We start from the raw sequence: 228,022 nt of genomic DNA on the forward strand, positions 1-228,022 counted from the left end.
GACCGTGCGCAATGTGGGCGGCAGGCGGCGAAGGGGCGAGCGGCACTCGCCCCTCGCACCCCTGAAGAACCTCAAGTTCCTCGTGCTGACCTGCTGCAACGGTGTGCTCCAGCTGAACCTCTCGGTGCTGGTGATCGGCATGCCGCTGTGGGTGACCCGGGCCACCGAGGCACCCGAGGCCGTGGCTCCGCTGCTGATCGCGGTCAACACCGTGATCGCGATCTCGCTTCAGGTCCCGCTGAGCCGGGGGGCCGAGACGGTGCCGGGCGCCGGGCGTCACATGCGCCGGGCGGGGCTGTCGTTCGCCCTGATGTGCGGGACGCTGATCGTGGCGTCCTGGACACCGTCCGCCCTCGCCGCCACGCTCATGGTGGCCTCCGTCGTCCTGCACACGCTGGGCGAGATCTGGCACTCCTCGGGCGGCTGGGGGCTTCAGTTCGCCCTGTCGCCCGAGGCCGAGCGCGGCAACTATGCCGCCGCGTACAGCCTCGGTCCGACCGCGGAAGGCATGGTCGGGCCGTCCCTGATCGCCGGCGGGGTGGTGGCCGCGGGCTCGGCCGGCTGGACGGCCCTGGCGCTGCTCTTCCTGGCCGCCGGGCTGGGCGCGCACGCCGTGGCCCGGCGGGCCGTCCCGGTCCCCTCGGCGCCCGTCAGCCCGTCGGCGGACCGTCGTGCAGAATCCTCTGGAAAAGACGGTGATCTCGCCATTCCCCATTGATGTGCAGATAACGGGGGGCCATGCCGATCGGCTCGAAACCGTTCTTGCTCAGCACGCGCTGGGACGGCGCGTTGTCGAGGAGCGTGGTGGCCTCGATGCGGTGCAGGCCGATGGCGCGGGCCGCGCGGCAGACGCTCGCCACTCCCGCACTGGCCAGCCCCCGGTTCTGCTGGTCGGCGGCCACCCAATAACCCAGATAGGCGCTGCAGAAGGGCCCGAACGCCATTCCCGAGAGGGTGATCGTGCCGATGATGGCGCCGTGGCTTTCGAAAACCCAGGGCACCGCACGCTCTTCCGTGAACTGCCTCAATTGCTCACGGATGCGTTCGGCCTGACCCTCGACCGTGAAGAAGCTGTCGGGGCGGCGGGGTTCCCACGGAGCCAGATGGTCCCGGTTCACGGAATACGCGGAATGCAGTGCCTCCGCGTCGTCGAGGGAAACGAGCCGCAACCGGGTCCCACCGGGCAGCACTTCGTCAGGAATGATCATCCGATCACTCTAGCGTGTACAACAGATGGGCATCGACGAGGGCTTGGCAGAGTTCCAGCCGCTCCCGCTCGTCCAACTCGGTGGAAAGTTCCTCGGGTGTGAACTCCGTACGCCCCGCGATAAACCGCATGGCTTTCTCGTAGCTTTCGGGCATGCCGACACAGCGGCGGCCGAGGACCGCGTACAGGCGCTGGGTCGCGGGCTGCGAGAAGAGCGCGCACGGCACCGTCTTCCGCCGCCGCAGCGGTGTCGTGTCCATCACGCCGAGAATGCCGAGAGCGGAGTCCGTCTCGAAGGCGCCGGGAATCCTGTCCGTGAGCTGGGTCAGGAAGGTGCGCAGATGGGCGGAGCGCACCCGCTCGGGCTCCTGCTCCGCGAGTGCCGCCCGGACCTCTGCCAGGAACCGCCCGGCCGCCTCGTCGAGGACACCGCCGTCGTGCGGCCAGCCGGCGGGCAGCTCGGCGTCCAGCAGGTCCGCGGGGAGGCTGTCCTCGACGAGCTGGGTCAGCGTGGTGTGCAGGACCTCGCGCCACGAATTGGACTCGACGCTGATGGTGACATGTCCCGACCGGGCGCTCAGGGTGTGTGCCCGGTGCGGCGTGCCCTTCGGGAGGTACAGCACGTCACCGGGGCGCAGCAGCAGTTCCTCGGTCTCGTCGGGGGCGGTGTCCGCGATGCCGTGCCGTCGCTCCCAGGGCGTCGCACCGACGTGCCACTGCTTCTCGCCGAACGCCTGGAGCACGAAGACGTCATGCGGATCGGAGTGCAGTCCGAACCCCTGGGACGACACCGGCGTGAGGTAGATGTTCGCCCGGCACCGGCGCCCCAGGGCGAGTTCGAGGGAACGGCAGAACTCGGTCAGCGGCGGGTGGTACCAGTGTGCCGACTGGAGAATCAGGGTCGCGCCCGCGCGTACGGCGGCGGTGACCTCCGCCGCGCTCGCGACGCCCCGCGTCAGCATCTCGAAGAGATGCTCGTTCTCCGTCATCTCGTGGTCGACGGGGCGCGGATAAATCTCCCGCATCGACCGGAGATACGCCTTGCGCGGCAGAATTTCCCCCTGCCGCACAAGGCGGATCATGTCGGCCCGCAGCAGCGGCTGGCTGGTGAGCATCCGGTCGATGTCACGCACGCTGATGAGATCGTCGGCCGGTATTCCGCCGGTCGTGAGACGGACGCGTTTTCCCCAGACATCGGCGATGAAGGCTTTCTCGTCACCGGTGCAGCGGCGGAGTCCTTCCGTGTCGACCGGCAGCATGCGCGCGATCTCGTCAACCGACCCCGCGTCCCCGGAAATCGGGACCAAAGGCTCCTTTTTCCGGCGCAGTGCCGCGGTGTTGATGATCTCGATCCCAGGCATGTTTCGATCGCTGTTGATCACGCGGTAACCGTACCTCGGTGCCGTACGGCTTTCCAGCCCCGGTCCCGGGATTCCCCTTTGCTTTCCGCGGGTCGGAAAGGGCGGCCGTCAGGAGCCGGCGGGATACGGCAGCAGCCCCCGTGCTATCTCCTCCCACGCCTTCTTCAGCTCCGCCAGCAGGTCCGGGCGGTCCGTGGCCAGGTCGGCCTGTTCGCGCAGGTCGGCGGCCAGGTGGTAGAGGTGGTCGGTGCCGGTGGCGTCCTGGTAGTACTTCCAGCCGCCCCGGCGCAGCGCCCGGTTGCCCCGCACCCGCCAGAACAGGTCGCGTTCGGGCAGGGGTTCGCCGCGCAGCAGATAGCCCGCGAGGCTGGTGCCGTCCAGGGGGTGGGCGGGGTCGGGGCGGGCGCCGCCGAGTTCCAGCAGGGTCGCGGTCCAGTCGGGGGAGAAGTTCGGCTCGTGGCTGACCTGGTGGCCGTCGATCCGGGCCGGCCAGCGCAGGATGGCCGGCACCCGGATGCCGCCCTCCTGGAGGCCGGCCTTCTGACCGCTCAGCGGCCACTGGTACGACCAGCGTTCACCGCCGTTGTCGCTGGCGAACAGCACCAGCGTGTTCTCCTCCTGCCCGGAGCGGCGCAGCGCGGCCAGCACCTCGCCGACGGCCGCGTCCAGGCTCTGCACCATCTCGGTGTACTTGGCGACCGAGCCACCGTCGCGGTGGTTGAGGGCCGCCGTGGCCTGGGCCGGTGTCCGCGCGGCCCGGACCCGCGCGGCGATCTCCGCGCCGGTCTCCGCGTCGCCCTCGGCCAGCCACGGCCAGTGCGGAGTGGTGAAGTTGAGGTTGAGCAGCCAGGGCCGGCGGTGCCTGCGGCCGACGTACTCGACGGCCCGCTCGGTCAGCACGGTGGTGTAGTAGCGCAGGTCGCGGTACTCGGCGTCGCCCTCGTACAGGTCGTAGTCACCGAGCTGGCCCAGCTTGGAGAAGTACTCGAGGACCCCGCCGAAGTTGCCGAAGAACTCGTCCCAGCCGGACTTGGTGGGGCTGTAGTCGGGCAGCCAGCCGCAGTGCCACTTGCCGATGAGGGCCGTGTCGTAGCCGGCCTTCTTCAGCAGGGAGGCGAGCGTAGGGTGGTTGGGGTCCAGGCCCTGGGACCGGTCGGCCACCGGTTCGGCGAGGCCGCCCTTGGTGCGGCCCGGGTAGCGGCCGGTGTAGAGGCTGAAGCGGGTCGGCGAGCAGGTCGCCGACCCGGAGTAGGCGTCGGTGAAGCGCACGCCCTGGCGGGCCAGCCGGTCCAGGTTCGGGGTCTTGATGTGCGGTGCGCCGTAGGAGGAGAGGTCGGCCCAGCCCAGGTCGTCACCGAGGATGACCAGGAAGTTGGGGCGGGGCCCGGGAGCGGCGGCGGTGCGGGAGCGGAAGGGGCGTTCGGCGGGGGCGGCCTCGGCGGGCGACGCGGCACCGGTGACGGTGGAGACCGCGCCGCCGCCGAGCAGACCGCCGAAGGCACGGCGGGACATGTCGGACATGCGGGATCCTCGAAACGGCCGTGCCCCGGCACGGGGCACGGCAAGGTGAAGGAGGGAAGAAGAAGGGGAACGAGGGTGCGGGTCAGCGACACAGGGCGCTGGACTGCCGGCACAGATCCACATGCCGCCGTGCCACGAGCGCGATGCGCGCGTAGGTGTGTTCCGTGGCAGGCCTCATGATCACAGGACGGTGCCAGGAAGGCGCACGCGCCGTCAAGACACCGTCCGGCAGGCGGGATCACGGTACCCCCAGCTCGAACAGGGCGTAGCCGGCGTACGAGCCGGAGGCCAGCGCCGCGATGCCCAGCAGCGTGCACAGCACCGGCAGGCTGAGCCGGCGCAGCGCGACCGCGAGCGGCACGAACAGCGGGAAGCAGGGCAGCAGATAGCGGGAGATGTTGGCGACGATCTGCTGGCTGCCGAGGACCAGGACCAGCGTGATCACGGTGTAGAGGACCAGCACCGCCGGCGGGCGCAGCCGCAGCAGCAGCGGCAGCAGCGCGCAGACCAGCAGGATGACGCCGACCGAGATGACGTCCGTGAACGGGTACGCGAAGAGGTAGTCGAACTTGCCGACGGGCACCGACGTCAGCACGTCCAGGGTCTGCTTGCCGTAGTCGAAGCTGTGCGCCCAGGCGCCCGACTGGAGCTTGAAGTAACCGCCCAGGTCGCCCATGCGGTTGCCGACCCACAGCAGATAGCCGAGGAGCCCGAGCGGGGCCAGGGCCATGGCCAGCACCGGGCGCAGCACTCCGTCCTCCCGGCGGCGCAGGGACAGCAGCGCGGACACGCACAGCGCGGCGATGAGCGCGCCGGCGGTGGGCCGGTTCAGCCCGGCCGCGAAGGTGAGCACCCCGGCGGTGAGCCAGCGCCGGGCGAGCACGGCATGGCAGGCCCAGGCCGCCAGGGCCACGTACAGGGAGTCGGAGTAGACCGCCCACTCCACGCCCGAGCCCGGCCACACCGCCCACAGCCCGGCCGCCGCGAGCCCGGCCCGCCGCCCGCCGAACCGCTCGGCGACGGCGTAGATGCCGAGGGCGGCGGCGAAGGAGGCGACGATGGAGACCAGCAGCCCGGCGCCGTAGGAGCCGAGGCCGGTGACCGCCGAGGTCGCCCGCATCAGCGCCGGGTAGAGCGGGAAGAACGCCGCCGAGTTGCCCTCCAGCGTGATCAGGCCGGTGGCGCCCGGGACCGGGACCAGCTTCGGGTCGTAGCCGTGCAGCGCGATCTGCTGGTACCACCAGCCGTCCCAGGTGGCCAGCACGTCCCAGGCGTGCGCGCCGCCGCCGAACCGGGGGTGCTTGGTGCGGTAGTCCCCGGTGGAGGACAGCAGGTACATGAAGGAGCAGAAGCCGGCCAGCTTCAGGGTGCCGAACAGGGCGAGGACCGGGCCGTGGCGGCGGGCGGCGGCCCGCAGCCGGGAGTCCGGCGCGGCCTCGGTGTCCGGCGTCCCTATGCCGGGCAGGGTCGCGGTCACCGGACCACCGGCCCCGGGCGGCGGGCCAGGGTGCGCCGCATCCGGACGATCCCGCGCAGGTCCGCCAGCGCGGTGGCGACCAGGTCCACGCTGCTGTCCGGGTCGTCGACCCAGTCCACCGGCACCTCGTGGATCCTGAGGCCCGCCCGCTCGGCGAGCACCAGCAGCTCGGTGTCGAAGAACCACTCCCCGTCCCGCACCAGCGGCAGCAGCCGCTCGGCCGTCTCGCGCCGGACCGCCTTGAAACCGCACTGGGCGTCGGAGAAGCCCACGGCGAGCGTGCAGCGCAGCAGGACGTTGTAGCAGCGGGAGATGACCTCGCGCTTGGCCCCGCGCACCACCCGCGACCCCGGTGCCAGCCGGGTGCCGATCGCCAGGTCGGAGTGGCCCGAGATCAGCGGCGCGACCAGCGGCAGCAGCGCGGCCAGCCCGGTGGACAGGTCCACGTCGAGGTACGCCAGCACGGGCGCCCGGGACCCGGACCAGGCGGCCCGCAGGGCGCGGCCCCGGCCCTTCTCCGGCAGCCGCAGCGAGGTCACCTCCTCCAGTTCGGCGGCCAGCCGGGCGGCGATCTCCGGGGTGCCGTCGGTACTGGCGTTGTCGGCGATGGTGATGCGGAACGGATAGGGGAAGGTGTCCCGCAGATGTGTGTGCAGCCGCCGGACGTTGGGCTCCAGGTCCTTCTCCTCGTTGTACACCGGCACGGCCACGTCCAGGACCGGCTCGGCGGCCTCGTGGGCCGCCGGCAGCGGGGCGGGCCGGGGTATCCGGCGGAAGGCCGGCGTACCGGCGGGCTGCCGGCTCGGCCGGCTCGGTCGGATGTGCGTCACATGAACCCCGTTTGTCTCTGGGCGGTCGGGTGTGCCGGGGGCACACCGGGGCGGGCGGAAGGTCGAGTGCTAGCCGGTGGCCGTCGCCGACGGCGTTCCGGCGGGCTCGGTCACGGGCGTGGTGGCCGGTGGCGTGGTGCCGACGGTGGCCGTCGGCGTCGTGGACGGCGAGGACGGTGCGTACGGCGTGTGGTCCGGCGACCGGGACGGCGGCTCGGACACCGAGACACCGGGTGCCGGTGTCGAGGTCGGTGCCGGCGCCGGACTGGTCGCGGGCCGGGGCGGTGCGGCCGGGCGGTCGTCGGTGGGGCCGTGCGGCCACAGCATCAGCGCCAGGCCGAGCCCGGCCCCGGCCAGCACACACCCGGCGGCCCGGCGCGCCGCGCGCGCCCGGCGCCGGGCGCGCACCCCGGCGCGCAACGCCTCCCGGTGCCGGGGCTCGAAGGGCGCCGGTGCCGGGTCCTGCCGCAGCAGCCCGGCCAGCCGCCGCTCGAAGTGGTCCATGTTTCTTCCTCACCCCACCGGCTCGATGACGTCGGCCAGCAGCCGGCGCAGCCGGGCCACCCCGCGCGCGGCGTGGGACCGGGCCGTGCCCACCGGGCAGCCCAGCGCCTCGGCGACCTGCCGGTCGGGCAGGTCCTGGTAGTAGCGCAGCACCACGGCGGCCCGCTGGCGCGGGGTCAGCTCGGCGAGCGCCGCCTCCAGCCGGGACCGTTCGGCGACGGTCGCCGACAGGTCCCCGGCCGCCGCAGTCTCCGGCAGCTCCTCCACGGGCCGCTCGCCCCACCAGCGACGGCGGGCCGAGCGGGCCGCGGCCCGCGCGAGCACCTTGCGCACATACGCCTCCGGTGCCTCGTCGGCGACCTTCGGCCAGACGAACCACAGCTTGACCAAGGACTCCTGCAACAGGTCCTCGGCCCGGTGCCGGTCGCCCCCGGTGAGCAGACGGGCCAGATGGAACAACACCGACCAGCGGGCCGCCACGAACGCGTCGTACTCACCGGCCCTGGCCTGCTCCATCCCCACGGTCCCCGTTCTCGCCGGCTGTCTACACCAGGAGAAAGGCCCTGGACCCCCGCCCGCGCTGCACTCGACGGGCGTGATCCGCGTCACGCACAGCCGGCACACAGGCCCCGCGCAGTGTCACACAGGCCCCTGACCGGCTCGGAACCGTGCCCTCGGGCCGGCTCGGGCGCCCCGGAATGCCACGGAGCCGTCGGCCCGGCTCACGCGACCCGCAGCAGCAGGACCGTCCGTTCCGGCACCGTGATCCGCGTGCCCGCCCGGTGGACGGTGCCCGGCGCGCCGGCCTGCTCCTCCGCCGAGGTGTCCACGACCACCTCGTACCGGTCCGCCCACGGCGGCCCCGGCAGTACGAACCCGGTGGGCCGTTCGCCCGCGTGCAGCACGGCGAGGAAACTGTCGTCGACCACCGGCGCGCCCCGCTCGTCCCGGCCCGGGATGTCCCGCCCGGACAGATACATGGCGAGCGTGGCGGCGGGCGCGTACCAGTCGCCCTCGGTCATCTCCGTGCCCCGCGCGGTGAACCAGGCCAGGTCCCGCAGCCCGTCCGCGGTCTGCGCGCGGCCGGAGAAGAAGGCCCGCCGGCGCAGCACCGGGTGCCGGTGGCGCAGCGCGATCAGCCGCGCGGTCAGCTCCGACAGGGCCCGCCAGCCGGGCTCCTCGAGCAGCGACCAGTCCACCCAGCCGATCTCGTTGTCCTGGCAGTAGGCGTTGTTGTTGCCGCGCTGGGTGCGGCCGAACTCGTCGCCCGCGACCAGCATCGGCACGCCGGTGGACAGCAGCAGGGTGGTGAGCAGGTTGCGCAGCTGCCGGCGGCGCAGCGCCCGTACGCCCTCGTCGTCGCTCTCGCCCTCCGCCCCGCAGTTCCAGGAGCGGTTGTCGTCGGTGCCGTCCCGGTTGTCCTCGCCGTTGGCCTCGTTGTGCTTGGTCTGGTACGACACCAGGTCGCGCAGGGTGAAGCCGTCGTGCGCGGTGACGAAGTTGACCGAGGCGTAGGGGCGCCGGCCGCCCCAGGCGTACAGGTCGCTGGAGCCGGACAGTCGGTAGCCCATCTCCCGTACGTCGGGCAGGGCGCCCCGCCAGAAGTCCCGCACGGCGTTGCGGTAGCGGTCGTTCCACTCGGTCCACAGCGGCGGGAAGGCGCCCACCTGGTAGCCGCCGGAACCGATGTCCCACGGTTCGGCGATCAGCTTCACCCGGCGCAGCACCGGGTCCTGGGCGATCACCGCCAGGAACGGCGAGAGCATGTCGACGTCGTGCATGGAGCGGGCCAGCGCCGCCGCCAGGTCGAAGCGGAAGCCGTCCACGCCCATCTCGGTCACCCAGTAGCGCAGCGAGTCGGTGATCAGTCGCAGCACCTGCGGCTGGACGACGTGCAGGGTGTTGCCGCAGCCGGTGTAGTCGGCGTAGCGGCGGGCGTCGTCCTGGAGCCGGTAGTAGCCGCGGTTGTCGATGCCCTTCAGGGACAGCGTCGGGCCCAGCTCGCCCGCCTCGGCGGTGTGGTTGTAGACCACGTCGAGGATGACCTCGATGCCGGCCGCGTGCAGCGCGCGCACCATCCGCTTGAACTCGCCGACCTGCTGCCCGGTCGTACCGGAGGCCGCGTACCCGGCGTGCGGGGCGAAGTAGCCGATGGAGTTGTAGCCCCAGTAGTTGGTCAGGCCCCGGCGCAGCAGGTGGTCCTCGTGCGCGAACTGGTGCACGGGCAGCAGCTCCACGGCCGTGACGCCCAGCTTCACCAGGTGCTCGATCGCGGCCGGGTGGGCGAGCCCCGCGTAGGTGCCGCGCAGCTCCTCGGGGATGCCCGGGTGGAGCTTGGTGAAGCCGCGCACGTGCAGTTCGTAGATCACCGAGTCGGCCCACGGCGTCTTGGGGCGGCGGTCGTCGGACCAGTCGTCGTCATCGTGCACGACGACCCCCTTCGGGACGTACGGCGCCGAGTCCCGCTCGTCGCGCACGGTGTCGGCCACCGACTGGTCCGGCCAGTCCCGTACGTGTCCGTACACCTCCGGCGGCAGCGCGAACTCGCCGTCCACCGCCCGCGCGTACGGGTCGAGGAGCAGCTTGGCCGGGTTCCAGCGGGCGCCGGTCCACGGGTCCCAGCGGCCGTCGACCCGGTAGCCGTACCGCTGCCCGGGCATCACCCCCGGCACGAAGCCGTGCCATATCTCGTGCGTCAGCTCGGTCAGCGGGATCCGGGTCTCCCGCCCGGCCTCGTCGAACAGACACACCCGGACCGCCTCCGCGCCGGCCGCCCACAGCGCGAAGTTGGTGCCGGCGACCCCGTCCGGGCCGGCCCGGAACCGGGCCCCCAGCGGGGTGGGCGTACCCGGCCACACGACCGGGGCGGGCGGTACCGGCCGCCGGGCGCCGATCACCGCCGACGGTTGCCCGCTCCCGGCGGCCGGCTCCCCGGCCGGTGCCCGCTGCTCGGCTGCGCTCGTCACTGTCGGCCCCTCTTCCCGGCGGCTCGTCCGTGGCCCCGACGCGGGCGCCGGGGTGTCCGCCCGCGTCCGCGGCTCCCCGGCGTGGTCGTCCTTCCCTCTGTTCTGCCCAGCGGGTGGCTCGCACTCACGTTTCCCCGGGGCGTGCCCGGTCGTTGAGACCCGTGTGAGGCACGCAACTGGACGCGCACGGCGCGCGGGGGCCGCGCTGGCCGCCGTACTGACATGGGCGGGGCTGCTCGCGGGCTGCTCCGCCGACGGCCCGGGACCGCTGGGCATGGGCGGGACACGGGGGGATTCCCCGGCCCCCGAGGACGTCATCCGGGTGACCCCCGACGACGGGAGCCGGGCCGTCCGCCCGGACGAGCGGCTGCGGATCCAGGTGCCCGGCGGGCGCCTGGAGAAGGTGACCGTCGTCAAGGAGCAGGACGCGCGGGTGGAGCCGGTGCCCGGGCGGATCGGCGCCGACGGGCTGACCTGGCGCCCCGACGAGGCACGGCTGGCGCTCGCCGCCCGGTACACCGTCGACGTGGTGGCGCTGGACGCCCGGGGCCACCGCTCGGCCCGGCACACCACCTTCACCACCTTTGTCCCCGACGAACGGTTCATCGCCTACGTCACCCCGGAGAACCGCGCCACCGTCGGCACCGGGATGATCGTCTCGCTGTCCTTCAGCCGGGAGATCACCGACCGGGCCGCCGTCGAGCGCGCCGTGAAGGTCACCGCCCGGCCGCCGGTCGAGATCCGCCCGCACTGGTTCGGCAAGGACCGCCTGGACTTCCGCCCGGAGCGGTACTGGAAGCCCGGCACCGAGGTCACCGTGGACCTCGGCCTGCGGGACGTGGAGGGCGCGCGGGGCGTGTACGGCCTCCAGGACAAGACGGTGACCTTCACCGTCGGCCGCGGGCAGGTCTCCGTGGTCGACGCGGCCCGGCACATGATGGAGGTGCGGCGCGACGGAGTGCTGCTGGCCACCGTCCCCATCACCGCGGGCGCCCCCAAACACCCCACCTACAACGGCAGGATGGTGGTGATGGACATGCTGGAGGTCACCCGCATGAACAGCCGCACGGTCGGCTTCGGCGGCGAGTACGACATCCCCGACGTCCCGCACGCCATGAAGCTCACCGACTCCGGCACCTTCCTGCACGGCAACTACTGGGCCCCGGAGGCTCCCGGGACGGCCAACGTCAGCCACGGCTGCGTCGGTCTGCGGGACGTCAAGGGCGGCGGTTCGGACACCCCGGCGGGCTGGTTCTTCGACCGCAGCCTCGTCGGCGACGTCATCGAGGTCGTCCACAGCAAGGACAAGACGGTCGCCCCGGACAACGGCCTCGGCGGCTGGAACATGGACTGGAAGGACTGGACGGCGGGCAGCGCGGTGAAGTGACGGCCGGTGAGGGGGGGGACCCGGCGGCCGAGGCGCAGGTCACGAGGGGAGATTGCGACGGAACGGTGACGTTCACCCCGCGCCTGGCGCGCATCCAGGCAGTTAATATGCGCGCACATAAGTGGTGGGGAGCGGGCCGGGGGCGACCTGGTCCGGCGAGGGGAGAACAACTTGAACATGCGGCCTGTAGCGGGGGCGTCGACTCGGGGGCGGCGGGGCCGTAGGGGACTGGCGCTGATAGCCGGGGCCCTGGTGCTGTCGCTCGCCGCGTGCGGCGGGGGCGGAGACTCCGGGGCCGGTTCCGGCAAGGGGAAGGGCACGGGGGACGGGAAGGACGCGCAGTCCACGGCCGCGGTCAGCATCGCGCCCAAGGCCGGCGCCACCGGCGTGGACACCAGCGGTGCCCTCAAGGTCGGCGTCACCCAGGGCAAGCTGACCGAGGTCACCGTCAAGGACGAGAAGGGCACGAAGGTCGAGGGCGCCATCGGCGCGGGCGGCGCGACCTGGACGCCGTCGACCCATCTGGCCGCCGGCACCAAGTACTCGGTGCACGCGGTCGCCGAGGACTCCGAGGGCCGCCGGGCCGCCGAGGACTCCACGTTCACCACGCTGACGCCGAAGAACACCTTCATGGGCTACTTCACGCCCGAGGACGGCTCCACCGTCGGCGTCGGCATGCCGTTCTCCATACGCTTCACCCGGGGCATCACGCACCCCGAGGACGTCGAGAAGGCCATCCGTATCAAGACCGAGCCCGCCGTGGAGGTCGAGGGCCACTGGTTCGGCAACGACCGCCTGGACTTCCGTCCCGAGAAGTACTGGAAGCCCGGCACCAAGGTCACCGTCGACCTCTACCTGGACGGCGTCGAGGGCCGCGACGGCGTCTACGGCAAGCAGCGCAAGACCGTGAAGTTCACCATCGGCCGCAACCAGGTCTCCATCGTGGACGCGGCCGAGCACACGATGAAGGTCACCCAGGACGGCAAGGTCGTCAAGACCATCCCGGTCACCACCGGCAAGCCCGGTTACGACACCTGGAACGGCCAGATGGTCATGAGCGAGAAGCTCACCGTCACCCGCATGAACGGCGAGACCGTCGGCTACGGCGGCGAGTACGACATCAAGGACGTCCCGCACGCGATCCGCCTGACCACCTCCGGCACCTTCCTGCACGGCAACTACTGGGGTGGCGGCGCCTTCGGCAACTACAACGCCAGCCACGGCTGCGTGGGCCTGCGCGACGTGCGCGGCGGCTACGACAGCTCCGTCCCGGCGGCCTGGTTCTTCAACCACTCGATCGTCGGTGACGTGGTGATCGTCAAGAACTCCCACGACCGCACGGTGGCCCCGGACAACGGCCTCAACGGCTGGAACATGTCCTGGGCGGAATGGAAGAAGTGACCTTCGGCCGACCCGACGGGCCCGGTGCTGTGACCTACGGCACCGGGCCCGTCCCCGTTAGTGCCCGTTAACCTGAGCCCCATGACCGTCACTCTCGAAGTCGCCGAAGGCGTCGGCACCCTGCGGCTGGACCGGCCGCCGATGAACGCGCTGGACATCGCCACCCAGGACCGGCTGAAGGAGCTGGCCGAGGAGGCCGGCCGCCGGGACGAGGTACGCGCCGTGGTCATCTACGGCGGCGAGCGGGTGTTCGCGGCGGGCGCGGACATCAAGGAGATGCAGAACATGGACCACGCCGGGATGATCCGGCGCGCCCGTGCCCTGCAGGACGCCTTCACCGCCGTCGCCCGCATCCCCAAGCCCGTCGTCGCCGCCGTCACCGGCTATGCGCTCGGCGGGGGCTGCGAACTGGCCCTGTGCGCGGACTACCGCATCGCCGCCGACAACGCCAAGCTCGGCCAGCCCGAGATCCTGCTCGGGCTGATCCCGGGCGCCGGCGGCACCCAGCGGCTGCCCCGGCTGATCGGCCCCTCCCGGGCCAAGGACCTCATCTTCACGGGCCGTCAGGTGCGGGCCGAGGAGGCCCTGGCGATCGGCCTGGTGGACCGGGTCGTCCCGGCCGCCGAGGTGTACGAGCAGGCGCACGCCTGGGCCGCGCGGCTCGCCAAGGGCCCGGCGATCGCGCTGCGCGCGGCCAAGGAGTCGGTCGACACCGGCCTGGAGACCGACATCGACACCGGGCTCGCCGTGGAACGGAACTGGTTCGCGGGCCTGTTCGCCACCGAGGACCGCGAGCGGGGCATGCGCAGCTTCGTGGAGGAGGGCCCCGGCAAGGCGAAGTTCGTCTGACGGATCGGTGAACGGCCGGTGGTCCGGGCGTGTCCCGGTCCGCCGGCCTGGTCGTACCGCCGTCAATTGACGCGTTGTCTGATTCCCGAGTCCCCCGTTGGGGCGGTTTGTGGGAGCCTTGGGGCAGCCCTGGAACCGTGCCGCCGAGGGAGTCCGACGCTTGCCGGAAAGTGAGCCGTCGCCGCAGGTCAGCGGGGCCCTGTCGGACCTTTCCATGCCGTCGGCATATGCTCCCGGCCAGGGCCGGATCGATGATGCCCGGCGGGGGTATTCCTTCGGAACGCCCCCCAAGACGGCTCCGGACGGCCATCATGGGGGCATGGCGGGGCTGGAGGGCAACGAACAGCCGCGGGGACACGGCCGCGCAGCCGCGGCACGCTGGTCGCCCGCGGTCGCGGACGAACAAGCGCTCAAAGCGATCGAACTGTTCGGCGACCCGACGGAGGCGGAGGTCCCGCTGCCGTCCCGCCCGGAATCCGCGGCCAGCGCCCGCCGGCTCGCCCAGGTCGTGGTCCTCGACACCTGGCGGCTCAGCCCCAGACTGGCCGAGGACGCCGTACTGCTGGTGTCGGAACTCGTCGGCAACGCCGTACGGCACACCGGCGCCCGGCTCTTCGGCCTGCGCATGCGGCGCCGCCCCGGCTGGATCCGGGTGGAGGTCCGCGACCCCTCGCGCGCCCTGCCCTGTCTGATGCCGGTCCAGGAGACCGATGTCAGCGGACGCGGACTGTTCCTCGTGGACAAGCTGTCCGACCGCTGGGGCGTGGACCTGCTGCCACGCGGCAAGACCACGTGGTTCGAGATGCGCGTCGCCGACCGGTAGCCGCCGACGGCCGCCCGGCGTCGAGCGCACCGCTTCCTGAGCCGACGGCAAGGCGCTGCGGCTGCCCGGCCACTACGACTGCGAGCCGAACGCCCGCGACCTCCGCAGCCGGCGCCGAGCCGAACACCGTCGGCCTCCGCAACCGGCGAGGAGCCGGACACCGTCGGTCCCCGCACCGGCGCCGAGCCGGTCCGCGTCAGGGCCGGCGACGGCCCGCTCGGACTTCCGTCCCACGCGAGGGGACCATCGCGTGGGCCCGGCCGTCCACCCCCGGCCGGGCCGCGGCTCACCCGGTCACACCGGCGTCCCGCGCTGAAGCAGCAGTTCCGCGCCCACCGGCCGGTACCCCGCCGCCTGGAACACCCGCAGAGCACGGGCGTTGCCCGGGGCGACCTGCGCCCACAGCGGCTCCCCGGCCAGCTGCCGGGCGGCGGTCACCAGCAGCCGCCCCAGGCCCCGGTGCCGGGCATCCTCGTCCACCTCCACCGACACCTCCAGCCGCCCGGCGACCCCGCGCCCCAGCGCCAGCACCCCGCCGTCGGCGGCCCAGGCCCGCACCCCGTCCCGGCGCCGGCGGGCGTAGGCGACCCGGGGGTGCTCCGGGTGCTCGAGCTCGCGCAGCGCGCACGACGGCTCACCCGGCAGCGGGTCGCCCACCAGCACCGCGTCGATCGTCTCGGCCGTGCGCCCGGTCCGGTCCAGCAGGGCCGTCAGGAAGCGCGGGCTCATCGACGCGGCCAGCGGGTCGGAGTCCACCGAACGCAGCGTCTCGTACACCCAGTCCGGGTCCTCGTCGGTGAAGACGACCGTGTGCGCGGTGAGGGACAGCACTCCGGCGTCCCGGGGCGAGGGCTGCGGCAGCACCGTCGTGGCGCCGTCCGGCGGCGGGAAGCGGCCCGCCGCCGCCGCGTCGAGAATGTCCCGCAGAGTCTCCACGTCCCCGTCCTCCCTTGAGTCTCCACCCACTGGAAGGCCCAGACTCCCAGACATGAACGACGACGGCACCAGGCTGTTCACCATCGGCGAGCTGGCCGGGGCCACCGGGCTGAGCGTGCGCACCATCCGCTTCTGGTCCGACGAGGGCGTGCTCGCCCCGGCGGCCCGCTCCCCCGGGGGCTACCGGCTCTACGACACCGCGAGCGCGGCCCGGCTGGAGCTGATCCGCACCCTGCGCGAACTCGGGCTCGGCCTGGAGGAGGTGCGCACGGTGCTGGCCGGTGAGCGGACCGTGGCGGAGGTCGCGGCCACGCACGTGGCGGCGCTGGACGCGCGGATCCGGGCGCTGAAGGTGACCCGCGCGGTGCTGTCGACCGTGGCCCGAAGGGGCGCCGAGGCAGAGGAGATGACACTCGTGAACAAGCTCGCGCGGCTGTCCGCCGCCGAACGGCAGCGGATCATGGAGGAGTTCGTGGCGGAGACGCTGCACGGACTGGACACCGTGGACCCCGACATCCGGGAGCGGATCCGGCGCACCGCCGTCGACCTGGCGGAGGACCCCACGCCCGAGGAGGTCGACGCCTGGGTGGAGCTGGCCGAGATGCTCCAGGACCCGCAGTTCCGGGCGCAGATGCGCCGGGCCGTCGAGTTCAACGCGGCCGGCCGGCGGCCCGGCGAGCCGGGCGGGCGGTCCCTGTGGTTCGCCAAGCGGCTCGTGGAACTGGTGGCTCCGGCCCGGGAGCGCGGCATCGAACCCACGGGCCCCGGTGCCGAGCAGGTGCTGGACGACCTGTTCGGCGACGCCGACCGGGCCGACGTGCTGGAGCGCATGACGGCCGGTTTCGACGAGCGTGTGGCCCGCTACCGGGAACTGCTCGCCGTGGTGAACCGGCAGCCCGCCCCGCCGCACGCCGAGGACTTCGCATGGGTGGTCGCCGCACTCCGCGCTCGTGCGGGCCGTTAATCTGACCAGCGTCAGTACGCCAGTACGGCATAAGAAACACGAGCAAAAGGGGCGGATCGGTGGCGGACATCGAGGAAGCACGCAAGCAGTTCCAGCGGATGGACGCGGATGGTGACGGATTCATCACGGCCGCGGAGTTCAAGTCCGCCCTGGCGCAGCAGGGTGACTGGAACGTCACCGAGGCGGTCGCGGAGGCCATCATCAAGTCCCGCGACCTCGACGGCGACAAGGTCCTGTCGTTCGACGAGTTCTGGGCCTACCTGAACAAGTGACCCCGGGACGGCAGGGGGTGCCCGTCCCGGACGGAACAGGCACCCCCTTCGTCACCCCGTCACCGCGTGCGCCTGATCCGCACGCTCCAGCGGCCCTCGTGCCGCTGGAGCGTCAGCGGCAGCCCGAAGCACGCGCCGACCCGGTCGCCGGTGAGCACCGAGCCCACCGGACCCGAGGCCAGCACCCGCCCCCCGCGCAGCAGCACGGCGTGCGTGGTGTTCGCCGGCAACTCCTCCAGATGGTGTGTGACCAGCACCGTCGCCAGCTCCGGACGCTCCGCCCGCACCTTCTCCAGGGCCTCGATCAGCAGCTCCCGGCCGGGCAGGTCCAGGCCGGTCGCCGGCTCGTCCAGGAGCAGCAGCCGCGGCTCGGGCATCAGCGCCCGCGCGATCAGCGTCCGGCCGCGCTGCCCCTGCGACAGCGTCGGCCACCGCGCGTCCCGCAGCGCGCCCAGCCCCAGCGTGGCCAGCAACGCATCGGCCCGCTCCCGCTGTTCGGGGGTGGGCCGCCACCGGGGAACCGGCTCGACCGTGTTCGTCACCCCGGTCAGCACCACGTCCCGTACCCGCAGCGGCGAGGTCAGCGGATGGCGCGGGTCGACATGGCCGACCAGCGTCCGCAGCTGCCGCAGGTCCACCCGGCCCAGCCGGTGCCCGAGCACCTCCACCGTGCCCCGGGTCGGATGCACCACCGCGCCGAGCATCCCGAGCAGCGTGGACTTGCCCGCTCCGTTGGGGCCGAGCAGCGCCCAGTGCTCACCGGCCCGCACGGTCAGCGACACCTCCTGGAGCAGGGGCCGCCCGTCCCGGACGACATGGACGTCCTCGGCGCGCAGTACCTCCCTCACCGCACCGCCCGGTTCACCGCGGACAGCACCGCCCGCACCGTGGCCGACGGCCCCGTGCCCGCGCCCCACGCCGTGACCCCGTCGACCCGGCACCGGGCGAAGGCCGCCGCCGGACCCTGGGTGAAGTCCAGGATCTCCACGGTCACACCGGCCCCGGCCAGCGCGTCGGCGAACGCGGTCGCCACACCGGCGCCGGTGCCCTCGTGGTCGCCGACGCGGTCGCCGGCCTCCAGCGTGCCCACGAAGCGGTGGACGCCGGGCGCCTCCTCGTGCGCGGACCAGGCGTGCAGCCGTACCGCGCCCTCGCTGAGATAGGTCGTCCGGAACAGCTCGTACAGCTCCTTCGGTGTGGCCTCCCGGCCGCTGTCGTCCGTCGCCTCCTGCACGATCCGCGCGAACTCCGGCCGCATGTCCGGCGGCAGGTCGATCCCCGCGTACCGGTTCAGCAGATACGCCACCCCGCCCTTGCCGGACTGGGAGTTGACGCGGATCACCGCCTCGTAGGACCGCCCGAGGTCGGCCGGGTCGACGGGCAGGTACGGCACCTCCCACGGCGCCTCCCGCTCGCTCAGCCCCGCCTCGGCCGCCCGCCGGGCGTGGTGCGCCAGCCCCTTGCTGATGGCGTCCTGGTGGGTGCCGGAGAAGGCGGTGTGGACCAGCTCGCCGGCGTACGGGTGCCGGGGGTGCACGGGCAGCCGGTTGCAGTGCTCCACCGTCTCCCGTACGGCGTCGATGTCGCCGAAGTCCACCATGGGGTCGACGCCTTGGGCGTAGAGGTTGAGGGCGAGGGTCACCAGGTCGACGTTGCCGGTGCGCTCGCCGTTGCCGAAGAGGCAGCCCTCCACCCGCTGCGCCCCGGCCAGCACGGCGAGTTCGGCGCAGGCCACGCCCGTACCGCGGTCGTTGTGCGGGTGGACGGAGAGGATGACGGACCTTCGGCGGGACAGGTTGCGGTGGATGTACTCGATCTGGTCGGCGTAGACGTTCGGGGTGGCGATCTCCACCGTGGCCGGCAGATTGTGGATCACCGGCCGGTCGGGGCTCGCGTCCCACAACTCCGTGAGCCCGTCGCACAGTTCGAGCACGAAGTCGGGCTCGGTGAGGTTGAAGGTCTCGGGGGAGAACTGGAAGCGGACGCCGGGGGTGTCGCCGGCCCGCCGGGCCATGTGCCCGGCCGCCTCCCGCACCGTCCGCCACACCTCGTCCCGGCCCCGCCCGAGCACCACGTCCCGCCACACCGGCGAGGTCGCGATGTACAGGTGCACGACCGCCCGGGGCAGCCCGGCGATCGCGTCGAAGGTCCGGTCGATCAGGTCGGTCCGGGCGGGCGTGAACACCACGGGCGTCACATCGTCCGGTACGGCCCCGTCCGTCACGAGGTGCCGTACGAAGTCGAAGTCCGTGCGGCTCGCGGAGGGGTAGCCGACCTCGATCTCCTTGAAGCCCCTCGCCACCAGCAGATCGAAGAAGCGGCGCTTGCGGGGGGTGTCCATCGGTTCGGCGAGCGCCTGGTTGCCGTCGCGCAGGTCGACGGGGACCCACAGCGGGGCGCGCTCGACACGGGCGGAGGGCCAGCGGCGGTCCCCGGCGGGGACGTGCACACGGTCCTGGTAGGGGCGGTAGCGGTGGTACGGCATGCGGCTGGGCCGCTGCGGGTTCCAGACGGGAGGTGCGGTGGTCATCGTCGGGCTGTGGCCTTCGGCTCGGTCGGACGGTGACCGGCAGCGCTGAGCCCCGCGGCGGGGCGCCGGTCGCGTCAGACCCCGCCGCGGCAGCCGAGAAGAAGCAGACCGCGGAACATGCGGGGTACGCTAGCGACTCCTCAGCTCCTCAGACAAGTGAGAATCGATGCGCAAGCCCCGTACCCCCCGGACAAGTTGGTGACGTCGATGCCGCTCGGTGCCCTCCGCCCCAGCCCGCTGGTCGAACAGGCCGCGCAGCGCCTGCGCGAACAGATCGCGGCCGGACACTGGCCGGTCGGCGGCAAGCTGCCCGGCGAGACCACGCTGGCCAAGGAACTGGGGGTGGGCCGCTCCACGGTCCGCGAGGCCCTGCGTGCCCTCGCCGGTGCGGGGCTGGTCCGGGCCCGGCACGGCGCCGGGGTCTTCGTCATCGCCACCGAGCCCGCCGAGGACTGGCCCGCCCGGCTGCGCCGGGCCGCGGTCACCGACGTGTACGAGGTCCGCATGGGCGTCGAGGTCCAGGCCGCCCGGCTCGCCGCCCGCCGCCGCACGCCCGGGGACATCACCGCGCTGCGGGCCGCGGTGGAGGGCCGCCGCGCGGCCGCCGCCGCCGACGACACGGCCTTCGTGGAGGCCGACATCGCCCTGCACGCGGCCGTGGTCACCGCCGCCCACAACCCGGTCCTGTCCGACCTGTTCACCGAGTTCGTCCCCGTTCTGCGCGAGGGCCTGATCGCCCTCCTGGACCTCACCAGGCTCCGCGAGACCGACCCCGGCACCGGGGACCACACCCACACGGGCCTGGTCGAAGCCGTCGTCGTCGGCGACCCGGAAACGGCGGCGGCCATCCTGCAGGCCGAACTGGAGTCGACGCTCGGCCTGTTGCGGGCGGGGTGCGAGGAACACGCGTAGCCGGTACGGGCCGGCTCACCCCGCCGCCGCCCGGCGGTACCGGCCCGGGGACACCCCGAACTCCCGCTTGAACGCCTTGGCGAAGGCGAACTCCGAGGTGTAGCCGGTGCGTTCGGCGACCTCGCGCAGGGCGAGGCCCTCGCCGCGCAGCAGCCGGTCCGCCGTGGTCATCCGCCACCAGGTCAGATACGTCAGCGGCGGCTCGCCCACCAGCTCCGTGAACCGGCGGGCGAACGCCGCCCGGGACAGCCCGCCTTCCACGCCCAGCCGGGCCACCGTCCACGGCCGGGCCGGGTCGGCGTGGATCGCGCGCAGCGCCGCCGCGACCGCCGGGTCGGCCAGCGCCGCCGCCCAGCCCCGGGCCCGGCCCGCCGCGTGTTCGCTCTCCCACCACGCCCGCAGGATGTACAGCAGCAGGGTGTCCAGCAGGGAGGTGACGATCGCGTCGGTGCCCGGCCGCTGCTCCTCCAGCTCCATCCCGAGCAGTTCCACCGCCGCCCGCAGCGAGCGGTGGCCGCCCACCCGGGCGGGCAGGTGCACCACCTCGGGCAGGTCCGCCAGCAGCCGGTGCGAGCGGTCCCGGTCCAGGTGGTACGTCCCGCACAGGGTGATGGTGTCCGGGCAGCCCTCGCCCGGCACCTCTGGCGGACCGTCCCAGGTGCCGTCGGGCAGCAGCCGCGCGTCCCGCAGCGGCACGTCGAGGCCGCTCGCCAGCCCGTGCCCCTGCCCGTGCGCGAGGAAGACGACATCACCCGGCGCCAGCGCCACCGGCTCGGCGTCCCGGGGGAGCAGCCAGGCCGAGCCGCGCAGGATCACATGGAACCCGGCCTGGTCGGAGTCGCCCCAGCGCAGTCCCCAGGGCGCGTACTTGTAGCGGCGCGCGGAGTGCGGCCGGCCGGTGCGCATGGCGGCGACGACATCGCTCAGCACGTCCATGCGGCGACCCTAGCCGCCGGCGGTCCACCGGGGAAAGACGATCGGACAGAAAACCGAGACCGAGGGACATGGAACGTCTCTCTGGGCCGCCGTAGCGTCGACGGCATGCCAACTACCGCGCGTTCAGTGCTGTTTCACGAGATCGGCGGCCCCGACGTCTTCACCGTCGAGGAGACCGTCCTGCCCGATCCCGGCCCGGACGAGGTCCTGGTGCGCGTCGAGGCGCTCGGCCTCAACCGCGCCGAGGCGATGCTCCGTTCCGGCACCTACTTCTACCAGCCGACGCTGCCCGGCTCCCGCAACGGCTACGAGGCGGCCGGCGTGGTGACGGCGGCCGGAACGGAGGTGACCGCGTTCGCGCCGGGCGACCCCGTGCTGTCGGCGGCCAACTTCCACCTCTGCGCCCACGGCGTGTACGGCGACCACGTGCTGCTGCCGCAGTCCGCTCTGGTGCCCCGCCCGGCCGGCCTCGACGCGGTCACCGCCGCGGCCGTCTGGCTCACCTACACCACGGCCTACGGCGCCCTGGTCGAGCGGGGCCGGCTGGCGGCCGGGCACCAGGTGCTGATCACCGGGGCGTCCAGCGGGGTCGGCACCGCCGCGATCCAGGTGGCCCGGCGGGCCGGGGCGGTGCCGATCGCCACCACCCGCACCGAGGCCAAGCGGCAGGCGCTGCTCGACCTCGGCGCCGAGCACGTCATCGTGACCGAGAGGGAGGAGGTGACCAAGGAGACCCGGCGGGTGACCGGCGGCCGGGGCGCCGACCTCGTCCTGGACGCGATCGGCGGACCGTACCTGCGGGAACTGGGCCCGGCGGCGGCCGAGGACGCCCTGTTCATCAGCTACGGCTGGCTGTCCGAGCGCCCCACGGAACTGCCCATGCAGTGGCCGCTGACCGTTCACGGCTACAACAACCTCATCCTCACCGGCAGCCCGGAAGGCCGCCGCCGCGCCGCCCACTACCTCGCCTCGGGTCTGGCCGACGGCACCCTCCGCCCGGTGATCGGGGAGGTCTTCGACGGCCTGGAGCGCATGGCGGACGCCCACCGGCTGATGGAGTCCAACACCCACACGGGCAAGATCGTCGTACGGGTCTGAGGCACCCGGCGGCCGGCAGCCGGCATCCCCGGCTGTCCGGCAGCCGGCGCCCCCAGGGTCCGGGTTCCGGCGGCCGGAATAGGGTGGCCGCCCGCGCGGTTGACCAGGGCGACAGAAGCATGCACGTGCATCAATAAGCGGAAGGCCGGCCATGAAGATCGGCATCATCGGCGCGGGGAACATCGGCGGCAACCTCACCCGGCGGCTCGCCGCCCTCGGCCACGACGTCTCCGTCGCCAACTCCCGCGGCCCCGAGACGCTGAAGGACCTGGCGCGGGAGACCGGCGCCACCCCGGTGCGCGCCGAGGACGCGGCCGAGGGCGCCGAGGTCGTCGTCGTCACCGTTCCCCTGAAGGCGGTCCCCGACCTGCCCGCGGGTCTGCTGGACGGGGCGGCCGAGGGGGTCGCGGTGATCGACACGAACAACTACTACCCCAAGCAGCGCGACGGCCGGATCGACGCCATCGAGGACGGGGGCCTGACCGAGAGCCGCTGGGTCGAGCAGCACCTCGGCCACCCCGTGATCAAGGCGTTCAACGGCACCTACGCCCAGGACATCCTGGACCGCGCGCTGCCCGCCGGTCACCCCGACCGCATGGCGCTGCCCGTCGCCGGGGACGACGAGGCGGCCAAGGCGAAGGTGCGCGCCCTGATCGACGAACTCGGCTTCGACACGGTCGACGCCGGCGGCATCGACGACTCCTGGCGCCAGCAGCCGGACACCCCGGTCTACGCCCTGCGGGCCGGCGTGGACGCGGTACGGGAGGCGCTGCGGAAGGCGTCCCCGGAGCGCCCGGCGGACTTCCGGTACTGAGAGGTACCCAGCGGTCCTGAGGGGTGCCGGGACGTACCGGGAAGGCCCGCCGCCCCGCCGCTAGGGCGTGGCCCAGTCGCGCAGGTCGTCCCTGTCCGCGAAATGGGCCACGTTCTTGTCGTGGGGCTCGCTGGTGTACTGGTGGAACCGCCACTTGGCCTTGATCCGGGGCTTGCCCGCGGCGACGTAGTCGGCGATCCACAGCCCGTCCCCGGCGTTGGACGTGGTGTCGATGTTCAGCCAGAAGTGGCGGTTGCAGTAGAGCACGACCCGGTTGTCCGGCCGCATCTCCTTCAGCTTGCGGATGAAGCGGTCCTTCTCCGCGTTGCTCGCGTGGGTCCCCTCACCGGTGTTCTCCCAGTCGACGGCGAGGATGTCGCCGGGGCGGTCGGGGGCGTGCCGCAGGAAGTACTCGGCCTGGGCGGTGATGTGGCCCGGCCACAGGAAGTGGTAGAAGCCGACGACCAGGCCCGCGTCGCGTCCCCGCTTGGTCTGGGCCGCGAGCCTGGGATTGACGTACGAACGGCCCTCCGTCGCCTTGATGAAGACGAAGGAGAGGCCGTCCGTGGCATAGGAGGACTGGAAGGCGCTGACGTCGATGCCATGGAGCATGCAGGGGTTGTGCCCTGTGCGCCCGTGGCCGGAACATTCAGCCCCGGGTCGTCACCGAACCGAGTACGGACGCGGACTTCGCCGACCAGTCCGAAGTGATCAGGCTGGCGTGGCCCTTGGCCAACAGTGCGAGCCGGGCGGCGACTTCGGCGTCCGTGGGGTTGGTGGAGGAGATCGCCGGGGACACGTTGTGGGCGTCGGTGGCGATCAGGATGTAGTGGTTCGCGGAGTAGAACGACGTGTCGTAGCCGTTGTTGACGTAGGTCGCCGCGTCGCCGTCGAAGAACACGAACCAGGGGCGGATCGAGGCGTCGTAGCGGCTGGTGCGCGGGTCGCCGTTCGCCGCGCCCAGCACCGCGGGGAAGGCCTGGGCAGCGGAGATGTTCCCGGCCGCGGCCAGGTCGCGCAGGTGGTCGCCGTACTCCTCGTCCGTCCAGTAGCTGTCGAACGGGTTGGCCTGCTCCACCGTGCCGGGGATCAGATCGAAGAGGAACTTGCCCTTCAGCGAGTCCCGGGCCGGCCAGGCGTCGGCCTTCGCCGCCGCGTCCAGCGTGGCGTACGTGCCGCCGAGCAGATCCGCCGGTTTGTAGACATCGCCGCCCAGCTTCTGTGCGACGAGCGTGTCGAACTCGTCCGGGCCCATGCCCGCCTTGTCGTTGAAGCCGGCCTTCATCTCCACCTTGACGACGATCGGCGGATGGTCGGGGTGGAGCCGGTTCCAGGCGGCCATGTTGTCCAGACAGCTGCCGAGGTCCTGGTTACGGCTCTTGCTGTACAGCTCGCTCGGCGTCTTGGCGGCCTCGCAGTTGTTGTCGTTGCCCAGCGGGTTGCTGTGGCTGACCCGCCAGCGGTGGCTGATGCTGTCGACGTACACGTCCAGCTCCAGCAGCGAGGCCCCGGAGTCCAACGCCTGCGCGAAGTACGGGTACTTGTCCTTCTCGTACGCGTTGTGCGTGCCGATGGCCGTCGTCTGCGAGAACTTCGGTGACGCCGCCTCGGCGTTCACCGGCGCCGCCGCCAGTACCGCGGCCCCCGCGAGCGCCACCAGCCCTCTCACCCCACGCATGTCCGAACTCCCTTTCGCCGACGCCGAGTTGGCGGCAGCCTAGGGCTGATCGGTTACCGCGTGGTAGCCCCTGGAGGAACATCGGCCTCCGTACCCGGCGAACGCCACCACAGGCTCGCCGTCCCGTCGGCCCCCACGGTGGCCACCAGCCGGGCGTCCGGACTGAACGCGAGCGCGGTGACGCGCTCGGCCCCGTCACCGAGCGGACGGCCCAGCGGACGGGGACGCGCGCGGTCGGTGACGTCCCACAGCCGCACGGTCCGCGCGGAGTCGACGGTCGCCAGCAGCCGGGCGTCGGGACTGAAGGCGAGCGCGGTCGTGCGTTCCCCCGGGCCGCCGAAGGCGGGACCCGCCGCCTCGGGGTGCCGGGGATCCGACACGTCCCACAGCCGCACCGACCCCTCGGCGCCGGCGACGGCGAGGGTGCGGCCGTCGGCGGAGAACTGGGCGGCGGCGACCGCCTGGCGCAGCCGGCTCAGGGTGGTCAGCCGCAGCGGCCGCCCCGCGTCCAGGCGCAGCTCCGCCAGCCGGGCGGAGCCGGTCGTCCCCGAGTCGGCGAAGACGACCCGGTCCCGGCCCGCCGCCACCGCCTTCACCTCCATCGGGGCAGCGTCGACGGACCACCGCGTCACCCCCGAGCCGACGGCGAGCGCCCGCACGTCGGCCCCCCCGGCCGCCACCAGCGTGCGGCCGTCCGGACTCGTCGTGGCGGCCGTCACCCGGCGCACGCCCGCCGGGACCGGGACCCGCTTGGGATGTCCGGGATCCGCCACGTCCCAGGTGCTGGCCGCGGACCGGGTGACCGTCACCAGCAGCCGGCCGTCCGGGGTGAACGCCAGCGCCTCGGCCCGCCCCCGCGGACCGAGCCGGCCGGCGGCGGTCAGGCTCCAGTGCTCCGGGCCGGGCGCCTGGGCCTGCCCCGGCGCCACCCCCCGCCAGGGGCCGGGCAGCACCGCGGCGGCCGTCAGGCACGTCAGGGCGACCAGCCAGGCGGTGAGCAGTCCCGGGAACCACCGGCCCCGCCACCCCGGCCGGTGCCGTGCCGGCACCGGTGTCACCGCCACCGGCACCGGGCGCGTCCCCAGGGCGGCGATCAGCCGCATGCCGGGGCCCGCGTGCCGCACCGGCGGCAGATCGGCAGGCCGCATGGCCAGCGCCAGCACCAAACGGCCGAGCGCGCTGTCAGCTCGCAGCACTGGACCCCCTCGGCTGCGACAGCGCCTCTTCGGCATCCGCGCCGGCCTGCCGGGCGGTGGGCAGCGGGGGCTCGGGCTGCTGACCGGTGCCCGCGCCGGTGATCGGGATCGCCTGGAAGAACTTCGCCACGACCAGCGGGGTGGTCACCCCCACGGCGAACGCGGCGGTCGCGTTCGGCAGCTGACCGGAGTTCCCCAGCGCCGCGGTGAGACCGAACCCGGCGAACAGCCGCAGCCCGATGGCCACCAGCATCACCGGCCGGTCGGCGCGGGTGCGCCAGGGCCAGCGCCAGCGGCTGCGCGGACCCGTCGGACGCATCAGCGCCGAGAGGTTGAGCGCTTCGGCCACACTGCTGCCGAGCAGTCCCCACAGCGCGGGGTACAGGTCGATCACGCCACCGATGGTAGCGATGAGTGACGCGAATAAAGCTATTTGTGACGGTGTGGTCGGAAATCGTACCGGTTCAGCACTCGATGATGTTCACCGCCAGGCCGCCCCGGGCCGTCTCCTTGTACTTCACGCTCATGTCCGCGCCGGTGTCCTTCATGGTCTTGATGACCTTGTCCAGGGACACCTTGTGCGAGCCGTCGCCGCGCATCGCCATCTTCGCGGCCGTGACCGCCTTCACCGCGGCCATGCCGTTGCGCTCGATGCACGGGATCTGGACCAGGCCGCCGACCGGGTCGCAGGTCAGGCCCAGGTTGTGCTCCATGCCGATCTCGGCCGCGTTCTCCACCTGCTCGGGGGAGCCGCCGAGCACCTCGGCGAGCGCGCCCGCCGCCATGGAGCAGGCGGAGCCCACCTCGCCCTGGCAGCCGACCTCGGCGCCGGAGATGGAGGCGTTCTCCTTGAAGAGCATGCCGATCGCGCCGGCGGCGAGCAGGAAGCGGACCACGCCGTCCTCGTCCGCGCCCGGCACGAAATTGATGTAGTAATGCAGCACCGCCGGGATGATGCCGGCCGCGCCGTTGGTGGGGGCCGTCACCACCCGGCCGCCGGCCGCGTTCTCCTCGTTCACCGCCATGGCGTAGAGCGTGATCCACTCCATGGCGTGCGCCAGCGGGTCGCCCTCGGCGCGCAGCTGCCGGGCCGAGACGGCGGCGCGGCGGCGCACCTTCAGCCCGCCGGGCAGGATGCCCTCCCGGGACATGCCGCGCTGGACGCACTCGCGCATCACCCGCCAGATCTCCAGCAGGCCCGCGCGGATCTCCTCCTCGGTGCGCCAGGCCCGCTCGTTCTCCAGCATCAGCGAGGAGATCGACAGGCCCGTCTCCTTCGTCAGGCGCAGCAGCTCGTCGCCCGTGCGGAACGGGTACTTCAGGACCGTGTCGTCCAGCACGATCCGGTCCGCGCCCACCGCGTCCTCGTCCACCACGAAACCGCCGCCGACCGAGTAGTACGTCTTCGTCAGCAGCTCGGCGCCCGAGGCGTCGTACGCCCACAGGGTCATGCCGTTCGCGTGGTACGGCAGCGCCTTGCGGCGGTGCAGGACCAGGTCGTCGTCGTAGGAGAACGGGATCTCGTGCTCGCCGAGCAGCGCTATCCGGCCCGCCTGCCGGATCTTCTCCACCCGCTCGTCGGCCGTCTCCACGTCCACCGTGCGCGGCGAGGCGCCCTCCAGGCCCAGCAGCACCGCCTTCGGGGTGCCGTGGCCGTGGCCGGTCGCGCCGAGCGAGCCGTACAGCTCGCAGCGCAGGGAGGCGACGGAGCCGAGCAGCTCCTCGTTGCGCAGCCGGCGGGCGAACATGCGCGCCGCGCGCATCGGGCCGACCGTGTGGGAGCTGGACGGGCCGATGCCGATCGAGAACAGGTCGAAGACCGAGATGGCCACGGAGGACTCCTCAATACGGGGGTGGTGCGAAAGGGTCGGTACAGGGGCGCGGGCACCGCGCACGCCGGTACTCCCAGTGTGCGCGGTGCCCCGCGAAACGTGACTTACTTGCTCAGACCCGGGTACAGCGGGTGCTTGTCGGCGAGCGCCTTGACGCGTGCCTTGAGCGCCTCGGCGTCGTACGACGGCTTCAGCGTCTCGGCGATCACGTCCGCGACCTCGGCGAAGTCCTCGGCCGCGAAACCGCGCGTGGCCAGCGCCGGGGTGCCGATGCGCAGACCCGAGGTGACCATCGGCGGGCGCGGGTCGTTCGGGACGGCGTTGCGGTTGACCGTGATGCCGACCTCGTGCAGCCGGTCCTCGGCCTGCTGCCCGTCCAGCTCGCTCTCGCGCAGGTCCACCAGGACCAGGTGCACGTCCGTGCCGCCGGACAGCACGTTCACCCCGGCCTCGCGCACATCGGCGGCGGTCAGCCGCTCGGCGAGGATGCGGGCGCCGTCCACCGTACGGCGCTGGCGCTCCTTGAAGTCCTCGCCCGCCGCGACCTTGAAGGACACCGCCTTGGCCGCGATCACGTGCTCCAGCGGACCGCCCTGGAAGCCCGGGAAGACGGAGGAGTTCAGCTTCTTCGCGAAGTCCTTCTTCGCGAGGATGATGCCGCCGCGCGGGCCGCCGAGCGTCTTGTGGGTCGTGGAGGTGACCACGTCGGCGTACTCCACCGGGTTCGGGTGCAGACCGGCGGCGACCAGGCCGGCGAAGTGCGCCATGTCGACCCACAGGTACGCGCCGGTCTCGTCGGCGATCCGGCGGAACTCGGCGAAGTCCAGCTGCCGGGGGTACGCCGACCAGCCCGCGATGATCACCTTCGGGCGGTGCTCCTTGGCGAGCCGCTCCACCTCGTCCATGTCCACCAGGCCGGTCTCGGCGTCCACGTGGTAGGCGACCACGTTGAACTGCTTGCCGGAGAAGTTCAGCCGCATGCCGTGGGTGAGGTGGCCGCCGTGCGCCAGGTCCAGGCCGAGGATGGTGTCCCCGGGCTGGGCCAGCGCGAACAGGGCCGCCTGGTTCGCGGAGGCGCCGGAGTGGGGCTGCACATTGGCGTACTCGGCGCCGAACAGCTCCTTCACCCGGTCGATGGCGATCTGCTCGGCCACGTCGACGTGCTCGCAGCCGCCGTAGTAGCGACGGCCCGGGTAGCCCTCGGCGTACTTGTTGGTGAGGACCGAACCCTGCGCCTCCATGACCGCGAGCGGCGCGAAGTTCTCGGAGGCGATCATCTCCAGCGTCGACTGCTGGCGGCTCAGCTCGGCGTCGACCGCGGCGGCGATCTCCGGGTCCAGCTCGTGCAGGGGCGTGTTCAGGACAGTCATGGGGCTACGACTCCTCAGCCGGCGGTGAAGGCGGTGTACTCGTCGGCGGAGAGCAGCTCCGCCGGCTCCTCGGTGACGCGCACCTTGAACAGCCAGCCGCCCTCGAAGGGGGCCGAGTTCACCAGCGACGGGTCGTTGACGACGTCCTCGTTGACCTCGGTGACCTCACCGGTGACCGGCGAGTACAGGTCGGAGACCGACTTCGTGGACTCCAGCTCGCCGCAGGACTCGCCCGCGGTCACCGTGGAGCCGGCCTCGGGGAGCTGGACGAAGACGACATCGCCGAGCGCGTTGGCCGCGTGCTCCGTGATGCCGACCGTCGAGACGCCGCCCTCGGCGTCCGACAGCCACTCGTGCTCCTTGCTGTAACGCAGCTGCTGGGGGTTGCTCATGGCCTGAATTCTCCTGTACGCGCGGGAGTGATGGTGACGGGGGGACTGACGAAACCGCTGGTGAGCGGGCGAATGTGCGCAGGCTCACGCGCCGCCTCGGACCGGTGCCCCGGGCCGGCGCGGGCGCGGGCGGCGGTTACTTCTGGCGCTTGTAGAACGGCAGCGCCACGACCTGGTACGGCTCGTGGGTGCCCCGGATGTCCACGCCGACGCCCTCGGTGCCCGGCGCCGCGTGCGCCGCGTCGACGTAGGCCATGGCGATCGGCTTGCCCAGGGTGGGGGAGGGGGCGCCGGAGGTGACCTCGCCGATCACCTCGCCGCCGGCCACCACGGCGTACCCGGCGCGCGGCACCCGGCGGCCCTCGGCGACCAGCCCGACCAGCACCCGGGGCGGGTTCTGCGCGGCCCGCTCGGCGGCCTCGGCCAGCGCCGCGCGGCCCACGAAGTCGCCCTCCTTGTCGAACTTGACCACGCGGCCCAGCCCGGCGTCGAAGGGGGTCAGGGAGGTGCTCAGCTCGTGCCCGTACAGCGGCATGCCCGCCTCCAGGCGCAGCGTGTCGCGGCAGGACAGCCCGCACGGGACCAGTCCGACGCCCTCGCCGGCCTCGGTGAGCGCCTGCCACAGGCGGACGGCGTGCTCCGGCTTCACGAACAGCTCGAAGCCGTCCTCGCCGGTGTACCCCGTACGGGCGATCAGCGCCGGGACGCCGGCGACCGTGCCGGGCAGCCCCGCGTAGTACTTCAGGCCGTCCAGGTCGGCGTCGGTCAGGGACTTCAGGATGCCGGGGGACTCGGGGCCCTGGACGGCGATCAGCGCGTAGGCGTCCCGGTCGTCGCGGACCTCGGCGGCGAAGCCGGCCGCGCGCTCGGTGAGGGCGTCCAGCACCACCTGGGCGTTGGAGGCGTTGGCCACGACCATGTACTCGGTCTCGGCCAGCCGGTAGACGATCAGGTCGTCCAGGATGCCGCCGTCGGCCTGACAGATCATGGTGTAGCGGGCGCGGCCGACGCCGACCGAGGCGATGTTGCCGACCAGGGCGTGGTTCAGGAAGGCGGCGGCCTCGGCACCGGTCACGGTGATCTCGCCCATGTGGGAGAGGTCGAACAGACCGGCCCGGGTGCGCACGGCCGTGTGCTCGTCGCGCTCGGAGCCGTAGCGCAGGGGCATGTCCCAGCCGGCGAAGTCGGTCATCGTCGCGCCCAGCGAGCGGTGCACGGCGTCGAGCGCGGTATGACGGAGTTCGGTACTGCTCATCGGTCGGTCGTCTCCCAGGGCAAAGGACGGGCGAGGAACGTTCCTCCCCATCTGTCATCGGAACCTGAGAGGTTCGCCGCCACCGCCACGGGGACGATCACGGCTTGCACCTTGGGTGGAGCCGCCGGCGACGGCGGCCCGCTTTTCAGATGTGCCTCGCCCGCGCGGTAACGGGGCCTGAGAGATTCAAGGGAGGGACTTGCTCCTTCGGCGCCCCTGGCGGCCCCGAGGGGGCCCGGGGACTCTCCCGCGCGGATTCAAACGGCCGGTATGCAGTTGGCGGGCTCATCATTGCACGCCACACCCCGGCCATCCAGAGCGTGCCGCTTGTGACCGACCTGTGGCCGTACGCACACGTACCGCCGACCGTTCTCCATTACCTTCCCTTTACATAGAACGGGCATGGGATCGACCGAGCCCTTCGGGAGGACGATCACGGTGAACAGGACCTCGGCCTACGCCGCCCACGCCGGCCTCGCGGTGCCGGGACAGCCCTCCCCGGCGGTCCGCGAACGCGGCGCCGGCCACCCCGCGCCGGTCGTCCGCGATCTGCGCGACCGGGCCGGCCGCAGCCCGCACGCCCTGCTCTTCGGCCCCCGGGATCTGGTCGTCGTCACCGGCCTGCCCGGCAGCGGCAAGTCCACCCTGATGCACCGCGCGGTCACCGGCCGCCGCGTCGACTCCCAGGACACCCGGGACCGCTGGCAGGCCCGCGTCCCCGGCTTCCTGCCGTACGCGCTCTACCGCCCCCTGGTCCGCCTCGCCCACTACGCCGGACTGCGCCGGGCCCTGCGCACCGGGGAGGGGCTCGTCGTGCACGACTGCGGCACCCAGCCGTGGGTGCGCGCCTGGCTGGCCCGCGCGGCCCGGCGCCGGGGCGGCACCCTGCACCTGCTCCTCCTCGACGTCAGCCCCGAGACCGCCCAGCAGGGCCAGCGCGAGCGCGGCCGGGGCGTCTCCCGCTACGCCTTCCGCCGGCACCGCCGCGCCACCGCCCGGCTGCTGCGCGCGGTGGAGCAGGGCGAGCTGCCGGCCGGCTGCGGCGCGGCGGTGCTGCTGGACCGGGACGCGGCGGACGTCCTCGCCCGCGTCGGCTTCACTCGGTGAGGCACTGTCACCGCCACCCGCTAGCCTTCATGGTCACAGCAGTGGTTCCCAGCAGGCGGTAGGCACATGGACTTCCCGGCGGACTTCCCGGCACAGGCTCACCCGCACCCGCACGGCGGTTGGCCCGGCAACGAGCTGGAGGAGGTGTTGTCGGCCTCCCTCGGCATCCCCGCGGCGGGCGGCCGGATCCTCGAGGTCCTCGGCCGCAGCTTCCTGTGGATCCCGCTGCCCAACGGCGGAGGGCCGGACAGCGGCCCGCTGGACCTGCCGACGCTCGACATCGACGGCCAGGCGTACGTCCCGGTGTTCAGCTCCGAGGAACAGTTCCGCCAGGTGGCCGGCTCCCACATGGCGTACACCATCGCCCCGGCGGTGGAGTTCGCCCGCGGCCTGCCCCCGCAGGTGGGCATCGCCGTCAACCCCGAGGGCGTGGTCGGCATACCGCTGCCGCCCCAGGCCGTGGCCGAGCTGTGCCGGGTGGGCCGCACCCCGCTGGACGGACCCAATACCGGCGGCCGGGTCCGCCTCTTCGAGCCCGACTGGCAGGACGACCCGGTGGACTTCCTCGCCGCCGCCTCCGCCGAGTTCGCCGAGACCGGCGTGGTCCTCACCGCCCGCCGCTGCCTGGCCGCCGTCGAGACGGCCGACCCGGCGATGTTCGTGGGCGTCGAACTCTCCCAGTGGGAAGGCGACCTGCGCGCCCTCCCCCTCCAGGCCCTCGGCAAGGCCCTCGCCGAGGTCCCCGTCAAGTGGCCGGTCAACCTGGTCCTCCTGGACGTGACGGACGACCCGGTGGCGACATGGCTGAAGACGAACGTCCGCCCGTTCTACACCTACGCCCACTGAACCGAGCCCCATAGGGGCGCGGGGAACCGCGCGAGGAACCCTCCCCACACCCGCACACGCGTACGAACGCCAAGGCCCCGAGCTGCTAGGCGCATAAGCTGTGCTCAAACGCCGGGTCAAAAAAAGAAGGGGCACACCAGGTGAGCGCGAGCCACAGCGGCAGCGTCGAGCACATGCTGCGCCAGGTCACGCCCGGACGCTACGACGCCTACGAGGCCTTGCTGCGCGCCCTCGCCACCCCCACCACCGGCCAGATCTTCATGCTCCTGTGGCACGGCCAGGCCGGCGCCCCGGACGCCCAGTACGGGAACATGGAGGTGGACGGCTTCCCCTACGCCCCCTGTGTGACCTCCGCCCAGGAGCTGTCGGCCAGCGGCTGGAACCGTTCCTACGAGGTGGCCGACGGCCTGGACGTGGCCCGCACCCTCTACCCCGACCACTACGGCCTCTGGCTCAACCCGCACGCACCGGGCGGCGGCGTCGGCATCCCCTGGCCGGACCTGCGCCGCATCGCCACCGGACTGGACCGCCAGCCCGCCGGCCCGCTGCGCCTGTCCGAGCCCGGCATCGAGATCCCGCAGTTCTACGCCCTGCTCGCGCAGAACGCGCACCGCACGCCCGCGCTGCGCTCGCTGCGCCGCGCCTGGGTGCAGCCCGCGCTCGGGGCGCCCTACCTCGCCATCGGCCTGGACGTGTACGACACCTCGCCCGCCGCGGTCGACTCGGTGCGCGCCATGATGCAGCAGTCCATCGGCGCGGTCCCGGAGGGCCTGCCGGTCTCGACGGTCGCCATGACCGACGACCACGACCCGGTGGTGATGTGGATGCGGGCCAACGCGCGCCCCTTCTACGACCGTGAGGCGCACGCCCCGGTGCCCCCGCCGCAGCCCCCGCTCCAGGTGCCGGCCCCGCCGCAGGCCCCGGCCGGCGGCTACGGTTATCCGCCGGCGCACGGCGGCTACTGACCAACGTGCCGCGGTGACAGGTTTGTTGACCGGCCCGCACAATGCACGGGAGCGGGACGCTTCTGCGCGCGTAGACTTCGGCCGAACCTCCCGAACCGTGTAGATTCACCGATCTGTCCCAACTGGCCCGCGTCCGGGGGCCGTTACCCACTGTTCGGATAACGGAATCCCCCGCACTGCATCACGGTTGCGCATACTTTCGCCGTCAGCTCTGGCGGGTGATCACAACGACGCTGAAGACTCGCGACTCAGACACGAGGCCCGAGGCCTTGTGATCGATGGCAAGTCGACAAAGCCGCAATCCGCGGCAGGCGCAGGCCGGTCACCACCGGCGAGAGGGGTCGCTCACCGTGACCGCACCGATCGAGACCACCGGGGCGGCAGCCGAGGCGCAGCCGGAGGCTGTGCTGGAGGGTGCCGGTAAGGGGCAGATCGAGGGTCGTTCCCTGGGCCAGATCGCCTGGACCCGGTTCAAGAAGGACAAGGCCGCCGTCGCCGGCGGCGTCATCGTGATCCTGCTGATCCTCCTCGCCGTCCTCTCCCGCCCCATCCAGGCCCTGTTCGGCCTCGACCCCAACGCCTTCCACCAGGACCTGATCACCCCGGACACCTCGCTGCCCACGGGCAGTTGGGGCGGCATGAGCGCGGACCACCCGCTCGGCGTGGACCCGAAGTTCGGCCGGGACATCGCCACCCGCATCCTGGAGGGCTCCTGGGTGTCGCTGGTGGTCGCCTTCGGCGCCACCATCCTGTCCAACGTCATCGGCGCGATCATGGGTGTCATCGCGGGCTACTACGGCGGGCGGGTGGACTCGATCATCAGCCGGCTGATGGACACCTTCCTCGCCTTCCCCCTCCTGCTGTTCGCGATCGCCATCTCCGCCACCCTCCAGGGCGGCGCCTTCGGCCTCAACGGCCTGCCGCTCCATCTGAGCGTGCTCATCTTCGTCATCGGCTTCTTCAACTGGCCGTATCTGGGCCGGATCGTGCGCGGCCAGACCCTCGCCCTGCGCGAGCGGGAGTTCGTCGACGCGGCCCGGGGCATGGGCGCCAAGGCCCCGTACATCCTGTTCCGGGAACTGATGCCGAACCTGGTCGGCCCGATCATCGTCTACTCGACGCTGCTGATCCCGACCAACATCATCTTCGAGGCGTCGCTGAGCTTCCTCGGCGTCGGCATCCAGCCCCCGCAGGCGTCCTGGGGCGGCATGCTCCGCGAGGCGGTCACCTACTACCAGGTGGACCCCCAGTACATGATCGTCCCCGGACTCGCCATCTTCGTCACCGTCCTGGCGTTCAACCTGCTCGGTGACGGTCTCCGCGACGCTCTCGACCCGCGCAGCCGCTGAAGCCTGCTGCGGAGAGTCCGACAAGTTTCCAATCAATGGAGGGGAAAGCGCCCATCATGCGAAGGTCAGCGCTGGCCGCTATCGCGGCCATCGGCTCCGCCAGCCTGTTTCTTTCGGGTTGCAGCAAGGCCGATGACAACACCAACGAGAACGGCACCAAGTCGGCCGGGGCCAACGCCGCGACCAAGGGCGTCGTGAACGCGTCGGACAAGAAGGGTGGCACGGTCACCTACGAGATGTCCGACGTCCCGGACTCCTTCGACCCGGGCAACACGTACTACGCGTACATGTACAACCTCAGCCGGCTGTACGCCCGTCCGCTGATGACCTTCAAGCCCGGCCCCGGCGACGAGGGCAACACCCTGGTCCCGGACCTCGCGGCGAGCAAGGGCCAGCCCAGCGACGGCGGCAAGACCTGGACGTACAAGCTGCGCACGGGGCTGAAGTACGAGGACGGCACGCCGATCACCTCGAAGGACGTCAAGTACGCCGTCGAGCGTTCCAACTTCGCGCGTGACGTGCTCTCCCTCGGCCCGAACTACTTCCAGCAGTTCATGGCCGACGGCGACAAGTACAAGGGCCCGTACAAGGACAAGAGCGACAAGGGTCTGTCCTCCATCGAGACCCCGGACGACACCACGATCGTCTTCCACCTGAAGCAGGCCTTCCAGGAGTTCGACTACCTGGTCGCCACCCCGCAGACGGCTCCGGTGCCGAAGGCGAAGGACACCGGCGTCGACTACGTCAAGCACATCGTGTCCTCCGGCTCCTACAAGTTCCAGAGCTACGAGGACGGCAAGCAGGCCGTGCTCGTGCGCAACGAGAACTGGGACCCGAAGACCGACCCGCTGCGCAAGCAGCTGCCGGACAAGATCGTCGTCAAGCTGAAGGTCAACCCGGAGACCATCGACCAGGACGTCATGGCCGGCACCGCCATCGACCTGGTCGGCACCGGTGTCCAGGCGTCGACCCAGGCCGAGGTGCTCACGGACCCGGACAAGAAGGCCGACACCGACAACACCTACGGCGGCCGTCTCGTCTACCTGGCGATCAACAGCAAGCTGAAGCCGTTCGACAAGCCCGAGTGCCGCAAGGCCGTGCAGTACGCCATCGACAAGGTCTCCGTGCAGACCGCCGAGGGCGGCCCGGTCCGCGGTGAGATCGCCTCCACCGTCCTGCCCCCGGACATCCCGGGCTACGCCAAGGCCGACGCCTACGCCACCAAGGACAGCAAGGGCGACATCGCCAAGGCCAAGGACCAGCTGAAGGCCTGCGGCCAGACCTCGATCTCCACCAACATCACGGCCCGCTCGGACCGTCCGCAGGAGATCGACGCGGCCACCGCGATCATCAACTCGCTGAAGAAGGTCGGCATCAACGCCAGCCTCAAGCAGTACCCGTCCGGCAAGTACTTCACGGACTACGCGGGCGTGCCGAAGTTCACCCAGAAGCAGAACATCGGCCTGATGATGATGCAGTGGGGCGCCGACTGGCCCTCCGGCTACGGCTTCCTGCAGCAGATCCTGAACGGCAAGGCGATCAGCCAGTCCGGCAGCACCAACCTGTCGCAGTACGACAGCAAGGAAGTCAACGACCTGCTGGGCAAGGCGATCGCGACCCAGGACACCGGTGAGCGCAACAGCCTCTACACCCAGATCGACAAGAAGACCATGGACGACGCCGTCCTCGTCCCGCTGACCTACTTCAAGGTCCTGCTGGGCCGTCCGCAGAACTACACCAACCTGGTTTCCACGGCGGCCTTCAGCGGTCAGTACGACTACCTCAACATCGGCGTCGCGTCGAAGTAGCAGCCCCGGAAGGCAGGTGAAGGCATTGGTGCCCGTGGGCCCCCCGGCCCGCGGGCACCAGCGCCGGCCCCCGTGATCTCGTACATCCTCCGCCGGACGTTCGCGGCAGTGATCCTGCTGCTGGTCGTCTCCGCGGTCACCTTCGCCATCTTCTTCCTGCTGCCGCGACTCGCCGGCCAGACGGCGGACCAGCTGGCACAGCAGTACATCGGCAAGAGCCCGTCGAAGGCGGACATCGCCGCGGTCAAGCACAACCTCGGTCTGGACCAGCCCGTCTACGTCCAGTACTGGCACTTCATCAAGGGGATCGTGGCCGGCGCCACGTACGACCTCGGCCCGACCACGGTGCACTGCGACGCGCCGTGCTTCGGCTACTCCTTCAAAAACCACCAGGCGGTCTGGCCGGAGCTGACCTCCCGCATCCCGGTCACGGCCTCGCTGGCCGCGGGCGCCGCCGTGCTGTGGCTCCTGTCGGGTGTGGTGGTCGGCGTGATCTCCGCGCTGAAGCCGCGGTCGTTCTTCGACCGCCTCTTCATGGGCGTCGCGCTCGCCGGTGTCTCGCTGCCCATGTTCTTCACGGGCAAGCTGGCGCAGCTGATCTTCACCGTGCAGATCCCGATCTTCGGGCGCACCTATGTCCCGCTCACGGAGAACCCGGCGCAGTGGGCCAACACCCTGTTCCTGGCGTGGTGTTCGCTCGCCCTGCTGTACTCCGCCATCTACGCGCGACTGACCCGCTCGGGGATGCTGGAGACGATGAACGAGGACTTCATCCGCACCGCCCGGGCCAAGGGCCTGGTCGAGCGCAGCGTGGTGGTCAAGCACGGACTGCGTTCCGCGCTCACCCCGATCATCACCGTCTTCGGCATGGACCTCGGTCTGCTGCTCGGCGGCGCCGTGATCACCGAGTCCGTGTTCTCGCTGCACGGCATCGGCGAGTACGCGGTGCAGGGCATCACCGACAACGACCTGCCCAAGATCCTCGGCGTGACCCTGCTCGCCGCCTTCTTCGTCGTGATCGCAAACCTTGTGGTGGACGTCCTCTACGCCGCCGCCGACCCGCGGGTGAGGCTCTCGTGACCGAACTCTCCAAGACCGGTGCCGCGGCGGACGAGTCCGCCGCCGCCCGGCGTCCCGAAGCCTTCCTGGAGGTCCGCGACCTCAAGGTGCACTTCCCGACCGACGACGGCCTGGTCAAGTCCGTCGACGGGGTCAGCTTCTCGCTGGAGAAGGGCAAGACCCTCGCCATCGTCGGCGAGTCCGGCTCCGGCAAGTCGGTCACCTCGCTGGCCATCATGGGCCTGCACCGGCTCGGCGCGCGCGGCAAGAACGTGCGGATGTCCGGCGAGATCTGGCTGGACGGCAAGGAACTGGTCTCCGCCTCCCCGGACGAGGTGCGCAAGCTGCGCGGCCGGGAGATGGCGATGATCTTCCAGGACCCGCTGTCCGCGATGCACCCCTACTACAAGGTCGGCGACCAGATCGTCGAGGCCTACCGGGTGCACCACGACGTCAGCAAGAAGGTCGCCCGCGCCCGGGCCATCGAGATGCTCGACCGGGTCGGCATCCCCGAGCCCGCCAAGCGCGTCGACGGCTACCCGCACGAGTTCTCCGGCGGTATGCGCCAGCGCGCCATGATCGCCATGGCCCTGGTCAACAACCCCGAACTGCTCATCGCGGACGAGCCGACCACCGCCCTCGACGTGACCGTCCAGGCGCAGATCCTCGACCTGATCCGCGACCTGCAGAAGGAGTTCGGCTCCGCGGTCATCATGATCACCCACGATCTCGGCGTGGTCGCCGAGATCGCCGACGAGGTCCTGGTGATGTACGGCGGCCGGTGCGTGGAGCGCGGTCCGGCCGGCGAGGTCTTCGAGCAGCCGCAGCACCCCTACACCTGGGGCCTGCTCGGCTCGATGCCCCGTATCGACCGCGAGACCTCCGAACGGCTCATCCCGGTCAAGGGCCAGCCGCCGAGCCTCATCAACGTCCCCTCGGGCTGCGCCTTCCACCCGCGCTGCCCGTACGCGGACATCCCCAAGGGGAACGTCACCCGTACGGTGCGTCCCGAGCTGGAGCAGGTGAGCACCGGGCACTGGACCGCCTGTCACCTCCCGGCCGAGGACCGCCAGCGGATCTGGACCGAAGAGATTGCGCCGAAGCTGTGAGTGAGACCAAGAAGACGGACGAGGCCGCGATCCCTCAGCAGACGTCGGCTTCCGAGGGCTCGGCGGACCGCGAGGTGCTGCTCAGGGTCGAGGGCCTGACGAAGCACTTCCCGATCAAGAAGGGCATCCTGCAGCGCCAGGTCGGTGCCGTGAAGGCCGTCGACGGCATCGACTTCGAGGTGCGCAAGGGCGAGACCCTGGGCGTGGTCGGCGAGTCGGGCTGCGGCAAGTCGACCATGGGCCGGGTCATCACCCGCCTCCAGGACCCGACCGGCGGGAAGATCACCTTCGAGGGCCAGGACATCACGCGGCTGAGCACCGGGCAGATGCGTCCGCTGCGCCGCGACATCCAGATGATCTTCCAGGACCCGTACGGCTCCCTGAACCCCCGCCACACCATCGGCTCGATCGTCTCGGCGCCCTTCCGGCTCCAGGGCGTGGAGCCCGAGGGCGGGGTGAAGAAGGAGGTCCAGCGGCTCCTTTCCCTGGTCGGTCTCAGCCCCGAGCACTACAACCGCTACCCGCACGAGTTCTCCGGCGGTCAGCGCCAGCGCATCGGCATCGCCCGCGCGCTCGCCCTGAAGCCGAAGCTGGTGGTGGCGGACGAGCCGGTCTCCGCGCTGGACGTGTCGATCCAGGCGCAGGTCGTGAACCTGATGGACGACCTCCAGCAGGAGCTGGGCCTGACCTACGTGATCATCGCCCACGACCTCTCGGTGGTCCGGCACGTCTCGGACCGGATCGCGGTGATGTACCTCGGCAAGATCGTGGAGCTGGCCGACCGCACCTCGCTGTACGAGGCGCCGATGCACCCGTACACCAAGGCGCTGATGTCGGCGGTGCCGGTGCCGGACCCGAAGCGCCGGGGGCAGAAGAACGAGCGCATCCTGCTGCGCGGCGACGTCCCGTCCCCGATCGCCCCGCCCTCCGGCTGCCGGTTCCACACCCGCTGCTGGAAGGCGACGGAGATCTGCAGGACGACCGAGCCGCAGCTGATCGAGCTGCGGCCGGGCCAGCGGGTCGCCTGCCACCACCCGGAGAACTTCGCCGACCAGGCCCCGCAGGACACGGTCCTGCTGTCGGCGGCGAAGAAGGCGTCGGAACTGGTCCCGGACGCGGTCGTCGCCGACGGCCCGGCGGAGACGAAGCCGGCGACCGGGGACGAGCCGGCGGCGGGCGAGAAGAAGCCGACGGGCGAGAAGAAGCCGGCGGCGGAGGAGGAGAAGCCGGTCGCGAAGGACACGGCTTCCGGGCAGACCGAGGTCTCGGAGGCGACCGCTTCCGGCGACGCTTCGGAGACGGCGGCTCCGGAGACGCCCGCAGCCGAGCCCGCGGAAGCCGCCGAGTCCGCGGAAGCCGCCGCCTCCGCCGAGGCCGTCGCCGAGGCCGCCGACACGGCTCCGGCTCCCGAAGCCGCCGAGGCCGCCGCGGCGGCGGAGACGGCCGGGGAGAAGACCGGCCCAGGCGCGAAGTCCACTCCTGCGAAGGCGACCGGGAAGGCGGCGAAGAAGACGCCCGGCAAGCCCGCCACCGGGACCGGCTCGGAGGAGTCGTCCGGGAAGTAGCGCATGACGACTCAGCAAAGTCATGCACATGCCTGAACGGGAGAGTGCAGAGTCGACCGTGCCCGACCACCGATCGGCACGCTCGAAAGGGACGACTCATGGCACTCTCCCGTTCGGCACGTCTCGGAGTCCTCGTCACCACGGCGGCCTCCTTCCTCGCCATCGCCGCCTCCGCGCCCCCGACCCAGGGCGCCCCCGGCATCGGCGACCCCTACTTCCCGCGGCTCGGCAACGGCGGCTACGACGCCCGCCACTACGACCTGGACGTGGCCTACGCCCCCGGCACCGGCCGCCTGGACGGCCGTACCACGCTCACCGCGCGCGCCACCCGGACCCTCTCCTCCTTCGACCTCGACCTCCAGCAGCTGGAGATCACCCGGGTGGAGGTGAACGGCAGACGGGCGGAGTTCACCCGGGACGGCGACGAGATCACCGTCACCCCGCGCCGGGCGCTGCCCGAGGGCCGTGACTTCACCGTCTCCGTCACCTACGGCGGCACACCCCGGCCCCTCAGCGGCCCCATCGTCTTCGGCTCCGACTATGGCTGGATGAAGACCCCCGACGGCGTCTTCGTCGCCTGCGAGCCCAACGCCGCCTCCACCTGGTTCCCCTCCAGCGACCACCCCGCCGACAAGGCCACCTACGACATCCGGATCAAGGCGCCCAAGGGCCTGACCGCGGTCTCCAACGGCCGGCTGGTGTCGACGTACGACAAGGGAGAGTCGACGTACACCCACTGGCGGGAGTCGAAGCCGATGGCGACCTACCTGGCCACCGCCACCATCGGCAAGTTCGACGTGCGCACCGGACGGACCCCCGGCGGCATCCCGGTCTACGTGGCGATCGACCCGGTGCTGAAGAACGCCGGCAACGTCGACGTCTACGGCGTCACCTCCGCCGTCACCGACTACTGGTCGCGGGTCTTCGGGCCGTACCCCTTCGAGGAGACCGGTGCCATCGTCGACGACATGCCGCAGGCCGGGTTCTCGCTGGAGGTGCAGTCCAAGCCCGCGTACTCGGCGGTGCGCGGCGAGGGGACGATCGTGCACGAGCTGGCCCACCAGTGGTTCGGCGACTCGGTGAGCGTGGCGCACTGGAACGACATCTGGCTCAACGAGGGCTTCGCCACCTACGCCCAGTGGCTGTGGGACGAGCACAAGGGCACCCGCTCCGCCCACGACTCCTTCCGCGCCGCATACGACGCCCGGCCCGCCGATTCCACGTTCTGGCAGGTCAGGCCGGGTGCCCCGGAGCGGGACACCATGTTCGCCTCCGCCGTCTACCAGCGCGGCGCGATGACGCTCCAGATGCTGCGCGAGCGGATCGGCGACCCGGCCTTCTTCCGGCTGCTGCCGACCTGGACCCGGCTCCACCGGTACGGCAACGCCGCCACCGCCGACTTCGTCCGCCTCGCCGAGCGGGTCAGCGGGCGGCAGCTGGACGACCTCTTCGACACCTGGTTGTTCACACCAGGGAAACCCGCTCTCTGACCTGGCTTTGTAAGGTTCAGGTGCTCTGACAGTAGAGAATGTCAGGGTGCAGCTCGAGCAACTCTTCAGTCCCTCCGTCCAGCACACGCTCGATGTGATCGGGATCTTCGTGTTCGCGATCTCCGGCGCCCTGCTGGCCGTCCGGAAGAACTTCGACGTGTTCGGCATCGCCGTGCTCGCCGAGGTCACCGCGCTGGGCGGCGGGCTGTTCCGGGACGTGATCATCGGGGCCGTCCCCCCGGCGGCCTTCACGGACCTCGGGTACTTCGTCACCCCGCTGCTCGCCGCGCTCGTCGTCTTCTTCCTGCACCCGCACGTGGAGCGCATCCAGTCGGCGGTGCTCGTCTTCGACGCGGCCGGCCTCGGCCTGTTCTGCGTCAGCGGCACGACGAAGGCGTACAGCTACGGCCTCGGCCTGACCGCGTCGGCGACGCTGGGCCTGGCCACCGCCGTCGGCGGCGGTGTGCTGCGGGACGTGTTGGCCAACGAGGTGCCCTCGCTGCTGCGCTGGGACCGCGACCTGTACGCGGTCCCGGCGATCGTGGGCTCCGCGATGGTGGTGTTGTGCATCCGCTACGACATCCTCACCCCGCTCACCAGCGGGTTCGCGGCGCTCACGGCGTTCGTGCTGCGCCTGCTGGCGATGCGGTTCCACTGGCGGGCGCCGCGTGCGTGGAACCGGCGCTCGACGGTGACGGAGGAGTAGCGGCCCCCGCGACGGAGGTGTCCCGCCCCTTGGCGTGGCTCTGGCCCATCTGGAGGGTCAGCCAGCGGAAGACGGTGGTGACCTGCGGGCGCCACAGCGCCATGGTGTGCCCGCCCGCGCTGCGCGGCAGGAGGACCACGCGCACGGTGGTGGGCGCCTTGGCGGCCGACTCCAGTGCCATGCCCGCCTGGTAGCCGTCGCCGGACTGGCCGGACAGGTACAGGGCGACCGGCGGCGGGCCGGCCGCCTCGCGCAGCAGCAGGTAGGGGTTGTTCGCGGCGCGCAGGGCGGGGGTCTGGGCGGCGAGGGAGTCGCGTTCGCCGATCGGGTCGTTGTAGCCGGACATGCTCACCGCGGCCCGGTACCGGTCGGGGTGCGCCACGGCCAGCTTGACCGCGCAGTGCGCGCCCGCCGAGTACCCGGCCACCGCCCAGCCGCGCGGGGCGGGCTGGACCCGGAAGTTGTCCTTGACCATCTTGGGCACGTCGATGCTGAGCCAGCTGTCGGCGTTGACCTGGCCGGGGACGTTGGCGCAGCCGGTGTCCACGCCGGCCAGCAGATTGGTGCGCGGGGCGACCAGCACGAACGGCGCCACCCGGCCGTCGCGCATCAGCGGCAGCAGCTGCTCGGCGGCGCGCAGCGAGCCGAACCAGGCCTTCGCCGAGCCGGGGTAGCCCGGCAGCAGCTCCACCACCGGGAACTCGTGGTGCCGGTAGGCCGGGTCGTCGTACTGCGGCGGCAGCCAGACGTAGACCTCGGCGTTCACCCCGGAGACGCGGCCCTTGAGCTGGGTGACGCGCACGGGGCCGCCCGCGCGCATGCCGGGTCCGCCGACGGGCCGGAAGGTCTGCCGGACCCTGGGCAGCCGCTGCACCGCGATGCCTCCGGTGCCGTCCCGGCCGAGGTCGGCGGCCCGCTGCACATGGTCGCCGGTGCCGAGCAGGTCGGCCCAGTCGTCGTACAGGTTGTTCTGGTTGTTGACCAGCACGAAGACCAGGGTGACGGCCGTGCCCTGGGCGAACAGCAGCATCAGTACGCGGGCCGCCGCCCGCAGCGGTCTGGGCCCGCGCATTCGTGACCACAGCGCGAGCGGCAGTATGAGGGCGACCACGGACAGCAGGACGGTGGTGCAGAGGAACGGAGTCCCGGTGAGGCTCATGTCCTCATAGAGGGGAATCCGGGGGAGTGGGTTGTGGACGTGTCCGGACACTTGCCGAGAAATTGCCCGATCTTCACCCGGAGACGAGATCACAACGGGCCACCCACAAGGAAAGCTACCGCTTAGTATTTACATGTTGTACCGTTCGCGCATGGCAGAAGCAGCTACCGTCCCCGCCGCGCCGGCCGCGATCGGCGACAGCGAGTTCGACCGCGACACCGCGGTCACCCGGCGCGAGCCCGGCGTCTACGACATCGACCTCTCGGCCGGCTGGACCATCATCAGCGCCGTCAACGGCGGCTATCTGCTGGCCGTGCTCGGCCGGGCGCTCGCGGACACCCTCCCGCACCCGGACCCCTTCTCCATCACCGCCCACTACCTGACCGCCTCGCGGCCCGGTCCGGCGGTCGTCCGCACCGAGACCGTCCGCACAGGCCGCACCCTCTCCACCGGCCAGGCCTCGCTCTTCCAGTACGACGACGAGGGCAACGAGGTCGAACGCATCCGCGTCCTCGCCTCCTACGGCGACCTCGCCGCCCTCCCCGACGACGTCCGTACGACGGCCACCCCGCCCCCGATCCCGCCGCTGCAGCGGTGCCTCGGCCCCGAGGACGGCCCGGCCCCGATCGACGGCAGCAACGCCATCGCCGACCGGCTGATGATCAAGCTGGACCCCGCCACCACCGGCTGGGCCCTCGGCACCCCCTCCGGCAAGGGCGAGATGCGCGCCTGGTTCGGCCTCGCCGACGGCCGCGACGCCGACCCGCTCTCGCTGCTCCTCGCCGTGGACGCCCTGCCACCCACCGCCTTCGAGCTGGGCCTCAAGGGCTGGGTGCCGACCGTGGAACTCACCGTCCACGTGCGTCAGCGCCCGGCCCCCGGCCCGCTGCGGATCTCGATCACCACCCGCAACCTGGCCGGCGGCTTCCTGGAGGAGGACGCCGAGGTGTGGGACAGCGCGGACCGGCTGGTCGCGCAGTCCCGCCAGCTGGCCCGGGTCAGGCTCGGCTGAGCGGCACCCGCCCCAGCCAGGCCGCCAGCCGCTCGTAGGCGCCGGCTCCCTCGGGGGCCGGCACCGGCGCGTCGAAGGGGCGGCCCTCCCTGGGCCCCTCCGGCAGCGCCTCCCGCGCGACGGCCAGCGAGAACTCGGCCAGCTCCGGATCGAGCGCGAGCGGCCGGCCGATCGCCTCCGACAGGTCCCAGGTGTGCGTCACGGTCTCCATGACGTACGCCGACAGGGCGGCCCGACCGGAGATCTCCCCCCAGGGAACCGTCACCGACGACGCCATCCGCTCGTCGCTCTCCCACGCCTTCAGCGCCCGCTCCCGGACCTCGTCGTAGGCCCCGGCCCAGCCGTCGTCGGGCACATCGGGGGCGATCATCGGCTCGCCCTGTCCGTCACCGGCCTCGCCGACGAGAGCGATCCGGCGGGTGCCGCCGACGACATGGCCGAGCAGCGCGCGTACGTCGAACTCCGCACACGGGGTGGGCGCGGTCAGCTGCTCGGGGCGCACGGTCTGGATGACCCGGGCCGCCTGGGCGGTGGCGCGGGTGTACAGCGGACGGGGATCGGTGTTCATGACGGCCTTCCTTCACGGGGGTGGCGGGCGCCCTCGGTGGCGGTGCGGGCGCCTGCGCGCCGGGTCCGCCGCACCGGGACGGCTCGGGAGTACGTTCCCGCCGAAACCTGACATCCGCCGTCAGGTTTGCCACGGTCACCCGCCCGGCGGGACCCTGGCGCGGTGAAGTCCGACCGGCTGTTGTCGATCCTGCTGCTCCTGCAGACCCGGGGCCGGGTGCCCGCGCCCGAACTCGCCGAGCGGCTGGAGGTGTCGGTCCGCACCATCTACCGGGACGTCGAGGCGCTGTCCGCCGCCGGGGTCCCGGTCTACGCCGAGCGCGGCCGGCACGGCGGCATCGGCCTCCTCGCCGGCTTCCGCACCGACGTCACCGGGCTGACCGCCGACGAGTCCCGGGCCCTGTTCGTGCTGGCCGCCCAGGGCGCGCACGCCGCGCTCGGCCTGGACGCGGCCCTCGCCTCGGCCCTGCGCAAGGTCATGGCCGCGCTGCCCGCGCCGCACCGCCCCGCCGCCGAGGTGACCAGCCGCCGGGTCCTGGTCGACGCCACCCGCTGGAAGAGCGGCCCGGAGCAGGCCGCCGACCTCGCGGTGCTCCAGGACGCGGTCTTCTGCGACCGGCGGCTGAGGCTGAGCTACCGGCACAGCGGGGAGCGGGAGGCACGGACGTACACCGTCGATCCGTACGGCCTCGTGGCCAAGGCCGGGGTCTGGTACCTGGTCGCCGACCGGCGCGGCCGGCCCCGGCTGTTCCGTGCCGACCGGGTGCGCCGGGCGCGGCTGCTGGACGAGCCCGTACGACGCCGGCCCGGCGTGGAACTCGCCGATGCCTGGGAGGAGTTGCGGCGGCGGGTGGAGGAGCGGGAGGGCGGGGTCGAGGTCACCGTGCGGGTCCGGCGCGAGGTGGCCGACATGTTCCGCCGGATGGCCGCCGCCCAGCTGACGGCGGAGCCCGAGGACGACGGCGAGAGCCCGTGGGTCACCGCGCGGCTGACCTACCCGGTGCTCCGGGCGGTACGCCAACTCCTCGCGTTCTCCGACCGGGTGGAGCTCCTGGACCCGCCCGAGGCGCGCGCGGAACTGGTGGCGGGGGCGCGTTCGGTGCTGGCGCTGTACGGGGAGGCGGGGACGGGGGAGGGCTGAAGAAGTGTGGTGCGTGCGGTGGTTCAGTCCAGCCAGTGGGTGCGGCCGAGGGTGATGAGCCGCAGCTGGCGGGTGGCGAGCCGGGTCACCCGCTCCCGCTCGTCCTCGGGGGCCTCCAGCGCCTCCAGGAACAGCGAGGCGGTGATGAGCATCTGGTCGACGTAGAGGTGCGCGAGCATCAGCAGGTCGTCCTCGCTCCAGCCCTCCGCCTCCCGGTCCTTGGCCAGCTCGGCCCGCACCTCCTCGGCGAACCGGTGCAGCTGGGCCCGGATGGCCTCCCGCACGATCTGCACGCCCCCGTGCCGTTCCCGGGCGATGAACCTCACGTGTGCGGGGTACTCGGCCACATGACGGGCGATCAGTTCGACGGCGCGCGCGATGCGTTCCTCGCTGTCTCCCGTGGTGGACACCGTCGTCCGCACCATCGGATGCAGGCTGCCCAGCGCCTCGTCGACCAGGGCCACCCCGAGGTCGGCGGTCGAGCGGAAGTGCCGGTAGAAGGCGGTCGGGGCGACCCCGACGGCCCGGGTGACCTCGCGCAGGCCCAGGCTGCTCAGGCTCTGCTCCTCCAGCAGGGCGAGCGCCGCGTCGAGGAACGCCTGCCGGGTCTTCTGCTTCTGGGCCTGCCGGATGCCGAGGGTGTGACTCATGTCATCCAGTTAACAACTGTTCTCCGGAATTGGAAAGCCGAGAGAAGCGCTAGACTCGAAGTCAGTGAACAACTGTTACTACAACTGTTCACCCAAACTTCACACCGGCCGAACACGAGGCAAACCGGAGGGGGGATTCGATCCCATGCTGTTCCTCGTCGCCGCGCTCATGCTGCTCGGAGTGGTGCTGGGCACCGTGGCCCACGCGCCGCTGACCGTCAGCGCCGTCCTGGCCGCCGTCATCGCCGTCTGGCTCGGCGTCTTCGCGCTCCGCGAGCGCCACGGCCGCCGCCGCACGTCGTCCGACTGACCACCGCGCGACGTCGTCCGACCGACCGCCGCGCAGTTTTCCGGGAGCTGAGCACCATGCACCTCACCGCACCGGCCGGCACCGGCCGCACCGGCACGCGTCCGCGCACCCGGGACGCCGACGGCATGGCCGTCGCGTCCTTCATCCTCGGCCTCCTCGGCCTGCTCGTCCTCAACCTCGTCCTCGGCCCGATCGCCATCGTCCTCGCCGTGGCCGCCCTCTGGCGCGGCACGGCCCGCCGCGGCCGCGCCTGCCTGGGCCTCGCCCTGGGCGTCGCCGACCTGGTGGTCCTGGTCGCGTCGATGGAGGTCACGGGGACGGTGTCCTGGAGCCTGTGAGGAGCGGGACCCGTTTTCCGCCGGGCGGGCCGCGACGGGTCCGCGCGCGCCGCAGCGGGCCGCGTTCCGGCCAACCCCCCTCGCGGCCCGGCCCGGCCGCGGGGGAGCCGTAGAATCGGGCTCACCATGGCTTACCTCGACCACGCCGCGACCACCCCGATGCTCCCGGAGGCGGCAGAGGCGCTCACCGCCCAGCTGAGCATCACGGGCAACGCCTCCTCCCTCCACGCGTCCGGCAGGCAAGCCCGCCGCACGGTCGAGGAAGCCCGCGAAACCCTCGCGGAAGCGCTCGGCGCCCGCCCCAGCGAGGTCGTGTTCACCTCGGGCGGCACCGAGGCCGACAACCTCGCCGTCAAGGGCCTGTACTGGTCCCGCGTCGCCGCCGACCCCGCCCGCACCCGCGTCCTCGCCAGCCCCGTCGAGCACCACGCCGTCCTCGACGCCGTGCACTGGCTCGGCGAGCACGAGGGCGCCACCGTCGAGTACCTCCCCGTCGACGCCTACGGCCGCGTCCACCCCGAGGCGCTGCGCGAGGCCATCGCCCGCGACCCCGGCGATGTCGCCCTGGCCACCGTGATGTGGGCCAACAACGAGATCGGCACCCTCATGCCGGTCCGCGAACTCGCCGACGTCGCCGCCGAGTTCGGCGTCCCGCTGCACGCCGACGCGGTCCAGGCCTTCGGGCAGGTCCCCGTCGACTTCGCCGCCTCCGGCCTCGCCGCCATGACCGTCTCCGGCCACAAGATCGGCGGCCCGTACGGCATCGGCGCCCTGCTCCTGGGCCGCGAGTACACCCCCGTACCCGTCCTGCACGGCGGCGGCCAGGAACGGCACGTCCGCTCCGGCACCCTCGACGTACCCGCCGTCGCCTCCTTCGCCGTCGCCGGGCGGCTCGCCGCCGAGCGTCGGGAGCGGTTCGCGCGGGAGGTCGGCGGCCTGCGCGACCGGCTGGTCGACGCCGTGCGCGGCGCCGTACCGGACGCGATCCTCGGCGGCGACCCGGCACCCGGGGGCCGGCTCCCCGCCAACGCCCACTTCACCTTCCCCGGCTGCGAGGGCGACTCCCTGCTGCTCCTGCTGGACGCCCAGGGCATCGAGTGCTCCACCGGCTCCGCCTGCACCGCGGGCGTCGCCCAGCCCAGCCATGTCCTCCTCGCCACCGGCACCGACCCGGACCTGGCCCGCGGCACCCTGCGCTTCTCCCTCGGCCACACCTCCACGGAGGCGGACGTCGAGGCGGTGGCGAAGGCGATCGGCCCGGCGGTGGAACGCGCCCGCGCGGCCGGGCTCACCTAGGCCGCCCGCACGGCCGGCCTCACCTGGCCCGCCCGCGCGGCCGGGCTCACCTGGCCGGCGGGGTCTTGGCGCGCTCGGCGCCGACCAGGCGTATGTACCGCTCCCAGTCCCACAGCCGCCCCGGGTCCGTGTGGTCCGTGCCCGGCACCTGGGCGTGCCCGATGATGTGCTCCCGGTCCACGGGGATGCCGTACCGCCCGCATATCGCGGCCGCGAGCCGGGCCGAGGCCGCGTACAGGGCGTCCGTGAAGGACGCCGGGTCCTCCACGAAGCCCTCGTGCTCGATGCCGACACTGCGTTCGTTGTACTCCCGGTTGCCCGCGTGGAAGGCCACGTCCAGCTCGCGGACCAGCTGGGTGATCCGCCCGTCGCGGCGCACGATGTAGTGCGCCGCCGCGCCGTGCCCGGGGTCCTTGAAGGCCCGCACCGCCGACGCGTACCCGCCCTGGGTGACATGGACGACCACCCGGTCCACCGGGTAGTCGGCCGGCCGGTCCGCCCGCCGGTAGTTCGCCGCCGAGGCCGCCACCCAGCGCGCGCCCCGGAAGTCCACCGCGCCCGCCTCTCGCGGCTTGTCCACCCCGGGCAGCCGCCACCACGAACGGGACAGCTCCTCACGGGCCAGCAGCGCCGTCCCCACGGCCGCCGCGATCCCGCCGACCAGCAGGGCCCGCCGCCCCAGCCGCCGGTCCCCGTCGCCCGCCGGCGGCCCGGTGCCCGCCCCCGCCGCCGAATCCGAAGTCGCCCCCATGTGACCGTCAACGGACGGCCGGCCGGCCGGGTTCCCGCGCCCCCGTACGCTGGTTCCCGCGCCCCCGTACCCTGGAAGGGTTATGACTGACACCCCGCAGCGCACCCGCCCCCTCCGCGTCCTCGCCGCCATGTCCGGCGGCGTGGACTCCGCCGTCGCCGCCGCGCGTGCCGCGGAGGCCGGCCACGACGTCACCGGCGTCCACCTCGCGCTCTCCGCGAACCCGCAGTCCTTCCGAACCGGTGCGCGGGGCTGTTGCACCATCGAGGACTCGCGCGACGCCCGCCGCGCGGCCGACGTCATCGGCATCCCCTTCTACGTCTGGGACCTCGCCGACCGCTTCCGCGAGGACGTCGTGGAGGACTTCGTCGCCGAGTACGAGGCCGGCCGCACCCCGAACCCGTGCCTGCGCTGCAACGAGAAGATCAAGTTCGCGGCGCTGCTGGACAAGGCGCTGGCCCTCGGCTTCGACGCCGTGTGCACCGGCCACTACGCCAAGGTGATCGTGAAGGAGGACGGCTCCCGCGAGCTGCACCGCGCCTCCGACATGGCCAAGGACCAGTCGTACGTCCTCGGCGTGCTGGACGACAAGCAGCTCGCGCACGCGATGTTCCCGCTCGGCGACACGGTCACCACCAAGGAGGAGATCCGCGCGGAGGCCGAGCGCCGGGGCCTGGCCGTGGCCAAGAAGCCCGACTCGCACGACATCTGCTTCATCGCCGACGGCGACACCCAGGGCTTCCTGGCCCGCCGCCTCGGCAAGGCCGAGGGCGACATCGTGGACGAGTCCGGCAGCAAGCTGGGCACCCACGAGGGCGCGTACGGCTTCACCATCGGCCAGCGCAAGGGCCTCCGGATCGGCACCCCGGCCCCGGACGGCAAGCCGCGCTACGTCCTGGACATCTCCCCGGTCACCAACACGGTCACCGTCGGCCCGGCCGAGGCCCTGGACGTCACCGCCCTCACCGCGATCCGGCCCCGCTGGTGCGGCACCGCCCCCACCGGTCCCGGCACCTACACCGCCCAGCTGCGCGCGCACGGCGGCGAGACCGAGGTCACCGCCGAACTCGTGGCCGGCGAGCTGCGCGTCACCTTCACCGAGCCGGTCCGCGGCGTCGCCCCCGGCCAGGCGATCGTGCTCTACGACGGCACGCGCGTGGTGGGCTCGGCGACGATCGCGTCCACCACGCGCGCGACGGCGGCGACGGCGGTCTGAGCCACCCGGGTTGCCCCGTCCTTCCCGGCGGGGCTACCCCGCGAAGAACTCCGCCAGCACCGGCCCCAGCACATCCGGCTCCACCATGTGGGTCTGGCGCGGCAGGACGCGGTACGTGCCCCGGGGCACCGCCTCCGCGACCGCCTGGCCGGCCCGGTGCATCCACTCCGGGCTCGCGCCGCCCACGAGCGCGAGGACGGGTACGGGGATCCGGGCGAGCAGGTCCCGGGGCAGCAGGCCGTCGGCCATCACCGCGTCGTCGTGGGCGAGGCTCGGCGCGAGGGTTTCCATGCCGGCCCACATCGGGGACTGGCGGGCGCGCTGGATCACCTCCTCGCCGAGGCCCGTCTGGCGCAGGAACAGCTCCACCGCGTCCCCGCGCCGGCCCTCGGCCAGCGCCTCGGTCAGCCGCTCCTTGTAGGCCGCCTCGCGCGCGGCGCCGTCCGCCAGATGGTCGGCGTACGGCACCTCGTACACCGCCGCCCGGGTCGCCGGCACCCCCTCCGCCGCCGCGCGCAGCACCAGCGCGCCGCCCGAGGAGACCCCGAACAGTGCCGCGTCGCCGCCCACGGCGTCGACCAGCGCGGCCAGGTCCTCGACCTCGCGGTCGACCGCGTACGGCGCCGTGCCGCCGCTCTCGCCGCGGCCCCGGCGGTCGTAGACGACGGCCGTGCAGCGCTCCGCGAGACGCTCGGCCAGGGGCAGCACGGTGCCGCCGGTGGACATCGCGCCGCTCACCAGGATCACCGTCGGCCCGTGGCCTCTCACGTGGTACGCGAGAGAGGTGCCGTCGCGGGAAGTCGTCTTCTTGTCCATGGCCGTGCAGACTGCCGCACGGCACGGCGCTCATCGGTCACGACACGGCGGTGCCGGGGGTGGTCATGCGACCTCGGTGTCGTAGAAGCAGTAGTGGTCCTTGATCTCCGCCACCCCGTCCTTGGGGTCCGGATACGCCCAGACGAGGTCCGGTGCGTCCGGCAGCGACCAGTAGGACGCCGTGCCCTTGTAGGGGCAGACGGTGTGCGTGTCGGAGGGGGTCAGCAGATCGAGGCGTACGTCCTCGGCGGGGATGTAGTACCGCACCGGACAGCCCGTCTCGCGCAGTTCCAGCGGACGGTCGGTCTCCGCCAGCACCCGGCCGTCGTGCACCGCGCGCACGTGCCGCCCGCTCTTGTGGATCGTGATCGTGTGTCCATCGGTCATACCGGAACAGCACCGGACGGACCGCGCTTCTTCCCGCGCTTTCCCCCGCGCGGCGCGGGCACCGTACGGTATAGGCCATGAACATCTGCGTCTTCCTGTCCGCCGCCGACCTCGACGAGCGGTACACGCGCCCCGCGCGCGAGTTCGCGGAACTGCTCGGCAAGGCCGGTCACACCCTGGTCTGGGGCGGTTCCGACGTTGGTCTGATGAAGGTGGTCGCCGACGGTGTGCAGGAGGCGGGCGGCCGGCTGCTCGGCGTCTCCGTGGAGTTCCTGGCGAACAAGGCGCGGCCCGGCGCCGACGAGATGATCATCGCGGCCGACCTCGCCGAACGCAAGAAGCTGCTGCTGGAGAAGGCCGACGCCGTGGTGATCATGGTGGGCGGCACCGGCACCCTGGACGAGGCCACCGAGATCCTGGAGCTGAAGAAGCACGGCCGCACCGACAAGCCGGTCGTGCTGCTCAACACCGCCGGTTTCTACGACGGCCTGCGCGAGCAGTTCCGCCGCATGGAGGCCGAGGGCTTCCTGCCCCGCCCGCTGGCCGAGCTGGTCTTCTTCGCCGACGAGCCCGCCGGGGCCCTGGCCTACCTCGAGGAGCAGCTCGCCGGGCACTGATGCGAGCATGGGCCCCATGGCTACACATGTGATCACCGGGGCCGGTTCCGGCATCGGCGCGGCCGTGGCCCGCCGGCTGCACGCGCGCGGGGACGAACTCGTGCTGCACGCGCGCGACGCGGCCCGCGCCAAGGAGCTGGCGGCCGCCTTCCCCGGCGCCCGCACCCTGGTCGGCGACCTCGCGGACCCGGACAGGCTCTCCTGGGCGTTCTCCCACCAGTCGCTCCCGGACCGGGTGGACTCCCTCATGCACATCGCCGGGGTAGTCGAGCTGGGCGCGGTCGGCGACCTCACCCCGAAGTCCTGGCACCACCAGCTGAACGTCAACCTGATCGCCCCGGCCGAGCTGACCCGGCACTTCCTGCCGCAGCTGCGGGCGGCCCGCGGCCACGTGATCTTCGTCAACTCCGGGGCCGGGCTGAACGCCAGTGCCGGCTGGTCCGGGTACGCCGCCTCCAAGCACGGCCTGAAGGCCCTCGCCGACGCCCTGCGCCAGGAGGAGCACGCGGGCGGCGTCCGCGTCACCTCGGTCTACCCCGGCCGCACCGCCAGCCCGATGCAGGCCAAGGTGCACCAGCAGGAGGGCAAGGAGTACGACCCGGGGAAGTGGATCGACCCCGAGTCGGTCGCCACGACGATCCTGATGGCCCTGGACCTGCCGCGGGACGCCGAGGTCCACGACCTGTCGGTGCGCCCGGGCCGCTGATCCGGGGTCCGGGCCGCTGACCCGGGTCCCGGGCCCGTACCGCTCGGCGCGCCGGGTTCCGTAGGCTTCCCTGGTGAGCGAAAACAGCCAGTTCAGGTTCCCGGGAGCCACCGGCGTCGGCTCCCTGCCCGGCACCGACGCGCGGGAGGCCGCCAAGACCGTCACCGGCAGCTTCGAGGACTTTCCGTTCCTCGCCGAGCTGCCCGCGCGCGGTCCCGGCGCCGACATGATCGGCCGGACCGCCGGGATGCTGGTCGAGCTGTACGCGCGCGTGGAGCCCAGCGGCTGGCGGATCGGGGACCGGCCGGGCCGGGACACCAGGCGGGCGCGGTCCTGGCTGGTGGAGGACCTGGACGCCCTGGAGGAGTTCACCCAGGGCTACGAGGGCGATCTGAAGGTGCAGGCCGTCGGGCCGTGGACGCTGGCCGCCGCGCTGGAGCTGAGGAACGGCGAGGCCGCCCTGTCGGACGCCGGTGCCTGCCGGGACCTCGCCGCCTCGCTCGCCGAGGGGCTGCGGCTGCACCTGGCCGAGGTGCGGCGGCGGGTCCCGGGCGCCCGGTTCGTCCTCCAGCTCGACGAGCCCTCCCTGACCGCCGTGCTGCGCGGGCAGGTCCGCACCGCCAGCGGCTACCGCACCCACCGCGCCGTGGACCGGCAGGTCGTGGAGGCCACGCTGCGGGACGTCGTCGCGGCGGCCGGCGGCGGGCCGGTGACCGTGCACTCCTGTGCCCCGGACGTGCCGTTCGCGCTGCTGCGGCGGGCCGGCGCGGCGGCCGTCTCCTTCGACTTCGCGCTGCTCACCGAGCGTGACGACGATCTGATCGGCGAGGCCGTCGAGGCGGGTACCCGGCTGTTCGCCGGTGTCGTGCCGGGCACGGACGGCCCGTTGTCAGACCCTGCCGGTAGCGTCATGGGTGTCAGGACGCTGTGGCGCAGGCTGGGGCTGCATCCGGGGTTGCTCGCGGAGGCGGTCACGGTGACCCCGGCGTGCGGTCTGGCGGGGGCGTCCCCCGCCTACGCGCGCCGGGCGCTCGCCCACTGCGTCCGGGCGGCGAGATCCCTCGCGGACAACCCTGAGTAACGGAGGACAACACGGTGGCCGGCGACAAGCAAGCGGAGACGACAGCGGTGCCCGCCGAGGCCCGCGAGACCCACGCGCGCCTGGCGGAGCAGATCGAGGAGCACCGCTTCCGGTACTACGTGAAGGACGCTCCCGTCGTCAGCGACGCGGAGTTCGACCGGCTCCTGAAGTCCCTGGAGGAGCTCGAGGAGCGCTATCCGGAGCTGCGCACCCCGGACTCGCCCACCCAGAAGGTCGCGGGGTCCTACGAGACGGAGTTCACCGCCGTCGAGCACCGCCAGCGGATGCTGTCGCTGGACAACACGTTCAACGACGAGGAGCTGGCCGCCTGGGCCGACCGCATCGCGCGGGAACTGGGCGACCAGACGTACCACTTCCTGTGCGAGCTGAAGGTGGACGGCCTCGCGGTCAACCTCACCTACGAGAAGGGCCGGCTGACCCGCGCGGCCACCCGCGGCGACGGCCGCACCGGCGAGGACATCACGCCGAACGTGCGCACCATCGCGGAGATCCCCGACCGCCTGGGCGGCGAGGAGGTGCCCGACCTGGTGGAGATCCGCGGCGAGGTCTACTTCCCGATGGAGAAGTTCCTCGAGCTGAACGAACGCCTGGTCGCGGCCGGTGACAAGCCGTTCGCCAACCCCCGCAACGCCGCCGCCGGTTCGCTGCGCCAGAAGGACCCGAGAGTCACCGCGACCCGCCCGCTGCACATGGTGGTGCACGGCATCGGCGCCCTGGAGGGCTTCACCGGCCTGACCCGGCTCTCCCAGGCGTACGACCTGCTGAAGACCTGGGGCCTGCCCACCTCCCCGCACAACCGCGTGGTCGACGGCCTGGACGGGGTGCGCGAGTTCATCGCGCACTACGGCGAGAACCGGCACTCCGTCGAGCACGAGATCGACGGTGTCGTGGTCAAGCTGGACGAGATCCGCCTCCAGGGGCGGCTCGGCTCCACCGCGCGGGCGCCGCGCTGGGCGATCGCCTACAAGTACGCGCCGGAGGAGGTCAACACCAAGCTGGTCGACATCAAGGTGGGCGTCGGCCGCACCGGCCGGGTCACGCCGTACGCCCAGGTGGAGCCGGTCACGGTCGCGGGCAGCGAGGTGGAGTTCGCCACCCTGCACAACCAGGAGGTCGTCAAGGCCAAGGGCGTCCTCATCGGGGACACCGTCGTGCTGCGCAAGGCCGGTGACGTCATCCCGGAGATCCTCGGCCCGGTGGTGGACCTGCGGGACGGCGGCGAGCGGGAGTTCGTGATGCCGGCCACGTGCCCGGAGTGCGGCACGCCGCTGCGGCCGATGAAGGAGGGCGACGTCGACCTGCGCTGCCCGAACGCCCGTACCTGCCCGGCCCAGTTGCGCGAGCGGGTGTCGTATCTGGCGGGCCGCGAGTGCCTGGACATCGAGCACTTCGGCGCGGTGGCCGCCGCCGCGCTGACCCGGCCGCTGGAGCCGGCCGACCCGCCGCTGGTGGACGAGGGCGACCTGTTCGACCTGACGGTGGAGAAGCTGCTGCCCATCAAGGCCCATGTGCTGGACCCGGACAGCGGACTGCCCAAGCACGACCCCAAGACCGGTGAGGCGAAGGTCGTGACGGTCTTCGCCAACCAGAAGGGCGAGCCGAAGAAGAACACCCTCGCCCTGCTCGCGAACATCGAGGCGGCCAAGTCCCGTCCGCTGGCCCGCTTCCTGAACGGGCTGTCCATCCGGCACGTGGGGCCGGTCGCCGCGCAGGCCCTGGCGCGCGAGTTCCGCTCCATCGACCGCATCGAGCAGGCGACCGAGGAGGAGCTGGCGGCCACCGACGGCGTCGGCCCGATCATCGCCGCCGCGCTCAAGGAGTGGTTCGCCGAGGACTGGCACCGCGAGATCGTCCGCAAGTGGAAGGCCGCCGGGGTGCCCCTGGAGGACGAGGCGTCCGGCGAGGACGAGGGGCCGCGCCCGCTGGAGGGGCTCACGGTCGTCGTCACCGGCACGCTGGAGAACTACACCCGGGACGGCGCCAAGGAGGCACTGCAGACCCGGGGCGCCAAGGTGACCGGTTCCGTTTCGAAAAAGACATCTTTCGTCGTTGTGGGTGACAACCCTGGATCGAAATATGACAAGGCCATGCAGCTGAAGGTGCCTGTTCTGAACGAGGACGGTTTCGACGTCCTGTTGGAGCAGGGCCCCGAAGCGGCGGCCGAAGTCGCGCTTCCGACCGAGGAGTAGCGGTTGAAGGCCACCCGATCGGCGCATATCAGTTGCATACGGGTGGCCCGGGCGCATTCGGGCAACCGTCGGAGACCGCTGCCCGTGGATGCCTTCCGCGGCCTACTGTTGAGGTGTGCGCCTGCCGTGCCCAGCTGCGGCTGGGGCATCTCCGTGCCCTCGACAGGCCCGGGGAGGGTTTCTTCGACGCGGAGCCGCTGATGGTTGTCGGGCATCGGGCCGCGTGGCGTGGGCACCGCCGGCTGTGAGAGGGACGGGAATGGAACCGACCGAGAGCGCCGCCCCCAACGCACGGCTGCGCCCGCGCCGCCGTGCGGGGGCCTGGCGCGAGAACCGGTGGACCGGGTGGGCCGAGGGCCGTACGGGAGTGCGGCCGCGCCCCGTCACCCCGCGCGCCGCCGGCCCGTGCGCGCCCCCCGAGCCCGCCGCCCCCCTGTCGCCGGCCGCCGACCCCGTCCCCGGTCTGGCCGGCGCCGACACCGAACGGCATCCGTCCTGGCCGGCGCTGCCCGCCGCCGTCGTCGCCGCCGCGGGTTTCACCCTGGGCGCCGGGTTCTACCGCGCCTGCGTCGGCGGGCACGCCCTCTTCCCGAACGGCACGGTCGGCTGGGCGCTGGCCCTGCTCACCGGCGTCATCGTCGGCCACCTCGTCATGCTGGGCCGCGCCCGCTGGTGGGGCGGCACCGGCTCGGGCGCCGCCCTCACCCTCGCCGTCCTGCTGCTGTACGGCTGGGTGCCCGCCGGACTGGTCAGCCTCACCGTCGTCGTCCTGGTCGGCATCGCCCGCCGGCACCGCTGGCGCCAAGGCGTGCTGCACGGCGCGGTGGACATCCTCGGCATCGGCGTCGGCGCCCTGCTGCTCGGCGCGTTCGGCCGGGTCCCGAGCGTCGAGGCCCCCTGGCGGCCCGACAACTGGAGCATCGCCACCGCCCCCGAGGTCGTCCTGGTGGCGGTCGCCTACCTCGCGGTCAGCCGCGGCCTGCTGTGGTACCTGAACGCCCCGCGCGACGGCGGGCTGCCCACCATCGCCCGCACCGCCCTGGTCAGACAGGGCCTGGTCGCCGTCGCGCTGCTCGGCATCGCGCCGCTGCTGTGCGTCGTCGCCGACGCCGAGCCGATCCTGCTGCCGCTCTTCGCCATTCCGCTCATCGCCCTGGACTCCACGCTGTGGATGGCCCGCGCCCGCGCCGAGGAGCAGCTGCGCGACCCGCTGACCGGGCTGCCCAACCGGCAGTGGCTGCTGGAGCGCATCTGGACCGCGCTGGACGACGCCGACCGCATCGGCGCGCGCGCCGCGCTCATGCTGATCGACCTCGACCGCTTCCGCTCGGTGAACGACACCCTCGGTCATCTGGCCGGTGACCGGCTGCTGCTCCAGATCGCCGACCGGCTGCGGCTCGCGCTGCCGCGCGGGGCCGAGGCCGCCCGGCTCGGCGGTGACGAGTTCGCCGTGTTACTCCCCGTCGCCGACTCCACCACGTCGGCGACGCGCGTCGCCCGCTCCCTCGTCACCGCCCTAAGCTCCCCGCTCGACCTGGACGGCCTCACCCTCGTCCTGGAGGCCAGCGCCGGAGTGGCCGTCTTCCCCGATCACGCCCTCGACGCCGAGGGGATGCTGCGCCGTGCCGACGTCGCCATGTACCAGGCGAAGCGGGACCGCACCGGCGTCGAGGTCTACGAGTCCAAGCGGGACTCCAACACCCCCGACCGCCTCGGCCTGCTCGGCGATCTGCGCCGGGCCCTCGACGCGCACGAGGTCCAGCTGCACTACCAGCCCAAGGTCCGCTTCGACGGACAGGTGGCCGGCCTGGAGGCGCTGGTCCGCTGGGTGCACCCCGAGCGCGGCAAGGTGCCGCCGGACGAGTTCATAGCGATAGCCGAGTCCTCCGGGCTGATGCCCCACCTCACCGAGTACGTCCTGGAGACCGCGCTCGGCCAGGTCGCCCGGTGGCGCGCCCAGGGCCTCAGGGTCCCGGTCGCCGTCAACGTCTCCCCGCGCGACGTCCACACGCCCGGCTTCGCCGGCTCCGTCGCCGCCCGCCTGGCCCGGCACGGGGTCCCGGCCTACGCGCTCCAGCTGGAGATCACCGAGCACGTGCTGCTGGAGGACCCGCAGCGGGCCGCCGACACCCTCGCCGGACTCACCGGGCACGGCGTGAAGATGTCCCTGGACGACTTCGGCACCGGCTATTCGTCCCTGGTGCACCTGCGGCGGCTGCCGGTCAGCGAGCTGAAGATCGACCGCTCCTTCGTGGCCCGGCTCGCCGTCGACACCGAGGACGCCGAGATCGTCCGCTGCACGGTGGACCTGGCCCATTCGCTGGGCCTGCTGGTCGTCGCCGAGGGCGTGGAGGACGACGAGACCTGGGAGCGGCTGCGGGACCTGGGCTGCGACGCGGTGCAGGGCTGGCTGGTCGCCGCGGCGATGCCGCCCGACGAGACCACGGCCTGGCTGCGGGCCCGCGGCTCCCGGGGCTGGCAGCGCCCGACCCCGGCCCTGCCAGCCGCGGAGTAGCCCTCCCTCGGGGCCCCGGCCCGTGAACGCGCGTCACCGCGGGGAACCCGTCCGGCCACCATGATCGTTGTACGGGCACCCGCGCATCGGGCCAACCGGTATCAGGCCGTTCCGAGGAGACGCGCCATGTCGCTGTTCGTGCCCAGGTTCGAGGACACCGTGCTGGTCCGGGACGCCGAGGCCGAGGTGGTCGGGGACGCCCCCGTGGCCGTACGGCTGCTGGCCGACAGCAGCGCGAGCGGCGGGACGCTGTCCACCGTGCGGGTCACCCTCGCCGAGGGAGCCGACGGCGCCCGCCCGCACGTCCACCACCGCTCGGCCGAGATGTTCTACCTGCTCGACGGCGAGGCCGAGGTCCTCTCCGGCGACGATGTCGTCATCGCCGCACGCGGCGACCTGATCATCGTCCCGCCGGACCGCCCGCACTCCCCCAAGCCCTCGGCTCCGCTCGAGCAGGGGGCACCCCCATCGCCGCCGCGCCCGGTGCCGCCGCCGACCTGCTCGTCGTCATCGCACCGGGCGTCGAGCGCTTCGAGTACTTCCGCCACCTCCAGCGCATCCGCCTGGGCGAGGCCACGCCGGAGAGCCTCCTGGAGGTCCAGGAGCTGTACGACAACCACTTCCTGAAGAGCGCGGTCTGGGACGGCCGGCACCGCTGAGGCGGGCCCCGGGGGAAACCGTTTCACGGGCACGGGGCCCGGCCCCATAGGATTGGGCCCAAACCACACACACTCACCCCAGAGGATCGCTGCATGCCTGGCATCACGCGCGAGGAGGTCGCCCACCTCGCCCGGCTGGCGCGTCTGGAGCTGAAGCCCGAAGAACTCGACCACTTCGCGGGACAGCTCGACGACATCATCGGCGCGGTCGCCCGCGTCAGCGAGGTCGCCGACCAAGACGTACCGCCGACCTCGCACCCGCTCCCGCTGACGAACGTCATGCGGCCGGACGAGGTCCGTCCCTCGCTCACCCCCGAGCAGGCGCTCTCCGGCGCCCCGGCCCAGGAGCAGCAGCGTTTCAAGGTGCCGCAGATCCTGGGGGAGGAGTGACCACCATGACGGACAGCAACATCATCAAGCTCACGGCCGCGCAGATCGCCGAGAAGATCGCCTCCGGCGAACTGACGGCGGTCCAGGTCACCGAGGCCCACCTCGCCCGGATCGAGGCCGTGGACGAGAAGGTCCACGCCTTCCTGCACGTCGACCGCGAGGGCGCCCTCGCCCAGGCCCGTGCCGTGGACGCCAAGCGCGAGCGCGGCGAGAAGCTCGGCCCGCTGGCCGGCGTCCCGCTCGCGCTCAAGGACATCTTCACCACCGAGGGCGTGCCCACGACCGTCGGCTCGAAGATCCTCGAAGGCTGGATCCCGCCGTACGACGCGACGCTCACCAAGCGGCTGAAGGCCGCCGACGTCGTCATCCTCGGCAAGACCAACATGGACGAGTTCGCCATGGGGTCCTCCACCGAGAACAGCGCCTACGGCCCGACCGGCAACCCCTGGGACCTCACCAGGATCCCCGGCGGTTCCGGCGGCGGTTCCTCCGCCGCGCTCGCCGCCTACGAGGCCCCGCTCGCCATCGGCACCGACACCGGCGGCTCCATCCGCCAGCCGGCCGCCGTCACCGGCACGGTCGGCGTCAAGCCGACCTACGGCGCGGTGTCCCGGTATGGCATGGTCGCCTTCTCCTCCTCCCTCGACCAGGGCGGCCCCTGCGCCCGTACGGTCCTGGACGCGGCCCTGCTGCACGAGGTGATCGCCGGCCACGACCCGCTGGACTCCACGTCCATCGACGCCCCCGTCCCGCCGGTGGTCGAGGCCGCCCGCAACGGCAGCGTCCAGGGCATGCGCGTCGGCGTGGTCAAGCAGTTCCGCGGCGAGGGCTACCAGGCCGGCGTCATCCAGCGCTTCGACGAGTCGGTGGAGCTGCTCAGGGAGCTGGGCGCCGAGATCGTCGAGCTGGACTGCCCGTCCTTCGACCTCGCCCTGTCGGCGTACTACCTGATCGCCCCGTCCGAGTGCTCCTCCAACCTCGCCCGCTTCGACGGTCTGCGCTACGGCCTGCGGACCGGCGACGACGGCACGCACTCCGCCGAGGAGGTCACCTCCCTGACCCGCGAGGCCGGTTTCGGCCCCGAGGTCAAGCGCCGGATCATGCTGGGCACGTACGCGCTGTCGAGCGGTTACTACGACGCGTACTACGGCTCCGCGCAGAAGGTCCGCACGCTCATCACGCGGGACTTCGAGAATGCCTTCGAGCAGGTCGACGTGATCGTCTCCCCGACGACCCCGACCACCGCCTTCCCGATCGGCGAGCGCGCCGACGACCCGATGGCGATGTACCTCGCGGACCTGTGCACCATCCCGACCAACCTGGCGGGCAACGCGGCCATGTCCCTGCCCTGCGGTCTCGCCCCGGAGGACAACCTCCCGGTGGGCCTGCAGATCATCGCCCCCGCGCTGAAGGACGACCGGCTGTACAAGGTGGGCGCCGCCGTCGAGGCCGCCTTCGTGGAAAAGTGGGGTCACCCGCTGCTGGAGGAGGCACCGTCGCTGTGAGCAAGCTGTCGAAGGCCAAGGACTTCAAGAAGTCCAAGTCCGGTACGTACCTGTCCATGGCCGCCACCGCGTTCGGCGCGGTCGGCGCCGCTAAGCAGATCAAGAAGGCCCGCGCCGAGAACGACACGCTGAGGCTCGTCGACGCCGTCGTCACCGCCGCAGGCATCGTCACCGGCCTCGCCATCCTCTACCGCGAGCTGAAGCGGTTGGGCGACGACGACGTCCTGCTGGGCTGAGAGGGAAGTTTTCACCGTGACCACCACGACCGACCTGGTGTCGTACGAGGACGCGCTGGCGGCGTACGACCCCGTCATGGGCCTTGAGGTCCATGTCGAACTCGGCACCAAGACCAAGATGTTCTGCGGCTGTTCGACGGCGCTCGGCGCCGACCCGAACTCCCAGACCTGCCCCGTCTGCCTCGGCCTGCCCGGCGCGCTCCCGGTCGTCAACGCGACCGGCGTCGAGTCCGCCATCAAGATCGGTCTCGCGCTGAACTGCGAGATCGCCGAATGGTGCCGCTTCGCCCGGAAGAACTACTTCTATCCGGACATGCCGAAGAACTTCCAGACCTCCCAGTACGACGAGCCGATCGCCTTCAACGGCTACCTCGACGTGCAGCTGGAGGACGGCGAGGTCTTCCGCGTGGAGATCGAGCGCGCCCACATGGAGGAGGACACCGGCAAGTCGACGCACGTCGGCGGCGCGACCGGCCGTATCCACGGCGCGTCCCACTCCCTGCTGGACTACAACCGCGCCGGCATCCCGCTCATCGAGATCGTCACCAAGCCGATCGTGGGCGCCGGCGAGCGCGCCCCCGAGGTGGCGAAGGCGTACGTCCGCGAGCTGCGCGAGGTCATCCGCGCCCTCGGCGTGTCCGAGGCCCGCATGGAGATGGGCCAGATGCGCTGCGACGTGAACCTGTCGCTGATGCCCAAGGGCGCCGACAAGTTCGGCACGCGCTCGGAGACGAAGAACGTCAACTCCCTGCGCTCGGTCGAGCGTGCGGCCCGCTACGAGATCATGCGCCACGCGGCCGTGCTCTCCGGCGGCGGCACGATCGTCCAGGAGACCCGCCACTTCCACGAGGACACCGGGTCCACGACCTCGGGCCGAGTGAAGGAGGAGGCCGAGGACTACCGGTACTTCCCGGAGCCCGACCTGGTCCCCGTCGCGCCCTCGCGCGAGTGGGTCGAGGAGATCCGCGCGGCCCTGCCGGAACTGCCGCTGGCCCGCCGTACCCGTCTGCTGGCGGAGTGGGGCATCTCCGCCACCGACATGCAGGCCATCCTGAACGCGGGCGCGCTGGACCTGATCGTCGCCACGATCGACGCCGGTGCCGACGCGGCCGCCGCCCGCAAGTGGTGGATGGGCGAACTCGCGCGCAGCGCCAACGAGTCCGGCACGGCGCTGGACGAGCTGGCGATCACCCCGCAGCAGGTGGCCCGGGTCACCGAGCTGGTCGCCAAGGGGGACCTGAACGACAAGCTGGCCCGCCAGGTCATCGAGGGCGTTCTCGCGGGAGAGGGCACCCCGGACGAGGTGGTGGACAAGCGCGGTCTGAAGGTCGTCTCGGACGAGGGCGCGCTGACCGCCGCCGTCGAGGAGGCCATCGCCGGCAACCCGGCCATCGCGGACAAGATCCGCGGCGGCAAGGTGGCCGCGGCCGGCGCCCTGGTCGGCGCGGTCATGAAGGCCACCCGCGGCCAGGCCGACGCGGCCCGCGTCAAGGAGCTGATCCTGGAGAAGCTGGGCGTCACCGAGGGCTGACCCCACCCGCGTACGGCCCCGGAGACACGCTCCCCGGGGCCGTACGCATGGTCACGTACGGTTTACGCCCGGCGTCCCACCACCCGTACGAATCCCAGCGCGCTCCCCTGGTCCGCGCGGAGCATCTCCGCGGACCGGCCCGCCATCTGGACGTGGAGGTCGTCGGAACTCTCCTCGGTGACCACCTCGCACCACAGCAGCCAGTCCCGCCAGCCGTGTTCCAGCCAGTCGGCCGCCTCGACCTCCACGGCCCCGCTGCGGGTCCAGTGGCGCCGCCACCAGTCCGCGGTGTGGAAGCACCAGAAGGCGGGCTCCCACCAGGGCACGAGGTGCTCCGGCGGCTCGACGCCCGCCGGTTCCTCGCGCAGCGACGGGACGACGACCCCGATCCGCCCGCCCGGCTTGAGCAGCCGGGTCAGGGACGGCAGGTACAGGTCGTCGGTGCCGAAGTACTGGTAGGAGTCGACGGAGACGATCGCATCGAAGGACCCTTCGGCGAACGGCAGGTCGTGGGCCTCGGCGCGCACGGGCAGCACCCGGTCGGCGACACCCGCCTCGGCGAGCCGTACGGCGTTGTCGTCGGGGTCCACCCACAGGTCGGCGGCGGTGACCTGGAGGCCGTACTCGCGGGCCAGGAAGACGGAGGTCATCGCCCGCCCGCAGCCCAGGTCGAGCACGCGCGCCCCCGGTGGCAGCGCGTCCAGCCCCAGCGCGGGGGCCAGCCACTCCAGCAGCCACAGCGCGTGCGGGCCCATCTGGTTCTCGACGGTCCAGCGGGCGTCGTAGCCGTTGCTGCGGGGGTAGCGCGGGTGGGTGACGCGGCGGGTGAGCGCGTCCGGTGTGGTCGGTGTGTTGGTCACAAGCAACCATGCCTAGCAGCCGGGAGGGCGGCCCCGCACCGGGTTTTCGGTGCCGCGGGAGGTACGCTCGCCCGCCATGAGGGGAAGCACCACCGAATCCGATGTCGAGCCCGCGACGAAGGAGGCCGCCGAAGGGCTGGAAGCCGCCGGGGGCGCCGAGCAGTACGCGGGAGCCGACGAGGAGTACGCCGGGGGCGCCGAGGACTACGTGACGGACGCCCGGCGGGCCCGGTGGGCCGCCGTCGGCACCGGGACGCTGCTGACCTGCGCGGGGCTGGCCGCCGCGCTGCTGAGATCCGCCGGCGCCGCCCCGGCGCTCGTGCCCGCCGCCTACGCCGTCGGCGCCGCCGTGTGCGCGTTCGCCACGGTGCTGGGCGCCAAGGGCCGTACCCGCAGGGCCTTGTGGTCGCTGATCGCAGGGACGATGATCATGGCGCTCGGGGACCAGTTCGACTGACGTATTTTTGCCGTACCGACCGGTCCCGGCGGACGAATTGCGGGAAGGAAGTGCGGCTTGATGTACGCGACATCGCTCGGTGACGACGGTGCCGAACTGCGGCCACTGGAGGTCTGGCACGCCGGTGAGCTGCTGGAGAACATCGACCGGGGACGGGAGTTCATCGGCCGGCACATAGGGCTCGCGGACGCGGTGTCCGATCTCGACGGGGCCCGCGCCTGGCTGAAGTCGTACGCCGACAAGCGTGCCGCCGACGCCGGCGGCCTGCACGGGATCTGGCTGGACGGCAAGCTCGTCGGAGGGCTGCTGTTCCGCGTCTGGGACACCCCGAGCGGGGTCTGCGAGGCCGGCTGCTGGCTGGAGCCGGGCGCGGCCGGGCGGGGACTCGTCACGCGCGGCATGCGGATCCTGCTCGACTGGGCCTTCGAGGAGCGCGGCATGCACCGGGTGGAGTGGCAGGTGTCCTCGGCCAACGAGCCGAGCATCAACGTGGCCCGGCGGCTCGGCATGACCCGCGAGGGCGTGCTCCGCGAGAACTACCCGCACCGGGGTGTGCGCACCAGCACGGAGATCTGGGCGGTGCTGGCACCCGAGTGGCGCGCGGCACGCGCGCGTACCGAGCGGAACGATCATTAAGAGACCTCTCAGACAGCGTCCGTACGGTGCCGGGCATGGCAACGAAGACAGCGGAAGGCGCTGAGACCACCGGCACCGGGTCCGGCACCGAGGCGCGCAAGGACGACGACACGACGACGGCCGGCCCCGGGGCCGTGACGGAGACCGAGGAGCCCGAGGAGGCCGGGCGGGAGACGATCGGCGAGGAAGACGGGGAGAGCGAGGCGGACGGGGCCGGTGACAAGGTGCCCTCCGGGGTCGGCCAGGGCGCCGGCGCCGTCGTTTCCGCCGCGCTGGGCCTGGTCTCCCTCACCGGCGGCTGGATCGGCACCGTCGCCTCCGCCCGCGAGCAGCTCATCGGCCAGCTGCGGACGTCCACCAGCGCGAGCGTCGGCACCCAGCTCAAGGAGGTCTACGGCGACGCCTGGCACACCACCGCCCTGTGGGCCGGGCTGTTCGCGCTGGCCGCGCTGATCACCGCCGTGGTGGTGCTGGTCCGGCCCGCGTTCGGCGCCCCGGGCCGCCCGCAGGCCGTCTGGATCAGGTCGGTGGCCTGGGCGGGCCTCTCGCTCGGCGTCATCGGCCTGCTGCTGGCCGTCCTGAAGTACTCCGACGCCCTGCTGGCCGTGCCTTCCGCCGGCTGAGCTGACGTGGACCCCAGGGGCCTTAGGGCGTCCCCGCCCGGTGCGCGGACGCCCTAAGGCCCCTTACGCGCGCGTACGGTCCGCCGGACGCGCGAAGATGCGGAACTCTCCCGATGCGGCGGACCCGGCCGCGGGCCGAGAGTGGGAGGCGTCGCGGAAAGCGGCACCGCCACCGGATCCCGGGAGGAACCCGCCATGTACGAGCTCGAACTGCACCGCCTCCGCTCCGCCGAGCTGCGCCGCACGGCCCGGGAGGAGCGCCTGGCCCGCGAGGTCGTCCGCTCCCGCCGCGCCGCCCGCCGCGGGCGATCCGGCCACGCCGCCCCGGCCGCCGAGTCGCATACCGACGGCTCCCGCCGGCAGGGGCAGCCGCGCACCGCGTGACGACGGGGGAGCGGAGCGGCCGGACGGGGGTCGGCCGCTCACCGCACCAGGGCCGTGTGGCTTCCCGACGGAGCCGTACGGCCCTCCCGGCCGTGGGTACGACTCCTGCGGCCGTAAGTACGGCCGTCCCGGCTGCCGGTGCGGCCTTTCCGGACGTCGGTGCGGCTGTCCCGGCTGCCGGTGCGGTTCTCCCGCCCACCGGTACGACCATCACACGGGGCCTGTGGAAAACCAGTGCCGGGTCCTCGGGGCCTCGTGCGATGCTCGGGCCCGTGGAGACCAGGTCCGTCAGTCCCGTGTTCGTAGGCCGCACCGCCGAGTTGGCGACGCTGCGCGACGCGCTCGCCCGCGCCGACGCCGCCGAGCCGCAGGCGCTGCTGCTCGGCGGCGAGGCAGGCGTGGGCAAGACCCGCCTCGTGGAGGAGTTCGCCGCGGCCGCCGCCGGCCGCGGCGCGGTCGTCGCCGTCGGCGGCTGCGTGGAGATCGGCGCCGACGGGCTGCCGTTCGCCCCCTTCTCCGCCGCGCTGCGGGCCCTGCGCGACGCCCTGCCCGAGGCGTTCGCCGCCGCCGCGGCCGGCCAGGAGGAGGAACTGGCCCGGCTGCTGCCCGACCTCGGCGAGGCCGGCGCCGGCCGCCACGACGAACAGGGCATGGCCCGTCTGTTCGAGCTCACCGCCCGGCTGCTGGAGCGGGTCGCCGCCGGCCACACCGTCGTCCTGGTCCTGGAGGACCTGCACTGGGCCGACGCCTCCACCCGCCACCTGCTCGCCTATCTGCTGCGCACCCTGCGCGCCGGCCGCCTCCTCGTCCTGGCCAGCTACCGCAGCGACGACATCCACCGCCGCCACCCGCTGCGCCCCCTGCTCGCCGAACTGGACCGGCTGCGCACCGTCCGCCGGATCGAGCTCGCCCGCTTCACCCGCGAGGAGGCCTGCCGCCAGATCGCCGGCATCCTCGCCGCCGAACCCGACCCCGCCCAGGTCGACGAGATCTACGAACGCTCCGACGGCAACGCCTTCTTCATCGAGGAACTCGCCGTCGCCGCCTGCCAGGGCAGCTGCACCGGTCTCACCGACTCCCTGCGCGACCTGCTCCTCGTCCGGGTCGAGGCGCTGCCCGAGAGCGCCCAGCGGGTCGCCCGGATCGTCGCCGAGGGCGGCTCCACGGTGGAGTACCGGCTGATCGCCGCCGTGGCCCGGCTGGCCGAGGACGACCTCATCGAGGCGCTGCGGGCCGCCGTCGGCGCCAACATCCTCACCGTCACCCCCGCCGGCGACGGCTACCGCTTCCGGCACTCCCTGGTCCGCGAGGCCGTCGCCGACGACCTGCTGCCCGGCGAACGCTCCCGGCTCAACCGCCGCTACGCCGAGGCCCTGGAGGCCGATCCCACGCTCGTCCCCGCCGACGCCCGGGTGATGCGCCTGGCCAGCTACTGGTACCACGCGCACGACGCCGCCAAGGCCCTGCCCGCCGTCCTCGCCGCCGCCGTCGTCGCCCGCCGCCGGCACGCCTACACCGAACAACTCGGGCTGCTGGAACGGGCGATGGAGCTGTGGGACACCGCCCCCGCCGAGGTGCGCGCCGCCCTGCGCCCGGTCGACTACGCGGAGGTGTACCCCCCGTGCGGCTGCGACCCGGCCACCACCCCGCTGCGCTACCTCGACCTGATGGCCGAGGCCGCGGTGGCGGGCCGTTTCGGCGGCGAACGGGAACGCGCCCTGAAGATCACCAAGCGGGCCCTGCGCCTGCTGGAGGAGGACCCGGACCCGCTGCGCGCCGCCTGGTTCTGGGTGCAGCGCTCCCGCTTGGTGCAGGCCCAGGCCCGCGGTGACGGCTGGCGGGAACTGGCCACCGCGCAGGAGCTGGTGCGCGGTCTGCCGCCGTCCGAGGTGCACGCCGAGGTGCTGGCGGTCGTCGCCAACTGGTCCATGCAGCACCGGCCCGGCCCCGAGGCGCTGGCCGCCGCCGAACGGGCCGTGGAGTACGCGCGCATGGTGGGCGCCCGCGAGACCGAACTGCACGCCCTGCTCACCCTGGGCGGGCTGACGGTGGAGTCCGGCGACCCGGAGGCGGGTCTGGCGCAGATGCGGCAGGTGCTGCGGGACACCCTGGCGGAGGGCGTGCACCCGGTCGCCGGCCGGGCCTACGTCAACCTGCCGTCCGCGCTGCGCAGCGTCGGCCGGGACCGGGAGGCCGTCCCGCTGCTGCGCGAGGGCATCGAGTTCTGCCGCCGGTACGGACTGCTGGACTCCGGGGCCTGGGTCTGGGGCAACCTCTCCGAGGCGCTCTACGCGCTCGGCCGGTGGGACGAGGCCGCCGAGGCCGCCGCGCACGCCACCCGCGTCGGCCACAGCGCCAAGCCCCGGGCCGGCGGCGCCCTGCGCCTGGCCCACCTCGCCCTGGCCCACGGCGACCTCGCCGAGGCCGCCCGGCAGCTCGCCACCGCCCGCTCCTGGTACGGCACCCACGACCCGCGGCCCCAGCAGTCCCTGCCGCTGGTCCGCACCGCCGTCGGCATAGCGGCCGCCGAGGGCAGGATCGACGACGTCCGCGCGCTCCTGCTGCCGGTCCTGGACGCCGGTTTCCCGCCCGGCACCCACCGGTACGGCTGGCCGCTGCTGCTGGCCGCCGCCACCGCCGAGGCCGACGCCCGCACCCTGCCCGCCGCCCGGCCCGGCCGTGCCGAGATCCTCGACCGCCTCGCCACGGCCGTACGGACGCTGACCACCGGCGTCCCCCTGTGGCAGGCCCACAGCCGGTGGGCCCGGGCCGAACTGCTGCGCGCCGAGGGCCGGGACACCGCCGAGACCTGGGCCCCGGTGGTCGCCGCCTTCGAGTGCCTGGACCGCCCCTACGACCTCGCCCGGGTCCGGCACCGCCTGGCCGGGGCGCTGCTGGCCGAGGGCGGCGACGACGAGCGCGACCGCGCCGTGGAACTGCTCAGGCTGGCCGCGGCGGTCGCCGAGCACCTGAGGGCCCGCCCGCTCGCCGACGCCGTCGCCCGGCTCGCCCAGCGGGCCCGGCTCACCCTCGGCGGCGGCAGGCGGCGGGACCCGGCCGCGGATCCGGCCGCCGCGTTCGGCCTCACCAGCCGGGAGCGGGACGTCCTCGGCCTGGTCGCGGCCGGCCGTACCAACCGGCAGATAGCCGAGGAGCTGTTCATCTCGCCGAAGACCGCGAGCGTCCACGTCTCCAACATCCTCGGCAAGCTCGGTGTCTCGGGCCGGGGCGAGGCGGCGGCGGTGGCGCACCGGCTCGGCCTGCTCGTGGCCGGGACACTCGCTGCCGAACGGTCCGGGTGAGACCTACGCTGGAGAAAACCGGCAGTTGAGGGGGAGCCGTGTTCAACGTCTTCGAGGACCTGTTCGCACCCGGCCGCAAACACACCCGGGACGAACTCAAACGGCTGGAGCTGTCCCGCGAGGACGTCGGCGACAACGACCCCGGCCGCGGGCCCATAGACCTGGCCTCCGGCAAGGCCGTCATACGGCTGTCCCCGCCCGAGCCGCCGGCACCGGCCGACGAGGAACCCGGTCCCGAGCCCGGCTGACCTCGGCCGACGGACGGGTCGACGGACGGGCGGGCCGACGGCCGGGCTCAGCGGACCCGAAGCTCCAGCACCCGGTCGTCCCCCTTCTTCGGCGTGCCCCGGCCGTCGGTGTTGCTGGTCACCAGCCACAGCCGGCCGTCGCCCGCCGGGGCCACCGTGCGCAGCCGGCCGTAGGTGCCGGTGAGGAACGCCTGCGGGGCGGCCGAGGCCGAGGTGCCGTCCAGCGGGACGCGCCACAGCCGCTCGCCGCGCAGCCCCGCCATCCAGATCGCGCCATTCACACAGGCGATGCCGCTGGGGGAGGCATCGTCGGTGTGCCACTGGGCCACCGGGCTCTGGAAACCGGCGTCGGAGGAGCGGCCCTCCGCCTCGGGCCAGCCGTAGTTCCCACCGGGCTTGATCGCGTTCAGCTCGTCCCAGGTGTCCTGCCCGAACTCCGAGGCGTACAGCCGCTGATGACCGTCCCAGGCCAGCCCCTGGACGTTGCGGTGGCCGTAGGAGTACACGACGGAGCCGGGGAAGGGGTTGCCGGGCGCCGGTTCGCCGTCCGGGGTCATCCTGAGGATCTTCCCGCCGAGCGAGGACCGGTCCTGCGCCAGGCCCCGTTGCCCGGTCTCGCCGGTGCCCGCGTACAGCATGCCGTCCGGCCCGAACGCGATCCGGCCGCCGTTGTGGATGGTGCCCTTGGGGATGCCCTTGAACACCGTGTCGGGAGCGCCCAGTCGCTCACCGGCCGGTTTCCGCTCGTCGTAGCGCACGCGGACGATCCGGTTGTCCGAGGCCGAGGTGAAGTAGGCGTAGATCATGTGGTCCGAGGCGTAGCCCGGGGACGGCGCGATGCCCAGCAGCCCGCCCTCCCCGGCCGGGGAGACCCCGGAGACCGCGCCCAGCACCGTCGTCCGGCCGGTCTTCGCGTCGATCCGGCTGATCGTGCCCTCGTCCCGGGAGGAGACCAGCAGATCGCCGCCCGGCAGCGCGGCCAGCCCCCACGGTGACTTCAGCCCCTCGGCCACCGTGCGCAGCACCTTCGCCGTCCCCTTGGCGGGCGCGGCCGGCTCGGTGGCCCGGGAGGCGCCGGACCCCCCGGAGACCGTGGCGTCCGGCGTCCGGCCCGGCACGTCGCCGCCCCCCGAGGAGCAGCCGGCCGTGAGCAGCAAGGCGGTCACGGCCAGCACGGCCGGTACGGCTCGACGTCGCACGATCACGGTCCCTTCCGGCCGGCGGACACCACGCCGGCCTCATGCCGCACGCTACTCCGCGGCCACGGACGACGGACACCGGCCATCCGCGCCAGGCAGGCTTCCCGGGCACGGGGTGCCGGCCCCCGGACGCCGCGTCTCGGCTGCGAGCGTCGCGACCCGGTCACCGGGCCCTGATCCCCTCATCATCGACGCACGGTGGCCGGAAATCCCAGTCCAGGAAACTCGGCCCCAGGAACAACTCGCAGAACCTCGTTCCCAGGAACAACCCGCAGAACTTCGGGCCCAGAGACAACCCGCAGAACCTCGGTCCAGGAACAACGCTGTCCCGGAACCTCAGTCCCAGGACCCCTGTGCCGCCGGCAGCCCGGCCACCTCCGCCAGGTCCCGCGCGGTCAGCCGCAGCCCCGCCGCCCCCGCGTTCTCCGCGGCCCAGCGCTCCTGCTTGGTGCCCGGCAGCGCGATCACGTGACGGCCCTGCGCCAGCACCCAGGCCAGCGCCACCTGGGCCGGCGTGACGTCCTCGCCGTGCCGCCGGGCGATGCGCCGCAGGCCCGCGACGATCGGCTGGTTGGCCGCCATCATCTCGGCGGTGAACCGGGGATGCCGGGCGCGCACGTCGTCCGGCTCGAAACCCTCGCCCGGCGTCAGCGTGCCGGTCAGGAAGCCGTTGCCCAGCGGCATCGCCGCGAGGAAACCGACCCCGCGCGCCTCGCACCACGGCAGCAGTGCCTGGAGGGCCTCCGGCGACCACACCGACAGCTCCGCCTGCACCGCGCTCACCGGGAACACCTGCTGGACCCGCTGCAACCGGCGCAGCGTCGCGTCGTACAGCCCGGCGCCCGAGCGGCGCCCGCCGCGCGCCCCCAGCGCACACAGGCCCAGCGCCCGCACCTTCCCCGCCCGCACCAGGTCCGCCATCGCGCCCCACGTCTCCTCGACGGGCACCTCGGGATCGGGGCGGTGCAGCTGGTACAGGTCGATCACGTCCGTCTGGAGCCGGCGCAGCGAGGCGTCGCAGGCCCGCCGCACATAGCCGGGGCGGCCGTTGGCCACGACGTGCTGCTCGCCCACCAGCAGCCCCACCTTCGTGGCCACGAAGGCGTCCCGGCGCCGCTCCTTGAGCACCCGGCCCAGCAGCAGCTCGTTGGTGAACGGGCCGTACATGTCCGCGGTGTCCAGCAGGTCCGAGCCGAGGTCCAGCGCCCGGTGCACGGCTTTGACCGACTCCTCACCCCGCTGCCGGGATGCGGTGTACGCCCAGCTCATCGGCATGCATCCGAGTCCGACGGCCCCCACCGCGAGTCCCCCCGCGCCGATCGTCCTGCGCTCCACCTGCTCGTGAACCTCCCTCTGCCCGGCCACCAACCTAACCTCTGCGCGTACGCGGGCCTGACATAGCCTCCTGGCATGAGTGCAGAGGTCTGGCTTCCCATTCCGCCCGAGGAGATCGAGGGACTGCCCGCGGGGCCCCGTTACCTGTTCTGGGACGGCGGCGCGGCCGGTGACCAGCCGTTTCCCGGCGACCCGGCGCGGTGCGCGGTGTACGTGGTGCCGTACATGAAGCGGCTGTCGGTCCGGGTGGGCCCGCTGCCGCACCTGACGAACGTCCGGGTGGTCCAGACGCTCACCGCCGGCGTCGACGACATCACGGCGCGACTTTCGGACATCCCGCCAGGCGTACGCCTGTGCAACGCGCGGGGCGTGCACGAGACCAGCACCGCCGAGCTGGCGCTCACCCTGACCCTCGCCGCGCTGCGCGGCATCCCGGAATTCGTCCGCGCCCAGCGACAGGAGCGCTGGGCCGGCGGATTCCACCCCTCCCTCGCCGACAAGAGCGTGCTGATCGTCGGCTACGGCTCCATCGGCGCCGCCATCGAGGACCGGCTCGTGCCCTTCGAGGTGGCGCGGGTCGCACGGGTCGCACGCTCCGGTCGCACGGTAGCGCGCGGTCCCGTGCACCCGATCACCGATGTGCCCTCCCTGCTTCCGCACGCGGACGTCGTGATCCTGTGCACCCCCCTTACGGAGGACACCCGCGGACTCGTGGACGCGGACTTCCTCGCCCGGATGAAGGACGGTGCGCTGCTCGTCAACGTGGCGCGCGGAGCCGTCGTGGACACCAAGGCGCTCCTCGCCGAACTGGAGCGGGGCCGGATCACGGCGGCCCTGGACGTGACGGACCCCGAGCCGCTGCCCCCCGGCCACCCCCTGTGGCAGGCGCCTGGCGTGCTGATCAGCCCGCATGTCGGCGGGCCGTCCTCGGCCTTCCTGCCGCGCGCCAAGCGGCTGATCGCCGATCAGCTGACCCGGTTCGTGAACCGCGAACCCCTGCGGAACGTGATCCTTACGACCGGTCCCGAAACGGCGGGAGCAACCGGGCGCTAGGCGCCTTCCGGCACCCTCCGCAATCTTTCGGGCGCTCGCTGTACCGGCATACGCCCTGGTCGTCACGGAGCGTAGAGACGCTATGTCCCTGAGTGACGATCCTGGTGTATCGTCCCGGGCAGGGGCTGCGCCGCTGACATTCGGCGCCGGGGATGGACATTTCAGATCTGTGAGGGGGGCGACGGGCGATGCACGGCCTATGGACGAACGATCCGACGCGGCGGAGCCGCCGACGGCGACCCTGGCGCACGGCCGCGGGCGGACGCGGCCACCACACCAGCCACCACAGTCACCACCAGCGCAGGTACAGCGGCCGTCGCCGGCCGGCGTATCCGGCGCAGCGGGACCGTCGGGACCGGGGAACGGCACGCACCGGGAGGCCCCGGTGAGCGCCCCGACCTCGGTGACGACCCCCCTGGAGAGCGCGGTGCGCGCACCGCACCCGCACGAGGCGCCGCCGTCGCGTCGGCCGGTGGCCGGCGAGAACAGGCGCCTGGTCGAGCAGCTCGTCCTCGCCCTGGTCTGCGCGGCCTACGCCGGCGGCTCCGCCTTCGGCTGGGGCTCGGACCGGGTCGCGGACGTGATGGGCGACTTCGGGCTGAGCGCGGCGGCGGCCGCCGCCGCCGTCTCCTGCTTCCTGTACGCCCGCGGCCCGCGGGTGCGCTTCCGGTCCGCCTGGCTGCTGTTCGCCCTGTCGGCGACGATGAGCTCGCTGGGCAACGCGGTCTGGGGCTGGTACGAGGTCGCCCTGAGCGCGCCGGTGCCCAGCCCCAGCTACGCCGACCTGTTCTTCCTGTGCTTCGCGCCGCCCGCCATCGTGGGCCTGCTGGTGCTCGCCAAGCGGCCGGCGAGCAGAGCGGGCTGGATCTGCCTGGGGCTGGACGCCTGGCTGATCGGCGGCTCGCTGCTCACCCTCTCGTGGAGCCTCGCGCTCGCCCAGGCGGCCCGCATCGACGGGTCGAGCGTGGCGCACGCCGCGCTGTCGCTGGCGTACCCGCTGCTCGACATCGCCCTGGTCAGCATGGTGCTGGCGCTGCACTTCCGGCGCGCCCCGGGCAACCGCACGGCGGTGAACACCGCGATCGGCGCGCTCGCGCTGACCGTGCTGTGCGACGCGCTGTTCACCTCGCCGCTGCTGCACAGCAGTTACCGCTCCGGGCGGCTGCTGGACGCGGGCTGGTTCGCCGGCTCCCTGCTGCTCGCCTACGCCCCCTGGGCCGCGCCCCGGCGGCAGGCCGGGCCGCGGACGCACACGCCCGACGGGCACACGCGCGTGGTCCACGAACACGTGCCGGGCCAGCGCGGCACCGGCCAGTGGGCCGTGGGCCAGTGGGGTGCGGGCCAGTGGAGCACGGGGCACCACCCCGCGCCCCCGCTGCCCGCGCCGGGCGGCGAGCACCTCCGGTACCCGGCGGGGCGGCCGCTCACCGGCTCCCTCGCCGCGCTCACCCCGTACCTCGCCGCGGCGGTGTGCACCCTGGGGATCCTGTACAACGTCCTCAACGGCCGCAGGCCCGACCACGTCGTGCTGATCACGGCGGGCGCCGTGGTGCTGGCGCTCGTCATCCGGCAGGGCATCATGCTGCTGGACAACATCACCCTCACCCAGGAGCTGGCGCAGAAGGAGAACCACTTCCGCTCCCTGGTGCAGGGCTCCAGCGACGTCATCATGATCGCCGCGCCCAACGGCGTCCTGCGCTACGTCTCCCCGGCCGCCGCCGGGGTGTACGGCCGACCCGCCGAGGAGCTGGTGGGCACCGAGCTGGCCGCCCTCATCCACCCGGAGGACCTGGGCCGCGTGGTGCACGAGGTGCGCCGCTTCCTGGCCGCGAGCCCGGTGGAGGAGCCCACCACGCGCATCGAGTGCCGGTTCCGCTCCGGCAACGGGGGTACCTCCCGCTCGAGCGAAGGCGACAGTGGGGGAGGCTGGCTGAACGTCGAGTCGACCGTCAACCGCCACCACGGCGGGCTGATCTTCAACAGCCGGGACGTGACCGAGCGGGTCCGCCTCCAGGCGCAGTTGCAGCACAACGCCGAGCACGACCCGCTGACCGACCTGCCCAACCGCGCGCTGTTCACCCGGCGGGTGCAGCAGGCCCTGGCCGGCCGCCGGTCCACCGACCGGGGCGCCGCGCTGCGCGGTACGGCGGTGCTCTTCATCGACCTCGACGGGTTCAAGGCGGTCAACGACACGATCGGGCACCAGGCCGGGGACGAGCTGCTCATCCAGGCCGCCCGCAGACTCCAGGAGGCGGTCCGGCAGGGCGACACCGCCTCCCGGCTGGGCGGTGACGAGTTCGCGGCCCTGATCGTCGGCGACGGCACCCGGGACCGGGCCGCCCGGGAGCGCAACATCCTGGAACTGGCCGACCGGCTGCGGGTGACCCTCTCCCAGCCGTACGTCATCGACGGCAACGACGTCCGGGTCGCCGCCTCCATCGGCGTCGCCTTCGCCGAACCCGGCCTGGGCGCGGGCGAATTGCTGAGAAACGCCGACCTGGCGATGTACCGCGCGAAGTCGGCCGGAAAGGGCCGGGTCGAGCTGTACAAGCCGCAGATGCAGCAGGACGTCGTCCGCAAGGCGGAGCTGGCCACGCGCCTGCGCGCCGCGCTGCACGACGGCGAGTTCACGCTGCTGCACCAGCCGGTGGTGTGCCTGGAGAGCGGCCGGATCACGACCGTCTCCGCGCAGGCCCGCTGGCGCTCCTCCCAGGGGGTGCTGTTCACCCCGGCGGAGTTCCTGCGGGTGGCCGACGACGCCGACAAGACCGCCGAGCTGGACCGCTGGATCCTCCAGCAGGCCGTGCAGACGGCGGCCGAGCGGGCCGCCGCCGGGGTCGCCGTACCGGTCACGGTCCGGATGAGCGCCCGGCGGCTGCTGGACCGCTCGTCCCCGATGGGCTCGGTGGAGGCGCTGCTGACCCGGCACGGGCTGCCGCCCGGGGCGCTGGTCGTGGAGCTGTCCGACATCGACCCCCGCGTCTCGCTGGACGAGCTGGAACGTCGGCTGGCCGCGCTCAGCCGGCTCGGGGTGCGGATCGCCCTGGACGGCTTCGGCAGCGGCTACGCGGCCATCACGGCGCTGCGGCGGCTGCCCGTGGACATCCTCAAGCTCGACCGCGATCTGGTCGAGGGCGTGGTGGAGTCCGCGCGGCTGTACAAGATCACCAGTGGTCTGCTGCGGATCGCCGGCGATCTGGGCCTGCAGTCGGTGGCCGAGGGCGTCGACCTGCCCGAGCAGGTGGTCGCGCTGCGCGCCATGGGCTGCACCCACGGCCAGGGCATGGCGTTCGCCGGTCCGCTGGACGAGTACCGGCTGCGCCGGGCGCTCGGTTCCGGCCACTACCCGGTGCCGCACGCCCCGGCCGAACCCGCGTTCGCGGGCAGTGCGAGGGAGCCGAACGGGGTGTACACAGGGGGTGTTCCCGCTGTCTTCGGAGGCGGCAGTGCCCTTCGCTCACATTCTGAGACGCCCGTCCCACCCACTTGACACGTGGTGCGTGCCGGGGGGAGGGTCAGTTCCATGCGCACCCGAATTCTCGTACTTGGACAGCGCGTCGGCTGAGCTGGGACCCACCGGAGGACGATCCGGAATCCCCAGCGACCTCACCGGCGCGCTCCCCTCGCTTGCCTTGTGGCACGAGGGGTTTTTTGTTGCACGAGTGCCATTCGTGCAGCGCCCCAGATCCGCCCGAACCTCGCAAAAACCCTCAGCATCGAGAAGAGAATGCCGATGACCGAGCAGGCCACCGGGGCCCACCATCCGCAGCCGCGGCCCCGTTCCGGAGGACAGCAGTCCGCCCCCGTCGAGCACGTCACGGGTGCGCAGTCCCTCATCCGCTCCCTCGAGGAGGTCGGCGCGGACACGGTATTCGGCATTCCCGGCGGCACGATCCTCCCGGCGTACGACCCGCTGATGGACTCCTCCCGGGTGCGGCACATCCTGGTCCGGCACGAGCAGGGCGCCGGCCACGCCGCCACCGGCTACGCGCAGGCCACCGGCAAGGTCGGCGTCTGCATGGCGACCTCGGGCCCCGGCGCCACCAACCTGGTCACCCCGATCGCCGACGCCAACATGGACTCCGTCCCGCTGGTCGCGATCACCGGACAGGTGGTGTCCTCCGCGATCGGCACGGACGCCTTCCAGGAGGCGGACATCGTCGGCATCACCATGCCGATCACCAAGCACAGCTTCCTGGTCACCAAGGGCGAGGACATCCCGCGGGTGATCGCGGAGGCGTTCCACATCGCCTCGACCGGCCGCCCCGGACCGGTCCTGGTGGACATCCCCAAGGACATCCTCCAGAAGAAGACCACCTTCTCCTGGCCGCCCGTCATGGACCTGCCCGGCTACCGCCCGGTGACCAAGCCGCACGCCAAGCAGATCCGCGAGGCGGCCAAGCTCATCACCGCCGCGAAGCGCCCCGTCCTCTACGTCGGCGGCGGCGTCCTCAAGGCGCAGGCCACGGCCGAGCTGAAGGTCCTGGCCGAGCTGACCGGCGCCCCGGTCACCACCACACTGATGGCGCTCGGCGCGTTCCCCGACAGCCACCCGCTGCACGTCGGCATGCCCGGCATGCACGGCAGCGTCGCCGCGGTCACCGCGCTGCAGAAGGCCGACCTGATCGTGGCCCTCGGCGCCCGCTTCGACGACCGCGTCACCGGCAAGCTGGACAGCTTCGCCCCTTACGCCAAGATCGTCCACGCGGACATCGACCCGGCCGAGATCGGCAAGAACCGGGCCGCGGACGTGCCGATCGTCGGGGACGCCCGCGAGGTCATCGCCGACCTGGTCCAGGCCGTGCAGAAGGAGCACAGCGAGGGCCACAAGGGCGACTACACCGCCTGGTGGAGCGACCTGAACCGGTGGCGCGAGACCTACCCGCTCGGCTACGACCTGCCCGAGGACGGCTCGCTCTCCCCGCAGCAGGTCATCGAGCGGATCGGCAGCCTCGCCCCCGAGGGCACGATCTTCGCCGCGGGCGTCGGCCAGCACCAGATGTGGTCCGCGCACTTCATCCAGTACGACCAGCCCGCCACCTGGCTCAACTCCGGCGGCGCCGGGACGATGGGCTACGCGGTCCCCGCCGCCATGGGCGCCAAGGCCGGCCGCCCGGAGCGGACGGTGTGGGCGATCGACGGCGACGGCTGCTTCCAGATGACCAATCAGGAACTGACCACCTGCGCCCTGAACAACATCCCGATCAAGGTCGCCATCATCAACAACGGCGCCCTCGGGATGGTCCGCCAGTGGCAGACCCTCTTCTACAACCAGCGCTACTCCAACACCGTGCTGCACAGCGGCCCGGACGACGTCAACCCGGACGCCCGAGGCACCCGGGTGCCGGACTTCGTGAAGCTGTCCGAGGCGATGGGCTGCGTGGCCCTGCGCTGCGAGCGCCCCGAGGACCTGGACAAGGTCATCGAGGAGGCCAACTCCATCAACGACCGCCCGGTGGTGGTCGACTTCATCGTCCACGAGGACGCCATGGTGTGGCCGATGGTCGCCGCCGGCACCTCCAACGACGAGATCATGGCCGCCCGGGACGTCCGCCCCGACTTCGGCGACAACGAAGACGACTGACCGTCAACAGGCAAGGAAGAGCAGAACATCATGTCCAAGCACACGCTCTCCGTCCTGGTGGAGAACACCCCGGGCATCCTCGCCCGGATCGCCGCCCTGTTCTCCCGGCGCGGCTTCAACATCGACTCCCTCGCGGTCGGCGTCACCGAGCACCCCGACATCTCCCGCATCACCATCGTGGTGAACGTCGAGGACCTGCCGCTGGAGCAGGTGACCAAGCAGCTCAACAAGCTCGTCAACGTGCTGAAGATCGTCGAGCTGGAGCCGGGTCAGGCCGTGCAGCGCGAACTCGTCCTGGTGAAGGTCCGCGCCGACAACGAGACCCGCTCCCAGATCGTGGAGATCGTCCAGCTGTTCCGCGCCAAGACCGTGGACGTCTCCCCGGAGGCCGTGACCATCGAGGCCACCGGTTCCAGCGACAAGCTGTCCGCCATGCTCAAGATGCTGGAGCCGTACGGCATCAAGGAGCTGGTCCAGTCCGGCACGATCGCGATCGGCCGCGGCGCCCGTTCGATCACGGACCGCTCACTGCGCGCCCTCGACCGGACGGCATAAGACCTGTTGCGGGCGGCCGGCGATCAACCGGCGCCCGTATCCCGAGACCCCCGAACTTCCGTCCCGCCCGCCGTCATACGGTGGGACGCACCACCTGCACACAAGGAGAGAACCCAAAGTGGCCGAGCTGTTCTACGACGCTGACGCCGACCTGTCCATCATCCAGGGCCGCAAGGTCGCGGTCATCGGCTACGGCAGCCAGGGCCACGCCCACGCGCTGTCGCTGCGCGACTCCGGTGTCGACGTGCGTGTCGGTCTGCACGAGGGCTCGAAGTCCAAGGCCAAGGCCGAGGAGCAGGGCCTGCGCGTGGTGACCCCGGCCGAGGCCGCCGCCGAGGCCGACGTCATCATGATCCTGGTCCCGGACCCGATCCAGGCCCAGGTCTACGAGGAGTCCATCAAGGACAACCTCAAGGACGGCGACGCGCTGTTCTTCGGCCACGGCTTCAACATCCGCTTCGGCTTCATCAAGCCCCCGGCCGGCGTGGACGTCTGCATGGTCGCCCCGAAGGGCCCGGGCCACCTGGTCCGCCGCCAGTACGAGGAGGGCCGCGGCGTTCCGTGCATCGCCGCCGTGGAGCAGGACGCCTCGGGCAACGCCTTCGCGCTCGCCCTGTCGTACGCCAAGGGCATCGGCGGCACCCGCGCCGGCGTCATCAAGACCACCTTCACCGAGGAGACCGAGACCGACCTGTTCGGCGAGCAGGCCGTGCTGTGCGGTGGCACCTCGGCCCTGGTCAAGGCGGGCTTCGAGACCCTGGTCGAGGCCGGTTACCAGCCGGAGATCGCCTACTTCGAGTGCCTGCACGAGCTGAAGCTGATCGTCGACCTCATGTACGAGGGCGGCCTGGAGAAGATGCGCTGGTCCGTCTCCGAGACGGCCGAGTGGGGCGACTACGTCACCGGCCCGCGCATCATCACCGACGCCACCAAGGCGGAGATGAAGAAGGTCCTCGCCGAGATCCAGGACGGCACCTTCGCCCAGAACTGGATGGACGAGTACCACGGCGGCCTGAAGAAGTACGACGAGTACAAGAAGCAGGACTCCGAGCACCTGCTGGAGACCACCGGCAAGCAGCTGCGCAAGCTGATGTCGTGGGTCGACGAGGAGGCCTGACCTCCGCTTCGCGTGGCGGTGTTCCCCGGCCGGGGAACACCGCCACGCGGCTTCCCGCCGGGGCTCCGTACAAAGTGGAGCCTCTCATCCGGGTGATCCTTCCGCGGAGGCGTAATACAGAACGCGCCGCGCCACTACACTTCTGCACAACACGCGTCAGGCCCACAGCGTCGTGCGTCTTCCGCGGCTAGCCCCCCTCCACCGCCTGCGGCCGTCGGGACGGCCGTCCGCATCGCACATGTGAGGACTCACGTGAGCTCGAAACCCGTCGTACTCATCGCTGAAGAGCTGTCGCCCGCCACCGTCGACGCACTCGGTCCGGACTTCGAGATCCGGCACTGCAACGGAGCGGACCGCTCCGAGCTGCTGCCGGCCATCGCCGAGGTGGACGCGATCCTGATCCGCTCGGCCACCAAGGTCGACGCCGAGGCCATCGCCGCCGCGAAGAAGCTCAAGGTCGTCGCACGAGCCGGCGTCGGCCTGGACAACGTCGACGTCTCCGCCGCCACCAAGGCCGGCGTGATGGTCGTCAACGCCCCCACCTCCAACATCGTGACCGCGGCCGAGCTGGCCTGCGGTCTCATCCTCTCCACCGCCCGCAACATCCCGCAGGCCAACGCCGCGCTGAAGAACGGCGAGTGGAAGCGCAGCAAGTACACGGGCGTGGAGCTGGCCGAGAAGACGCTGGGCGTCGTGGGCCTGGGCCGCATCGGTGCCCTCGTCGCGCAGCGCATGTCCGCGTTCGGCATGAAGGTCGTCGCCTACGACCCCTATGTGCAGCCCGCGCGGGCCGCGCAGATGGGCGTCAAGGTGCTGTCGCTGGACGAGCTGCTGGAGGTCTCCGACTTCATCACCGTCCACCTGCCCAAGACCCCCGAGACCCTCGGCCTGATCGGCGACGAGGCGCTGCGCAAGGTCAAGCCGAGCGTGCGCATCGTCAACGCCGCGCGCGGCGGCATCGTGGACGAGGCGGCGCTGTACGCGGCGCTGAAGGAGGGCCGGGTCGCCGGCGCGGGCCTGGACGTGTACGCGAAGGAGCCGTGCACCGACTCCCCGCTGTTCGAGCTGGACCAGGTCGTCTGCACCCCGCACCTGGGCGCGTCGACCGACGAGGCGCAGGAGAAGGCCGGCATCGCCGTCGCCAAGTCCGTCCGCCTCGCGCTCGCCGGCGAGCTGGTGCCGGACGCGGTCAACGTCCAGGGCGGTGTCATCGCCGAGGACGTCAAGCCGGGCCTGCCGCTGGCCGAGCGCCTGGGCCGGATCTTCACCGCGCTCGCCGGCGAGGTCGCGGTCCGCCTCGACGTCGAGGTCTACGGCGAGATCACCCAGCACGACGTGAAGGTGCTGGAGCTGTCGGCGCTCAAGGGCGTCTTCGAGGACGTCGTGGACGAGACCGTGTCCTACGTCAACGCGCCGCTGTTCGCCCAGGAGCGCGGGGTCGAGGTGCGCCTGACCACCAGCTCGGAGTCGTCCGACCACCGCAATGTGGTGACCGTGCGCGGCACGCTGGGCACCGGCGAGGAGGTGTCGGTCTCCGGCACGCTGGCCGGCCCGAAGCACGTCCAGAAGATCGTCGCGGTCGGCGCGTACGACGTCGACCTGGCGCTCGCCGACCACATGCTGGTGCTGCGCTACGAGGACCGTCCGGGTGTCGTCGGCACCGTCGGCCGCATCCTCGGCGAGGCGGGCATCAACATCGCCGGCATGCAGGTCGCCCGCGCGACGGTGGGCGGCGAGGCGCTGGCCGTGCTGACCGTCGACGACACGGTGGGCACCGCCGTCCTGGCCGAGCTCTCCGCGGAGATCGGGGCCGCGTCGGCCCGGTCGGTCAACCTGGTCTGAGCAACGCGCGAAACGCCGGACGGGCCGGGGGAAACCCCCGGCCCGTCCGGCGTTTTTGCGGTACCCGCTCACTCGTGCCCGGCCCGGGACTTCCGCAGCGTCGCTCCCGCCGCCAGGGCAGCCACCGCCAGCAGCACCGCCCCCGCGATCGCCGCGCCGCGCATCCCGCTGGTGAACGCCTCCCGCGCCGTGGCCAGCAGGGACCCGCCCGCCGGGCCCGGCAGCCGCGACGCGTCGGCCAGTGCCCCGCCGAGGGTCTCGCGGGCCTGGGCCGAGGCGCCGGCCGGCATCTCGTGGCGGTAGAGGGCGGTGCCGATGGAGCCGAGGACCGCCATGCCCAGCGCGCCGCCGAACTCGGTGCCGGTCTCCAGCAGCGCGGAGGCGGTGCCCGCCCGCTCCACCGGGGCCCCGCTCATCGCGAGGTCGGCCAGCTGGGACATCACCATCACCACCCCGGAGGCCAGGACTCCGGCCGCGGCCAGCACCAGCCACAGGGAGTCGGTGCCGGCGAGGGCGAGCAGGGCGTACCCGGCCGCGCCGGTCGAGAAGCCTGCGGTGACCACGTACCCGCGGTGGACGCCCCGCTGGACGAGCCCGGCGGCGACCGGTCCGGCGATCCCGATGAGCACCGACGGCAGCAGGCTCCACAGGGCCGCCGCCAGCGGGCTCTTGCCGAGGACCGACTGGAGGTACTGGGTGGTGAAGATCGCCGAGCCCATCATCCCGAACGCGCAGACCAGGGTCAGCAGCAGCGCCGGGGTGAAGGCGGGGACGCGGAACAGGGCCGGCGGTATCAGCGGGGCGGCGGCGGTGCGCTGGCGCCGGGTGAACAGGGCCGCGAACAGCAGGCCGACGGCGAGCGCGGCGACGTACCGGGGGTGCCAGCCCGCGGAGGGGATCTCCTTCAGGCCGTAGACCACGGGAAGCACGGCGGCCATGGACAGCGGGATGCTCGGCCAGTCGAAGCGGCCGGGCGCGGGGTTCCGGGACTCGGGCAGCAGCACCGGGCCGAGGACGAGCAGCAGCGCCATCGCGGGCAGGTTGACCAGGAAGACCGAGCCCCACCAGAAGTGCTCGACCAGGATGCCGCTCAGCACCGAGCCGAGGGCGATGCCGCCGGTCATCACGCCGGACCACAGTCCGATCGCCTTGGCGCGCTGGGCCGGGTCGGTGAACATCGTGCGCACCAGGGCCATGGTGGACGGCATCAGGGTGGCGCCGCCGACGCCGAGCACGGCGCGGGCCGCGATCAGGGTTTCGGCGCTGTCCGCGTAGGCCGCGAGGAGCGAGGCGGCACCGAAGGCGGCGGCACCGCACAGCAGCAGCCGGCGGCTGCCGAGGCGGTCGCCGAGCGAGCCCATCGTCATCAGCAGACCGGCCAGGACGAAGCCGTAGATGTCGAAGATCCACAGCTGCTGGGTGCCGGTCGGCCGCAGGTCGGCGCTGATCGCGGGGGTCGCGAAGTACAGCACCGAGACGTCCATCGAAACCAGCAGCAGCGGCAGCATCAGCACACCGAGCGCGGTCCACTCGCGGCGTCCGGCGCGGACGGGGGCGCCTTGGGCGCCGAGGGTGAGGGTGCTCGTCGGGTCGGTCATGGCGAGGACTGTACGGACGTCTTAAACAGTTGTCTAGGACGCTTGTATAAGTCGGCCGTCTAGGACGCCTGTATGAACACGGCTAGGGTGTCGGCATGGGACACCGTGAGGACCTGCTCGAAGGCGCCAAGCGCTGCCTGCTCCAGAAGGGCTTCCTGCGCACGACCGCGCGGGACATCGTCAAGGAGTCGGGCACCAACCTGGCGTCGATCGGCTACCACTACGGCTCGAAGGACGAGCTGCTGGCGCAGGCGTACGTCGCCCTGATCGAGGGCCTGGGCGAGCGCTTCGCGCCGGCGCCGGCCGAGGAGATGACCCAGCCGCCCGGCTCGCTGGAACGCTTCCAGGAGGTCTGGGCCGCCGTCATCCGCACCGTTCCGGAGGCCCGGCCGATCTGGCTGCTCAGCTTCGAGCTGATGTTCCAGGACGAGCGGCTGGCCGAGGTCCGCAAGCTGCTCGCCGAGGCGTCGAAGGACGGTCGCACCGGATTCGTCGCTCTGTTCGGCGGAATTCCGGAGGCCGACGTGGACCCGGAGCGGGCCGAGAGCGAGGGCCGGCTCTACCAGACCCTGCTCAACGGCCTCATGGTCCAGTGGCTCTTCGACCCCGGCACCGCGACCACCGCCGATCAGCTCACGGAGGGCCTGCGGCGGGTGATGGACGCGGCGCAAGGGCGCTGACCCGGCCGGATTGCGGGCGGCCGGCGGGCGCGTCAGAGTGGCCCCATGGCACGGACCCGCCGCGCGGAACGGCGTCCGGGATGCCCGTAGCGGACGCGGAGACGGCGGTGCTGATCGTGGGCGGCGGGCCGGTCGGGCTCACCGCGCGGGCCCTGCTGGCCCGGTGGGACGTACCCGCCCTGCTCGTCGAGAAGCGCCGGGAGCTGTCGCCGTTTCCCCGCTCCCGGCTGGTCAACGTCCGCTCGATGGAGATCTTCCGCGGCCTCGGACTGGCCGGCCGGGTCGCCGCCCGCGCCTTCCCGCCGGAGTACGGCCGGGTCCGCTTCCGCGACACCCTCGGCGGCCCCGACTACGCCACCGCCGCCATGACCGGGGTCCGCGCGCCGGTGCCCGAGAGCCCCGTGACCGGTGTCGTCACCTCCCAGGACCGGCTGGAGCCCACCCTGCTCGGCGCGGCGGACACCCCCGTGCGCTTCGGCACCGAGCTCGTCGGGCTCACCGAGGAACCGGACGGTGTCGTGGCGCTGCTCGACGGGCCCGGCCCCGGCGCCCGGACCCGGATCCGGGCCCGTTACCTCCTCGCCGCCGACGGCGCGCACTCCACCGTCCGCCGGCTGCTGGGCATCGGCACCGGCGGACCGGGGGAGCTGGGCGCCTTCACCACCGTCGTCTTCGACGCCGACCTCGGCCGCTGGTGCGCCCGGCAGCCCGCCGGGGTCTACTTCACCGCGCACGGTTCGTTCCTGCCGCTGTACCCCGAGGGCGGCTGGGCCTGGTTCGGCCCCACGCCCGAGGACCCGGACACCGCCGACTGGCCGGCCGTCGTCGCGCGCGCCCTCGGCCCCGGCGCCGGTGTCCGGCCCGACGTGCTGCGCGTCCAGCACTGGGTGATGACCGCGTTCGTCGCCGACCGCTTCCGGCGCGGCCGCGTCCTGCTGGCCGGCGACGCCGCGCACACTGTCCCCGTCATCGGCGGGCTGGGCATGAACGCGGGCATCGCCGACGCGCACAACCTCTGCTGGAAACTGGCGGGAGTGCTCCAGGGGTGGGCCTCCCCGGCCCTGCTGGACAGCTACGAAGCGGAACGCCGGCCCGTCGCCCGTACGACACTCCGCCAGGCGGTGGCCAACACCAGGCTGGCGGCCCGCGTGCTGGACCGGCGCCGGGAACAGCTGCGCAGCGGCACGGGGACCCCGGCACCGCCGGCCGAAGCCCCCTGGTCGGAGCGGTACTTCGCGCAACTGGGCCTCGTACTCGGCGTCACCTACCGCTCCGGCGCGGTCCTCCACGCGGGCGGCCGCGCCGACGACACCGGCCCGGACTACGTCCCCACCGCCGACCCCGGCCGCCGCATGCCCCACCTCTGGCTCGGCCCCGGCCGCTCCACGCTCGACCTCTGCGGCGAGTGGTTCACCCTGTTCAGCGCGGGCCCCGCCCGCCGGACACCACCGCCCGCCACCCCTTGTCCGCTGCGCGTCGCGCCCCTGCCCGCCGGGCCCGCCGACGCCCTCGGCCTCGGCCCGCACGGAACGCTGCTGGTCCGCCCCGACGGCCACATCGCCGCGCGCCGCCACGAACGCCCCGCCGGCGTCGGCACCCTCCACCGGGACCTCGCCGTGCTCACCGGAACGGCGTGACCACTCGGTCGGGCGAGGCTCACAGCCGGGCCCGTTTCAGTGCCATGTGCAGCAGCAGCCGGTCCTCGCCGTCGTCCAGGTCCAGGCCGGTCAGCTGCTCCACCCGGGACAGCCGGTAGTACAGCGTCTGGCGGTGGATGCCCAGCTCGGACGCCGTGCGCCCGGCCTGGCCCGCGCAGTCCAGGTAGATCTCCGCCGTACGGGCGAGTTCCGCGTGGGCGGGGGAGAGGAGCGAGCCGACCACCCGGTCCCGCGCGGTCTCCGGCGGCAGCGCGGTCAGCAGCCGGTACGCCCCGATCCGCGCCCACTCGGCGACCGGCCCGAGCCGTGGCTCGGCCAGCGCGGCGCGCGCCGCGTCGAACGCCTGCTGCCACATGGTGCCCAGCTCCGCGAGGCCCGCGCCGGGCTCCCCGATGCCGGCGGCGTGACCGGTGGCCCGGGCGGCGAGCCCGGCCGCCGCGCCGGGCCGCGCCGCCACGGCCGCCGCCGCCCGCGCCCCGGCGCCGCGCGCCCGCGTCCCCCGGGACTCCTCGGCCTCCTTCAGCAGCCGGGTGGCGGCGGCCACCGCGGGGGCCGTCGTGTCCGGGGTGCGCAGCCGCACCAGGACCGCGAGGCTCAGGCCGGCCGCTCCCCAGGGCAGGGTGCACAGGGCCGTGGCGTGCGGGACCGTGCGCGGCGCGGGGACGTCGTCCGGGTCGGCCGCCGGCCAGGGCGCCACGCAGACCAGCGCGTGCGGGCCGTCGGCGCGGGGGCCGAGCGCGGTGCGCAGGTCGGCCACCGCCATGTCCCGCTGCCAGCCCCGGTCGGCGGTGAGCACCGCCCGCAGCTCCCGGCTCAGCCCCGCCCCGGCCTCCGCCTCGTCGGCGAGCAGCGCGCCGATCCGGTCCGCCACCCGCATGGCGGCGGTCAGCTGGGCGTCGGTCGGCCCCGGGTCGCCGTCCAGCAGCCAGACGTAGCCGAGGACGACGCCCCGGTGGCGCACCGGCAGGCAGATCCGGCCCCGGTAGACACCGGCCTCGGGGCTGGGCGGGATGCGCACCGGCGCGGTCGCCCGGGTGATGCCGAACCCCTCGAACCAGGCCCGGACGGTCGCCGTGGAGCGCCGGGTGAGGATCGAGCGGGTGCGCACCGGGTCCAGCGCGGAGGGGTCCAGCTCGTCCTCGCTGTCGTAGGCCCCGAAGGCGATCAGCTCGAAGTCGCGGTTCTCCAGGGTCGCGGGTACGCCCAGCAACTCGGAGATCTCGTCCACCAGCTCCTGGTAGTCCGCCTTGAACACCTTGAAATCCGCCGCCACCCGGGCATTCTCCCCCATTCCCCGGCCGCCTTCATACATCTGTCTGAGATCTCGGGCACGGATGCGTGACAGCTGTCGATGGCCCAGGATCGGAGAGATCCTTAGGTTTCACGGTGGTTCTCCGTGCCGTACCCGAATCGTCGGGTGGCGGCCTCTTTTGGTGCTTGTCTGTGGAGGTGCCCCGTGCTGGGTCCCGTGATTCTCGCCGCGTCGCGCAGCGACCGGATGCGACGCCTGATCTCGGCGGTCCCGGTGACCAAGCAGGTCGTCGACCGCTTCATACCCGGCGAGACCGTCGCCGACATCGTCCCGATCATCGAGGACCTGACGGCCAAGGGCCTGGAGCTGACGATGGACGTCGTCGGCGAGGACATCACCACCCCGGAGCAGGCCACCGCCGCCCGGGACGCCTACCTGGCGCTGATCGACCACCTCAAGGGCCTGGAACTGGGCGAGAAGGTCGAGATGTCGGTCAAGCTCTCCATGTTCGGCCAGGCGCTGGACGGCGGTCACGAGCTGGCCCTCGCCAACGTCCGCCCGGTCGTCGAGGCCGCCGCCGCCATCGGCACGACGGTCACCCTGGACGCCGAGGACCACACCACCCTGGACTCGATGTTCGCCATCCATGAGGAGCTGCGGAAGGACTTCCCGCAGACCGGCTGCGTCATCCAGGCGTACCTCTTCCGCACCGAGGCCGACGCCCGCCGCCTCGCCGAGTCCGGCAGCCGGGTCCGCCTGGTCAAGGGCGCCTACAAGGAGCCCGCCGAGGTCGCCTACCAGCAGAAGCACGAGATCGACAAGGCATACGTGCGGATCCTGCGGATCCTGATGGAGGGCGAGGGCTACCCGATGATCGGGTCCCACGACCCCCGCCTGATCGCCATCGCCCAGGAGCTGGCCCACAAGGCCGGCCGTAAGCTCGACGAGTACGAGTTCCAGATGCTGTACGGCATCCGGGGCGAGGAGCACCTGCGGCTGGCCGCCGAGGGCCACCGCATGCGCGTCTACACGGCCTACGGCACCGACTGGTACGGCTACTTCATGCGCCGTCTCGCGGAGAAGCCGGCGAACCTCCGGTTCTTCCTCCGTTCCATGGTCAGCAAGGGCTGAGCCCACCACCCGCTCACGTACAAGGAGTTACGGATCTCATGGACGCTGTGACCCAGGTCCCCACCCCCGTCAACGAGCCGGTGCACGGCTACGCCCCCGGCTCGCCCGAGCGCCTCCGGCTGGAGGCCAAGCTCAAGGAGCTGGCCGAGAACCCGATCGAGCTGCCGATGACCATCGGCGGCGAGAAGCGGCTGGGCGGCGGCGAGCCGTTCCAGGTGGTCCAGCCGCACAACCACAAGTCCGTCATCGGCACCGGCCGGCACGCCACCCAGCAGGACGCCCGCGACGCCATCGACGCGGCCCTGGCCGCCGCCCCCGCCTGGCGCGCGATGTCCTTCGACGACCGTGCCGCGATCATCCTGCGCGCCGCCGAGCTGCTGGCCGGCCCGTGGCGCGAGACGATTGCCGCGTCCACCATGCTGGGCCAGTCCAAGACCGCCCAGCAGGCCGAGATCGACTCGCCCTGTGAGCTGGTCGACTTCTGGCGCTTCAACGTCCACTACGCCCGCCAGATCATCGCCGAGCAGCCCCCGGCGAACTCCCCGGGCGTGTGGAACCGTCTGGACCACCGCCCGCTGGAGGGCTTCGTCTACGCGATCACGCCGTTCAACTTCTCGGCGATCGCGGCCAACCTGCCCACCGCCCCCGCCCTGATGGGCAACGTGGTGGTCTGGAAGCCGTCCCCGACGCAGACCCACGCCGCCGTGCTGCTGATGCAGCTGCTGGAGGAGGCGGGCCTGCCCAAGGGCGTCATCAACCTCGTCACCGGCGACGGCATCGCGGTCTCCGAGGTCGCCCTGGAGCACCGGGACCTCGCGGGCATCCACTTCACCGGTTCGACCAAGACCTTCCAGTACCTGTGGAAGACGGTCGGCAACAACATCGAGAAGTACCGCTCCTACCCGCGTCTGGTCGGCGAGACCGGCGGCAAGGACTTCCTGGTCGCCCACCCCTCGGCCGACCGCGCGGTGCTGAAGACCGCCCTGACCCGCGGTGCCTTCGAGTACCAGGGCCAGAAGTGCAGCGCCACCTCCCGCGCCTACATCCCGGCCTCCATCTGGAACTCGGGCTTCAAGGAGGAGTTCGCGGCCGAGGTCGACTACCTGACCATGGGTGACGTCACCGACCTGTCGAACTTCATGGGCGCCGTCATCGACGACCGCGCGTTCGCCAAGAACAAGGCCGCCATCGACCGCGCCAAGGCCGACCCCACCTGCACGATCGTCGCGGGCGGCTCCTACGACGACTCGGTGGGCTACTTCGTCCGCCCGACCGTCATCGAGTGCACCGACCCGGAGAACGAGGTCTTCACCACCGAGTACTTCGGCCCGATCCTCGCGGTGTACGTCTACGAGGACGACAAGTACGACGAGATGCTGACCCAGATGGAGTCGGTGTCGGACTACGCCCTCACCGGCTCGGTCATCGCCAACGACCGCGCTGCGGCGGCGTACACGATGGAGAAGCTCCGCTTCGCCGCGGGCAACTTCTACATCAACGACAAGTCGACCGGCGCCGTCGTCGGCCAGCAGCCCTTCGGCGGCGGCCGCGCCTCCGGCACCAACGACAAGGCCGGCGCCCCCCAGAACCTGCTGCGCTGGACCCTGACCCGCGCCATCAAGGAGACCCTGGTCCCGCCGACCGACTACGGCTACCCGCACATGGGCTGACCGCCCCCGCGATCCCGGCCCGGGACGCCCGCTTCCGCAGCGGGCCTCCCGGGCCGTCGCCATGTCCGGGGGCGATACTGCCCCCATGACTCCTCGCTGCCGACTCGCCCACACCGCCGACCTCGAACCCGCCGAACTCCGGGAGATACGCGCCCTGTTGGACCACGCCTTCGACGGGGACTTCTCGGACGAGGACTGGGACCACGGGCTCGGCGGGGTGCACGCGCTGATCCGGGACGACGGCGGGCTCGCCGCGCACGGGGCCCTGGTGATGCGCCGGGTGCGGCACCGGGGCCGGTGGCTGCGCACCGGGTACGTCGAGGCCGTCGCCGTACGGGCCGACGTACGGCGCACCGGGCTCGGGGGACGAATCATGGCCGAGCTGGAGCGGGTGCTCGACCGGGCCTACGACCTCGGCGCGCTGTCGGCGAGCGACGAGGGCGCCCTGCTGTACGCCGCCCGGGGCTGGCAGTGCTGGCCCGGACAGGTGCACGCGCTCTCCCCGGAGGGCGTCGTCCGGCTGCCGGACGAGGAAGGCGGGGTGTACGTACGGCCCGCTCCGGGCGCTCCGCTCGACCTGTCCGGCGAACTCGTCCTCGACTGGCGGGACGGCGACGTCACCTGACGGCGTGTCGGGCGGCCGGGCGAAAGCCCAGCTCAGCGGGGTCGTCGTCTCAGATAGTAGGAAGTCCGAGTAATTGTGCAGACAGGCGCGGGCCGCTCCCTTACCGTGAAAGAAGCCGAACGTCTCGCTCCATCCAGCGAATGGCGGTCGTGAGCCGGCCCGCGCAGGCAACCCCTGCGGCCAAGCGCTCCCCGCCCCTTCCGGCGTCTTGCACCCCCCTCATTGCCGTGCTCCACGCATGCCGAAGGAGTCGATTGCCATGGCCGAGACCACCGTCCGCCGCCGAGTCCGCCACGTGTCCCGTACGAGCGAGTCCGACCGCAAGAACGCCGCCGCCGCCCTCCAGCGCGCCCTCGACCGCCGGGACAACGGCGGCCAGACCGGCCACTGAGCCGGCCCGGCACGCGCCGAACGACCTCCCGCCGTCCGCATCGCGGACAGGTCGTGTCATCACCTGGGACGAGGAGTAGGGTGCCGACATGTCTCGCAGCATCAATCTCGCAGTGATCCCCGGTGACGGCATCGGCCAGGAGGTCGTGGCCGAAGGTCTGAAGGTCCTCTCCGCCGTCCTTCCGCAGGATGTGAAGCTGGAGACCAAGGAGTACGACTTCGGCGCCAAGCGCTACCACGCCACCGGTGAGACCCTCACCGACGCCGACCTGGAGCAGCTCAAGGGCCACGACGCCATCCTGCTCGGCGCGATCGGCGACCCGTCCGTGCCGTCCGGCGTCCTGGAGCGCGGCTTCCTGCTGAAGCTCCGCTTCGCCTTCGACCACCACGTCAACCTGCGCCCGTCCAAGCTGCTCCCCGGCGTCGCCACCCCGCTGGCCGGCCAGCCGGAGATCGACTTCGTCGTGGTCCGCGAGGGCACCGAGGGCCCCTACACGGGCAACGGCGGCACCATCCGCAAGGGCACCGCGCACGAGGTCGCCACCGAGGTGTCCGTCAACACGGCCTACGGCGTCGAGCGCGTCGTCCGCGACGCCTTCGAGCGCGCCCAGGCCCGTCCGCGCAAGAAGCTCACGCTGGTCCACAAGAACAACGTGCTGACCTTCGCCGGGCACCTGTGGACGAACATCTTCACCAAGGTGGCCGAGGAGTACCCCGAGGTCACCACCGACTACATCCACGTCGACGCGGCGACGATCTACCTCGTCACCGACCCCGGCCGCTTCGACGTCATCGTCACCGACAACCTCTTCGGCGACATCATCACCGACCTCGCCGCGGCCGTCTCCGGCGGCATCGGCGTGGCCGCTTCCGGCAACATCAACCCCAGCCGCGAGTTCCCGTCCATGTTCGAGCCGGTCCACGGCTCGGCCCCGGACATCGCCGGCCAGGGCAAGGCCGACCCCACCGCCACCGTCCTGTCCGTCGCCCTGCTGCTGCGCCACCTGGGCTACGAGTCGGAGGCCGACCGCATCGACACGGCCGTGGCCGCCGACCTGACCGAGCGCGCCGGAAAGCCGGCCCGCTCCACCTCCGAGATCGGCGACGCGCTCGCCGTACGCGTAGCCGGCTGACCCGCCGCGCTACACCTCGAGCCGCCGGGTCGCGAACCGCACCCGGCGGCTTCTGTCGTGTCCCGCCGGGTGTCACCATCAACCCCTGGGCCGCCTCACCCGGATTCCGTCCGTCGTTGCCCGCGCGCGATAATCGAACGCGGAGCCGCGATATGAGGGAATGCTCGGACGTCCGATCACCGACGACCGGGAGTGCAGGCGTGAGCGCGGCCCGTCACTACAACCGGTGAAGGACAACCACTGATGACGACGCCCACGATCGAGCTCAAGCCGTCCGCCAGCCCGCTCGCCGCCGCAGAGCGCGAGGCGATCCTGGCCGACCCCGGCTTCGGCCGCCACTTCACCGACCACATGGTGACGATCAGGTGGACCGAGGGCCGCGGCTGGCACGACGCCCAGCTCGTTCCGTACGGTCCGATCTCCCTGGACCCGTCCACGGCCGTCCTGCACTATGGCCAGGAGATCTTCGAGGGGCTGAAGGCATACCGCCAGCCGGACGGCTCGGTCGCGCTGTTCCGTCCCGAGGCCAACGCCCGCCGGTTCCGCAGCTCCGCCCGCCGCATGGCCATGGCCGAGCTGCCCGAGGAGCTGTTCATCGCCGCGCTGGACGCGCTGCTCGCCCAGGACGCCGACTGGGTCCCGCCGCACGGCGGTGAGGCGTCCCTCTACCTGCGGCCGTTCATGTTCGCCACGGAGGCCGCGCTCGGCGTCCACCCGGCCAACGAGTACCTGTTCATGCTGATCGCCTCCCCGTCCGGCGCCTACTTCTCCGGTGGCGTGAAGCCGGTCACCATCTGGGTCGCCGAGGACCACGTCCGCGCCGTCCCGGGCGGCACCGGCGACGCCAAGACCGGCGGCAACTACGCCGCGTCCCTGCTGCCGCAGGCCGAGGCCGCCGCGCACGGCTGCGACCAGGTCGTCTACCTCGACGCGGTCACCCGCACCAAGGTCGAGGAATCCGGCAGCATGAACGTCGCCTTCGTCTACGGCGACCGGATCGTCACCCCCGCGCTCAGCGGCTCCATCCTGGAGGGCATCACCCGCGACTCCATCCTCCAGGTCGCCCGCGACCTCGGCTACACCGCCGAGGAGGGCACGATCACCCTCCAGCAGTGGCGCGAGGACGCGGCGTCCGGCGCGCTGACCGAGGTCTTCGCGTGCGGCACCGCGGCGGTCGTCACGCCCATCGGCCACGTCAAGACCAAGACCGACCAGTGGTCCCACGGCGACGGTTCGACCGGGCCGGTGACCATGCGGCTGCGGGAAGCGCTGCTGTCCGTTCAGCGGGGTCTCACGGAGGACAAGCACGGGTGGATGCACCGGGTCGGTTAAGCACGCGGTTCGACGTGCCGCGAAGGGGCGTCGGGCGACTGCGGGGCCGTTGTGGCCGGTCGCGCAGTTCCCCGCGCCCCTTCGCGGCGCGTGGCCAGTAGCAGGTACACCGCCCCTCGCACCTGGAGGGCGTCGGCGTCGTACACCCCGCCGCAGCGGACGAAGCCGATGAGGGTGATGACCGCCCAGGGGGTGCCGATGGCGGTCAGCAGGAGCACGAACGACGTCATCGCCGATTGCGCGTCCCAGGCGGTGGGGGTCCCCCCCCGGGCGCGAGCACCGAGCCGGCCGAGACCGCCAGCAGCAGCGGCCCCAGGTACCAGCCGGGGGAGGCCGCGACCAGCGGGCCCGCGTAGTCGCCGGCCGCGTACGCCGTGAACGTGCCGAACAACTGCGGCACCAGCAGCCCGAGGACCAGCCCGAGCCAGGTGGCGTGCAGCACCCGGCGGCCGGGGTGGCGGGCGGGGATGTAGCGGGTGTAGTCGCCGAGCAGGGTGACGAAGGCGATGGGACCGGACAGCCCCGCGGCCACCACCGCCAGGAACCAGGTCGGCCAGAAGGAACCCAGCACATAGCCGCCCGCGTCCGGCAGCGCGGCGGTGGTGAAGTGCGGTGTGCAGGCGGCGATCCCGAGGAGCAGCAGGGCCGTCATGCCGACGGCCGGCACCCGGGACATGGCGAGCAGCACCCGGTAGCCGTAGACCAGCGCGTACGACACCCCGTCCGGCGGCACGCCGAGGAGCCGGCCGAGGACCATCAGCACCACGTCCCCGCCGACCCACACCGTCAGCGCGGTGCAGCCGAGGGCGAGCAGCAGTCCGACGTCCGAGCCGACCAGCCGGCCCCGCACGCCGAACCGGGCGCCGGAGGAGGTGGACAAGGACGAGGTCGCGCGGACCGCTGGTCCGTTCCGCTTCCGGGATGGTGCCGACTCCGCGCTGTTCTCTCGGCATGGCTGGTCTCCTTCGACGGCGGCCACGGGCGTGCAGCGGCTTGAGAGCGGCATTTAGAGCGGTGCTCAATGTGATGTGAGGCCGGTTGCCCGGTCAATGCTTGGGCGACACGAATTCTCTGTTTAGAGTGGTGTTCTAATCTGTGGAGGGCGTGGAGGACAAGGAGGTGCCGCGTCGTGAGACTGACCCCCACCGAGCGTGACCGGCTGCTGCTCTTCGGTGCCGCGGAGCTGGCCCGGGCCCGCCGGGCGCGCGGCCTCAGGCTGAACGTGCCGGAGGCCACCGCGCTGATCGCGGACACCGTCTGCGAGGCGGCCCGGGACGGCAAGCGGCTCGCCGAGGCCATCGAGGCCGCCCGGTCGGTACTCGGACCCGACGACGTGCTGCCGGGCGTCGCCGACGTCGTCACCGAGGTGATGGTCGAGGCCGTCTTCGACGACGGCTCCCGGCTCGCCGTCGTCTCCGACCCGATCGGCGGAGGCATGGGCGCGGAGGCCCCGGGCGCGCTGCTGCCCGGCCCCGAGCACGCCGACCCCGAACCCGCCGTCCGGCTGCACGTCACCAACACCGCCGGCGTGCCGGTCTCCGTCACCTCCCACTTCCACTTCTTCGAGGCCAACCCGCGCCTCGACTTCGACCGCCGCGCCGCCTACGGCATGCGGCTGGCCGTACCCGCGGGCTCCTCGGTCCGCTTCGGGCCCGGCGAGAGCGCCGAGGTCCCGCTCGTGCCGATCGGCGGCGAGCGGATCGCGATCGGCTTCGCCGGCCTGGTGGACGGGCCGCTGGACGCGCCCGGCGCGAAGGAAGAGGCCCTGCGCAGGGCGGCCGCCTGTGGCTACCTGGGAGTGACCCCGGAAGGAGACGAGGAGCGATGAGCCGCTCGAAGGGACGAGAGGTGAGCCGGTCGATCCACATCGACCCGCACGCCTACGCGGCCACCCACGGCCCGCGCGCCGGCGACCGCGTCCGCCTCGGCGACTCCGGGCTGACCATCCGGGTCGAGTCCGACGCCCAGAAGTACGGCGACGAGTTCCTGGCCGGGTTCGGCAAGACCGCCCGCGACGGACTGCACCTGAAGGCCGCCGCCGTCCGCGACACCTGCGACGTCGTGATCAGCAACGTCGTCGTGATCGACGCCGTGCAGGGCATCCGCAAGGTGTCCATCGGCATCCGCGAGGGACGCATCGCCGCCATCGGACGGGCCGGCAACCCGGACACCCTGGACGGCGTGGACGTCGTCGTCGGCACCGGCACCTCCATCGTCTCCGGCGAGGGCCTGATCGCCACCGCCGGCGCCGTCGACACCCATGTGCACCTGCTGTCGCCGCGCATCATGGAGGCGTCCCTGGCCTCCGGCGTGACCACGATCATCGGGCAGGAGTTCGGCCCCGTCTGGGGCGTCGGCGTCAACTCGCCCTGGGCGCTGCGCCACGCCTTCAACGCCTTCGACGCCTGGCCGGTCAACATCGGCTTCCTGGGCCGGGGTTCGTCCTCCCGCCCGGCGCCGCTGATCGAGGCGCTGGCCGAGGGCGGGGCGAGCGGCTTCAAGGTGCACGAGGACATGGGCGCCCACACCCGCGCCCTGGACACCGCGCTCCGGGTCGCCGAGGAACACGACGTCCAAGTGGCCCTGCACAGCGACGGCTTGAACGAGTGCCTGTCGGTCGAGGACACCCTGAGGGTGCTGGAGGGCCGCACGATCCACGCCTTCCACATCGAGGGCTGCGGCGGCGGACACGTGCCCAACGTGCTGAAGATGGCCGGTGTCCCGAACGTCATCGGCTCCTCCACCAACCCCACCCTGCCCTTCGGCCGGGACGCGGTCGCCGAGCACTACGGCATGATCGTCTCCGTCCACGACCTCAAGCCCGACCTGCCCGGCGACGCCGCCATGGCCCGCGACCGCATCCGGGCCGGCACCATGGGCGCCGAGGACGTGCTGCACGACCTGGGCGCGATCGGCATCACCTCCTCCGACGCCCAGGGCATGGGCCGGGCCGGGGAGACGGTCCGCCGCACCTTCGCCATGGCCGGCAAGATGAAGGCCGAGCTGGGCCCGCTGGAGGGCGACGGCGAGGGCGACGACAACGCCCGCGTGCTGCGCTACATGGCCAAGCTGACCATCAACCCGGCCATCGCGCACGGCCTCTCCCACGAGGTCGGCTCGATCGAGGTCGGCAAGCTCGCCGACATCGTGCTGTGGCGCCCGGAGTACTTCGGCGCCAAACCGCAGCTCGTGCTGAAGGCCGGCTTCCCGGCGTACGGCGTGGTCGGCGACCCCAACGCGGCCACCGACACCTGCGAACCCCTCGTGCTCGGGCCGCAGTTCGGGGCGTACGGCGCGACGGCCGCGGACATCTCGGTGGCGTTCGTCGCGCAGGCCGCCGTCGACCAGGGCAGCGACACGATGCCCACCCGGCGCCGCCGGGTCGCGGTGCGCGGCACCCGCGGCATCGGCCCCGCCGACCTGTGCCTGAACGCCCGAACCGGCGCGGTGGACGTCGATCAGCGCACCGGCCTGGTCACCCTCGACGGCGAGCCGCTGCGCTCGGAACCGGCCGACTCCGTCTCCCTCAACCGCCTCTACTTCCTCTGATTCCTCTAAGGACTCCTCGCATGAGCACCCCCGCCGCCGACGGCTTCCGCATGCCCGCCGAGTGGACCCCGCACGAGCGCACCTGGATGGCGTGGCCGGGCCCCAACCCCACCTTCGACGACCCGGCCGACCTGGCCGCCGCCCGCACCGCGTGGGCGTCCGTGGCCCGCGCGATCCGCCGCTTCGAACCGGTGACGGTCGTGTGCGGCCCCGGCCAGTCCGCCGAGGCCCGCCAACTGCTCGGCCCCGGCATCGACACCGTCGAACGGCAGCTGGACGACGCCTGGATGCGGGACATCGGCCCCACCTTCCTCACCGACGGCAAGGGCGGCCTGGCGGCCGTCGACTGGACCTTCAACGGCTGGGGCGCCCAGCACTGGGCCCGCTGGGAGCACGACTCCAAGATCGGCGCGTACGTCGCCGGCCTCACCGACGCCAGGACGTACGCCTCCGAGCTGGTCAACGAGGGCGGCGCGATCCACGTCGACGGCGAGGGCACCGTCCTGCTCACCGAGACCGTGCAGCTCGGCCCCGAGCGCAACCCGCACTGGTCCAAGGCGGAGGTCGAGGCGGAGATCCACGCCCACCTCGGCACCGAGAAGGCGATCTGGCTGCCGCGCGGCCTGACCGGCGACTACCCCCCGCACGGCTTCGGCACCCTCGGCCACGTCGACATCGTCGCTGCCTTCGCCCGCCCCGGCGTCGTCGTCGCCCACCACCAGCCCGACCCCGCCCACCCCGACCACGAGGTCACCAAGGAGGTCATCGGCCTGCTGAGGTCGGCGACCGACGCCCGGGGCCGCGCCCTGGAGGTGGTCGAGGTGCCCGCCCCGACCGTCCTGGAGGCCGACGGCCACTGGGCCGACTACTCCTACATCAACCACTACATCTGCAACGGCGGCCTGGTCCTGTGCGGCTTCGACGACCCGCGCGACGAGATCGCCGCCGGGATCTTCCGCCGCCTGTTCCCGGAACGGACGGTGACCCTGGTGGACGCCCGTACGATCTTCTCCGGTGGTGGTGGCATCCACTGCATCACCCAGCAGCAGCCGAAGGTCTGACACACAGGATCTGACACACAGGAGCGGGAGCAGCAGATGGCCGGTGCGGGCCGGGCGCGCCGAAACGCGCCGCCGCGCGAGGAGGTCCTCGCCGCCGCCATGGGCATGATCGCCGAGCGCGGTCTGGAGAAGCTCACCATGGCGGGGCTCGGCCGTGAGGTCGGGATGAGCAGCGGCCATCTGCTGTACTACTTCCGCTCCAAGGACGAGCTGCTGCTGCAGACCCTGGAGTGGAGCGAGGGCCGGCTCGGCGCGGAACGCGGCCGGCTGCTCGCCGGGCCGGGCACCGCCCGGGAGCGGCTGGAGGCGTACGTCGACCTGTACGTCCCCGAGGGCCACCGGGACCCGCACTGGACGCTGTGGCTGGAGGTCTGGAACCGCTCGCAGAACGCCGACGACGACGCGCGCGCCCGGCAGGCCGCGATCGAGGGGGCCTGGCACCGGGACCTGGTCGCGCTGATCGCGGAGGGGGTGTCGCGGGGGGAGTTCCGGGGGGTGGACGCGGACCGCTTCGCCACGAGGACGCGTGCGCTGCTCGACGGGTTCTCGATTCATGTGGCTATCGGGTTGCGCGGTACTGATCGTGAACAAGTACTCGCGCATGTCCGGGAGTTCATCCGGGACGCGCTGCTGGTCGTATGACTGCGGCGCCGTCGTGGTTGCTCGCGCCCGCGCGGCGGAGCCGCATATCGATACAGCCCCGCGCCCCTGGGGAGGTGCAGCCGGCGCCAGCTTTCACGGTGCAGCGGCACCCCGCACGCGCGGGCGAGCGATCGTCCACGCCGGCCCACCGCCGGAGGAATCGTCGGCTCTGCCTCGGGGCATGTACCGGCCCATGGGACGTCAACACTGGAAGAAGATCTGGGTCGGCTCGGCGGGGAACATGGTCGAGTGGTTCGACTGGTTCGTGTACGCGAGCTTCGCCACGTATTTCGCCGGCGCGTTCTTCCCGAGCGGCAACCCCACCGCGCAGCTGATGAACACCGCCGGCATCTTCGCCGTCGGCTTCTTCATGCGCCCCGTGGGCGGCTGGCTGCTGGGCAGGGTCGGCGACCGCAAGGGCCGCAAGGCGGCACTCACCCTGACCGTCACCCTCATGTCGGCCTCGGCGGTCCTCATCGCCGTGGCCCCCACCTACGGCGTCGCCGGATACGGCGGCGCCCTCGTGCTGCTGGTCGCCCGCCTGCTCCAGGGCCTGTCCGTGGGCGGCGAGTACGCGGCCAGCGCCACCTATCTCACCGAGGCGTCCGACCCCGCCCGGCGCGGCTTCGCCTCCAGTTTCCAGTACGTGTCCATGACGGCCGGACAGATCGCGGGCCTCGGCCTCCAGATCATCCTCCAGCGGACCATGTCCGACGACGCCCTGCACAGCTACGGCTGGCGCATCCCGTTCATCGTGGGCGCGCTCGGCGCGGCCGTCGTCTTCTATCTGCGCCGCAACATGCTGGAGACCGAGGTGTACGCGGAGGACACCTCGCACAGCGCCGAGCGCGGCACCCTGCGCGCCCTGTGGCAGCACAAGCGGGAGGCGTTCCTGGTCATCGCCCTCACCATGGGCGGCACGGTGGCCTACTACACGTACACCACCTACCTGACCAAGTACCTGTCCAACTCGGCGGGCCTGTCCAAGCAGACGGCGACCCTGGTGTCCTTCACCGCGCTGATCGTCTTCGCCTGTCTCCAGCCGCTCGCCGGCGCCCTGTCCGACCGCATCGGCCGCCGCCCGCTGCTGATCACGTTCGCGGTCGGCTCCACCTTCCTCACCGTGCCGATCATGACGCTGCTGAAGCACGTGGACGGCTACTGGCCCGCCCTCGGCCTCGCCCTGCTCGCGCTGATCGTGGTCACCGGCTACACCTCGATCAACGCCTGTGTGAAGGCCGAGCTGTTCCCGACCGGCATCCGCGCGCTCGGCGTGGCCCTGCCGTACGCCATCGCCAACGCCCTCTTCGGCGGCACGGCCGAGTACGTCGCCCTGTGGTTCAAGAAGGGCGGCATCGAGTCCGGCTTCTACTGGTACGTGGCCGGCTGCGCCGCCGTCTCCCTCGTGGTGTACGTGACCATGCGCGAGACGAAGGACCTGGACCTGGCCCGGGTGAAGGCCGGTGAGGGAACCGGGGCGGGCGACGGGGAGTCCAGCCTGACGACCGCATCCTGAGACGGTCGGCGAGCCGGGGGCGGGGCTGTGCCAGACTGCCCCCGTGCTCTCGTTCGCCATGATTATTGGCAGCAGGCGCGCCGGTCCGCAGTGACCACCTCGTACGACCAGGTGCGGGTGGCCATCGTCGTCCTCGACCCGCGCGCAGACCTCTCGCACCCGCGAGGGGTTTTTTCGTTTTCCGGCCCACCTTCAGCCGGGGACGGAGCGCGCGGGAGGATTGGGGGGATGGTGGAGCCGGTCATTCCGGTAAGACCGAAGAGATCCATAACAGGAGCCTTGAGACCATGACCGAGACGGCAACCAGCGAGCTCGACGACTCGTTCCACGTCTTCGACACCACGCTGCGCGACGGGGCGCAGCGCGAGGGCATCAACCTCACCGTCGCGGACAAGCTCGCGATCGCCCGGCACCTGGACGACTTCGGCGTGGGCTTCATCGAGGGCGGCTGGCCCGGCGCCAACCCCCGGGACACCGAGTTCTTCGCCCGCGCCCGCCAGGAGGTCGACCTCCGCCACGCCCAGCTGGTCGCCTTCGGCGCCACCCGCCGCGCCGGCACCACGGCCGCCGAGGACCCGCAGGTGAGGGCGCTGCTGGCGTCCGGTGCCCCGGTGATCACACTGGTCGCCAAGTCGCACGACCGGCACGTGGAGCTGGCGCTGCGCACCACCCTGGACGAGAACCTGGAGATGGTCCGCGACACCGTGTCGTACCTGAAGGGCCAGGGCCGCCGGGTCTTCGTGGACTGCGAGCACTTCTTCGACGGCTACCGCGCCAACCCCGACTACGCCAAGGCCGTCGTCCGCGCCGCCGCCGAGTCCGGCGCCGACGTCGTCGTCCTGTGCGACACCAACGGCGGCATGCTGCCCGCCCAGGTCCACGCGGTCGTCTCCACCGTCCTCGCCGACACCGGCGCCCGGCTCGGCATCCACGCCCAGGACGACACCGGCTGCGCGGTCGCCAACACCCTGGCCGCCGTGGACGCGGGCGCCACCCACGTGCAGTGCACGGCCAACGGCTACGGCGAGCGCGTCGGCAACGCCAACCTGTTCCCGGTGGTCGCCGCGCTGGAGCTGAAGTACGGCAAGAAGGTGCTGCCCGACGGCAAGCTGCGCGAGACCACCCGCATCTCCCACGCCATCGCCGAGGTCGTCAACCTCACCCCGTCCACCCATCAGCCGTACGTGGGCGTCTCCGCGTTCGCGCACAAGGCCGGGCTGCACGCCTCCGCCATCAAGGTCGACCCCGACCTGTACCAGCACATCGACCCCGAGCTGGTCGGCAACACCATGCGCATGCTGGTCTCCGACATGGCGGGCCGCGCCTCCATCGAGCTGAAGGGCAAGGAGCTCGGCATCGACCTGGGCGGCGACCGGGAGCTGGTCGGGCGCGTGGTCGAGCGCGTGAAGGAACGCGAACTCAAGGGCTACACCTACGAGGCCGCCGACGCCTCCTTCGAACTCCTGCTGCGCGCCGAGGTCGAGGGCCGGCCGCTGAAGTACTTCGACGTGGAGTCCTGGCGGGCCATCGTGGAGGACCGCCCCGACGGCACCCACGCCAACGAGGCCACGGTCAAGCTGTGGGCCAAGAGCGAGCGGATCGTCGCCACCGCCGAGGGCAACGGCCCGGTCAACGCCCTGGACCGGGCGCTGCGGGTGGCACTGGAGCGGATCTACCCGCAGCTCGCCAAGCTCGAGCTGGTCGACTACAAGGTCCGCATCCTGGAGGGCAAGCACGGCACCTCCTCCACCACCCGCGTCCTGATCTCCACCTCCGACGGCTCCGGCGAGTGGGCCACGGTCGGCGTGGCCGAAAACGTCATCGCCGCGTCCTGGCAGGCCCTGGAGGACGCCTACACCTACGGCCTCCTCCGCGCGGGCGTGGAACCGGCGGAGTAGCCCCGCCGGGCGCTCACGGCGCCCGCCAGATGTTGTCGAAGGCCACGTTCTCGATGCGGCGGCGTTCGCGTACGGCTTGCAGTTCGGTGATCGCGTCGCCGACCGCGATCAGTACGGTGATGATCGCCTCGTCCTCGGGGCCCTCCCGGGCCGGGCGGTCGGCGCCGAGGCCGAGGGGGGCCGCGAGGCCGGTGAGGACCGGGTCGCGGGACTCCCAGCGGTCGGTGGCGTGGCGCCGGGCGGCGGTGTCGGCCGGCGCCGTGGCCTTGCCGCGGCGCCGGGGCAGCCAGTGGTGGCGCCGCTCCCCGGCGAGCTGCCCGGCCGCCTCCAGCACGTCGTAGTAGGCCACGGCCAGCCCCTCGCCGCGCCGCCACAGCCAGTCGGCGACCGTCTCGTACGGCTCCTCGCGCCTGAGCCGGGCCCCCGCCTCGTCCAGCATCCGGTCACCGGTGGTCAGTACCGGCCCCGGCACGATGAGCTCGCCGTCCAGGGTGAGCGCCCGCGCGCCGAGCAGGTCGACCAGCTCGGCGCCGGCCAGCGCCAGGGACAGGTCGCCCTGCTCGACGGGGTGCTCACCGGGGACGTCCAGGCTGACGAGGAAAAGATCCTGCGGTGTGGTCATGCCCTCCACCTTGGTCCGCCCCCGCCCGATCCGCAGCACGGCACACCGGCAGGCGTCAGCACGAGTCCGAGGCCAGCTGCTCGAACTCCTGTCCGCTCATCACCCGCCCGTCGGCCCACACCTGCCCCGGCCTCAGCCGCCCCACCTGTTCGGTGGTGAACTCGACCGTCCCGTTCCGGGAGTCGCCGCCGGTGTACTGCCCGAACCTCAGGAGGTAGAGGTGCCGGGGCAGCAGCCGCTGCGGGCCCCGGTGCCGGGCGGCCCAGTCGGCGGGCGGGGTGAACAGAGGGAAGTCGGCGTCGCCGCGCAGCCCCTCCTTGTCCACGTCCCAGCCGGTGGTGACGGGCCCGTCCTCGCCGCCGCGCGGCCGTCCGTCCAGGTACGGGTTCTGGTAGCCGTCGTCGCCGCACGGACGGAACACCGCGTACGGCGTCCCGTCCGGCGCGGCCCGTACCCCGGCGAGCGGCAGGTCGAGGGCCGAGCAGCCGCTCAGCGCCAGCATCCCGCCGATGATCCCCGCCGCCACGGCCCCCGTGTGTCGCATGTCCCGCCTAACGCAGTGTCCATTTCTGGTTGGCGGCCCCGGTGCACGACCAGATCTGGGCCCGGGCCCCGTTCGCCGACGAGTTGTCGGTGACGTCCAGGCACTTGTCGGCCGCCGTGTTCACCACATCACCGGTCGTCGCGTTGTACGACCACCGTTGGGCACCGGTTCCGTTGCAGTCGTACAACTGGACCTTGGCCCCGTCCGCCGTCGAACCCGAGGTCACGTCCAGGCACTTGCCGAGCGCCCGGACCGATCCGTCGGCCTGGACGGTCCACTGCTGGGCGGCGCTGCCGTTGCAGTCGTAGAGCTGTACCGCCGTCCCGTCGGCGCTCGAACCGCCCGCCACGTCCAGGCACTTGCCGGCCAGCCCCACGAAGGCGCCGGTACGGTCGCCCCCGCCGGACTGGGTGCCGGACCAGGTGAAGGTCGCCGAGGTCTTTCCGGGCAGCGAGTAAGTGGCGTGCTGCGAACCCCAGTTGATGGTGACCGTCCGTGCCGAGGCGGAGTCGTTGTACGCGATCAGCGCCTTGCTCCCGTCCGGGTTGCGCCAGGCCACGTTCGGCACGGCGGCGGACGCGGTGGAGGCGATCCGCTGGGCGCCGGGACGGACGAACTTGGTCAGGTGACCCATGTCGTAGTACTCGACGGTGTAGTCCACGGTGCCGCTCGCGCCGTCGCCGTTGTGCACGGTGACCAGCCCGGTGCAGGTGCCGCACCCGCCGTTGTGCGGGCCCATGTTCTGGTCCACGGCCAGCGACCACTTGGTCACCGACTTCGCCCAGTTGCGCGTGTAGTTGATGATGTCGGACATGTCCTCGCGCTGCTGGTTGGCGATCCAGGTGCCGCCGGAGTGCTCGGTGCCGAAGGCGTCCAGCGCCGGGTACCGGTCGTGCACGGCCGTCTGCTTGCCGACGTCACCGCCGTAGCCGTGCCAGGCGATCCCGCCGAAGTTGGGGTGGCTGCGCACCGCCGGGTCGTCCACGGTCTGCGCGGCGTAGGAGTCGTACACGTCCCAGTTCCAGTCGTGGGCCAGCACCTTGGTGCCGAGCCCCGCCGCCTGGAGCTTGGGCAGCAGCTCGTTCTTCGTGAAGTAGGCGAGTCCGCTGGCGTTCCAGCTCATCGACGGATAGCCGGAACAGCAGGTCGGCTCGTTCTGCGCGGTGACGTAACGGACGTCGATGCCCTGCGCCTTGTACGCCTGGAGGTACTTCACGAAGTACGAGGCGTACGCGCCGTAGTCCTCCGCCTTCAGCCAGCCGCCGTTGAGGGAGCCGCTGTCCTTCATCCAGGCCGGTGCCGTCCACGGCGAGGCCATCACGGTCAGGGACGGGTTCAGCTGGAGCGCCTGCTTCGTCAGCGGGACGACGTCCGCCAGGTCGTGCGCTATGGAGAACTTCGCCAGCGAAGGATCGCTCTGCCCGGCGGGCACGTCGTCGTAGGTGTAGCCGTAGCGGGCCAGGTCGGAGGCGCCCATCGGGTTGCGCAGGAACGACAGGCCGATGCCGTCGGTGGGTGAGAACAGCTTGCGCATGGCCGCGTCGCGGGCCGTCGGCGTCAGCGCGCCGCTGCCGTTCAGCAGCCAGGCGGCGGTGTCCGTGAAGGACGCGCCGCCGCCGGTGAAGGTCTGGTAGCGGGTGTTCTCGTCCACGGTGATGTTCTCGCCGCTCCCGCCCGCGCCGGACTGGAAGGCGAACGGGGTCTGCGGCGCCAGGCCGCGTACGACGTGCCGGCCGGCGGAGTCGTCGGTGGTGGTCAGCCAGGCGGTGACCTGCTCACCGGCCGCGTGCGCGGGGACCGCGGCCACGCCGTACCCGGCGGCGGAGAGCAGTCCGGCCAGCAGCAGCCGGACCGCGCGGGGGGTTCTCCTCATGGTGCGTCGCCCTTTCTGCGGGGTGGGGAGGGCTGACGGGTCGTCTTGACGGGCGTGTGAGGCCCTAGTTAACTCACGGCGTGAGCTAAGTCCTGAGTGAACCACGAGAGTCCATGAGTGAACCGTGAGAGTCAAGGGAAGGTCCATGCGAAGAACCGCCCTGCTCGCCTCCGCCGCGCTCCTCGCCGGTCTGCTGCCCTGGGCGGCCACCGCCCGCGCCGCCGACGAGCCGCCCCCCACCACCGTCGACCGCTTCGAGGGCGAGGTGCCCTTCGCCAAGCAGCCCGCCGAAGGCATCTTCACCTGGGGCGGAGACACCGACGACCCGCCCGCGCTCCGCCTGGCCGACCGCGCCGACGCCCCCGAGGGCGCCAAGGTCCTGACCGGCACCTACGACATCAGCGGCTACGGCGGCTTCACCCACGACTACGCCGCCACCGCCCCCGCCCACGACTGGTCCGCCCACCGCGGCATCCGCTTCTGGTGGGACGGCCGGAACAACGGCCGCAAGATCACCGTCGAGATCAAGGACGGCGGCGCCCACGGCGAGGCATCCGAACTCTGGACGACGGCCTTCACCGACGACTTCACCGGCTGGAAGCAGGTCGAACTCCCCTTCACCGACTTCGCCTACCGCACCGACTACCAGCCCGTCGGCGGTATCGACCACATCCTCGGCCTGAAGGAGATGTGGGGCTACTCCGTCACCCTCCCGCCCGGCGCCAAGGGCGACTTCGCCATGGACGGCGTGGAGCTGTACGGCACGGCGGACCCGGCCCTGCGCGCCTCCGTCACCACCGACGCGCCCGTCCACCCGGTCGAGGAGGGCGGAACGGCGAAGGTGAAGGTGTCGGTCGCCACCACCGGCGAGGCACCCCTAGCCGACCCCGTGACCGTCACCTACACCACGGCCGGCGGCACCGCGACCTCCGGCACGGACTACACCCCCGTCTCCGGCACCCTCACCTTCCCGGCCGGCACCGCCTCCGGCGCCACCCGGACCATCGAGGTGCCCACCCGCCGCGACCGGACGGCCGAACCCGCCGAGACCGTCCCGCTGAAGCTCACGGTCACCGGCGCCAAGGCCCCCGCGGAGACCCCGCAGGTCGTGATCGACGCCCACGGACTGCCGTACCTGGACGCCAAGCTGCCCATCCGCAAGCGGGTCGCGGACCTGCTCGGCCGGATGTCCCTGGCGGAGAAGGCCGGCCAGATGACCCAGGCCGAGCGCGGTGCCGTCGGCCAGGGCGCCGACATCACCGCCTACGCCCTCGGCTCACTGCTGTCCGGCGGCGGCTCCACCCCCACGCCCAACACCCCCGAGGCGTGGGCGAAGATGATCGACGCCTTCCAGCTGCGCGCCCAGGCCACCCGCTTCCAGATCCCGCTGATCTACGGCGTCGACGCGGTCCACGGCCACAACAACCTCACCGGCGCCACGATCCTGCCGCACAACATCGGCATCGGAGCCGCCCGCGATCCCCGACTCGCGTACGAGACAGGCGCGGTGACGGCCGCCGAGGTCCGCGCGACCGGCGTTCCCTGGGACTTCGCGCCCTGCCTCTGCGTGAGCCGTGACGAACGCTGGGGCCGCGCCTACGAGTCCTACGGCGAGGACCCGGCCCTCGTGGAGTCCATGGAGACGGTGATCCAGGGCCTCCAGGGCCGCGCGAACGGCAAGGACCTGAGCCGGAACGACAAGGTGCTGGCCACGGCCAAGCACTTCGTCGCCGACGGCGGCACCGCGTACGGCTCCTCCACCACCGGCACGTACACCATCGACCAGGGCGTCACCACGGTCACCCGGAAGCAACTGGAGGACATCCACCTCGCGCCGTACCAGGAGGCCGTGGACCGGGGGGTCGGCACGGTCATGCCGTCGTACTCCTCCCTGGACCTCGGCGACGGCAAGGGCGCGGTGAAGATGCACGCCCGCGGCGACATGATCAACGGCGTGCTCAAGGACCGGATGGGCTTCGACGGCTTCGTGATCAGCGACTACAACGCCACCGACCAGCTCCCCGGCGACCGGGCCGCCCAGGTCCGCGCGGCGGTGAACGCGGGCGTGGACATGATGATGGTGCCGTACTCGTACAAGGAGTTCAGTACCACGCTCGCCGACGAGGCGAGGGCGGGCCGGGTCACGGGCAAGCGGATCGACGACGCGGTCGCCCGCATCCTCACCGAGAAGTTCAAGCTGGGCCTGTTCGAGCACCCCTACGCCGACACCACCCACGCGGCCGCCATCGGCTCCCCGGAGCACCGGAAGGTCGCCCGCCGGGCCGCCGCCGAGTCGCAGGTGCTGCTGAAGAACAAGGGCGGTCTGCTGCCGCTGAAGAAGACCCAGAAGGTGTACGTCGCCGGGTCCAACGCCGACGACATCGGCAATCAGACCGGTGGCTGGACCGTCACCTGGCAGGGCTCCTCCGGGAACATCGTGCCCGGCACCACCATCCTCCAGGGCCTGCGCAAGGCGGGCGGCCAGGTCACCTACTCCAAGGACGCCTCGGCCCCGACCGGCGGCTACGACGTCGGCGTGGTCGTCGTCGGCGAGACCCCGTACGCCGAGGGCGCCGGAGACGTGGGCAACGGCCACGACCTCACCCTGTCCGCCGCCGACCAGGCCGCCGTGGACAAGGTCTGCGCGGCCATGGAGTGCGCGGTGCTGATCGTCTCCGGCCGCCCCCAGCTCATCGGGGACCGCCTGGACAAGATCGACGCCCTGGTGGCCTCCTGGCTGCCCGGCACCGAGGGCGACGGCGTCGCGGACGTGCTGTACGGCAAGCGACCCTTCACCGGACAGCTCCCGGTCAGCTGGCCGAAGTCCGAGGCGCAGCTCCCGATCAACGTGGGCGACACGGCGTACGACCCGCAGTTCCCGTACGGCTGGGGTCTGACCACCCTCGCCGAGCCCCCGCAGGGCGGCACGTCCACCCTGCGCGCCCTGGCGGCCCGGGCGGCGCGGGCCGAACGCCACGGCGATGACCGCGCGGGCCGGTCCCTGGTCACCCGGGCCCGCCTCCTGGTCCAGCAGAAGGCGGCCGGCCACCTCACCCAGGCGGTGTCCAGGCCCTTCGCCGACGCGGACCACCTGCTGCTGACCGGCCGGTACGGAAAGGCGGTGCAGAAGCTGGCGGAGGCGTACCGAGCCGCCTGATCGGGGAGCAGGAGAACGCCCCCTTTGGGGAGGTTTCGGGTAATTTTTAGGTATGAAGGCCGTTCCGCGGACCCGAAGCCTCCCCGCCCTGCTGCTGGCCGCCCTGGCCCTGGTGCTGGCGACCCTGTACGCGCCCCCGGCGAGCGCGGAGACCAGCGTCTCCACGATCGCCCAGGCCCTGCGCAAGAGCCCCGTCTACGTCGACCCGGCGGCCCGGGACCAGCTCCCCGCCAACACCGCCGAGGCGCTCGCCGCCCGGATCAAACGCGCGGACAAACCCCTGTTCATCGCGGTCCTCCCGGCCGGCTACCCCACCGCGGGCCTCTTCACCGACCTCCGTGCGGCGACCGGCATCACCGGCCTGTACGGCATCCGCCTCGGCGACCGCTTCGACGCCCGCGCCGATGCCTCCGTCATGTCGCCCACGGCCCGGCAGAACCTCGTCCGCAGCGTCCAGGGCGAGGACACCAAGACCCAGCTGGCCGACTTCACCGACCGCGCCCTGCTCAACATGGGCGGCCACGCCCCCAAGAGCTGGGGCGGCACGGGCGACGGCGTGTCCGGCACGGCCCTGATCACGACGGCCGCGGTCCTGGTGATCGCCGGCGCGGGCGCGTACACCCTCGTCCGGCGCAACCGGCGCCGCCGCGAGGACGAGCAGCGGGCCGCGCTGGACCGGCTGCGGGTGGTCGTGGACGAGGACATCACCGCGTTCGGCGAGGAACTCGACCGCCTCGACTTCCAGCCGGCGGCCCCCGGCGCGGACGACGCCATGCGCGCCGACTACGAGCACGCGCTCGACGCCTACGACACGGCGAAACAGCGCATGGCCATGGCGGAACGCCCGGAGGACGTGCGCGGTGTCACCGAGGCACTGGAGGACGGACGCTTCTCCCTGGCCCGGCTGGCCGCCCGCCGCGAGGGCCGCCCGCTGCCGGAGCGCCGCCCACCCTGCTTCTTCGACCCCCGCCACGGCCCCTCGGTCTCGGACGCCACCTGGGTGCCGCCCGGCGGCGCCCCCCGCCAGGTCCCGGTCTGCGCGGCCGACGCCACCCGTCTGGCCGACGGCCGGGACCCGGTGATCCGAGAGGTCGACACCGACTACGGCCGCCGCCCCTACTGGGACGCGGGCCCCGCCTACGGTCCCTGGGCAGGCGGCTACTTCGGCGGCGGCCTGCTGCCCGGGCTCCTTGTCGGCACCATGCTGGGCGGCCTGATGGCCACGCCCACGTACGCCGCCGACTACGGAGCCGGGTACGGCGACTTCGGTGACCAGGCGGGTATCGGCGGCGGTGGCTACGAGGGCGGAGACGTGTCCGGCACCGACTTCGACTCCGGCGACTTCGGGGGCGGGTTCGGTGACGGGGGCGGCTTCGGCGGGGGCGGCGACTTCGGCGGCGGTGGCGGCGGTGGCGGTGGGGACTTCGGCGGGGGCTACTGACCCCGCCGGGTGGCGTAGCGCTCACCGGCCGCGTGCCACCAGGCGGGCGGGGAGGTTCCGGTCACGGCCGAGGTCGGCTGGCCGGGGTGCAGCCCGAGCCGCCACAGCGCGGAGGCGTCGACGCTCACCCCGATGGTCCCGTGCCAGTGCCCGTCGTCGCCTCGCCCGCACATCAGGTCGATCCGGATCTCCTCCGGCGTGAACGGCATCCAGTCGATGCCGCGCTCACGCAGTCAACCGAGCAGCGAGTGCACGGCGTGCGGCCGACCGGGCACGTTCGGGTACGAAGTGATGTGGACCCATTCCGCTTCAGCGCCTTCAGCGCGCGATGCCGTCAAGGAAGTCGCTCCAGGTGGTGGGGGAGAGGTTAAGGATGGGGCCGGTGGGGATCTTGGAGTCGCGGATGTGGATGGCGGAGGGGTGGGCGGCTACCTCTACGCAGTTGCCGCCTTCGTCACTGCTGTAGCTGGACTTGCGCCACGTGTAGGCGAGTTCGACACAGTTGCCGCCCTCACTGCTGCTGTAGCTGGACTTGAACCATGCGAGTGCCGCTGCGGTGCTCATGACTCTCCTAGCAGATCCTTCAGGAAGTCCTCGCTCTCCTCACAGGAGAGCGCCTGAGACCGCAGCATCGCATATTTGTGGTGGTAGTAGCTGACCTCTTCCGGATCATCGACGAGGAAGCTGGCGCGGTGGACTTCCAGGTAGACGAGCCGTTCGTGCTCAGGTGTTTCGAGCAGCACCATGGGCCCACTCAGCCCAGCGTGAGGTGTGTAGTCCATGGGCATGATTTGCACGCCCATGTGGACTGGTCGGGTGAGCTCCAGGATCTGCCGAATCTGCTCGCGCAAGACTTCCGGGCCGCCCAGGGGGCGCCGCAGGATGCTCTCCTCCAGGATGAAGTGGCCCACGGGCGGCCGGTCTCGCTGCCAGATCAACTGTCGCTCCATGCGAGCCTGGACCCACTGATCGGCTCTCTCGCTGCCGAGTGCCGGATACCGATAGTCGAAAACGGCCCGGCAGTAGTCAGGTGTCTGGAGAAGACCCGGAACCACGAGAGTCTCGTACGTCAGGAAGCTGACGGCCTCCTGCTCGTGATCCACCAGTCCCTGCGCGAATTGCACGACCCGGTCTCGAATCGGCAGCTTGGACACAAGTACTACTAACGCGCCGCCGGTACCCAGCAGCTCATCGAACTGCTCGGCTCGATCGGGCTGTAGGGCGAGCCTCCCTTGCTCGATGGACCTCACCGTGTCGACGGAGATGTTGGCCATCTCGGCCAACTGTTCTTGGGTCAGGCGTGCTTTCTTGCGGTAGTGGGCGACGAGCGCGCCGACCGCGTACCACGAACCGACCTTCTTGGGCCTTGGTGCCTCGTGCATGGCCGTTCCTTTCCCCCATATGCACGCCGATCTGTCGTAGTGGACTCGTAGTAATGAGAACTACGACTTCACTCACTGCCCCACTGTAGTGACGGACAGTGACAGTGACCTCGTGAATGCACAGACCCAACACCCCCACACACGCCAGGCGTTCTACCGTCGCGACCGCAGATCGGTACGGCTCGCACGGAAGTTCGCATGGCAGACGTTGACCGACTGGGCGGCGGCCGAGCGTGGAGACGATGTTTTGCTCTGCGTAAGTGAGTTGGCGACCAATGCCCTTCTCCATGGCGTCCCCGCAGGCCGTGGTTTTCTCCTCCGGCTGGTGTTGCATGCGGAGGGCGCGCTACGTGTGGAGGTGCACGACAGTGGTCCGGGTGAGGTCGGCTGCCCGGACCCGACGCCGGATGCGGACGCGGAACACGGGAGGGGGCTGCTTCTCGTTGCGGCCCTGGCTGACAAGTGGGGCGTGGGGGAGCGGAACCCAGGAAAGATCGTGTGGTGTGAGTTCCTCGTGAAGTGACCGTGGGGCCGCCCGCTTCTTTGGTCAGTGTCGTGCTTCCACGAGGTGAGTCAAGGGCGCTGCGCGTCGCCTTCGGCGATGGGCCTGCGGCCCACCCTTGACACACCTCGCTCCAGCCCGGGGAAGAAGCGAGCGGGCGGCCGGGGGAAAGTGGCCGGCTGAACTTGGTCGGGCCCTACCGTCGGCTGCGTTCGCATCGTGGGTCGGGGATGCGCGCTCGCGCCTCGTCAGCACGCCGGGCGGGCTCAGCGGCTTCCGGCCCGGTGGCGGGTGCGCGACGGCGCCTCGCATGGACGCCGGGCCGGTTCGGCGTCTGACGGCCGGGGCCGGGATTGTTGGCCCATCCGCAGGGTGGCTCGTTTTGGAATACCTGTCCATAACTAACTCCTGACCCCAGCCCCCGAGCCTTGGTGGCTCGTTTTGGACTACGTGTCCAGAACTGTCCCCGACCCACTGGCCCCCCCCCTGGCCCCTGGCCCGGGAGCGCCAGTGGTCGCACAGGGCTTGCTGGAACCCGCTCGTGCGTCGTGGGGTGAGGAGGGCGACGTGCCCCGTGGGCTGTTTTGGAACACCTGTCCATAACTAACCCCCTGACCGCCAGCCCCGCCGGGGCGGTAGCGGCCGTCATGGTGCCAGTGCCCGCCCCCGAATCCGGTGAGGCGGGGCCGCGAAAAGCCACCCGCCATGCGGGGAAGGTGGCAGCAGTACTCACCACCCACTCGTCCGCAGGCCGCCGACCCCACCCGGCGTGCAGGCGAGACGCGACCGCGCACCCCCCACCGGGCCGGTAGGCTTCGCCGGCCCGGCGTGCTGGCGAGGCGCGACCGCGCACCCCTGCCGACGGGGCCTCGTAGCTCACCGATGGGTCCGGTACCGGGCTGGGCCACTGTTTCTTCGGGCCGCTCGCTCGCTTCTTCCCCGGGCTGGAGCGAGGTGTGTCAAGGGTGGCCCGAAGGGCCATCGCCGAAGGCGACGCGTAGCGCCCTTGACTCACCTCGCGGAGGCCCGACACTGACCGAGAAGCGAGCGGCCCAACGGCCACTGACGAACACCGGTCCCCACACCCACGGCGGCGCCCCCCAACCCCACCCGATAATGGCGACCGTGATCAACAGGCACCTGCGCGTCGTACTCGCCGAGGACTCCGTCATCTTGCGCGACGGCATGGTCGAACTGCTCGGCGCCCGCGGCTGCGAGGTCGTGGCCACCGCAGGTACGGCATCAGAACTGCTCGCCGAGGTGGCCGAACACCGACCCGACGTGGCAGTGGTGGACATCCGCATGCCACCCACGCACACCGACGAGGGCATCCGCGCCGCCGTCGAGATCCGCGCGAGAACGGCCGAGGTCGGCATCCTCGTCTTCTCCCAGCACGTGGAGACGGCCTGGGCCACCCGGCTGCTGGCGGACGGCGCGGCGGGCATCGGCTACCTGCTGAAGGAACGCGTCGCCCGCACCAGCGAGTTCGTCGACGCCCTGCACCGTGTCGCCGACGGCGGCACCGTGCTCGACCCGGAAGTGGTCACTCATCTGATGCGTGGCGGACAGCGCAGACGGGTGGTGGACACCCTGACGCCACGCGAACGCGACGTGCTGGAGCTGATGGCACAAGGCCATTCCAACCGCTCCATCGCCGCGCTGCTGGTGGTGTCGGAGCGGGCGGTGGAGAAGCACGTCGCCGCCGTCTTCACCAAGTTCGGCCTGCGGGCGACCGACACCGACAACCGCCGAGTGAAGGCCGTTCTCAACTACCTGTCCGAGACAAGGGGTTGACGCTTACCGAAGACGCGTCGGCAGTTCGGCCACGATCACGGTGGGTCCACCGGGCGGGCTGTCCACCCGCAGGACTCCGTCCACCGCCGCGAGCCGCTCGGCCAGCCCCGTCAGACCGGTACCGGCACCGAGCGCCGCACCGCCACGACCGTCGTCGCTCACACGCAGGCGCACGCGGCCGTCAGCCGTGCTCACGGTGAGTTCGGCCGAGCGGGCACCGCTGTGCTTGGCGATGTTGGTGAGCAGCTCGGCGGCGCAGAAGTAGACGACCCGCTCGACCACCGGGTGCGGGCGTTCTCCCAGGTCCAGGCGGATGGTGACCGGCACCGGCGACGTGGCGGTGAGGCCCGGCAAGGCTTCGCCGAGGCCGCCGTCCAGCGCCACCGGGTGAATTCCCCGGGTCAGCCGCCGCAATTCGGTGATGGCGTCGTCGGTCTGGCCGCGGGCCCGGCTCATCAGGGTGCGCAGCCGCCCGAGGTCCGGACCGGCGGGAGGCACGAGCGCGTCCTCGGCCAGCGTGAGGGTGATGGCCAGAGCGACCAACCGGGCCTGGGTGCCGTCGTGCAGGTCGCGCTCCAGGCGCCGGAGCTGGTCGGTGTTGTCCGCGAGCAGGGTGGCCCGGGCGGTCTCCAGCTCCCGGACCCGCTGCTGGGTACGGGCCGGGCCGAGCAGCAGCCGGGCGAGCCGGCGGTTCACTCCGCTCAGCGCCCGCACCGCGCCGGGCACCGCGGACAGCACCACCAGGCCGATGACGACGGACGCCGCGTCCAGCCAGCCGGCCGGCCGCGCGCCGTCCCACGCGCGGACCCAGAGCGGGAAGGCGACCAGCCAGCCGCAGCCGAGGGGAAGGGCCACGGCCACGGTGAAGCCGAGCACTCCGAGCGGCAGGCGCAGCACCAGATAGAGTAGAGCCCGCCAGGCGACCGGATCGGTCAGAACGACACGGCCACGGGCGAACACACCCGCCGGGCGGCGCAGCCCGGCCGGCGCCTCGACGTACTCACCGAGCAGCCGGCCGGCCAGCCACCGGTGCAGCGCGCCGAGACGACGCGCGCCCAGCAGCGCGGCGACCACGAACGGCAGCCCGACCACGGTGAGCGAGAGCAGCGCTCCCGCGTACAGGACGGCCAGTGCGTAGCCGCCGCCGAGCAGCGCGAACGGCAGCCCAACGACCGCGAACGCCCATTCGCCGCCCCGGACGGACAGGTATCGCCGCCGCTCGACGCGCTCGGCAGCCGGCTCACCGCCGTGTTCAGTCACGGTCACCGCTCACCAGCTCCGCCGCCGGACCGCGCACCACCCGCAGGCCGGTGGCGAGGACGGTGAGGAAGGTCAGCGCCGCCGCGCCCGCGACGATGTACAAGGAGGCGGCCACCGGGACGGCCGGTGCCACCGAGCCGGTCGACGCCGTGCTGAACGCCGCCGACGCGGCCCCCGCGACCGCCGCGCCGAGCAGCACTCCCACCGCCGTGGTCAGCGCCGCCTCCACGGCCAGCAGGCGCATCAGCTGCCACGGGTGCGCGCCGACCAGCCGCAGCAGCGCGAACTCGCGGCGCCGTTCGGCGGTCACGGCGACCAGGGTGTTGACGGTGGACACGGCGGCGAAGCAGGCCAGCAGCGCCACCTCGGCCTGGCGCAGCCAGACGTCCGTGGCGGAGGTGACACCGGTGGCCGTCGCCCGCGCGGCGTGCTCGGCGGTTTCCGTCATGATCAGCATGGTGCCCGACAGCCCCACGAGCAGTGCGACCGGCACCACCGCGGACGACAGCCGCCGCGCGTACCCGCTCAGGTTGGCGTGGGCCAGCCACCCCGCACCGGGCGCCACAGCCCGTACCGGCACCCCCAGCACGGCCACCAGGAAGCGTATGGCGAGCGGTCCGAGCAGGGCGACCGCGACCAGCAGGACCACCGCGGCGAGCAATGCCGCCTGCCCCGCCTTGTCCATCTCCTCGGCCGGCCGCGTCGCGGACAGTCGCAGCAGCAGACCTGCCCCCACCAGAGCGCCGAGCCCGGCGAGCAGGCGTGGCGCGCCCGTCCGCCCGTGCTCGGTCGAGCTGGCGGTGAGGGCGGCCGACGGCGCGATCCGCGAGATCCGCCGGGCCGCGACGGCCGAGCCCGCCAGGCCGACGGCGAGCGTGGCGGCCAGTGCGACCAGCACCGGCAGCGGTGTCCCCGGCACCCGCACGCCCGGCGCGGCCAGCCCCAGTCGCCGTAGCTCGGCGAGGAAGCGACGGGCCGCCGCCCCGCCCACGACCCAGCCGGGCAAGGCCACCAGCAACGCGGTCCCGACGACCTGGGCACGTACCAGCCGCCGGGTCTGACGGGGCGTCGCCGCGATGGTGCGCAGCAGGGCCAGCTCGCGGTGCTGCTGGCGGAGGGCGAAGCCCAACGCGTTGACCACGACGAAGAACGCCACCAGGACGGCGATCTCGCCGAAGGCACCGGCGATCACCGCCACTCCCGGACCCTTTGTCGCCCTCCGAGCGGACGCGGGCGCGGTGACGTCGGCGGCGAACAGCGAGCCGAACAGCGTCAGGGTGGCGATCGCGAGGAACAGCGCGCACGCCAGACCGGCGAAGGCAGCCGGACGCCGGCGCATCTGCCCGAGGGCGACCGAGACCATCGCCGTCACCCGCCCAGCCGGCTCAGCCGCTCGCCGACCCGGGCGGCGGTGGGCCGGTCGAGCTCGTCCACCACCAGGCCGTCGGCGAGCAGCAGCACCCGGTCCGCGTACCCGGCGGCGACCGGGTCGTGGGTCACCATCACACAGGTCTGGCCCTCCCGGTCCACACCGGCGCGCAGCAGGGCGAGGATCTCGTGGCCGGTGGCCCGGTCGAGCGCGCCGGTCGGCTCGTCGGCGAAGAGCACCCGAGGGCGGGAGACCAGCGCCCGCGCGATCGCCACCCGCTGCTGCTGCCCACCGGACAACTGCCCGGGCCGGTGCCGCTCGCGTCCGGCCAGTCCGACCCGGTCGAGCGCGTCCAGAACCCGGCCCCGCTCGGGCCGCTCACCGGCCAGCCGGCCGGGAAGTTCGACATTCTGCGCGACCGTCATCCCCGGCATCAGATTGAACGCCTGGAACACGAACCCGACCCGGCTGCGCCGAAGGGCCGCCAGCCGCCGCTCGGACAGCCGGGAAACCTCGGTACCACCCCACCACACGGCACCCCGAGTGGGCCGGTCCATCCCCGCGAGGCAGTGCAGCAAGGTGGTCTTGCCGGAGCCCGACGGCCCCATCACCGCCGTGAACGTGCCGGACGCGAGGGCCACCGACACCCCACGCAACGCCCGTACGGCGGCGCCGCCACGCCCGTACTCCCGGTGCAGGCCCTCCGCCCGAACGGCGGTTCCCCCCGCGACATCCATCGCCATCTCAGCCATGTCTTCATCCTCGACGGACGAGGCACACCGATCGATCGTGCCCACCCCCGAACCGGAGGTTCGGAAAACCGAACCCCGCGCGCGGACAGCGCGGCCATCACCGAGGCGAAGACACTTCCCGCCCGCCCGGAAGCGACCGCCACCGACACCCCACCTGGGCGTCCTCTTTGCGAGCGGTTGCCGCCGACGCCCCACCTGGGTGGCCTCTGTGCGAACGGCTGCCACCGATCACCCACCTGGGCGGCCCCTTTTGCGAGCGGCCACGACCGAACTGACGATCGCCACGCACGCCCGCGCCCGCACCAGGCGATGCGCTCCCTAGCCGGGCCAGTCCACCCGGAGGCTCATTTTGGAATACCTGTCCATAACTAACCCCCTCGCCCCCACCGGTCGAGGCCGAACTCATGGATCCCCCGCCCACCCTCCGCAAGCCGCCGAACGCACCCGGCGTGCATGCCGGATGAGAACCGCGCACCCGTCATCGGGCCGGTGGCCGCTAAGCCGGCCCGGCGTGCTGGCGAGGCGAGGGTGCGCACCCGTCACCGGGCCGGTAGCCGCCGACCGCACCAGGCGCGCAGGCGAGACGCGACCGCGCACCACGCCACCGGGCTGGTGGCCGCTAAGCCGGCCCGGCGTGCTGGCGAGGCGCGACCGCGCGCCACCCCACCGGGCTGGTGGCCGCTAAGCCGGCCCGGCGTGCTGGCGAGGCGCGACCGCGCCCCCCTGTCGACGGGGCCTCGTAGCTCACCGATGGGTCCGGTACCGGGCTGGGCCACTGTTTCTTCGGGCCGCTCGCTCGCTTCTTCCCCGGGCTGGAGCGAGGTGTGTCAAGGGTGGCCCGAAGGGCCATCGCCGAAGGCGACGCGCAGCGCCCTTGACTCACCTCGCGGAGGCCCGACACTGACCGAGAAGCGAGCGGCCCCACGGCCACTGACGAACACCGGTCCCCACACCCACGGCGGCGCCCCCCAACACCCTCACGCCTGCTTGATCGCAGAGACGTCGAACGTCAGCTTCACCTTGTCGGAGATCAGCACCCCACCCGTCTCCAGCGCCGCGTTCCACGTCAGCCCGAACTCGGACCGCAGGATCTCCGCCTTGCCGGTGAAGCCCACCCGCTCGTTGCCGAACGGATCCTTGGCGAAGCCGTTGAACTCCAGGTCGATGGTCAGCGGCTTGGTGACACCGAGCAGGGACAGTTCACCGGTGACGCGGTACTCCTCCCCGCCCAGCGCCTCCACCCCGGTGGACCGGAACGTCATCGTCGGGAACTCGTCCGTCTTGAAGAAGTCCGCCGACTTCAGGTGGGTGTCCCGGTCCGCGTTACCCGTGTCGATGCTCTCCACCCGCACATCCAGCGCGGCCGTGGACTTCGCCGGCTCGGCCCCGTCCAGGTGCAGCGTGCCGGTGAAGTCACCGAAGCCGCCCTTCACGTTGGTGACCATCGCGTGCCGGGCGACGAACCCGAGCGTGCTGTGGGCCGGGTCGATGACGTAGTCACCGGTCAGCGCGGTCAGGTCGGGACCGGCGACGGCCGGCGCGGCGGGGGCGGACGGGGTGGTGTTCTTGCGGCTGAAGATGCCCATGACGTGCTCCTGGCTGAACGTTGAACGTTGAACTAAGTTCGGCCACGACCATAGCCCCATTCTGTTTAGCATTCAACTACAACCTCATCGTGTCACCTCATGCACACACAGTCACCCGTTCGTGCCTCTGGTGCACCCCCCTCTCCCTCGGGCACGATGCCGCCTGCACCACCTGCACAGCCGCCCCGGAAAAGAGCCCGGCCCATCGCAGGAAGGCCCCCCATGAAGATCCGCTCGCTGCTGGCCACCCTCGCCCTCGTCGCCGCCCCCGGCCTCGCCGTCGTAGGCACCGCCCCGGACGCCTCCGCCGCCATCGCCGTCACCAAGATCAGCCACGCCACCGCCACCTCGATGTTCCGCCAGTCCGGCATCACCTGGTCGTCCTCCGGCAACTGCTCCGACCGGAACAACCCCACCTGCACGTCCTTCGAGCAGCTCAACCTCGCCACCGCCCAGGGCGCCCAGACCCTCAAGAGCGCCAGCGGCTGCGCGCTCAACATCACCGGCGGCACCGAGACCGGCCACGCCTCCGGCACCTACTCCCACTGGAACGGCTACAAGCTCGACTACGGCAAGAACACGTGCGTGACCTCGTACGTCAAGAACACCTTCACGTACATCGGCCTGCGCGGCGACGGCGCCCCGCAGTACAAGTCCGGCTCCGGCAACATCTACGCCGACGAGGGCAACCACTGGGACGTCCTCTACTACAACTGCGGCGGCTGCTGACCGGGCGGCGACGGCGGTGACCGGGCCCCTCCGCATGACCCGACGCGCACTGTTGCTGGCCGCCGCCCTCGCCGCCACCCCCGGGTGGGGCGCGCGGGCGGCCGGCCCCGACCCGTACGAGACGCTGCGCGGGCGCTGGCTCGGCATCGCGCTCGGCACCGGCTACGACCCGGCCGCCGAACCGTACGCCTCACGTCTCGCCCAACTAGGGGAGAGAGCCCGGGAGTTCCGGGCCACCATGCTTCCCGGTCCCGCCTCCCTCTGGCCCGGCCACCCCTTCGACCCGCCCTCCGGCATCACCTTCAGCTACAACCGCCTGTGGACCATGACCCAGGCGTACGTCCAGACCGGCACCGGTGTCACCGGCGACCCCGGCCTGCTCACGGACGTGTTACGCGGCCTCGACCACCTCACCGCCACCGTCTACAACCCGGCCACCACCCGCTACGGCAACTGGTGGGAGTGGCAGATCGGCAGCCCCCGCACGCTGCTGGACATCACCGCCGCGCTCTACGCGCACGCGGGCCCGGACCGGGTCGCGGCGGCCTGCGCGGCCGTCGACCACTTCATACCGGACACGATGCTCACCGACTACTCCGGCACCAGCACCGGCGCCAACCGCGTCGACCTGTGCCGCTCGGTCGCCCTGCGCGGCATCCTCGGCCGCAGCCCGCAGAAGATCGCCCTCGCCCGCGACGCCCTCTCGCCCGTCTTCCCGTACGTCACCCAGGGCGACGGCCTCTACGCCGACGGCTCCTTCGTCCAGCACACCTGGGTCGCCTACTCGGGCACCTACGGCCAGGTCCTCCTCGACGGCCTCGGGAGGCTGTTCGCGCTGCTCGCCGGGTCGCAGTGGGACATCACCGACCCCGGGCGGCAGCACATCCTGGACAGCGTCGAGCACGCCTACGCTCCCTTGATCCACGACGGGCTGGTCATGGACTGCGTCAACGGCCGTGCCATCAGCCGGGGTCTGCCGCGTTCCGACGACCAAGGGGTGATGCGCGGCGACCACTACCACGGTCAGGCCCTGATCGCCGCCATCGCCCTCCTCGCCGGGGGCGCGAGTCCGCAGGAGCGGGAGCGGTGGTACGGGCGCATCAAGGGGTGGATCGAACGGGACACCGTGTCGCCGATACTGACCTCCCGTCAGTTCGGTGTCGGCGATCTCGCCCGGCTGCACGCCGTCGCCGCCTCACCCGTTCCCGCCGCCCCGGAACCCCTCGGGCACCGGCTCTTCCCGGCCATGGACCGTGCCGTCCACCGCACCCCCCGCTTCACCGCCGCCCTCGCCATGGCAAGCGACCGCATCGCCCACTACGAATGCGGCAACGGCGAGAACCCGCGCGGCTGGCACACCGGCTCCGGCATGCTCTCCTGGTGGCCGCGGGGGAGCGGCGACCAGTACACCGACTGGTACTGGCCCACCGTCGACTGGTACCGGCTGCCCGGCACCACCGTCTCCACCCGACGCCTCCCCGACCGGGCCGGCGGCGAGTGGGGCGCCCCCAGACCGGCCGTGCGCTGGGTCGGCGGCACCACCGACGGCACCTACGCGGCCGTCGGCCAGCACCTCAAGGGCCTCGGCTCCACCCTCCAGGCCCGCAAGTCCTGGTTCTTCCTCGACGACGCCGTGGTCTGCCTCGGCGCCGGGATCACCTGCGCCGACGGCGTACCCGTCGAGACGGTCGTGGACAACCGCAACCTGGGCGAGAACGGCACCCAGCCCCTCGTACGCGGCCGGAACTGGGCCCACCTGGAGGGGCACGGCGGCTGGATCCTGCCCCACGGCGGCGAACTGCGCACCTTGCGCGAGGACCGCACCGGCGCTTGGGCCGACATCAACACCACCAGCAGCCCCGAGCGGCGCACCCGGCGCTGGCAGACCCTCTGGCTCGACCACGGCACCGACCCCGCCGACGCCCGCTACGCCTACGTCCTGCTGCCCGGCGCCACCCGCGCCGAGACCGCCGCCCGGGCCGGCGACCGGCACTGGCTCACCGTCCTCGCCAACGACACCACCGCCCAGGCCGTCGCCGTACCCCGGCCGGGGGTGACGGCGTGCACCTTCTGGGGGCCCGGTACGGTGGGGGAGCTGACCGTCTCGGCCGGCGCGAGCGTGCTCGTCGTGCGCCGGGGCCGTACGGCCTCCCTCCGGATCAGCGAGCCACCGCGCACCGGAACCCCCCTCGAAGTGGTCTGGGACCACCCCGTACGCGCGGTCACCCGGGCCGGCGACGGCGTCGAGGTGCTGGAGACGGGCCGCCGTCTGAGGGTCCTTGTCACTCCGGGGATGGCATGCGCCACCCACGAATGTGAGGTGGCTCTCGGCTGATCGGTTTGTGGCCCCCCTACAACGAGATGCCCCGCTGAGCAGTCGGAACGGCTGCATCGCGTGGTGGTTCTGTTCACACGTACCAGGAAAACGGGCCGGAGACTGTACAGAGTCGACGGCTCGCTTTTCTTGGTGTCCTTCGTAAGGTCGCTACATGACCGTTTTGGAAGAGACGACGGGTGAGCCGACCGGCGAGCCGACGGACGCGCGCGGACGGGTCGCCGAGCTGCACGAGATCCGTGCGCGGGCCGTGGCGGGTCCGAGTGAGAAGGCGACCGAGGCGCAGCACGCCAAGGGCAAGCTGACGGCGCGGGAGCGGATCGAGCTGCTCCTGGACCCCGGGTCCTTCCAGGAGGTCGAGCAGCTGCGCCGGCACCGGGCGACCGGTTTCGGCCTGGAGGCGAAGAAGCCGTACACCGACGGCGTCATCACCGGCTGGGGCACGGTGGAGGGCCGCACGGTCTTCGTCTACGCCCACGACTTCCGGATCTTCGGCGGCGCGCTGGGCGAGGCCCACGCCACCAAGATCCACAAGATCATGGACATGGCCATCGCGGCCGGTGCGCCGCTGGTCTCCCTGAACGACGGCGCCGGTGCCCGTATCCAGGAGGGTGTCTCCGCCCTCGCCGGCTACGGCGGCATCTTCCAGCGCAACACCAAGGCCAGCGGTGTGATCCCGCAGATCTCGGTGATGCTCGGCCCGTGCGCGGGCGGCGCCGCGTACTCCCCGGCCCTGACGGACTTCGTCTTCATGGTCCGCGAGACCTCGCAGATGTTCATCACCGGCCCGGACGTGGTCAAGGCCGTCACCGGCGAGGAGATCACCCAGAACGGGCTGGGCGGCGCCGATGTGCACGCCGAGACCTCCGGCGTGTGCCACTTCGCCTACGACGACGAGGAGACGTGCATCGCCGAGGTGCGCTACCTCCTCTCCCTGCTCCCGCAGAACAACCGCGAGAACCCGCCCCGCGTCGAGTCCGCCGACCCGGTCGACCGCCGCAGCGACGTCCTGCTGGACCTGGTCCCCGCCGACGGCAACCGGCCGTACGACATGACCAAGGTCATCGAGGAGATCGTCGACGACGGCGAGTACCTCGAGGTCCACGAGCGCTGGGCCCGCAACATCATCTGCGCCCTGGGCCGGCTGGACGGCCAGGTCGTCGGCATCATCGCCAACCAGCCCCAGGTCCTCGCGGGCGTCCTGGACATCGAGGCCAGTGAAAAGGCTGCGCGCTTTGTCCAGATGTGTGACGCTTTCAATATCCCGATCGTCACCTTCCTGGACGTCCCCGGGTTCCTCCCCGGCGTCGACCAGGAACACGGCGGCATCATCCGCCACGGCGCGAAGCTGCTGTACGCCTACTGCAACGCGACCGTGCCGCGGATCTCGCTCATCCTGCGCAAGGCGTACGGAGGTGCCTACATCGTCATGGACTCCCAGTCGATCGGCGCCGACCTGACCTACGCCTGGCCGACGAACGAGATCGCCGTGATGGGCGCGGAGGGCGCGGCCAACGTCATCTTCCGCCGGCAGATCGCCTCCGCCGAGGACCCCGAGGCCATGCGGCAGAAGATGGTCAAGGAGTACAAGGCCGAGCTGATGCACCCGTACTACGCGGCCGAGCGCGGCCTCGTGGACGACGTGATCGACCCCGCCGAGACCCGCGAGGTGCTGATCAAGTCGCTCGCGATGCTGCACACCAAGCACGCCGACCTGCCCTCCCGCAAGCACGGCAACCCGCCGCAGTAACCCTTACGGAGACCGACACCCATGAGTACTCCTGACATCCGCGTCGAAAAGGGTCACGCCGAGCCCGAGGAGGTCGCCGCCCTCACGGCCCTCCTCCTCGCCCGAGCCGCCGCGCAGCCGCTCCCGGCCACGACCCACCGAGTCCGCGCCCGGGCAGGCTGGCGCCGCCTGGAGCGCGAGCCCGGCTTCCGGGCACCGCACAGCTGGCACTGAGTTCTGTGGTCCACGGCCCCGTCGCTCCTTTGGGAGGGCGGGGCCGTGATGCGTTCAGAGGAGGATGATCTGGCCACCGCGTCCGCGATCTCCTCGAACCGCCGGTGCACACCCCGCTGCAAGCGCACGGCCTTCGCCACGGTCGTGCCCAGCCGTAACGCGGCCGCTGCCTCAGCGCTCACTTCCCGCCCCCTCGACACACCCCGATCGAGGGCATTGTCACCCCTCGCGCCGTCTCTCGTCCCGCTTTCGCAGCCACGGCTCCAGCGGCAGGGACAGCGTGGCCACGCAGACCGCCGGCCACAGGGAGGTCAGGCGCAGGCCCGGCGTCCACAGCGGCAGCAGGACGGCGGTCAGGAACGTGGTCAGCCAGCCGAGGACCAGCGGGCTGCGCAGCCGGGCCCGCAGCGGGAACAGCAGCGCGGAGGACACCAGCGCGCTCGGCACCAGCAGCAGCGCCGCCCACAGCAGCGCACTCCAGCCGTCGACCTCGATCACATGCATCCCGGACCCACCGTTGCGTACCACGACAAAGGCTCCTGTCCTCAGAGAAGAGCGACAGGAGCCCGCGTCGGTTGCCCGAGGGGCGGAGTTACCGCAGGCGGGCCATCAGGGCGTGTTCGACGAGCGTGATGAGGGCGCTCTTGGCGTCGGCGCGGTGGCGGGCGTCGGTGGTGATGATGGGGGTGTCGGGGCCGATCTGGAGTGCTTCGCGGACTTCGTCGGGGGTGTAGGGCTGTTGTCCGTCGAAGCCGTTGAGGGCGATGACGAAGGGGAGTCCGCTGTTCTCGAAGTAGTCGACGGCGGGGAAGCAGTCGGCGAGGCGGCGGGTGTCGACGAGGACGATGGCGCCGATGGCGCCGCGGACGAGGTCGTCCCACATGAACCAGAAGCGGTCCTGGCCGGGGGTGCCGAACAGGTACAGGATGAGGTCCTGGTCCAGGGTGATGCGGCCGAAGTCCATGGCCACCGTGGTGGTGGTCTTGTCCCCGGTGTGGGTGAGGTCGTCGATGCCGGCCGACGCGGACGTCATGACGGCCTCTGTGCGCAGCGGGTTGATCTCCGAGACGGCGCCGACGAACGTGGTCTTGCCCACGCCGAAGCCGCCCGCCACCACGATCTTCGCGGAGGTGGTGGAGCGGGAAGGACCGCCGCTAGAGCTTGCGAAGTCCACTGAGCACCCTTTCGAGCAGTGTCACGTCTGGCTGGCCACCGGCGTTCTCGTCGCCGCCGGGCTGATGGATGGCGACCAGGCCCGCCTCCGCCAAGTCGGCGACGAGGATCCTGGCCACGCCGAGGGGGATCGTCAGCAGGGCCGAGATCTCGGCCACCGACTTGATCTCCCGGCACAGGTTGCAGATCCGCTGATGCTCGGGCAGCTGGCCCTGCATCTGGTGCGGAGCGGCGGTGGTGTGCACCAGTGCCTCGATGGCGAGCTGGTAGCGCGGGCGGGTCCGGCCGCCGGTCATGGCGTACGGACGCACCAGGGGGTTGTTCGCCGCCGTGGCCGGGGCCGGCTCGGGACGGCGCTGCGGCTGGACCGGCTGGATGCGCGGTGCCTGCGGCTGGTCGTACGGCGGCTGGTTGTAGGGTCCGGGGCCCTGCGGGGTGTAGGGCCGGCGGTGGTTGGGGGCGGAGGGGAAGTTGTACGGGTTCGCCGAGCCGTCCTGCTGGCCCTGGGCAGGTCCGTACGACCAGTTGCCCGAAGACGAATCGCCTGGGGGTGTTGCCACTTTCTCCTCCTCCGAACTGCGCGGGGCACCCATCCCTGTGGAAGCCGCGTCCCGAAACCTTACGGCCCCGGGACACGTAAACGCATCGTCCGATTACTAGTTGAGAAGGCTTCCCTGGAGCTCCGCGCGGAGATCCGGGGTGAGAACCGTGCCCGCGCGGTCCACCAGAAGGGCCATCTCGTACCCGATGAGGCCGATGTCCGCCTCCGGGTGGGCCAGTACCGCGAGGGACGAGCCGTCGGAGATGGACATGATGAAGAGGAATCCTCGCTCCATCTCCACAACCGTCTGGTTCACGTTGCCGCCCTCGAAGATGCGCGAGGCACCGGCGGTCAGCGAGGTCAGACCGGAGGCGACGGCCGCGAGCTGGTCGGCGCGGTCGCGGGGGAAGCCTTCGGACATCGCCAGAAGGAGTCCGTCGGCGGAGACCACCACCGTGTGGGACACCCCCGGGGTGTTGTCCACGAAGTTGGTGATCAACCAGTTCAGGTTCTGTGCCGCCTGGCTCATCGGGCTCACACTAACGCTCCTGGTTGTAGGTGCTGTCAGGACCGAAGCCCTGGCCGTTCGTATCACTGCCTGCGCTGCGCCCGCGCTGGACGCCCCGACGCAGGTTGCTCAGCCTGCCCCGGACGTCCTCCGGGGCGCGGGAGACCTGTGGGCCTCCCTGGGGGGTGGATTCGGCGGAACCCTCGACCAGGTTGGCCTTGGGCACCCGCCGCGGCAGACCGGAGGCGGTGACCCCGCCTGCCTTGGGCTTCCGGAGCTGCGCGGCCTGCTGCCACCGCTCGTCGTTCGCCGACCGCCAGTTGCCGTCGCCGCCCGCGCCCTGGGTGTTCCCCGGTGCCGGGGACGCCGCTTCCTGCCGCACGCGCGCCGTGCCGTTCGCGTTCGAGTTCGCGGAGCCGGCGCCGTGGGATCCGCTCGCGGGGGCGCCACGGCGGGGCAGCCCGGCGTCGGTCACCTCGTGCGCGGCGGGAGAGGCCGTACCCGGACGGTCGAAGCCTACGCCGTTCCGCTCATCCGCGTCAGCGGCCCGCGGGGTTTCCGTTTCCGGAGCGTACTGGGCCGGATAGCCGTTCTGGTAACCGTCCTGCTGCGGCCAGTCGTCCTGGTAGGACGGCTGCTGGGCGGGCTCCGCGTACGGAGCCTGGGACTCAGGGTAACCGCCGTCGGCGGAGAAGCCCTCGGGCTGCGGGACCTCACCGGTCGGCGAGTAGTACTGCTCGTCGTACGCCTGCTCGTACGGCCGCTCGTACGACCCGGAGTGCTGCTCCTGGTACGAGCCCGTGTGCTGCTCCTGGTAGGAGCCGGTGTGCGGTTCCTCGTACGAGCCCGTGTGCGGTTCCTCGTACGAGCCCGTGTGCTGTTCCTGGTACGACCCGGTGTGCGGTTCCTCGTACGAGCCGGTGTGCTGCTCCTCGTACGCCGGGGCCTCGAAGTTCTGCTGAGGCTGCTGCGCGTCGTACGCCTGCTGCTCCTGGTACGCCTGCTGCGGCTGTTCCTGGTAGGCCTGCTGCCCACCGGTGAACGGGTCCTGGTACCCGGCGGTCTCGTGCTGCGGCTCGGCGTGCTGCCGGCCCTGCCGGCCCTCCAGCGCGGCGCGGCGCTCCTCGCGCAGCCGGGTGCGGCCGACGGGGTCCAGCCCGCGGGCGCCGTCGCCGTCCCCGGTGTACCGGCTGTCGTCGAAGCCCAGCTCGGCGGCGGTGCGCAGCGGCTGCTGCTGTCCGGCCGGCTCCCCGCCCTGGAACTGCTGCTCCGGGATGATCTGCGAGACGGTGAACTCGTCGCGCTCCAGCGGGGCTTCGGCGCCACCGCCGTGCGTGATCGCGTCCGGCAGCATGACCAGGGACGTCGTACCGGCCTGCTCGCCCGAGGGGCGCAGCTGGACCCGGATGCCGTGCCGGTCGGACAGCCGGCCGACCACGAACAGGCCCATGCGCTGGGAGATCGCGGCGTCCACGGTCGGCGGGTTGGCCAGCTTGTGGTTGATGTCCGCGAAGTCCTCGGCGGTCAGACCGATGCCCTTGTCGTGGATCTCGATCATCACGCGGCCGTCGGGCAGCCGGGTCGCGGTGACGCGGACCTTGGTCTGCGGGGAGGAGAACGTGGTGGCGTTCTCCAGCAGCTCGGCCAGCAGGTGCACCAGGTCGGTGACCGCACGGCCGTGGATCTCGGCCTCCGGCACACCGGACAGCTCGATGCGCTCGTACTGCTCCACCTCGGAGGAGGCGGCGCGCAGCACGTCGATCAGCGGCACCGGCTGGTCCCAGCGGCGGCCCGGCTCCTCGCCGGCGAGGACCAGCAGGTTCTCGCCGTTGCGGCGCATACGGGTGGCCAGGTGGTCCAGCTTGAAGAGGTTCTCCAGCTGGTCGGGGTCGGCCTCGTTGTTCTCCAGGTCGGTGATCAGGGTCAGCTGGCCCTCGATCAGCGACTGGTTGCGGCGCGAGAGGTTGGTGAAGATCGCGTTGATGTTGCCCCGCAGCAGCGCCTGCTCGGAGGCGAGCCGGACCGCCTCGCGGTGCACCTGGTCGAAGGCGCGGGCGACCTCGCCGATCTCGTCCTTGCTGGTGATCGGGATCGGCTCGACCCGGGTGTCGACCCGGCCGGGGTCGGTGCGGGAGAGCTGGTCGACCAGCATCGGCAGCCGCTGCTCGGCGATGCCGAAGGCGGCGTTGCGCAGACGGCGCATCGCGCGGCTCATCTGGCGGGCCACCATGCCGGCGAGGATGAACGCGGCCAGCAGACCGATGACGACGACGGCGCCGGTGATCAGGGCGGAGGTCTTGGCGTCGTCGGCGATGCCGGACGCCTCGTTCACCGCCTTGTCGGCCATGTCCGACTCGATCTGGCGGTAGGCCTTGTACTTCAGCGTGTTGACCGCCCACCAGTTGTCGGTGGTGATGCCCTTGGCGGCCAGTCCCTCACGGGTGAGCGTGCTGGTGTCCTTCATGGTGGCCAGCGCCGTCACCATGTCGGTCGGGTCCGACGGCGGGGCGACGTACTCGGGGTCCTCGGCCTTGGCCTTGCGGGCCAGCGCGGCGGCGTCCGCCTCGACCTTCGACTTGGCCTCTTCCAGCTTCTGCGCGTCGGCCTCGGTGCCACCGCCCTTGTACTCCTCCAGCGCGATGCGCTCCAGGTAGGCGTACGAGGACAGGGAGATCTGCTGGGACGCGAGGTTCGGGGCGTCCGGGCCGGGCTTGACCAGCAGGTGCGTGCCGATCGACCGCTCCAGCGACAGCGCCGCCTTGGTCAGCGACATCGCGTAGACGGTACGGCCGTAGGAGGTGATGTTTCCGGTGCCCAGACCGAGTTCGTTGGCGAACTCCATCAGCGGGTGGATGACCTCGACGTAGCCTTCCTCGGTCTTCACGCCGGTCATCTTGGAGGTGAAGGCGGCCTGCCGCAGCCGGGCCAGCTGGGGCTCGGCCTCGTGGAACAGCGTCAGCCGGCGCTTGATGCCCGACTTGTCCGGGGCGCTCTCCGCGGCGTCGTCGAACACCTTGGCGGCCTGGTCGGTGGCCTTGCGGGCGTTGTCGACGGCCGCCTTGCTCTCGGCGTCCTTCTTGTTCAGCAGCAGCGGCTCGGCGCTGACGTCGCGCTCGTTCTCCAGGGCGTCGGCGTAGGAGAGGGCGGCGCGCACCAGCCGGGCGGTGTTCTCGGCGTCACGGGCCTCCTGCCAGGTGTCGATCGAGCTCTTCACCTGGAAGCCGCCCATGACGAGGCCGACCATCACGGGTATGAGCAGGATCGCGTTCAGCCGGGTCGGCACCCGCCAGTTCCGCGGGGAGAGACGGCCGCCGGACGCCGGAGCCGCCGCCGGCTCCGCGCCGGGAACGGGGGTGGGCGCCGCAGCGCGCGGCGGCGGGGTGAAGTTGCCCCGCGCCGACGGCTCGGGACCGTTCTTGCTTCGCCTCACTCGACCAACAACCTCTCGGCGGTCGGCACCTACGTCGTGCCGCAGTCTCTCAGAGCCCGGTTCACCACAGACCACTACGGGGTACGTCTTGGACCATTGGGCAGTTCAGGCATTCCAGCACGTGGACCAGCGCGATTCCAAACAGCGGAACCCCGTGATGGAGCGAATGTAAACGCCAGATAAAACGGTCATAAAGAGCGAGCCTTGCCAAAAGGCGGGGGGTTCGTGCGCGCAGCGGTACCGTTCGAACGCGTCGCGTGGTGATGCCCGGCCATTCCTCTGCCGAACTGTTATGAACACCGGAGCCGACCGTGTCTAAGGCCACAGCCGGCTCCGAAACCTTTACGACAACTGCCGTATTGCCCGTCGCACTTGGGTGTTACTTCAAGCGGGCCATCAGGGCGTGTTCGACGAGCGTGATGAGGGCGCTCTTGGCGTCGGCGCGGTGGCGGGCGTCGGTGGTGATGATGGGGGTGTCGGGGCCGATCTGGAGTGCTTCGCGGACTTCGTCGGGGGTGTAGGGCTGTTGTCCGTCGAAGCCGTTGAGGGCGATGACGAAGGGGAGTCCGCTGTTCTCGAAGTAGTCGACGGCGGGGAAGCAGTCGGCGAGGCGGCGGGTGTCGACGAGGACGATGGCGCCGATGGCGCCGCGGACGAGGTCGTCCCACATGAACCAGAAGCGGTCCTGGCCGGGGGTGCCGAACAGGTACAGGATGAGGTCCTGGTCCAGGGTGATGCGGCCGAAGTCCATGGCCACCGTGGTGGTGGTCTTGTCCCCGGTGTGGGTGAGGTCGTCGATGCCGGCCGACGCGGACGTCATGACGGCCTCTGTGCGCAGCGGGTTGATCTCCGAGACGGCGCCGACGAACGTGGTCTTTCCCACGCCGAAGCCGCCCGCCACCACGATCTTCGCGGAGGTGGTGGCCCGGCCCGCGTCAGAGCTTGCGAAGTCCACTGAGCACCCTTTCGAGCAGCGTCACATCCGGAGCGCCGCCGTTGTTCTCGTCGCCACCAGGCTGGTGAATGGCGACCATGCCGGCCTCTGCGAGGTCGGCCACCAGGATCCGGGCCACGCCGAGCGGCATGTTCAGCAGCGCCGACACCTCCGCGACCGACTTGACCTCGCGGCACAGGTGGCAGATGCGCTGGTGCTCCGGGAGCAGCCCCATGAGCACGGCCGGGTCGGCCGTGGTGCTGATCAGCGCCTCGATGGCGAGCTGGTAGCGGGGCCGGGTCCGGCCGCCGGTCATGGCGTAGGGCCTCACCAGCGGCTGGTCGCCCTCGTCCCCGTACGGCTCCGCGTACGGATCATGATGGGCGGTGGGCGGGGTCATGAATCCTCCGGGCGGGACAGCAAGTCGGTCAGTCAAGCCGTCTGACGGGGCCGGTGGGGGGATTGTGGCGGCCGGACGGTGTTTTCGTGAGGTGGGTGGTGCCGGGGCCGGTCAGTGGAGCAGACTGCCCTGGAGTTCGGCGCGCAGGTCCGGGGTGAGTACCGCACCCGCGCGGTCCACGAGCAGTGCCATCTCGTAGCCGACGAGGCCGATGTCCGCCTCCGGGTGGGCCAGCACCGCGAGGGACGACCCGTCCGAGATGGACATCAGGAAGAGGAACCCGCGTTCCATCTCCACGACCGTCTGTGCCACGGTGCCGCCCTCGAAGATCCGGGACGCCCCGGCCGTCAGCGAGGTCAGGCCGGAGGCGACGGCCGCCAGCTGGTCGGCGCGGTCTCTCGGGAAGCCTTCGGACATCGCCAGCAGAAGGCCGTCGGCGGAGACCACCACCGTGTGGGACACCCCGGGGGTGTTGTCCACGAAGTTGGTGATCAACCAGTTCAGGTTCTGTGCCGCCTGGCTCATCGGACTCAACTAACGCTCCTGCTGGTGAGTGGGGCTCGGGAAGCTGCCGGTCTGGCCGCTGCCGGCCTGACGGCCCTGAGCGATGCCCCGACGGAGATTGGTCAGCCGGCCGCGTACGTCATCGGGCGCACGCGAGACCTGCGGACCGCTTTGGTGCTGTTGCTGCTGGGCGGTGCCGGGCACGAGGTTCGCCCGGGGCACGCGGCGCGGCAGGCCGGAGGTGGTGACCCCGCCCGCGGCGGGCTGCCGTACGCGCTCGGCCTGCCGGACGAGTTCGTCGTTCGGCGAGGTGCGCCAGGAGCCGGTGTTCGACCCGGACCGCTGCGGAGCGGACGCGGGCGACTGCGGCTGCGCCTGGGGCTGGTTCTGCTGCGGCGCGGGCGCGTTCTCCTGCTGCTGCTGGAACCAGTTGGTCTCCAGCGTGTCGAACAGCGGGGTACGACCGTCTCCCGGGCCACTGGCCGGCGGCAGGGCCTCCGGCTCGGTGCGCGCCGGACGCTGCTGCTGCGGGGCGGCCGGGTGCGGCGCGCCGAAATCTTCGTGGCCGGCCGGCCGCGGACGCTCGAACTGCCCGGTGTGGCCGGGGTCCGGCCGGCCGGGAAGGGCGTGCTGTCCGGTGGAGCCGCCGTCGTAACCGCCGTCGTACGCCTGCGGGGCCTGCGGCGCCGGGAACTGGCCCGTGTGCCGGCCGCCGTTGTCCGGCCGGCCGGAGCCCGGCGCGCCGAACACGTCGGAGCGGGCGAACGAACCGGTGTCCTGCCGGGCACCGGGAGCGTCGAAGGGCCCCGCCTGCCGCTCGGCGTCCGGACGCGCGAACTGCCCCGTGTGGCGGGCGTTGTCGAGCTGCGGGAAGCCGCCGGCCTGCCGGCCGTTGTCGAGCTGCGGGAACTGGCCCGTCTGCTGGGCGTTGTCGAGCTGCGGGAACTGGCCCGTCTGCTGCGCGTTGTCCGGCTGCGGGAAGCCGCCGGCCTGCCGGCCGTTGTCCGGCTGCGCGAACCGTCCCGTCTGCTGGAGGTCGTCCGGGCGGGCGAACTGACCCGTCTGCTGGGCGGAGTTGCCCGCGCCGGGCAGCTCCGGACGCTGGAACTCGCCGGTCACGGCCGGACCCCGGTCGTCGACGCGGGGCATCTCCGCGGTCGAGCCCGGACCCTGCTCGTCGTGGCCGCGCGGGGTGTCCAGCGAGGCACGGGACAGCGGGGCCTGGTCGGCCCAGCCAGGGGTGCGGGACTGCGGCTCGCCGCCGGGCAGTTCGGCCCGCGGGCCGCCGCGCGGCGGCAGCTCGGGGCGGCGCCCCTGGTCCGCCGGGCCGTCGGACCGCTTGCGGCCACGGCCGCCACGGCTGCCACCGCCGCTGCCATTGCCGCCGGCGCCGAACAGGTCCTGCGGCGGACCGTTCGGGTGGGCGGTCTGCAGCCCCTGCGGCGCACCGGGCGCCTGAGCGCCGCGGCCGCCCGCGCCGGAACCGGCCGGCACCCGGCCGCCCTGCTGCGGCGCGGCACCGGCACCGCCCTGCGGACCACGCGCACCGCCCGGCGCTCCGGGACGGCCGCCCTGGGCCGGGTTGGACAGCGCGGCGCGGGGACCCTGGCCGGGACCGGCCTGGCCGCGCGGGGCGGGACCGCCGCCGAGCAGACCGCCACCGGCCGGGCCGCCACCGGCGTTCCCGGTCTGCCGCCTGGCCGCGGCCGCACCGGCGGCGGCCTGCGCGGCGGCGGGCCCACCGGAGGACACGGGCGCGCCGGGCTTGCCGGGGACCGGCTTGCGGTCGCCCTGGGCGACGTCCACCGGCAGCATGACCAGCGCGGTCGTACCACCGGAGTCGGACGGGCGCAGCTGGATGCGGATGCCGTGCCGCTGCGAGAGCCGGCCGACCACGAACAGACCCATGCGGCGGGAGACCGACACGTCCACGGTGGGCGGCGAGGCGAGCCGCTCGTTGATCGCCGCGAGGTCCTCGGGGGACAGGCCGATACCGGTGTCGTGGATCTCGATCAGGACGCGGCCGTCGGGCAGCGCGTGACCGGTGACCTTGACCTTGGTCTGCGGCGAGGAGAACGAGGTCGCGTTCTCCAGCAGCTCGGCGAGCAGGTGCACGAGGTCGTTGACGACCCGGCCGGCGACCTGGGTGGTGGGGACGGCGGCCAGCTCGATGCGCTCGTACTGCTCCACCTCGGACGCGGCGGCACGCAGCACGTCGACCAGCGGGACCGGGCGGGTCCAGCGACGGCCCGGCTCCTCACCGGCGAGCACGAGGAGGTTTTCGCCGTTACGGCGCATACGGGTGGCGAGGTGGTCCAGCTTGAACAGGGAGGACAGCTGGTCCGGGTCGGCCTCGCGGGACTCGAGCTCGGAGATCAGCGACAGCTGGCGCTGGATCAGACCCTGGGAGCGGCGCGAGAGGTTGGTGAACATCGCGTTGACGTTGCCCCGCAGCAGGGCCTGCTCGGCGGCGAGGCGGACCGCCTCGCGGTGCACGTCGTCGAAGGCCGCGGCCACCTGGCCGATCTCGTCGCGGGAGTGCACACCGACGGACTCCACGGAGGTGTCCACGTCCTGCGGGTCGGACTCGGAGAGCTGCTTGACCAGCTCGGGCAGGCGGTCCTGGGCGACCTTGGTCGCGGTCTCCTGGAGCCGGCGCAGCGAGCGGATCATGGAGCGGGCCACGACGAACGCGCCGACCAGCGAGACACCGAGCACGAGCAGGATCAGCGCACCGGAGATGATGGCGTCACGCTGGGTGGCGCTCTTCAGCTCGCGGGCCTTCTGCTCCATCTCCTCCAGGAGCGTGTGCTCGATCTTCTTCATCTGCTCGATCTTGGTCGAGCTGTCGTCCACCCAGTCCTTGTAGGAGCGCGCCGGCAGCTGCTGGAGGCCGTCGGGGGACTCGAAGGAGCGCTTGGCGTAGGTGTCGGCCGCCTCGATCGTCGGGTTGCCCTCGTCGATCGGCTTCAGCAGCTCCTCGGCGTTCTGGTCGGCGTAGATCTTCCGGAAGATCGCCAGCTCGGAGTTCTCGCTCTCGTACGCCGACTGGCCGTAGAGGCGGTCGTTCTCGGAGAGGTCGCCCTTGGTGGAGGGGGTCGCCGGCAGCGCGGCGGCGATCATGGCCCGCTGTACGGAGGCGTACTCCTTGGCGGTGGAGAAGGCCGCCAGGGCGCGGGTACGGGAGATCATCTCCGGGTTGCTGGACGCCTCGGCCATGTCCTGGGAGAGGCCGATCAGCTGGGTGATGAGCCGGTGGTACGACTCGATCGTCTGGGAGGCGTTCTGCTTCGACCCGTACGCCTTCTGCCGGATCTTGGCCAGGTCGTCCAGCTGGTTGGCGAGGCCGACGAGCGCGTCACGCACGCCCTGGAGCTTGCCGTCCTTGCTCGCCGCGTCGATCTTCTCGGAGTCGTCCAGGAAGTCGTCGCGGGCCCGGTCGGTCTTCTGCTGGTAGGCCTTGATCTGGTAGTCGCCGGAGTTCAGACCGCCGTGCGCCAGCGGGCCGGCGGACTGGTCGCGCTCCTCCTGGAGCGCCGCGGCCAGCTCGGTGGCCTGCTTGGTCATCTCCGTCAGCAGCTTCATGTTGTCGAGCTGCTGGATGTCGTTCAGGTTCTCGTTGATACGCAGGGCGCCCAGCGAGGTGGCCGCCACCACGGGGAGCGCGAGCAGCGAGACCAGGCGGGTGGAGATGCGCCAGTTGCGCAGGTGCAGCCGGGAACCGGAGCTGACGGAGCCGCCCGGGGCGGGCTTCACGGTCGGCGTGGGGGCGCCGGAGGGAGCCGTCTTCGCGGGGGCCGACAGGGCGGGGGCGCCGGGGCGTCCGCCGCCGTCCTTGGCCGGGGCCGGGCCCGGACCCTGGGCGTGCTGGGGCGTCGAACCGCGGTCGGTCCCGCCGTGCGGCTCCGGCTCCGCCGAAGCGCTGCCATCCCTCTTGAAACGTCCCTGCACTAGCGTCGCAACCTCTGGACCAGGCGCCCCTCCGGTGAACGGAGGGACACGGTGTCGGCGTTGTGGGGAGCGCCCTGAATACGCCCCCCGGGTGGTCTTGAGTGACCGGCGCTGGCTTCCCCCTGTCTCGCCGCCACTCGGCGCTGTGTCGCGCCCCCTGTGCGCCGGCTCGATCCCGCGGCGGTCCGTGGAATTCCAGCACAGTGCAGGATCTCCAACAAGGGCGGCGGGCCGAGCTGTGACCTCTGTGACAACCTGTGAGTGGTGCGTTACCAGCCGTTGAGTCATATTCGGTCGAAAACGGGCATACATCGGCGAGTTGCCGCTGGGTGCCAGGTGTCCCAGTCGCCATGATCAGGAGCGGAATGATGGGTTCAGGGGCCCAATGTCCGTTTCGTTAGGGCCGGTTGACGGCCGGAATTGACCGGTTTGCCCGTGAGTTGGTGAGCAAACTCACACACTTCTCGGGGACGGTTGGCGACTTCGTCGGGGAATCGGATGTTTAGCCTGACGCTTTACAAGACGGGCGACTCTGCCGACCCACTCCACCAGAGGGCACAGGACGACAACGGTGAAGACGACGATGATGTTCCGCAAGATAGCCAACCCGCGACGCACGACCCTGGCGCACCTGAAGGACGCCGGCGAGCTGCACACGCCCGAGCTGCCGGAGCACCCCGTCGACCTCCCCGCCCAGACCGCCAACCCCCGGCGCACCGTCCTCATGGACGTCCCGGTGGGCTCGGGGGCCCCGGCGGGCGAGTGACCGACGGCTTCACCGGGCGCGGCCGGAGGGATCCACAACGGTCCCCCGGCCGCGTTCGTATGCAGTGACCCGCCTCTGACCTGCGGCGACACCCCCACCAGCGGTGAGTGTCCTATAGCTCCGATAACCTGGGGCGTCAATACGCCGGTTCTCAGTGAGGGGCGCGAGCATCCCGTGCGCATCGCCAGGTTCTCCATCGACGGGAACGTAGCCTTCGGCGCGGTCGAGGGCGACAAGCAGGACGAACTCGTCCTCGACATCATCAAGGGCATCCCGTTCGCGGACTTCGAGCTGTCCGGGACGAAGGTGCCGCTCAGCAAGGTCAGGCTGCTCCCGCCGGTGCTCCCCAACAAGGTCGTGGCATTCGGCCGCAACTACGCCGAGCACGCCCGCGAGCTGGGCAACGACGTGCCCGAGGAGCCGTTCGCCTTCTTCAAGCCGTCCACCTCGGTGATCGGCCCCGGCGACGAGATCCAGTACCCGTCGTTCTCCCGGGAACTGCACCACGAGGCCGAGCTGGCCGTCGTCATCGGCCGCATGTGCCGCGAGGTCCCGCGCGAGCGCGTGAAGGACGTCATCCTCGGCTACACCTGCGCCATCGACGTCACCGCCCGTGATGTGCAGCGGCGCGAGAAGCAGTGGGCCCGGGCCAAGGGCTTCGACAGCTCCTGCCCGCTCGGCCCCTGGGTGGAGACGGACCTGGACCTCGCCCGCGCGAACGACCTGACCATCCAGCTCACCGTCAACGGCGAACAGCGCCAGCTGGGACGCACGAGCGAGATGATCCACCCGATCGAGGACCTCGTGGTCAACATCTCGGAGGCCATGACGCTGCTCCCCGGCGACGTCATCCTCACCGGAACCCCCGCGGGGGTCGGCCCCCTGAACGTCGGCGACGAGGTCGCCGTCACCATCGAAGGCATCGGCACTCTCACCAACAAGGTTGTCAAGCGTGGCTAGCGCACCTGTACGCGTCCGTTTCTGCCCCTCGCCCACCGGTAACCCCCACGTGGGCCTGGTGCGCACCGCCCTGTTCAACTGGGCCTTCGCCCGGCACCACCAGGGCACCCTGGTCTTCCGCATCGAGGACACCGACGCGGCCCGCGACTCCGAGGAGTCCTACAACCAGCTCCTCGACGCGATGCGCTGGCTCGGCTTCGACTGGGACGAGGGCCCCGAGGTCGGCGGCCCGCACGCGCCGTACCGCCAGTCGCAGCGGATGGACATCTACCAGGACGTCGCCCGGAAGCTCCTCGACGGCGGCTACGCCTACCACTGCTACTGCTCCCAGGAGGAGCTGGACACCCGCCGCGAGGCCGCCCGCGCCGCCGGCCGGCCCTCCGGCTACGACGGCCACTGCCGGGACCTGAGCGCCGAGCAGGTCGAGCAGTACCAGGCGCAGGGCCGCGAGCCCATCGTGCGCTTCCGGATGCCGGACGAGACGATCACGTTCACCGACCTGGTCCGCGGCGAGCTGACCTTCACCCCGGAGAACGTGCCCGACTACGGCATCGTCCGCGCCAACGGCGCCCCGCTGTACACGCTGGTCAACCCGGTCGACGACGCGCTGATGGAGATCACCCACGTCCTGCGCGGCGAGGACCTGCTCTCCTCCACCCCGCGCCAGATCGCGCTGTACAAGGCGCTGATCGAACTGGGCATCGCCCAGCGCGTGCCGGAGTTCGGCCACCTGCCGTACGTGATGGGCGAGGGCAACAAGAAGCTGTCCAAGCGCGACCCGCAGTCGTCGCTGAACCTCTACCGCGAGCAGGGCTTCCTGCCCGAGGGCCTGCTCAACTACCTCTCCCTGCTGGGCTGGTCGCTCTCCGCGGACCAGGACATCTTCACGATCGAGGAGATGGTCCGGGCCTTCGACATCTCCGATGTGAACCCCAACCCGGCCCGCTTCGACCTGAAGAAGTGCGAGGCGATCAACGGCGACCACATCCGCATGCTGGATGTGAAGGAGTTCGCCGAGCGCTGCCGGCCGTGGCTGAAGGCCCCGTTCGCGCCGTGGGCGCCGGAGGACTTCGACGAGGCCAAGTGGCAGGCGATCGCCCCGCACGCCCAGACCCGCCTGAAGGTCCTGTCGGAGATCACCGCCAACGTCGACTTCCTGTTCCTGCCGGAGCCGGTCGAGGACGAGGCGTCGTGGACGAAGGCGATGAAGGAGGGCAGCGACGCCCTCCTGCGCACCGCCCGGGAGAGGCTCGAGGCGGCGGACTGGACCTCGGCGGAGTCCCTGAAGGAGGCCGTCCTGGCCGCCGGCGAGGCGCACGGCCTCAAGCTCGGCAAGGCCCAGGCCCCGGTCCGGGTGGCCGTCACCGGCCGCACGGTCGGCCTCCCCCTCTTCGAGTCCCTGGAGATCCTGGGCAAGGAGAAGACGCTGGCCAGGATCGACGCGGCCCTGGCCAAGCTCACCGCGTAACCGACGCCACACACGCCCGAGGGGCGGCACCCGGACTCCGGGCGCCGCCCCTCAGGCGTTCGTCACCCGATGTGAGCGCCTGGTGTCCCATCGGATCGCGCGCTTTCCCCGCGCCGGTCCGGGCCCCGGCGGTACCGTCGGTCGCATGGCGGTCAGAGCCGTCGTCTGGGACGTGGACGACACCCTCTTCGACTACACGAGCGCGGACCGGGAGGGCATGCGGGCGCATCTGCTGGCCGAGGGGCTGCTCGGCGCGTACGGCGGCGTGGAGCGGGCCCTGCTGCGCTGGCGGGAGATCACCGATGTCCAGTATGCCCGGTTCGCCGCCGGTGAGGTGGGCTTCATCACACAGCGTCGCGACCGCACTCGCGTCTTCCTGGGCCGGGATCTGACCGATGCCGAGGCCGACGCCTGGTTCGAGCGCCATCTGGCCCACTACGAGGCCGCCTGGAGCCTGTTCCCGGACGTCCTGCCCGTCCTGGACGCCCTCGCGGCCGGCTACCGGCACGCGGTGCTCTCCAACTCCAGCATCACGGTCCAGGAGCACAAGCTGCGCACCCTCGACCTCCTCGACCGCTTCGAATCCGTCCTGTGCGCCGCCGAGCTGGGCGTCTCCAAGCCGGAGGCCGGTGCCTTCCACGCGGCCTGCGAGGCGCTGGGGCTGCCCCCGCACGAGGTGGCCTACGTCGGCGACCACCCGGAGATCGACGGCAGGGGTGCCGCCGAGGCCGGGCTGCTGTCCGTGTGGATCGACCGCGGAACCGTCCTCGTACGGCCCGCCGGGCAGCCCGTCGCGCACCGGATCCCGACCCTCGCCGAACTCCCCGCGGTCCTCCGCGCCGATACCCGTTTTGGAGCCCCGTCCACCTTCGGGTAATGTTCTTTCTGCGCCGAGGGGCGCGGACCGAAAGGCCGAAGCCCCGAGGAGCAAGCTAGAACGAGATCCCCCCACAGGGGCTTGAGTTCCAGTGGCCTATGGTGTAATTGGCAGCACGACTGATTCTGGTTCAGTTAGTCTTGGTTCGAGTCCAGGTAGGCCAGCTCGCAGAGCTTATCTGCAAAGCCCCCGTTGTGTAGCGGCCTAGCACGCTGCCCTCTCAAGGCAGTAGCGCCGGTTCGAATCCGGTCGGGGGTACTGATCTCGATCTTTTCGGGATCGCTAGGGCCCCCGTTGTGTAGCGGCCTAGCACGCCGCCCTCTCAAGGCGGTAGCGCCGGTTCGAATCCGGTCGGGGGTACTGACTGGTCTAAACCATCATTGGTCTATGGTGTAATTGGCAGCACGACTGATTCTGGTTCAGTTAGTCTTGGTTCGAGTCCAGGTAGACCAGCTCGGATCTGCGGCGTTGCACTGCAAACGCTTGTAAGATCCACGCCCCCGTTGTGTAGCGGCCTAGCACGCCGCCCTCTCAAGGCGGTAGCGCCGGTTCGAATCCGGTCGGGGGTACGCACAGGGAAGGCCCCTCCACCTCGGTGGAGGGGCCTTCGCCGTATTTTCGCCCCCGCGGCTCACTCGAAGCCGTACCGCCGTGCCGTCTCCTCCTCCTGGGCCAGCCGGTGCAGGGCCCGGAGCAGCGGCTCGTTGAGGATCGCCGCGAGGACCGCGGTCTCGACCCGCTCCGCCTCCGACGGCTGGGCCTCCAGGTTGTCCAGGTCCAGGACGGCCGTGCGGTGCATCAACTCCGCGTACGGCGCGAGCCGTTCCGCCCCCCAGTCGTAGCCGAGCCGGCGCAGCGCGGCCACCGCCACCACCAGCGAGCGGTAGGCGGGGGAGATGGTCGTCAGCAGCTTGGCGTTCTCCCAGCCGAGCCGGTCCAGGAGCGCGGCGACCTCCCGGTGCGCGGCCCGGACGTACTCGTCGTCCTCGTCCGGCTCCGGCACCTGCGGCAGCGCCCACAGGGCCGCGCCCAGCCGGATGGAACGGCCCAGGGACTCGTCGTCCACGTGCCCCAGCACCTCGCGCACGGTCGACACCGGCAGCCGGCCCACCTGGATCATCGCCCGCACCAGGCGCAGCCGGCGCAGGTGCTCCTCGCCGTACTCGGCCGTCGTGGCGTTGATCTGGCGGCCGGGCGGCAACAGCCCTTCGCGCAGGTAGTACTTGATCGTCGCGGTGGACACACCGCTGTGTCTGCTCAGCTCGGCAAGCCGCATCCCTTGCGCCCCTTCTTGGATAGCGGCACTATCTAAGCATCGACCATTGGATAGCACCGCTCACCAATGAGGGGGAAGTCATGGTGTCCCGTACCACCGCCGACGCGCGGGGCGAGGTCGTCGTCCTGCTGATCGGCATGCGCGTCAACCGTTTCCTGGCCGTGCGGCTGTGGCTGCCCGTGCTGCTGGGGATGTTCCGCATGCTGCGGGAACTGGAGAAGGACCCCGCCCGGGGCCTGCTGGCCAAGGTGCTGCTGACGGCGTCGCCGCGGACGTACTACGTCGTGCAGTACTGGGAGTCGAAGGAGAAGCTGTACGCCTACGCGACGGCGCTGGACGCGTTCCACCACAAGGCGTGGACGCGGCTCAACCGCCTGGAGCGGGCCGGGAAGCTGCGCGGGCAGGTGGGGATATGGCACGAGACGTACGTCGTGCCGGAGGGGTTCTACGAGACGGTGTACGGCGACATGCCGGCGTTCGGGCTGGCCGCCGCGCACGGTCAGGTTCCGCTGGAGAAGCGGGGCCGTTACGCCAAGGACCGGTTCGCCTACCGGTCGGGGAAGGGGGCGGGCGTGTAGTCGCCGTGGGGGTGCTCACGGGGGCGGGTGCGGGGCCGTCGCGGCTGATGCGCGGTTCTCCGCGCCCCTTTGGCCGGCTGCCCCGCCCTGGGGGAGCGGCCGGGCCCCTTCGGGGAGGAGATCCGCCCCGCCCTCGGGAAGAACCTGCCGCGGCGTTGAGGCGGCCTTCCGGGGGCGGGGCGATCCCGTGCGGTCCGTGCTGTCAGCCCGAGCGGCGCAGGGCCTCCGAGAGGCGGGCCGCCGCGTCGATGACCGCCTGGGCGTGCATACGGCCCGGGTGCCGGGTCAGGCGCTCGATGGGGCCGGAGACGGAGACGGCGGCCACCACGCGGTTGGAGGGCCCGCGCACGGGCGCCGAGACGGACGCGACGCCCGGCTCGCGCTCACCGATGGACTGGGCCCAGCCGCGCCGCCGTACGCCGGACAGGGCCGTCGCCGTGAAGCGGGCGCCCTGCAGGCCCCGGTGCAGCCGCTCCGGCTCCTCCCAGGCGAGCAGGATCTGCGCCGAGGAGCCCGCCTTCATGGTGAGCGTGGAGCCGACCGGGACCGTGTCCCGCAGGCCGGAGAGACGTTCCGCCGCGGCCACGCAGATCCGCATGTCGCCCTGGCGCCGGTAGAGCTGGGCGCTCTCGCCGGTGACATCACGGAGGTGGGTGAGCACGGGGCCCGCCGTGGCCAGCAGACGGTCCTCGCCCGCCGCCGCCGCGAGCTCGGCCAGCCGCGGGCCGAGGATGAACCGGCCCTGCATGTCGCGTGCCACCATGCGGTGGTGTTCCAGGGCCACGGCCAGGCGGTGGGCCGTGGGTCGTGCCAGTCCGGTCGCTCCGACCAGACCCGCGAGGGTGGCCGGCCCGGACTCCAGAGCGCTCAGGACGAGGGCCGCCTTGTCCAGAACGCCGACGCCGCTACTGTTGTCCATGCAACGATACTTGCGTCTCACTCTGTGAAACGCAAGTTCAATTTTCCGTGGAACGCGCCACCCTGGAACCACACGGCGGCCCGAGGACCAACGGGCCCGGCGGTGGACGCCCTAAATCACGACGTTCAGGGGCCCGGTAAGGGCTGCCACCGCCCCTCAAGATCTCTAGTTGGGTCGGTGGACGCTTGCCGGCCGGAGGGAAAGCGATGGGTAGGACACTCGCGGAGAAGGTCTGGGACGACCACGTCGTCCGGCGCGCCGAGGGCGAGCCCGACCTCCTCTACATCGATCTGCACCTGCTGCACGAGGTGACCAGCCCCCAGGCCTTCGACGGCCTGCGCAAGAGCGGCCGGAAGGTCCGCCGCCTCGACCTCACCATCGCGACCGAGGACCACAACACCCCGACCCTCGACATCGACAAGCCGATCGCCGACCCGGTCTCCCGCGCCCAGCTGGAGACCCTGCGCAAGAACTGCGCCGAGTTCGGTGTGCGGCTGCACCCGCTGGGCGACGTCGAGCAGGGCGTCGTCCACGTCGTCGGCCCGCAGCTCGGCCTGACCCAGCCCGGCACCACGGTCGTCTGCGGCGACTCGCACACCTCCACGCACGGCGCCTTCGGCGCGCTGGCGTTCGGCATCGGCACCTCGCAGGTCGAGCACGTGCTGGCCACCCAGACGCTGCCCATGGCCCGCCCGAAGACCATGGCCATCACCGTCGAGGGCGAGCTGCCCGACGGCGTCACCGCCAAGGACCTGATCCTGGCGATCATCGCGAAGATCGGCACCGGCGGCGGCCAGGGCTACATCCTGGAGTACCGCGGCTCCGCCATCGAGAAGCTCTCGATGGAGGCCCGGATGACCATCTGCAACATGTCGATCGAGGCCGGTGCCCGCGCCGGCATGATCGCCCCGGACGAGACCACCTTCGAGTACCTCAAGGGCCGCCCGCACGCCCCCGAGGGCGCCGACTGGGACGCGGCCGTGGCGTACTGGAAGACCCTGCGCACCGACGACGACGCCGTCTTCGACGCCGAGGTGGTCATCGACGCCGCCGAGCTGTCGCCGTTCGTCACCTGGGGCACCAACCCCGGCCAGGGCGCGCCGCTTTCGGCGTCCGTCCCCGACCCGGCTTCGTACGAAGACGCTTCGGAGCGCCTGGCCGCCGAAAAGGCCCTGGAATACATGGGGTTGGCGGCCGGGCAGCCGCTGCGCTCCATCAACGTGGACACCGTCTTCGTAGGCTCGTGCACCAACGGCCGCATCGAGGACCTGCGCGCCGCCGCCGGCATCCTGCGCGGCCGCAAAGTCGCCGACGGCGTACGGATGCTGGTCGTGCCCGGCTCCGCGCGGGTCGGTCTGCAGGCCGTCTCCGAGGGTCTGGACGTGGTCTTCAAGGAGGCCGGCGCCGAATGGCGGCACGCGGGCTGCTCGATGTGCCTCGGCATGAACCCCGACCAGCTGGCCCCGGGCGAGCGCTCCGCCTCCACCTCCAACCGCAACTTCGAGGGCCGGCAGGGCAAGGGCGGCCGTACGCACCTGGTGTCGCCGCAGGTCGCGGCCGCGACCGCCGTCCTGGGCCACCTGGCCTCGCCCGCCGACCTGACCGACGCCCCCGCGCCCGCTGGAGTCTGAGAATCATGGAAGCCTTCACCACCCACACCGGCCGGGCCGTCCCACTGCGCCGCAGCAACGTCGACACCGACCAGATCATCCCCGCCCACTGGCTCAAGAAGGTCACCCGCGACGGCTTCGAGGACGGGCTGTTCGAGGCCTGGCGCAAGGACCCCGAGTTCGTGCTCAACCGGCCCGAGCGGCAGGGCGCCACGGTGCTGGTCGCCGGCCCCGACTTCGGCACCGGCTCCTCGCGCGAGCACGCCGTCTGGGCGCTGCAGAACTACGGCTTCAAAGCCGTGATCTCCGCCCGCTTCGCCGACATCTTCCGCGGCAACTCGCTGAAGAACGGTCTGCTCACGGTGGTCCTGGACCAGAAGATCGTGGACGCCCTGTGGGAGCTGACGGAAGCGGACCCGACCGCCGAGGTCACGGTGGACCTCGAGGCGCGTGAGGTGCGCGCCGAGGGCATCACCGCCTCCTTCGAGCTGGACGAGAACTCCCGCTGGCGGCTGCTGAACGGCCTGGACGACATCTCCATCACGCTGCGGAACGAGGCGGACATCGCCGCCTACGAGGAGGGACGCCCCGCCTACAAGCCGCGCACGCTCCAGGTCTGATCCGGCGGCCGGCCAGGCCCCTCAGAGGGTCGGGTTTCAGCCACCTCGACACCCCGTCCGTACCCCCGGTCGCCACGATCGGGGGTACGGCCATGTCTGCCCCCGGCCACCCCGGCCGCACCCTGCGGATTCTCTCAACTTGCCGTGTTACGAAGGGCGTTGATTGGGTACGTGAGTGCTGTGTTCGGCTCCTTCGCAAGTGCCTGGAAGGCCAATTGAGGCGGTAGTTACCCCCCTGCGCAGGCGACAACTCGCCCCAGATGGCACAATCTGTGCATGGAACACGACGGCCAACTCCAGCTCTATACGGCGGTCGCGAACCAACTCAAGGAAGCGCACGCAAGGGTGCGCGCACTGCAAGTCCCGGAGGGCGTACGGGTGGCGCTGACCCGGAAGCTGCTGGTCATTACGGCCGCGGCCAAGCACGACCTCGCCGACGCGGCAAGGCGGCTCGATCGGTTCACTGCGGATCTCGACGCGGGTCGGATCCCCGAAGAGGACCGTTGAAACCGTCCGAGACGGCCGAGTCCGTTGCGGCACAAGGGTGATAAGCCCGTTTCGTGTTTGATTTGCGGTATATATCTGCCTAACGTGCGAAAAAGCTTGAACACTTTCGTTCTGGCGATGTCTCCGAAGGGGAAGACGTGAACAAGGCGCAGCTCGTAGAAGCGATTGCCGACAAGTTGGGCGGCCGCCAGCAGGCCGCCGATGCTGTCGATCATGTCCTGGACGCCATCGTCCGCGCGGTCGTCGCGGGCGAGCGGGTCTCGGTCACCGGCTTCGGGTCCTTCGAGAAGGTGGACCGCCCCGCCCGTTACGCCCGCAACCCTCAGACGGGCGAGCGGGTTCGGGTCAAGAAGACCTCCGTGCCGCGTTTCCGCGCCGGTCAGGGCTTCAAGGACCTGGTGAGCGGCTCGAAGAAGCTCCCGCGCGGTGGCGAGGTCGCCGTCAAGAAGGCGCCGAAGGGCAGCCTGTCCGGCCCGCCGCCCACCATCGCCAAGGCCGCCGGCAAGAAGGCCGCCGCCAAGAAGACGACGACGGCCGCGGCGAAGAAGACCACGGCGAAGAAGGCGACGCCGGCGAAGAAGACGACGACGGCCGCCGCGAAGAAGACCACGGCGAAGAAGGCGCCCGCCGCCAAGAAGACCACGGCGACCGCCAAGACCACCGCGGCCAAGAAGACCACCGCCAAGAAGGCCCCGGCGAAGAAGGTCACCGCGAAGAAGGCCCCGGCCAAGAAGTCGACGGCCCGCAAGACCACCGCCAAGAAGACGACCGCCCGCAAGGCGACGTCGTAAGGCCGCCAGGGCACTCACGCGCCGGGCCGGACTCCCCAGGGGAGCCCGGCCCGCGGCGTGTGCAAGGGCGGTTACAGGGTCTGAAGGGTGACGAGGGTGATCCGCGCCGCGTCCCCCTCGCCCTCCGTCTCGATCCGCACCCGCTGCCCGGGACGGAGCAGCAGCAGACCGCCGGCGTCGAACGCGGCGGCGTCGAAGGGCACGGGGGTGCCGTCGTCGAGGAGCACCTGTCCGCTGCGGGTCTCCGGGTCGTAGGTGTATGCGGTGGCCTGCATGGCCGTCAGCCTAGTGGGAATCCCCGGAGCCAGGGATCAGCAGCCCCGCCGCCACCGCCGCCGTGAACCGGCCCACCCCCAGCGCCAGCGCCGCGCGCAGGTCCGCGCCGGTGTCCACGTCCTGCCGTACCGAATCGACGGCCGCCGGCGCCAGTTCCGCGGCACCGGAGGCCCGGTGGCGGGCACGGGAATCCACCCCGAACGCCGGACGCAATTCCCGGCCGCCGGTTGCCGCCAGCAAAGTCGTGCCCACCCCGGCCGCGTCCGGCAGAAAAGCCCGGGGGAATTCCGTCGCGGCGGCCAGCACCCGGGACAGTTCCGCCGGGCGCAGCGCCGGCAGATCGGCGTTCAGGGCCGCGACCGCGGCACCGGGACGCCACCGCCGCACGGCCGCCGCGCCATGGGCCAGCGCGGCGTTCAGACCGCCGCCGGCCACGTCCGGGACGATCCGCGCGCCGAGCGCCGCCAGTTCCCGGCCGGCCAGCTCGTCGTCCGTGACGACCGCCACATCCGACACCTCCGCGCAGGCCAGCGCCGCGGCCACCGTGTCCTGCGCGAACGCCAGCGCCAGCCCCGGGCGCACCCCGTCACCGGCGGTGTCCGCGAGCCTGCTCTTCGCCCGGGCCAGGGGCTTCAGCGGGATGACCAAGGTCCACTGCACCGGCGTACCGTCCCTCCCTCGTCCCGTTCATTGTCACCTGGGCGCTCCGGTGTCCCGGGAGGCGGGGCGTACGGTGTTCTCGACAGACCGGCGGCCCGGGGCCACACTTGTGCGACCCCCGCCGGGGTGGCAGTCCTAGAGGAAGGTGTCCTTGTGCCCCGCCGCAGAATCGGCTTCTGGTACCGCTTCGCCGCGGTGATCTGCAAACCGCCGCTGGTGGTTCTGATCAAGCGGGACTGGCGTGGAATGGAGCACATTCCGGCCGAGGGCGGATTTATCACCGTGGTGAACCACAATTCCCACGTGGACCCCTTCGCATACGCGCACTATCAGTACAACACCGGACGGGTTCCGCGATTCCTGGCGAAGAGCGGCCTTTTCAAGAAGGGATTGGTCGGCGCCGCCATGCGCGGCACCGGACAGATCCCCGTCTACCGCGAGTCCACGGACGCGCTCAGCGCCTTCCGGGCCGCCATCGACGCCGTCGAGCGCGGCGAGTGCGTCGCCTTCTACCCCGAGGGCACCCTCACCCGCGACCCCGACGGCTGGCCCATGACCGGCAAGACCGGCGCCGCCCGGGTCGCCCTGCAGACCAGGTGCCCGGTCATCCCGGTCGCCCAGTGGGGTGCCAACGAACTGCTGCCGCCGTACGCCAAGAAGCCGAACCTCTTCCCGCGCAAGACGCACCACGTCCTCGCCGGCCCGCCCGTGGACCTCTCCCGTTTCTACGGCAAGGAGATGACCCCGGACGTGCTGAAGGAGGCCACCGAGGTCATCATGGCGGCCATCACCCGGCTGCTGGAGGAGATCCGCGGCGAGAAGGCGCCCGAGACGCCGTACGACCCGCGCCGCGAGCGGATCGAGCAGCGGCGCCGCACCCAGGCGCAGGCTCAGGCGCGGGGCAGGCAGACGGAAGGGCAGACCAAGTGAGCAAGCCTGTGCGGGCGGCCGTCATGGGCACCGGTTCGTGGGGCACCGCCTTCGGCATGGTGCTCGCCGACGCCGGCTGTGACGTGACCCTGTGGGCCCGCCGGCCCCGGCTGGCCGAGGCGGTCAACTCCACCCGGACCAACCCCGACTACCTGCCCGGCGTGGAACTCCCTCAGAACCTGCGCGCCACCGCCGACGCCGCCGAGGCGCTCGCCGGCGCGGACTTCACCGTGCTCGCGATCCCCTCCCAGACGCTGCGCGAGAACCTCGCCGAATGGTCCCCGCTGCTGGCGCCGGACACCGTCCTGGTCTCCTTGATGAAGGGCGTCGAACTCGGCTCCACCATGCGGATGAGCGAGGTCGTCGAGGACGTCGCCAAGGTCGGCGCCGACCGGATCGCGGTCGTCACCGGGCCCAACCTGGCCCGTGAGATCGCCGCCCGCATGCCCGCCCTGGCCGTCGTGGCCTGCACCGACGAGCGGGTCGCCCAGCGCCTCCAGGCCGCCTGCCACACGCCGTACTTCCGGCCGTACACCAACACCGACGTGGTCGGCTGCGAACTCGCCGGCGCGGTCAAGAACGTCATCGGCCTCGCGGTCGGCATCGCCGACGGCATGGGGCTCGGCGACAACGCCAAGGGCTCGCTCATCACCCGCGGCCTCGCCGAGACCACCCGGCTCGGCCTGGCGATGGGCGCCGACCCGCTGACCTTCTCCGGACTCGCGGGCCTCGGCGACCTGGTGGCCACCTGCTCCTCGCCGCTGTCCCGCAACCACACCTTCGGCACCAACCTCGGCAAGGGCATGACCCTCCAGGAGACCATCGCCGTCACCAAGCAGACCGCCGAGGGCGTCAAGTCCTGCGAGTCCGTGCTGGATCTGGCCCGCCGGCACGGTGTCGACATGCCCATCACCGAGACGGTCGTGGAGATCGTGCACGAGGGCAAGTCGCCGGTCGCCGCGCTCAAGGAGCTGATGGCCCGCAGCGCCAAGCCCGAACGGCGCTGAAACCGGCCCCTCCCACGCCCCTGCCGGGCCGTCCACGACGCTCCGCGACCATCCGTGCGACGCTGAGCGACGGCCCGGGAGCGCGCGCTGACTTGTCGTCTACCTCCAGGTACGCTCAACGCGATATGAGCACCGAGAACCTTCCCCAGAGCCCCGAGCAGCCGGCGCGCAAGCCGCGCGTGGCCGTCGTGTTCGGCGGGCGCAGCTCCGAACACGGGATCTCCATGGTCACCGCCGGCGCGGTCCTCACGGCCATCGACCGGACGAAGTACGACGTCCTGCCGATCGGCATCACGCGGGAGGGCCGCTGGGTGCTCACCGCCGACGAACCGGAGCGGATGGCCATCGCCGACCGCCGCACCCCCGAGGTCGCCGACCTCGCGGAGGAGCACGAGGGCGGCGTGGTGCTCCCCGTCGACCCCACCAACCGCGAGGTCGTCTACAGCGAGCCCGGCTCCGTGCCCAAGGCGCTCGGCGAGGTCGACGTCGTCTTCCCGGTGCTGCACGGTCCCTACGGCGAGGACGGCACCCTCCAGGGCCTGCTGGAGCTGTCCGGGGTGCCCTACGTCGGCTCGGGCGTGCTCGCCTCGGCCGTCGGCCAGGACAAGGAGTACATGAAGCGGATCCTCGCCTCCTACGGGCTCAAGGTCGGCCCGTACCTGGTGATCCGCCCCCGTGAGTGGGCCCGGGACGAGTCCGCCGCCCGCAAGAGGATCGTCGACTTCGCCGGCGAGCACGGCTGGCCGCTGTTCGTGAAGCCGGCGCGCGCGGGCTCCTCCATCGGCATCACCAAGGTCGACGGCCTGGCCGGCCTGGACGAGGCCATCGCCGAGGCGCAGCGCCACGACCCGAAGATCCTGATCGAGGCCGCCGTACGGGGCCGTGAGATCGAGTGCGGCGTCCTGGAGTTCGAGGACGGCCCGCGCGCCTCCGTCCCGGCCGAGATCCCGCCGCCGGACGCGCACGCGTACTACGACTTCGAGGCCAAGTACATCGACTCCACGCCCGGTGTCGTCCCGGCCCCGCTCACCGAGGAGCAGACCGCCGAGGTGCGGCGGCTCGCGGTCGAGGCGTTCGAGGCGACCTCCTGCGAGGGTCTGGTCCGCGCGGACTTCTTCCTCACCGAGGACGGCGAGTTCGTGATCAACGAGATCAACACCATGCCCGGTTTCACGCCGATCTCGATGTACCCGCAGATGTGGCAGGCCACGGGCGTGAGCTACCCGGAGCTGGTCGACCGCCTGGTGCAGGCGGCGCTGTGCCGTCCGACCGGACTGCGCTGAGCCCGCGACCGGTTCAGTGCCGCATGGAGGCGATCCCCTTCGGGATCGCCTTCTTCACGGCCGGCGCCAGGTCCGTCAGCACCTGCGCGCTGTCGTCCGGCCCGGACAGCTTCTCGGGCAGGGTCACCTGCACATAGGCACGGCGCTCGGACGTGGTGAACCGCCAGGTCCCGTCGTCCTGCTTCTCCATCAGCCAGTCGACGCCGTCGACCCCGCCGCCGATCGCGTTCGGATCCTGCCCGAGGGCCACCTTCGGATCGACCATCTTGGGCGGCCGGGGGATGCCGCAGCGCAGTATGATCGCCGGGCTTCCCCAGGCCGCCGTGTAGGCGGACGGGGGCTCCGGGTCCCGGCGGGGCTGTCCGTCCACCTTCCGTGGCAGCGCCTTGTCCAGGTCCCGGCAGAGCGGGGCGGTCCGCGCGTCCGGGGTGGGCACCGCCACGGTGTCGCTGTCGTCCGTCGCGGAGCAGCCCGCGACCGCGACGAGCAGGGCCACTGCGAGCAGGCCGAGGGGCCGGTGACGGAAGATGTTCACCGGCCAAGCGTAGACGGGGGCTACAGATGCACGACCGGGCAGGTCAGGGTGCGCGTGATGCCGTCCACTTGCTGGACTTTCGCGACCACCATGCGGCCGAGTTCGTCGACCGTGTCGGCCTGGGCGCGCACGATCACGTCGTACGGACCCGTCACGTCCTCGGCCTGGATCACTCCAGGGAGCTTGCTGATCGTCTCGGCGACGGTCGACGCCTTGCCGACCTCCGTCTGGATCAGGATGTACGCCTGTACCACGGAACCTCCAGGGCGGCCACGAGGATCATGTGGGGAAAAGGAACGCCACGGTATCGCGTCGCCGCGCCCCGCGGGGAGACCTCCGGGACGCGGGCTTGCGTGGTGAGGCGCTGCCATGGCGGACGTTGACGGTCACCTGGACCGTACGGACGGTCACCGCGGCCGTGTCGGCGGCCCCGGCGACCGCGACGACGGACACCTCGACCGTATCGGGGACACTGAAGACGCGCGACCGGGCACGGCACGGGAGAGAAAAGGGGAGCAAGGGACATGAAGGGCACTGTTGGTGAGCTCGGGGAGTTCGGGCTCATCAGGGAGCTCACCTCCCGTCTCACCAGTACGCCGGCGGTCCGGGTCGGCCCCGGCGACGACGCCGCGGTGGTCGCCGCGCCCGACCGCCGGGTGGTGGCGAGCACCGACATCCTGCTGGAGGGCCGGCACTTCCGCCGCGACTGGTCCACCGCCTACGACGTGGGCCGCAAGGCAGCCGCGCAGAACCTCGCCGACATCGCCGCGATGGGCGCCGTCCCCACCGCGCTGCTGCTCGGCCTGGTCGTCCCCGCCGAACTGCCCGTCACCTGGCCCACCGAGCTGATGGACGGCCTGCGCGACGAGTGCCAGGTCGCCGGCGCCTCCGTGGTCGGCGGGGACGTCGTACGCGGCGACACCATCATGGTGTCGATCACCGCGCTCGGCGATCTGCGCAACCACGAGCCCGTCACCCGGGCCGGTGCCCAGCCCGGCGACCTGGTGGCCGTCACCGGCTGGCTGGGCTGGTCCGCGGCCGGGTACGCGGTGCTCGCCCGCGGCTTCCGCTCCCCGCGCGCCTTCGTGGAGGCGCACCGGCGCCCCGAGCCGCCGTACCACGCGGGCCCGGCCGCGGCCTCGCTCGGCGCCACCGCGATGTGCGACGTGAGCGACGGCCTGATCGCCGACCTCGGGCACATCGCCGAGGCCAGCAAGGTCCGCATCGACATCCGCTCCGGCGCGATCGACATCCCCACACAGATGCACGACATCGGCCAGGCCGTCGGCGTGGACCCGCTGCAGTGGGTGCTGACCGGGGGAGAGGATCACGCGATCGTGGCCACCTTCCCGCCGGACGTCAAGCTCCCGGCCCGCTGGAAGGTCATCGGCGAGGTCCTCAACCCCTCCGCGCTGCCCCAGGTGACGGTCGACGGGGCGCCCTGGACCAGCAAGGGCGGCTGGGACCACTTCGGGGACATCGAGTCATGATCCCCAGGGTGCTCACGGTGGCGGGCTCCGACTCCGGCGGCGGCGCGGGGATCCAGGCCGACCTGAAGACGATGCTGGCGCACGGCGTGCACGGCATGAGCGTGCTCACCGCGGTGACCGCGCAGAACTCCCTCGGCGTCCAGGGCGCCTGGGAGCTGCCCGCGGCGGCGGTCCGGGCCCAGTACCGCAGCGTCGTGGACGACATCGGCGTCCAGGCCGTGAAGACCGGCATGCTGGCCTCCGCCGAACTGGTCGAGACGGTCGCCGAACTGCTCTCCGGCACGGACGCGCCGGCCGTGGTGGACCCGGTGGGCGTCTCCAAGCACGGTGACGCGCTGCTCGCCGCCTCCGCGCTGGACGCCGTCCGCACCAGGCTGCTGCCCGCGGCGACCGTGGCCACGCCCAACCTGGACGAGGTGGCGCAGCTCACGGGGATACGGGTGGAGTCCGAGGCGGATCTGCGCCGGGCGGCGGCCGCCGTGCTGGCCTACGGGCCGCGCTGGGTGCTGATCAAGGGCGGGCATCTGCCCGGGGACGCCGTGGACCTGCTCACCGACGGCTGTGAGGAGCACCTGCTGCGCGCTCCCCGGCACGACAACCGGCACACCCACGGCACCGGCTGCACCCTGGCCTCCGCGATCGCCTGCGGGCTGGCCCTGGGCAAGTCCGTACCGGAGGCGGTCACGGCGGCCAAGGAGTACGTCACCGGGGCGATCGCCGCCGGGTTCGCCCTCGGCGCCGGGATCGGGCCGGTGGATCACGGCTGGCGGTTCAGGAGCTGAGCGGGTGGCGGTTCGGGAGCTGAACTCGCCCAGGGGCAAGGCAAAAAGCCGGCCCACCGTGAGGTGGACCGGCTCTGTGCAGCGAACCAGGCAGTGGCCGCGCGCTCAGCTGTAGCGTCAGCGCGAGACCTTGCCGGCCTTGATGCACGAGGTGCAAGCGTTCACGCGCTTCGGCGTCCCGCCGACCACGGTACGCACACGCTGGATGTTCGGGTTCCAGCGGCGGGACGTACGGCGGTGCGAGTGCGAGATGTTGTTGCCGAAGCCCGGCCCCTTGCCGCAGACGTCGCAGTTGGCAGCCACGGGTCACTCCAAAGACTTCAGATGCACTTACGGTTGATCCCGGCATGCCGGGATCAAGATCCTAGGATCTGAGATCTGAATGGCGTTGCCAGGGGAATGGCCCGATCAGGATCGGGCAACCGGAGCAGCATACAACGGCTGCGCCAGTACAACGAAACTACCATGGCTGATCAGGCTCCCGCTCCCGGCCCGCTTCCGGAGGACACCGGTCCGGGGTCTACGCTGCGTCCGACGTACGGCCGGGTCAGGGAGGCGCAGGTGGCGCAGGTGCCGCAGACATTCTTCGATGCTCTCGCGGTGCGTACCTGGTGCTCCCTGTCGCTCCGGGCGCTGGGCCGGGCCCGGGAGGAGATCGACGCGATCAACGTCTACCCGGTGGCCGACGGCGACACCGGGACCAATCTGTATCTCACCCTGGAGTCGGCGGCCACGGCCGTGGAGGCGGTGTTCGCCGGGTACGAGACCGGTCGCGCGGAGCCGTCCCTCGGCGACGCGGCCCGCGCGATGGCCCACGGCGCGCTGATCGGGGCCCGGGGCAACTCCGGCACGATCCTGGCGCAGCTGCTGCGGGGCATGGCCCAGGTGCTCGCCGAGGCGGGCGAGTGCTCGGCCGCCGATGAGTCCTCCGCCGCCTCCCGTGCCGACGGCCCGGGACTGCGGCTGGCCCTGCGCCGGGCCGCCGACTCCGCCCGGCAGGCCGTGGCACACCCCGTCGAGGGCACGGTGCTGACGGTCGCCTCGGCCGCCGCCGACGCCGCCGAGGAGGCCGGGGACGACTGCCGGACGGTCGCGCGCGCCGCCTACGAGGGCGCCCGGGCGGCCCTGGCGGCGACCCCGGACCAGCTGGGCGTGCTGCGGCGGGCCGGGGTGGTCGACGCGGGCGGCCGGGGCCTGGTGACGGTGCTCGGGGCGCTGGTCGAGGCGGTCACGGGGGAGGCGGTACGGGAGACGGCGGGGGGTGTTTCCGGCGCCCGGTCCGCGGGTCTCGCCGAGTCCGCCGGGCCTGCCGGGTCTGCTGGTCATGGTGCCGGAGCCGCCGGTCGCAGTGCTGGGACCGGCGGTCACGGGGCCGGGGCCGCCGGGGCGGGCGCAACCGGTGACGGCACGGAACCGGCCTGCCCGACGGAACCGGCCTGCCAGGACGAGGACGAGGACGGGGGCGACCGGGGGGAGGCCGGGGGGCCCGCCTTCGAGGTGATCTACCTGCTGGAGGCCGACGACGCGGCCGTGGCCCGGCTGCGCGCGCGGCTCGACGCCCTCGGGGACTCCCTGGTCGTCGTCGGCGGCGACGGACTGTGGAACGTCCATGTGCACGTCGACGACGCGGGCGCCGCCGTGGAGGCCGGCGTGGAGGCCGGCCGGCCCTACCGGATCCGGATCACGCACTTCGGGCACGGCGAGCCGCACCCCGGCCGGGAACGCCCGTCCCGCGCACCCGCCCAGCGGGCGGTCGTCGCCGTCGTACCGGGCGAGGGGCTGGCCGGGCTGTACGGCGAGGCCGGCGCGACCACCGTCCTCGCGCGCCCCGGGGAGCCGCCCGCCAGCGGGGAGCTGGTGCAGGCGGTACGGCGGGCCCACGCGCGCGAGGTCGTCCTGCTGCCCAACGACGCCGAGCTGCGCCACACGGCCGCCGCCGCGGCCGAGCAGGTCCGTACCGAGGGCATCCGGGTGGCCCTGATCCCGACCCGCTCGGCGGTCCAGGGCATCGCCGCGCTCGCCGTGCACGAGCCGCGGCGCCGGTTCGACGAGGACGTGGTCCAGATGACCGCGGCGGCGGGCGCCACCCGGTACGCCGAGGTCGTCGTCGCCGAGCGCCGGTCCTGGACCACGGCGGGGATCTGCCAGGCCGGGGACGTGCTCGGCCTCATCGACGGCGACGTCGCGGTGATCGGCACGGACGTCACCGCCACTGCCCGCACCGTCCTGGACCGCATGCTCCAGTCCGGCGGCGAACTGGTCACCCTCGTCGTCGGCGAAGAGGCCCCGGAAACGGTCGCCGCGCATCTGGAGGCCCGGGTACGGGAGTCCTACCTGGCCGTGGACACGATGGTGTACCACGGCGGCCGGCAGGGGGCACTGCTGCTCATCGGCGTGGAGTGACGCGGGGCCGGGCGGCGGTGGCTCAGTCCCGTTCCGTTTCCGTTTCCTCCCGCCCCTCCGGTCCCTCGCGTCCCTCCTGTGCCGCTTGGAGCATCTGGGCCGCCTCCGCACGCCGTGCACTGACCGTCTCGTCCCCGCCGTCGGCGCCCGCGTAGACCGCGAGCACCGCACGCGCGCGTGCCTCCGCCCGTTCCGGACGGCCGAGGTCGGCCTCCAGCCAGCCCGCGCCCAGTTCGGCGCCGGTACGGCCGTGCAGCCCGGCGGCACCGAGCGTGGTGAACACCGCCACGGCCCGGGTCATCTGCTCCAGCGCCGCCTCGAACGCGGCCCGGATCACCGCGTCCTCGGCCTCCTCGGACGCCGAGCGGGCCAGCAGCTCGGCGAACTGCCGGTACGTTCCGCCGAGTTCCGTGGCCAGCTCCGTACGGTCCGTGCCCCGGGCCGCCGCCAGCGCCGTCTCGCACTCGCGCACCGCCTCCGTCATCAGCGCCCGGGCGGATGCCGCCCCGGCCTCCCCGCCCAGCGCCAGCCAGGCGCGGGCGCGCAGCGAGCGGACCAGGAAAGGGGCGTTGCCGAGTGCGCGCCACAGGTCGCCCGCGCGCGCGTAGGCCCGGTCCGCCTCCGCCGCGAGACCGGCGCTGCCCAGCGACTCGGCGGCGAGGTGGGCGAGCGTCGCGTGGTCCTGCTGCTCGGGCCAGTGCCGGGCCAGCTCGGCGGCCTCGAGCCACTCCTCGGCGGCGGCTCGGTGCTCGCCCAGCTCGCCCAGGCAGTCCCCGAGCCACCAGCGGGCCTGGACCACCGCCTCGTCGCCGTGTGTGCCGGGGCTCAGGTCGGCCAGCGCGGACTGAAGCACCTCGGCGGCCTCGGCGTACCGGCCCCGGCGCAGCAGGAACCCGCCCAGCTGCTGCCGTGCCCAGGCGCCCAGGGTGGCGCCCTCGCCCGCCTCGTCGGCCCAGTACGCGGACTCCAGCGCGTGCCCGGCGGCCTCGGCGGGAGCGTCCAGGGCGCCGAGCACCTCGGCGAGCTGGAGGTGCAGCTGGGCCCGCCCGACCGGCTCCACGTACGGGCCGCCGTGCTCCAGTGCCGCCCGCAGCGCGCGTTCGGCCCCGGTGAGATCACCGGCCTGGTGGGCGAGTGCGGCGACCTGGACCTCGTACTCCACGGCGAACCACGGCAGCCCGGCGGCCACGTACTCGTCGGCGGACCGGCGGAACAGCTCCGCCGCCCGCCGCGCGTCCCCGGTCATCCCGGCCAGCTCGGCGAGCATCCCCCGCGCCTCGGCGGCCCGCGCCGCCAGCCGTACGTCGCCCTCGTCGTGCCCCTCGACGAGCGCCAGCACCTCCCGCACGGCCGCCTCGGCATCGGCGACCGCCTGCCCGAGGCCCGCACGGGGACGGCGGACACCGGCACCGACACCGGCGCCGGCACCACGAGCGTCCGCACCGCCCGCCCACGCGCCGGCCCCGTCCTCCGCACCGTCACCGGGCATCCAGGCTTCCGCCGCCCCCTGCCCGCCGTCCGTGCCGGGGGTCCGGGCGTCCGCGGTGTCCTGCTCGCCGTCCGTGCCGGTCTCCACGGCGCCCGTGGCGGGCTCGCCGGTGTTCCCCCCGGCATCCTGGGCACCCCCTGGATCCCGGGCACCCCCGGCATCCCAGGCGTCCTCGGGACCGCCGGCGCCCAGGCCACCCGCGTTCCCGTGGTCCACGCCCCCGGTGCCGACCTCGGCCGCCGCGTGGACCCGGCGCATCAGGATCCGCGCCCGGCTGATCACCACCGACGCCGTCTGCCGTACTCCCGTGCCCTCGTCGGCGTACAGGGCGAGAACCTCGTCGTACAGCCGGGTCACCGTCGTCAGGGCCGGCTCGACCTCGCCCGCCAGGGCGCGGACGTACTCCGCACGCGCGCGTGCCGCCAGGGCCTCCCCGGGGTCGCCCGCCTCCGCGTACAGCCGTGCCGCTTGCTCGAAGAGGGGGAGCCCCTCGGGACCGCGGGCCATCGCCTCGTGGTCGGCGATCTCCGCGCGGTCGCGCGGTTCCAGTTCGCCGTCCCGGGCGGCCCGGGCGACCGCCGCCCACGCCTGGAGCGCGTGCGGACGCAGGGTGCCCGACTGCCGCCGCGCCTCGGCGAGCAGCGCGGGCAGTCCGGGCTCCTCGGTGGCCTCGGACGCCGGGGGTGTGGCCTGCGGCGCCACGGCGGGCCGTACCGCGCGCACGCCCAGCGGCAGCCGGTCCACCAGCGGGCGCTGGTCCATCCGCGCCCGGACCCGGTCGCCGACGGCGAACGTGCCGTTGCGGCGGTCGAACCGCGCGGCGAGCTCCGTGGCCTCCACGCGCGCGTGCGCGCCGAGTTCCCGCGCGGTCCAGCTCCGCCCGGCCGGCCCCGGCACCCGCTGCGCGCCCAGCCCCCGCTCGGTCAGCCGGTCCATGAGCAGCGCCACCACGGTCAGGAAGTCCAGCCTGCTGCGCGGATGCCCGCTGTCGGTGAAGTACGCCGGCCGCCCGGCCAGCAGCTCCAGGCCGCGCGCCTCGTTCCCGGTCAGCGCGCAGAACTCGACATGGTCGGCGTACGCGCCCCGCATGCTCTCCATCGGGCGCACCAGCCGGAAACCGCGCAGATGGTGTGCGCGGGCCTCGTCCACCCGGCCGAGCCGCAGCAGCGGGGCCAGCGAGGAGGCCAGCACGGAGTGCGGCTCGTGCGCGCAGGCGAACTCGCCCTCCAGCACCGGCCGCCACAGCCGGAGCGCCTCGGCGTCCCGGCCGCACCGGACCTGCCAGACGCCCCGCGCGTGCAGCTCGCAGGCGGGGCAGTCGGCCATCCGGTCCCGGTCCGCGGCCAGCCACGCGGCGTACGCCCGCTGTGCGCGCGGAATGTCCCCGATGTGCGCGGCCACGCTGAACTCGGCGCTGCGCACGGCCCGTTCGGAGTGCCCGGCGAGCCGGTAGCGGCGCTCCATCTCGCCGAGCCACTTCTCGATCGACGCGAGCGGGACGTGCGGCTGGTCCAGCATGCCCGCCGACATCCATTTGAAGGCCCAGTGCAGCGAGTGCGTCTCGTACTCGTCGAAGTCCTCGGGCCGTTCGTCCCACATGCGCAGCAGCCGCGCGAACGGGACGAACATCTTGTCCTTCTCGGAGCTGTAGTTGCAGACCTTCAGCTGGTGTCCGAGCGCCTCGATCACGGCGAGCGGGACGTCCAGCCGCTCCGCCTCGGCGAGCAGCTCCTCCGCGCGCGCGTTGCGGGCCGGACCCTCCGGCTGCTCGGAGTTCTCCGCGAGCGCCTGACGCAGCGCGTCGATGTCCGTGATCTCACTCATCGTCCGTCCCCCTCCCCGTGGGTCGCCCGTGCGAGCAGCCCGATGAACGCCCGGCCGAGCGGCGCCGGGCCGGCCGGCCGCAGCGGGCGCCGCGCCCTTCGCGGCGCCTGCCCGTACAGCGCCCCGGTCGCGGTGCCGAGCGGCTCCGGAGTGCCGAGCGAACCGATTTCGCGCACCGGCGGGTTCAGCCGGTGCGGCACCGGACGCGCGCACGGGGCGCTGCCGCGCGGTGTGTCCAGGATGCCCGCCCACCGGCCGTCGGCGCGCTCCCCGGCCACGTACAGCCGCACCCGGGCCGGGGCGTCCCGCTCGGCGGCCCGCCGGGCGGTGACGGCGTCCATGGCGTCCACGGCGTGCCGCGGCAGCCCGCGCGGATGGACCCCGGGGCCGGCCCGGAGGTGCCGGGAGAGCGGATCCGCCAGGCCACGCGGACCGACCTGGAAGCCATGGGGTGGGTGAGGTGAGTGAGGTGACCGGGGTCGGGGTGCGTGGGGTGCCTGTGGGCTGTGGGAATCCATCGTCACTGCGCCGCGAGGGGCGTGCGGGGCGGCGCGGGGTCGGGCGGTCCCGGCGGGGCGGTGACCGCGAAGGATGGCCTTGAGCGCGTCATCCTAGGCCCCGATCAGCGCGCCTGACCAGGAGTTTCCCTGATGTTTACGGCATCTCGGCCGGGCGGCGCGGGGCGTGGTCTACGGCATTGTCAGTGCCGTGGTGTGCAATTGATGGCGTGCCCGCACTGCAAGAACCGCTCAAGAAGGTGCTCGGCCCCGCCACCGCGAAGGTGATGGCCGAGCACCTCGGCCTGCACACCGTCGGCGATCTGCTGCACCACTACCCGCGCAGATACGAGGAGCGCGGTCAGCTCACCCACCTCGCCGACCTCCCCATGGACGAGCACGTCACGGTGGTCGCCCAGGTCGCCGACGCCCGGCTGCACAGCTTCGCCTCGGCCAAGGCCCCCCGGGGCAAGGGCCAGCGCCTGGAGGTCACGATCACGGACGGCAGCGGCCGGCTCCAGCTCGTCTTCTTCGGCAACGGCGTGCACAAGCCCCACAAGGAACTGCTGCCGGGCACCCGCGCGATGTTCGCCGGCAAGGTCTCCGTCTTCAACCGCCGCCTCCAGCTCGCCCACCCGGCCTACGAGTTGCTGCGGGGCGACGGCGAGGAGGCCGTCGAGTCCTGGGCCGGAGCCCTGATCCCGATCTACCCCGCGACCGCCAAACTGGAGTCCTGGAAGATCGGCAAGGCGGTCCAGACGGTGCTGCCCAGCGCCCAGGAGGCCCTCGACCCGCTCCCGGACTCCCTGCGCGCCGGCCGCGGCCTGCTCCCGCTCCCCGAGGCCCTGCTCAAGATCCACCGGCCGCACACCAAGGCCGACATCGCCGACGCCCGCGCCCGCCTGAAGTGGGACGAGGCATTCGTCCTCCAGGTCGCCCTGGCCCGCCGCCGGCACGCCGAGACCCACCTGCCCGCCGTGCCCCGCGTCGCCGGCCCGGACGGCCTCCTCGCGGCCTTCGACGACCGCCTGCCCTTCACCCTCACCGAGGGCCAGCAAAAGGTCTCCCGCGAGATCTTCGACGACCTCGCCACTTCCCACCCCATGCACCGCCTGCTCCAGGGGGAGGTGGGTTCGGGAAAGACACTGGTGGCCCTGCGCGCCATGCTCGCCGTCGTCGACGCGGGCGGGCAGGCGGCCATGCTCGCGCCCACCGAGGTGCTCGCCCAGCAGCACCACCGCTCCATCACCGAGATGATGGGCGAGCTGGCCGAGGGGGGCATGCTGGGCGGCGCCGAGCACGCCACCAAGGTGGTGCTGCTGACCGGCTCGATGGGCACCGCGGCCCGCCGCCGGGCCCTGCTCGACCTGGCCACCGGCGAGGCCGGCATCGTCATCGGCACCCACGCCCTGATCGAGGACAAGGTGCAGTTCCACGACCTCGGCCTGGTGGTGGTGGACGAACAGCACCGCTTCGGCGTGGAGCAGCGCGACGCCCTGCGCGGCAAGGGCAAACAGCCCCCGCACCTGCTCGTCATGACGGCCACGCCCATCCCGCGCACGGTCGCCATGACGGTCTTCGGCGACCTGGAGACCTCCGTGCTGGACCAGCTCCCGGCCGGCCGCTCCCCGATCGCCAGCCATGTCGTCCCGGCCGCCGACAAGCCCCACTTCCTCGCCCGCGCCTGGGAACGGGTCCGCGAGGAGGTCGAGGCCGGCCACCAGGCGTACGTGGTCTGTCCGCGCATCGGTGACGAGGAGGAGGACCCGAAGAAGGCCGGCAAGAAGCCCGCCGAGGGCGAGGAGAAGCGGCCCCCGCTGGCCGTGCTCGACGTGGCCGAGCAACTGGGCCGCGGCCCCCTCAAGGGCCTGAAGGTGGAGGTCCTGCACGGCCGTATGCACCCCGACGACAAGGACGCCGTGATGCGCCGCTTCGCGGCCGGCGAGACCGACGTCCTGGTGGCCACCACCGTCATCGAGGTCGGCGTCAACGTCCCGAACGCCACGGCCATGGTCATCATGGACGCCGACCGCTTCGGCGTCTCCCAGCTCCACCAGCTGCGCGGCCGGGTCGGCCGCGGCTCCGCCCCCGGCCTGTGCCTGCTGGTCACCGAGATGCCCGAGGCGAGCCCGGCCCGCCAGCGGCTGAACGCGGTCGCCTCCACGCTCGACGGCTTCGAGCTGTCCCGCATCGACCTCGAACAGCGCCGCGAGGGCGACGTCCTGGGCCAGGCCCAGTCCGGCGCCCGCTCCAGCCTGCGGGTCCTGGCCGTCATCGAGGACGAGGAGGTCATCGCGGAGGCGAGAGCGGAGGCGGCGGCGGTCGTGGCGGCCGACCCGGAGCTGGAGCGTCTCCCGGGCCTGCGCACGGCCCTGGACGCCCTGCTGGACGACGAGCGGGAGCAGTACCTGGAAAAGGGGTGAGCCACACTGGACCTGAACCGACCCACGACCAAGGACCGAAGATGACCCGCGTGATCGCCGGCGCAGCCGGCGGACGTCGCCTCGCCGTCCCCCCAGGCACCGGCACCCGCCCCACCTCCGACCGCGCCCGCGAAGGTCTCTTCTCCACCTGGCAGTCCCTGCTGGGCGGCCCCCTGGACGGCGAGCGGGTCCTCGACCTCTACGCCGGCTCGGGCGCCGTGGGCCTGGAAGCCCTGTCCCGGGGCGCGAGCCACACCCTCCTGGTCGAAGCCGACGCCCGCGCGGCACGGATCGTCCGCGAGAACGTACGGAACCTGGGCCTGCCCGGCGCCGAGGTACGCACGGGCAAAGCGGAACAAGTCATCCGCACCGCACCCCCCGCCGAGCCGTACGACCTGGTCTTCCTCGACCCGCCGTACGCCGTCACAGATCACGATCTTCGCGAGATTCTGCTCACACTCCACTCGGAGGGCTGGCTCGCTGAGCAAGCGCTCGTCACCGTGGAGCGCAGCACCAGAGGCGGCGAATTCCACTGGCCGGACGGCTTCGAAGCGCTCCGGTCCCGTCGCTACGGCGAGGGAACGTTTTGGTACGGTCGCGCCGCCTCTACGTGCGAAGACGCACGATGACCGGACCGGAGAGCGAGGGATCACAAGTGCGCCGCGCCGTCTGTCCCGGGTCGTTCGACCCGATCACCAACGGACATCTCGACATCATCGCCCGAGCCTCCCGTCTGTACGACGAGGTCTACGTCGCGGTGATGATCAACAAATCCAAGAAGGGCCTGTTCGAGATCGACCAGCGGATCCAGCTGATCCGCGAGGTCACCTCCGAATACGCCAACGTCCGCGTCGAGTCCTTCCACGGCCTCCTCGTGGACTTCTGCAAGCAGCGCGACATCCCCGCCATCGTCAAGGGCCTGCGCGCCGTCAGCGACTTCGACTACGAACTCCAGATGGCCCAGATGAACAACGGCCTCACCGGCGTCGAGACGCTGTTCGTGCCCACCAACCCCACCTACAGCTTCCTGTCCTCCTCCCTCGTCAAGGAGGTCGCGGCCTGGGGCGGGGACGTCTCCCACCTGGTGCCCCCGCAGGTGCTGGAGGCGCTGAACAAGCGCCTCGCCAGGGACTGATGGGGCTACAGTCGTCCCGTCCGTCTCCGAACCGGCTGTAGAGAGTGGCGAGCACAGGTGGACGTGCAGAAGAAGCTCGACGAGATCGTCTCCACGGTCTCCGGCGCCCGGTCCATGCCCATGTCGGCGTCCTGCGTGGTCAACCGCGCCGAGCTGCTCGCGCTGCTCGAAGAGGTGCGCCAGGCGCTGCCCGGCTCCCTCGCCCAGGCGCGGGAGCTGATCGGCGACCGTGAGCAGATGGTCGAGCAGGCCCGGCAGGAGGCCGAGCGGATCATCGAGAGCGCGCACGCCGAGCGCGGCTCGCTGGTCGCCGGGACCGAGATCGCCCGCCGCGCCCAGGCCGAGGCCGACCGGATCCTGGCCGAGGCCCGCAAGGAGGCCGAGGAGATCCGCGCCGAGGCCGACGACTACGTGGACTCCAAGCTCGCCAACTTCGAGGTCGTCCTCACCAAGACGCTCGGCTCGGTCGGCCGGGGCCGCGAGAAGCTCCTCGGCACCGGCCCCGGCCTGGACGAGGAGGGCTACGCCGACGAGGACGCCCCCGAGCGCAGCCACGACCCGGAGACCCTGCGCCGCGACGCCGACGCCTACGTGGACGCCAAGCTCGGCGCCTTCGAGGCGGTCCTCGCCAAGACCCTGGAGGCCGTCGGCCGGGGCCGGCAGAAGCTGCACGGCCGGATCGCCACCGACGACCTCGGCGCGCTCGCCGACGACACCACGACCTTCCAGCACTCCAGCGACGCCGACTACCTCGCCGACCTGGCGGCCCTCGCGGACGACGACCGCGCGGCCCGGCGGCAGCCCGGCCCGGCCCGGCCCGCCTACGATCCCCAGCCCGCCTACGCCCCCGCCGCCGGCTACGGCCCGGCGGAAGGCGCCCCGGTCCAGCAGCCGGACCCGTACACGGGCTTCCCGCAGCAGCCGGAGTACCCGCCGGCCCAGGACCCGTACGGCTACGGACAGGCCGACCCCTACGGCTACCAGGGCTACGGCGCCCAGCAGGCCCACCAGCCCCAGCAGGCCCACCAGTCCCCGCACCAGCCGCAGCCCCCGCACCAGCCCCAGCAGTCCCAGCCCCAGCAGGGCTACGCCCTGGACGAGACCAGCCTCTTCGACACCAGCATGATCAGCGCGGAGCAGCTGCGGGCGTACGAGCAGGGCCGGGGCCTGTAGCCGGGGACCGGATTGGGCGCTGAGCGAAAGGTCCAGTATCCTGGCTGTTCGGTCGCGCATGCCCGCGATCACCGCTGCCCGGGGACACCACCGGGCTGCGTCCCTTCGAGTTCGCAGATCGAAAGCAGGAATGGCTCCCAACGCCCGCCTCGACCACCGCAACCCCCTCGTGATCGACACGCACGAGCTGGGCCGGCGTCCTGGCGCGCTGCAGCGCCTGACCCGCGAGATCGACGCTCCCCGGGATCTCGGCATCCAGGGAGTCATCGGAGTGCCGGAAGGCAGCCCGGTGGAACTCGACCTCCGCCTGGAGTCGGTCATGGAAGGGGTGCTTGTCACAGGCACCGCCCGTGCAACGGCCGAGGGGGAGTGCGTAAGGTGTCTGGAGCCGGTCGGGCTGGAGCTCGAAGCGGACTTCCAGGAGATGTTCTCGTACCCTGACGCCGACGACCGGGGCCGTGTGATCACGGAACCGGGCGACGACGCCGAGGACGACGAGGGCAGGCTCTTCATCGAGGACGGTCTGATCGACCTCGAACCTCTGCTGCGCGATGCGGTGGTGCTCGCACTGCCGATGCAGCCGGTGTGCCAGGACGACTGCCCGGGCCTGTGCTCCGAGTGTGGAGCGCGGCTCGCGGACGACCCGGACCACCACCATGACGCCGTCGACATCCGTTGGGCGGCTTTGCAGGGACTCGCCGGCACCATGACGGACGGCGAGAAGGACGAGATGAGCGGCGCCGAAGCGGGCGTCGACGAGAAGCAGGAGAAGTAGCCGTGGCTGTTCCGAAGCGGAAGATGTCGCGCAGCAACACGCGCCACCGCCGGTCGCAGTGGAAGGCTGCGGTCCCCACCCTGGTTGCGTGCGAGCGCTGCCACGAGCCCAAGCAGCAGCACATCGCGTGCCCGTCTTGCGGCACCTACAACAAGCGCCAGGTCCTCGAAGTCTGAGTGGCTGGTGAGAGGCCCGATGACTGACGCGAAAGCAGCTAGTCCCCGCCAGCGCGGGGGTAGTCCGCAGGCCTCGTCCCACACGCTTCTGGAAGGGCGGCTCGGCTACCAGGTCGAGTCCGCCCTTCTGGTGCGAGCGCTGACCCACCGTTCCTACGCGTACGAGAACGGCGGTCTGCCGACGAACGAGCGCCTGGAGTTCCTCGGGGACTCCGTGCTCGGCCTCGTCGTCACGGACACGCTGTACCGCACCCACCCCGACCTGCCCGAAGGCCAGCTGGCCAAGTTGCGGGCCGCGGTGGTCAACTCGCGTGCGCTGGCGGAGGTCGGCCGCGGCCTGGACCTGGGCGCCTTCATCCGGCTCGGCCGGGGTGAAGAGGGCACGGGCGGCCGGGACAAGGCGTCCATCCTCGCCGACACCCTTGAAGCGGTGATCGGCGCGGTCTATCTCGACCAGGGCCTCGACGCGGCCTCCGAACTGGTGCACCGCCTGTTCGACCCGCTGATCGAGAAGTCCTCCAACCTCGGAGCCGGCCTGGACTGGAAGACCTCCCTCCAGGAGCTGACCGCGATCGAGGGGCTCGGCGTGCCCGAGTACCTGGTCACGGAGACCGGCCCCGACCACGAGAAGACCTTCACTGCTGCCGCCCGCGTCGGGGGCGTCTCGTACGGCACCGGCACCGGCCGCAGCAAGAAGGAGGCGGAGCAGCAGGCCGCCGAGTCCGCCTGGCGGTCCATCCGGGCCGCCGCGGACGAACGTGCCAAGGCGGCGGCCAAGGAAGCGGCCGAGGAGCCCGTCCGCGAGACGGCCGACGCATCCGCCGGGGCGGTCGAGGAACCCGTCCGCGAGACGGCCGACGAAGCCGTCGAGGCGGCCGAGGAATCCGTCAAGAACACCGACACGTCCTCCGCCAACGCCTGACCGAAGCAGCACCAGCAGCACCCGAGCGCCCGCCCGGCCGTCCACGCCGGCGCGGGCGCTCGTACCGTCCACCGGTCCGTACGGTTCTCACGGGGGTTTCCGATGCCCGAGTTGCCCGAGGTCGAGGTCGTTCGGCGGGGCCTGGAGCGCTGGGTCGCCCACCGGACCGTCGCCGACACCGAGGTGCTGCACCCGCGCGCCGTCCGCCGGCACCTCGCCGGGCCCGACGACTTCGCGCACCGGCTCAAGGGCCACCACATCGGCACGCCCCGCCGGCGCGGCAAGTACCTGTGGCTGCCGCTGGAGGAGACCGACCAGTCCGTCCTGGCCCACCTCGGCATGAGCGGGCAGCTGCTGGTGCAGCCCCATGACGCGCCGGACGAGAAGCACCTGCGCATCCGGATCCGGTTCGCCGACCGGCTCGGCACCGAACTCCGCTTCGTGGACCAGCGCACCTTCGGCGGGCTGTCGCTGCACGACAACACCGCCGACGGCCTGCCCGACGTCATCGCGCACATCGCCCGCGACCCGCTGGACCCGCTCTTCGACGACGAGGCCTTCCACCAGGCGCTGCGCCGCAAGCGGACCACCATCAAGCGGGCCCTGCTGGACCAGTCGCTGATCAGCGGCGTCGGCAACATCTACGCGGACGAGGCCCTGTGGCGCGCCCGCGTCCACTACGAACGCCCGACGGCGAACTTCACCCGCCCCGTCACGGCGGAACTCCTCAGCCACGTCCGCGACGTGATGAACGCGGCCCTCGCCGTCGGCGGCACCAGCTTCGACAGCCTGTACGTCAACGTCAACGGCGAGTCCGGCTACTTCGACCGGTCCCTGGACGCGTACGGCCGTGAGGGGCTGCCGTGCAAGCGGTGCGGCACGCCCATGCGGCGCCGCCCCTGGATGAACCGGTCCAGCTATTTCTGTCCCAGGTGTCAGAGGGCGCCGCGCGTCTCGTCGTAGTGCGCGCGGGCCGCGAGGACGTCGTCCATCGCGCCCTCCACACAGTGGATCAGCGCCAGCAGCCGCTCGGCGACCCGGCGGCCCAGCGGCGTCAGCTCGTAGTCCACGCGCGGCGGGTTCGTCGGCTGTGCCTCGCGGTGCACCAGGCCGTCCCGCTCCAGCGCGTGCAGGGTCTGGGACAGCATCTTCTCGCTCACCCCGTCGACGCGCCGGCGCAGTTCGTTGAAGCGCAGCGACCCCTCGTACAGCGCGCCGAGCGTCAGCCCGCCCCAGCGGCCCGTGACGTGCTCCAGCGTGCCGCGCGACGGGCAGGCCTTGGCGAAGACGTTGTACGCGAGGTCGTCATGGTCCTGGGTGATGGCCGTCATACCCCAAGGGTACGCCCACGCAGCGCTTACTACCAGGTTGCACTAACTGATGGTTAGTGCTTTCCTTTGGTTATCGCCGACGGTCGCTCTTCCCGCCGAGCCGCCCTCTCGTCGAGCAAGTGCCGTATTCCGCTGCCCTTTCCGAGGAGCCCCCCAATGACCACGCCCGTGGTGTCCATCGCCTACCACTCCGGCTTCGGCCACACCGCCGTCCTCGCCGAGGCCGTCCGCGCCGGTGCCGCCGACGCCGGGGCCGAGGTGCACCTGATCAAGGTGGACGAGATCACCGACGCCCAGTGGGAGACGCTGGACCGGTCGGACGCGATCGTCTTCGGCTCGCCCACCTACATGGGCACCGCCTCCGGTGCCTTCCACGTCTTCGCCGAGACCACCTCCCAGCGCTGGTTCGGCCGGGCCTGGCAGGACAAGCTGGCCGCCGGCTTCACCAACTCGGCGTCCAAGAGCGGCGACAAGCTGCACACCCTCCAGTTCTTCCAGACGCTGGCCGCCCAGCACGGCATGCACTGGGTGAACCTCGGCCTGCTCCCCGGCTGGAACAGCAGCACCGCCTCCGAGAACGACCTCAACCGCCTCGGCTTCTTCGCCGGCGCCGCCGCCCAGTCGAACAACGACCAGGGGCCCGAGGGCGTCCACAAGGCCGACATCGCCACCGCCGAGCACCTGGGCCGCCGGGTGGCACAGACGGCGAAGATCTTCGCCGTGGGGCGCGCGGCGGCGTAGACCGTCACCGGCCGGGTGTCCCGGGGCCGGTCGGCTCAGCTCCCGAACTCCAGCGTCCACCAAGGGCCGCCCGGACCGAGGTGGACCCCCGCGCCGAAGGTCGTGAAGCCGGGGTTCAGGATGTTGGCGCGATTCTCCGGGCTGTCCATCCAGGCCGCCAGCACGGCCGCCGCGTCCGCCTGGCCACGGCCGATGTTCTCCGCGCCGAGACTGGTGACCCCGGCCCGCGCCGCCCGGTCCCACGGCGACCTGCCGTCCGGGTCGGTGTGGGAGAAGAAGCCCCGCGCGGCCATGTCGTCGCTGAACGCCTCGGCCAGCCCGGTCAGCGCGGAGTTCGCCGCGAGCGCGCCGAGCCCGGCCTTCGCCCGCTCGTCGTTGACCAGCTTCAGCACCTCCGCCTCGACGGCGGCCTCCCGCGCCACGGTGTCCGTGGGGGAGGAGGGGGCGGGGGCCGGGGGTTCGGGCGTACGGGAGGGAGCTGCCGTAGGAGTTGCCGTACGGGACGGGGTGGCCTTCGGCTTGCTGGGCTTGGGCTTGGGCTGGGGTGCGGGCTTGGCCGGGGTGCCGGACGCGGACGGCTTGGCCGGTCCGGACGGTTCGGCCGGCGCGGGCTCGGCGGGCTCGGTCCGCCCGGTTCCCGGCGTCTTGCGGGGACCGGCCTTCGATGACGGCTTTCCGGTGGCCGGCGACGGCTTCCCGGTGGCCGTCCGGGCCGGGGCCGATCCGGCGGGCGCCGGCTTCGAGGCGGAGGCGGCGCCCGAAGGGGACGCGTCCGACGACCCGGTGGGCCGGCCGCCGCCGTCGCCGGAACCCGCCGTGGCGCTGCCATCGCCGGAACCCGCCGTGGCACCGGTGCCGACGCTGCCCGAGGTGCCCCCCTGCTCGCTCGCCGTGTTGCCGGGGGAGGCCACGGCCCCCGTCCGCTCGCCACCGGTGGTGTCCGTACCACCGCCGAGCCGGTAGTGCTCCAGGCCAGGCACCGCGCCGGAGCCCACCGCGGCCGTGCCGAGGACGACGGCCACGGCCACCCCGAGCAGAGCGGCGCGCACCGGACGTACGGCCTTGGACCAGGGCCGGTCGCCCCCGCGCGCCTCGCCGCCCGCGTCCCCGCCCCTGCCCCCGTCCCCGGAGCCCGAGTCGGTCCCGGAGTCGGGCGCGGAGCCGGACTCGGGCGCGGCCGGCGTCGGCTCGTCGTCCGTGGCGAACAGATAGGCCTGCGCCTTCGCGGTGGCCTCGGCGTACGCCTCCGGGGCCGGATACGGCCCGATGTCCGCGGGGACCGGGCGGTCCCCGGACGACGGGTGCGCGGGGGAGTGCCGAGGGTCGTGCGCGTGCCGAGGGTCGTCGCTTCCGGCGGCGGAGCGTCGGTGGCGTCCCATGATCCTTGCCCTCTTCCTCGTACGCGTTCCTCGTACGTGTGGCCGATCCACTCCACTCCTTCGAGTGGGTTTCAGCCACGATTCACCGGGTCCGGACGGTACCCGATGTCGCCGGGGCGCGACGTGTCTCGAGCGGCACCGGCCGGTTAGGTTGCACCCATGAGCGAGGACGTACGACTGGTCGCCTGGGTGCGTGGACACGTGCAGGGCGTGGGATTCCGCTGGTTCACGCGGGCCAAGGCACTGGAGATCGGCGGGCTGAGTGGCTTTGCTCTCAATTTGGCCGACGGCCGGGTCCAGGTGGTCGCGGAGGGGCCGCGCGAGGGCTGCGAGGGGCTGCTGGACTGGCTCCAGGGCGCCGACACGCCCGGGCGCGTGGACGGTGTGACAGAGATCTGGGACACACCGCGCGGCGGTTACGACGGCTTCGCCATCCGCTGATCCGGTCCCGCCGCACCCCTCGGCCGGGCCGCCGCGGGGCGCCGCGGGCGCCCGCCGGGAGTGAAAACGCCCTGGTGGTTGCCAAGGCGGGCGGGGCATGGCAGGCTCCGCAGGTACTGCTGGTCGCCACGCCCTGAGGGCCCCGGAGAGCCGCAGCACCGCCGTGTTCCCGGCCGTGCGCCCCGGTTTGCCCCCCAATACAGGGTGTGATCGTGTTGACCGTCAAACTTTTTGGTGAGACGCTGAAAGCCCCGCGCACCTTAGCTGTTTGGCATGGAACAACAGCAGAGCAACACCCGGATGTGCCAAGCACCGCGGGTGCGAATCCCTCACGACCCACACCGCATCGGTCGGTCACTCATTGTGGAGGACCATCCATCATGGCAAAGGCGCTTCTCGGTTACGTCGGCGGCTCCGACCCTCGACTCCTCGCCGAGATGCGACGGCTGCAGCAGCGTGTACAGGACCTGGAGTCCGAGCTCGGACGGATCCAGGCCGAGAACGAAGCGCTGACGGCTGCCGCCTCTCAGGAGAGGATCATGGAGAGCATCGACGCACACCAGGCGGAGCCTGCGCTCACCTGATCGCTGCATCAGCTCCACAACAGCAGAGACAGTGATCGGGTTGCCCGTATCAACCGCTCAGTTGATCGGACGGCTGCGATCCAGTCGTCAGAGTAGCAAGGGACGCTTCGGCGTCCCTTCGTTCTTTACCCCCGCATCCTTTCACCTTCTTCAACATCTGGTGTGCCCTGCATGGTCAATGACGAAACCGCGCGGCGGCGGGGGTTCGTCGGCCGAGCCGGGAGCGGCGGGTAGAGTCCAGGGGCTGTGCACCTCAAGGCCCTGACCCTGCGCGGGTTCAAGTCGTTCGCCTCGGCGACCACACTCCGGTTCGAACCGGGGATCACGTGTGTCGTCGGCCCGAACGGCTCGGGCAAGTCCAATGTCGTGGACGCGCTCAGCTGGGTCATGGGCGAACAGGGCGCCAAGTCGCTGCGCGGCGGCAAGATGGAGGACGTCATCTTCGCCGGCACCACCGGCCGCCCGCCGCTCGGCCGCGCCGAGGTGTCCCTGACCATCGACAACTCCGACGGGGCCCTGCCCATCGAGTACGCCGAGGTCACCATCACGCGGACCATGTTCCGCAACGGCGGCAGCGAGTACCAGATCAACGGCGACACCTGCCGGCTGCTGGACATCCAGGAACTCCTGTCCGACTCCGGCATCGGCCGCGAGATGCACGTCATCGTCGGCCAGGGCCAGCTCGACTCCGTCCTGCACGCCGATCCCATGGGCCGCCGCGCCTTCATCGAGGAGGCGGCCGGCGTCCTCAAGCACCGCAAGCGCAAGGAGAAGGCGCTCCGCAAGCTGGACGCGATGCAGGCCAACCTCGCGCGCGTGCAGGACCTCACCGACGAACTGCGCCGCCAGCTCAAGCCCCTGGGCCGGCAGGCGGCGGTGGCCCGCCGGGCCGCCGTCATCCAGGCCGACCTCCGTGACGCCCGGCTGCGGCTGCTCGCCGACGACCTCGTGCGGCTGCGTGCGGCCCTCCAGGCGGAGATCGCCGACGAGGCGGCGCTGAAGGAACGCAAGGACACCGCCGAGCGGGAACTGAGGAAGGCCCTGCAGCAGGAGGCCCTGCTGGAGGACGAGGTGCGCCGGCTCACCCCGCGTCTGACGCGTGCCCAGCAGACCTGGTACGAGCTGTCCCAGCTCGCCGAACGCGTCCGCGGCACGATCTCCCTGGCCGATGCCCGGGTCAGGAGCGCCACCTCCGCCCCGCCCGAGGAGCGGCGCGGCCGGGACCCCGAGGACCTGGAACGCGAGGCCGCCCGCGTCCGGGAACAGGAGGCCGAGCTGGAGGCCGCCCTCGAAGCGGCGCGGCGGGCACTGGACGACACGGTCGCGCACCGCGCCGAACTGGAGCGGGAGCTGGCCGTGGAGGAGCGGCGGCTGAAGGACGTCGCCCGCGCCATCGCGGACCGCCGCGAGGGCCTGGCCCGCCTCTCCGGGCAGGTCAACGCGGCCCGCTCACGCGTCGCCTCCGCCCAGGCCGAGATCGACCGGCTCGCCACGGCCCGCGACGAGGCGCGGGAGCGGGCGGTGCGCGCGCAGGAGGAGTACGAGGCTTTGCGCGCGGAGGTCGACGGCCTGGACGCGGGCGACGCCGACCTGGCCGAGCGGCACGAGGCCGCGAAGCGGGAGCTGGCCGAGGCGGAGGCGGCCCTGGGCACGGCCCGCGACGCCCTCACCGCCGCGGAGCGCACCCGCGCGGCGACCCAGGCCCGCCACGAGGCGCTGGCGCTGGGCCTGCGCCGCAAGGACGGCACCGGCATACTGCTCGGCGCGCGTGACCGCCTCACCGGCATCCTCGGCCCGGCGGCGGAACTCCTGCGGATCACCCCGGGCTACGAGATCCCCCTGGCGGCGGCCTTCGGCACGGCGGCCGACGCCCTCGCCGTCACCACCCCGGCGGCAGCGACCGAGGCCCTGACCCTCCTCCGCAAACAGGACGCCGGCCGAGCCACCCTCCTCTTGACCCAAGCCCCGGAAGAAACCCCCCGAAGCGGCGCGAGCAACCACGAAGCACCCGCACTCGACCATGGCGGGCCAGCGCCGCGAAGGGGCGCGGGGAACGGCGCGAGCAACCACGACGCTCGCGCACTCGACCATGGCGGGGCAGCGCCCCGAGGGGGCGCGGGGAACGGCGCGAGCAACCACGACGCACCCGCACCCGACGACGCCGACTCAGCACCCCGGACCGCGGCGCGCAGCCACGACGCATCCGCACCCGACGACGCCGACTCAGCCCCCCAACGCGGCGGACCCCTCTTCGCCGCCACCCTCGTCCACGGCCCCGCCGACCTCATGCCCGCCGTCCGCCGCGTCCTGCGCGGCATCGTCGTGGTCGACACCCTGGCCGACGCCGAGACCCTGGTCCGCGCCCGCCCCGACCTGACCGCCGTCACCGCCGAAGGCGACCTCCTCGGCGCCCACATCGCGCACGGCGGCTCCGCGGGCGCCCCCAGCATGCTGGAGGTCCAGGCCTCCGTGGACGAGGCCGCGGCCGAACTGGCCGAGCTGGAGGTCCGCTGCCGGGAGCTCGCCGAGGCGCAGCGCGCGGCGGCCGAGCGCCGTACCCGGGCCGCCACCCTCGTGGAGGAACTCGGCGAGCGCCGCCGCGCCGCCGACCAGGAGAAGTCGGCCGTCGCCCAGCAGCTCGGCCGCCTGGCCGGCCAGGCCCGCGGCGCCGCCGGCGAGGCCGAGCGGTCGGCCGCGGCGGCGGCCCGCGCTCAGGAGGCGCTGGAGGCGGCCGTACAGGAGGCCGAGGAGCTGGCCGAGCGGCTGGCCGTGGCCGAGGAGGCACCGGTGGAGGAGGAGCCGGACACCTCGGTCCGGGACCGGCTCGCCGCCGACGGGGCCAACGCCCGGCAGACCGAGATGGAGGCCCGCCTCCAGGTCCGTACGCACGAGGAGCGGGTCAAGGGGCTCGCCGGACGCGCCGACGCGCTCGACCGCGCGGCCCGCGCCGAACGCGAGGCACGCGCGCGTGCCGAGCGGCGCCGGGCCCGGCTGCGCCACGAGGCGGCCGTGGCCGGGGCCGTCGCCTCCGGCGCCCGGCAGCTGCTCGCGCATGTGGAGGTGTCCCTCGCCCGCGCCGAGCAGGAGCGCGCCGCAGCCGAGGACGCCAAGGCCCGGGGGGAGCGGGAGCTGGCCGCCGCCCGCACGGCCGGCCGTGAACTCAAGGCCGAACTCGACAAGTTGACGGATTCGGTCCACCGGGGCGAGGTACTCGGCGCCGAGAAGCGGCTGCGCATCGAGCAGCTGGAGACGAAGGCGCTGGAGGAACTGGGTGTCGAACCGGAGGGACTGGTGGCCGAGTACGGGCCGCACCAGCCGGTGCCGCCCTCGCCCCCCGCCGACGGCGAGCGGCTGCCCGAGGATCCCGGGCACCCGCGCAACCGGCCCCGCCCCTTCGACCGCGCCGAGCAGGAGAAGCGGCTCAAGGCGGCCGAGCGGGCGTACCAGCAGCTGGGCAAGGTCAACCCGCTGGCGCTGGAGGAGTTCGCCGCGCTGGAGGAGCGGCACAAGTTCCTCGGCGAGCAGCTGGAGGACCTGAAGAAGACCCGCGCCGACCTGCTCCAGGTGGTGAAGGAGGTCGACGAGCGCGTCGAGCAGGTCTTCACCGAGGCCTTCCGGGACACCGCCCGCGAGTTCGAGGGTGTCTTCGGCCGGCTGTTTCCCGGCGGCGAGGGCCGGCTGGTGCTGACCGATCCCGCGAACATGCTGACCACGGGCGTGGACGTGGAGGCGCGTCCGCCGGGCAAGAAGGTCAAGCGGCTCTCCCTGCTGTCGGGCGGCGAGCGCTCGCTGACCGCGGTGGCGCTGCTGGTGTCGATCTTCAAGGCCCGGCCGAGCCCGTTCTACGTCATGGACGAGGTCGAGGCCGCGCTGGACGACACCAACCTCCAGCGGCTGATCGGGATCATGCGGGAGCTCCAGGAGAGCTCGCAGTTGATCGTGATCACGCACCAGAAGCGGACGATGGAGGTTGCCGACGCGCTCTACGGCGTGTCCATGCAGGGCGACGGCGTCTCCAAGGTCATCTCCCAGCGGTTGCGGTAGCCCCTTTTCCCGGGTTCACCAGGGATCCCTTCAAGATCATCTCGCCGAGTGTTCAGTTCTTGAACGCAAGATCGTCAGGCATATCTGAAAACTCACAGTCGTTGAACTATTGACTTCGAAACTTGAAGGCATAGTCTCTGCAACGTTGCTTTTACCTTCAGGTGTGAGTGGACCGCCCGTATGCGCCACTGGAGACCTGTAAGGGCTACGCCCCCACCCGGCAGCGTTGCCGTGGCCCGAGGAGTTACACCGTGACCAGCACAGCGCAGGCACCTCAGTCAGGAGCCAGGACGGCTCACCCCGAACATCTCGGGCACGTCATCTTCATCGCGGCGGCTGCCGCCATGGGCGGCTTCCTCTTCGGCTACGACAGCTCCGTGATCAACGGCGCCGTCGAGGCCATCCGGGACCGCTACGACGTCGGTTCCGCCGCCCTCGCCCAGGTCATCGCGATCGCGCTGATCGGCTGCGCCGTCGGCGCCGCCACCGCCGGCCGCATAGCCGACCGCATCGGCCGCATCCGCTGTATGCAGATCGCCGCCGTCCTGTTCACCGTCAGCGCCGTCGGTTCCGCGCTGCCGTTCGCGCTGTGGGACCTCGCCTTCTGGCGCGTCATCGGCGGCTTCGCCATCGGCATGGCCTCCGTGATCGGCCCCGCCTACATCGCCGAGGTCGCCCCGCCCGCCTACCGCGGCCGGCTCGGCTCCTTCCAGCAGGCCGCGATCGTCGTCGGCATCGCCGTCTCCCAGCTGGTCAACTGGGGTCTGCTCAACGCCGCCGGCGGCGACCAGCGCGGCAAGCTGATGGGCCTGGAGGCCTGGCAGGTCATGCTCGGTGTGATGGTCGTCCCGGCCGTCCTCTACGGCATGCTGTCCTTCGCGATCCCCGAGTCCCCCCGCTTCCTGCTCTCCGTCGGCAAGCGTGAGCGCGCCCGCGAGATCCTCGCCGAGGTCGAGGGCAAGGAGACCGACCTCGACGCCCGCGTCGCCGAGATCGAGCACGCGATGAAGAGCGAGCACAAGTCCTCCTTCAAGGACCTGCTCGGCGGCTCCTTCTTCTTCAAGCCGATCGTCTGGATCGGTATCGGCCTGTCGGTCTTCCAGCAGTTCGTCGGCATCAACGTCGCGTTCTACTACTCCTCGACGCTGTGGCAGTCGGTCGGCGTCGACCCGTCGGACTCGTTCTTCTACTCCTTCACCACCTCGATCATCAACATCGTCGGCACCGTGATCGCGATGATCTTCGTGGACCGGGTCGGCCGCAAGCCGCTCGCCCTCATCGGCTCGGTCGGCATGGTCGTCGGCCTGGCGCTGGAGGCCTGGGCGTTCAGCTACGACCTGGTCGACGGCAAGCTGCCGAGCACCCAGGGCTGGGTCGCCCTGATCGCCGCCCACCTGTTCGTCCTCTTCTTCGCCCTGTCCTGGGGCGTGGTGGTCTGGGTCTTCCTCGGCGAGATGTTCCCGAACCGGATCCGTGCCGCCGCCCTCGGTGTCGCCGCCTCCGCGCAGTGGATCGCCAACTGGGCCATCACCGCGAGCTTCCCGTCGCTGGCCGACTGGAACCTCTCCGGCACCTACGTGATCTACACCGTCTGTGCCGCCCTCTCCATCCCGTTCGTCCTGAAGTTCGTCAAGGAGACGAAGGGCAAGTCCCTGGAGGAGATGGGCTGAGCCTCGTAGCGAGGCTTCCCGAACTCGGGGAGAAGGGCCAAGACCCCGCTGCCCTCTCCTCGTACCGTCCGCCGCCCCCGGTCCAGGCCACCCGCCCGGACCGGGGGCGGCGGTGTTCCTACGCCCGGCTCCCCAGCGCCGGCACGACCCGCTCCGCGAGCAGCCGCAGGCTGCGCCGGCCCTCCTCCACCGGCACGCCCCCCGCCGGCGGGTGCGGCACCAGGCTGTCCAGGCCCTGCGCCGGACACTGCTCCGGGGGGGGGAGAATCCGGTACACGCCCTCCGCGCGCAGCTCCGCCACCGTCGTGGCCGCCGACCGCACCGCCGAGCGGATCCCGGCCGACTGCCAGGAGGCGTAGGTGCGGGCCTCGTGCAGCAGATGCCCGCCGTACTCGGCCCACGCCCGGTCCGGGTCCTCGGCGAGACGGAGCAGCGGCGCCTCGGCGGCCGGCATCATCGTCCAGCCCTCGGTGCCGTACTCGGCGAGCCGCTCCTGGTAGTACGCCTCCAGCTCCGGCAGGTGCGCGCTCGGGAAGCACGGCAGGCCGAACCGGGCGGCCCGGCGCGCGGCGGCCCTGGAGGAGCCGCCGACCAGCAGCAGGGGATGCGGCCGGGTGTACGGGCGCGGGGTGAGCCGTACCCTGCGGCCCCGGTGGTCGAACTCCTCACCGGTCCACGCCGTCAGCAGCGTCCGGAGCAACTCGTCCTGGAGCCGGCCGCGCCGGGCCCGGTCGACGCCGAACATCGCGTACTCCTCGGGCCGGTAGCCGATCCCGGCCACGGTCACCAGCCGGCCGCCGCCGAGCGGATCCAGCACGGCGATGTCCTCCGCCAGCCGCAGCGGGTCGTGCGGCGGGCCGATCACCGCCGACACCGTCACCGCGATCCGGCGGGTGGCCGGTGGTCCCGTGCGCGTCCGCGTAGCAGGCCGTCTCCACCGCGGCCCGGTAGCGGGCGGACAGGGCCTCGGGAGGGGCGCCGGGCGCGACGAGGTTGAAGCGTACGACCGTGACGGGCATGCGAAGTCCCCCTCCGGTACGGCTCGATGGAGGGGGACGTCAGCTGTCGGTGCGTCAGATGGTCAGGGGTCCGGCCGGTGTCAGACGCCGGTGGCCGCGGGCTGCCCGGCGATTTCGTCGGCCGTGGGCCGGGGGGCCGGCGCCGGCTTCGGCAGCACCAGGTACAGCACGCCGGAGATCACGATCGTGGCGACCCAGCCGAGGCCGTACTCGCCGATCACGTTGTTCGTCGCCAGCGGGCCGGTGAACCAGTCGGAGGTGGTGAACATCAGACCCGACACCAGGCCGACCGCCCAGGCGGCCACGGCCGCGGGGGAGAAGCCGCCCTTGTACCAGTAGGCGCTGGTGCGGGTGGTGTCGGCCATGGCCCGGCCGTCGTACTCGGTCCGGCGCAGCATGTCCGCGCCGAACACGCCGACCCACGCGGAGAAGGCGACCGCCAGCAGCGACAGGAAGGCGATGAAGGAGCCCATGAAGCTGGTCGCCACCAGCATCAGCACCCCGCCGAACACCAGCGAGATCACCGCGTTCACCGAGACCGCCCAGTGCCGCGGCACCTTGATGCCGAGGGTCTGCGCGGTGAAGCCGGCCGAGTACATCGACATCGAGTTGATCAGCAGCATGCCGATCAGCGCGATGAACAGGTACGGCACCGCGATCCACGTCGGCAGGATCTCGCCCAGGAAGGACACCGGGTCGCTGGCCGAGGCCAGATCCGGGGTGGACACCGCCATCACCGCGCCCATCAGCACCATCGGCAGCACGACGACACCGGCGCCGCCCACCGCCGTCCAGACGATCGCCTTCGAGGACGCCGTACGCGGCAGATAGCGGGTGAAGTCCGGGGCCGAGGGGATCCAGCTGACACCGCCCGCCGCGATCATGCCGACGCCGGTGATCACCGAGGCCGTGGAACCGGCGCTGTGGTCCATCACCTTCGACCAGTCGGTGTCCACCACCAGATAGCCCAGCACCAGCACCGAGAAGACGCCGAAGAAATAGGTCGCGTACTTGTTGCACTTCTGCACGGCGTTGATGCCGAGCCCGGATATCGCGAAGGTCGCCACGACGAACGCCAGCAGCATCACCATGTCCAGCACATTGTTCGCCTTGATGCCGAACAGGATGTCCAGGATGGTGAGCATCGCGTACGCGCCCGTCACCGCGTTGATCGTCTCCCAGCCCCAGCGCGCGACCCAGATCAGCGAACCGGGCAGCAGATTGCCGCGCTGCCCGAAGACCGCGCGCGACAGCGCCATGCCGGGCGCACCGCCCCGCTTGCCCGCGATGCCGATCAGGCCGACCAGGCCGTACGACACGATCGGCGCGGCCACGGCGACGATCAGGGCCTGCCAGAAGTTCAGGTGGTAGGCGACGACGAGGCTCGCGCCCATCGTCAGCAGCAGGACGCTGATGTTCGCGCCGACCCAGGTGGGGAACAGCTGCCGCGGACGCGCGGTGCGCTCGTGGTCGGGGACCTGCTCGATACCGCGGGTTTCGAGAGCGCCTTCGGTCTCGGCGGATTTGCTCATGGAAGAGGTGCCTGACATGGGGGGACAAGGTGACGTGGGGACTCTACGCGCGTGGATAGAGGTGTCACCATCGTACTTTGCTCCGAGTCCTCGTGTTAAGTGGCCTTTGTCTCTCGGAGAAAGCCACAAACGGGGTTCTCGGGGACCCCATGGCCGATACTGGTCGGGTTATGGAAACCGTCATCCTTGCTGTAGTCATCGCCGTGGTCGTGCTCGGCGCGCTCGGCGGGCTGATCGTGGGCAGCCGGCGCCGGAAGCCGCTGCCCCCGCCGCCCCCGAAGGCGCCCGACATCACCGCGCCCCCGGCCGAGCCGCACGTCGGCGAAGAGGCCGAGACGCCGCGCGACGAACCGCGCCGGACGATCGAGGAGGTTGATCTCCCGGGCGGCCCCGCGGTCGTCGTCGAGGAGCCCCCCGCCGCCGAGGCTCCCGAGCTCGAGATCGAGGTCCCGGAGCCCACCGCGGGCCGGCTCGTCCGGCTGCGCGCCCGCCTGTCCCGCTCGCAGAACGCCCTGGGCAAGGGCCTGCTCACCCTGCTCTCCCGCGAGCACCTGGACGAGGACACCTGGGAGGAGATCGAGGACACGCTGCTCACCGCCGACGTCGGCGTGCAGCCCACCCAGGAACTGGTCGAGCGGCTGCGCGAACGCGTCAAGGTGCTCGGCACCCGCACCCCCGAGGAACTGCGCGGCCTGCTCCGCGAGGAACTCCTCAACCTGGTCGGCACCGACCTCGACCGCACGGTCAAGACCGAGCCCGAGGGCCGCAAGCCCGGCATCGTGATGATCGTCGGCGTCAACGGCACCGGCAAGACCACCACCACCGGCAAGCTCGCCCGGGTCCTGGTCGCCGACGGCCGCACCGTCGTGCTCGGCGCCGCCGACACCTTCCGTGCCGCCGCCGCCGACCAGCTCCAGACCTGGGGCGAGCGCGTCGGCGCCCACACCGTGCGCGGCCCCGAGGCCGGCGACCCCGCCTCCGTCGCCTTCGACGCGGTGAAGGAAGGCAAGGAGATGGGCGTCGACGTGGTGCTCATCGACACCGCCGGGCGCCTGCACACCAAGACCGGGCTCATGGATGAGCTGGGCAAGGTCAAGCGCGTGGTGGAGAAGCACGCGCCGCTGGACGAGGTGCTGCTCGTCCTGGACGCCACCACCGGCCAGAACGGTCTGGTGCAGGCCCGGGTGTTCGCCGAGGTCGTGGACATCACCGGCATCGTGCTGACCAAGCTGGACGGCACGGCCAAGGGCGGCATCGTGGTCGCCGTCCAGCGCGAGCTGGGCGTGCCGGTCAAGCTGGTCGGGCTCGGCGAGGGCGCGGACGACCTCGCGCCGTTCGAGCCGGAGGCGTTCGTGGACGCGTTGATCGGCGACTGATTCGCCGGTTATATGCCGCTTTGACCTAGGAACGTTCCTAGGTGAGGAGCGTAAGCGCCCGTCCCCCCCCAGTGCGGTGGGGGCGGGCGCCGGTCTTTTCCCAGCCGCTCCTACGGCCGCGACCGATGCGCCACGTACGCCAGCGCCCCCAGCAGCAGCCGGGCCGCCGGAGGCCGGGTCGCGGAGTCCAGCGCGGGCGGGCGCAGCCAGCGCACCGGGCCCAGGCCGCCCCGGTCGGAGGGCGGGGCGGTGATGTACCTCCCCGGGCCGAGGCCGCGCAGGTCCAGCGCGGCCGGGTCGTCCCAGCCCAGGCGGTACAGCAGCCGGGGCAGGTCGGCGGCGGCGCCGGGGGCGACGAAGAAGTGGGCGCGGCCGTCCGGGGTGGCGGTGACCGGGCCCAGGGGCAGGCCCATCCGCTCCAGGCGGACCAGGGCGCGGCGGCCGGCGGGCTCCGACACCTCCAGGACGTCGAACGCCTGGCCGACCGGCAGCATCACGGAGGCGCCCGGGAACTCGGACCAGGCCTTGCTCACCTCGTCCAGCGTGGCCCCGGCCGGGACCGGGGGCGCGAACTCCAGCGGATGCGCGCCCGGCGCCGCGCAGTCACGCCGCCCGCACGAACAGGCGCCCCCGGCGGCGCGTGCTCCCGGCACCACGTCCCAGCCCCACAGTCCGGTGAATTCGGCGACGGTGGTGCACTCCGCCAGGCGCCCGCGCCGACGCGTGCCGGAGCGGATCTCGCGGATGCCGCCGATCGTGAAGCCCATGCCCCCTCCAACGGGTCCTGCGCGCCGGTGGTTACGACACGGAACGAGACGGAAGCGGAACGTAACATTACGGCTCCGCCTGCCCGCGTGGTGATGGGGCCAATGCGGCGCCTTGGAGCGCGCTGGGTGGCACATTGCGCTCTGTGCGCCCCTGGGTGCATCACTCCGCCGGCTTCCGCCCGTCCCCCGTAAGTACAACGCGCGGAGCCATTCGTGTACGCATTCGAAGGGGTGGCGAATGGTGGCGTTTCCGGTACGCCCGGGGTGGGAGGGTGATCGTGAGATTACTCTGAGTGCGCGAGTTCACGGGGGCGCATGCGCGCGCGGGTAAGCCGGAGGCAAGCCGACTGCTCGTTCGAAGGGTGACAATCGCCGGACAGGAGGCGTTATTTACCGGCATTCTGATAAGGTTTGGCGCACCAGGTGACAAGTGGTCTCAGGAAATGGGGGCATCCCAGTGGGCGGCAACGGCGGTAGCGGTACGAGCGCTGAAAAGCGCCCCAACGAGCTGCTCGGCTCGTGGTTCGTGCGCAGCGGCTGGTCCAAGGGCGAGCTGGCCCGGCAGGTGAACCGCAGGGCACGCCAGTTGGGCGCCAACCACATCTCGACCGACACCTCGCGGGTGCGCCGCTGGCTCGACGGGGAGAATCCCCGGGAACCGATCCCGCGCATCCTGTCCGAGCTGTTCTCCGAACGCTTCGGCTGCGTCGTCTCCGTCGAGGACCTCGGGCTGCGCGCCGCCCGGCAGTCGCCCGCCGCCTCCGGGGTCGACCTGCCCTGGACCGGGGCCCAGACGGTCGCCCTGCTCGGCGAGTTCTCCCGCAGCGACCTGATGCTCGCCCGGCGCGGCTTCCTCGGCACCTCCCTCGCCCTGTCCGCCGGCCCCTCCCTGATCGAGCCCATGCAGCGCTGGCTCGTGCCCACCCCCGGCTCCCCGGCCCCCGCCGAGCCCGCCCCCGTGCTCGACTCCCGCCGGCCGGGCAGGCTCTCCCGGCCCGAGCTGGAGCTGCTGGAGTCCACCACCCGCATGTTCCGCAAGTGGGACGCCCAGTGCGGCGGCGGACTGCGCCGCAAGGCGGTCGTCGGCCAGCTGCACGAGGTCACCGACCTGCTCCAGGAACCCCAGCCCGAGGCCACCACCCGCAAGCTGTTCCAGGTCGCCGCCGAACTGTCCCAGCTCGCCGGCTGGATGTCGTACGACGTCGGCCTCCAGCCCACCGCGCAGAAGTACTTCGTGCTCGCCCTGCACGCCGCCAAGGAGGCCGGCGACAAGCCGCTCGGCTCCTACATCCTGTCCAGCATGAGCCGTCAGATGATCCACCTCGGCCGGCCCGACGACGCCCTGGAACTGATCCACCTCGCCCAGTACGGCAGCCGTGACTGCGCCGGCCCGCGCACCCAGGCCATGCTGTATGCGATGGAGGCCCGCGCCTACGCCAACATGGGCCAGCCCGGGAAGACCAAGCGGGCCGTCCGCCTCGCCGAGGACACCTTCGCCGAGATCGACGAGTGGGACGAACCGGACCCCGACTGGATCCGCTTCTTCTCCGAGGCCGAGCTGTACGCGGAGAACTCCCACTCCTTCCGCGACCTCGCCTACAACGCCGGGCGCAGCCCCAGCTACGCCTCCCTCGCCGAACCCCTCATGCGGCGCGCCGTGGAACTGTTCGCCAAGGACTCCGAGCACCAGCGGTCGTACGCGCTCAACCTCATCGGCATGGCCTCCGTGCACCTGCTCCAGCGCGAGCCCGAGCGCAGCACGGAGTACGCGGCGAAGGCCCTGGACGTCGCCAAGAAGGTCCGTTCCGAACGGGTGAACACCCGTATCCGCAAGACGGTCGGCACGGCCGTACGCGACTACGGCGAGCTGGCCGCCGTGGTCGACCTCTCCGAGAAGCTCGCCGCCGACCTGCCGGAGGCCGCCGAGGCCGGCTGACCCCGGTACCCCCCCAGCCCCGGCCGCGGCCGGTCCTCGCGAACTGCCCGACTCGGCTCCCCCATGCCAGGTCGTCGAGAGGACCGCCGCGGCCGGTTCGTTCCCCCACGGGGATCACCCCGCGGAAGGTTGCGCCACGATAACGACCGGCGCGGCCCGGCATCTCCCGCTTCATCGACGCGTAACACACAGGGCGCCTTCGTCACCCCGGCGAAACAACGAGGGGCTTCCACCGAAACCGCGCTGCGCGAGTCTCGTGGCGCACAACCGGCCCACCCCTCACCCGACCGGACCGCTCAGGCACCGCCCGCACGGGGCCGTACCAATCGACGAGGAGACGCCGATGGCACCAGCCATCATGCTTGCGGCGGACGCACCCAGACTGTCGTCCGCCAACACAGGCTTCATGCTCATCTGTTCCGCCCTGGTGATGCTCATGACCCCGGCCCTCGCCTTCTTCTACGGAGGCATGGTCCGCGTCAAGAGCACCCTGAACATGCTGATGATGAGCTTCATCAGCCTCGGGATCGTCACCGTCCTGTGGGTGCTCTACGGCTTCTCCCTCGCCTTCGGCAACGGCAACCGCCTGATCGGCTACAACGCCGACTGGATCGGCCTCAGCGACATCGGCCTCACCGAACTCTGGGACGGCTACACCATCCCGGTCTTCGTCTTCATGGTCTTCCAGCTGATGTTCGCCATACTCACCCCCGCCCTGATCAGCGGCGCCCTCGCCGACCGGGTCAAGTTCTCCGCCTGGGCGCTCTTCGTCGCCCTGTGGGCGACCATCGTCTACATCCCCGTCGCCCACTGGGTCTGGGCCTCCGACGGCTGGGCCTTCAAGCTGGGCGTGATCGACTTCGCGGGCGGTACGGCGGTCCACATCAACGCCGGTGCGGCGGCGCTCGGTGTCATCCTCGTCATCGGCAAGCGCGTCGGCTTCAAGCGGGACCCCATGCGCCCGCACAGCCTCCCGCTGGTCATGCTCGGCGCCGGTCTGCTCTGGTTCGGCTGGTTCGGCTTCAACGCGGGCTCCTGGCTCGGCAACGACGACGGCGTGGGCGCGCTGATGTTCGTCAACACGCAGGTCGCCACCGCCGCCGCGATGCTGGCCTGGCTCGGCTACGAGAAGATCCGGCACGGTGCCTGCACCACCCTCGGCGCCGCCTCCGGCGCGGTCGCCGGCCTGGTCGCCATCACCCCCTCCGGCGGCGCGGTCTCCCCGCTCGGCGCGATCGCCGTCGGCGCCATCGCCGGCGTCGCCTGCGCCGCGGCCGTCGGCCTGAAGTTCAAGTTCGGCTACGACGACTCCCTCGACGTCGTCGGCGTCCACATGGTCGGCGGCATCCTCGGCTCCCTGCTCGTCGGCTTCTTCGCCACCGGCAAGGGCCAGTCCACCGCCACCGGCGTCTTCTACGGCGACCACAGCTTCGACCAGCTGTGGAAGCAGTGCGCGGGCGTCTTCGCGGTCCTCGCCTACTCGCTGATCGCCTCCGCCGTCCTCGCCTTCCTCCTCGACAGGACCCTCGGCATGCGGGTCACCGAGGACGAGGAGATCTCCGGCATCGACCAGGCCGAACACGCCGAGACCGCATACGACTTCAGCGGAGCGGGCGGCGGCGTCGCCGGTATCGCCACCGCTGCCCCGGCCGCCGCGCAGACCCGGAAGGTGGACGCATGAAGCTCATCACCGCAGTCGTCAAGCCCCATCGGCTCGACGAGATCAAGGAAGCCCTCCAGGCCTTCGGCGTGCACGGGCTCACCGTCACCGAGGCCAGCGGCTACGGCCGGCAGCGCGGCCACACCGAGGTCTACCGCGGCGCCGAGTACACCGTCGACCTCGTCCCCAAGGTCCGCGTGGAGGTACTGGCCGAGGACGACGACGCCGAGCAGCTGATCGAGGTCATCGTCAAGGCCGCCCGCACCGGCAAGATCGGGGACGGCAAGGTGTGGTCCCTGCCGGTGGAGACCGCCGTCCGCGTCCGCACCGGCGAGCGCGGTCCGGACGCGCTCTGACCAGCACCGACAGGAAGAGGAGTCGCCGGGTGACGGGCACGGACACGCACACAGGGACAACAGACCCGGGGACCGGCGGCTACGCGGCGGCCCGGCTGCGCCTCCTCACCGAGGACGCGCGGTCCGGGCCGCCGCGCCGTTCCGCCCTCGCCGGACTGACCGACGACTGGCTCGCCGGACTGTTCGGCGCGGCCGCCGGCCCGGCCCGGGGCGTCTCCCTCGTCGCCGTCGGCGGCTACGGCCGCGGCGAGCTGTCCCCGCGCAGCGATCTCGACCTCGTCCTGCTGCACGACGGCTCCGACCCCGCCGCCGTGGCCGCCCTCGCCGACCGGATCTGGTACCCCGTCTGGGACCTCGGCCTCGCCCTCGACCACTCCGTGCGCACCCCCGCCGAGGCCCGCACCACCGCCGCCGAGGACCTGAAGGTCCAGCTCGGCCTGCTGGACGCCCGCCACCTGGCCGGCGACACCACCCTCACCGCCGGCCTGCGCACCGCCGTCCTCACCGACTGGCGCAACCAGGCCGCCAAGCGCCTGCCCGAACTGCGCGAACTGTGCGCCGAGCGCGCCGCCCGCCAGGGCGAACTGCGCTACCTGCTCGAACCCGACCTCAAGGAGGCCCGCGGCGGCCTCCGCGACGCCACCGCCCTGCGCGCCGTAGCCGCCTCCTGGCTCGCCGACGCCCCGCGCGAGGGACTGGCCGACGCCCGCCGCCGCCTGCTCGACGTCCGCGACGCCCTCCACCTGGCCACCGGACGCGCCACCGACCGGCTCGCCCTCCAGGAACAGGACCAGGTGGCCGCCGAGCTGGGCCTGCTGGACGCCGACACCCTGCTGCGCCAGGTCTACGAAGCCGCCGGCGTCATCGCGTACGCCGCCGATGTCACCTGGCGCGAAGTGGGCCGCGTCCTGCGCGCACGCGCCGTACGGCCACGCCTGCGCGCCATGCTCGGAGGCGGCCGGCCGGCCGCCGAACGCTCGCCGCTGGCCGAGGGCGTCGTGGAACAGGACGGCGAAGTGGTGCTCGCCCGCGCCGCCCGCCCCGACCGCGACCCCGTCCTGCCGCTGCGCGCCGCTGCCGCCGCCGCGCAGGCCGGCCTCCCGCTCTCCCCGCACGCCGCCCGGCACATGGCCGCCACCGCCCGCCCCCTGCCCACCCCCTGGCCCGCCGAGGCCCGTGAACAACTGGTCACCCTGCTCGGCTCCGGCCGCCCGACCGTCGAGGTCTGGGAGGCGCTGGAGGCCGAGGGCCTGATCGCCCGCCTGCTGCCCGACTGGGAACGGGTCCGCTGCCGTCCCCAGCGCAACGCCGTCCACATCTGGACCGTCGACCGGCACCTCATCGAGACCGCCGTGCGCGCCTCCGCCCTCACCCGCCGGGTCGGCCGCCCCGACCTGCTCCTGGTCGCCGCCCTGCTGCACGACATCGGCAAGGGCTGGCCCGGCGACCACTCGGTGGCCGGCGAGATCATCGCCAAGGACGTCGCCGCGCGGATCGGCTTCGACCACGCCGACGTCGCCGTGCTGGCCACGCTGGTCCGCCACCACCTCCTGCTCATCGAGACCGCCACCCGCCGCGACCTGGACGACCCCGCCACCGTCCGCTCCGTCGCCGACGCGGTCGGCACCCAGAGCACCCTGGAACTGCTGCACGCCCTCACCGAGGCGGACGCCCTCGCCACCGGCCCGGCCGCCTGGTCCTCCTGGCGTGGCAACCTCGTCGCCGACCTGGTCCGGCGCGTCTCCGGGGTCCTCGCCGGGGCCGCCCCCGACGAGCCCGAGCCCGCCGCGCCCACCGCCGAACAGGAGCGCCTCGCCATCGAGGCCTTCCGCACCGGCGGCCCGGTCCTCGCCCTGCGCGCCCAGACCGAACCCGTGCCCGGCACCCAGCCGCCGCCCGGCGAACCGGAACCCCTGGGCGTCGAGCTGCTCATCGCCGTCCCCGACCAGCCGGGCGTCCTGCCCGCGGTCGCCGGGGTCCTCGCCGTGCACCGCCTCACCGTCCGCACGGCGGAACTGCGCGCCCTGCGGCTGCCGGACGACGTGGACGACGACGGCACGATCCTCCTGCTCGACTGGCGGGTCGCCGCCGAGTACGGCTCCCTGCCCCAGGCGGCCCGGCTGCGCACCGACCTCGTCCGCGCCCTGGACGGCACCCTGGACATCGCCGGCCGGCTCGCCGAACGCGACGCCGCCTACCCCCGCCGGCGCGGCTGGACCGCCCCGCCGCCCCGGGTCACCGTGGCCCCGGCCGCCTCCCGCCACGCCACGGTGATCGAGGTCCGCGCCCAGGACGCGCCCGGCCTGCTGCACCGCATCGGCACGGCCCTGGAGAAGGCGGGCGTACGGGTGCGGAGCATGCACGTGTCGACGCTCGGCGCGAACGCCGTGGACGCCTTCTACGTCACGACGGGCACGGGCGCGCCGCTGCCGGCGGACGACGCGGGGTCACTGGCACGGGTGCTGGAGGAGACGCTGCGGGGGTGACCTTCCCGGCCAGGGCCGATCCGCTTGCGGAGCCAGATACTCTTGAGGGCGACCCAGCTTCCGACTCTGAGGACCGACGCCGCCGTGTTCGATACTCTCTCCGACCGTCTCTCAGCCACCTTCAAGTCCCTCCGGGGCAAGGGCAGGCTCAGCGAGGCGGACATCGACGCCACGGCACGTGAGATCCGCATCGCGCTCCTCGAAGCCGACGTGGCCCTCCCTGTCGTCCGTTCGTTCGTCAAGAAGGTCAAGGAGCGGGCGCTCGGGGTCGAGATCTCCAAGGCGCTCAACCCCGCGCAGCAGTTCATCAAGATCGTCAACGACGAGCTGGTGGAGATCCTCGGCGGGGAGACCCGCCGCCTCCGCTTCGCCAAGCAGCCGCCCACCGTGATCATGCTGGCCGGTCTCCAGGGTGCCGGTAAGACCACCCTCGCGGGCAAGCTCGGCCGGTGGCTCAAGGAACAGGGCCACTCCCCGCTGCTGGTCGCCTGTGACCTCCAGCGCCCGAACGCCGTGAACCAGCTCAGCGTCGTCGCCGAGCGCGCCGGTGTCGCGGTGTACGCGCCGGAGCCGGGCAACGGCGTCGGCGACCCGGTGAAGGTCGCCAAGGACTCCATCGAGTTCGCGAAGTCCAAGGTCCACGACATCGTGATCGTGGACACCGCCGGCCGTCTCGGTATCGACGCCGAGATGATGCAGCAGGCCGCGGACATCCGGGACGCGGTCCAGCCCGACGAGATCCTGTTCGTCGTCGACGCGATGATCGGTCAGGACGCCGTCAACACCGCCGAGGCATTCCGCGACGGCGTCGGCTTCGACGGCGTGGTGCTCTCCAAGCTCGACGGCGACGCCCGCGGTGGTGCCGCGCTGTCCATCCGGCAGATCACCGGCAAGCCGATCATGTTCGCGTCGAACGGCGAGAAGCTGGACGACTTCGACGCCTTCCACCCGGACCGGATGGCCTCCCGCATCCTCGACATGGGTGACCTGCTCACCCTGATCGAGCAGGCGGAGAAGACCTTCAGCCAGGAAGAGGCCGCCAAGATGGCCTCCAAGCTGGCGTCCAAGAAGGGCCAGGACTTCACCCTGGACGACTTCCTGTCCCAGATGGAGCAGGTCAGGAAGATGGGCAGCATCAGCAAGCTGCTCGGCATGCTCCCGGGCATGGGCCAGATCAAGGACCAGATCGCCAACCTGGACGAGCGGGACGTCGACCGCACCGCCGCGATCATCAAGTCCATGACCCCGGCCGAGCGCCAGGACCCGACGATCATCAACGGCTCCCGCCGGGCCCGTATCGCCAAGGGCTCCGGTGTCGACGTCAGCGCGGTCAAGGGCCTGGTCGAGCGGTTCTTCGAGGCCCGCAAGATGATGTCCCGCATGGCCCAGGGCGGCGGCATGCCGGGCATGCCGGGGATCCCGGGCATGGGCGGCGGCCCGGGCCGGCAGAAGAAGCAGCAGAAGAAGGCCAAGGGCAAGCAGCGCTCCGGCAACCCGATGAAGCGCAAGCAGCAGGAGCTGGAGGAGGCCCGGCGCCGCGAGGCCGCCGCGCAGGCGGGCGGCGCGTTCGGCCTGCCGGGCCAGCAGGGCGGCCAGGACTTCGAGCTGCCGGACGAGTTCAAGAAGTTCATGGGCTGACCGGGCACCGGTCCCGGACCGGCCCGTACGTCGTCGGGGGCGTCCTTCCGCCGGAAGGGCGCCCCTCGCGCATGGGCGGTGGCGGCCCTTGCGCATGCCGGTGCCCGGACGGTGTCGTACCGTCCCGGTATGACCAACCCCGCTCCGTCGCGCAGGTCGCCGGACCAGCCCTGGCGCACCGAGGGCGCCCCGGAGGAGCCGCCGCGGCAGCCTCCCGGCGGGCGCGGGATGCGCGGCGGCTGGTGGCGGCTCATCCTCACCGCGCTGATCGTGTACCTGATCGCCAACCTGGTGCTGTCGTACGTCGACCAGGCGAACGAGCCGACGATCTCGTACACCGAGTTCAGCAGACAGGTGGACGCCGGCAACGTCGACAAGATCTACGCCAAGGGCGACTCCATCCAGGGCCAGCTCAAGAAGGAGCGGAAGAACCCGGAGGGCGGCGGCGGGTACACCAAGTTCAACACCGAGCGGCCGTCGTTCGCGGACGACGACCTGTGGACGAACCTGACCCGGCACAAGGTCACCGTCACGGCCGAGCCGGTCGTGCAGCACCGCAGTTTTCTCGCCAACCTGCTGATCTCGCTGGCGCCGATGCTGCTGCTGATCGCCGTGTGGGTGTTCATCGCGCGGCGGATGAGCGCGGGGCTCGGCGGTGCGGGCGGGATGCTCGGCCGCAAGGCGCCGCCGAAGCCGGTGGAGCTGGTGCCGGGGGAGAAGCGGACCACGTTCGCCGACGTGGCCGGCATCGACGAGGTCGAGGCCGAGCTGAACGATGTGGTCGACTTCCTGAAGAACCCCGACGCCTACCGCCGGATGGGCGCCAAGATGCCCCGGGGCGTGCTGCTCGCGGGCCCGCCCGGCACCGGCAAGACGCTGCTGGCGCGGGCGGTGGCCGGCGAGGCGGGCGTGCCGTTCTTCTCCGCCTCGGCCTCGGAGTTCATCGAGATGATCGTGGGCGTGGGCGCCTCCCGGGTACGGGAGCTGTTCGCGGAGGCCCGCAAGGTGGCGCCGTCGATCATCTTCATCGACGAGATCGACACCATCGGGCGGGCGCGCGGCGGCGGCGCGTCGATGGGCGGCCACGACGAGCGCGAGCAGACGCTGAACCAGATCCTCACCGAGATGGACGGCTTCTCCGGCTCGGAGGGCGTGATCGTGATCGCCGCCACCAACCGCGCCGACATCCTCGACCCGGCGCTGACCCGGCCGGGCCGCTTCGACCGGGTGGTGCAGGTCTCGCCGCCGGACCGGGGCGGACGCGAGGCCATCCTGCGCATCCACACCCGGGAGATCCCGCTCGCCGAGGACGTCGACCTCGCCCAGGTGGCCCGTACGACACCGGGCATGACGGGCGCGGAGCTGGCGAACCTGGCCAACGAGGCCGCGCTGCTCGCGGTGAAGCGCAAGCAGCGGCAGGTGACCGGCTCCGACCTGTCGGAGGCGCTGGAGAAGGTGCAGCTGGGGGCGGAGCGTTCGCTGGTGATGCCGGAGGAGGAGCGCAGGCGCACCGCGTACCACGAGAGCGGGCACGCGCTGCTGGGCATGCTGCAACCGGGCGCCGACCCGGTCCGCAAGATCACGATCGTGCCGCGCGGCCGGGCGCTGGGCGTCACGCTGTCGACGCCCGAATCGGACAAGTACGCGTTCACCGAGGAGTACCTGCGCGGCCGGATCATCGGCGCGCTGGGCGGAATGGCGGCCGAGCAGGTGGTCTACGGGGTGATCACCACGGGCTCCGAGAGCGACCTGGAGCAGGTCACCAGCATCGCCCGGGGCATGGTGTCGCGCTGGGGCATGAGCGAGCGGGTGGGCAGGCTGTCCGCGCTGCCGAACGACGCCCAGCAGGCCTACGGCCTCGCCGCCGCCCCGGGAACCCTCGATGTGATCGACGCGGAGATGCGGAGGATCGTGGACGAGTGCTACGAGGAGGCGCGCCGCAAGCTCCGCGACCACCGGGGGCAGCTGGACGCGCTCGCGCACGCCCTGCTGGAGAACGAGACGCTGGAGGAGGCGGACGCCTACCGCATCGCCGGGATCACCCGCCTGGGCAAGGACACCGACGACAGGACCTAGCTAGGGCACCCGGGCGACCAGGTAGCGGAAGACGTTCGGCATCCACACCGTGCCGTCCGGGCGGCGGTGCGGGTGCAGGGCTTCCGTCAGCTCCTTGTCGACCTGCCGGGCGTCGGTCGCCTCGATCGCCGCGTCGAACAGGCCGGTCGACAGCAGTCCCCGTACGGCGCTGTCCAGGTCGGCGTAGCCGAACGGGCAGGCGACCCGGCCGGAGCCGTCGGGCCGCAGCCCGGCCCGGGCGGCGGCCTCCTCCAGGTCGTCGCGGCGGGCGGGCCGCCAGCCGCCGGCGCCGGGCAGCGGGTCGGCGAGGCCGGCGGCCGCGCGCAGCACCGCGGAGGTGGCGCAGCGCTCGGGCGGGCCCCAGCCGGCCAGCACCACGGCGGCCCCGCGCGCGGCCAGCGGCAGGGCGGCGGCGAGCAGCTCGCCGAGCCCGTCCCCGTCGCCCGGGTCGAAGACGGTCACCAGGGTGTACGGTCTCCCGCCGGCCGGTTCGGCGGGTGGTTCGCCGAGGAGTCGGGGGGCCGTACGCGCGCGTGCGGCGCCGGGTGGGCCGTCCGGCAGCAGGCGTGCGCGCGCGAGGGCGAGCCGTTCCGGGAAGGCGGAGTCGACGCCGGTGACCGCGGCGCCCCGGGCGGCCGCCAGCAGCAGGGCGAGCCCGGCCCCGCAGCGCAGGCCCAGCAGCCGGCTTCCGGGGCCCACGTCGAGCCGGTCGTAGACGGCTTCGTAGAGCGGTACGAGCATCCGCTCCTGGATCTCGGACCAGTCACGCGCGCGTGCGCTCAAGTCCACGCGGGGTGCCGGGTCCGCGTGAGCCACGTGCTGCCGCACGAGCGTAGATGTCATAGAAGCGCCCCAATCCGCCGACGGTTCGTCGCCTGTATTCGGTCGCGTGGCCCCCGTGCCGTGCGCGCGCACTTCCCACGTATGCCAGGTAACTCCGGGCCCGCGATGTCGTCCAGGGGTTTCGGGGTCCGGCTTGGGCCCTGTACGCGGGAGTGGCGAGAATTCACATTCCGGCAACCTGGCGGGCCGTACGGTGGCCGCGGACGGGGGAGCGGCCGGTGCCGGCGGGGGCGGGCCGGTGGCGGGCGGTGCGGCGGCACGCGGTAACGTCGCGCGGGCGGGACGCCGGCCGGGACGGCACGGCGGGCCGCGAACGGCCGGATGCGGCTCCCGCTGCCGACGGCCCTCGTCGCCTCCGGGCCCACCGGCGGTGCGTAGCGCGGACTACGCACCAGCTTGGGCGGAGCTGTGACGCTTCTCCGCAGATCAGCGCACCCGCCCTCGTCAGGACGCATCAGCGGCAACTGACGGGTACGTGCAAATTATTTGGGATGCCCCGGAATAGGAACACAGAGGCACCCCCGCTCGTTGTCATTACGTGAGCACGACACAGACACAGACACCACCTGTTCTCGCCGCAGAGCTGGCGCAGGCGTGGGCCGACATTCAGCGGCACCACCCCGAGCTGCCGGACCTGGCCGCACCGGAGTCCCTGATCGGAGAGTCGTCGTCCGCGTGTGGTCACGAACTCTCCTTCGAACGGCTCCTCCATGAGGCGGTGCACGGCATCGCCGCGGCCCGGGGCATCCGGGACACCTCCCGGGCCGGCCGCTACCACAACCGTCGTTTCCTCGCGATCGCCGAGGAGCTGGGCCTGGACCACCCCGAGGAGCCGCACCCGAGCAGCGGTTTCTCCCTGGTCACGCTCAACGCCGAGGCGAAGCGGCGCTACCGCCCGACCATCGAGCGGCTGCAGCGCGCGCTGAAGGCCCACCTGGCCGCCACCTCCGCCGACACCTCCCGCACCTTCCGCGGTCCGGCCGCCCGGCACGGCTCCTCCGGCGGCGGCGTCCGGGTCAAGGCGGTGTGCGACTGCGGGCGCAACGTCCGGGTCGTCCCGTCGGTCCTCGCCCAGGCGCCCATCGTCTGCGGCGGCTGCGGCAAGCCGTTCAGGATCCCGGAGGTCATGGGGGCGGCGTAGGCGCGGCGCGCGGACACCGGCATCTCGTGGCTGCCGGACCGCGGGCGGCGACCTCACCGCACCGGGCAGCGCACCCGACGTGCCCTCACCTCCACGCCGGGTGCCGCTGTACCCTGCCCCGCACCCGGCTCACCACCCTCGGCCGGAAGCGGCCCGCTGGGTATGGCAGAATGGCTAGCTGTACTCGACAGCCGCACAGGACCCCTCTCTCCTCCGGCTGACGCGTCCATCGGGCACTCGGGTACCGCAACCCCACGCGGCGTCTCGCCGTGCCCAACCACGTCAATTCCAGGAGAACCCACTCCCGTGGCAGTCAAGATCAAGCTGAAGCGTCTGGGCAAGATCCGTTCGCCTCACTACCGCATCGTCGTCGCCGACTCCCGTACCCGCCGTGACGGCCGGGCCATCGAGGAGATCGGCAAGTACCACCCGACCTACAACCCGTCGGTCATCGAGGTGGACGCCGAGCGTGTGGCGTACTGGCTCGGTGTCGGCGCGCAGCCGACCGAGCCCGTGCTCGCCATCCTGAAGAAGACCGGCGACTGGCAGAAGTTCAAGGGCGAGCCGGCTCCCGCGCCGCTGCTCGTCGCCGAGCCCAAGCCGGCCCGTCCGTCGTTCGAGGCTCTCGGCGGTGACGACGAGGGCAAGGGTGAGGCCATCACCCAGAAGAAGAAGGCTGAGAAGAAGGACGAGGCCGCGGCTGAGTCCGAGTCGACCGAGGCCTGAGCAGCATGCTCGAAGAGGCGCTTGAGCACCTCGTGAAGGGCATCGTCGACAACCCTGACGATGTGCAGGTCGCCTCGCGCAACCTGCGCCGCGGACGCGTGCTGGAGGTCCGGGTCCACCCGGACGACCTCGGCAAGGTGATCGGTCGCAACGGCCGTACCGCGCGCGCCCTGCGTACCGTCGTGGGCGCCATCGGCGGTCGCGGTGTCCGCGTCGACCTGGTCGACGTGGACGACGTCCGCTGACGCTTCATCGCAACCGGCTCGGGCCGGGGAGGGCCATTGGGCCGTCCCCGGCCCGCAGTCGTATGACAGGAGATTTGGACAGGTGCAGCTGGTAGTCGCACGGATCGGCCGTGCCCATGGCATCAAGGGCGAGGTCACCGTCGAGGTACGTACCGACGAGCCGGAACTGAGGCTCGGCCCCGGCGCCGTACTCGCCACGGATCCCCCTTCGGCGGGACCGCTGACCATCGCCACGGGGCGGGTGCACAGCGGCCGCCTCCTGCTGCGCTTCGAGGGCGTCACCGACCGCACCGCGGCCGAGGCCCTGCGCAACACCCTGTTGATCGCCGAGGTGGACCCGGAGGAGCTCCCCGAAGGCGAGGACGAGTACTACGACCATCAGCTGATCGACCTGGACGTGGTCACCGAGGACGGCACGGAGGTCGGCCGGATCACCGAGATCTCCCACCTGCCCTCGCAGGACCTGTTCATCGTGGAGCGCCCGGACGGCAGCGAGGTGCTGATCCCGTTCGTGGAGGAGATCGTCACCGAGATCGACCTGGCCGAGCAGCGCGCGGTCATCACGCCGCCGCCCGGCCTGATCGACGACCGCGCCGAGATCGCCTCCGCCAGGGACGAGGACGCATGAGGCTCGACGTCGTCACGATCTTCCCCGAGTACCTCGAACCGCTGAACGTCTCCCTCGTCGGCAAGGCACGCGCGCGCGGGCAACTGAACGTCCACGTGCACGACCTGCGCGGCTGGACGTACGACCGGCACAACACGGTGGACGACACCCCGTACGGCGGCGGCCCCGGCATGGTCATGAAGACCGACCCCTGGGGCGACGCCCTCGACACCGTCCTCGCCGACGGCTACGAGTCCGGCGCCCACGCCCCCGCGCTGATCGTGCCCACGCCCAGCGGCCGACCCTTCACCCAGGAACTGGCCGTCGAACTGTCCGAACGCCCCTGGCTGATCTTCACACCGGCCCGCTACGAGGGCATCGACCGGCGCGTCATGGACGAGTACGCCACCCGCCTGCCCGTCTACGAGGTCTCCATCGGCGACTACGTCCTGGCCGGCGGCGAGGCGGCCGTCCTGGTCGTCACGGAGGCCGTCGCCCGGCTGCTGCCCGGCGTCCTCGGCAACGCCGAGTCCCACCGCGACGACTCCTTCGCCCCCGGCGCGATGGCGAACCTCCTCGAAGGCCCCGTCTACACCAAGCCGCCCGTCTGGCGCGGCCGGGACATCCCCGAGGTGCTGCTCAGCGGCCACCACGGGAAGATCGCCCGCTGGCGCCGCGACGAGGCGCTGAAGCGAACGACCGCCAACCGGCCCGACCTGATCGAGCGCTGCGACCCCAAGGCCTTCGACAAGAAGGACCGCGAGATGCTCTCCATCCTGGGCTGGGAACCGGACCCGGCCGGGGAGCCGTACGGCCGATTTTGGCGCCGCGCCGAGGGCGTGGAAGAATAGGCCGCTGTTGTGCGTCCGTCCGGCGAGCGCCCCTGCCACAGGGGGACACGACGCCCGCCCCGACCCGCACGGCAGTCCTCCTGGAACCCCTAGTTTCCGTTGATGACCTGTGGCATCAGCGAGGAAAGCAGACGAAATGTCTCACCTGCTCGACTCCGTCGACTCCGCGTCGCTGCGCAGCGACATCCCGGCCTTCCGCCCGGGTGACACCGTCAACGTCCACGTCCGCGTCATCGAGGGCAACCGCTCCCGTGTGCAGCAGTTCAAGGGCGTTGTGATCCGCCGCCAGGGCTCCGGTGTCCGCGAGACCTTCACGGTCCGCAAGGTCTCGTTCTCCGTCGGCGTCGAGCGCACCTTCCCGGTGCACACCCCGATCGTCGAGAAGATCGAGCTGGTCACCAAGGGTGACGTGCGCCGCGCCAAGCTGTACTACCTCCGTGAGCTGCGCGGCAAGGCCGCGAAGATCAAGGAGAAGCGCGAGAACTGAGCGCTCTGACGGTTCACAGCGGGGCCGGATAGCATCTGGCCCCGATGGACACCGAAGCACAGCCGACGCAACGCGACCGCTCCTCCCACCCCGGTTCCCCGGGGGCGGAGGGCCGGTCGCGTTTCGCGTGGGCGGCCCGGCTCGCCGACTGGCTCCCGGGCGGCCGGATCACCCTCACCCTCCTCACCGGCCTGGCGTTCCTGCTGGTCCTCAACGCCTTCGTGGTGCAGCCGTTCCAGATCCCGAGCGGATCCATGGAGCAGGGGCTGCGGATCGGGGACCGTGTCCTCGTGAACAAGGTCGCGTACCGTTTCGGAGCCCAGCCGCGCCGCGGTGACGTGATCGTGTTCGACGGAACGGGGTATTTCGGCGACGCCGACTACGTCAAGCGGGTCGTCGGGGTAGGGGGAGACCATGTGGTCTGCTGCGACAAGCGGGGGAGGCTCGAGGTGAACGGCCGGCCGGTCGACGAGACCGCGTTCCTCTACCCGGGGGACAGCGCCTCCAGCGTGCCCTTCGACGTCGTCGTCCCTCCGGGCCGGCTGTTCGTCCTCGGCGACCACCGCAGCGACTCCAGCGACTCCCGCGACCACCTCGGCTCGCCCGGCGGCGGCATGATCCCCGTCGGGGACGTCATCGGCCGGGCCGACTGGATCCTGTGGCCGTACCGCCACTGGACGCACCTGACCCGGCCGTCCGCCTACGCGCGCGTGCCCGACGTCCCGGCGGAGGGCGGCCATGGGTAACCGCGGCAAGCCCCGCGGGGGGCCCGCCGGCCCCGCCGGTGATCCGCTGCCCACCGGGACCCGCCGCACCTCCGCGCCCGGCGGCGGCCGCACCCGCGCGGAGCGCCGCAGACTCCAGCGCAAGGTCAAGCGCAAGCGCCGGCGCTCGGCCGTCCGGGAGATCCCCCTCCTGGTGGGCGTCGCCGTCCTCATCGCGCTCGTCCTGAAGACCTTCCTCGTCCAGGCGTTCGTGATCCCGTCCGGGTCCATGGAGGACACGATCCGGATCGGCGACCGGGTACTGGTCGACAAACTCACCCCCTGGTTCGGCGCCGAACCGGAGCGCGGGGACGTCGTCGTCTTCCACGACCCGGGCGGCTGGCTCCAGGACGAGCAGACCGCCAAGAAGAGCGACCCGGTCGTCCTCAAACAGCTCAAGGAAGGGCTCGGCTTCATCGGCCTGCTGCCGTCCGACAACGAGAAAGACCTGATCAAACGGGTCATCGGGGTCGGCGGTGACCATGTGAGGTGCTGTGACGCACAGGGGCGCGTCACCGTCAACGGCGTGCCGCTCACCGAGGGCGACTACCTCTACCCGGGGGACCAGCCGTCCGTCACGCCCTTCGACATCACCGTCCCCGAGGGCCGGCTGTGGGTCATGGGCGACCACCGGGGCAACTCCGCGGACTCCCGCTCCCACCAGGACACCCCCTACGGCGGCACGGTCTCCGTGGACTCGGTCGTCGGCCGCGCCATGGTCATCGGCTGGCCGGTCGGACACTGGACGCGCCTGACGGAACCTAAAACCTTCGCAAGCGTCCCCGACTCGGCGTCGGGGACGGCCGCCGCTCCCCAGGTGTCGCATAGGGTTGCCCCGGAGAATCGGAATGGAATGACACGGCTTGCGACCCCTGCGGAACTCCCGCTCGTTATGGGAGTGGTGGGCCTGCGCAGTGTGTGGGGCAGGCAGCGGCACAGAGTGAGGAGTTGGCGTGGGGGATGTGGCGGTTGGCGCACGGTCGGGGCACGACGGCGAGGAGCACCGCGGGCACCCCGGGGGACAGGACGTTCCCGTACCGGACGGCGCCGTGAACTCCGGTGACGGCCGGGCGGACGGCGACGAGGGCACGCCGGAGGGCGAGCCGCGCGCCGGGACCGCGGCGCCGGTCACGGGGACGCGCGGGCCCAGGCAGTCGCGCTCCTTCTGGAAGGAGCTGCCGATCCTGGTCGGCATCGCGCTGGTCCTGGCGCTGCTGATCAAGACGTTCCTGGTGCAGGCGTTCTCGATCCCGTCCGACTCGATGCAGAACACCCTCCAGCAGGGTGACCGCGTCCTGGTCGACAAGCTCACCCCGTGGTTCGGCTCCGAGCCCGAGCGCGGCGAGGTCGTCGTCTTCCACGACCCGGACAACTGGCTGGCGGGCGAGCCGACGCCGACCCCGAACCCGGTGCAGAAGGTCCTCAGCTGGATCGGCCTGATGCCCTCGGCGGAGGAGAAGGACCTCATCAAGCGGGTGATCGGAGTCGGCGGCGACACGGTCGAGTGCAAGAACAGCGGCCCGCTGAAGGTCAACGGCAAGCCGCTGGACGAGCCGTACGTCTACCCGGGCAACACGCCGTGCAGCGTGGACGACCAGGGCGGCCAGTTCACGGTGAAGGTCCCCAAGGGCTACATCTGGGTGATGGGCGACCACCGCCAGAACTCCCGTGACTCCCGCTACAACCAGTCCGACAAGAACCACGGCATGGTTCCCGTGGACAAGGTCGTCGGCCGCGCGATCGTCAAGGCCTGGCCCATCAACCGCTGGGGCACCCTGCCCGTCCCCGACACCTTCGACCAGCCCGGCCTCGACCGGCAGTCCTCCGCCGCCGCGTCCCTGACGGCGGCCCCGCAGGGCCTGGCCGCCGCGGCGGTGCTGCCGGTGGCGCTGTGGCGCCGTCGGCGGAACGAGAGCGAGGCGGCGGGGGCGCGAGGGCCGGTGGCGACCGGCGAGCTGTGACGCCGGACAGACCGAGACCGGGCCCACCCGAAGAAGGTCACGGAGGGCTGCCTCCGCTAGGTACCGCCGGGTAGGGTGCGGGTCCATGGGTGGCGAGAGCATGACGCGTACGGCCCCGTCGGGCGGCGGCACCGGCACGGCACGGACCGGCGGCGGCCGGCTCGGGCAGCGGCTGTCCGGACTCGCGGTGGCGCTGGGGCTGGTGATGTTCCTCGGCGGCTTCGCGTGGGCGGCGCTGGTCTACCGGCCCTACACCGTCCCGACCGGCTCCATGTCGCCCACCATCGCCATCGGCGACCGGGTGCTGGCCCAGCGGGTCGACGGTGACGAGGTACGACGCGGTGACGTGGTCGTCTTCGAGGACAAGAACTGGGTCGCCGACTCCAAGGTGGTCAAGCGCGTCGTCGCCGTGGGCGGGGACACCGTCTCCTGCTGCACCGACGGCAAGCTGACCGTCGACGGCAAGCCGATCGAGGAGCCCTATCTACCCAAGGGCAGCCTGGCCGAGCTCAACGGCTTCGGCACGGTGACCGTCCCCGAGGGCCGGCTCTTCCTCCTCGGCGACGAACGCCAGGGCTCCCTGGACTCCACCGCCCACCTCAGCGAGGCGGCGCGGGGCACCGTCTCCCGCGACGCGGTCTCGGCCCGTGTGGACGCCGTCGTCTGGCCCTGGAAGGGCATGCTCAAGCGCCCCGCCGGTTTCGAGACGCTGGGCGCCCTCTCCGAGCCGGGCCCGCTGCGCACGATCGAGGTGCTGATCGTGGCCGGCGCGGTCCTGGTCCTCGGCGGTGGCGCCTACGGCCCGGTCGCGGCCCGCCTCGGCCGCTCCCGCACCGCCCCGACCCGTACGGAGACGGCCGGTGCCCGCTGAGACGACGCGGCCGACGGGGGAGCCGCACGAGGACGACCGGACGTACGAGGGTGCGGGCGGCCCGGGCGGCCCGCGCAAGGTGGCGCGGGTGGTGCTGCTCGACCCTCAGGACCGCATCCTCCTCCTGCACGGGCACGAGCCGGACGACCCGGACGACGACTGGTGGTTCACGCCCGGCGGGGGACTGGAGGGCACCGAGACGCGCGAGGAGGCCGCGCTGCGGGAACTCGCGGAGGAGACCGGCATCACCGATGTCGAACTGGGCCCCGTGCTCTGGCGGCGGCGCTGCTCGTTCCCGTTCGCGGGCCGCCGCTGGGACCAGGACGAGTGGTACTACCTGGCCCGCACCAGCCAGACGGCCACCGCGGCGACGGGGCTGACGGAGCTCGAGCGGCGCAGTGTCGCCGGAGCGCGCTGGTGGACGTGTGGGGAACTGGCCCGGGCGCATGAGACGGTGTACCCGACCAGACTCGCCGAGCTGCTGCGCACGCTGCTCGTCGAAGGTCCCCCCGCCAGGCCCGTGACCCTCGACACGGAAATCGTCTGAGGGATCGTCGGACTGGCGCACAATGGTGGGACGCACGGCTGAAGGGGAACATGCCATGAGCGCCGAGGACCTCGAAAAGTACGAGACCGAGATGGAGCTGAAGCTCTACCGGGAGTACCGAGATGTCGTCGGTCTGTTCAAATACGTGATCGAGACCGAGCGGCGTTTCTATCTCACCAACGACTACGAGATGCAGGTGCACTCGGTTCAGGGCGAGGTGTTCTTCGAGGTCACCATGGCCGATGCCTGGGTCTGGGACATGTACCGGCCGGCTCGCTTCGTCAAGCAGGTGCGCGTCCTGACGTTCAAGGACGTGAACATCGAGGAGCTGAACAAGAGCGATCTGGAGCTGCCGGGCGGCTGATGACCTGCGGCTTCAGGGAACGTCACCTGTTCGGGTGACGAAGTTTTCCACAACCGCCGAGTAGTCCCCCAAGATCAACAACGGGGCTCGGAATGCGTGACGGTTGGCGCCGGAGGAGGTGCCGACATGAACGCACGTGAGGCAATCGGCAAATACGGCGAGGACCTGGCCGCCCGGCGGCTCGCCGAGGCCGGCATGACGATCCTGGAGCGCAACTGGCGCAGCGGACGGTCCGGCGAGATCGACATCGTGGCGCGGGACGGGGACGCGCTCGTCGTCTGCGAGGTGAAGACCCGCAGGGGCGGTTCGTACGAGCATCCGATGGCTGCGGTGACCCCCGAGAAGGCGGCCAGGCTGCGGGCCCTCGCCGAACACTGGGTCCAGGCCCATGGAGGGGCTCCGCCGGGCGGCGTCCGCATCGACCTGGTCGGCGTCCTCCTGCCCCGCCGGGGCGCGCCTTCCGTCGAGCACGCGCGGGGGGTGGCCTGAATGGCGTTCGCCCGCACCTGCTCCGTCGCCCTGGTGGGCGTCGAGGGCGTGGTCGTCGAGGTCCAGGCCGACCTGGAACCCGGCGTGGCGGCCTTCACCCTGGTCGGCCTCCCGGACAAAAGCCTGACGGAAAGCCGCGACCGGGTACGAGCGGCGGTGGTGAACTCGGGCGCGACCTGGCCGTCCAAAAAACTCACCGTGGGCCTCAGCCCGGCGTCGGTTCCGAAGGCCGGCTCGGGCTTCGACCTGGCCGTCGCCTGCGCGGTGCTCGGCGCCGCCGAACGGATCGATCCCCGTGTCCTCGCCGACATCGTCATGATCGGAGAGCTGGGACTGGACGGCCGGGTGCGCACGGTCCGGGGCATCCTGCCGGCCGTCCTCGCGGCAGCCGACGCGGGATACGAGCAGGTGGTCGTGCCCGAGTGCGCCGCCGCCGAGGCATCACTCGTCCCCGGTGTCTCCGTGCTCGGGGTCCGCAGCCTGCGCCAGCTCATCGCGGTCCTCGCCGAGGAACCGGTACCCGAGGAGGAACCGGACGGGCCGGGCCGGCCCGATCCCCTGCTGGCCGGGCTGCGCGTGCCGGGCACGGGCGCGGCCACCGGCATGCACAGCGTGGGCGCCGCACAGCACGACCACGATCACGACCTGGCGGACGTCGTGGGGCAGACCGCCGCCCGTACGGCCGTGGAGGTGGCCGCGGCGGGCGGACACCACCTGTTCCTGGAGGGGCCGCCAGGCGCGGGCAAGACCATGCTCGCCGAACGCCTGCCCGCGGTCCTGCCCCGGCTCACCCGGGAGGACTCCCTGGAGGTCACGGCCGTGCACTCGATCGCCGGGCTGCTGCCACCGGGCAAGCCGCTCATCGACGTCGCTCCCTACTGCGCGCCCCACCACTCCGCCACGATGCAGTCACTCGTCGGCGGCGGCCCCGGCATCGCCCGGCCCGGGGCGGTGTCCCTGGCCCACCGGGGCGTGCTCTTTTTGGACGAGGCCCCCGAGTTCCACAGCCAGACCCTGGACGCCTTGCGACAGCCACTGGAGTCGGGGCACGTCGTGATCGCCCGCAGCGCCGGTGTGGTCCGGTTCCCGGCGAGGTTCCTGATGGTCCTGGCGGCCAACCCCTGCCCCTGCGGCCGCTTCTCGCTCCGTGACTCGCTGTGCGAGTGCCCGCCGTCGGCGATCCGCCGCTATCACTCCCGGCTGTCCGGACCGCTGCTGGACCGGGTGGATCTCCGGGTGGAGGTCGACCCGGTCACCCGGGCCCAGCTCACCGAGCCCGGCGCCCGGGGGGAGTCCACGGCGACCGTGGCCGACCGGGTGCGGCAGGCCCGGGAGCGGGCGGCGGCCCGCCTCGCCGGCACGCCGTGGCGCACCAACAGCGAGGTGCCCGGCCGTGAACTGCGCAGCCGGTACCACGCCGCCGCCGGGGCGATGGACGAGGCCGAACGCAGCCTGGAGCGCGGCGTGCTCACCGCTCGCGGCATCGACCGGGTGCTGCGCGTCGCCTGGACGATCGCCGACCTCGTCGGGCACGACCGCCCGGACGTGACCGATGTCGCCCTGGCCCTGCACCTGCGCACCGGCGTCCCGCGAGGGGTGCCGATGGCCATCGGGGCGTACACATGACCGGCGCGGGGGACGGAGACGAACTGCTCGGCCGGGTCTTTCTGGCGCGGGTCGTCGAGCCGGGAGACGAGGTCGCGGGGCGGTGGGTGCGGGAGTTCGGGGTGGGGGAGGTGGTGCGGCGGCTGCGGTGTGGGGGTGAGGCCCTGCCGGGGGTCACCGCCACCCGGTGGGCGGGGCTGCTCGCGCGGGCCGGGCGGGCCGAGCCGGAGCGGGATCTCGCGCTCGCCCGGGCCGCCGGGGCGCGGTTCGTGTGCCCGGGGGACGGCGAGTGGCCCCGCCAGCTCGACGACCTCGGCGACGGCCGGCCCCTCGGACTGTGGGTGCGCGGCCGGCCCAGCCTGCGGATGTGGGCGCTGCGCTCCGTCGCCGTGGTCGGCGCCCGCGCCTGCACCGAGTACGGCACCCACACCGCGGCCACCCTCGCCGCCGGCCTAGCCGAGCACGGCTGGGTGGTGGTGTCGGGCGGCGCCTATGGCATCGACGGCGCCGCCCACCGGGGCGCCCTCGCCGCCCGCGGCGCCACCGTCGCCGTCCTGGCCTGCGGTGTCGACCAGCCCTACCCCCGTGGCCACGCCGCGCTGATCGGCCGGATCGCCCACCAGGGACTGGTGGTCGGCGAGCTGCCACCCGGCGATCATCCGACCCCCAGCCGGTTCATCCTCCGCAACCGCGTCATCGCCGCGCTGACCCGGGGCACCGTCGTCGTGGAGGCCGCCCGCCGCAGCGGCTCGCTGGCCACCGCGCGGGCCGCACAGCGCCTCGGCCGGTTCACCATGGGCGTGCCCGGCCCGGTCACCAGCGCCCTCTCCGCGGGCGTGCACGATCTGCTGCGCGGCGAGGCCACCCTGGTCACCGACGCCACCGAGATCATCGAACTCGTCGGCGCCATGGGCGATCTCGCACCCGTCCGGCGCGGCCCGGTGCTCCCGCGCGACCTGCTGGACCCGCACGCCCGCGGGGTGCTCGCCGCCCTGCCCGCGGGCCGCGCCGCACCCGTGGAGGAGATCGCGCTCGGCGCGCGCACCACCCGGGAGGACGCGATCGCGAGGCTGTACGAACTCCGAGCGCTTGGCTATGTCGAACGACACGGCGATGGCTGGAAGTTGACACGCCAGGCGGTGATCTCGGTCCGCGACGGTCACCCGCCGTGCTGACCGACCGTGTTCGGCCGTCCGGGGGAACCCCCGACAGCCTTGGGGTTTCCCGGAGTTGACACATCCGGCCGGTCACGGAGAGCGAACCATGGCCCCCGGTCACCCGCCCGGCGTGAGCCCCCGCGCACGAGTGGAGCCGTCTTGTTCGCACACCGCGACTCCGCAGTCACGCTACGCTCACGAAGGTGCGACGCAGACCGCGTCAACCCGACATCAGACCGACACCTCACCCCAGTCAGCCCCTTCTCCGCACCGACCCCACTCCCTCCCACTTCACAGCACATCACGGCACTTCACGGCAGAACGGCACAAGGCGACGAATGCCCCAGCACACCTCCGGGTCCGACCGGGCGGCGATCCCCCCAGCCGCCCGCGACGGTGGCAGCGCCCGACCGCCCGCACCCTCGACGCTCGACGAGCTGTGGCGGTCGTACAAGGCGACGGGGGACGACCGGCTGCGGGAGCAGCTGATCCTGCACTACTCGCCGCTGGTCAAGTACGTGGCGGGCCGGGTCAGCGTCGGACTGCCGCCCAATGTGGAGCAGGCCGACTTCGTCTCCTCGGGGGTGTTCGGGCTGATCGACGCGATCGAGAAGTTCGACATCGACCGGGAGATCAAGTTCGAGACGTACGCGATCACCCGGATCCGCGGGGCCATGATCGACGAGCTGCGGGCGCTGGACTGGATCCCCCGCTCGGTGCGGCAGAAGGCGCGCAACGTCGAGCGTGCCTACGCCACCCTGGAGGCGCGGCTGCGGCGGACGCCGACGGAGGGCGAGGTCGCCGCCGAGCTGGGCATGGAGGTCGACGAACTGCACGCCGTGTTCAGTCAGCTGTCGCTGGCCAACGTGGTGGCCCTGGAGGAGCTGCTGCACGTCGGCGGCGAGGGCGGGGACCGGCTCAGCCTGATGGACACGCTGGAGGACACCGCCGCCGACAACCCGGTGGAGGTGGCCGAGGACCGGGAACTGCGGCGCTTCCTGGCCCGGGCGATCAACACCCTGCCCGAGCGGGAGAAGACCGTCGTCACCCTCTACTACTACGAGGGGCTCACCCTCGCCGAGATCGGCAATGTCCTCGGCGTCACCGAGAGCCGGGTCAGCCAGATCCACACCAAGTCCGTGCTCCAGCTGCGGGCCAAGCTGGCCGCCTTCGGCCGGTGAGTCCTCCCGTTCGCCGGGGCTGGTCCGTAAAGTGGTCGGCGTGCCAAGGATTCGAGCGGCCTCCGTGGCCGAACACCGGTCGATGCAGCGAGCCGCCCTGCTGGACGCGGCTCGGACCCTGCTGTCCGAGGGCGGGACGGAGGCGCTGACCTTTCCCGCGCTGGCCGAGCGGACGGGGCTGGCGCGGTCGTCCGTGTACGAGTACTTCCGCTCCCGGGCCGCGGTGGTCGAGGAGCTGTGCGCGGTCGACTTCCCGGTGTGGGCGGCGGAGGTCGAAGCGGCGATGGAGCGGGCCGACTCGCCCGCCGGCAAGGTCGAGGCGTATGTGCGCCGGCAGCTCGCGCTGGTCGGCGACCGGCGGCACCGGGCCGTGGTGGCCATCTCCGCGAGCGAACTGGACGCCGGGGCGCGGGAGAAGATCCGGGCGGCCCACGGGGGCCTGATCGCGATGATCGTGGAGGCGCTCGGGGAACTGGGGCACGAGCAGCCCCGGCTGGCGGCGATGCTGGTGCAGGGCGTGGTGGACGCGGCCGTGCGGCGCATCGAGCTGGGCGCCGCCGAGGATCCAGCGGTGGTGACGGAGGCGGCTGTCAACATGGCTCTGCGGGGCGTCAAGGGCTGACCCCGGCCGGACCCGGCCGGACGCGCGGCAGCCGCGTCACCGACCTGCCCGCACCACACGCTGCCCGCACCACACGTCAGGCGGCCGGCGGGACGGGCAGCAGTCTCGACGGCCCCCCGTTCAGCAGCCACGGAGGCAGCAGCGACAGCGGGTCCAGATAGGTCCCGCCCCGCAGCAGGCCCCAGTGGACACAGGGCGCCGGGCCGCAGTGGGCGCCCGCCTCCAGCGTCCCGACCACCTCGCCCGCGCCCACCTCGTCGCCCGCCCCCACCGAGGCCCGTACCGGCTCGTACGTCGTCCGCAGGTCCGTTCCCCGTACCTCCAGCGAGATCACGCCCCGGCCCGCCACCCGGCCCGCGAACAGCACCCGGCCGGGGGCCACCGCGCGCACGGGCGAGCCCGGCGGGGCCGCCAGGTCCACTCCCCGGTGCCCGGGGCCGTAGACCGTCGGCGGCGGCCGCCAGCCGCGCAGCACCGGGGGACGGGTGCCGACCGGCCAGGCGCGGGCGAGGGCCGGCACCCGGGGTCCGGGGGCCGTCGGCGGGGCCGGGGGAGGGGCATCGGCCCAGGCCAGAGGGGTGAGCAGGGCCGCCGCCAGCACCAGCGGCAGAGCCGTCCACAAGGTCACGTAGCGCATGCCGTACACCGTCCCGCACCCCACCGCCCGGGACCGGAGCCTGTGGACTACTCGCCGGTTGTGGACAGTGCCGTCACCCGGTACTCCGTCGGTCCCGTACACTTCTTCTGGCGATCCGGGTCACCGGGTCGACTTCGCACGCCCCGGTACGGCGGCCGGCAACGGTCCCTGCCAAGCGCCCCTCGGTCCTTCGCGGCACGGCGCGTCGCGGGCGTCAGGCGCGACCGCCGTCCGGCGGACGCGGCACAACCGAGAACACCAAGGAGAAACGGCCATGGCCGTCGTCACGATGCGGGAGCTGCTGGAGAGCGGCGTCCACTTCGGTCACCAGACCCGTCGCTGGAACCCGAAGATGAAGCGCTTCATCTTCACCGAGCGCAACGGCATCTACATCATCGACCTGCTCCAGTCGCTGTCGTACATCGACCGCGCCTACGAGTTCGTCAAGGAGACCGTCGCCCACGGCGGCACGGTCATGTTCGTCGGCACGAAGAAGCAGGCGCAGGAGGCCATCGCCGAGCAGGCCACCCGCGTCGGCATGCCCTACGTCAACCAGCGCTGGCTGGGCGGCATGCTCACCAACTTCTCGACCGTCTACAAGCGTCTGCAGCGCCTCAAGGAGCTGGAGCAGATCGACTTCGAGGACGTCGCGGCCTCCGGTCTGACCAAGAAGGAGCTGCTGGTCCTCTCCCGCGAGAAGGCCAAGCTGGAGAAGACCCTCGGCGGTATCCGCGAGATGCAGAAGGTGCCCAGCGCCGTCTGGATCGTGGACACCAAGAAGGAGCACATCGCCGTTGGTGAGGCCCGGAAGCTGAACATTCCGGTCGTCGCGATCCTCGACACCAACTGCGACCCCGACGAGGTCGACTACAAGATCCCGGGCAACGACGACGCGATCCGCTCCGTCACCCTGCTCACCCGTGTGATCGCCGACGCCGTCGCCGAGGGCCTCATCGCCCGTTCCGGCGTGGCCGCCGGTGACAAGGGTGAGAAGGCCGCGGGCGAGCCGCTCGCCGAGTGGGAGCGCGACCTGCTGGAGGGCGAGAAGAAGGCCGAGGAGGCTCCGGCCGCCGACGCCGCTGCCGAGGCTCCGGCCGCCGAGGCCCCCGCCGCGGAGGCCCCCGCCGCCGAGGCGCCGGCCGCCGAGGGCGAGCAGGCCTGACCGTCAGAGTTGATGGCGGGGGCGGCGACATGAAGTCCGCCCCCGCTGTTCACCCGTAGGTCAAGGGCGCGTCGCGGATCTACATCTACATGTGGAACGCAGATCACCCTGACCTTGGATCTCCCAGACTTCGAGAAAGACTCACAGACTCATGGCGAACTACACCGCCGCCGACGTCAAGAAGCTCCGTGAGCTCACCGGCGCCGGCATGATGGACTGCAAGAAGGCGCTGGACGAGGCCGAGGGCAACGTCGAGAAGGCCGTCGAGGCGCTGCGCATCAAGGGCCAGAAGGGCGTCGCCAAGCGCGAGGGCCGCTCCGCCGAGAACGGCGCAGTGGTCTCCATCATCGCCGACGACAACTCCTCCGGCGTCCTGGTCGAGCTGAAGTGCGAGACGGACTTCGTCGCCAAGGGCGAGAAGTTCCAGGCCGTGGCCAAGGCCATCGCCGAGCACGTCGCCAAGACGAACCCGGCCGACATCGAGGCCCTGCTGGCCTCCGAGATCGAGCCCGGCAAGACCGTCCAGGCGTTCGTGGACGAGGCCAACGCCAACCTCGGCGAGAAGATCGTCCTGGACCGCTTCGCGCAGTTCTCCGACGGCTACGTCACCGCCTACATGCACCGCACCATGCCCGACCTGCCCCCGCAGATCGGTGTCCTGGTCGAGCTCGACAAGCCGAACGCCGAGGTCGCCAAGGGCGTCGCGCAGCACATCGCCGCCTTCGCGCCGAAGTACCTGGCCAAGGAGGACGTGCCGGCGGACGTCGTCGAGTCCGAGCGCCGTATCGCCGAGGAGACCACCCGCGCCGAGGGCAAGCCCGAGGCCGCGATCGCCAAGATCGTCGAGGGTCGTCTGAACGGCTTCTTCAAGGACGCCACGCTGCTCGGCCAGCCGTACGCGCTGGACAACAAGAAGTCGGTCCAGAAGGTTCTGGACGAGGCCGGTGTCACCCTGAAGCGCTTCTCGCGCATCAAGGTCGGCATCTGAGTCCGTACCGCGATCGACGCGCGACCCCGGGGGAATTCCGCGAGGAATTCCCGATAGGGTCGACCGCAGTCGTCCGTCGCCATCGTCATACCCTGGCGTGCGGCGGACGGCAGCAGATCTGACGAGGAGGCCATTGCCGCGCATGGGAGCGAAAAGCGACCCCATCGGCAATGGCCTTCTTCGTATGTGCAACACGTGAAAGAGGCGGGATCCCCCATGACCACCAAGGCCCAGAAGAGCGACGACGGCAAAGTACGCGGCCGGTTTCTGCTGAAGCTGTCCGGAGAGGCATTCTCCGGTGGCGGGGGCCTGGGCGTCGACCCGGACGTGGTGCACAAGATCGCCCGCGAGATCGCCGCCGTCGTGCGCGACGGCGCCCAGATCGCGGTCGTCATCGGCGGCGGCAACTTCTTCCGCGGCGCCGAACTCCAGCAGCGCGGCATGGACCGTGCCCGCTCCGACTACATGGGCATGCTCGGCACCGTGATGAACTGCCTCGCCCTCCAGGACTTCCTGGAGAAGGAGGGCATCCAGTCCCGCGTGCAGACCGCCATCACCATGGGCCAGGTCGCCGAGCCGTACATCCCGCTGCGCGCCGTGCGCCACCTGGAGAAGGGCCGCGTGGTCATCTTCGGCGCCGGTATGGGCATGCCCTACTTCTCCACCGACACCACCGCCGCCCAGCGCGCCCTGGAGATCGACGCCGAGGCGCTGCTCATGGGCAAGAACGGCGTGGACGGGGTCTACGACTCCGACCCCAAGACCAACCCCGACGCCGTCAAGTTCGACGCGCTCGGCTACGGCGAGGTCATCACCCGGGATCTCAAGGTCGCCGACGCCACCGCCATCACGCTGTGCCGTGACAACAGGCTCCCGATCCTCGTCTTCGAGCTTCTCGCGGAGGGCAATATCGCCCGCGCCGTCAAGGGTGAGAAGATCGGCACGCTGGTGGGTGACCAGGGCAGCCGGGACTGACCCGGGATCAACCCGGCCGGTGAAGTGCGGCCCTGTGAGGGGGCCGGACCCCGGCCGGGGGATGGACAATGTCCTGCCGGTCGGGAACCGTGCAGGAAGAAGACGCGACGCAGCCGGCCGCCGACCGACCCAGGAACCGCAGCCGGGCCTTACTCAAGACACGCAGGAGCAAGTGGTGATCGAAGAGACCCTCCTCGAAGCCGAGGAGAAGATGGAGAAGGCCGTCGTGGTCGCCAAGGAGGACTTCGCCGCGATCCGCACCGGCCGTGCGCACCCGGCGATGTTCAACAAGATCGTGGCCGACTACTACGGTGCCCCGACGCCGATCAACCAGCTGGCCTCGTTCTCCGTGCCGGAGCCGCGCATGGCGGTCGTGACCCCGTTCGACAAGAGCGCGCTGCGCAACATCGAGCAGGCGATCCGCGACTCCGACCTGGGCGTCAACCCCAGCAACGACGGCAACATCATCCGGGTGGTGTTCCCCGAGCTGACCGAGGAGCGCCGCCGCGAGTACATCAAGGTCGCCAAGGGCAAGGGCGAGGACGCGAAGGTCTCCATCCGCTCCGTGCGCCGCAAGGCCAAGGACGCCATCGACAAGCTCGTCAAGGACGGCGAGATCGGTGAGGACGAGGGCCGCCGTGCGGAGAAGGACCTCGACGATCTGACGGCCAAGTACGTCGCTCAGGTGGACGAGCTCCTGAAGCACAAGGAAGCGGAGCTGCTCGAAGTCTGATGAGCGACTCTTCCTGGGGGGCGCCGCCACCGGCGGGGCAGACCGGCTACTGGGGGTCCACCGCGGGTGGGCCCCTCCAGGGGGCTGCCCCGGCGGGTCCCGCGTACGATGCGCCTGAGGCGCAGCAGACTCGCCCCATGCCCATCGTGCCCGACGGCCCCGCGTACGGCGGAGACCAGGACGACGACCGGGGGGCCGCTCGGCTGAGCGGCCCCCTGTTCCGAGACGAGACGTTCCAGGCCCGGGAGCTCCCGGCCGAGACCCAGAACCCGGAGCCCATGTCCGACGTCCCGCAGCCGCCGCCGGCACCGGCACCGCAGAAGAAGAGCGCGGGCCGGGACCTGAGCGCGGCCATAGGGGTCGGCGTCGGGCTCGGTGTGGTGATCGTCGCGTCCCTGTTCATCGTCAAGGCCGTCTTCGTCGGCGTGATAGCGATCGCCGTCGTGGTCGGGCTGTGGGAGCTGACCAGCAGGCTCAAGGAGCGCAAGGAGATCCGGGCGCCGCTCGTGCCGCTCGCGGTGGGCGGTGCGGCCATGGTCGTCGCCGGCTATGTGCGCGGTGCCGAGGGCGCGTGGGTGGCCATGGCCCTCACCGCCCTGGCGACCCTGGTCTGGCGCATGACGGAACGGCCGGAGGGCTACCTCAAGGACGTCACGGCCGGTGTCTTCGCCGCGTTCTACGTGCCCTTCCTGGCCACGTTCGTCGCGCTGCTGCTCGCCGCCGACGACGGTCCCTGGCGGGTGCTGACCTTCCTGGTGCTGACGGTCGTCAGTGACACCGGCGCCTACGCGGTCGGCTGGCGCTTCGGCAAGCACAAGCTCGCCCCGCGCATCAGCCCCGGCAAGACCCGCGAGGGCCTGCTGGGCGCGGTGCTGTTCGCGATGGTGGCGGGCGCGCTGTGCATGCAGTTCCTGATCGACGGCGGAGCCTGGTGGCAGGGCCTGCTGCTGGGTCTCGCGGTCGCGGCCAGCGCCACGCTGGGCGACCTCGGCGAATCCATGATCAAGCGCGACCTGGGCATCAAGGACATGGGCACCTTGCTCCCCGGCCACGGCGGCATCATGGACCGCCTGGACTCGCTGCTGCCCACGGCCCCGGTGGTGTGGCTGCTGCTGGTGGTGTTCGTCGGCTCGGCGTGACTCCGCTCTTCGTCGGCTCCGTGTGAGCGGTACGGCTTCCCGGCCCCCGTCCTGTGTCGCAGCAGGGCGGGGGCCGTCGTCGTAGCGGCGAGCCGTGGCCGCGGGGCGGTCCGTACCCGGATGCCGCAGCAGGAATCGGCGGCCCGGTGCTGGGCCCGGCAGACTCCTCACAGGACGGCGGTCGCTCCGCCGCCCGGCGCCGCAGCAGGGAGTGTGCCCGATGCCCCTCGACCCCGCCCCCGCCTCCGCGTCCGTGTGCCCGGCCCACACCTCCGCGTGCCCGGCCTCCGCCTCCACGTGCCCGTCGTCCGGTTCGGCGTCCCCCGCCCGCGTCTCAGCCTGCCCGTCGTCCGGTTCGGCGTCCCCGGCCACCCCCAAGCCTCCGGAGCCCGCCGCCCCCAAACCTCCGTCCCCCGTCGCTCCCACGCCTCCGGCTCCCGCCCCCGCCCCGCCCGTGCGGTTCTGGCCCGTGGACGATCTGCCCGGGCTCGACCCCGATCCGCTTCTGGACGAGCTGTTGCGCGCGGAGCCGGTCGCCCGGATCAGGCTGCCGTTCGGCGAGGGCTGGGCCTGGCTGGTCACCCGGTACGAGGACGTCCGGTTCGTCACCTCCGACCCGCGCTTCTCCCGGGAACGGGTCGCCGGCCGCGAGGTCACCACCATGCGCCCGGTGCCGGTCGCCTCGCAGACGGCCGGCCTGCAGTACGTAGACCCGCCCCGGCACACCCGGTTGCGCCGGGTCGTGGCCCGCGCGTTCACCGGGCGGAGCATGCGGCGGCTGCGTCCGCTCGCCGAGCGCAGGGCCGCCGAGCTGCTCGACGGGATGGCGCGCGCCGGCGCCCCGACCGACCTCATGGAGCACCTGCACGGCCCGTTCCCGCTCGCCGTGCTCCGCGACTTCCTCGGCGTGGCCGAGGAGGACCGGCAGGACTGGGCCGCGACCGGCGAGGCCCTGCTGTCGGCGGGCGCGGACTCCGGGGAGCGCGCCCGGCAGGCCGCGAGGGCGACCCGGGAGCGGATCGCCGGACTGCTCCGGCGCCGCCGCGAGGAACCCCGCGAGGATCTGGCGGGGGTGCTGGCACGGGCCGCCGCCGAGGGCGAGATCACCGACGACGAGGCGGTCTCCCTCGCGATCGCCGTCCAGGTCAGCGGCGGCCACGCGGTCCGCAACAACAGCGGCTCGATGATGTACGCGCTGCTCACCCACCCCGCGCACCTGGACCGGCTGCGCCGCGAGCCGGAGCTGCTGCCCCGGGCCGTGGAGGAGCTGTTCCGCTACGTCCCGCACCGCAACGGCGTCGGCATCCCCCGGATCGCCACCGAGGACGTCGAGGTCGGCGGCCGGCTGATCCGCGCCGGTGACGTGGTCTACAACGCCTACCTGGCCGCCAACCGCGATCCCCGCGCGTTCCCCGACCCGGACGCCCTGGACTTCGACCGGGAACACCTCGCCCACCTGGCCTTCGGTCACGGCCCGCACCACTGCCTGGCCGCCGTCATGGCCCGCATGGAGGCCGAGGTCATGATCGGCGCCGTCCTCGCCCGCTTCCCCGCCCTCCGGCTGGCCGTGCCTCCCGAGGAGGTCGAGTTCCAGCGCCGGGGCCTGATCCGCGGCCCGAGGACCCTGCCGGTGACCTGGTGAGGACGGGCTTTCCGGGGCACCCCGGTGGATCTGCGACACTGGATGCACCATGCCCAAGCCCGGAGAACTCACTTTCGTCGCGCCGCGCGGAGCCAAGAAGCCGCCGCGGCATCTCGCCGACCTCACGCCCGCCGAGCGCAAGGACGCGGTGGCCGGGATCGGTGAGAAGCCGTTCCGTGCCAAGCAGCTCTCGCAGCACTACTTCGCGCGGTACACGCACGACCCGGAGCAGTGGACCGACATTCCCGCCGGTTCGCGCGCCAAGCTCCAGGAAGCGCTGTTCCCGGAGCTGATGACCGTCGTCCGCCATCTGTCCACCGACGAGGGCACCACCCGCAAGACGCTGTGGCGGCTGTTCGACGGCACGCTGGTCGAGTCGGTGCTGATGCGCTACCCGGACCGGGTGACCATGTGCATCAGCTCGCAGGCCGGCTGCGGCATGAACTGCCCGTTCTGCGCGACCGGGCAGGCGGGGCTGGACCGGAACCTGTCCACCGCGGAGATCGTCCACCAGATCGTGGACGGCATGCGGGCGCTGCGCGACGGCGAGGTGCCCGGGGGGCCCGCGCGGCTGTCCAACATCGTCTTCATGGGGATGGGTGAGCCGCTCGCCAACTACAACCGGGTCGTCGGGGCCATCCGGGCGCTCACCGACCCCGCCCCGGACGGGCTCGGGCTCTCCCAGCGCGGGATCACCGTCTCCACCGTCGGTCTGGTCCCGGCCATCCACCGGTTCGCCGACGAGGGCTTCAAGTGCCGGCTGGCGATCTCCCTGCACGCCCCCGACGACGAGCTGCGCGACACCCTCGTCCCCGTGAACACGCGGTGGAAGGTGCGCGAGGTGCTGGACGCCGGCTTCGAGTACACCGAGAAGTCGGGCCGCCGGCTGTCCATCGAGTACGCGCTGATCCGGGACATCAACGACCAGGCGTGGCGCGGCGACCGGCTCGGCCGGCTGCTCAAGGGCAAGCCCGTGCACGTCAACCTCATCCCGCTCAACCCCACGCCGGGGTCGAAGTGGACGGCGTCCCGGCCGGAGGACGAGAAGGCGTTCGTGGAGGCCATCGCCGCCCATGGTGTGGCCGTCACCATCCGGGACACCCGGGGTCAGGAGATCGACGGAGCCTGTGGTCAGCTCGCGGCCACCGAGCGGTAATCTGACCAGGTCCACATATCTTCATATTCCGACAGGGGAGCGCCACAGCGCTGAGAGTGCGGCAACCGGGCCGCAGACCCTCTGAACCTCGCCCAGGTCATTCTGGGTAGGAAGTTCGGTCATCACTCAAGCTGTTGCGCCCTGCCCGGGCCGCCCGCGCGGCGGTCCGGGCAGGGCCGCGTCTCTTCCTGGCCAACCCCCAGGAGGACATCCAGTGCACAACAAGACCCTCGTGGCCGTGGCGGCGGGGCTCGGCCTGCTCGCGCTGTCCGCGTGCGGCACGACGGACTCCGGGTCGTCCTCGGACCCCAAGACCGTCACCCTCGTCAGCCACGACTCGTGGAACGTCTCCAAGAGCGTCGTCAAGGACTTCGAGAAGCGGTCCGGGTACAAGCTCCGGGTGCTCAAGGACGGCGACGCCGGGCAGGCCGTCAACAAGGCGATCCTGACCAAGGACAACCCGCAGGGCGACGTCTTCTTCGGCGTCGACAACACCCTGCTCTCCCGCGCCCTGGACAACGGACTGTTCCAGCCCTACGAGCCCAAGGGCGCCGGCTCCGTCCGGCCGGAGAACCGCGTCGACCAGGACAAGCACCGCGTCACGCCCGTGGACACCGGCGACATCTGCGTCAACTACGACAAGGCCTGGTTCAGCGCGCACAAGCTGAACCCGCCGCGGTCCTTCGCCGACCTCGCCAAGCCCGCGTACAAGAACCTCCTCGTCACCGAGAACGCGGCCACCTCCTCGCCGGGCCTCGGCTTCCTGCTCGGCAGCGCCGCGGCGTTCGGCGACCAGGACTGGCCGGAGTACTGGAAGAAGCTCAAGGCCAACGGCGTCAAGGTCGTCGACGGCTGGGAGCAGGCGTACTACCAGGAGTTCTCCGGCTCCTCCGAGGGCAGGAAGGCCGGCGGCGACCGGCCACTGGTGGTGTCGTACGCCTCCTCCCCGCCCGCCGAGGTGATCTACGCCAAGAAGCGGCCCGCCACCGCCCCGACCGGGGTGGCCGACGGCACCTGCTTCCGGCAGACCGAGTACGCCGGGCTGCTGAGCAACGCGAAGAACCCCGAGGGCGGCAAGGCGCTCCTCGACTTCCTGCTCACCCGGGAGTTCCAGCAGGACATGCCGCTGAACATGTTCGTCTACCCGGTCGTGGAGGGGGCCGCCGTGCCCGCCGACTTCACCAAGTACGGTCCGGCCGCCGAGGACCCCGAGACCCTGGCCCCCGACAAGATCGCCGCCAACCGCGACCAGTGGGTCTCCTCGTGGACGTCGCTCGTACTGAAGTGACCGCCAAGGCGCGCGGCCGGCGCGGGAGCGCGGCGCGGCTCGGGCTGATGGCCCTGCCCGTCGCGTTCTTCGCGCTGTTCTTCGCCTGGCCCGTCGCCGCGATCGTCACCCGCGGGCTGAGGACGGACGGCAGCTGGCAGTTCGGGCGGATCGCGGACGTCGTCACCCGCCCCGACATCCGGCACGTGCTGTGGTTCACCACCTGGCAGGCGCTCGCCTCCACCGCGCTCACCCTGCTGCTCGCCCTGCCCGCCGCCTATGTCTTCGCCCGGCTCGACTTCCCCGGCAGACACGTGCTGCGGGCCGTCGTCACGGTGCCGTTCGTGCTGCCGACCGTCGTCGCCGGCAGCGCCTTCCTGGCCCTGGTCGGCAGGGGCGGCCTGCTGGACGAGCTGTGGGGCGTACGGCTGGACACCACGGTGTGGGCGATCCTGCTCGCCCACGTCTTCTTCAACTACGCGGTCGTCGTCCGCACCGTCGGCGGGCTGTGGGCCCAGCTCGACCCCCGGCAGGAGGAGGCCGCCCGCATGCTGGGCGCCTCGCCGCTCACGGCCTGGCGCCGGGTCACCCTGCCGGCGCTCGGGCCCGCCGTGGCCGCCGCCGCCCTGATGGTGTTCCTGTTCACCTTCACCTCCTTCGGCGTCGTGCAGATCCTCGGCGGCCCCACCTTCTCCACCGTCGAGGTGGAGATCTACCGGCAGACCTCCGAGACCTTCGACCTGGGCACGGCCGCCGTCCTCACCCTCGTCCAGTTCGCCGCCGTCGGCGCGATCCTCGCCGTGCACGCCTGGACGGTACGGCGGCGGGAGACCGCGCTGCGCCTGGTCGACGCCTCCGTCACCGCCCGCCGGCCGCGCGGGGCCGGGCAGTGGGCGCTGCTCGCCGTCGTCCTCGCCACCGTCGCCCTGCTGCTGGTGCTGCCGCTCGGCGTCCTCGTCCGCCGCTCCCTCGACGCACCCGGCTTCGGCTACTACCGGGCGCTGACCGACGCGGACGGCGGTACGTTCCTGGTGGCGCCCGTGCACGCGGTGTGGACCTCGCTCCAGTACGCCGTCGCCGCCACCGCCATCGCCGTCGTGATCGGCGGCCTCGCCGCCGCCGCGCTGGCCCGCCGGGACGCCGGACGGCTGGTACGGGGCTTCGACGCGCTGCTGATGCTGCCGCTCGGCGTGTCCGCCGTCACCGTCGGCTTCGGCTTCCTGATCGCCCTCGACGAACCGCCGCTGAACCTGCGCCAGTCCTGGATCCTGGTGCCGCTCGCCCAGGCCCTCGTCGGCGCCCCCTTCGTCGTACGCACCATGCTGCCCGTGCTGCGCGCGGTGGACGTACGCCTCAGGGAGGCCGCGGCCGTGCTCGGGGCCTCGCCCTGGCGGGTGTGGCGGGAGGTGGACCTGCCGCTGGTGCGGCGGGCGCTGCTGGTCGCGGCCGGCTTCGCGTTCGCCGTGTCGCTCGGCGAGTTCGGGGCGACCGTGTTCATCGCCCGGCCCGACAACCCCACGCTGCCGGTCGCCGTGGCCCGGCTGCTCAGCCGTCCCGGCGATCTCAACTACGGCCAGGCGATGGCCCTTTCGACCATTCTGATGGTGGTGTGCGCCGTCGCGCTGCTCGTCCTGGAGCGGCTGCGCACCGACCGGACGGGGGAGTTCTAGATGCTGCTGAGCCTGGATGCCGCGACCGTGCGCTTCGGCGGGCGGGCCGTCCTGGACCGGGTCGGCCTCGAGGTCGCCGAGCACGAGGTGGTGTGTGTGCTCGGGCCCAGCGGCAGCGGGAAGTCGACCCTGCTCCGGGTGGTCGCCGGGCTGCAACCCCTGGACTCCGGGCGGGTGCTGCTCGACGGCCGGGACCAGAACGGGGTGCCCGCGCACCGGCGCGACGTCGGCCTGATGTTCCAGGACCACCAGCTGTTCCCGCAGCGGGACGTCGGCGCCAACGTGGCCTTCGGGCTGCGCATGCACGGCGTCGCCCGGCGCGAACGGGACGCCGAGGTGGGCCGGTTGCTGGACCTGGTCGGTCTGCCGGGGGCCGCCCGGCGGGCCGTTGCCGCCCTGTCCGGCGGCGAGCAGCAGCGCGTGGCCCTCGCCCGGGCGCTCGCCCCCCGGCCCCGGCTGCTCATGCTGGACGAGCCGCTCGGCCAGCTCGACCGCTCGCTGCGCGAACGCCTCGTGGTGGAACTGCGGGAGCTGTTCGGCCGGCTGGGCACGACCGTGCTCGCCGTCACCCACGACCAGGGCGAGGCGTTCGCGCTGGCCGACCGGGTGGTGGTGATGCGGGACGGGCGGATCGCCCAGTCCGGAACCCCCGTCGAGGTGTGGCAGCGGCCCGCCGACGCGTTCGTGGCCCGCTTCCTCGGCTTCGAGAACGTGGTCCCGGCGACCGTCGCCGGCACGGCCGCCGACAGCCCCTGGGGCAAACTGCCGGTGCCCGACGGCTCGGCCCAGGGCGGCCGTACGGTCCTGGTCCGCCCGGCCGGGGTCCGGCTGGTCCCCGCCGACCAGGGGCTGTCCTGCACGGTGACCGCCCGCACGTTCAAGGGCTCCCATGTCGCCGTCCACCTCCAGCCGGCGGACGGCCCGCGACTGGAGGCGGCCTGCGCGCTGCGGGACGCGCCCGAGCCCGGCGCCTCGGTCGGCGTGGAGTTCGACGCGGCGGAAATCGCCGTACTGGACTGATCGTTCGCCCTAGGGTGAGGCCATGTCCGTACTCACCCATGACCGCTACTGCGACGAAATAGCCCACCAGATCGACCGGTTGAGGGCCGTGGTGACCTCCGGCGCCGACCTGTCCGCGACCGTGCCGACCTGCCCCGACTGGTCGCTGGAGGACCTCCTGCGGCATCTCGGCGGCGCCCTGCGCTGGGTGGACGCCCTGGTGCGCGCCCGGGCCCGGGAGAACATCCCGGACGAGCGGGTCCCGCTGTTCGGGGGACCGGAGCGGCGCGGGGACGCGGCGGCGCTGGACGCCTGGCTCGCGGACGCCGGGGAGCGGGTCGTCGGCGCGCTGCGCGAGGCCGGCCCGGACGCCGGGGTGTGGAGCTGGGCCTGGGCGCCGACCGCCGGTTTCTGGGCCCGCCGGGTGACGCACGAGATCACCGTGCACCGCGCCGACGCCACGCTCGCCGCCGGACTGCCCTACGAGGTCGCTCCGGACATCGCGGCGGACGCGCTGGACGAGTGGCTCCAGGTCGTGGAGTGGGTGCAGCGCAACACGGCCGACGAGCGGGCGCGGGAGCTGCGCGGGCCCGGCCGCTCCCTCCATCTGCACGCCACCGACACCGACCCGGCGCTGAACGCCGAATGGCTCCTCGAGCTGGGCCCGGACGGTGTGCGCTGGCGGCGCGGGCACGAGAAGGCCACCGTCGCCCTGCGCGGCCCGCTTACCTCCGTGCTGCTCGCCTTCTACCGCCGGCTGCCGCTGGACGGCCCCGGCCTGGAGGTGCTGGGCGAGCGGGAGCTGCTGGAGTTCTGGCTGGAGCGGGCCACGTTCGGCTGAGACCGGCGCCGGGGCCCGGCCCCGCTGTCCAGGCGGGTTCCACGACCGAGTGCCGGGGCAGCGGCTGCGGTTCAGCGGCTCAGGGGCAGGGCCGACAGCGCGGCGATCGCCAGGACGAGCGGGCCGAACAGGGCCGGCAGGGCGGCGGCGCGCAGCGCGGCGGCCCCGCGCAGCAGGGCGGGGCGCGCGCCCAGGCGGAGCAGCGCGGCGGTGGTGCCCGCGCGGTACTGGCGGGACTCCACGGCGGCGGTGAGCAGGGTGGCGAGCGTGGCGCCGCCGACGACGAGCGCGCCCAGGGTGGACAGCGGCCCGAAGGCCGGTGCCGGGCCGCCGGACAGCGCGGTCAGGGCGCACCCGGCCGACGCCACCGTGCAGAGCACGCCGAGGGGACGGCCGATCCGGGCGGCCTCCGCCATCAGGCCCCGGCCGGCCAGCAGCCGCAGCGCACCCGGCCGCCCGGCCTGGAGGAGCCTGCCGCACAGGTGGGTGAGGCCGGGACCGGCCAGCACCAGGCCGACGCCGGTGAGGAGCCAGCCGAGGAGGACGGCGAGGGCGGGGGCGGACCGGCCGGCGTAGGCCTGCGCGGCCAGTCCGGCGGTGACGAGGGCGACGCCCCAGGGCAGGCCGGCGGGGGTTCCGGCTCGGGTGTCCGGGACCGGCGGTTCCGGCGCGCTCTCCGGCGCCGGACGGTCGCCGTCCGTCTCCAGGAGAGCGGCCGTCGCGGTACGCCCGTCCCCGGCCGTCGCGGTACGCCCGTCCCCGGCCGCCACGCCGCGGTTGCCCCCGGCCGCCCCGCCACGGCCGGCGCCGGTCGCCGAGGGGAGCCGGATCCCGAACCTGCCGTACGCCCCGAACGTCTCCGGGCCGGCCGGGCCGCCCAGGGCGCCGAACAGGCCGAACCGTCGCACGGCCGGGGCCGGTGGGCGGGGATCGCGCGGCCGGAGCGCCACGGCCACCGCCGCCGTCGCCGTGACCGGGAGCACGGTCAGCAGGGTCACGGCCGCCGGGACCGGGAGGGGCAGGCCGGCGGCCAGCAGTCCGGCCGCCGCGCCGTCGAACGGCAGGCCGGTGAGGTCGCCGCGCAGATGCAGGAAGAACAGCAGGGCCAGCAGCGAGCCCAGGGAGCAGGACAGGGCCGTGGTCAGCACCGAGACGGCCATGAGGCGGGCCGGGCCGAGACCCACGGCGGACAGGCCGGGACGCGGCCGGGTGCCGGGATCGGTGCGGGCCACCGCGAGCGCCAGGTACACCGTGGCGGCGAGCGGCGCCGCGCACCAGGCCAGGCGCAGCGCGGCGGAGTCGGCGGCCTCCGGGTGGGCCAGGGCGTGGCCGAGGCTGGACAGCAGCAGCAGGCCGGTGCCCGCCGAGGCCGCGGCCACCAGCAGGCGGCGCAGCTGGACGGCGGGCCGGGCGGCGCGGGTCAGACGGAGAGCGAGCACGCGGCCCGGCCTTCCGCCTCGGGGACGTCCGGCAGGTGCACGGTGTGCACGCGGCGTCCGTCCAGCAGGGCCACCGTACGGTCGGCGAGGGCGGCGGTCTCGGGGTCGTGGGTGGCGAGCACCACCGTGATGCCGTGCGAGCGGGCGGCCGTGGCCAGGGTGCGCAGCACCTGGGTGCGGTCGCCGTGGTGCAGGGGCGCGGTCGGCTCGTCGGCGAACAGGACCTCGGGGCCGGGGGCGAGCGCGCGGGCGATGGCGACGCGCTGGCGCTCGGCGTGCCGCAGCGCGCGCGGCCGGCAACGGGCCCGGTCGCCGACGTCCAGGCGCTTCAGCCACTCCAGCGCGGACACCTTGGCCCGGCGGCGGCCGGCGCCGCGCAGCATCAGCGGGAGGGCGGCGTTCTCCCAGACGTTCAGCTCGGGGACGAGGACGGGTTCGGGGTCGATCCAGCCGAAGCGTTCCCGGCGCAGCCGCTCGCGGGCGGTGGGGCCGAGGGTGTGCAGGGGGGAGCTGTTGAACCAGACCTCGCCGGAGCGTACCGGCAGCAGGCCGGACAGACAGCGCAGCAGGGTGGTCTTGCCGCTGCCGCGGGGTCCGCTGACGGCGAGGATCTCACCCTGGCGCACGGCGAGCGAGACCCCGGCCAGTCCGGGGGAGCCGTCGCGGTGCGTGAAGTGCAGGGAGCGTGCCCAGAGCACGTCGTTGTCCGGTGGGGCCTCCATGGCGTACACCTCGGTTCTGATCCGTTTTCCCGTGCGTCGTTCCCCCGTCCGGGGGAACGAAGGCTGGGCCGATCGGTCACTGGCACGCTAGGCAGGTCCCGGACGGGAGCCCGGACAGCACGCGGCCCCGGGCCGCCGTTCTCACTCGAACGGACGGGCACCGGGGCCGGCTCGGTCATCCGGTCGGATGATCAGAGCTTGGTCCACGCCTCCGTGAGGGTGGCCCGCAGGATCTGCTCGATCTCGTCGAAGGTCTCCTGGGTGGAGATCAGCGGCGGGGCGAGCTGGATGACCGGGTCGCCGCGGTCGTCGGCACGGCAGTACAGGCCGTTGTCGAACAGCGCCTTGGAGAGGAAGCCGTACAGGACGCGCTCGGTCTCCTCGTCGTTGAAGGACTCCTTGGTGTTCTTGTCCTTCACCAGCTCGATGCCGTAGAAGAAGCCGTTGCCGCGGACGTCGCCGACGATCGGCAGGTCGTGCAGCTTCTGCAGGGTCTGCAGGAAGGCGCCCTCGTTGTCCAGCACGTGCTGGTTGAGGTTCTCCCGCTCGAACAGGTCGAGGTTGGCCAGGCCCACCGCGGCGGAGACCGGGTGGCCGCCGAAGGTGTAGCCGTGCAGGAAGGTGTTGTCGCCCTTGTAGAACGGCTCGGCGAGGCGGTCGGAGATGATGCAGGCGCCGATCGGGGAGTAGCCCGAGGTCATGCCCTTGGCGCAGGTGATCATGTCCGGGACGTAGCCGAACTTGTCGCAGGCGAACGTGGTGCCGAGGCGGCCGAAGGCGCAGATGACCTCGTCCGACACCAGCAGGACGTCGTACTTGTCGCAGATCTCGCGCACGCGCTGGAAGTAGCCGGGGGGCGGCGGGAAGCAGCCGCCGGCGTTCTGCACCGGCTCCAGGAAGACCGCGGCGACGGTGTCCGGGCCCTCGAAGAGGATCTGCTGCTCGATCTGGTCGGCGGCCCAGCGGCCGAAGGCGACCGGGTCGTCGCCGAACAGCGGCGCGCGGTAGATGTTGGTGTTCGGCACCTTGTGCGCGCCCGGCACCAGCGGCTCGAAGGGGGCCTTCAGGGCCGGCAGGCCGGTGATGGACAGGGCGCCCTGCGGGGTGCCGTGGTAGGCGACCGCGCGGGAGATGACCTTGTGCTTGGTGGGCTTGCCGGTCAGCTTGAAGTACTGCTTGGCGAGCTTCCAGGCGGTCTCGACGGCCTCGCCGCCGCCGGTGGTGAAGAAGACCTTGTTCAGGTCACCGGGGGCCTCGTTGGCCAGGCGCTCGGCCAGCTCCACGGCCTTCGGGTGGGCGTAGGACCACACCGGGAAGAAGGCCAGTTCCTGGGCCTGCTTGGCGGCGGTCTCGGCGAGTTCCGTGCGGCCGTGACCGGCCTGGACCACGAACAGACCCGCGAGACCGTCGAGGTAGCGCTTGCCCTTGTCGTCGTAGATGTAGGTGCCCTCACCCCGGACGATGGTCGGGACGGGGGAGTTCTCGTACGAGGACATGCGGGTGAAGTGCATCCACAGGTGGTCGTACGCGGTGCGGCTGAGGTCCTTGGTGCTCACGGTTATCGGGTCCTCACGGTTATCGGGTTCCCCACATGTAGGTCTGCTTCTTGAGCTTCAGGTAGACGAAGCTCTCGGTGGAGCGCACCCCGGGCAGGGCCCGGATGCGTTTGTTGATGACGTCCAGCAGGTGGTCGTCGTCCTCGCAGACGATCTCGGCGAGGATGTCGAACGAGCCCGCGGTCATCACCACGTACTCGACTTCCGACATGTCAGTCAGCGCGTCCGCGATCGACTCGACATCGCCCTCGACATTGATCCCGACCATCGCCTGCCGGCGGAAGCCCACGGTCAGCGGGTCCGTGACGGCGACGATCTGCATCACGCCCTGGTCCAGCAGCTTCTGCACACGCTGGCGCACGGCCGCCTCGGACAGGCCGACGGCCTTGCCGATCGCGGCGTACGGCCGGCGGCCGTCCTCCTGGAGCTGCTGAATGATGGCGAGGGAGACGGCGTCCAGCTGGGGACTGTTGCCGTTCCTGGACTCGCGGGACGAGTCCCTCTGGTCTGCGCTTCGACTGGCCACGACCTCACTGTGCACCAGGTCTCGACAGTTTTGCAAGGCCCGATCGATGAAATCCGTTGTTTGAGAGACGAGACCTTGCGGATTTCGCAGATCCAGTGCCGATGGGGGTGTTGAAAACGTGGGTACGGCGATTAGGGTGGGTGTCTCAGCGATTGGACAGCCAGAACCAGATCAGGAGGCCGGCAGTGAGCACCGAGCTGCGTCGTCTGCGCAACTACATCGACGGTGAGTTCCGGGACGCCGCCGACGGACGGACCACCGAGGTGGTCAACCCCGCGACGGGCGAGGCGTACGCGACCGCGCCGCTGTCCGGGCAGGCGGACGTCGACGCCGCCATGGAGGCCGCCGCCCGCGCCTTCCCGGCCTGGCGTGACACCACCCCCGCCGAGCGGCAGAAGGCCCTCCTGAAGATCGCCGACGCGTTCGAGGAGCGCGCCGAGGAACTGATCGCGGCCGAGGTGGAGAACACGGGCAAGCCCATCGGGCTGACCCGCTCCGAGGAGATCCCGCCGATGGTCGACCAGATCCGCTTCTTCGCGGGCGCGGCCCGGATGCTGGAGGGCCGCTCGGCCGGCGAGTACATGGAGGGGATGACCTCGATCATCCGCCGTGAGCCGGTCGGCGTCTGCGCGCAGGTCGCGCCGTGGAACTACCCGATGATGATGGCCGTGTGGAAGTTCGCCCCGGCCATCGCGGCGGGCAACACGGTCGTGCTGAAGCCCTCGGACACCACCCCCGCCTCCACGGTCCTGATGGCCGAGATCATCGGCTCGATCCTGCCCAAGGGCGTCTTCAACGTCATCTGCGGCGACCGCGACACCGGCCGGATGATGGTCGAGCACGACACCCCCGCGATGGCCTCCATCACCGGCTCCGTGCGCGCCGGCATGTCCGTCGCCGAGTCCGCCTCCAAGGACCTCAAGCGGGTCCACCTGGAGCTGGGCGGCAAGGCCCCGGTCGTGGTCTTCGAGGACACCGACATCGCCAAGGCCGTCGAGGACATCTCCATGGCGGGCTTCTTCAACGCCGGCCAGGACTGTACGGCCGCGACCCGCGTCCTCGTCCACGAGTCCATCCACGACGAGTTCGTGGCCGCGCTCGCCAAGGCCGCGGCCGAGACCAGGACCGGGCAGCCGGACGACGAGGACGTGCTGTACGGCCCGCTGAACAACCCCAACCAGCTCCGGCAGGTCTCCGGCTTCATCGACCGCCTCCCGGCCCACGCCAAGGTCGAGGCGGGCGGCCAGCGGGTCGGCGACAAGGGCTACTTCTACGCCCCGACCGTCGTCTCCGGCCTCAAGCAGGACGACGAGATCGTCCAGAACGAGGTCTTCGGCCCGGTCATCACCGTCCAGTCCTTCACCGACGAGGACCAGGCCGTCGAGTACGCCAACGGCGTCCAGTACGCCCTCGCCTCCTCTGTGTGGACCAAGGACCACGCCCGCGCGATGCGCATGTCCAAGCGGCTCGACTTCGGCTGCGTGTGGATCAACACCCACATCCCGCTGGTCGCCGAGATGCCCCACGGCGGCTTCAAGAAGTCCGGCTACGGCAAGGACCTGTCCGCGTACGGCTTCGAGGACTACACGCGCATCAAGCACGTGATGACGTCCCTGGACGCGTAAGCGGCGCGCACGGCGGAGCGGCCCCGGACGGATTCCCCTTCCCGTCCGGGGCCGCGCCGTCTTCTCATTCCCCGGCGACGAACTCCAGCTCGTCGCCGGTCAGTTCCAGGTGCGCGGCCCGCTCCCAGTCCGCCGTCTGGTCCGGCCTGCGGGCGCCCGCGATCGCGCCCGTCACGCCCCGGCGGGCCAGCACCCAGGCGATCGCGACCGCCCCCGCCGTCGTACCGTGCTCCCGCGCGACCGTGCGCAGCCGGTCCACCGTACGGAGGTTGGCGTCCAGGTCCGTGGTGAAGTCCGGGTGCGTGCGGCGCCAGTCGGACGGGTCCAGGTTCTCCAGCCGCTCCCGGGTGAAGGCCCCGGTGAGCAGGCCCGAGTGGAGCGGCTGGTAGGCGATCACACCGGTGCCGTGGCCGGCGGCCCAGTCGATCTCCGGCTCGGCCGAGCGGTTCAGGAGCGACAGCGGCGGCTGGACCGCGTCGACCGGGGCGATCCGCCGCGCCCGCTCCAGCAGCTCGGGGCCGTGGTTGGACAGTCCGATCGCGCGTACCTTGCCCTCGGCCTTCAGATCGGCCATCACCTGCCAGTACTCCTCCAGCGCGGTGGCCCGCGCGTCCCCGGGCGGCTCGGTGCCGTCCCAGTTCAGGGCCGCGCCGGTGTCCGGCCAGTGCACCTGGTACAGGTCGATCACCTCCACACCGAGCCGGCGCAACGAGTCCTCGACCTCACGCCGTACGCTGTCCGGCCGCATGATCCGCCGGGGCGCCGCCGCCGGGTTCGCCGGGTCCCACACCAGGCCCGCCTTGGTGAACACATACGGCCGGTCGGCCTCCGGCAGGGCGGCCAGCGCCTTGCCGACCACCTCCTCCGAGTGCCCGAGCCCGTACACGGCCGCCGTGTCGATCCAGTTGACGCCCAGCTCGACCGCCCGGTGCACGGTCGCGACGGAGTGCGCGTCGTCCTGCGTGCCCCACGAGAACCGCCAGCCGTCACCGCCGAACGACCAGGCGCCGAGCCCGATCACGGAGATGTCGAGACCGGAGGAACCGAGGGGGCGGAGGGGGAGAGTCATCGTCGTACGTCCTTGCTCGCGTTGGCTGTTCGCTGACATCCACCACCCTGCGCGCCCCGCCGACGGCCCGGCAGGCACGGCTTTGAGGGGGGAAAGAGTTGACCACCCTCGCGCGCCCCGGACCCGGGATACTCGGGGACATGACGGCAATCGGCGAACGACGCACCGAACTGAGCCAGTTCCTCAGGTCCCGGCGGGCCCGGCTCACCCCGGCCGACGTCGGCCTGACCACGTACGGGCCGCGGCGCGTGCCCGGACTGCGGCGCGAGGAGCTGGCCCAGCTCGCGGGAGTGAGCGTCGAGTACTACGTACGGCTGGAGCAGGGCCGCAACCCGCATGTGTCGGACGGCGTCCTGGACGCCGTCGGCCGTGCCCTGCGGCTGGACGCGGACGAGCGGGCGTACCTGCGCGGCCTGGCCCGCCCCGACCGGGCCCGCCCGGACGCGGCCCCGGCCGCCGAGGCGGTACGGCCCGCCCTGCGCCGGCTGGTCGACGCCCAGCCCGGCCCCGCCTACGTCTGCGGCCACCTCACCCAGGTGCTCGCCTGGAACCCGCTCGCCGCCGCCGTCTTCGGTGACTTCGGCGATCTGCCGCCCGAGCGGCGGACCTTCGCCCACCTGGTCTTCCTCGACGAGCGCTACCGCGCCCTGCTCGGCGACAGCCTGCCGGCGAAGGCGGAGGCGACCGTGGCCTTCCTGCGGATGGGCGTCGGCCGCTACCCCGACGACCCCGCCCTCGCCTCCCTCATCGGCACGCTCGCCATGAAGAGCGAGGAGTTCGCCGCGCTGTGGGCCCGGCAGGACGTCCGGGACAAGGGCCCCGGCCGGCACACCCTGCGCCATCCCCTGGTCGGCGCCCTCGCCCTGGACTTCGAGGTGCTGCACACCTCCGAGCCCGGCCAGGTGCTGGTCAGCTATCTGCCGGCGCCGGGGACCGGGGCCGAGGAGGCGCTGGGGCTGGTGGGAAGCTGGGGAGCGGACGGTGCCCGGAGCGGGCCGGCCGGGTGGGCAGCGGACGGCGCCTGAACCGGGGCGGCCGGGCAGGTGACCGGCCGAACGGGCCCGGCGGGTGAGGGAGTCGGCGGGCTCCGGCGCGGTGATCGACAACGTGTCGGACCGGCGCCGGACCGCTCGACGCAGCGTCGATTGTCGCTCCGGGCGACGAAACGGCATGCTTCCGGGGTGCCCCAGATTTCCCCTCGCGCCTCCGCGCCGTCCCGCCGTTCCCTGCTCGCCGCCCTCGGTGCCACCGCCGCGCTCGGTGCGCTGTCCGGGTGCGGGGTGCCCGCCGCGTACGTCAAGCCCGCGGACCGTTCCGCGCCCGACGAGTCCGCGGCCGACAAGAGGCTGACCTGGGCCAACTGGCCGCTGTACATCGACACCGACGACGACAACCCCAACCGGCGGCCCACCCTGGAGGGGTTCGGGAAGCGCACCGGGATCTCCGTGGACTATGTGGAGGAGATCAACGACAACGACGAGTTCTTCGGCAAGATCAGCCCTTCGCTGATGAACCACCGGTCCACCGGCCGGGACCTGATCGTCATCAGCGACTGGATGTGCGCCCGGTACGTCCGGCTGGGCTGGGTGCAGGAGATGGACCGCGCCCGCCAGCCCGATGTGGCGCGCAACCTGGACCCGCTGCTGCGCTCGCCCGCCTTCGACAAGGGCCGCCGGTTCACCGTGCCGTGGCAGTCCGGGATCACCGGCATCGCCTACAACCGCCGCAAGCTCGGCCGGGACATCCGGCACGTGAAGGACCTCTGGGCGCCGGACCTCAAGGGCCGGGTGACCCTGCTGTCCGGCCTGGACGAGGCGTTCGCGCTGCTCATGCAGGGCGACGGCGTGGACATCACCCGCTGGACCGCGGACGACTTCCACCGGATGTGCGACCGGATCGAGCGGGAGGTGCACCGGGGCCAGATCCGCCGCTTCACCGGCAACGACTACACCAAGGACCTGGTCAGCGGGGACGTACTGGCCTGCCAGGCGTACTCCGGCGATGTCATCCAGCTCCAGGCGGACAACCCCGACATCCGCTTCGTCGTCCCCGAGGAGGGCGCCGAGCTGTGGTCGGACTCCCTGATGATCCCCAACCGGGCCCGGCACAAGGCCAACGCCGAGCGGCTGATCGACTACTACTACCGGCCCGAGGTCGCCGCGAAGCTCGCCGCCTGGGTCAACTACGTCTGCCCGGTCCCGGCCGCCCGGGAGGTGCTGGCCGCCGACCCGGACAAGGACACCGCGGCCCTCGCCGACAACCCCCTGATATTCCCGGACCCAGTGATGCGCGAACGCCTGGCCGTCGCCCGGGACATCACCTCCACGGAACGCCCGGAGTTCACCCGCCGCTGGAACGGCATCGTGGGCCTGTGAGCCGCCGGCCCGACGCGCGGGGCAGGATGAAGCCATGGCAGGGCAGGATGAAGCCATGGCCAAGGATTTTCCGCTGCCGCGTGGAGCGACAGGTTTCCTCAGTCCCGACGACGCCGGCCCGCTGCCCGAGACCGACCCGCGGACGTTCCGCACCGCCCTGTACA

The 228,022-nt window shown here is 72.1% G+C and carries 204 protein-coding genes, 5 tRNA genes, 5 pseudogenes and 2 riboswitches (2 of these 216 only partly in view); of the genes and pseudogenes, 142 read left to right on the forward strand and 72 right to left on the reverse strand.

Annotated features, from left to right (window positions below):
* On the forward strand, positions 1-718 hold the 3' portion of the coding sequence (locus tag HB370_RS27445) for an MFS transporter (RefSeq protein ID WP_030791684.1). It extends 575 nt beyond the left edge of the window; 718 of the gene's 1,293 nt are visible here — the last part of the coding sequence; its start codon lies beyond the left edge, outside the window; its stop codon occupies positions 716-718.
* On the opposite strand, the gene HB370_RS27450 is transcribed toward HB370_RS27445, so the two are convergent.
* From HB370_RS27450 to glgX, 8 genes and pseudogenes are all read right to left on the reverse strand, one after another.
* Positions 651-1,208, reverse strand: coding sequence for a GNAT family protein (locus HB370_RS27450; RefSeq protein WP_078637767.1), 558 nt, complete (start codon positions 1,206-1,208; stop codon positions 651-653). The genes HB370_RS27445 and HB370_RS27450 overlap by 68 nt on opposite strands.
* Before the next feature lie 4 nt (positions 1,209-1,212).
* On the reverse strand, positions 1,213-2,589 hold the full coding sequence (locus HB370_RS27455; RefSeq protein WP_157855647.1) for a cupin domain-containing protein: 1,377 nt from the start codon (positions 2,587-2,589) through the stop codon (positions 1,213-1,215).
* An 87-nt stretch (positions 2,590-2,676) separates the two neighbouring features.
* Positions 2,677-4,089, reverse strand: a complete 1,413-nt coding sequence (locus HB370_RS27460; RefSeq protein ID WP_030791688.1) for a sulfatase-like hydrolase/transferase — start codon at positions 4,087-4,089, stop codon at positions 2,677-2,679.
* A 238-nt stretch (positions 4,090-4,327) separates the two neighbouring features.
* Positions 4,328-5,566, reverse strand: coding sequence for a glycosyltransferase family 39 protein (locus HB370_RS27465; RefSeq protein ID WP_030791690.1), 1,239 nt, complete (start codon positions 5,564-5,566; stop codon positions 4,328-4,330).
* A 23-nt stretch (positions 5,567-5,589) separates the two neighbouring features.
* Positions 5,590-6,333, reverse strand: a pseudogene (locus HB370_RS27470) (dolichyl-phosphate beta-glucosyltransferase); the annotation flags it as partial.
* A gap of 132 nt (positions 6,334-6,465) precedes the next feature.
* Positions 6,466-6,900, reverse strand: coding sequence for a hypothetical protein (locus HB370_RS27475; RefSeq protein ID WP_051816124.1), 435 nt, complete (start codon positions 6,898-6,900; stop codon positions 6,466-6,468).
* Between the two features lie 9 nt (positions 6,901-6,909).
* A complete protein-coding gene (locus HB370_RS27480) occupies positions 6,910-7,416 on the reverse strand; it encodes a SigE family RNA polymerase sigma factor (RefSeq protein WP_030791699.1) in 507 nt (168 codons plus the stop codon).
* A gap of 206 nt (positions 7,417-7,622) precedes the next feature.
* Positions 7,623-9,866, reverse strand: coding sequence for a glycogen debranching protein GlgX (glgX, locus tag HB370_RS27485; protein ID WP_030791702.1), 2,244 nt, complete (start codon positions 9,864-9,866; stop codon positions 7,623-7,625).
* A 163-nt stretch (positions 9,867-10,029) separates the two neighbouring features.
* Here glgX and HB370_RS27490 point away from each other — a divergent pair, with 163 nt between their 5' ends.
* The 4 genes from HB370_RS27490 (at position 10,030) to HB370_RS27505 (ending at position 14,326) form a co-directional block, all read left to right on the forward strand.
* Positions 10,030-11,253: an Ig-like domain-containing protein gene (locus tag HB370_RS27490; protein ID WP_030791705.1), complete on the forward strand. Its 1,224-nt coding sequence runs from the start codon at positions 10,030-10,032 to the stop codon at positions 11,251-11,253.
* Between the two features lie 177 nt (positions 11,254-11,430).
* Positions 11,431-12,654: an Ig-like domain-containing protein gene (locus HB370_RS27495; RefSeq protein WP_208974447.1), complete on the forward strand. Its 1,224-nt coding sequence runs from the start codon at positions 11,431-11,433 to the stop codon at positions 12,652-12,654.
* Between the two features lie 81 nt (positions 12,655-12,735).
* Positions 12,736-13,503 carry an enoyl-CoA hydratase-related protein gene (locus HB370_RS27500; RefSeq protein WP_030791711.1) on the forward strand — a complete coding sequence of 256 codons (768 nt, stop codon included), beginning with the start codon at positions 12,736-12,738 and terminating at the stop codon, positions 13,501-13,503.
* A gap of 319 nt (positions 13,504-13,822) precedes the next feature.
* A complete protein-coding gene (locus tag HB370_RS27505) occupies positions 13,823-14,326 on the forward strand; it encodes an ATP-binding protein (RefSeq protein ID WP_030791714.1) in 504 nt (167 codons plus the stop codon).
* Between the two features lie 294 nt (positions 14,327-14,620).
* Here HB370_RS27505 and HB370_RS27510 read toward each other — a convergent pair whose 3' ends face one another.
* Positions 14,621-15,262, reverse strand: a complete 642-nt coding sequence (locus tag HB370_RS27510) for a GNAT family N-acetyltransferase (protein ID WP_030791717.1) — start codon at positions 15,260-15,262, stop codon at positions 14,621-14,623.
* Positions 15,263-15,314: 52 nt separating this feature from the next.
* Between HB370_RS27510 and HB370_RS27515 the strand changes: the two genes are divergently transcribed.
* Both HB370_RS27515 and HB370_RS27520 read left to right on the forward strand, forming a co-directional pair.
* The gene (locus HB370_RS27515; RefSeq protein ID WP_030791720.1) at positions 15,315-16,226 is read left to right on the forward strand and encodes a MerR family transcriptional regulator; all 912 of its coding nucleotides are present in this window, start codon (positions 15,315-15,317) and stop codon (positions 16,224-16,226) included.
* Positions 16,227-16,285: 59 nt separating this feature from the next.
* On the forward strand, positions 16,286-16,498 hold the full coding sequence (locus HB370_RS27520; protein WP_030791723.1) for an EF-hand domain-containing protein: 213 nt from the start codon (positions 16,286-16,288) through the stop codon (positions 16,496-16,498).
* A gap of 59 nt (positions 16,499-16,557) precedes the next feature.
* Here HB370_RS27520 and HB370_RS27525 read toward each other — a convergent pair whose 3' ends face one another.
* A complete protein-coding gene (locus HB370_RS27525; RefSeq protein WP_167513037.1) occupies positions 16,558-17,346 on the reverse strand; it encodes an ATP-binding cassette domain-containing protein in 789 nt (262 codons plus the stop codon).
* The gene (locus HB370_RS27530) at positions 17,343-19,028 is read right to left on the reverse strand and encodes a 2-isopropylmalate synthase (protein WP_030791729.1); all 1,686 of its coding nucleotides are present in this window, start codon (positions 19,026-19,028) and stop codon (positions 17,343-17,345) included. The genes HB370_RS27525 and HB370_RS27530 overlap by 4 nt, the downstream gene beginning before the upstream one ends.
* Before the next feature lie 207 nt (positions 19,029-19,235).
* On the opposite strand from HB370_RS27530, the gene HB370_RS27535 reads away from it, so the two are divergent.
* Positions 19,236-19,940 carry an FCD domain-containing protein gene (locus HB370_RS27535; protein ID WP_030791732.1) on the forward strand — a complete coding sequence of 235 codons (705 nt, stop codon included), beginning with the start codon at positions 19,236-19,238 and terminating at the stop codon, positions 19,938-19,940.
* Between the two features lie 15 nt (positions 19,941-19,955).
* On the opposite strand, the gene HB370_RS27540 is transcribed toward HB370_RS27535, so the two are convergent.
* Entirely contained in the window at positions 19,956-20,876 is a 921-nt protein-coding gene (locus tag HB370_RS27540) for an AraC family transcriptional regulator (protein WP_030791736.1), read from the reverse strand.
* Between the two features lie 105 nt (positions 20,877-20,981).
* Between HB370_RS27540 and HB370_RS27545 the strand changes: the two genes are divergently transcribed.
* On the forward strand, positions 20,982-21,974 hold the full coding sequence (locus HB370_RS27545; protein ID WP_030791740.1) for a zinc-dependent alcohol dehydrogenase family protein: 993 nt from the start codon (positions 20,982-20,984) through the stop codon (positions 21,972-21,974).
* 151 nt (positions 21,975-22,125) lie between these two features.
* A complete protein-coding gene (locus HB370_RS27550; RefSeq protein WP_030791742.1) occupies positions 22,126-22,788 on the forward strand; it encodes an NAD(P)-binding domain-containing protein in 663 nt (220 codons plus the stop codon).
* Between the two features lie 60 nt (positions 22,789-22,848).
* On the opposite strand, the gene HB370_RS27555 is transcribed toward HB370_RS27550, so the two are convergent.
* The 8 genes from HB370_RS27555 to gcvT form a co-directional block, all read right to left on the reverse strand.
* Positions 22,849-23,400 (reverse strand): glycoside hydrolase family 25 protein, encoded by a 552-nt coding sequence (locus HB370_RS27555; RefSeq protein ID WP_030791745.1) that lies wholly within the window; start codon positions 23,398-23,400, stop codon positions 22,849-22,851.
* A 37-nt stretch (positions 23,401-23,437) separates the two neighbouring features.
* A complete protein-coding gene (locus HB370_RS27560; RefSeq protein ID WP_030791748.1) occupies positions 23,438-24,466 on the reverse strand; it encodes a phosphatidylinositol-specific phospholipase C domain-containing protein in 1,029 nt (342 codons plus the stop codon).
* Positions 24,467-24,519: 53 nt separating this feature from the next.
* Positions 24,520-25,662 carry a hypothetical protein gene (locus tag HB370_RS27565; protein ID WP_157855648.1) on the reverse strand — a complete coding sequence of 381 codons (1,143 nt, stop codon included), beginning with the start codon at positions 25,660-25,662 and terminating at the stop codon, positions 24,520-24,522.
* Positions 25,649-26,056 carry a hypothetical protein gene (locus HB370_RS27570; protein ID WP_030791754.1) on the reverse strand — a complete coding sequence of 136 codons (408 nt, stop codon included), beginning with the start codon at positions 26,054-26,056 and terminating at the stop codon, positions 25,649-25,651. The genes HB370_RS27565 and HB370_RS27570 overlap by 14 nt, the downstream gene beginning before the upstream one ends.
* Before the next feature lie 70 nt (positions 26,057-26,126).
* Positions 26,127-27,494 carry an L-serine ammonia-lyase gene (locus tag HB370_RS27575; RefSeq protein WP_030791757.1) on the reverse strand — a complete coding sequence of 456 codons (1,368 nt, stop codon included), beginning with the start codon at positions 27,492-27,494 and terminating at the stop codon, positions 26,127-26,129.
* A 104-nt stretch (positions 27,495-27,598) separates the two neighbouring features.
* Positions 27,599-28,864 carry a serine hydroxymethyltransferase gene (gene glyA, locus HB370_RS27580; protein ID WP_030791760.1) on the reverse strand — a complete coding sequence of 422 codons (1,266 nt, stop codon included), beginning with the start codon at positions 28,862-28,864 and terminating at the stop codon, positions 27,599-27,601.
* Between the two features lie 14 nt (positions 28,865-28,878).
* Positions 28,879-29,256, reverse strand: coding sequence for a glycine cleavage system protein GcvH (gcvH, locus tag HB370_RS27585; RefSeq protein ID WP_030791763.1), 378 nt, complete (start codon positions 29,254-29,256; stop codon positions 28,879-28,881).
* A 136-nt stretch (positions 29,257-29,392) separates the two neighbouring features.
* Positions 29,393-30,511, reverse strand: coding sequence for a glycine cleavage system aminomethyltransferase GcvT (gene gcvT, locus HB370_RS27590; protein ID WP_030791766.1), 1,119 nt, complete (start codon positions 30,509-30,511; stop codon positions 29,393-29,395).
* A 155-nt stretch (positions 30,512-30,666) separates the two neighbouring features.
* Positions 30,667-30,771, reverse strand: a riboswitch (glycine riboswitch).
* A 178-nt stretch (positions 30,772-30,949) separates the two neighbouring features.
* Between gcvT and HB370_RS27595 the strand changes: the two genes are divergently transcribed.
* The 10 genes from HB370_RS27595 (at position 30,950) to HB370_RS27640 (ending at position 42,515) form a co-directional block, all read left to right on the forward strand.
* The gene (locus tag HB370_RS27595) at positions 30,950-31,618 is read left to right on the forward strand and encodes an AAA family ATPase (RefSeq protein WP_030791768.1); all 669 of its coding nucleotides are present in this window, start codon (positions 30,950-30,952) and stop codon (positions 31,616-31,618) included.
* Between the two features lie 66 nt (positions 31,619-31,684).
* A complete protein-coding gene (locus tag HB370_RS27600; protein WP_030791772.1) occupies positions 31,685-32,464 on the forward strand; it encodes an enhanced serine sensitivity protein SseB in 780 nt (259 codons plus the stop codon).
* A gap of 140 nt (positions 32,465-32,604) precedes the next feature.
* Positions 32,605-33,429, forward strand: a complete 825-nt coding sequence (locus HB370_RS27605; RefSeq protein ID WP_030791775.1) for an enhanced serine sensitivity protein SseB C-terminal domain-containing protein — start codon at positions 32,605-32,607, stop codon at positions 33,427-33,429.
* A gap of 350 nt (positions 33,430-33,779) precedes the next feature.
* Positions 33,780-34,778, forward strand: coding sequence for an ABC transporter permease (locus HB370_RS27610; RefSeq protein WP_030791778.1), 999 nt, complete (start codon positions 33,780-33,782; stop codon positions 34,776-34,778).
* A 35-nt stretch (positions 34,779-34,813) separates the two neighbouring features.
* On the forward strand, positions 34,814-36,586 hold the full coding sequence (locus tag HB370_RS27615; protein ID WP_030791788.1) for an ABC transporter substrate-binding protein: 1,773 nt from the start codon (positions 34,814-34,816) through the stop codon (positions 36,584-36,586).
* A gap of 72 nt (positions 36,587-36,658) precedes the next feature.
* Entirely contained in the window at positions 36,659-37,666 is a 1,008-nt protein-coding gene (locus tag HB370_RS27620; RefSeq protein ID WP_030791792.1) for an ABC transporter permease, read from the forward strand.
* Positions 37,663-38,754, forward strand: a complete 1,092-nt coding sequence (locus tag HB370_RS27625) for an ABC transporter ATP-binding protein (RefSeq protein ID WP_167513038.1) — start codon at positions 37,663-37,665, stop codon at positions 38,752-38,754. Before HB370_RS27620 ends, HB370_RS27625 begins: the two co-directional genes overlap by 4 nt.
* Positions 38,751-40,319 (forward strand): dipeptide ABC transporter ATP-binding protein, encoded by a 1,569-nt coding sequence (locus HB370_RS27630; protein ID WP_051816125.1) that lies wholly within the window; start codon positions 38,751-38,753, stop codon positions 40,317-40,319. The genes HB370_RS27625 and HB370_RS27630 overlap by 4 nt, the downstream gene beginning before the upstream one ends.
* Before the next feature lie 98 nt (positions 40,320-40,417).
* Positions 40,418-41,809, forward strand: a complete 1,392-nt coding sequence (locus HB370_RS27635; protein WP_030791801.1) for a M1 family metallopeptidase — start codon at positions 40,418-40,420, stop codon at positions 41,807-41,809.
* Between the two features lie 46 nt (positions 41,810-41,855).
* Positions 41,856-42,515, forward strand: a complete 660-nt coding sequence (locus tag HB370_RS27640; RefSeq protein WP_030791804.1) for a trimeric intracellular cation channel family protein — start codon at positions 41,856-41,858, stop codon at positions 42,513-42,515.
* On the opposite strand, the gene HB370_RS27645 is transcribed toward HB370_RS27640, so the two are convergent.
* Positions 42,424-43,674 carry an alpha/beta hydrolase-fold protein gene (locus tag HB370_RS27645; RefSeq protein WP_030791807.1) on the reverse strand — a complete coding sequence of 417 codons (1,251 nt, stop codon included), beginning with the start codon at positions 43,672-43,674 and terminating at the stop codon, positions 42,424-42,426. The two genes, HB370_RS27640 and HB370_RS27645, sit on opposite strands and share 92 nt — an antisense overlap.
* 151 nt (positions 43,675-43,825) lie before the next feature.
* On the opposite strand from HB370_RS27645, the gene HB370_RS27650 reads away from it, so the two are divergent.
* Positions 43,826-44,686 carry a thioesterase family protein gene (locus HB370_RS27650; RefSeq protein ID WP_030791810.1) on the forward strand — a complete coding sequence of 287 codons (861 nt, stop codon included), beginning with the start codon at positions 43,826-43,828 and terminating at the stop codon, positions 44,684-44,686.
* Here the strand turns inward: HB370_RS27650 and HB370_RS27655 are convergent.
* The gene (locus HB370_RS27655; protein WP_030791813.1) at positions 44,673-45,254 is read right to left on the reverse strand and encodes a TIGR03086 family metal-binding protein; all 582 of its coding nucleotides are present in this window, start codon (positions 45,252-45,254) and stop codon (positions 44,673-44,675) included. The genes HB370_RS27650 and HB370_RS27655 overlap by 14 nt on opposite strands.
* Before the next feature lie 162 nt (positions 45,255-45,416).
* On the opposite strand from HB370_RS27655, the gene HB370_RS27660 reads away from it, so the two are divergent.
* Positions 45,417-46,394, forward strand: a complete 978-nt coding sequence (locus tag HB370_RS27660; protein WP_030791816.1) for a WYL domain-containing protein — start codon at positions 45,417-45,419, stop codon at positions 46,392-46,394.
* Positions 46,395-46,417: 23 nt separating this feature from the next.
* Here HB370_RS27660 and HB370_RS27665 read toward each other — a convergent pair whose 3' ends face one another.
* On the reverse strand, positions 46,418-47,044 hold the full coding sequence (locus HB370_RS27665) for a TetR family transcriptional regulator (RefSeq protein ID WP_030791819.1): 627 nt from the start codon (positions 47,042-47,044) through the stop codon (positions 46,418-46,420).
* Between the two features lie 145 nt (positions 47,045-47,189).
* On the opposite strand from HB370_RS27665, the gene HB370_RS27670 reads away from it, so the two are divergent.
* From HB370_RS27670 to HB370_RS27680, 3 genes are all read left to right on the forward strand, one after another.
* Positions 47,190-47,354 (forward strand): hypothetical protein, encoded by a 165-nt coding sequence (locus tag HB370_RS27670; RefSeq protein ID WP_030614499.1) that lies wholly within the window; start codon positions 47,190-47,192, stop codon positions 47,352-47,354.
* Positions 47,355-47,410: 56 nt separating this feature from the next.
* Complete coding sequence (locus HB370_RS27675) at positions 47,411-47,692, forward strand: hypothetical protein (RefSeq protein WP_030791822.1); 282 nt, start codon at positions 47,411-47,413, stop codon at positions 47,690-47,692.
* Positions 47,693-47,818: 126 nt separating this feature from the next.
* Entirely contained in the window at positions 47,819-48,988 is a 1,170-nt protein-coding gene (locus tag HB370_RS27680; protein WP_030791825.1) for a cysteine desulfurase family protein, read from the forward strand.
* A 46-nt stretch (positions 48,989-49,034) separates the two neighbouring features.
* Here the strand turns inward: HB370_RS27680 and HB370_RS27685 are convergent, their stop codons facing one another.
* Positions 49,035-49,739 carry an N-acetylmuramoyl-L-alanine amidase gene (locus HB370_RS27685; RefSeq protein WP_051816126.1) on the reverse strand — a complete coding sequence of 235 codons (705 nt, stop codon included), beginning with the start codon at positions 49,737-49,739 and terminating at the stop codon, positions 49,035-49,037.
* 82 nt (positions 49,740-49,821) lie between these two features.
* Between HB370_RS27685 and mnmA the strand changes: the two genes are divergently transcribed.
* A complete protein-coding gene (gene mnmA / locus HB370_RS27690) occupies positions 49,822-50,955 on the forward strand; it encodes a tRNA 2-thiouridine(34) synthase MnmA (protein ID WP_030791832.1) in 1,134 nt (377 codons plus the stop codon).
* 33 nt (positions 50,956-50,988) lie between these two features.
* Here the strand turns inward: mnmA and HB370_RS27695 are convergent, their stop codons facing one another.
* Together HB370_RS27695 and HB370_RS27700 are read right to left on the reverse strand one after the other, a co-directional pair.
* A complete protein-coding gene (locus tag HB370_RS27695) occupies positions 50,989-51,771 on the reverse strand; it encodes an alpha/beta hydrolase (protein ID WP_030791835.1) in 783 nt (260 codons plus the stop codon).
* A gap of 63 nt (positions 51,772-51,834) precedes the next feature.
* The gene (locus HB370_RS27700) at positions 51,835-52,158 is read right to left on the reverse strand and encodes a DUF427 domain-containing protein (protein WP_030791837.1); all 324 of its coding nucleotides are present in this window, start codon (positions 52,156-52,158) and stop codon (positions 51,835-51,837) included.
* A 77-nt stretch (positions 52,159-52,235) separates the two neighbouring features.
* On the opposite strand from HB370_RS27700, the gene HB370_RS27705 reads away from it, so the two are divergent.
* From HB370_RS27705 to gatB, 10 genes and pseudogenes are all read left to right on the forward strand, one after another.
* Positions 52,236-52,775, forward strand: coding sequence for a TIGR00730 family Rossman fold protein (locus HB370_RS27705; protein WP_030791840.1), 540 nt, complete (start codon positions 52,236-52,238; stop codon positions 52,773-52,775).
* Positions 52,776-52,782: 7 nt separating this feature from the next.
* Positions 52,783-53,481 (forward strand): SDR family oxidoreductase, encoded by a 699-nt coding sequence (locus HB370_RS27710; RefSeq protein ID WP_030791843.1) that lies wholly within the window; start codon positions 52,783-52,785, stop codon positions 53,479-53,481.
* Between the two features lie 73 nt (positions 53,482-53,554).
* On the forward strand, positions 53,555-54,562 hold the full coding sequence (locus HB370_RS27715) for a methionine synthase (protein ID WP_167513039.1): 1,008 nt from the start codon (positions 53,555-53,557) through the stop codon (positions 54,560-54,562).
* A gap of 14 nt (positions 54,563-54,576) precedes the next feature.
* Positions 54,577-56,772 carry an NAD-dependent DNA ligase LigA gene (gene ligA / locus HB370_RS27720; protein ID WP_030793181.1) on the forward strand — a complete coding sequence of 732 codons (2,196 nt, stop codon included), beginning with the start codon at positions 54,577-54,579 and terminating at the stop codon, positions 56,770-56,772.
* 259 nt (positions 56,773-57,031) lie between these two features.
* A complete protein-coding gene (locus tag HB370_RS27725) occupies positions 57,032-59,287 on the forward strand; it encodes a bifunctional diguanylate cyclase/phosphodiesterase (protein WP_030793178.1) in 2,256 nt (751 codons plus the stop codon).
* A gap of 126 nt (positions 59,288-59,413) precedes the next feature.
* A pseudogene (locus HB370_RS27730) lies at positions 59,414-59,946 on the forward strand (cupin domain-containing protein).
* Positions 59,947-60,039: 93 nt separating this feature from the next.
* Positions 60,040-60,336, forward strand: coding sequence for an Asp-tRNA(Asn)/Glu-tRNA(Gln) amidotransferase subunit GatC (gene gatC, locus HB370_RS27735; protein WP_004925108.1), 297 nt, complete (start codon positions 60,040-60,042; stop codon positions 60,334-60,336).
* A 5-nt stretch (positions 60,337-60,341) separates the two neighbouring features.
* Positions 60,342-61,841: an Asp-tRNA(Asn)/Glu-tRNA(Gln) amidotransferase subunit GatA gene (gene gatA, locus HB370_RS27740; RefSeq protein ID WP_030793172.1), complete on the forward strand. Its 1,500-nt coding sequence runs from the start codon at positions 60,342-60,344 to the stop codon at positions 61,839-61,841.
* A complete protein-coding gene (locus HB370_RS27745) occupies positions 61,838-62,077 on the forward strand; it encodes a hypothetical protein (RefSeq protein ID WP_030614455.1) in 240 nt (79 codons plus the stop codon). The genes gatA and HB370_RS27745 overlap by 4 nt, the downstream gene beginning before the upstream one ends.
* Positions 62,078-62,093: 16 nt before the next feature.
* Positions 62,094-63,608, forward strand: a complete 1,515-nt coding sequence (gene gatB / locus HB370_RS27750) for an Asp-tRNA(Asn)/Glu-tRNA(Gln) amidotransferase subunit GatB (RefSeq protein WP_030793169.1) — start codon at positions 62,094-62,096, stop codon at positions 63,606-63,608.
* 62 nt (positions 63,609-63,670) lie between these two features.
* Here the strand turns inward: gatB and HB370_RS27755 are convergent, their stop codons facing one another.
* On the reverse strand, positions 63,671-64,474 hold the full coding sequence (locus tag HB370_RS27755) for a methyltransferase domain-containing protein (protein WP_106980803.1): 804 nt from the start codon (positions 64,472-64,474) through the stop codon (positions 63,671-63,673).
* Between the two features lie 70 nt (positions 64,475-64,544).
* On the opposite strand from HB370_RS27755, the gene HB370_RS27760 reads away from it, so the two are divergent.
* The 6 genes from HB370_RS27760 to HB370_RS27785 all read left to right on the forward strand — a co-directional run bounded on the left by HB370_RS27760 (position 64,545) and on the right by HB370_RS27785 (position 70,118).
* A complete protein-coding gene (locus tag HB370_RS27760) occupies positions 64,545-64,925 on the forward strand; it encodes a hypothetical protein (protein ID WP_244405653.1) in 381 nt (126 codons plus the stop codon).
* Positions 64,926-64,985: 60 nt separating this feature from the next.
* Positions 64,986-65,561, forward strand: a complete 576-nt coding sequence (locus HB370_RS27765) for a GNAT family protein (protein WP_030793161.1) — start codon at positions 64,986-64,988, stop codon at positions 65,559-65,561.
* Between the two features lie 35 nt (positions 65,562-65,596).
* The gene (locus tag HB370_RS27770) at positions 65,597-66,184 is read left to right on the forward strand and encodes a membrane protein (RefSeq protein ID WP_030793159.1); all 588 of its coding nucleotides are present in this window, start codon (positions 65,597-65,599) and stop codon (positions 66,182-66,184) included.
* 195 nt (positions 66,185-66,379) lie between these two features.
* Entirely contained in the window at positions 66,380-66,568 is a 189-nt protein-coding gene (locus HB370_RS27775; protein ID WP_030793156.1) for a hypothetical protein, read from the forward strand.
* Positions 66,569-66,828: 260 nt separating this feature from the next.
* Complete coding sequence (locus HB370_RS27780) at positions 66,829-69,870, forward strand: helix-turn-helix transcriptional regulator (protein WP_030793153.1); 3,042 nt, start codon at positions 66,829-66,831, stop codon at positions 69,868-69,870.
* A 38-nt stretch (positions 69,871-69,908) separates the two neighbouring features.
* Complete coding sequence (locus HB370_RS27785; protein WP_030793151.1) at positions 69,909-70,118, forward strand: DUF6191 domain-containing protein; 210 nt, start codon at positions 69,909-69,911, stop codon at positions 70,116-70,118.
* A gap of 47 nt (positions 70,119-70,165) precedes the next feature.
* Here the strand turns inward: HB370_RS27785 and HB370_RS27790 are convergent, their stop codons facing one another.
* The gene (locus HB370_RS27790) at positions 70,166-71,317 is read right to left on the reverse strand and encodes a PQQ-dependent sugar dehydrogenase (protein WP_030793148.1); all 1,152 of its coding nucleotides are present in this window, start codon (positions 71,315-71,317) and stop codon (positions 70,166-70,168) included.
* A gap of 336 nt (positions 71,318-71,653) precedes the next feature.
* Positions 71,654-72,652: an aldo/keto reductase gene (locus tag HB370_RS27795; RefSeq protein ID WP_030793145.1), complete on the reverse strand. Its 999-nt coding sequence runs from the start codon at positions 72,650-72,652 to the stop codon at positions 71,654-71,656.
* 75 nt (positions 72,653-72,727) lie between these two features.
* Between HB370_RS27795 and HB370_RS27800 the strand changes: the two genes are divergently transcribed.
* The 6 genes from HB370_RS27800 to serA all read left to right on the forward strand — a co-directional run bounded on the left by HB370_RS27800 (position 72,728) and on the right by serA (position 82,803).
* Entirely contained in the window at positions 72,728-73,705 is a 978-nt protein-coding gene (locus tag HB370_RS27800) for a 2-hydroxyacid dehydrogenase (protein WP_030793142.1), read from the forward strand.
* 385 nt (positions 73,706-74,090) lie between these two features.
* Entirely contained in the window at positions 74,091-77,195 is a 3,105-nt protein-coding gene (locus tag HB370_RS27810; protein ID WP_030793139.1) for an EAL domain-containing protein, read from the forward strand.
* A 243-nt stretch (positions 77,196-77,438) separates the two neighbouring features.
* The gene (locus tag HB370_RS27815; protein ID WP_030793136.1) at positions 77,439-79,289 is read left to right on the forward strand and encodes an acetolactate synthase large subunit; all 1,851 of its coding nucleotides are present in this window, start codon (positions 77,439-77,441) and stop codon (positions 79,287-79,289) included.
* 30 nt (positions 79,290-79,319) lie between these two features.
* Positions 79,320-79,844, forward strand: a complete 525-nt coding sequence (gene ilvN / locus HB370_RS27820; RefSeq protein WP_030793132.1) for an acetolactate synthase small subunit — start codon at positions 79,320-79,322, stop codon at positions 79,842-79,844.
* A 118-nt stretch (positions 79,845-79,962) separates the two neighbouring features.
* Complete coding sequence (gene ilvC / locus HB370_RS27825; RefSeq protein ID WP_030793129.1) at positions 79,963-80,961, forward strand: ketol-acid reductoisomerase; 999 nt, start codon at positions 79,963-79,965, stop codon at positions 80,959-80,961.
* 252 nt (positions 80,962-81,213) lie between these two features.
* Positions 81,214-82,803, forward strand: coding sequence for a phosphoglycerate dehydrogenase (serA, locus tag HB370_RS27830; RefSeq protein WP_030793127.1), 1,590 nt, complete (start codon positions 81,214-81,216; stop codon positions 82,801-82,803).
* A 68-nt stretch (positions 82,804-82,871) separates the two neighbouring features.
* On the opposite strand, the gene HB370_RS27835 is transcribed toward serA, so the two are convergent.
* On the reverse strand, positions 82,872-84,401 hold the full coding sequence (locus HB370_RS27835) for an MFS transporter (protein ID WP_030793124.1): 1,530 nt from the start codon (positions 84,399-84,401) through the stop codon (positions 82,872-82,874).
* A gap of 95 nt (positions 84,402-84,496) precedes the next feature.
* Here HB370_RS27835 and HB370_RS27840 point away from each other — a divergent pair, with 95 nt between their 5' ends.
* Positions 84,497-85,081: a TetR/AcrR family transcriptional regulator gene (locus HB370_RS27840; RefSeq protein ID WP_030793121.1), complete on the forward strand. Its 585-nt coding sequence runs from the start codon at positions 84,497-84,499 to the stop codon at positions 85,079-85,081.
* An 80-nt stretch (positions 85,082-85,161) separates the two neighbouring features.
* Complete coding sequence (locus HB370_RS27845; protein ID WP_030793118.1) at positions 85,162-86,718, forward strand: FAD-dependent monooxygenase; 1,557 nt, start codon at positions 85,162-85,164, stop codon at positions 86,716-86,718.
* A 19-nt stretch (positions 86,719-86,737) separates the two neighbouring features.
* Here the strand turns inward: HB370_RS27845 and HB370_RS27850 are convergent, their stop codons facing one another.
* The gene (locus HB370_RS27850; protein ID WP_244405655.1) at positions 86,738-88,030 is read right to left on the reverse strand and encodes a helix-turn-helix domain-containing protein; all 1,293 of its coding nucleotides are present in this window, start codon (positions 88,028-88,030) and stop codon (positions 86,738-86,740) included.
* A 165-nt stretch (positions 88,031-88,195) separates the two neighbouring features.
* Between HB370_RS27850 and HB370_RS27855 the strand changes: the two genes are divergently transcribed.
* The 6 genes from HB370_RS27855 to HB370_RS27875 all read left to right on the forward strand — a co-directional run bounded on the left by HB370_RS27855 (position 88,196) and on the right by HB370_RS27875 (position 94,272).
* Entirely contained in the window at positions 88,196-89,122 is a 927-nt protein-coding gene (locus HB370_RS27855) for a proline dehydrogenase family protein (protein WP_030793112.1), read from the forward strand.
* A 38-nt stretch (positions 89,123-89,160) separates the two neighbouring features.
* Positions 89,161-90,792, forward strand: coding sequence for an L-glutamate gamma-semialdehyde dehydrogenase (gene pruA, locus HB370_RS27860; RefSeq protein ID WP_030793109.1), 1,632 nt, complete (start codon positions 89,161-89,163; stop codon positions 90,790-90,792).
* 85 nt (positions 90,793-90,877) lie between these two features.
* Positions 90,878-91,417 (forward strand): GNAT family N-acetyltransferase, encoded by a 540-nt coding sequence (locus HB370_RS27865; RefSeq protein ID WP_030793107.1) that lies wholly within the window; start codon positions 90,878-90,880, stop codon positions 91,415-91,417.
* Positions 91,418-91,676: 259 nt separating this feature from the next.
* Positions 91,677-91,808 carry a hypothetical protein gene (locus tag HB370_RS42495; RefSeq protein ID WP_086025501.1) on the forward strand — a complete coding sequence of 44 codons (132 nt, stop codon included), beginning with the start codon at positions 91,677-91,679 and terminating at the stop codon, positions 91,806-91,808.
* An 88-nt stretch (positions 91,809-91,896) separates the two neighbouring features.
* Positions 91,897-92,940: a 3-isopropylmalate dehydrogenase gene (locus HB370_RS27870; RefSeq protein WP_030793102.1), complete on the forward strand. Its 1,044-nt coding sequence runs from the start codon at positions 91,897-91,899 to the stop codon at positions 92,938-92,940.
* 243 nt (positions 92,941-93,183) lie between these two features.
* A complete protein-coding gene (locus tag HB370_RS27875) occupies positions 93,184-94,272 on the forward strand; it encodes a branched-chain amino acid aminotransferase (RefSeq protein ID WP_030793099.1) in 1,089 nt (362 codons plus the stop codon).
* Positions 94,273-94,391: 119 nt separating this feature from the next.
* Here HB370_RS27875 and HB370_RS27880 read toward each other — a convergent pair.
* Positions 94,392-95,225 (reverse strand): annotated as a pseudogene (locus tag HB370_RS27880) (cytosine permease); the annotation flags it as partial.
* Positions 95,226-95,401: 176 nt separating this feature from the next.
* On the opposite strand from HB370_RS27880, the gene ureA reads away from it, so the two are divergent.
* The 6 genes from ureA (at position 95,402) to cimA (ending at position 102,938) form a co-directional block, all read left to right on the forward strand.
* Entirely contained in the window at positions 95,402-96,100 is a 699-nt protein-coding gene (gene ureA, locus HB370_RS27885) for an urease subunit gamma (RefSeq protein ID WP_030793096.1), read from the forward strand.
* On the forward strand, positions 96,097-97,821 hold the full coding sequence (locus HB370_RS27890) for an urease subunit alpha (RefSeq protein WP_030793094.1): 1,725 nt from the start codon (positions 96,097-96,099) through the stop codon (positions 97,819-97,821). Before ureA ends, HB370_RS27890 begins: the two co-directional genes overlap by 4 nt.
* Before the next feature lie 20 nt (positions 97,822-97,841).
* Entirely contained in the window at positions 97,842-98,882 is a 1,041-nt protein-coding gene (locus HB370_RS27895; protein WP_030793090.1) for an agmatine deiminase family protein, read from the forward strand.
* A 36-nt stretch (positions 98,883-98,918) separates the two neighbouring features.
* Positions 98,919-99,524, forward strand: coding sequence for a TetR/AcrR family transcriptional regulator (locus HB370_RS27900; protein WP_030793088.1), 606 nt, complete (start codon positions 98,919-98,921; stop codon positions 99,522-99,524).
* 193 nt (positions 99,525-99,717) lie between these two features.
* Positions 99,718-101,040 (forward strand): MFS transporter, encoded by a 1,323-nt coding sequence (locus tag HB370_RS27905; RefSeq protein ID WP_030793085.1) that lies wholly within the window; start codon positions 99,718-99,720, stop codon positions 101,038-101,040.
* A 287-nt stretch (positions 101,041-101,327) separates the two neighbouring features.
* A complete protein-coding gene (gene cimA / locus HB370_RS27910; protein WP_030793082.1) occupies positions 101,328-102,938 on the forward strand; it encodes a citramalate synthase in 1,611 nt (536 codons plus the stop codon).
* Positions 102,939-102,951: 13 nt separating this feature from the next.
* Here the strand turns inward: cimA and HB370_RS27915 are convergent, their stop codons facing one another.
* From HB370_RS27915 to HB370_RS27925, 3 genes are read right to left on the reverse strand one after another with little or no spacing between them, the layout of a single operon-like run.
* Positions 102,952-103,560 (reverse strand): GPP34 family phosphoprotein, encoded by a 609-nt coding sequence (locus tag HB370_RS27915; protein ID WP_030793079.1) that lies wholly within the window; start codon positions 103,558-103,560, stop codon positions 102,952-102,954.
* A gap of 55 nt (positions 103,561-103,615) precedes the next feature.
* Entirely contained in the window at positions 103,616-104,104 is a 489-nt protein-coding gene (locus tag HB370_RS27920) for a hypothetical protein (protein WP_244405657.1), read from the reverse strand.
* 7 nt (positions 104,105-104,111) lie between these two features.
* Positions 104,112-105,977, reverse strand: a complete 1,866-nt coding sequence (locus HB370_RS27925; protein WP_030793074.1) for a lectin — start codon at positions 105,975-105,977, stop codon at positions 104,112-104,114.
* Positions 105,978-106,122: 145 nt separating this feature from the next.
* Here HB370_RS27925 and HB370_RS27930 point away from each other — a divergent pair, with 145 nt between their 5' ends.
* Positions 106,123-109,134 carry a glycoside hydrolase family 3 N-terminal domain-containing protein gene (locus HB370_RS27930; protein ID WP_030793071.1) on the forward strand — a complete coding sequence of 1,004 codons (3,012 nt, stop codon included), beginning with the start codon at positions 106,123-106,125 and terminating at the stop codon, positions 109,132-109,134.
* A gap of 52 nt (positions 109,135-109,186) precedes the next feature.
* Positions 109,187-110,575, forward strand: a complete 1,389-nt coding sequence (locus HB370_RS27935; protein WP_030793068.1) for a hypothetical protein — start codon at positions 109,187-109,189, stop codon at positions 110,573-110,575.
* On the opposite strand, the gene HB370_RS27940 is transcribed toward HB370_RS27935, so the two are convergent.
* From HB370_RS27940 to HB370_RS27950, 3 genes are all read right to left on the reverse strand, one after another.
* Positions 110,569-110,784: a hypothetical protein gene (locus HB370_RS27940; protein ID WP_030793065.1), complete on the reverse strand. Its 216-nt coding sequence runs from the start codon at positions 110,782-110,784 to the stop codon at positions 110,569-110,571. The genes HB370_RS27935 and HB370_RS27940 overlap by 7 nt on opposite strands.
* A gap of 109 nt (positions 110,785-110,893) precedes the next feature.
* Positions 110,894-111,139: a DUF397 domain-containing protein gene (locus HB370_RS27945; protein ID WP_030793061.1), complete on the reverse strand. Its 246-nt coding sequence runs from the start codon at positions 111,137-111,139 to the stop codon at positions 110,894-110,896.
* On the reverse strand, positions 111,136-111,957 hold the full coding sequence (locus HB370_RS27950; RefSeq protein WP_030793057.1) for a helix-turn-helix transcriptional regulator: 822 nt from the start codon (positions 111,955-111,957) through the stop codon (positions 111,136-111,138). The genes HB370_RS27945 and HB370_RS27950 overlap by 4 nt, the downstream gene beginning before the upstream one ends.
* Before the next feature lie 112 nt (positions 111,958-112,069).
* On the opposite strand from HB370_RS27950, the gene HB370_RS27955 reads away from it, so the two are divergent.
* On the forward strand, positions 112,070-112,480 hold the full coding sequence (locus tag HB370_RS27955) for an ATP-binding protein (RefSeq protein WP_030793054.1): 411 nt from the start codon (positions 112,070-112,072) through the stop codon (positions 112,478-112,480).
* 1,104 nt (positions 112,481-113,584) lie between these two features.
* Complete coding sequence (locus tag HB370_RS27960) at positions 113,585-114,253, forward strand: response regulator transcription factor (protein WP_037703185.1); 669 nt, start codon at positions 113,585-113,587, stop codon at positions 114,251-114,253.
* A 3-nt stretch (positions 114,254-114,256) separates the two neighbouring features.
* Here HB370_RS27960 and HB370_RS27965 read toward each other — a convergent pair whose 3' ends face one another.
* The 4 genes from HB370_RS27965 to HB370_RS27980 all read right to left on the reverse strand — a co-directional run bounded on the left by HB370_RS27965 (position 114,257) and on the right by HB370_RS27980 (position 119,220).
* Complete coding sequence (locus HB370_RS27965) at positions 114,257-115,513, reverse strand: sensor histidine kinase (RefSeq protein WP_051816162.1); 1,257 nt, start codon at positions 115,511-115,513, stop codon at positions 114,257-114,259.
* Positions 115,506-116,876 carry an FtsX-like permease family protein gene (locus HB370_RS27970; protein WP_030793044.1) on the reverse strand — a complete coding sequence of 457 codons (1,371 nt, stop codon included), beginning with the start codon at positions 116,874-116,876 and terminating at the stop codon, positions 115,506-115,508. Before HB370_RS27970 ends, HB370_RS27965 begins: the two co-directional genes overlap by 8 nt.
* 5 nt (positions 116,877-116,881) lie before the next feature.
* The gene (locus tag HB370_RS27975; RefSeq protein WP_030793041.1) at positions 116,882-117,634 is read right to left on the reverse strand and encodes an ABC transporter ATP-binding protein; all 753 of its coding nucleotides are present in this window, start codon (positions 117,632-117,634) and stop codon (positions 116,882-116,884) included.
* A gap of 977 nt (positions 117,635-118,611) precedes the next feature.
* A complete protein-coding gene (locus HB370_RS27980) occupies positions 118,612-119,220 on the reverse strand; it encodes a YceI family protein (protein ID WP_030793038.1) in 609 nt (202 codons plus the stop codon).
* 222 nt (positions 119,221-119,442) lie between these two features.
* On the opposite strand from HB370_RS27980, the gene HB370_RS27985 reads away from it, so the two are divergent.
* From HB370_RS27985 to HB370_RS28000, 4 genes are all read left to right on the forward strand, one after another.
* Entirely contained in the window at positions 119,443-119,949 is a 507-nt protein-coding gene (locus tag HB370_RS27985; protein WP_030793034.1) for a hypothetical protein, read from the forward strand.
* A gap of 34 nt (positions 119,950-119,983) precedes the next feature.
* Positions 119,984-122,284 carry a polysaccharide lyase 8 family protein gene (locus tag HB370_RS27990; protein WP_030793032.1) on the forward strand — a complete coding sequence of 767 codons (2,301 nt, stop codon included), beginning with the start codon at positions 119,984-119,986 and terminating at the stop codon, positions 122,282-122,284.
* A 154-nt stretch (positions 122,285-122,438) separates the two neighbouring features.
* Entirely contained in the window at positions 122,439-124,034 is a 1,596-nt protein-coding gene (locus HB370_RS27995) for an acyl-CoA carboxylase subunit beta (RefSeq protein WP_030793029.1), read from the forward strand.
* Between the two features lie 21 nt (positions 124,035-124,055).
* Entirely contained in the window at positions 124,056-124,247 is a 192-nt protein-coding gene (locus HB370_RS28000; protein ID WP_030793027.1) for an acyl-CoA carboxylase epsilon subunit, read from the forward strand.
* 219 nt (positions 124,248-124,466) lie between these two features.
* Here HB370_RS28000 and HB370_RS28005 read toward each other — a convergent pair whose 3' ends face one another.
* The 9 genes from HB370_RS28005 to HB370_RS28045 all read right to left on the reverse strand — a co-directional run bounded on the left by HB370_RS28005 (position 124,467) and on the right by HB370_RS28045 (position 135,688).
* Positions 124,467-124,751, reverse strand: a complete 285-nt coding sequence (locus HB370_RS28005; RefSeq protein WP_030793025.1) for a hypothetical protein — start codon at positions 124,749-124,751, stop codon at positions 124,467-124,469.
* Between the two features lie 88 nt (positions 124,752-124,839).
* On the reverse strand, positions 124,840-125,421 hold the full coding sequence (locus tag HB370_RS28010) for an ATP/GTP-binding protein (protein ID WP_014675207.1): 582 nt from the start codon (positions 125,419-125,421) through the stop codon (positions 124,840-124,842).
* Positions 125,402-125,980, reverse strand: a complete 579-nt coding sequence (locus HB370_RS28015; protein WP_030795493.1) for a DUF742 domain-containing protein — start codon at positions 125,978-125,980, stop codon at positions 125,402-125,404. Before HB370_RS28015 ends, HB370_RS28010 begins: the two co-directional genes overlap by 20 nt.
* 96 nt (positions 125,981-126,076) lie before the next feature.
* Complete coding sequence (locus tag HB370_RS28020) at positions 126,077-126,490, reverse strand: roadblock/LC7 domain-containing protein (RefSeq protein ID WP_029385896.1); 414 nt, start codon at positions 126,488-126,490, stop codon at positions 126,077-126,079.
* Between the two features lie 10 nt (positions 126,491-126,500).
* Positions 126,501-129,899: a nitrate- and nitrite sensing domain-containing protein gene (locus HB370_RS28025; RefSeq protein ID WP_208974449.1), complete on the reverse strand. Its 3,399-nt coding sequence runs from the start codon at positions 129,897-129,899 to the stop codon at positions 126,501-126,503.
* 379 nt (positions 129,900-130,278) lie between these two features.
* Positions 130,279-130,854 (reverse strand): ATP/GTP-binding protein, encoded by a 576-nt coding sequence (locus HB370_RS28030; RefSeq protein WP_167513040.1) that lies wholly within the window; start codon positions 130,852-130,854, stop codon positions 130,279-130,281.
* Positions 130,835-131,233: a DUF742 domain-containing protein gene (locus HB370_RS28035; protein ID WP_030612634.1), complete on the reverse strand. Its 399-nt coding sequence runs from the start codon at positions 131,231-131,233 to the stop codon at positions 130,835-130,837. Before HB370_RS28035 ends, HB370_RS28030 begins: the two co-directional genes overlap by 20 nt.
* 111 nt (positions 131,234-131,344) lie before the next feature.
* Positions 131,345-131,758 (reverse strand): roadblock/LC7 domain-containing protein, encoded by a 414-nt coding sequence (locus HB370_RS28040; protein WP_014675212.1) that lies wholly within the window; start codon positions 131,756-131,758, stop codon positions 131,345-131,347.
* Positions 131,759-131,767: 9 nt separating this feature from the next.
* Complete coding sequence (locus tag HB370_RS28045; protein WP_208974450.1) at positions 131,768-135,688, reverse strand: nitrate- and nitrite sensing domain-containing protein; 3,921 nt, start codon at positions 135,686-135,688, stop codon at positions 131,768-131,770.
* 571 nt (positions 135,689-136,259) lie between these two features.
* On the opposite strand from HB370_RS28045, the gene HB370_RS28050 reads away from it, so the two are divergent.
* The 9 genes from HB370_RS28050 (at position 136,260) to HB370_RS28090 (ending at position 140,328) form a co-directional block, all read left to right on the forward strand.
* Positions 136,260-136,454: a hypothetical protein gene (locus HB370_RS28050; protein ID WP_030785253.1), complete on the forward strand. Its 195-nt coding sequence runs from the start codon at positions 136,260-136,262 to the stop codon at positions 136,452-136,454.
* A gap of 174 nt (positions 136,455-136,628) precedes the next feature.
* A complete protein-coding gene (locus HB370_RS28055; protein WP_030785249.1) occupies positions 136,629-137,414 on the forward strand; it encodes a fumarylacetoacetate hydrolase family protein in 786 nt (261 codons plus the stop codon).
* Entirely contained in the window at positions 137,398-138,882 is a 1,485-nt protein-coding gene (gltX, locus tag HB370_RS28060) for a glutamate--tRNA ligase (protein ID WP_078637573.1), read from the forward strand. Before HB370_RS28055 ends, gltX begins: the two co-directional genes overlap by 17 nt.
* 145 nt (positions 138,883-139,027) lie before the next feature.
* A complete protein-coding gene (locus HB370_RS28065; protein WP_030785243.1) occupies positions 139,028-139,759 on the forward strand; it encodes an HAD family hydrolase in 732 nt (243 codons plus the stop codon).
* A gap of 92 nt (positions 139,760-139,851) precedes the next feature.
* Positions 139,852-139,923 (forward strand) — tRNA-Gln (locus HB370_RS28070).
* A 21-nt stretch (positions 139,924-139,944) separates the two neighbouring features.
* Positions 139,945-140,017: transfer RNA gene (locus HB370_RS28075), tRNA-Glu, on the forward strand.
* Between the two features lie 29 nt (positions 140,018-140,046).
* Positions 140,047-140,119 (forward strand) — tRNA-Glu (locus HB370_RS28080).
* 21 nt (positions 140,120-140,140) lie between these two features.
* A tRNA-Gln gene (locus HB370_RS28085) sits at positions 140,141-140,212 on the forward strand.
* Between the two features lie 43 nt (positions 140,213-140,255).
* A tRNA-Glu gene (locus HB370_RS28090) sits at positions 140,256-140,328 on the forward strand.
* A 62-nt stretch (positions 140,329-140,390) separates the two neighbouring features.
* Here the strand turns inward: HB370_RS28090 and HB370_RS28095 are convergent.
* Positions 140,391-141,035 carry a MerR family transcriptional regulator gene (locus HB370_RS28095; protein ID WP_030785240.1) on the reverse strand — a complete coding sequence of 215 codons (645 nt, stop codon included), beginning with the start codon at positions 141,033-141,035 and terminating at the stop codon, positions 140,391-140,393.
* An 80-nt stretch (positions 141,036-141,115) separates the two neighbouring features.
* Between HB370_RS28095 and HB370_RS28100 the strand changes: the two genes are divergently transcribed.
* Positions 141,116-141,613 carry a DUF4188 domain-containing protein gene (locus HB370_RS28100; RefSeq protein ID WP_030785237.1) on the forward strand — a complete coding sequence of 166 codons (498 nt, stop codon included), beginning with the start codon at positions 141,116-141,118 and terminating at the stop codon, positions 141,611-141,613.
* A gap of 202 nt (positions 141,614-141,815) precedes the next feature.
* Here HB370_RS28100 and ndgR read toward each other — a convergent pair whose 3' ends face one another.
* Positions 141,816-142,532: an IclR family transcriptional regulator NdgR gene (gene ndgR, locus HB370_RS28105; RefSeq protein WP_023546516.1), complete on the reverse strand. Its 717-nt coding sequence runs from the start codon at positions 142,530-142,532 to the stop codon at positions 141,816-141,818.
* 206 nt (positions 142,533-142,738) lie between these two features.
* Between ndgR and leuC the strand changes: the two genes are divergently transcribed.
* The 4 genes from leuC to HB370_RS28125 all read left to right on the forward strand — a co-directional run bounded on the left by leuC (position 142,739) and on the right by HB370_RS28125 (position 146,060).
* Positions 142,739-144,163, forward strand: a complete 1,425-nt coding sequence (leuC, locus tag HB370_RS28110) for a 3-isopropylmalate dehydratase large subunit (protein ID WP_030785232.1) — start codon at positions 142,739-142,741, stop codon at positions 144,161-144,163.
* Positions 144,164-144,168: 5 nt separating this feature from the next.
* Positions 144,169-144,762 (forward strand): 3-isopropylmalate dehydratase small subunit, encoded by a 594-nt coding sequence (gene leuD / locus HB370_RS28115; protein ID WP_030785230.1) that lies wholly within the window; start codon positions 144,169-144,171, stop codon positions 144,760-144,762.
* Positions 144,763-145,038: 276 nt separating this feature from the next.
* Positions 145,039-145,269 (forward strand): hypothetical protein, encoded by a 231-nt coding sequence (locus tag HB370_RS28120; protein ID WP_030785228.1) that lies wholly within the window; start codon positions 145,039-145,041, stop codon positions 145,267-145,269.
* 137 nt (positions 145,270-145,406) lie between these two features.
* Positions 145,407-146,060 (forward strand): HU family DNA-binding protein, encoded by a 654-nt coding sequence (locus tag HB370_RS28125; RefSeq protein ID WP_030785225.1) that lies wholly within the window; start codon positions 145,407-145,409, stop codon positions 146,058-146,060.
* A 71-nt stretch (positions 146,061-146,131) separates the two neighbouring features.
* On the opposite strand, the gene HB370_RS28130 is transcribed toward HB370_RS28125, so the two are convergent.
* Both HB370_RS28130 and cofC read right to left on the reverse strand, forming a co-directional pair.
* Positions 146,132-146,335, reverse strand: coding sequence for a hypothetical protein (locus HB370_RS28130; RefSeq protein ID WP_030785223.1), 204 nt, complete (start codon positions 146,333-146,335; stop codon positions 146,132-146,134).
* Between the two features lie 10 nt (positions 146,336-146,345).
* Entirely contained in the window at positions 146,346-146,996 is a 651-nt protein-coding gene (gene cofC / locus HB370_RS28135; protein ID WP_030785221.1) for a 2-phospho-L-lactate guanylyltransferase, read from the reverse strand.
* A 153-nt stretch (positions 146,997-147,149) separates the two neighbouring features.
* Between cofC and HB370_RS28140 the strand changes: the two genes are divergently transcribed.
* The 3 genes from HB370_RS28140 to HB370_RS28150 all read left to right on the forward strand — a co-directional run bounded on the left by HB370_RS28140 (position 147,150) and on the right by HB370_RS28150 (position 150,216).
* Positions 147,150-147,926, forward strand: a complete 777-nt coding sequence (locus tag HB370_RS28140) for a 1-acyl-sn-glycerol-3-phosphate acyltransferase (RefSeq protein WP_030785219.1) — start codon at positions 147,150-147,152, stop codon at positions 147,924-147,926.
* Complete coding sequence (locus tag HB370_RS28145; protein ID WP_030785217.1) at positions 147,923-148,933, forward strand: NAD(P)H-dependent glycerol-3-phosphate dehydrogenase; 1,011 nt, start codon at positions 147,923-147,925, stop codon at positions 148,931-148,933. The genes HB370_RS28140 and HB370_RS28145 overlap by 4 nt, the downstream gene beginning before the upstream one ends.
* Positions 148,934-149,058: 125 nt before the next feature.
* Positions 149,059-150,216, forward strand: coding sequence for a D-alanine--D-alanine ligase family protein (locus HB370_RS28150; protein ID WP_030785213.1), 1,158 nt, complete (start codon positions 149,059-149,061; stop codon positions 150,214-150,216).
* Positions 150,217-150,229: 13 nt separating this feature from the next.
* On the opposite strand, the gene HB370_RS28155 is transcribed toward HB370_RS28150, so the two are convergent.
* Entirely contained in the window at positions 150,230-150,751 is a 522-nt protein-coding gene (locus tag HB370_RS28155) for a DUF3515 domain-containing protein (protein WP_030785211.1), read from the reverse strand.
* A gap of 20 nt (positions 150,752-150,771) precedes the next feature.
* A complete protein-coding gene (locus HB370_RS28160) occupies positions 150,772-151,005 on the reverse strand; it encodes an Lrp/AsnC ligand binding domain-containing protein (protein WP_030612688.1) in 234 nt (77 codons plus the stop codon).
* Between the two features lie 270 nt (positions 151,006-151,275).
* Here HB370_RS28160 and HB370_RS28165 point away from each other — a divergent pair, with 270 nt between their 5' ends.
* Both HB370_RS28165 and thiD read left to right on the forward strand, forming a co-directional pair.
* Complete coding sequence (locus HB370_RS28165; protein WP_030785208.1) at positions 151,276-152,241, forward strand: thiamine-phosphate kinase; 966 nt, start codon at positions 151,276-151,278, stop codon at positions 152,239-152,241.
* A complete protein-coding gene (gene thiD / locus HB370_RS28170; RefSeq protein WP_030785205.1) occupies positions 152,238-153,023 on the forward strand; it encodes a bifunctional hydroxymethylpyrimidine kinase/phosphomethylpyrimidine kinase in 786 nt (261 codons plus the stop codon). The genes HB370_RS28165 and thiD overlap by 4 nt, the downstream gene beginning before the upstream one ends.
* 117 nt (positions 153,024-153,140) lie before the next feature.
* On the opposite strand, the gene rpmB is transcribed toward thiD, so the two are convergent.
* Positions 153,141-153,326, reverse strand: a complete 186-nt coding sequence (rpmB, locus tag HB370_RS28175) for a 50S ribosomal protein L28 (protein ID WP_003993230.1) — start codon at positions 153,324-153,326, stop codon at positions 153,141-153,143.
* A gap of 258 nt (positions 153,327-153,584) precedes the next feature.
* Between rpmB and HB370_RS28180 the strand changes: the two genes are divergently transcribed.
* Positions 153,585-155,426 (forward strand): DAK2 domain-containing protein, encoded by a 1,842-nt coding sequence (locus tag HB370_RS28180; protein ID WP_030785200.1) that lies wholly within the window; start codon positions 153,585-153,587, stop codon positions 155,424-155,426.
* A 22-nt stretch (positions 155,427-155,448) separates the two neighbouring features.
* Here HB370_RS28180 and HB370_RS28185 read toward each other — a convergent pair whose 3' ends face one another.
* Both HB370_RS28185 and HB370_RS28190 read right to left on the reverse strand, forming a co-directional pair.
* On the reverse strand, positions 155,449-158,739 hold the full coding sequence (locus HB370_RS28185) for a hypothetical protein (RefSeq protein WP_030785197.1): 3,291 nt from the start codon (positions 158,737-158,739) through the stop codon (positions 155,449-155,451).
* Positions 158,736-159,014: pseudogene (locus HB370_RS28190) on the reverse strand (HSP90 family protein); the annotation flags it as partial. The pseudogene HB370_RS28190 and the gene HB370_RS28185, both read right to left, overlap by 4 nt.
* A 443-nt stretch (positions 159,015-159,457) precedes the next feature.
* Between HB370_RS28190 and recG the strand changes: the two are divergent.
* The 8 genes from recG (at position 159,458) to mutM (ending at position 166,803) form a co-directional block, all read left to right on the forward strand.
* Positions 159,458-161,659 carry an ATP-dependent DNA helicase RecG gene (recG, locus tag HB370_RS28195; protein WP_030785191.1) on the forward strand — a complete coding sequence of 734 codons (2,202 nt, stop codon included), beginning with the start codon at positions 159,458-159,460 and terminating at the stop codon, positions 161,657-161,659.
* 41 nt (positions 161,660-161,700) lie between these two features.
* Positions 161,701-162,288, forward strand: coding sequence for a 16S rRNA (guanine(966)-N(2))-methyltransferase RsmD (gene rsmD / locus HB370_RS28200; RefSeq protein ID WP_030785187.1), 588 nt, complete (start codon positions 161,701-161,703; stop codon positions 162,286-162,288).
* A gap of 26 nt (positions 162,289-162,314) precedes the next feature.
* Positions 162,315-162,794 (forward strand): pantetheine-phosphate adenylyltransferase, encoded by a 480-nt coding sequence (gene coaD / locus HB370_RS28205; RefSeq protein WP_030785184.1) that lies wholly within the window; start codon positions 162,315-162,317, stop codon positions 162,792-162,794.
* A 57-nt stretch (positions 162,795-162,851) separates the two neighbouring features.
* A complete protein-coding gene (locus tag HB370_RS28210; RefSeq protein ID WP_030785181.1) occupies positions 162,852-163,967 on the forward strand; it encodes a hypothetical protein in 1,116 nt (371 codons plus the stop codon).
* Positions 163,968-164,097: 130 nt separating this feature from the next.
* Positions 164,098-164,742 carry a DUF177 domain-containing protein gene (locus HB370_RS28215; RefSeq protein WP_030785179.1) on the forward strand — a complete coding sequence of 215 codons (645 nt, stop codon included), beginning with the start codon at positions 164,098-164,100 and terminating at the stop codon, positions 164,740-164,742.
* Between the two features lie 2 nt (positions 164,743-164,744).
* Positions 164,745-164,918 (forward strand): 50S ribosomal protein L32, encoded by a 174-nt coding sequence (gene rpmF, locus HB370_RS28220; protein WP_003951102.1) that lies wholly within the window; start codon positions 164,745-164,747, stop codon positions 164,916-164,918.
* Between the two features lie 19 nt (positions 164,919-164,937).
* Positions 164,938-165,840 (forward strand): ribonuclease III, encoded by a 903-nt coding sequence (gene rnc / locus HB370_RS28225; protein WP_030785178.1) that lies wholly within the window; start codon positions 164,938-164,940, stop codon positions 165,838-165,840.
* 102 nt (positions 165,841-165,942) lie between these two features.
* Positions 165,943-166,803: a bifunctional DNA-formamidopyrimidine glycosylase/DNA-(apurinic or apyrimidinic site) lyase gene (gene mutM / locus HB370_RS28230; RefSeq protein ID WP_030785176.1), complete on the forward strand. Its 861-nt coding sequence runs from the start codon at positions 165,943-165,945 to the stop codon at positions 166,801-166,803.
* Here mutM and HB370_RS28235 read toward each other — a convergent pair.
* Entirely contained in the window at positions 166,776-167,171 is a 396-nt protein-coding gene (locus HB370_RS28235) for a helix-turn-helix domain-containing protein (RefSeq protein WP_030785174.1), read from the reverse strand. The genes mutM and HB370_RS28235 overlap by 28 nt on opposite strands.
* Positions 167,172-167,327: 156 nt before the next feature.
* Between HB370_RS28235 and HB370_RS28240 the strand changes: the two genes are divergently transcribed.
* Entirely contained in the window at positions 167,328-167,912 is a 585-nt protein-coding gene (locus tag HB370_RS28240; protein WP_030785171.1) for a flavodoxin family protein, read from the forward strand.
* Positions 167,913-167,947: 35 nt separating this feature from the next.
* Here the strand turns inward: HB370_RS28240 and HB370_RS28245 are convergent, their stop codons facing one another.
* A complete protein-coding gene (locus HB370_RS28245; RefSeq protein WP_030785167.1) occupies positions 167,948-169,291 on the reverse strand; it encodes a CAP domain-containing protein in 1,344 nt (447 codons plus the stop codon).
* A gap of 159 nt (positions 169,292-169,450) precedes the next feature.
* Here HB370_RS28245 and HB370_RS28250 point away from each other — a divergent pair, with 159 nt between their 5' ends.
* From HB370_RS28250 to HB370_RS28270, 4 genes are all read left to right on the forward strand, one after another.
* Entirely contained in the window at positions 169,451-169,732 is a 282-nt protein-coding gene (locus HB370_RS28250) for an acylphosphatase (RefSeq protein ID WP_030785163.1), read from the forward strand.
* Positions 169,733-170,112: 380 nt separating this feature from the next.
* Entirely contained in the window at positions 170,113-170,316 is a 204-nt protein-coding gene (locus HB370_RS28255) for a hypothetical protein (RefSeq protein ID WP_030612740.1), read from the forward strand.
* Between the two features lie 246 nt (positions 170,317-170,562).
* Entirely contained in the window at positions 170,563-174,360 is a 3,798-nt protein-coding gene (locus HB370_RS28265; protein WP_030785161.1) for an AAA family ATPase, read from the forward strand.
* A 251-nt stretch (positions 174,361-174,611) separates the two neighbouring features.
* Entirely contained in the window at positions 174,612-176,030 is a 1,419-nt protein-coding gene (locus HB370_RS28270; protein ID WP_030785159.1) for a sugar porter family MFS transporter, read from the forward strand.
* Between the two features lie 118 nt (positions 176,031-176,148).
* Here the strand turns inward: HB370_RS28270 and HB370_RS28275 are convergent.
* Both HB370_RS28275 and HB370_RS28280 read right to left on the reverse strand, forming a co-directional pair.
* Positions 176,149-177,049, reverse strand: a pseudogene (locus tag HB370_RS28275) (LLM class flavin-dependent oxidoreductase).
* An 80-nt stretch (positions 177,050-177,129) separates the two neighbouring features.
* Entirely contained in the window at positions 177,130-178,581 is a 1,452-nt protein-coding gene (locus HB370_RS28280) for a cytosine permease (RefSeq protein ID WP_037702006.1), read from the reverse strand.
* Between the two features lie 170 nt (positions 178,582-178,751).
* Between HB370_RS28280 and ftsY the strand changes: the two genes are divergently transcribed.
* Positions 178,752-179,957, forward strand: a complete 1,206-nt coding sequence (gene ftsY / locus HB370_RS28285; protein ID WP_030785154.1) for a signal recognition particle-docking protein FtsY — start codon at positions 178,752-178,754, stop codon at positions 179,955-179,957.
* A 110-nt stretch (positions 179,958-180,067) separates the two neighbouring features.
* Here ftsY and HB370_RS28290 read toward each other — a convergent pair whose 3' ends face one another.
* Complete coding sequence (locus HB370_RS28290) at positions 180,068-180,724, reverse strand: bifunctional DNA primase/polymerase (protein ID WP_030785151.1); 657 nt, start codon at positions 180,722-180,724, stop codon at positions 180,068-180,070.
* A 457-nt stretch (positions 180,725-181,181) separates the two neighbouring features.
* Between HB370_RS28290 and HB370_RS28295 the strand changes: the two genes are divergently transcribed.
* From HB370_RS28295 to ftsH, 6 genes are all read left to right on the forward strand, one after another.
* Complete coding sequence (locus HB370_RS28295; protein ID WP_030785149.1) at positions 181,182-182,660, forward strand: hypothetical protein; 1,479 nt, start codon at positions 181,182-181,184, stop codon at positions 182,658-182,660.
* A gap of 343 nt (positions 182,661-183,003) precedes the next feature.
* Entirely contained in the window at positions 183,004-184,341 is a 1,338-nt protein-coding gene (locus HB370_RS28300) for an ammonium transporter (RefSeq protein WP_030785145.1), read from the forward strand.
* Entirely contained in the window at positions 184,338-184,676 is a 339-nt protein-coding gene (locus tag HB370_RS28305; protein ID WP_030612756.1) for a P-II family nitrogen regulator, read from the forward strand. Before HB370_RS28300 ends, HB370_RS28305 begins: the two co-directional genes overlap by 4 nt.
* Positions 184,677-184,705: 29 nt before the next feature.
* Entirely contained in the window at positions 184,706-187,162 is a 2,457-nt protein-coding gene (locus HB370_RS28310; RefSeq protein WP_030785142.1) for a [protein-PII] uridylyltransferase, read from the forward strand.
* A gap of 84 nt (positions 187,163-187,246) precedes the next feature.
* Complete coding sequence (gene ffh / locus HB370_RS28315; protein WP_030785139.1) at positions 187,247-188,800, forward strand: signal recognition particle protein; 1,554 nt, start codon at positions 187,247-187,249, stop codon at positions 188,798-188,800.
* Between the two features lie 129 nt (positions 188,801-188,929).
* Positions 188,930-190,876 carry an ATP-dependent zinc metalloprotease FtsH gene (ftsH, locus tag HB370_RS28320; RefSeq protein ID WP_030785136.1) on the forward strand — a complete coding sequence of 649 codons (1,947 nt, stop codon included), beginning with the start codon at positions 188,930-188,932 and terminating at the stop codon, positions 190,874-190,876.
* On the opposite strand, the gene HB370_RS28325 is transcribed toward ftsH, so the two are convergent.
* Positions 190,877-191,719 carry an SAM-dependent methyltransferase gene (locus HB370_RS28325; RefSeq protein ID WP_208974451.1) on the reverse strand — a complete coding sequence of 281 codons (843 nt, stop codon included), beginning with the start codon at positions 191,717-191,719 and terminating at the stop codon, positions 190,877-190,879.
* A 538-nt stretch (positions 191,720-192,257) separates the two neighbouring features.
* Between HB370_RS28325 and HB370_RS28330 the strand changes: the two genes are divergently transcribed.
* The 17 genes from HB370_RS28330 (at position 192,258) to HB370_RS28410 (ending at position 205,337) form a co-directional block, all read left to right on the forward strand.
* The gene (locus HB370_RS28330; protein WP_030785132.1) at positions 192,258-192,860 is read left to right on the forward strand and encodes a hypothetical protein; all 603 of its coding nucleotides are present in this window, start codon (positions 192,258-192,260) and stop codon (positions 192,858-192,860) included.
* A 306-nt stretch (positions 192,861-193,166) separates the two neighbouring features.
* Positions 193,167-193,586 (forward strand): 30S ribosomal protein S16, encoded by a 420-nt coding sequence (gene rpsP, locus HB370_RS28335; RefSeq protein WP_030785131.1) that lies wholly within the window; start codon positions 193,167-193,169, stop codon positions 193,584-193,586.
* Between the two features lie 5 nt (positions 193,587-193,591).
* Complete coding sequence (locus tag HB370_RS28340; RefSeq protein ID WP_030612780.1) at positions 193,592-193,831, forward strand: RNA-binding protein; 240 nt, start codon at positions 193,592-193,594, stop codon at positions 193,829-193,831.
* 82 nt (positions 193,832-193,913) lie between these two features.
* On the forward strand, positions 193,914-194,459 hold the full coding sequence (gene rimM, locus HB370_RS28345) for a ribosome maturation factor RimM (protein WP_030785129.1): 546 nt from the start codon (positions 193,914-193,916) through the stop codon (positions 194,457-194,459).
* Positions 194,456-195,289, forward strand: coding sequence for a tRNA (guanosine(37)-N1)-methyltransferase TrmD (gene trmD, locus HB370_RS28350; RefSeq protein ID WP_030785127.1), 834 nt, complete (start codon positions 194,456-194,458; stop codon positions 195,287-195,289). Before rimM ends, trmD begins: the two co-directional genes overlap by 4 nt.
* A gap of 136 nt (positions 195,290-195,425) precedes the next feature.
* A complete protein-coding gene (gene rplS / locus HB370_RS28355) occupies positions 195,426-195,776 on the forward strand; it encodes a 50S ribosomal protein L19 (RefSeq protein WP_030785125.1) in 351 nt (116 codons plus the stop codon).
* A gap of 44 nt (positions 195,777-195,820) precedes the next feature.
* Positions 195,821-196,522: a signal peptidase I gene (gene lepB, locus HB370_RS28360; protein WP_030785122.1), complete on the forward strand. Its 702-nt coding sequence runs from the start codon at positions 195,821-195,823 to the stop codon at positions 196,520-196,522.
* The gene (gene lepB / locus HB370_RS28365) at positions 196,515-197,603 is read left to right on the forward strand and encodes a signal peptidase I (protein ID WP_030785119.1); all 1,089 of its coding nucleotides are present in this window, start codon (positions 196,515-196,517) and stop codon (positions 197,601-197,603) included. Before lepB (HB370_RS28360) ends, lepB (HB370_RS28365) begins: the two co-directional genes overlap by 8 nt.
* The gene (gene lepB, locus HB370_RS28370; RefSeq protein WP_078637571.1) at positions 197,494-198,501 is read left to right on the forward strand and encodes a signal peptidase I; all 1,008 of its coding nucleotides are present in this window, start codon (positions 197,494-197,496) and stop codon (positions 198,499-198,501) included. The genes lepB (HB370_RS28365) and lepB (HB370_RS28370) overlap by 110 nt, the downstream gene beginning before the upstream one ends.
* Positions 198,502-198,586: 85 nt before the next feature.
* A complete protein-coding gene (gene lepB, locus HB370_RS28375; RefSeq protein ID WP_030785113.1) occupies positions 198,587-199,372 on the forward strand; it encodes a signal peptidase I in 786 nt (261 codons plus the stop codon).
* 79 nt (positions 199,373-199,451) lie between these two features.
* Positions 199,452-199,919 carry an NUDIX hydrolase gene (locus HB370_RS28380; protein ID WP_208974536.1) on the forward strand — a complete coding sequence of 156 codons (468 nt, stop codon included), beginning with the start codon at positions 199,452-199,454 and terminating at the stop codon, positions 199,917-199,919.
* 55 nt (positions 199,920-199,974) lie between these two features.
* Entirely contained in the window at positions 199,975-200,283 is a 309-nt protein-coding gene (locus HB370_RS28385) for a DUF2469 domain-containing protein (protein WP_014675276.1), read from the forward strand.
* A gap of 96 nt (positions 200,284-200,379) precedes the next feature.
* The gene (locus HB370_RS28390; RefSeq protein ID WP_106980691.1) at positions 200,380-200,772 is read left to right on the forward strand and encodes a YraN family protein; all 393 of its coding nucleotides are present in this window, start codon (positions 200,380-200,382) and stop codon (positions 200,770-200,772) included.
* Positions 200,773-202,398 (forward strand): YifB family Mg chelatase-like AAA ATPase, encoded by a 1,626-nt coding sequence (locus tag HB370_RS28395; RefSeq protein ID WP_030785104.1) that lies wholly within the window; start codon positions 200,773-200,775, stop codon positions 202,396-202,398. It begins immediately after the preceding gene.
* A complete protein-coding gene (dprA, locus tag HB370_RS28400) occupies positions 202,395-203,552 on the forward strand; it encodes a DNA-processing protein DprA (protein ID WP_030785103.1) in 1,158 nt (385 codons plus the stop codon). The genes HB370_RS28395 and dprA overlap by 4 nt, the downstream gene beginning before the upstream one ends.
* A gap of 320 nt (positions 203,553-203,872) precedes the next feature.
* Positions 203,873-204,715: an RNA polymerase sigma factor WhiG gene (whiG, locus tag HB370_RS28405; RefSeq protein WP_030785101.1), complete on the forward strand. Its 843-nt coding sequence runs from the start codon at positions 203,873-203,875 to the stop codon at positions 204,713-204,715.
* Between the two features lie 64 nt (positions 204,716-204,779).
* Complete coding sequence (locus HB370_RS28410) at positions 204,780-205,337, forward strand: TetR/AcrR family transcriptional regulator (RefSeq protein WP_030785099.1); 558 nt, start codon at positions 204,780-204,782, stop codon at positions 205,335-205,337.
* A 76-nt stretch (positions 205,338-205,413) separates the two neighbouring features.
* Here HB370_RS28410 and HB370_RS28415 read toward each other — a convergent pair whose 3' ends face one another.
* Positions 205,414-205,974: a M23 family metallopeptidase gene (locus HB370_RS28415; RefSeq protein WP_030785097.1), complete on the reverse strand. Its 561-nt coding sequence runs from the start codon at positions 205,972-205,974 to the stop codon at positions 205,414-205,416.
* A 274-nt stretch (positions 205,975-206,248) separates the two neighbouring features.
* On the opposite strand from HB370_RS28415, the gene rpsB reads away from it, so the two are divergent.
* The 11 genes from rpsB to HB370_RS28470 all read left to right on the forward strand — a co-directional run bounded on the left by rpsB (position 206,249) and on the right by HB370_RS28470 (position 218,546).
* Positions 206,249-207,136 (forward strand): 30S ribosomal protein S2, encoded by an 888-nt coding sequence (gene rpsB, locus HB370_RS28420; RefSeq protein WP_030785090.1) that lies wholly within the window; start codon positions 206,249-206,251, stop codon positions 207,134-207,136.
* Between the two features lie 151 nt (positions 207,137-207,287).
* Positions 207,288-208,124, forward strand: a complete 837-nt coding sequence (gene tsf / locus HB370_RS28425; protein WP_030612832.1) for a translation elongation factor Ts — start codon at positions 207,288-207,290, stop codon at positions 208,122-208,124.
* Positions 208,125-208,340: 216 nt separating this feature from the next.
* Positions 208,341-209,099 carry a UMP kinase gene (gene pyrH, locus HB370_RS28430; protein ID WP_030785074.1) on the forward strand — a complete coding sequence of 253 codons (759 nt, stop codon included), beginning with the start codon at positions 208,341-208,343 and terminating at the stop codon, positions 209,097-209,099.
* A 175-nt stretch (positions 209,100-209,274) separates the two neighbouring features.
* On the forward strand, positions 209,275-209,832 hold the full coding sequence (frr, locus tag HB370_RS28435; RefSeq protein WP_030785071.1) for a ribosome recycling factor: 558 nt from the start codon (positions 209,275-209,277) through the stop codon (positions 209,830-209,832).
* A complete protein-coding gene (locus HB370_RS28440) occupies positions 209,832-210,971 on the forward strand; it encodes a phosphatidate cytidylyltransferase (RefSeq protein WP_078637570.1) in 1,140 nt (379 codons plus the stop codon). Before frr ends, HB370_RS28440 begins: the two co-directional genes overlap by 1 nt.
* A 469-nt stretch (positions 210,972-211,440) precedes the next feature.
* Positions 211,441-212,613: a cytochrome P450 gene (locus HB370_RS28445; RefSeq protein ID WP_078637569.1), complete on the forward strand. Its 1,173-nt coding sequence runs from the start codon at positions 211,441-211,443 to the stop codon at positions 212,611-212,613.
* 49 nt (positions 212,614-212,662) lie between these two features.
* On the forward strand, positions 212,663-213,769 hold the full coding sequence (gene rlmN, locus HB370_RS28450; RefSeq protein WP_030785062.1) for a 23S rRNA (adenine(2503)-C(2))-methyltransferase RlmN: 1,107 nt from the start codon (positions 212,663-212,665) through the stop codon (positions 213,767-213,769).
* Between the two features lie 23 nt (positions 213,770-213,792).
* Positions 213,793-213,900: riboswitch (TPP riboswitch) on the forward strand.
* Between the two features lie 83 nt (positions 213,901-213,983).
* On the forward strand, positions 213,984-215,057 hold the full coding sequence (locus HB370_RS28455; RefSeq protein WP_030785059.1) for a thiamine ABC transporter substrate-binding protein: 1,074 nt from the start codon (positions 213,984-213,986) through the stop codon (positions 215,055-215,057).
* Positions 215,058-215,104: 47 nt separating this feature from the next.
* Positions 215,105-216,706, forward strand: coding sequence for an iron ABC transporter permease (locus HB370_RS28460; RefSeq protein ID WP_030785056.1), 1,602 nt, complete (start codon positions 215,105-215,107; stop codon positions 216,704-216,706).
* A complete protein-coding gene (locus HB370_RS28465) occupies positions 216,707-217,726 on the forward strand; it encodes an ABC transporter ATP-binding protein (RefSeq protein ID WP_030785054.1) in 1,020 nt (339 codons plus the stop codon). It abuts the gene before it with no gap.
* 22 nt (positions 217,727-217,748) lie between these two features.
* On the forward strand, positions 217,749-218,546 hold the full coding sequence (locus HB370_RS28470; RefSeq protein ID WP_030785051.1) for a maleylpyruvate isomerase family mycothiol-dependent enzyme: 798 nt from the start codon (positions 217,749-217,751) through the stop codon (positions 218,544-218,546).
* Between the two features lie 71 nt (positions 218,547-218,617).
* Here the strand turns inward: HB370_RS28470 and HB370_RS28475 are convergent, their stop codons facing one another.
* From HB370_RS28475 to HB370_RS28490, 4 genes are all read right to left on the reverse strand, one after another.
* Positions 218,618-219,985, reverse strand: coding sequence for a hypothetical protein (locus HB370_RS28475; protein WP_167513041.1), 1,368 nt, complete (start codon positions 219,983-219,985; stop codon positions 218,618-218,620).
* Positions 219,967-220,707 carry an ATP-binding cassette domain-containing protein gene (locus tag HB370_RS28480; RefSeq protein WP_030785045.1) on the reverse strand — a complete coding sequence of 247 codons (741 nt, stop codon included), beginning with the start codon at positions 220,705-220,707 and terminating at the stop codon, positions 219,967-219,969. Before HB370_RS28480 ends, HB370_RS28475 begins: the two co-directional genes overlap by 19 nt.
* Before the next feature lie 191 nt (positions 220,708-220,898).
* Positions 220,899-222,263, reverse strand: coding sequence for an aspartate aminotransferase family protein (locus HB370_RS28485; protein ID WP_030785042.1), 1,365 nt, complete (start codon positions 222,261-222,263; stop codon positions 220,899-220,901).
* 19 nt (positions 222,264-222,282) lie between these two features.
* A complete protein-coding gene (locus tag HB370_RS28490) occupies positions 222,283-222,804 on the reverse strand; it encodes an Lrp/AsnC family transcriptional regulator (RefSeq protein ID WP_030785039.1) in 522 nt (173 codons plus the stop codon).
* A gap of 170 nt (positions 222,805-222,974) precedes the next feature.
* Between HB370_RS28490 and HB370_RS28495 the strand changes: the two genes are divergently transcribed.
* On the forward strand, positions 222,975-224,414 hold the full coding sequence (locus HB370_RS28495; protein WP_030785036.1) for a gamma-aminobutyraldehyde dehydrogenase: 1,440 nt from the start codon (positions 222,975-222,977) through the stop codon (positions 224,412-224,414).
* A 64-nt stretch (positions 224,415-224,478) separates the two neighbouring features.
* Here the strand turns inward: HB370_RS28495 and HB370_RS28500 are convergent, their stop codons facing one another.
* Positions 224,479-225,483 carry an aldo/keto reductase gene (locus HB370_RS28500; RefSeq protein WP_051815790.1) on the reverse strand — a complete coding sequence of 335 codons (1,005 nt, stop codon included), beginning with the start codon at positions 225,481-225,483 and terminating at the stop codon, positions 224,479-224,481.
* 140 nt (positions 225,484-225,623) lie between these two features.
* On the opposite strand from HB370_RS28500, the gene HB370_RS28505 reads away from it, so the two are divergent.
* The 3 genes from HB370_RS28505 to HB370_RS28515 all read left to right on the forward strand — a co-directional run.
* The gene (locus HB370_RS28505) at positions 225,624-226,508 is read left to right on the forward strand and encodes a helix-turn-helix transcriptional regulator (RefSeq protein WP_037701996.1); all 885 of its coding nucleotides are present in this window, start codon (positions 225,624-225,626) and stop codon (positions 226,506-226,508) included.
* Positions 226,509-226,664: 156 nt separating this feature from the next.
* Positions 226,665-227,858, forward strand: a complete 1,194-nt coding sequence (locus tag HB370_RS28510; RefSeq protein WP_030785028.1) for a spermidine/putrescine ABC transporter substrate-binding protein — start codon at positions 226,665-226,667, stop codon at positions 227,856-227,858.
* A 34-nt stretch (positions 227,859-227,892) separates the two neighbouring features.
* A protein-coding gene (locus HB370_RS28515; protein ID WP_030785018.1) for a hypothetical protein crosses the window boundary here: on the forward strand, positions 227,893-228,022 show its 5' portion. The gene runs 359 nt beyond the window's last position; only the first 130 of its 489 coding nucleotides appear in the window; its start codon is at positions 227,893-227,895; its stop codon lies off the right edge, out of view.

It is taken from the genome of Streptomyces sp. DSM 40868 (genome assembly GCF_011820545.1).
In the GTDB taxonomy this organism is placed as follows: domain Bacteria; phylum Actinomycetota; class Actinomycetes; order Streptomycetales; family Streptomycetaceae; genus Streptomyces; species Streptomyces eurythermus.

Coding starts and splice junctions, on each gene's coding strand:
- HB370_RS27450 (WP_078637767.1), bottom strand. CDS start 1,208: ATGATCATTCCTGACGAAGTGCTGCCCGGTGGGACCCGGTTGCGGCTC.
- HB370_RS27460 (WP_030791688.1), bottom strand. CDS start 4,089: ATGTCCGACATGTCCCGCCGTGCCTTCGGCGGTCTGCTCGGCGGCGGC.
- HB370_RS27475 (WP_051816124.1), bottom strand. CDS start 6,900: ATGGACCACTTCGAGCGGCGGCTGGCCGGGCTGCTGCGGCAGGACCCG.
- HB370_RS27480 (WP_030791699.1), bottom strand. CDS start 7,416: ATGGAGCAGGCCAGGGCCGGTGAGTACGACGCGTTCGTGGCGGCCCGC.
- HB370_RS27495 (WP_208974447.1), top strand. CDS start 11,431: ATGCGGCCTGTAGCGGGGGCGTCGACTCGGGGGCGGCGGGGCCGTAGG.
- HB370_RS27500 (WP_030791711.1), top strand. CDS start 12,736: ATGACCGTCACTCTCGAAGTCGCCGAAGGCGTCGGCACCCTGCGGCTG.
- HB370_RS27505 (WP_030791714.1), top strand. CDS start 13,823: ATGGCGGGGCTGGAGGGCAACGAACAGCCGCGGGGACACGGCCGCGCA.
- HB370_RS27515 (WP_030791720.1), top strand. CDS start 15,315: ATGAACGACGACGGCACCAGGCTGTTCACCATCGGCGAGCTGGCCGGG.
- HB370_RS27530 (WP_030791729.1), bottom strand. CDS start 19,028: ATGACCACCGCACCTCCCGTCTGGAACCCGCAGCGGCCCAGCCGCATG.
- HB370_RS27535 (WP_030791732.1), top strand. CDS start 19,236: ATGCCGCTCGGTGCCCTCCGCCCCAGCCCGCTGGTCGAACAGGCCGCG.
- HB370_RS27540 (WP_030791736.1), bottom strand. CDS start 20,876: ATGGACGTGCTGAGCGATGTCGTCGCCGCCATGCGCACCGGCCGGCCG.
- HB370_RS27545 (WP_030791740.1), top strand. CDS start 20,982: ATGCCAACTACCGCGCGTTCAGTGCTGTTTCACGAGATCGGCGGCCCC.
- HB370_RS27550 (WP_030791742.1), top strand. CDS start 22,126: ATGAAGATCGGCATCATCGGCGCGGGGAACATCGGCGGCAACCTCACC.
- HB370_RS27555 (WP_030791745.1), bottom strand. CDS start 23,400: ATGCTCCATGGCATCGACGTCAGCGCCTTCCAGTCCTCCTATGCCACG.
- HB370_RS27560 (WP_030791748.1), bottom strand. CDS start 24,466: ATGCGTGGGGTGAGAGGGCTGGTGGCGCTCGCGGGGGCCGCGGTACTG.
- glyA (WP_030791760.1), bottom strand. CDS start 28,864: ATGACTGTCCTGAACACGCCCCTGCACGAGCTGGACCCGGAGATCGCC.
- gcvH (WP_030791763.1), bottom strand. CDS start 29,256: ATGAGCAACCCCCAGCAGCTGCGTTACAGCAAGGAGCACGAGTGGCTG.
- gcvT (WP_030791766.1), bottom strand. CDS start 30,511: ATGAGCAGTACCGAACTCCGTCATACCGCGCTCGACGCCGTGCACCGC.
- HB370_RS27600 (WP_030791772.1), top strand. CDS start 31,685: ATGGACTTCCCGGCGGACTTCCCGGCACAGGCTCACCCGCACCCGCAC.
- HB370_RS27615 (WP_030791788.1), top strand. CDS start 34,814: ATGGAGGGGAAAGCGCCCATCATGCGAAGGTCAGCGCTGGCCGCTATC.
- HB370_RS27635 (WP_030791801.1), top strand. CDS start 40,418: ATGGCACTCTCCCGTTCGGCACGTCTCGGAGTCCTCGTCACCACGGCG.
- HB370_RS27645 (WP_030791807.1), bottom strand. CDS start 43,674: ATGAGCCTCACCGGGACTCCGTTCCTCTGCACCACCGTCCTGCTGTCC.
- HB370_RS27650 (WP_030791810.1), top strand. CDS start 43,826: ATGGCAGAAGCAGCTACCGTCCCCGCCGCGCCGGCCGCGATCGGCGAC.
- HB370_RS27655 (WP_030791813.1), bottom strand. CDS start 45,254: ATGAACACCGATCCCCGTCCGCTGTACACCCGCGCCACCGCCCAGGCG.
- HB370_RS27665 (WP_030791819.1), bottom strand. CDS start 47,044: ATGAGTCACACCCTCGGCATCCGGCAGGCCCAGAAGCAGAAGACCCGG.
- HB370_RS27670 (WP_030614499.1), top strand. CDS start 47,190: ATGCTGTTCCTCGTCGCCGCGCTCATGCTGCTCGGAGTGGTGCTGGGC.
- HB370_RS27675 (WP_030791822.1), top strand. CDS start 47,411: ATGCACCTCACCGCACCGGCCGGCACCGGCCGCACCGGCACGCGTCCG.
- HB370_RS27680 (WP_030791825.1), top strand. CDS start 47,819: ATGGCTTACCTCGACCACGCCGCGACCACCCCGATGCTCCCGGAGGCG.
- HB370_RS27685 (WP_051816126.1), bottom strand. CDS start 49,739: ATGGGGGCGACTTCGGATTCGGCGGCGGGGGCGGGCACCGGGCCGCCG.
- mnmA (WP_030791832.1), top strand. CDS start 49,822: ATGACTGACACCCCGCAGCGCACCCGCCCCCTCCGCGTCCTCGCCGCC.
- HB370_RS27695 (WP_030791835.1), bottom strand. CDS start 51,771: ATGGACAAGAAGACGACTTCCCGCGACGGCACCTCTCTCGCGTACCAC.
- HB370_RS27700 (WP_030791837.1), bottom strand. CDS start 52,158: ATGACCGATGGACACACGATCACGATCCACAAGAGCGGGCGGCACGTG.
- HB370_RS27705 (WP_030791840.1), top strand. CDS start 52,236: ATGAACATCTGCGTCTTCCTGTCCGCCGCCGACCTCGACGAGCGGTAC.
- HB370_RS27710 (WP_030791843.1), top strand. CDS start 52,783: ATGGGCCCCATGGCTACACATGTGATCACCGGGGCCGGTTCCGGCATC.
- HB370_RS27725 (WP_030793178.1), top strand. CDS start 57,032: ATGGAACCGACCGAGAGCGCCGCCCCCAACGCACGGCTGCGCCCGCGC.
- gatC (WP_004925108.1), top strand. CDS start 60,040: ATGCCTGGCATCACGCGCGAGGAGGTCGCCCACCTCGCCCGGCTGGCG.
- gatA (WP_030793172.1), top strand. CDS start 60,342: ATGACGGACAGCAACATCATCAAGCTCACGGCCGCGCAGATCGCCGAG.
- HB370_RS27760 (WP_244405653.1), top strand. CDS start 64,545: ATGAGGGGAAGCACCACCGAATCCGATGTCGAGCCCGCGACGAAGGAG.
- HB370_RS27765 (WP_030793161.1), top strand. CDS start 64,986: ATGTACGCGACATCGCTCGGTGACGACGGTGCCGAACTGCGGCCACTG.
- HB370_RS27770 (WP_030793159.1), top strand. CDS start 65,597: ATGGCAACGAAGACAGCGGAAGGCGCTGAGACCACCGGCACCGGGTCC.
- HB370_RS27775 (WP_030793156.1), top strand. CDS start 66,380: ATGTACGAGCTCGAACTGCACCGCCTCCGCTCCGCCGAGCTGCGCCGC.
- HB370_RS27780 (WP_030793153.1), top strand. CDS start 66,829: ATGCTCGGGCCCGTGGAGACCAGGTCCGTCAGTCCCGTGTTCGTAGGC.
- HB370_RS27800 (WP_030793142.1), top strand. CDS start 72,728: ATGAGTGCAGAGGTCTGGCTTCCCATTCCGCCCGAGGAGATCGAGGGA.
- HB370_RS27815 (WP_030793136.1), top strand. CDS start 77,439: ATGACCGAGCAGGCCACCGGGGCCCACCATCCGCAGCCGCGGCCCCGT.
- ilvN (WP_030793132.1), top strand. CDS start 79,320: ATGTCCAAGCACACGCTCTCCGTCCTGGTGGAGAACACCCCGGGCATC.
- HB370_RS27835 (WP_030793124.1), bottom strand. CDS start 84,401: ATGACCGACCCGACGAGCACCCTCACCCTCGGCGCCCAAGGCGCCCCC.
- HB370_RS27840 (WP_030793121.1), top strand. CDS start 84,497: ATGGGACACCGTGAGGACCTGCTCGAAGGCGCCAAGCGCTGCCTGCTC.
- HB370_RS27845 (WP_030793118.1), top strand. CDS start 85,162: ATGCCCGTAGCGGACGCGGAGACGGCGGTGCTGATCGTGGGCGGCGGG.
- HB370_RS27850 (WP_244405655.1), bottom strand. CDS start 88,030: ATGGGGGAGAATGCCCGGGTGGCGGCGGATTTCAAGGTGTTCAAGGCG.
- pruA (WP_030793109.1), top strand. CDS start 89,161: ATGGACGCTGTGACCCAGGTCCCCACCCCCGTCAACGAGCCGGTGCAC.
- HB370_RS27865 (WP_030793107.1), top strand. CDS start 90,878: ATGACTCCTCGCTGCCGACTCGCCCACACCGCCGACCTCGAACCCGCC.
- HB370_RS42495 (WP_086025501.1), top strand. CDS start 91,677: ATGGCCGAGACCACCGTCCGCCGCCGAGTCCGCCACGTGTCCCGTACG.
- HB370_RS27870 (WP_030793102.1), top strand. CDS start 91,897: ATGTCTCGCAGCATCAATCTCGCAGTGATCCCCGGTGACGGCATCGGC.
- HB370_RS27875 (WP_030793099.1), top strand. CDS start 93,184: ATGACGACGCCCACGATCGAGCTCAAGCCGTCCGCCAGCCCGCTCGCC.
- HB370_RS27890 (WP_030793094.1), top strand. CDS start 96,097: ATGAGCCGCTCGAAGGGACGAGAGGTGAGCCGGTCGATCCACATCGAC.
- HB370_RS27895 (WP_030793090.1), top strand. CDS start 97,842: ATGAGCACCCCCGCCGCCGACGGCTTCCGCATGCCCGCCGAGTGGACC.
- HB370_RS27900 (WP_030793088.1), top strand. CDS start 98,919: ATGGCCGGTGCGGGCCGGGCGCGCCGAAACGCGCCGCCGCGCGAGGAG.
- HB370_RS27905 (WP_030793085.1), top strand. CDS start 99,718: ATGGGACGTCAACACTGGAAGAAGATCTGGGTCGGCTCGGCGGGGAAC.
- cimA (WP_030793082.1), top strand. CDS start 101,328: ATGACCGAGACGGCAACCAGCGAGCTCGACGACTCGTTCCACGTCTTC.
- HB370_RS27915 (WP_030793079.1), bottom strand. CDS start 103,560: ATGACCACACCGCAGGATCTTTTCCTCGTCAGCCTGGACGTCCCCGGT.
- HB370_RS27920 (WP_244405657.1), bottom strand. CDS start 104,104: ATGCGACACACGGGGGCCGTGGCGGCGGGGATCATCGGCGGGATGCTG.
- HB370_RS27925 (WP_030793074.1), bottom strand. CDS start 105,977: ATGAGGAGAACCCCCCGCGCGGTCCGGCTGCTGCTGGCCGGACTGCTC.
- HB370_RS27930 (WP_030793071.1), top strand. CDS start 106,123: ATGCGAAGAACCGCCCTGCTCGCCTCCGCCGCGCTCCTCGCCGGTCTG.
- HB370_RS27935 (WP_030793068.1), top strand. CDS start 109,187: ATGAAGGCCGTTCCGCGGACCCGAAGCCTCCCCGCCCTGCTGCTGGCC.
- HB370_RS27940 (WP_030793065.1), bottom strand. CDS start 110,784: ATGCCGTTCACGCCGGAGGAGATCCGGATCGACCTGATGTGCGGGCGA.
- HB370_RS27945 (WP_030793061.1), bottom strand. CDS start 111,139: ATGAGCACCGCAGCGGCACTCGCATGGTTCAAGTCCAGCTACAGCAGC.
- HB370_RS27950 (WP_030793057.1), bottom strand. CDS start 111,957: ATGCACGAGGCACCAAGGCCCAAGAAGGTCGGTTCGTGGTACGCGGTC.
- HB370_RS27970 (WP_030793044.1), bottom strand. CDS start 116,876: ATGGTCTCGGTCGCCCTCGGGCAGATGCGCCGGCGTCCGGCTGCCTTC.
- HB370_RS27975 (WP_030793041.1), bottom strand. CDS start 117,634: ATGGCTGAGATGGCGATGGATGTCGCGGGGGGAACCGCCGTTCGGGCG.
- HB370_RS27980 (WP_030793038.1), bottom strand. CDS start 119,220: ATGGGCATCTTCAGCCGCAAGAACACCACCCCGTCCGCCCCCGCCGCG.
- HB370_RS27985 (WP_030793034.1), top strand. CDS start 119,443: ATGAAGATCCGCTCGCTGCTGGCCACCCTCGCCCTCGTCGCCGCCCCC.
- HB370_RS27990 (WP_030793032.1), top strand. CDS start 119,984: ATGACCCGACGCGCACTGTTGCTGGCCGCCGCCCTCGCCGCCACCCCC.
- HB370_RS27995 (WP_030793029.1), top strand. CDS start 122,439: ATGACCGTTTTGGAAGAGACGACGGGTGAGCCGACCGGCGAGCCGACG.
- HB370_RS28000 (WP_030793027.1), top strand. CDS start 124,056: ATGAGTACTCCTGACATCCGCGTCGAAAAGGGTCACGCCGAGCCCGAG.
- HB370_RS28005 (WP_030793025.1), bottom strand. CDS start 124,751: ATGCATGTGATCGAGGTCGACGGCTGGAGTGCGCTGCTGTGGGCGGCG.
- HB370_RS28020 (WP_029385896.1), bottom strand. CDS start 126,490: ATGAGCCAGGCGGCACAGAACCTGAACTGGTTGATCACCAACTTCGTG.
- HB370_RS28035 (WP_030612634.1), bottom strand. CDS start 131,233: ATGACCCCGCCCACCGCCCATCATGATCCGTACGCGGAGCCGTACGGG.
- HB370_RS28040 (WP_014675212.1), bottom strand. CDS start 131,758: ATGAGCCAGGCGGCACAGAACCTGAACTGGTTGATCACCAACTTCGTG.
- HB370_RS28065 (WP_030785243.1), top strand. CDS start 139,028: ATGGCGGTCAGAGCCGTCGTCTGGGACGTGGACGACACCCTCTTCGAC.
- HB370_RS28095 (WP_030785240.1), bottom strand. CDS start 141,035: ATGCGGCTTGCCGAGCTGAGCAGACACAGCGGTGTGTCCACCGCGACG.
- HB370_RS28100 (WP_030785237.1), top strand. CDS start 141,116: ATGGTGTCCCGTACCACCGCCGACGCGCGGGGCGAGGTCGTCGTCCTG.
- ndgR (WP_023546516.1), bottom strand. CDS start 142,532: ATGGACAACAGTAGCGGCGTCGGCGTTCTGGACAAGGCGGCCCTCGTC.
- leuC (WP_030785232.1), top strand. CDS start 142,739: ATGGGTAGGACACTCGCGGAGAAGGTCTGGGACGACCACGTCGTCCGG.
- leuD (WP_030785230.1), top strand. CDS start 144,169: ATGGAAGCCTTCACCACCCACACCGGCCGGGCCGTCCCACTGCGCCGC.
- HB370_RS28120 (WP_030785228.1), top strand. CDS start 145,039: ATGGAACACGACGGCCAACTCCAGCTCTATACGGCGGTCGCGAACCAA.
- HB370_RS28130 (WP_030785223.1), bottom strand. CDS start 146,335: ATGCAGGCCACCGCATACACCTACGACCCGGAGACCCGCAGCGGACAG.
- HB370_RS28150 (WP_030785213.1), top strand. CDS start 149,059: ATGAGCACCGAGAACCTTCCCCAGAGCCCCGAGCAGCCGGCGCGCAAG.
- HB370_RS28165 (WP_030785208.1), top strand. CDS start 151,276: ATGAAGGGCACTGTTGGTGAGCTCGGGGAGTTCGGGCTCATCAGGGAG.
- thiD (WP_030785205.1), top strand. CDS start 152,238: ATGATCCCCAGGGTGCTCACGGTGGCGGGCTCCGACTCCGGCGGCGGC.
- HB370_RS28185 (WP_030785197.1), bottom strand. CDS start 158,739: ATGAGTGAGATCACGGACATCGACGCGCTGCGTCAGGCGCTCGCGGAG.
- rsmD (WP_030785187.1), top strand. CDS start 161,701: ATGACCCGCGTGATCGCCGGCGCAGCCGGCGGACGTCGCCTCGCCGTC.
- HB370_RS28215 (WP_030785179.1), top strand. CDS start 164,098: ATGGCTCCCAACGCCCGCCTCGACCACCGCAACCCCCTCGTGATCGAC.
- rnc (WP_030785178.1), top strand. CDS start 164,938: ATGACTGACGCGAAAGCAGCTAGTCCCCGCCAGCGCGGGGGTAGTCCG.
- mutM (WP_030785176.1), top strand. CDS start 165,943: ATGCCCGAGTTGCCCGAGGTCGAGGTCGTTCGGCGGGGCCTGGAGCGC.
- HB370_RS28235 (WP_030785174.1), bottom strand. CDS start 167,171: ATGACGGCCATCACCCAGGACCATGACGACCTCGCGTACAACGTCTTC.
- HB370_RS28240 (WP_030785171.1), top strand. CDS start 167,328: ATGACCACGCCCGTGGTGTCCATCGCCTACCACTCCGGCTTCGGCCAC.
- HB370_RS28245 (WP_030785167.1), bottom strand. CDS start 169,291: ATGGGACGCCACCGACGCTCCGCCGCCGGAAGCGACGACCCTCGGCAC.
- HB370_RS28250 (WP_030785163.1), top strand. CDS start 169,451: ATGAGCGAGGACGTACGACTGGTCGCCTGGGTGCGTGGACACGTGCAG.
- HB370_RS28255 (WP_030612740.1), top strand. CDS start 170,113: ATGGCAAAGGCGCTTCTCGGTTACGTCGGCGGCTCCGACCCTCGACTC.
- HB370_RS28280 (WP_037702006.1), bottom strand. CDS start 178,581: ATGAGCAAATCCGCCGAGACCGAAGGCGCTCTCGAAACCCGCGGTATC.
- ftsY (WP_030785154.1), top strand. CDS start 178,752: ATGGAAACCGTCATCCTTGCTGTAGTCATCGCCGTGGTCGTGCTCGGC.
- HB370_RS28290 (WP_030785151.1), bottom strand. CDS start 180,724: ATGGGCTTCACGATCGGCGGCATCCGCGAGATCCGCTCCGGCACGCGT.
- HB370_RS28300 (WP_030785145.1), top strand. CDS start 183,004: ATGGCACCAGCCATCATGCTTGCGGCGGACGCACCCAGACTGTCGTCC.
- HB370_RS28305 (WP_030612756.1), top strand. CDS start 184,338: ATGAAGCTCATCACCGCAGTCGTCAAGCCCCATCGGCTCGACGAGATC.
- ftsH (WP_030785136.1), top strand. CDS start 188,930: ATGACCAACCCCGCTCCGTCGCGCAGGTCGCCGGACCAGCCCTGGCGC.
- HB370_RS28325 (WP_208974451.1), bottom strand. CDS start 191,719: ATGACATCTACGCTCGTGCGGCAGCACGTGGCTCACGCGGACCCGGCA.
- HB370_RS28340 (WP_030612780.1), top strand. CDS start 193,592: ATGCTCGAAGAGGCGCTTGAGCACCTCGTGAAGGGCATCGTCGACAAC.
- trmD (WP_030785127.1), top strand. CDS start 194,456: ATGAGGCTCGACGTCGTCACGATCTTCCCCGAGTACCTCGAACCGCTG.
- rplS (WP_030785125.1), top strand. CDS start 195,426: ATGTCTCACCTGCTCGACTCCGTCGACTCCGCGTCGCTGCGCAGCGAC.
- lepB (WP_030785122.1), top strand. CDS start 195,821: ATGGACACCGAAGCACAGCCGACGCAACGCGACCGCTCCTCCCACCCC.
- lepB (WP_030785119.1), top strand. CDS start 196,515: ATGGGTAACCGCGGCAAGCCCCGCGGGGGGCCCGCCGGCCCCGCCGGT.
- lepB (WP_030785113.1), top strand. CDS start 198,587: ATGGGTGGCGAGAGCATGACGCGTACGGCCCCGTCGGGCGGCGGCACC.
- HB370_RS28385 (WP_014675276.1), top strand. CDS start 199,975: ATGAGCGCCGAGGACCTCGAAAAGTACGAGACCGAGATGGAGCTGAAG.
- HB370_RS28395 (WP_030785104.1), top strand. CDS start 200,773: ATGGCGTTCGCCCGCACCTGCTCCGTCGCCCTGGTGGGCGTCGAGGGC.
- dprA (WP_030785103.1), top strand. CDS start 202,395: ATGACCGGCGCGGGGGACGGAGACGAACTGCTCGGCCGGGTCTTTCTG.
- whiG (WP_030785101.1), top strand. CDS start 203,873: ATGCCCCAGCACACCTCCGGGTCCGACCGGGCGGCGATCCCCCCAGCC.
- HB370_RS28415 (WP_030785097.1), bottom strand. CDS start 205,974: ATGCGCTACGTGACCTTGTGGACGGCTCTGCCGCTGGTGCTGGCGGCG.
- rpsB (WP_030785090.1), top strand. CDS start 206,249: ATGGCCGTCGTCACGATGCGGGAGCTGCTGGAGAGCGGCGTCCACTTC.
- tsf (WP_030612832.1), top strand. CDS start 207,288: ATGGCGAACTACACCGCCGCCGACGTCAAGAAGCTCCGTGAGCTCACC.
- pyrH (WP_030785074.1), top strand. CDS start 208,341: ATGACCACCAAGGCCCAGAAGAGCGACGACGGCAAAGTACGCGGCCGG.
- HB370_RS28440 (WP_078637570.1), top strand. CDS start 209,832: ATGAGCGACTCTTCCTGGGGGGCGCCGCCACCGGCGGGGCAGACCGGC.
- rlmN (WP_030785062.1), top strand. CDS start 212,663: ATGCCCAAGCCCGGAGAACTCACTTTCGTCGCGCCGCGCGGAGCCAAG.
- HB370_RS28460 (WP_030785056.1), top strand. CDS start 215,105: ATGGCCCTGCCCGTCGCGTTCTTCGCGCTGTTCTTCGCCTGGCCCGTC.
- HB370_RS28465 (WP_030785054.1), top strand. CDS start 216,707: ATGCTGCTGAGCCTGGATGCCGCGACCGTGCGCTTCGGCGGGCGGGCC.
- HB370_RS28470 (WP_030785051.1), top strand. CDS start 217,749: ATGTCCGTACTCACCCATGACCGCTACTGCGACGAAATAGCCCACCAG.
- HB370_RS28480 (WP_030785045.1), bottom strand. CDS start 220,707: ATGGAGGCCCCACCGGACAACGACGTGCTCTGGGCACGCTCCCTGCAC.
- HB370_RS28500 (WP_051815790.1), bottom strand. CDS start 225,483: ATGACTCTCCCCCTCCGCCCCCTCGGTTCCTCCGGTCTCGACATCTCC.
- HB370_RS28505 (WP_037701996.1), top strand. CDS start 225,624: ATGACGGCAATCGGCGAACGACGCACCGAACTGAGCCAGTTCCTCAGG.